The sequence below is a fragment of the Pseudomonas fluorescens genome (assembly GCF_001708445.1).
GTDB classification, from domain to species: domain Bacteria; phylum Pseudomonadota; class Gammaproteobacteria; order Pseudomonadales; family Pseudomonadaceae; genus Aquipseudomonas; species Aquipseudomonas gorinensis.
On the sequence record NZ_CP015637.1, the window covers coordinates 2,508,878 to 2,739,563 of the forward strand.

Annotated in this window: 183 protein-coding genes, 1 pseudogene and 2 riboswitches (2 of these 186 cut by a window edge); of the genes and pseudogenes, 88 read left to right on the plus strand and 96 right to left on the minus strand. The window is 61.3% G+C overall.

Features of this window, described 5'->3' with window-relative positions; translation table 11 throughout:
* A protein-coding gene (locus A7317_RS11300) for an MFS transporter (RefSeq protein ID WP_024075846.1) crosses the window boundary here: on the plus strand, nt 1-1,112 show its 3' portion. The gene continues 292 nt to the left of window position 1, outside the view; 1,112 of the gene's 1,404 nt are visible here — the last part of the coding sequence; its start codon lies off the left edge, out of view; the stop codon is at nt 1,110-1,112.
* A 36-nt stretch (nt 1,113-1,148) separates the two neighbouring features.
* Here the strand turns inward: A7317_RS11300 and A7317_RS11305 are convergent, their stop codons facing one another.
* The gene (locus tag A7317_RS11305) at nt 1,149-2,069 is read right to left on the minus strand and encodes a bifunctional helix-turn-helix transcriptional regulator/GNAT family N-acetyltransferase (RefSeq protein WP_069075823.1); all 921 of its coding nucleotides are present in this window, start codon (nt 2,067-2,069) and stop codon (nt 1,149-1,151) included.
* Nucleotides 2,070-2,278: 209 nt separating this feature from the next.
* Between A7317_RS11305 and A7317_RS11310 the strand changes: the two genes are divergently transcribed.
* The 4 genes from A7317_RS11310 (at nt 2,279) to A7317_RS11325 (ending at nt 5,175) form a co-directional block, all read left to right on the plus strand.
* The gene (locus A7317_RS11310) at nt 2,279-2,995 is read left to right on the plus strand and encodes a helix-turn-helix transcriptional regulator (RefSeq protein WP_024075844.1); all 717 of its coding nucleotides are present in this window, start codon (nt 2,279-2,281) and stop codon (nt 2,993-2,995) included.
* 50 nt (nt 2,996-3,045) lie between these two features.
* Nucleotides 3,046-3,387, plus strand: coding sequence for a nuclear transport factor 2 family protein (locus A7317_RS11315; RefSeq protein ID WP_024075843.1), 342 nt, complete (start codon nt 3,046-3,048; stop codon nt 3,385-3,387).
* 15 nt (nt 3,388-3,402) lie between these two features.
* Nucleotides 3,403-4,509 carry a cell division protein ZapE gene (gene zapE / locus A7317_RS11320; RefSeq protein ID WP_024075842.1) on the plus strand — a complete coding sequence of 369 codons (1,107 nt, stop codon included), beginning with the start codon at nt 3,403-3,405 and terminating at the stop codon, nt 4,507-4,509.
* A 174-nt stretch (nt 4,510-4,683) separates the two neighbouring features.
* Nucleotides 4,684-5,175 (plus strand): GNAT family N-acetyltransferase, encoded by a 492-nt coding sequence (locus A7317_RS11325; protein WP_024075841.1) that lies wholly within the window; start codon nt 4,684-4,686, stop codon nt 5,173-5,175.
* Nucleotides 5,176-5,276: 101 nt separating this feature from the next.
* Here the strand turns inward: A7317_RS11325 and A7317_RS11330 are convergent, their stop codons facing one another.
* The 4 genes from A7317_RS11330 to A7317_RS30845 all read right to left on the minus strand — a co-directional run bounded on the left by A7317_RS11330 (nt 5,277) and on the right by A7317_RS30845 (nt 10,399).
* Nucleotides 5,277-5,498 carry a hypothetical protein gene (locus tag A7317_RS11330; RefSeq protein ID WP_024075840.1) on the minus strand — a complete coding sequence of 74 codons (222 nt, stop codon included), beginning with the start codon at nt 5,496-5,498 and terminating at the stop codon, nt 5,277-5,279.
* Between the two features lie 145 nt (nt 5,499-5,643).
* Complete coding sequence (locus A7317_RS11335; RefSeq protein WP_069075824.1) at nt 5,644-7,881, minus strand: TonB-dependent siderophore receptor; 2,238 nt, start codon at nt 7,879-7,881, stop codon at nt 5,644-5,646.
* Between the two features lie 130 nt (nt 7,882-8,011).
* Nucleotides 8,012-9,754, minus strand: coding sequence for a phosphoethanolamine transferase CptA (locus A7317_RS11340; protein ID WP_069075825.1), 1,743 nt, complete (start codon nt 9,752-9,754; stop codon nt 8,012-8,014).
* 471 nt (nt 9,755-10,225) lie between these two features.
* Nucleotides 10,226-10,399: a DUF6026 family protein gene (locus A7317_RS30845; RefSeq protein ID WP_024075837.1), complete on the minus strand. Its 174-nt coding sequence runs from the start codon at nt 10,397-10,399 to the stop codon at nt 10,226-10,228.
* 269 nt (nt 10,400-10,668) lie between these two features.
* Here A7317_RS30845 and gnd point away from each other — a divergent pair, with 269 nt between their 5' ends.
* Genes gnd through A7317_RS11355 form a run of 3 tightly spaced genes read left to right on the plus strand, consistent with a single transcriptional unit; the run spans nt 10,669 to nt 14,023 of the window.
* The gene (gene gnd, locus A7317_RS11345) at nt 10,669-11,652 is read left to right on the plus strand and encodes a phosphogluconate dehydrogenase (NAD(+)-dependent, decarboxylating) (RefSeq protein WP_024075836.1); all 984 of its coding nucleotides are present in this window, start codon (nt 10,669-10,671) and stop codon (nt 11,650-11,652) included.
* A complete protein-coding gene (gene zwf / locus A7317_RS11350) occupies nt 11,649-13,172 on the plus strand; it encodes a glucose-6-phosphate dehydrogenase (RefSeq protein ID WP_024075835.1) in 1,524 nt (507 codons plus the stop codon). Before gnd ends, zwf begins: the two co-directional genes overlap by 4 nt.
* Entirely contained in the window at nt 13,169-14,023 is an 855-nt protein-coding gene (locus A7317_RS11355; RefSeq protein ID WP_069075826.1) for a Cof-type HAD-IIB family hydrolase, read from the plus strand. The genes zwf and A7317_RS11355 overlap by 4 nt, the downstream gene beginning before the upstream one ends.
* A gap of 59 nt (nt 14,024-14,082) precedes the next feature.
* On the opposite strand, the gene A7317_RS11360 is transcribed toward A7317_RS11355, so the two are convergent.
* On the minus strand, nt 14,083-14,343 hold the full coding sequence (locus A7317_RS11360; RefSeq protein ID WP_024075833.1) for a hypothetical protein: 261 nt from the start codon (nt 14,341-14,343) through the stop codon (nt 14,083-14,085).
* A 343-nt stretch (nt 14,344-14,686) separates the two neighbouring features.
* Here A7317_RS11360 and A7317_RS11365 point away from each other — a divergent pair, with 343 nt between their 5' ends.
* Nucleotides 14,687-16,012: a sigma-54 dependent transcriptional regulator gene (locus A7317_RS11365; protein WP_069075827.1), complete on the plus strand. Its 1,326-nt coding sequence runs from the start codon at nt 14,687-14,689 to the stop codon at nt 16,010-16,012.
* A 117-nt stretch (nt 16,013-16,129) separates the two neighbouring features.
* Here A7317_RS11365 and A7317_RS11370 read toward each other — a convergent pair whose 3' ends face one another.
* The 7 genes from A7317_RS11370 to A7317_RS11400 form a co-directional block, all read right to left on the minus strand.
* Nucleotides 16,130-17,431 carry a hypothetical protein gene (locus A7317_RS11370; protein WP_069075828.1) on the minus strand — a complete coding sequence of 434 codons (1,302 nt, stop codon included), beginning with the start codon at nt 17,429-17,431 and terminating at the stop codon, nt 16,130-16,132.
* A gap of 50 nt (nt 17,432-17,481) precedes the next feature.
* On the minus strand, nt 17,482-18,228 hold the full coding sequence (locus A7317_RS11375; protein ID WP_069075829.1) for a hypothetical protein: 747 nt from the start codon (nt 18,226-18,228) through the stop codon (nt 17,482-17,484).
* A 38-nt stretch (nt 18,229-18,266) separates the two neighbouring features.
* Nucleotides 18,267-18,947 (minus strand): C39 family peptidase, encoded by a 681-nt coding sequence (locus tag A7317_RS11380; protein ID WP_069075830.1) that lies wholly within the window; start codon nt 18,945-18,947, stop codon nt 18,267-18,269.
* Nucleotides 18,948-19,007: 60 nt separating this feature from the next.
* Complete coding sequence (locus A7317_RS11385) at nt 19,008-19,757, minus strand: hypothetical protein (protein ID WP_069075831.1); 750 nt, start codon at nt 19,755-19,757, stop codon at nt 19,008-19,010.
* Nucleotides 19,758-19,823: 66 nt separating this feature from the next.
* Nucleotides 19,824-20,375 carry an adhesin gene (locus A7317_RS11390; RefSeq protein ID WP_069075832.1) on the minus strand — a complete coding sequence of 184 codons (552 nt, stop codon included), beginning with the start codon at nt 20,373-20,375 and terminating at the stop codon, nt 19,824-19,826.
* Nucleotides 20,375-20,827: a hypothetical protein gene (locus A7317_RS11395; RefSeq protein WP_069075833.1), complete on the minus strand. Its 453-nt coding sequence runs from the start codon at nt 20,825-20,827 to the stop codon at nt 20,375-20,377. The genes A7317_RS11390 and A7317_RS11395 overlap by 1 nt, the downstream gene beginning before the upstream one ends.
* Nucleotides 20,828-21,158: 331 nt before the next feature.
* Nucleotides 21,159-22,154 (minus strand): FecR family protein, encoded by a 996-nt coding sequence (locus A7317_RS11400; RefSeq protein WP_069075834.1) that lies wholly within the window; start codon nt 22,152-22,154, stop codon nt 21,159-21,161.
* Between the two features lie 527 nt (nt 22,155-22,681).
* Between A7317_RS11400 and A7317_RS11405 the strand changes: the two genes are divergently transcribed.
* A complete protein-coding gene (locus A7317_RS11405) occupies nt 22,682-23,719 on the plus strand; it encodes an Ldh family oxidoreductase (protein WP_069075835.1) in 1,038 nt (345 codons plus the stop codon).
* Nucleotides 23,720-23,753: 34 nt separating this feature from the next.
* Here the strand turns inward: A7317_RS11405 and A7317_RS11410 are convergent, their stop codons facing one another.
* Nucleotides 23,754-24,074 carry a DUF883 family protein gene (locus tag A7317_RS11410; protein ID WP_016979401.1) on the minus strand — a complete coding sequence of 107 codons (321 nt, stop codon included), beginning with the start codon at nt 24,072-24,074 and terminating at the stop codon, nt 23,754-23,756.
* Nucleotides 24,075-24,237: 163 nt separating this feature from the next.
* On the opposite strand from A7317_RS11410, the gene A7317_RS11415 reads away from it, so the two are divergent.
* Nucleotides 24,238-24,489 carry a hypothetical protein gene (locus A7317_RS11415; protein WP_024075823.1) on the plus strand — a complete coding sequence of 84 codons (252 nt, stop codon included), beginning with the start codon at nt 24,238-24,240 and terminating at the stop codon, nt 24,487-24,489.
* Here A7317_RS11415 and A7317_RS11420 read toward each other — a convergent pair.
* Complete coding sequence (locus tag A7317_RS11420) at nt 24,464-25,381, minus strand: LysR family transcriptional regulator (protein WP_069075836.1); 918 nt, start codon at nt 25,379-25,381, stop codon at nt 24,464-24,466. The two genes, A7317_RS11415 and A7317_RS11420, sit on opposite strands and share 26 nt — an antisense overlap.
* Nucleotides 25,382-25,473: 92 nt before the next feature.
* Between A7317_RS11420 and A7317_RS11425 the strand changes: the two genes are divergently transcribed.
* Nucleotides 25,474-26,400, plus strand: a complete 927-nt coding sequence (locus A7317_RS11425; RefSeq protein WP_024075821.1) for a carbon-nitrogen hydrolase family protein — start codon at nt 25,474-25,476, stop codon at nt 26,398-26,400.
* A 187-nt stretch (nt 26,401-26,587) separates the two neighbouring features.
* On the opposite strand, the gene A7317_RS11430 is transcribed toward A7317_RS11425, so the two are convergent.
* The 3 genes from A7317_RS11430 to A7317_RS11440 are packed head-to-tail and all read right to left on the minus strand — an operon-like array spanning nt 26,588 to nt 29,153.
* Nucleotides 26,588-27,139 carry a GNAT family N-acetyltransferase gene (locus A7317_RS11430; RefSeq protein ID WP_069075837.1) on the minus strand — a complete coding sequence of 184 codons (552 nt, stop codon included), beginning with the start codon at nt 27,137-27,139 and terminating at the stop codon, nt 26,588-26,590.
* Between the two features lie 7 nt (nt 27,140-27,146).
* A complete protein-coding gene (locus A7317_RS11435) occupies nt 27,147-27,608 on the minus strand; it encodes an LEA type 2 family protein (RefSeq protein WP_069075838.1) in 462 nt (153 codons plus the stop codon).
* Nucleotides 27,609-27,620: 12 nt separating this feature from the next.
* Nucleotides 27,621-29,153: a nucleobase:cation symporter-2 family protein gene (locus tag A7317_RS11440; protein WP_081329427.1), complete on the minus strand. Its 1,533-nt coding sequence runs from the start codon at nt 29,151-29,153 to the stop codon at nt 27,621-27,623.
* A 233-nt stretch (nt 29,154-29,386) separates the two neighbouring features.
* On the opposite strand from A7317_RS11440, the gene A7317_RS11445 reads away from it, so the two are divergent.
* Entirely contained in the window at nt 29,387-31,012 is a 1,626-nt protein-coding gene (locus tag A7317_RS11445) for a methyl-accepting chemotaxis protein (protein WP_069075839.1), read from the plus strand.
* 353 nt (nt 31,013-31,365) lie between these two features.
* On the opposite strand, the gene A7317_RS11450 is transcribed toward A7317_RS11445, so the two are convergent.
* The 4 genes from A7317_RS11450 to A7317_RS11465 form a co-directional block, all read right to left on the minus strand.
* On the minus strand, nt 31,366-32,151 hold the full coding sequence (locus A7317_RS11450; protein WP_024075801.1) for a sulfite exporter TauE/SafE family protein: 786 nt from the start codon (nt 32,149-32,151) through the stop codon (nt 31,366-31,368).
* An 82-nt stretch (nt 32,152-32,233) separates the two neighbouring features.
* A complete protein-coding gene (locus tag A7317_RS11455; protein WP_024075802.1) occupies nt 32,234-33,013 on the minus strand; it encodes a class I SAM-dependent methyltransferase in 780 nt (259 codons plus the stop codon).
* A 58-nt stretch (nt 33,014-33,071) separates the two neighbouring features.
* A complete protein-coding gene (locus tag A7317_RS11460) occupies nt 33,072-34,376 on the minus strand; it encodes an ATP-binding protein (RefSeq protein ID WP_024075803.1) in 1,305 nt (434 codons plus the stop codon).
* Between the two features lie 3 nt (nt 34,377-34,379).
* Nucleotides 34,380-35,081: a response regulator transcription factor gene (locus A7317_RS11465; protein WP_069075840.1), complete on the minus strand. Its 702-nt coding sequence runs from the start codon at nt 35,079-35,081 to the stop codon at nt 34,380-34,382.
* Here A7317_RS11465 and A7317_RS11470 point away from each other — a divergent pair.
* The 5 genes from A7317_RS11470 (at nt 34,974) to A7317_RS11490 (ending at nt 41,978) form a co-directional block, all read left to right on the plus strand.
* On the plus strand, nt 34,974-36,509 hold the full coding sequence (locus A7317_RS11470) for an efflux RND transporter periplasmic adaptor subunit (protein ID WP_335717959.1): 1,536 nt from the start codon (nt 34,974-34,976) through the stop codon (nt 36,507-36,509). The two genes, A7317_RS11465 and A7317_RS11470, sit on opposite strands and share 108 nt — an antisense overlap.
* A gap of 6 nt (nt 36,510-36,515) precedes the next feature.
* A complete protein-coding gene (locus A7317_RS11475) occupies nt 36,516-39,605 on the plus strand; it encodes an efflux RND transporter permease subunit (protein WP_069075842.1) in 3,090 nt (1,029 codons plus the stop codon).
* Nucleotides 39,606-39,805: 200 nt separating this feature from the next.
* Nucleotides 39,806-40,447 (plus strand): DUF1345 domain-containing protein, encoded by a 642-nt coding sequence (locus A7317_RS11480; protein WP_024075806.1) that lies wholly within the window; start codon nt 39,806-39,808, stop codon nt 40,445-40,447.
* A gap of 128 nt (nt 40,448-40,575) precedes the next feature.
* Complete coding sequence (locus tag A7317_RS11485; RefSeq protein ID WP_155766391.1) at nt 40,576-41,424, plus strand: hypothetical protein; 849 nt, start codon at nt 40,576-40,578, stop codon at nt 41,422-41,424.
* A gap of 134 nt (nt 41,425-41,558) precedes the next feature.
* On the plus strand, nt 41,559-41,978 hold the full coding sequence (locus tag A7317_RS11490) for a hypothetical protein (RefSeq protein ID WP_069075844.1): 420 nt from the start codon (nt 41,559-41,561) through the stop codon (nt 41,976-41,978).
* Between the two features lie 72 nt (nt 41,979-42,050).
* On the opposite strand, the gene A7317_RS11495 is transcribed toward A7317_RS11490, so the two are convergent.
* From A7317_RS11495 to A7317_RS11505, 3 genes are all read right to left on the minus strand, one after another.
* Nucleotides 42,051-44,360, minus strand: a complete 2,310-nt coding sequence (locus A7317_RS11495) for an autotransporter outer membrane beta-barrel domain-containing protein (RefSeq protein ID WP_404943209.1) — start codon at nt 44,358-44,360, stop codon at nt 42,051-42,053.
* A 166-nt stretch (nt 44,361-44,526) separates the two neighbouring features.
* Nucleotides 44,527-46,506 carry a hypothetical protein gene (locus A7317_RS11500; protein WP_069075846.1) on the minus strand — a complete coding sequence of 660 codons (1,980 nt, stop codon included), beginning with the start codon at nt 46,504-46,506 and terminating at the stop codon, nt 44,527-44,529.
* A gap of 154 nt (nt 46,507-46,660) precedes the next feature.
* The gene (locus tag A7317_RS11505; RefSeq protein WP_069075847.1) at nt 46,661-48,634 is read right to left on the minus strand and encodes a hypothetical protein; all 1,974 of its coding nucleotides are present in this window, start codon (nt 48,632-48,634) and stop codon (nt 46,661-46,663) included.
* Between the two features lie 305 nt (nt 48,635-48,939).
* Here A7317_RS11505 and A7317_RS11510 point away from each other — a divergent pair, with 305 nt between their 5' ends.
* The 5 genes from A7317_RS11510 (at nt 48,940) to A7317_RS11530 (ending at nt 54,097) form a co-directional block, all read left to right on the plus strand.
* The gene (locus A7317_RS11510; RefSeq protein WP_201770119.1) at nt 48,940-49,947 is read left to right on the plus strand and encodes a LacI family DNA-binding transcriptional regulator; all 1,008 of its coding nucleotides are present in this window, start codon (nt 48,940-48,942) and stop codon (nt 49,945-49,947) included.
* A gap of 112 nt (nt 49,948-50,059) precedes the next feature.
* Nucleotides 50,060-50,842, plus strand: coding sequence for a sugar phosphate isomerase/epimerase family protein (locus A7317_RS11515; RefSeq protein WP_069075848.1), 783 nt, complete (start codon nt 50,060-50,062; stop codon nt 50,840-50,842).
* Nucleotides 50,835-51,776 carry a sugar kinase gene (locus A7317_RS11520; RefSeq protein ID WP_024075814.1) on the plus strand — a complete coding sequence of 314 codons (942 nt, stop codon included), beginning with the start codon at nt 50,835-50,837 and terminating at the stop codon, nt 51,774-51,776. Before A7317_RS11515 ends, A7317_RS11520 begins: the two co-directional genes overlap by 8 nt.
* A gap of 45 nt (nt 51,777-51,821) precedes the next feature.
* Nucleotides 51,822-53,117 (plus strand): MFS transporter, encoded by a 1,296-nt coding sequence (locus A7317_RS11525; protein ID WP_069075849.1) that lies wholly within the window; start codon nt 51,822-51,824, stop codon nt 53,115-53,117.
* Complete coding sequence (locus tag A7317_RS11530; protein ID WP_069075850.1) at nt 53,117-54,097, plus strand: 2-hydroxyacid dehydrogenase; 981 nt, start codon at nt 53,117-53,119, stop codon at nt 54,095-54,097. Before A7317_RS11525 ends, A7317_RS11530 begins: the two co-directional genes overlap by 1 nt.
* Before the next feature lie 40 nt (nt 54,098-54,137).
* On the opposite strand, the gene A7317_RS11535 is transcribed toward A7317_RS11530, so the two are convergent.
* Nucleotides 54,138-54,617 (minus strand): AAA family ATPase, encoded by a 480-nt coding sequence (locus A7317_RS11535; protein WP_024075793.1) that lies wholly within the window; start codon nt 54,615-54,617, stop codon nt 54,138-54,140.
* Nucleotides 54,618-54,774: 157 nt separating this feature from the next.
* On the opposite strand from A7317_RS11535, the gene A7317_RS11540 reads away from it, so the two are divergent.
* Together A7317_RS11540 and A7317_RS11545 are read left to right on the plus strand one after the other, a co-directional pair.
* Nucleotides 54,775-55,197 carry a DUF2231 domain-containing protein gene (locus A7317_RS11540; protein ID WP_024075794.1) on the plus strand — a complete coding sequence of 141 codons (423 nt, stop codon included), beginning with the start codon at nt 54,775-54,777 and terminating at the stop codon, nt 55,195-55,197.
* Nucleotides 55,194-56,486 (plus strand): PQQ-dependent sugar dehydrogenase, encoded by a 1,293-nt coding sequence (locus tag A7317_RS11545; RefSeq protein ID WP_069075851.1) that lies wholly within the window; start codon nt 55,194-55,196, stop codon nt 56,484-56,486. The genes A7317_RS11540 and A7317_RS11545 overlap by 4 nt, the downstream gene beginning before the upstream one ends.
* Nucleotides 56,487-56,640: 154 nt before the next feature.
* On the opposite strand, the gene A7317_RS11550 is transcribed toward A7317_RS11545, so the two are convergent.
* On the minus strand, nt 56,641-57,573 hold the full coding sequence (locus tag A7317_RS11550; RefSeq protein WP_069075852.1) for a magnesium transporter CorA family protein: 933 nt from the start codon (nt 57,571-57,573) through the stop codon (nt 56,641-56,643).
* A gap of 6 nt (nt 57,574-57,579) precedes the next feature.
* On the minus strand, nt 57,580-59,166 hold the full coding sequence (locus tag A7317_RS11555) for a RimK family protein (RefSeq protein WP_069075853.1): 1,587 nt from the start codon (nt 59,164-59,166) through the stop codon (nt 57,580-57,582).
* A 94-nt stretch (nt 59,167-59,260) separates the two neighbouring features.
* Here A7317_RS11555 and A7317_RS11560 point away from each other — a divergent pair, with 94 nt between their 5' ends.
* Nucleotides 59,261-60,355, plus strand: a complete 1,095-nt coding sequence (locus A7317_RS11560) for a peptidase C39 family protein (RefSeq protein ID WP_069075854.1) — start codon at nt 59,261-59,263, stop codon at nt 60,353-60,355.
* A 4-nt stretch (nt 60,356-60,359) separates the two neighbouring features.
* Here A7317_RS11560 and sfnG read toward each other — a convergent pair whose 3' ends face one another.
* Nucleotides 60,360-61,445, minus strand: a complete 1,086-nt coding sequence (gene sfnG, locus A7317_RS11565) for a dimethylsulfone monooxygenase SfnG (protein WP_024075799.1) — start codon at nt 61,443-61,445, stop codon at nt 60,360-60,362.
* Nucleotides 61,446-61,712: 267 nt separating this feature from the next.
* On the opposite strand from sfnG, the gene A7317_RS11570 reads away from it, so the two are divergent.
* Nucleotides 61,713-62,951 carry an acyl-CoA dehydrogenase family protein gene (locus A7317_RS11570; protein WP_024075800.1) on the plus strand — a complete coding sequence of 413 codons (1,239 nt, stop codon included), beginning with the start codon at nt 61,713-61,715 and terminating at the stop codon, nt 62,949-62,951.
* Nucleotides 62,952-63,191: 240 nt separating this feature from the next.
* Here the strand turns inward: A7317_RS11570 and A7317_RS11575 are convergent, their stop codons facing one another.
* The 7 genes from A7317_RS11575 to gloB all read right to left on the minus strand — a co-directional run bounded on the left by A7317_RS11575 (nt 63,192) and on the right by gloB (nt 73,035).
* Entirely contained in the window at nt 63,192-64,787 is a 1,596-nt protein-coding gene (locus tag A7317_RS11575; protein WP_024075098.1) for an ABC transporter ATP-binding protein, read from the minus strand.
* Nucleotide 64,788: 1 nt separating this feature from the next.
* Nucleotides 64,789-65,808: an ABC transporter permease gene (locus A7317_RS11580; RefSeq protein WP_024075099.1), complete on the minus strand. Its 1,020-nt coding sequence runs from the start codon at nt 65,806-65,808 to the stop codon at nt 64,789-64,791.
* A 1-nt stretch (nt 65,809) separates the two neighbouring features.
* Nucleotides 65,810-66,886 carry a microcin C ABC transporter permease YejB gene (locus tag A7317_RS11585; protein WP_024075100.1) on the minus strand — a complete coding sequence of 359 codons (1,077 nt, stop codon included), beginning with the start codon at nt 66,884-66,886 and terminating at the stop codon, nt 65,810-65,812.
* Complete coding sequence (locus A7317_RS11590) at nt 66,887-68,719, minus strand: extracellular solute-binding protein (protein ID WP_069075855.1); 1,833 nt, start codon at nt 68,717-68,719, stop codon at nt 66,887-66,889.
* A complete protein-coding gene (locus A7317_RS11595) occupies nt 68,716-70,545 on the minus strand; it encodes an extracellular solute-binding protein (protein WP_024075102.1) in 1,830 nt (609 codons plus the stop codon). Before A7317_RS11595 ends, A7317_RS11590 begins: the two co-directional genes overlap by 4 nt.
* Nucleotides 70,546-70,756: 211 nt before the next feature.
* Entirely contained in the window at nt 70,757-72,169 is a 1,413-nt protein-coding gene (locus tag A7317_RS11600) for a lytic transglycosylase domain-containing protein (RefSeq protein ID WP_069075856.1), read from the minus strand.
* Nucleotides 72,170-72,267: 98 nt separating this feature from the next.
* Nucleotides 72,268-73,035: a hydroxyacylglutathione hydrolase gene (gene gloB / locus A7317_RS11605; protein ID WP_024075104.1), complete on the minus strand. Its 768-nt coding sequence runs from the start codon at nt 73,033-73,035 to the stop codon at nt 72,268-72,270.
* 65 nt (nt 73,036-73,100) lie between these two features.
* On the opposite strand from gloB, the gene A7317_RS11610 reads away from it, so the two are divergent.
* The 5 genes from A7317_RS11610 (at nt 73,101) to A7317_RS11630 (ending at nt 78,138) form a co-directional block, all read left to right on the plus strand.
* Nucleotides 73,101-73,859, plus strand: a complete 759-nt coding sequence (locus A7317_RS11610; protein WP_024075105.1) for a class I SAM-dependent methyltransferase — start codon at nt 73,101-73,103, stop codon at nt 73,857-73,859.
* A gap of 86 nt (nt 73,860-73,945) precedes the next feature.
* Nucleotides 73,946-74,398 (plus strand): ribonuclease HI, encoded by a 453-nt coding sequence (rnhA, locus tag A7317_RS11615; protein WP_069075857.1) that lies wholly within the window; start codon nt 73,946-73,948, stop codon nt 74,396-74,398.
* Nucleotides 74,399-74,480: 82 nt separating this feature from the next.
* On the plus strand, nt 74,481-75,215 hold the full coding sequence (gene dnaQ, locus A7317_RS11620; protein ID WP_168233117.1) for a DNA polymerase III subunit epsilon: 735 nt from the start codon (nt 74,481-74,483) through the stop codon (nt 75,213-75,215).
* Nucleotides 75,216-75,307: 92 nt separating this feature from the next.
* Entirely contained in the window at nt 75,308-77,563 is a 2,256-nt protein-coding gene (locus tag A7317_RS11625) for an Orn/Lys/Arg decarboxylase N-terminal domain-containing protein (RefSeq protein WP_024075108.1), read from the plus strand.
* Between the two features lie 20 nt (nt 77,564-77,583).
* Complete coding sequence (locus A7317_RS11630; RefSeq protein WP_041160917.1) at nt 77,584-78,138, plus strand: GNAT family N-acetyltransferase; 555 nt, start codon at nt 77,584-77,586, stop codon at nt 78,136-78,138.
* Nucleotides 78,139-78,228: 90 nt separating this feature from the next.
* On the opposite strand, the gene A7317_RS11635 is transcribed toward A7317_RS11630, so the two are convergent.
* Entirely contained in the window at nt 78,229-79,137 is a 909-nt protein-coding gene (locus A7317_RS11635) for a LysR substrate-binding domain-containing protein (RefSeq protein ID WP_069075858.1), read from the minus strand.
* A 152-nt stretch (nt 79,138-79,289) separates the two neighbouring features.
* On the opposite strand from A7317_RS11635, the gene gspG reads away from it, so the two are divergent.
* Both gspG and A7317_RS11645 read left to right on the plus strand, forming a co-directional pair.
* Nucleotides 79,290-79,736: a type II secretion system major pseudopilin GspG gene (gspG, locus tag A7317_RS11640; protein WP_069075859.1), complete on the plus strand. Its 447-nt coding sequence runs from the start codon at nt 79,290-79,292 to the stop codon at nt 79,734-79,736.
* 103 nt (nt 79,737-79,839) lie between these two features.
* Complete coding sequence (locus tag A7317_RS11645) at nt 79,840-80,184, plus strand: hypothetical protein (RefSeq protein ID WP_069077388.1); 345 nt, start codon at nt 79,840-79,842, stop codon at nt 80,182-80,184.
* A gap of 63 nt (nt 80,185-80,247) precedes the next feature.
* Here A7317_RS11645 and A7317_RS11650 read toward each other — a convergent pair whose 3' ends face one another.
* Nucleotides 80,248-80,484 (minus strand): hypothetical protein, encoded by a 237-nt coding sequence (locus A7317_RS11650; protein WP_027606489.1) that lies wholly within the window; start codon nt 80,482-80,484, stop codon nt 80,248-80,250.
* A 227-nt stretch (nt 80,485-80,711) separates the two neighbouring features.
* Here A7317_RS11650 and A7317_RS11655 point away from each other — a divergent pair, with 227 nt between their 5' ends.
* On the plus strand, nt 80,712-81,269 hold the full coding sequence (locus tag A7317_RS11655; protein ID WP_024075114.1) for an NADPH-dependent FMN reductase: 558 nt from the start codon (nt 80,712-80,714) through the stop codon (nt 81,267-81,269).
* A 55-nt stretch (nt 81,270-81,324) separates the two neighbouring features.
* Here A7317_RS11655 and poxB read toward each other — a convergent pair whose 3' ends face one another.
* Nucleotides 81,325-83,049 (minus strand): ubiquinone-dependent pyruvate dehydrogenase, encoded by a 1,725-nt coding sequence (poxB, locus tag A7317_RS11660; protein WP_069075860.1) that lies wholly within the window; start codon nt 83,047-83,049, stop codon nt 81,325-81,327.
* A gap of 77 nt (nt 83,050-83,126) precedes the next feature.
* A complete protein-coding gene (locus A7317_RS11665; RefSeq protein ID WP_069075861.1) occupies nt 83,127-84,359 on the minus strand; it encodes an NADH:flavin oxidoreductase/NADH oxidase family protein in 1,233 nt (410 codons plus the stop codon).
* 71 nt (nt 84,360-84,430) lie between these two features.
* Between A7317_RS11665 and A7317_RS11670 the strand changes: the two genes are divergently transcribed.
* A complete protein-coding gene (locus tag A7317_RS11670) occupies nt 84,431-84,835 on the plus strand; it encodes a MerR family transcriptional regulator (RefSeq protein WP_069075862.1) in 405 nt (134 codons plus the stop codon).
* Nucleotides 84,836-85,160: 325 nt separating this feature from the next.
* Here the strand turns inward: A7317_RS11670 and A7317_RS11675 are convergent, their stop codons facing one another.
* Both A7317_RS11675 and A7317_RS11680 read right to left on the minus strand, forming a co-directional pair.
* Nucleotides 85,161-85,655: a DUF934 domain-containing protein gene (locus tag A7317_RS11675; RefSeq protein ID WP_024075118.1), complete on the minus strand. Its 495-nt coding sequence runs from the start codon at nt 85,653-85,655 to the stop codon at nt 85,161-85,163.
* On the minus strand, nt 85,639-87,297 hold the full coding sequence (locus A7317_RS11680) for a nitrite/sulfite reductase (RefSeq protein WP_024075119.1): 1,659 nt from the start codon (nt 87,295-87,297) through the stop codon (nt 85,639-85,641). Before A7317_RS11680 ends, A7317_RS11675 begins: the two co-directional genes overlap by 17 nt.
* Nucleotides 87,298-87,719: 422 nt before the next feature.
* Here A7317_RS11680 and A7317_RS11685 point away from each other — a divergent pair, with 422 nt between their 5' ends.
* A complete protein-coding gene (locus A7317_RS11685) occupies nt 87,720-88,787 on the plus strand; it encodes an ABC transporter substrate-binding protein (protein ID WP_069075863.1) in 1,068 nt (355 codons plus the stop codon).
* Here A7317_RS11685 and A7317_RS11690 read toward each other — a convergent pair.
* Nucleotides 88,784-88,999, minus strand: a complete 216-nt coding sequence (locus tag A7317_RS11690) for a DUF2970 domain-containing protein (protein WP_024075121.1) — start codon at nt 88,997-88,999, stop codon at nt 88,784-88,786. The two genes, A7317_RS11685 and A7317_RS11690, sit on opposite strands and share 4 nt — an antisense overlap.
* A gap of 141 nt (nt 89,000-89,140) precedes the next feature.
* Here A7317_RS11690 and A7317_RS11695 point away from each other — a divergent pair, with 141 nt between their 5' ends.
* Entirely contained in the window at nt 89,141-96,178 is a 7,038-nt protein-coding gene (locus tag A7317_RS11695; protein ID WP_069075864.1) for an NEL-type E3 ubiquitin ligase domain-containing protein, read from the plus strand.
* Between the two features lie 24 nt (nt 96,179-96,202).
* On the opposite strand, the gene metH is transcribed toward A7317_RS11695, so the two are convergent.
* On the minus strand, nt 96,203-99,913 hold the full coding sequence (metH, locus tag A7317_RS11700; RefSeq protein ID WP_069075865.1) for a methionine synthase: 3,711 nt from the start codon (nt 99,911-99,913) through the stop codon (nt 96,203-96,205).
* A gap of 164 nt (nt 99,914-100,077) precedes the next feature.
* Here metH and A7317_RS11705 point away from each other — a divergent pair, with 164 nt between their 5' ends.
* Together A7317_RS11705 and nfuA are read left to right on the plus strand one after the other, a co-directional pair.
* Nucleotides 100,078-102,372, plus strand: a complete 2,295-nt coding sequence (locus tag A7317_RS11705) for a fatty acid cis/trans isomerase (protein WP_069075866.1) — start codon at nt 100,078-100,080, stop codon at nt 102,370-102,372.
* Between the two features lie 94 nt (nt 102,373-102,466).
* Nucleotides 102,467-103,051, plus strand: a complete 585-nt coding sequence (gene nfuA / locus A7317_RS11710) for a Fe-S biogenesis protein NfuA (protein WP_003190728.1) — start codon at nt 102,467-102,469, stop codon at nt 103,049-103,051.
* Between the two features lie 444 nt (nt 103,052-103,495).
* Here nfuA and cobM read toward each other — a convergent pair whose 3' ends face one another.
* From cobM to A7317_RS11730, 4 genes are all read right to left on the minus strand, one after another.
* Entirely contained in the window at nt 103,496-104,242 is a 747-nt protein-coding gene (cobM, locus tag A7317_RS11715) for a precorrin-4 C(11)-methyltransferase (protein WP_069075867.1), read from the minus strand.
* A 70-nt stretch (nt 104,243-104,312) separates the two neighbouring features.
* Nucleotides 104,313-104,705, minus strand: coding sequence for a cobalamin biosynthesis protein (locus tag A7317_RS11720; protein ID WP_024075126.1), 393 nt, complete (start codon nt 104,703-104,705; stop codon nt 104,313-104,315).
* Nucleotides 104,702-105,406 (minus strand): CbtA family protein, encoded by a 705-nt coding sequence (locus tag A7317_RS11725; protein ID WP_041160918.1) that lies wholly within the window; start codon nt 105,404-105,406, stop codon nt 104,702-104,704. The genes A7317_RS11720 and A7317_RS11725 overlap by 4 nt, the downstream gene beginning before the upstream one ends.
* Nucleotides 105,407-105,417: 11 nt before the next feature.
* A complete protein-coding gene (locus A7317_RS11730; RefSeq protein WP_024075128.1) occupies nt 105,418-105,606 on the minus strand; it encodes a CbtB domain-containing protein in 189 nt (62 codons plus the stop codon).
* 95 nt (nt 105,607-105,701) lie between these two features.
* Nucleotides 105,702-105,907: riboswitch (cobalamin riboswitch) on the minus strand.
* Nucleotides 105,908-105,948: 41 nt separating this feature from the next.
* A riboswitch (cobalamin riboswitch) is annotated at nt 105,949-106,149 on the plus strand.
* A 91-nt stretch (nt 106,150-106,240) separates the two neighbouring features.
* On the opposite strand from A7317_RS11730, the gene cobW reads away from it, so the two are divergent.
* From cobW to A7317_RS11750, 4 genes are all read left to right on the plus strand, one after another.
* Nucleotides 106,241-107,302, plus strand: coding sequence for a cobalamin biosynthesis protein CobW (cobW, locus tag A7317_RS11735; protein ID WP_024075129.1), 1,062 nt, complete (start codon nt 106,241-106,243; stop codon nt 107,300-107,302).
* A 3-nt stretch (nt 107,303-107,305) separates the two neighbouring features.
* Nucleotides 107,306-111,067, plus strand: coding sequence for a cobaltochelatase subunit CobN (gene cobN / locus A7317_RS11740; RefSeq protein WP_069075868.1), 3,762 nt, complete (start codon nt 107,306-107,308; stop codon nt 111,065-111,067).
* A gap of 244 nt (nt 111,068-111,311) precedes the next feature.
* Nucleotides 111,312-112,310 carry an ATP-binding protein gene (locus A7317_RS11745; protein WP_024075131.1) on the plus strand — a complete coding sequence of 333 codons (999 nt, stop codon included), beginning with the start codon at nt 111,312-111,314 and terminating at the stop codon, nt 112,308-112,310.
* A gap of 53 nt (nt 112,311-112,363) precedes the next feature.
* Nucleotides 112,364-112,966, plus strand: coding sequence for a vWA domain-containing protein (locus A7317_RS11750; RefSeq protein WP_041161184.1), 603 nt, complete (start codon nt 112,364-112,366; stop codon nt 112,964-112,966).
* Between the two features lie 123 nt (nt 112,967-113,089).
* Here A7317_RS11750 and A7317_RS11755 read toward each other — a convergent pair whose 3' ends face one another.
* Nucleotides 113,090-114,040, minus strand: coding sequence for a DUF1853 family protein (locus tag A7317_RS11755; protein ID WP_069075869.1), 951 nt, complete (start codon nt 114,038-114,040; stop codon nt 113,090-113,092).
* A gap of 143 nt (nt 114,041-114,183) precedes the next feature.
* Between A7317_RS11755 and A7317_RS11760 the strand changes: the two genes are divergently transcribed.
* From A7317_RS11760 to pepN, 6 genes are read left to right on the plus strand one after another with little or no spacing between them, the layout of a single operon-like run.
* Nucleotides 114,184-115,074, plus strand: coding sequence for an NAD(+) kinase (locus tag A7317_RS11760; RefSeq protein WP_003217892.1), 891 nt, complete (start codon nt 114,184-114,186; stop codon nt 115,072-115,074).
* Complete coding sequence (locus tag A7317_RS11765) at nt 115,071-116,045, plus strand: metallophosphoesterase (protein WP_162163607.1); 975 nt, start codon at nt 115,071-115,073, stop codon at nt 116,043-116,045. Before A7317_RS11760 ends, A7317_RS11765 begins: the two co-directional genes overlap by 4 nt.
* On the plus strand, nt 116,042-116,911 hold the full coding sequence (locus A7317_RS11770; RefSeq protein WP_024075135.1) for a rhomboid family intramembrane serine protease: 870 nt from the start codon (nt 116,042-116,044) through the stop codon (nt 116,909-116,911). Before A7317_RS11765 ends, A7317_RS11770 begins: the two co-directional genes overlap by 4 nt.
* 14 nt (nt 116,912-116,925) lie before the next feature.
* Nucleotides 116,926-117,186, plus strand: coding sequence for a YeaC family protein (locus A7317_RS11775; protein WP_017528545.1), 261 nt, complete (start codon nt 116,926-116,928; stop codon nt 117,184-117,186).
* Nucleotides 117,183-118,013, plus strand: coding sequence for a DUF2797 domain-containing protein (locus tag A7317_RS11780; protein ID WP_024075136.1), 831 nt, complete (start codon nt 117,183-117,185; stop codon nt 118,011-118,013). Before A7317_RS11775 ends, A7317_RS11780 begins: the two co-directional genes overlap by 4 nt.
* Before the next feature lie 12 nt (nt 118,014-118,025).
* On the plus strand, nt 118,026-120,683 hold the full coding sequence (pepN, locus tag A7317_RS11785) for an aminopeptidase N (protein ID WP_069075870.1): 2,658 nt from the start codon (nt 118,026-118,028) through the stop codon (nt 120,681-120,683).
* A 151-nt stretch (nt 120,684-120,834) separates the two neighbouring features.
* Here the strand turns inward: pepN and map are convergent, their stop codons facing one another.
* Nucleotides 120,835-121,590 (minus strand): type I methionyl aminopeptidase, encoded by a 756-nt coding sequence (gene map / locus A7317_RS11790; protein WP_024075138.1) that lies wholly within the window; start codon nt 121,588-121,590, stop codon nt 120,835-120,837.
* Nucleotides 121,587-121,790 carry a ParD-like family protein gene (locus A7317_RS11795; protein ID WP_069075871.1) on the minus strand — a complete coding sequence of 68 codons (204 nt, stop codon included), beginning with the start codon at nt 121,788-121,790 and terminating at the stop codon, nt 121,587-121,589. The genes map and A7317_RS11795 overlap by 4 nt, the downstream gene beginning before the upstream one ends.
* A gap of 272 nt (nt 121,791-122,062) precedes the next feature.
* On the opposite strand from A7317_RS11795, the gene ilvA reads away from it, so the two are divergent.
* Nucleotides 122,063-123,085 (plus strand): threonine ammonia-lyase, biosynthetic, encoded by a 1,023-nt coding sequence (ilvA, locus tag A7317_RS11800; RefSeq protein ID WP_081329185.1) that lies wholly within the window; start codon nt 122,063-122,065, stop codon nt 123,083-123,085.
* Between the two features lie 245 nt (nt 123,086-123,330).
* Nucleotides 123,331-123,600 (plus strand): DUF1652 domain-containing protein, encoded by a 270-nt coding sequence (locus A7317_RS11805; protein ID WP_024075141.1) that lies wholly within the window; start codon nt 123,331-123,333, stop codon nt 123,598-123,600.
* Nucleotides 123,601-123,661: 61 nt separating this feature from the next.
* Here A7317_RS11805 and A7317_RS11810 read toward each other — a convergent pair whose 3' ends face one another.
* The 10 genes from A7317_RS11810 to A7317_RS11855 all read right to left on the minus strand — a co-directional run bounded on the left by A7317_RS11810 (nt 123,662) and on the right by A7317_RS11855 (nt 140,151).
* A complete protein-coding gene (locus A7317_RS11810) occupies nt 123,662-123,931 on the minus strand; it encodes a DUF2790 domain-containing protein (protein WP_024075142.1) in 270 nt (89 codons plus the stop codon).
* Nucleotides 123,932-124,030: 99 nt separating this feature from the next.
* The gene (locus tag A7317_RS11815; RefSeq protein WP_069075872.1) at nt 124,031-124,969 is read right to left on the minus strand and encodes a carbohydrate kinase family protein; all 939 of its coding nucleotides are present in this window, start codon (nt 124,967-124,969) and stop codon (nt 124,031-124,033) included.
* Between the two features lie 12 nt (nt 124,970-124,981).
* On the minus strand, nt 124,982-126,463 hold the full coding sequence (gene xylB, locus A7317_RS11820) for a xylulokinase (protein ID WP_069075873.1): 1,482 nt from the start codon (nt 126,461-126,463) through the stop codon (nt 124,982-124,984).
* Nucleotides 126,464-126,599: 136 nt separating this feature from the next.
* Nucleotides 126,600-128,081: a mannitol dehydrogenase family protein gene (locus A7317_RS11825; protein ID WP_069075874.1), complete on the minus strand. Its 1,482-nt coding sequence runs from the start codon at nt 128,079-128,081 to the stop codon at nt 126,600-126,602.
* An 18-nt stretch (nt 128,082-128,099) separates the two neighbouring features.
* Complete coding sequence (locus tag A7317_RS11830) at nt 128,100-129,203, minus strand: ABC transporter ATP-binding protein (RefSeq protein ID WP_069075875.1); 1,104 nt, start codon at nt 129,201-129,203, stop codon at nt 128,100-128,102.
* A gap of 36 nt (nt 129,204-129,239) precedes the next feature.
* Nucleotides 129,240-130,070 carry a carbohydrate ABC transporter permease gene (locus A7317_RS11835; RefSeq protein WP_005788583.1) on the minus strand — a complete coding sequence of 277 codons (831 nt, stop codon included), beginning with the start codon at nt 130,068-130,070 and terminating at the stop codon, nt 129,240-129,242.
* 10 nt (nt 130,071-130,080) lie between these two features.
* Nucleotides 130,081-130,971 carry a carbohydrate ABC transporter permease gene (locus tag A7317_RS11840; RefSeq protein WP_024075147.1) on the minus strand — a complete coding sequence of 297 codons (891 nt, stop codon included), beginning with the start codon at nt 130,969-130,971 and terminating at the stop codon, nt 130,081-130,083.
* 134 nt (nt 130,972-131,105) lie between these two features.
* Nucleotides 131,106-132,389: an ABC transporter substrate-binding protein gene (locus tag A7317_RS11845; RefSeq protein ID WP_168233115.1), complete on the minus strand. Its 1,284-nt coding sequence runs from the start codon at nt 132,387-132,389 to the stop codon at nt 131,106-131,108.
* A gap of 284 nt (nt 132,390-132,673) precedes the next feature.
* Nucleotides 132,674-139,078 carry a hypothetical protein gene (locus A7317_RS11850; protein ID WP_155766392.1) on the minus strand — a complete coding sequence of 2,135 codons (6,405 nt, stop codon included), beginning with the start codon at nt 139,076-139,078 and terminating at the stop codon, nt 132,674-132,676.
* Nucleotides 139,079-139,245: 167 nt separating this feature from the next.
* Nucleotides 139,246-140,151: an AraC family transcriptional regulator gene (locus A7317_RS11855; protein ID WP_024075150.1), complete on the minus strand. Its 906-nt coding sequence runs from the start codon at nt 140,149-140,151 to the stop codon at nt 139,246-139,248.
* 245 nt (nt 140,152-140,396) lie between these two features.
* Here A7317_RS11855 and A7317_RS11860 point away from each other — a divergent pair, with 245 nt between their 5' ends.
* Nucleotides 140,397-140,909, plus strand: a complete 513-nt coding sequence (locus A7317_RS11860; protein WP_041161187.1) for a GNAT family N-acetyltransferase — start codon at nt 140,397-140,399, stop codon at nt 140,907-140,909.
* A gap of 85 nt (nt 140,910-140,994) precedes the next feature.
* Here A7317_RS11860 and A7317_RS11865 read toward each other — a convergent pair whose 3' ends face one another.
* Nucleotides 140,995-142,284: a glycosyltransferase gene (locus A7317_RS11865; RefSeq protein ID WP_024075152.1), complete on the minus strand. Its 1,290-nt coding sequence runs from the start codon at nt 142,282-142,284 to the stop codon at nt 140,995-140,997.
* Between the two features lie 158 nt (nt 142,285-142,442).
* On the opposite strand from A7317_RS11865, the gene tpx reads away from it, so the two are divergent.
* From tpx to A7317_RS11900, 7 genes are all read left to right on the plus strand, one after another.
* Entirely contained in the window at nt 142,443-142,943 is a 501-nt protein-coding gene (gene tpx, locus A7317_RS11870; protein WP_024075153.1) for a thiol peroxidase, read from the plus strand.
* Nucleotides 142,944-143,174: 231 nt separating this feature from the next.
* Entirely contained in the window at nt 143,175-144,473 is a 1,299-nt protein-coding gene (locus tag A7317_RS11875) for an MdtA/MuxA family multidrug efflux RND transporter periplasmic adaptor subunit (RefSeq protein ID WP_069075878.1), read from the plus strand.
* Nucleotides 144,470-147,571 carry an MdtB/MuxB family multidrug efflux RND transporter permease subunit gene (locus A7317_RS11880; protein ID WP_069075879.1) on the plus strand — a complete coding sequence of 1,034 codons (3,102 nt, stop codon included), beginning with the start codon at nt 144,470-144,472 and terminating at the stop codon, nt 147,569-147,571. Before A7317_RS11875 ends, A7317_RS11880 begins: the two co-directional genes overlap by 4 nt.
* Entirely contained in the window at nt 147,568-150,675 is a 3,108-nt protein-coding gene (locus tag A7317_RS11885; RefSeq protein WP_024075156.1) for an efflux RND transporter permease subunit, read from the plus strand. The genes A7317_RS11880 and A7317_RS11885 overlap by 4 nt, the downstream gene beginning before the upstream one ends.
* Entirely contained in the window at nt 150,672-152,237 is a 1,566-nt protein-coding gene (locus A7317_RS11890; RefSeq protein ID WP_069075880.1) for an efflux transporter outer membrane subunit, read from the plus strand. The genes A7317_RS11885 and A7317_RS11890 overlap by 4 nt, the downstream gene beginning before the upstream one ends.
* 225 nt (nt 152,238-152,462) lie before the next feature.
* Nucleotides 152,463-154,559, plus strand: coding sequence for a putative bifunctional diguanylate cyclase/phosphodiesterase (locus A7317_RS11895; RefSeq protein WP_069075881.1), 2,097 nt, complete (start codon nt 152,463-152,465; stop codon nt 154,557-154,559).
* 54 nt (nt 154,560-154,613) lie between these two features.
* Nucleotides 154,614-155,360, plus strand: a complete 747-nt coding sequence (locus A7317_RS11900; RefSeq protein ID WP_069075882.1) for an SDR family oxidoreductase — start codon at nt 154,614-154,616, stop codon at nt 155,358-155,360.
* Nucleotides 155,361-155,418: 58 nt separating this feature from the next.
* On the opposite strand, the gene mapR is transcribed toward A7317_RS11900, so the two are convergent.
* From mapR to A7317_RS11915, 3 genes are all read right to left on the minus strand, one after another.
* Nucleotides 155,419-156,828, minus strand: a complete 1,410-nt coding sequence (gene mapR / locus A7317_RS11905; protein WP_024075160.1) for a GntR family transcriptional regulator MpaR — start codon at nt 156,826-156,828, stop codon at nt 155,419-155,421.
* A 212-nt stretch (nt 156,829-157,040) separates the two neighbouring features.
* Nucleotides 157,041-158,456: a cytochrome c oxidase accessory protein CcoG gene (ccoG, locus tag A7317_RS11910; protein WP_069077389.1), complete on the minus strand. Its 1,416-nt coding sequence runs from the start codon at nt 158,454-158,456 to the stop codon at nt 157,041-157,043.
* A gap of 184 nt (nt 158,457-158,640) precedes the next feature.
* Nucleotides 158,641-158,880 carry a DUF3203 family protein gene (locus A7317_RS11915; protein ID WP_024075162.1) on the minus strand — a complete coding sequence of 80 codons (240 nt, stop codon included), beginning with the start codon at nt 158,878-158,880 and terminating at the stop codon, nt 158,641-158,643.
* A 120-nt stretch (nt 158,881-159,000) separates the two neighbouring features.
* Here A7317_RS11915 and A7317_RS11920 point away from each other — a divergent pair, with 120 nt between their 5' ends.
* Nucleotides 159,001-159,498, plus strand: a complete 498-nt coding sequence (locus A7317_RS11920) for an MgtC/SapB family protein (RefSeq protein ID WP_069075883.1) — start codon at nt 159,001-159,003, stop codon at nt 159,496-159,498.
* A gap of 7 nt (nt 159,499-159,505) precedes the next feature.
* On the opposite strand, the gene A7317_RS11925 is transcribed toward A7317_RS11920, so the two are convergent.
* Nucleotides 159,506-160,336, minus strand: coding sequence for a M10 family metallopeptidase C-terminal domain-containing protein (locus tag A7317_RS11925; RefSeq protein ID WP_051448884.1), 831 nt, complete (start codon nt 160,334-160,336; stop codon nt 159,506-159,508).
* A 333-nt stretch (nt 160,337-160,669) separates the two neighbouring features.
* Nucleotides 160,670-160,843: a hypothetical protein gene (locus tag A7317_RS30850; RefSeq protein WP_168233082.1), complete on the minus strand. Its 174-nt coding sequence runs from the start codon at nt 160,841-160,843 to the stop codon at nt 160,670-160,672.
* A 204-nt stretch (nt 160,844-161,047) separates the two neighbouring features.
* Here A7317_RS30850 and A7317_RS11930 point away from each other — a divergent pair, with 204 nt between their 5' ends.
* From A7317_RS11930 to A7317_RS11945, 4 genes are all read left to right on the plus strand, one after another.
* On the plus strand, nt 161,048-163,036 hold the full coding sequence (locus tag A7317_RS11930) for an alpha-1,4-glucan--maltose-1-phosphate maltosyltransferase (protein ID WP_024075165.1): 1,989 nt from the start codon (nt 161,048-161,050) through the stop codon (nt 163,034-163,036).
* Nucleotides 163,037-163,128: 92 nt separating this feature from the next.
* On the plus strand, nt 163,129-166,476 hold the full coding sequence (treS, locus tag A7317_RS11935; RefSeq protein WP_024075166.1) for a maltose alpha-D-glucosyltransferase: 3,348 nt from the start codon (nt 163,129-163,131) through the stop codon (nt 166,474-166,476).
* Complete coding sequence (gene glgB / locus A7317_RS11940; RefSeq protein WP_069075884.1) at nt 166,473-168,710, plus strand: 1,4-alpha-glucan branching protein GlgB; 2,238 nt, start codon at nt 166,473-166,475, stop codon at nt 168,708-168,710. Before treS ends, glgB begins: the two co-directional genes overlap by 4 nt.
* Nucleotides 168,711-168,761: 51 nt before the next feature.
* Nucleotides 168,762-169,928 (plus strand): GGDEF domain-containing protein, encoded by a 1,167-nt coding sequence (locus A7317_RS11945; RefSeq protein WP_069075885.1) that lies wholly within the window; start codon nt 168,762-168,764, stop codon nt 169,926-169,928.
* A gap of 3 nt (nt 169,929-169,931) precedes the next feature.
* Here the strand turns inward: A7317_RS11945 and A7317_RS11950 are convergent, their stop codons facing one another.
* The 6 genes from A7317_RS11950 to A7317_RS11975 all read right to left on the minus strand — a co-directional run bounded on the left by A7317_RS11950 (nt 169,932) and on the right by A7317_RS11975 (nt 177,875).
* On the minus strand, nt 169,932-172,118 hold the full coding sequence (locus A7317_RS11950) for a GAF domain-containing protein (protein ID WP_069075886.1): 2,187 nt from the start codon (nt 172,116-172,118) through the stop codon (nt 169,932-169,934).
* A gap of 172 nt (nt 172,119-172,290) precedes the next feature.
* Nucleotides 172,291-173,142: a CAP domain-containing protein gene (locus A7317_RS11955; RefSeq protein WP_024075170.1), complete on the minus strand. Its 852-nt coding sequence runs from the start codon at nt 173,140-173,142 to the stop codon at nt 172,291-172,293.
* A gap of 81 nt (nt 173,143-173,223) precedes the next feature.
* Complete coding sequence (locus A7317_RS11960; RefSeq protein WP_024075171.1) at nt 173,224-174,549, minus strand: MFS transporter; 1,326 nt, start codon at nt 174,547-174,549, stop codon at nt 173,224-173,226.
* 57 nt (nt 174,550-174,606) lie between these two features.
* Nucleotides 174,607-175,800, minus strand: coding sequence for an L-2-hydroxyglutarate oxidase (lhgO, locus tag A7317_RS11965; RefSeq protein WP_024075172.1), 1,194 nt, complete (start codon nt 175,798-175,800; stop codon nt 174,607-174,609).
* A gap of 112 nt (nt 175,801-175,912) precedes the next feature.
* Nucleotides 175,913-176,623: a FadR/GntR family transcriptional regulator gene (locus tag A7317_RS11970; RefSeq protein ID WP_024075173.1), complete on the minus strand. Its 711-nt coding sequence runs from the start codon at nt 176,621-176,623 to the stop codon at nt 175,913-175,915.
* Nucleotides 176,624-176,669: 46 nt separating this feature from the next.
* Complete coding sequence (locus A7317_RS11975) at nt 176,670-177,875, minus strand: MFS transporter (RefSeq protein WP_069075887.1); 1,206 nt, start codon at nt 177,873-177,875, stop codon at nt 176,670-176,672.
* Nucleotides 177,876-177,987: 112 nt separating this feature from the next.
* Here A7317_RS11975 and A7317_RS11980 point away from each other — a divergent pair, with 112 nt between their 5' ends.
* The 3 genes from A7317_RS11980 (at nt 177,988) to A7317_RS11990 (ending at nt 180,944) form a co-directional block, all read left to right on the plus strand.
* On the plus strand, nt 177,988-178,890 hold the full coding sequence (locus A7317_RS11980) for a LysR family transcriptional regulator (RefSeq protein ID WP_024075175.1): 903 nt from the start codon (nt 177,988-177,990) through the stop codon (nt 178,888-178,890).
* 20 nt (nt 178,891-178,910) lie between these two features.
* Nucleotides 178,911-179,576, plus strand: a complete 666-nt coding sequence (locus tag A7317_RS11985; protein WP_024075176.1) for a GNAT family N-acetyltransferase — start codon at nt 178,911-178,913, stop codon at nt 179,574-179,576.
* Nucleotides 179,577-179,780: 204 nt separating this feature from the next.
* A complete protein-coding gene (locus A7317_RS11990; protein WP_176718746.1) occupies nt 179,781-180,944 on the plus strand; it encodes a ribonucleotide-diphosphate reductase subunit beta in 1,164 nt (387 codons plus the stop codon).
* Nucleotides 180,945-181,029: 85 nt separating this feature from the next.
* On the opposite strand, the pseudogene A7317_RS11995 reads toward A7317_RS11990, so the two are convergent.
* The 5 genes and pseudogenes from A7317_RS11995 to mdeB all read right to left on the minus strand — a co-directional run.
* A pseudogene (locus A7317_RS11995) lies at nt 181,030-181,446 on the minus strand (response regulator); the annotation flags it as partial.
* A gap of 2 nt (nt 181,447-181,448) precedes the next feature.
* Nucleotides 181,449-182,777 (minus strand): ATP-binding protein, encoded by a 1,329-nt coding sequence (locus A7317_RS12000; protein ID WP_024075191.1) that lies wholly within the window; start codon nt 182,775-182,777, stop codon nt 181,449-181,451.
* A gap of 11 nt (nt 182,778-182,788) precedes the next feature.
* Nucleotides 182,789-183,400 carry a chemotaxis protein CheC gene (locus tag A7317_RS12005; protein WP_024075190.1) on the minus strand — a complete coding sequence of 204 codons (612 nt, stop codon included), beginning with the start codon at nt 183,398-183,400 and terminating at the stop codon, nt 182,789-182,791.
* Complete coding sequence (locus A7317_RS12010) at nt 183,400-183,759, minus strand: response regulator (protein ID WP_024075189.1); 360 nt, start codon at nt 183,757-183,759, stop codon at nt 183,400-183,402. The genes A7317_RS12005 and A7317_RS12010 overlap by 1 nt, the downstream gene beginning before the upstream one ends.
* 397 nt (nt 183,760-184,156) lie before the next feature.
* Entirely contained in the window at nt 184,157-186,835 is a 2,679-nt protein-coding gene (gene mdeB, locus A7317_RS12015) for an alpha-ketoglutarate dehydrogenase (protein WP_069075889.1), read from the minus strand.
* 204 nt (nt 186,836-187,039) lie between these two features.
* Here mdeB and A7317_RS12020 point away from each other — a divergent pair, with 204 nt between their 5' ends.
* The 3 genes from A7317_RS12020 (at nt 187,040) to A7317_RS12030 (ending at nt 189,748) form a co-directional block, all read left to right on the plus strand.
* Nucleotides 187,040-187,966: a class I SAM-dependent methyltransferase gene (locus A7317_RS12020; protein WP_069075890.1), complete on the plus strand. Its 927-nt coding sequence runs from the start codon at nt 187,040-187,042 to the stop codon at nt 187,964-187,966.
* A gap of 148 nt (nt 187,967-188,114) precedes the next feature.
* A complete protein-coding gene (pcsA, locus tag A7317_RS12025; RefSeq protein ID WP_024075186.1) occupies nt 188,115-188,831 on the plus strand; it encodes a phosphatidylcholine synthase in 717 nt (238 codons plus the stop codon).
* 137 nt (nt 188,832-188,968) lie between these two features.
* On the plus strand, nt 188,969-189,748 hold the full coding sequence (locus A7317_RS12030; RefSeq protein ID WP_041161192.1) for a TSUP family transporter: 780 nt from the start codon (nt 188,969-188,971) through the stop codon (nt 189,746-189,748).
* Here the strand turns inward: A7317_RS12030 and nudC are convergent.
* Nucleotides 189,716-190,549, minus strand: a complete 834-nt coding sequence (gene nudC / locus A7317_RS12035; RefSeq protein WP_069075891.1) for an NAD(+) diphosphatase — start codon at nt 190,547-190,549, stop codon at nt 189,716-189,718. The two genes, A7317_RS12030 and nudC, sit on opposite strands and share 33 nt — an antisense overlap.
* Before the next feature lie 5 nt (nt 190,550-190,554).
* Nucleotides 190,555-191,367, minus strand: coding sequence for a crotonase/enoyl-CoA hydratase family protein (locus tag A7317_RS12040; RefSeq protein WP_069075892.1), 813 nt, complete (start codon nt 191,365-191,367; stop codon nt 190,555-190,557).
* Nucleotides 191,368-191,558: 191 nt separating this feature from the next.
* Between A7317_RS12040 and A7317_RS12045 the strand changes: the two genes are divergently transcribed.
* The 4 genes from A7317_RS12045 to A7317_RS12060 all read left to right on the plus strand — a co-directional run bounded on the left by A7317_RS12045 (nt 191,559) and on the right by A7317_RS12060 (nt 195,212).
* Nucleotides 191,559-192,848, plus strand: a complete 1,290-nt coding sequence (locus A7317_RS12045) for a chloride channel protein (RefSeq protein ID WP_069075893.1) — start codon at nt 191,559-191,561, stop codon at nt 192,846-192,848.
* A gap of 40 nt (nt 192,849-192,888) precedes the next feature.
* On the plus strand, nt 192,889-193,443 hold the full coding sequence (locus A7317_RS12050) for a UPF0149 family protein (protein WP_069075894.1): 555 nt from the start codon (nt 192,889-192,891) through the stop codon (nt 193,441-193,443).
* A gap of 90 nt (nt 193,444-193,533) precedes the next feature.
* On the plus strand, nt 193,534-194,790 hold the full coding sequence (aroA, locus tag A7317_RS12055) for a 3-phosphoshikimate 1-carboxyvinyltransferase (protein ID WP_069075895.1): 1,257 nt from the start codon (nt 193,534-193,536) through the stop codon (nt 194,788-194,790).
* 32 nt (nt 194,791-194,822) lie between these two features.
* On the plus strand, nt 194,823-195,212 hold the full coding sequence (locus A7317_RS12060) for a hypothetical protein (protein WP_041161191.1): 390 nt from the start codon (nt 194,823-194,825) through the stop codon (nt 195,210-195,212).
* A 1-nt stretch (nt 195,213) separates the two neighbouring features.
* Here A7317_RS12060 and A7317_RS12065 read toward each other — a convergent pair whose 3' ends face one another.
* A complete protein-coding gene (locus A7317_RS12065) occupies nt 195,214-195,813 on the minus strand; it encodes an NAD(P)H-dependent oxidoreductase (RefSeq protein WP_069075896.1) in 600 nt (199 codons plus the stop codon).
* 72 nt (nt 195,814-195,885) lie between these two features.
* Between A7317_RS12065 and A7317_RS12070 the strand changes: the two genes are divergently transcribed.
* The gene (locus A7317_RS12070; protein ID WP_069075897.1) at nt 195,886-196,479 is read left to right on the plus strand and encodes a TetR/AcrR family transcriptional regulator; all 594 of its coding nucleotides are present in this window, start codon (nt 195,886-195,888) and stop codon (nt 196,477-196,479) included.
* A 354-nt stretch (nt 196,480-196,833) separates the two neighbouring features.
* On the opposite strand, the gene A7317_RS12075 is transcribed toward A7317_RS12070, so the two are convergent.
* Nucleotides 196,834-197,859 (minus strand): IS110 family transposase, encoded by a 1,026-nt coding sequence (locus A7317_RS12075; RefSeq protein ID WP_024074122.1) that lies wholly within the window; start codon nt 197,857-197,859, stop codon nt 196,834-196,836.
* Nucleotides 197,860-198,126: 267 nt separating this feature from the next.
* On the opposite strand from A7317_RS12075, the gene A7317_RS12080 reads away from it, so the two are divergent.
* The 4 genes from A7317_RS12080 to A7317_RS12095 all read left to right on the plus strand — a co-directional run bounded on the left by A7317_RS12080 (nt 198,127) and on the right by A7317_RS12095 (nt 202,446).
* The gene (locus A7317_RS12080) at nt 198,127-199,104 is read left to right on the plus strand and encodes a helix-turn-helix transcriptional regulator (protein ID WP_024075347.1); all 978 of its coding nucleotides are present in this window, start codon (nt 198,127-198,129) and stop codon (nt 199,102-199,104) included.
* A gap of 139 nt (nt 199,105-199,243) precedes the next feature.
* Nucleotides 199,244-200,119, plus strand: coding sequence for a transporter (locus tag A7317_RS12085; RefSeq protein WP_069075898.1), 876 nt, complete (start codon nt 199,244-199,246; stop codon nt 200,117-200,119).
* 22 nt (nt 200,120-200,141) lie between these two features.
* On the plus strand, nt 200,142-201,305 hold the full coding sequence (locus A7317_RS12090) for an MFS transporter (protein WP_069075899.1): 1,164 nt from the start codon (nt 200,142-200,144) through the stop codon (nt 201,303-201,305).
* A gap of 34 nt (nt 201,306-201,339) precedes the next feature.
* The gene (locus A7317_RS12095; RefSeq protein ID WP_081329188.1) at nt 201,340-202,446 is read left to right on the plus strand and encodes a class II histone deacetylase; all 1,107 of its coding nucleotides are present in this window, start codon (nt 201,340-201,342) and stop codon (nt 202,444-202,446) included.
* 127 nt (nt 202,447-202,573) lie between these two features.
* On the opposite strand, the gene A7317_RS12100 is transcribed toward A7317_RS12095, so the two are convergent.
* Both A7317_RS12100 and A7317_RS12105 read right to left on the minus strand, forming a co-directional pair.
* Nucleotides 202,574-203,515 carry a p-hydroxyphenylacetate 3-hydroxylase reductase component gene (locus A7317_RS12100; protein WP_069075901.1) on the minus strand — a complete coding sequence of 314 codons (942 nt, stop codon included), beginning with the start codon at nt 203,513-203,515 and terminating at the stop codon, nt 202,574-202,576.
* 65 nt (nt 203,516-203,580) lie between these two features.
* Nucleotides 203,581-204,750, minus strand: a complete 1,170-nt coding sequence (locus A7317_RS12105) for a p-hydroxyphenylacetate 3-hydroxylase oxygenase component (protein ID WP_069075902.1) — start codon at nt 204,748-204,750, stop codon at nt 203,581-203,583.
* A gap of 272 nt (nt 204,751-205,022) precedes the next feature.
* Between A7317_RS12105 and A7317_RS12110 the strand changes: the two genes are divergently transcribed.
* Nucleotides 205,023-206,510 carry an aldehyde dehydrogenase family protein gene (locus A7317_RS12110; RefSeq protein ID WP_069075903.1) on the plus strand — a complete coding sequence of 496 codons (1,488 nt, stop codon included), beginning with the start codon at nt 205,023-205,025 and terminating at the stop codon, nt 206,508-206,510.
* A gap of 44 nt (nt 206,511-206,554) precedes the next feature.
* On the opposite strand, the gene A7317_RS12115 is transcribed toward A7317_RS12110, so the two are convergent.
* The 3 genes from A7317_RS12115 to feaR form a co-directional block, all read right to left on the minus strand.
* A complete protein-coding gene (locus A7317_RS12115) occupies nt 206,555-207,409 on the minus strand; it encodes a transporter (RefSeq protein WP_024075340.1) in 855 nt (284 codons plus the stop codon).
* Nucleotides 207,410-207,496: 87 nt separating this feature from the next.
* Nucleotides 207,497-209,611, minus strand: a complete 2,115-nt coding sequence (locus A7317_RS12120) for a PQQ-dependent dehydrogenase, methanol/ethanol family (RefSeq protein ID WP_041160934.1) — start codon at nt 209,609-209,611, stop codon at nt 207,497-207,499.
* 130 nt (nt 209,612-209,741) lie between these two features.
* Nucleotides 209,742-210,683 (minus strand): transcriptional regulator FeaR, encoded by a 942-nt coding sequence (gene feaR / locus A7317_RS12125; protein WP_024075338.1) that lies wholly within the window; start codon nt 210,681-210,683, stop codon nt 209,742-209,744.
* Between the two features lie 334 nt (nt 210,684-211,017).
* On the opposite strand from feaR, the gene A7317_RS12130 reads away from it, so the two are divergent.
* The 5 genes from A7317_RS12130 (at nt 211,018) to A7317_RS12150 (ending at nt 218,598) form a co-directional block, all read left to right on the plus strand.
* Nucleotides 211,018-213,450, plus strand: a complete 2,433-nt coding sequence (locus tag A7317_RS12130; RefSeq protein ID WP_069077390.1) for a TonB-dependent receptor plug domain-containing protein — start codon at nt 211,018-211,020, stop codon at nt 213,448-213,450.
* Nucleotides 213,451-213,512: 62 nt separating this feature from the next.
* On the plus strand, nt 213,513-215,126 hold the full coding sequence (locus tag A7317_RS12135) for an ABC transporter substrate-binding protein (RefSeq protein WP_069075904.1): 1,614 nt from the start codon (nt 213,513-213,515) through the stop codon (nt 215,124-215,126).
* Nucleotides 215,123-216,073, plus strand: a complete 951-nt coding sequence (locus tag A7317_RS12140) for an ABC transporter permease (RefSeq protein WP_024075335.1) — start codon at nt 215,123-215,125, stop codon at nt 216,071-216,073. Before A7317_RS12135 ends, A7317_RS12140 begins: the two co-directional genes overlap by 4 nt.
* A gap of 3 nt (nt 216,074-216,076) precedes the next feature.
* Nucleotides 216,077-216,970, plus strand: a complete 894-nt coding sequence (locus A7317_RS12145; RefSeq protein ID WP_069075905.1) for an ABC transporter permease — start codon at nt 216,077-216,079, stop codon at nt 216,968-216,970.
* Nucleotides 216,967-218,598: a dipeptide ABC transporter ATP-binding protein gene (locus A7317_RS12150; RefSeq protein ID WP_069075906.1), complete on the plus strand. Its 1,632-nt coding sequence runs from the start codon at nt 216,967-216,969 to the stop codon at nt 218,596-218,598. The genes A7317_RS12145 and A7317_RS12150 overlap by 4 nt, the downstream gene beginning before the upstream one ends.
* Before the next feature lie 9 nt (nt 218,599-218,607).
* Here the strand turns inward: A7317_RS12150 and A7317_RS12155 are convergent, their stop codons facing one another.
* A complete protein-coding gene (locus tag A7317_RS12155) occupies nt 218,608-219,948 on the minus strand; it encodes an ABC transporter substrate-binding protein (protein ID WP_069075907.1) in 1,341 nt (446 codons plus the stop codon).
* A 324-nt stretch (nt 219,949-220,272) separates the two neighbouring features.
* Between A7317_RS12155 and A7317_RS12160 the strand changes: the two genes are divergently transcribed.
* The gene (locus tag A7317_RS12160; RefSeq protein ID WP_024075331.1) at nt 220,273-220,791 is read left to right on the plus strand and encodes a sterol desaturase family protein; all 519 of its coding nucleotides are present in this window, start codon (nt 220,273-220,275) and stop codon (nt 220,789-220,791) included.
* 305 nt (nt 220,792-221,096) lie between these two features.
* Here A7317_RS12160 and A7317_RS12165 read toward each other — a convergent pair whose 3' ends face one another.
* The 6 genes from A7317_RS12165 to A7317_RS12190 all read right to left on the minus strand — a co-directional run bounded on the left by A7317_RS12165 (nt 221,097) and on the right by A7317_RS12190 (nt 228,157).
* On the minus strand, nt 221,097-222,236 hold the full coding sequence (locus tag A7317_RS12165; RefSeq protein ID WP_069075908.1) for an NAD(P)/FAD-dependent oxidoreductase: 1,140 nt from the start codon (nt 222,234-222,236) through the stop codon (nt 221,097-221,099).
* Complete coding sequence (locus tag A7317_RS12170) at nt 222,229-223,851, minus strand: methionine--tRNA ligase (protein WP_081329189.1); 1,623 nt, start codon at nt 223,849-223,851, stop codon at nt 222,229-222,231. The genes A7317_RS12165 and A7317_RS12170 overlap by 8 nt, the downstream gene beginning before the upstream one ends.
* Nucleotides 223,852-223,855: 4 nt before the next feature.
* The gene (locus tag A7317_RS12175; RefSeq protein WP_227496877.1) at nt 223,856-224,980 is read right to left on the minus strand and encodes an NAD(P)/FAD-dependent oxidoreductase; all 1,125 of its coding nucleotides are present in this window, start codon (nt 224,978-224,980) and stop codon (nt 223,856-223,858) included.
* Entirely contained in the window at nt 224,977-225,330 is a 354-nt protein-coding gene (locus A7317_RS12180) for a cupin domain-containing protein (RefSeq protein ID WP_041160931.1), read from the minus strand. Before A7317_RS12180 ends, A7317_RS12175 begins: the two co-directional genes overlap by 4 nt.
* 16 nt (nt 225,331-225,346) lie before the next feature.
* Complete coding sequence (locus A7317_RS12185) at nt 225,347-226,687, minus strand: lysine N(6)-hydroxylase/L-ornithine N(5)-oxygenase family protein (protein WP_206379763.1); 1,341 nt, start codon at nt 226,685-226,687, stop codon at nt 225,347-225,349.
* Between the two features lie 96 nt (nt 226,688-226,783).
* Complete coding sequence (locus A7317_RS12190) at nt 226,784-228,157, minus strand: MFS transporter (RefSeq protein WP_024075326.1); 1,374 nt, start codon at nt 228,155-228,157, stop codon at nt 226,784-226,786.
* A 139-nt stretch (nt 228,158-228,296) separates the two neighbouring features.
* Here A7317_RS12190 and A7317_RS12195 point away from each other — a divergent pair, with 139 nt between their 5' ends.
* Entirely contained in the window at nt 228,297-229,058 is a 762-nt protein-coding gene (locus A7317_RS12195) for an ArsR/SmtB family transcription factor (RefSeq protein ID WP_024075325.1), read from the plus strand.
* On the opposite strand, the gene A7317_RS12200 is transcribed toward A7317_RS12195, so the two are convergent.
* Both A7317_RS12200 and A7317_RS12205 read right to left on the minus strand, forming a co-directional pair.
* Nucleotides 229,033-229,698, minus strand: coding sequence for a glutathione S-transferase family protein (locus tag A7317_RS12200; protein WP_069075909.1), 666 nt, complete (start codon nt 229,696-229,698; stop codon nt 229,033-229,035). The genes A7317_RS12195 and A7317_RS12200 overlap by 26 nt on opposite strands.
* A protein-coding gene (locus tag A7317_RS12205; protein ID WP_069075910.1) for an FAD/NAD(P)-binding protein crosses the window boundary here: on the minus strand, nt 229,695-230,686 show its 3' portion. 478 nt of this gene lie beyond the right edge of the window; only the last 992 of its 1,470 coding nucleotides appear in the window; the start codon falls outside the window, past its right edge; its stop codon occupies nt 229,695-229,697. The genes A7317_RS12200 and A7317_RS12205 overlap by 4 nt, the downstream gene beginning before the upstream one ends.

The window sequence follows — 230,686 nt, forward strand, 5'->3', positions numbered from 1 at the left end:
CCACCGGCGCCATCATGCATGCGTTCTCGGTACCGATGGGTGAGGGGATTGCTGCCGTGAGCGGGGCGATCGGTCTGGCGGTGATCCCGGTCTCCATCGCCGGCTTCATGCTGTCGCGCGCGGTATTGGCGATTGGCGAAGCGGGTAACTTTCCGATTGCGATCAAGGCCACTGCCGAGTATTTCCCAAAGAAAGAGCGCTCCCTGGCCACCGGTATTTTCAACTCGGGCGCCAACGTCGGCGCGATCCTGGCACCGATTTGCGTGCCGCTGATCGCCGGGATGTGGGGGTGGGAAGCGGCCTTTATGGTCATCGGCATGCTCGGCTTCGTCTGGGTCGCGGTGTGGGCAGCGGTCTACGAAAAGCCGGAGCAGCAAAAACGCCTGTCTGCCGAGGAGCTGGCGTACATTCGCAGCGACCAGACGGTGCAGCCATTCCCCCCGGCAATGGCGGGCGCGGTCGAGAAGAAAGTCTCATGGTTCAAGTTGCTCACCTACCGCCAGACCTGGGCGTTTGCCTTTGGCAAGTTCATGACCGACGGCGTGTGGTGGTTCTTCCTGTTCTGGTTGCCCACCTACCTGTCGGCGCAATACGGCATGAAAGGCGCCGATATCGTCATGCCGCTGGCGGTGCTGTACAGCATGACCATGGTCGGCAGCATCGGCGGCGGCTGGTTCCCCAGCTACTTCATGGCCCGTGGCGACGCGCCCTATGACGGGCGGATGAAAGCCATGCTGGTGATCGCGTTGTTCCCGCTGGTGGTATTGCTGGCACAGCCCCTGGGCTATATCAGCTTCTGGGTGCCGGTGTTGTTGATTGGTGTGGGCGCCTCGGCGCACCAGGCGTGGTCGTGCAATATCTTCACCACCGTGTCCGACATGTTCCCGCAGAAAACCGTGGCGTCGGTGGTCGGCATTGGCGGCATGGCCGGTGGCCTGGGCGGGGTGGTGATGACCAAGATCGGGGGCTGGGTGTTCGATTACTACAAGTCCATCGGCGATATCCACACCGGCTACATGATCATGTTCGCGATCTGCGCGCTGGCTTACCTGGTGGCCTGGAGCGTGATGAAGACGCTGGTGCCACGCCACAAGGAAATCACCGACCTGTAAAAGGGCCAGGGCCTGGGTTCTCCAGGCCCTTTTTTTTTACAGTGCGCGGGCCCAGGTCTGGCTGACCAGGGCCTTGCCAAAACTGAGGGTAGGTTCCTCTTCCTCCAGCTCGAAACCGGCTTTCTGGTAGAGCCTGCGCGCATCGGTCAGCGCGCTCATGGTCCACAACATCATGCGCGTGTAGCCGGCATCGCGGGCAAAGCGCAGGCATTCATCGACCAGACGCTGGCCGATACCCAGGCCCCTGGCGCTGGCGTCGACGTAGAGCATGCGCAGTTGGGCGGTGCTGTCGTCATGACGCACCACGAATACCGAACCCACCACCGCGCCATCCTTTTCGGCGATCCAGCAGCGCTCACGCGTTGGGTCGAACTCGCGCAGGTACTTGGCGACGATCTCCGCCACCAGTGCTTCGAACTCCCAGTTCCATTGGTATTCCCGCGCATACAAGGCCGATTGCTGCTGCACCACCAGGCCCATATCGCCTGGCTGCGGGTCACGCAGCAGGTAGCTCGGCGGGGTGCCTTGCAACAAGGATTGAATGCGCTGCATGGCGGCGGTCAGTTGCTGTTGTTGTGGCTCAGGCAGGGCTTGCAGCAGGGCAATGACTTCGTCCTGGGTCCGTTGCTCCAGGGGTGCCAGCACGGAGCGGCCTTGTTCGGTGAGGTGCAATTGCACCGCGCGCGCATCGGTGGGTGAGCGGAGCTTTTGGATCAAGCCTTGCTTTTCGAAACCGCTGGTCAACCGGCTCAGGTAGCCCGCATCCAGGCTGAGCATCTGGCACAGGTCGGCGCTGGTCAGGTCGCCGCGCGACGACAGCTCATACAGCACCCGGATCTCGGTGAGGGAATAGTCGCTTTGCAGCAGGTGCTCCTGCAGTACGCCGATCTGATGGGTATAGAAACGATTGAAGCCGCGCACGATGCCGGCGCGTTCGACAAGCAAGGATGTGGACATGGCGCATGCTCTTATGGTTGCCTGAGTCAATAATATTGTTGCTTAAGGCAACTATGTCAAACACTTTAAAGAACGAAGCTCATCAGGGCGGTCACACCGGTTTCTCACGTGGGCCTGTGGTGTGATGAGGCGCTTTTTACTCCTGACATTTTCTGGCAGGACGCTCTGCTAAGCTGCTGCACATTTTTCCTTTTGCCGGCGGGATCAACGTGTCGCGTACCACTCGTCTACTGTCTTTGCTCCAGGCCCTGCGAGGCAAGAAACGCCCGGTGACCGCGGCTGTGCTCGCCGCACAGTTGGAGGTGTCCGAGCGCACCTTGTATCGCGATATCGCCGCTTTGACTGCCTTGGGCGCGCCGATCTTCGGGGAGGCGGGCGTCGGGTATGTGTTGCGCAGTGGCTTGTTTCTACCGCCCTTGATGCTGAACGCCGAGGAAACTGAAGCCATCGTGCTCGGCCTGCGTTATGTGGATCAGCGTGGCGATGATGTGCTCAGCCGCGCCGCGGCCAACGCCCTGGCAAAAATTGCCGATGTGCTGGACCCCGCCGCCCAGGAGGCGTTGCGCAACCCGACGCTGCTGCCGGGGCCGCCAGGGTTCGGCTATCCGGAAAACCGCGTACCGTTGAATGTGTTTCGCGAGGCCATTCGCAGCCAGGCCAAGCTGCATATCGATTACGCGGATGCCAGCCAGACCCAGAGTCAACGCCTGATCTGGCCTTTAGCCCTGGGTTTTCTCAATGAGGTGCGGGTGATCGTGGCCTGGTGCGAACTGCGGGGCGCGTATCGCACCTTTCGGACCGACCGTGTCGCCACCGCGCAAGCCCGTGGCGAGCGCTACCCGGGGCGACGCAGTGACTGGCTGCGCGCCTGGCGTAAATTGCTGGAACAGAATGACACCGGGCCATTCACTCCTGACAAAAACTGACACGACCCTGGCTTAGCATGGCCCCACAACCACTCAGAAGGAGCTGTGCCATGTCCGGTCACCATTCACTGCTGGCCCCGGCCATCGTTGCCTATCTCGCCGCGACCAACAGCGGTGACACCTCGACCGTCGCCGATTGTTTTGCCGACGATGCCCACGTGTTCGATGAGGGCGAGCATCAGGTCGGTCCTGCTGCCATCGCCCGCTGGATGGAAGACACCGGGCGGCGCTACGAGCCGCGGGTCGAGGTGCTCAACGTACAGCACCGCACCGGCAAGGTGCTGGTCAGCAACAGTGTCTCGGGCAATTTCCCTGGCAGCCCGCTGGCGTTGCGCTACACCTTTCGCCTGAACGAGCAGGGCAAGATTTCACGGCTGGATATCTCTGTGTAAGTCATACTGGCGCGCATGACTTTCGACTCGCCTCTCGCCGCTTATCAACATGCCATCGCCCAGCAGGGCTTCGTTGCCGATGACGCCCAGCGCCAGGCAGTGGATGCCCTGCAAGCCTGTCACGAAGCCCTGCACCGGGGCCACCCACCGATCACCGGGGTGTATCTATGGGGGCCGGTGGGCCGGGGCAAAACCTGGTTGATGGACCAGTTCTACCACAGCCTGCGTGTACCCGCGCGGCGCCAGCATTTCCATCACTTCATGGGCTGGGTGCATCAGCGCTTGTTCCAGCTCTCCGGCATTCCCGACCCGTTGCAGGCCCTGGCCCGTGAACTGGGCCGGGAGGTGCGGGTGCTGTGCTTCGACGAGTTATTCGTCAGCGACATTGGTGATGCGATCATCCTTGGCCGCCTGTTCCAGGTCATGTTCGAGGAGGGGGTGGTCATGGTCTGCACCTCAAACCAGCCGCCCGACCAACTGTATGCAGACGGTTTCAATCGTGAGCGTTTCCTGCCAGGTATCGAGGCCATCAAGCAGCATATGCGCGTGGTGGCGGTGGACGGTGGCGAGGATCATCGACTGCATCCGGGTGTGGGTGTGCAGCGTTATTGGGTCAACCAACCGGAGGCGTTGGCCACGCTGTTCAAACAACTGAGCCAGGGGCAACGGGTGAGCAGTGGGGCGGTCAGCGTTGGGCACCGCTCGATTGTGGCTGTGCAGGCCAGTGACACCGTGCTGTGGTGCCGCTATGCCGACCTGTGCGAACAACCCCTGGCCGCCATGGACTTCATGCTGCTGTGCGACCGTTTCAAAGCGATTTTGCTGGGGGAGGTGCCCAACCTCAGTGCGCAAAGGCGCCCTGGCCGGATTGCCCGTGGCACCGAGGACGCTGCCCAGCGCGTGGTGGCCGGGGATCGCGAATTGCCTGAGCTCTCGGTACACGATGACAGCGTGCGCAGATTTATCGCGCTGGTGGATGAATGCTACGACCGCAAGGTGCCGTTATTCATCGAAGCCAAGGTCCCGTTGGCAAGCCTCTACACCGAAGGCTACCTGGAGTTTCCGTTCCGTCGCACCCTGAGCCGATTGCAGGAAATGCAATTACAGCGTTTTGGCGTATGAGCGTACGAAAAAGGCCCTGGAATGACCTGGCAACCTATTTTGATCGGCATAACCTTCGCGTTTTCAGGCAGGTATTTGTAGTTAATCTCCTTCATCTATTACCGGCGCCATGCTTACAATCGTGCCCTTCGGAGGGAGCTGAATTCCCTTTTTTGTTTTTGATTGAGGAAGGAAATGGACACCCCTGACATTCTGGTGCTGCAAGCCAGCTACACCAATCCCGTGCATGCCGATGCCATTGGTCGTGTGCTCAACCACTATGCAGAAGACCCTATGGGGGGCGGGCACAGCCTGCCGTCGGACTTGCTGCGCCAACTCCCGGCGGAACTGGCGAAACGCCCCCATGCTTTTAGCGTGTTGGCGTTTGTCGGTGGCGAACCGGCCGGGTTGGTGAACTGTTTTGAAGGGTTTTCCACGTTCGCCTGCCGTCCATTGGTCAATGTTCACGACGTGGTGGTGATGAATCCATTTCGTGGCCTGGGGCTGAGCCAGAAGATGCTGCACAAGGTCGAGGAAATCGCTCGCCAGCGCGGCTGCTGCAAGATCACCCTGGAAGTGCTGGAGGGCAATGCCGTGGCCCAGTCGGCCTACCGCAAGTTCGGTTTTGACGACTCGGTGTTCGATCCGGCCCATGGGCGCATGTTGTTCTGGAACAAGCCGCTGTAATAAATAACCGGCGAAAAAAAAGGCGCCATCAAATGGCGCCTATTAAGCCTTTGCCAACGGAGCGGAATGGCACAGGGTGTTGCGGATTAAGTCAGCGTTAATTAACTCTTTGATTGTGGCTCGGCCGTTTTTTGTTCGGCAGAGTCGATTTTTAATGTCTTGCCATCGGCGACTTCCGTTTGTTCGGCGGTGCCGTGGAGTTTTTGCTGGACGAAACTGAAGTCGTTGTAAAACGCCTTCGAACGCTCTGAGCCGCCTTCTGCGAATGCGGCGGCGGAGGTCAGGGTCATCAGGCTGGCAAGCATCAGGGTGGAGAGTTTCATGGCAGTGTTCCCGTTAAGAGTGATCGGTATCCGCTCTGTCCTTGATCAGATTCATGGGGCGAGTGTGGAGTGATCTTATTAAGTGGGAATTAACGCGGAACTGCCCCCGAAGTTAACATTTTCGTTAACTTCGGGTTAAAAAGTCTTACAGTCTCCAGTCCAATGCCAAGGTGATCGAGCGGGGTTCGCCCCAATACACGCCATTATAAAAGCCGACGCGCTCGTAATATTTTTCATCAAATAAATTGTTGACGTTAACTGACGCCGAAACATGTTCGTCGAATTGATAACGAGACATCAGATTGACCACGGTATAAGCCTGCTGTGTGATCTTCGTTGATTCGGTGATCAGGTAGCCGTCCGCGTCGCGACCGCCGATCGGACGGTCGGCAAATGCGTAGAAGTCGCTTTGCCAGTTCACCGCACCGCCCACCGTCAATCCGCGCCATTCGCCCGGCAGGCGATAGGTGCTGGACAGCTTCAACAGGTTCATCGGCTGGTCAGTATTGCTGCGCTGTTTGTCGCCGTTGAGCGAATGGGTGTAGGTGTAGCCCGCCGTGAGGTTCCAGTCCGGCATGACCTCGCCCGACACTTCAACTTCAAAGCCTTGCACCTGGTTGCCCTTGCCGCCGGATGTGTAGAACTGCTCGCCCGTTTCCCGGTCGGGCTCGGCGCTGTTGTCCAACTCGGCCACGTTGTCCTGGGTACTCCAGAAGTAGGCGGCGGCCAGGTTCAAGCGCTCGTCCAGCAGGCTGCCCTTGAGGCCCACCTCGTAATTGCTGCCCACCACCGGCTCCAGGTACTTGCGGCTGGCGTCGCGCTCATCCTGTGGGTTGAAGATATCGGTGTAGCTGGCGTAAAGCGTGTACTGCGAGGTGATGTCGTAGAGCAGCCCCGCATACGGGGTCAGCATGTCGTTGTGAGTCTGACGGGTCTTGGGGGCTCGGGTCAGTTGGTTGTTGGCATCGTATTCTGGCGCGACGCTTTCGATTTCCCAACTGCCATAGCGGCTGCCCAGCACGGCGTGCAACTTGTCGGTCAGGCTCAGGCGAGTGGCCAGGTAGCCGGCTTTCTGCTGTTTGCTGGAGTGGGAGCCTTTGAGCCCGGTGGTGCGGTCGGGAAATTTGGCGATACCGCCCATGTGTTGCCAATCAGGGATGGTGACGTAATCGGCGGGAGAGCGATTGCGTTGGAAGGGCGAAGTGTCGCGCTGCTGCGACTCGCCATATCCCACCATCAATTCATGCTCGCGGCCCAGCAGCGAATAGGCGCCGGCCAGGTTGAAATCCACCACGTCCATTTTCGAGGTGCCGACCATCTGGTTGGTCCAGGCGGTCATGCCGCTGCCATCGGCATTAGGGAATCCCGCGCCACCGTAATACACCTTGCCATCGGTGTCGCTCTGGCGGTGGGTGTAGGCGGCCTTGAGGCGCCAGTCGGCGGACAGCTTGTGATCGATGGATGCGAAGGTGGTCTGGTCCTTCAGTGGCCAGGAACTCCAATCGGCGGCCATATTGGCCGAGCGTGACAGCCGAGCTTTACCACCGTCGCTGTTCCAGTAAGGCAGGGTGCCCCAGGAGGTGCCTTGCACATGCTTGTTCTGATAATCGAACCCGACCGCCACCACGGTATCGTCCGTCAAATCAGCCTCGAGGATCCCGTAGCCCACTTCCCGTTGCAGCGCGTAATTGTCGCGAAAGGATTGGCTGTCGCGGTAGGCCATGACGCTACGCCCGCGCAGGCGCCCATCAAAGCCCAGCGGACCGCCGACGTCCAGATAGTTGTAGTAATTGTCATGGCTGGCGCCGCTGGCACCGGCCCTGGCCTGCCATTGCGCGGTCGGGCGCTTGCGGATCATGTTCACGGTGGCTGAGGGATCGCCCGCGCCGGTGGTCAAGCCGGTGGCGCCGCGTACCACTTCGATACGGTCGTAAATGATGGTGTCGGCGTCGGACTTCATGCGCCCGAACGTGTTGAGCATGCCATCCACCTGGAAATTATTGATGGAATAGCCCCGGGAGGAATAACCGGCACGGTCGGAATCCAGGTGCTGCACCGTGACCCCGGTGGTCTGGCGCAGGGCGTCGGTCAGGGTATTGAGATTGAAGTCATCCATTTGCTGGCGGGTGATCACCGAAATGGATTGAGGGGTTTCCTTGATCGATAGGTTCAGCCGCGTGGCGGTGCTCATCGAACCGGTGGTGTAGGCCCCGGTGTGCTCGGTAGTGGCCCCCAGGCCTTCGGCGGTGACGCGGGTGCTGCCCAGCTCCAACGCGGTGGCGGGTGTTTGCTCGGGGTCGTTTTCAGCCAGCAGGTCGGGGCTCAGTCCGATACTGAACAGGCCGAGGGTGAAGGTCATGGAACGGGTGAGAGGCGCGAACATCGCGGAAGACTCCTTGTCGTCTTTGAAGCCTTCTCAGTAAGAAAAGGCCTTGGCTCAAAGACGAAAGGAGGCGTGAAACTTTAGGCTTAAACGAGAATGATTGTTATCGTCGCCGGGGCGACGCTGGTGGTCACTTCGCTACAACTTCTGCCCCGTCAGCTTTCTTTGGCTTGATCAGGCTGAAGTCGATCAAGGCTTTCTGCTGGCGCTCGTAAGGGTTGCCGATCAGCAGCGGGCGCGGCTTGAAACTGTCGCTGACCAGGCTTTTGCTGCGGTCCAGCTCATCGAAACTCAGCCCGGCCAGGTCTGCCCAGGTATGAATCAACTGCGAGCTGCTATAGGGGCGCTGCAGGTCGCCGGCAAAACTCCAGTTGTGGGTTTCGCGCCACTTGGGAGAGGCGTAGGCCATGAACGGGATGGTGTACATCGGTGCGGTGGGTTTGCCTTCGTTGCGCCCCAGGGTGCTGTGGCCGGCGGAGTCGAAGACGTCTTCACCGTGGTCGGACAGGTACAGCAAGAAGCCGTTGGGGTCGGTCTTGGCGTAGCTCTTGATCAGGCTGGAGACTACGAAGTCGTTGTACAGCACGGCGTTGTCATAGCTGTTGTAGGTGGGCAGCTGGGCGTCGCTGATGCCTGCCGGAACCCCCTGGCGATCGGTGAATTTGTCGAAGGTCGGCGGATAACGGTACTGATAGCTCATGTGCGTGCCCAGCAGGTGCACCACGATGAACTTGCGCTCGGCCGGGTCGGCCATGGCCTTGGCGAATGGCTCCAGTACGTCGCCGTCATACTGGCGGGCGTTCTGGTTGCGGTTGTTGTTGAGGTACACCTGCTCGTCGGCCTGTTCGGAAAAGGTCGTGAGCATGGTGTTGCGCTTGGTCATGGTCTGCTGGTTGGTGATCCAGTAGGTCTTGTAGCCCGCCTGTTTCATCATGCTGACGATCGACGGCGTCTTGAGGTACAGGTCCGGGTTTTCTTCGTCGGCGAAGGTCAGCACCTGTTGCAGCGCTTCGATGGTGTAGGGGCGCGGGGTGATGACGTTGTCGAATACCGCCAGTTGGTCGCGCAGCTTGTCCAGCTCGGGCGTGGTGTTGCGCGGGTAGCCATAGAGGCTCATGCGCTGGCGGTTGGTGGACTCGCCGATCACCAATACCAGGGTCGACGGTTGGTTGGCCATGCTGTCCTTGAGGTTCTTCAAGGGCGGAATCTGGCTGGCGCTGGTGAGCATGCCCTGCATGTTGTCGAGCTGCTCGGTGTAGCGACGATAGGCCACGATCATCTGCCATGGCACGGCCGGTTCGACGCGGGTTTCAAAGCGGTCGATGGCCTGTTCCATGTTGTCGCTCGTGGCGATCTGCTTGACCAGCGGGTAGCCCACGACGGCCAGCACAATTGCCGTCGCCGCCAGTATCGATTGGCCACGGGGCAGGTACACCGGGCGCAGGCGCGTCCACAGGAACACGGCCAGGGCGGTATGGGCGATGAACGCCAGCACGATCCACCAGGCAAAATATTGGGTCGCGTATTCACCGGCTTCAGAGATGTTCGACTCGAACATGATGAAGATGACGCTTTGGGAGAATTCCTGCTGGTAGATGAAGAAATAACCCAGGCTGGCCATGGAACAGGCCCACAGCACCACACCGATCAACGCGGCGAGCAGGCGGGTGCGGCGCGGGAATAACAACATCGGCGCGAGCCACAGTGCGCTCATGAAGAAGGCTTGGCGAAAGCCGCTGAAACCGGAGGTGCCGGTCAGTTGTATGAGGAGTTGGGTAATACCCGAGAAGTACCAGAAAAACAGAAATAACCAGCCAAGGCCGGCCCAATCAAAGCCTTTCGCAGACTTGGTGCTGCGTTTGAACATCGCCATCCAGCGCTCCAGCAAACTTAAATTCAATCATCGGTTAGCGGTACCCGCACGGGTTTTGATCCGCAGACCGGACATTCATCCGGCGCAGTATCGACAGTCGGGTGTGAAAAGTTTGTGAGTTTAAGATGCGGTGTTTGCCTCTCTCGAGCCCGGTACTGATCCAGGCGCCGCTGGCTGATCTGCCGCGTTTCGCGGTGAGGCTCGACATTTGGGCGTGGACGGATAAGACCGCCCGCTGCAAAGGGCCGGAATTGATCGAGGGATTCGAACGGCGGGTGGAGAAGCGCTTCCACTCAGGACGCCGGGGTGTGAGGACCTTGGGCGAAGGGCATTTGAAGTTGGCGGGCCTCAGGTACGAGACCGGTTGTGACGACCAACTTCGCGAAGCGCAGAGCCGATGGCGGTTATCGCCAGCAGTGGTATCCGGGAGCGAGAGGCACAGCGGTTTTTACCCCTGTATGCCCGCTGGGCTCAGCCGTGGGCGGGGGCTGCCAGTGCGACGGCGCTGGGGCCTTGCAATTGCATCTGCAACTGCGCGACTTGCATCAGCAGTTGATCGCGTTCGTCCTTCAGTTGGCGCAACTCATCGCGGCGGATGGTGACGTAGAGGGTCTGTGCCGGGCGGTTCATCTGTGCTGTGCTCATTGCTTACCTCGCAAATAGCCGGTAGATCGCGACGCCAGAACGCTTGATTCGAGGTTCTCGGCATCAGTCGGAAGCAATTCTGAATTCTTTTTCGTATCAAGGGAACTTTTTTATTTTTGATGGTCGTGTGACTTTTGTCGGCGTGATGGTGAAACGATGGCTACTTTTTTGTCATGAAACTACCGCCATCCGCGCTGGACTAACCCTCAATAGCTTCATTGCGCTATAAACTAGGCACACATTTTTTGAGTAGTTAGGAGCATCAGCACATGCAACTGGGGATTATCGGACTAGGCCGCATGGGCGGGAATATTGCACGGCGCCTGATGCTCAATGGGCATACCACCGTTGTTTACGACCGTAACGAAGCATTTGTCAAAGGCTTGAGCGAGGAGGGCGCCACCGGCGTCGCCGACTTGAAAGCCCTGGTTGCCGGGCTGCAAAAGCCTCGCGCCGTTTGGGTCATGTTGCCGGCAGGCGACCCCACTGAAAACACCATCAATGAGTTGAGCGAACTGCTGGAAGACGGTGATGTGATCATCGACGGCGGCAACACCAACTATAAGGACGATGTTCGTCGCGCCAAGACGTTGTCGGAAAAAGGCCTGCACTATGTCGACGTCGGCACGTCCGGCGGCGTCTGGGGGCTGGAGCGCGGTTACTGCATGATGATCGGTGGCGACACCGAGACCGTTCAGCGACTCGACCCGATCTTCGCCAGCCTGGCGCCGGGCCTGGGCAATATCCCGCGCACCAAGGACCGCTCCGCTGCCGCTGACCCCCGCGCCGAGCATGGCTATATCCATGCGGGCCCTGCGGGTTCCGGGCACTTCGTCAAGATGATCCACAACGGCATCGAGTACGGGATGATGCAGGCGTTTGCCGAAGGGTTTGACATTCTCAAGACCAAGAACTCGGAAAACCTGCCGCAAGACCAGCGCTTTGACCTGAACGTTGCCGATATCGCCGAAGTCTGGCGCCGTGGCAGCGTGGTGTCGTCCTGGTTGCTGGACCTGACCGCCGATGCCCTGGCCACCGACCCGAAACTCGACGGCTACTCCGGCTCCGTTGCCGACAGTGGCGAAGGCCGCTGGACCATCGAGGCCGCCATGGAGCAAGCCGTGCCGGTGCCGGTGCTGTCCACGTCGCTGTTCGCGCGTTTCCGTTCCCGCCAGCAGAGCACCTACGGTGACAAGATGCTGTCTGCCATGCGCTTCGGCTTTGGTGGTCATGTGGAGACTTCCAAAAAATGACCGCCAACGGCAAAAAAACCAAGGCCGAACCCGCTCCTCCCACCACCCTGTTTCTGTTTGGCGCCCACGGCGACCTGGTCAAGCGCCTGCTCATGCCGGCGCTGTACAACCTCAGCCGTGACGGCCTGCTGGGCGATGGCCTGCGCATTGTCGGCGTTGATCACAACGCCATCAGCGATGCCGACTTCGCCAAGAAACTCGAGGACTTCATTCGCACCGAAGCTGCCGGGAAGGTCAGGGGTAACGCCGACAATGCCCTGGACCCAAAACTGTGGGCGCAACTGGCCAAGGGCATCAGCTACGTCGAGGGCGACTTCCTCGACGACAGCACCTACGCCGACATCGGCAAGAAGATCGCCGACAGTGGCACCGGCAACGCGGTGTTCTACCTGGCCACCGCGCCGCGCTTCTTCAGTGAAGTGGTGCAGCGCCTGGGCAGTGCCGGCTTGTTGACGGAAACCGATGACAGCTTCCGCCGCGTGGTGATCGAAAAGCCCTTTGGCTCTGACCTGGCCACTGCCGAAGCGCTGAATGCCAGCCTGCTCAAAGTGATGAGCGAGAAGCAGATCTATCGCATCGACCATTACCTGGGCAAGGAGACGGTGCAGAACATCTTGATCAGTCGTTTCTCCAACGTGCTGTTCGAAGCGTTCTGGAACAACCATTACATCGACCACGTGCAGATCACCGCGGCGGAAACGGTGGGCGTGGAAACCCGGGGTAATTTCTTCGAAAAAACCGGCACCTTGCGCGATATGGTGCCCAACCATCTGTTCCAGTTGCTGGCGATGGTGGCCATGGAGCCACCGGCGGCGTTTGGCGCCGATGCAGTACGGGGCGAGAAGGCCAAGGTGATCGGGGCTGTACGCCCCTGGTCCCTGGAAGATGCGCGGGCCAATTCGGTGCGCGGGCAATACACCGCCGGTGAGATCGGTGGCAAGGCGCTGCCCGGCTACCGCGAGGAAGCCAACGTGGCGCCCGACAGCAGCACCGAGACGTTTGTCGCCCTCAAGGTGATGATCGACAACTGGCGTTGGGTCGGCGTGCCGTTCTACCTGCGTACCGGCAAGCGCATGAGCATTCGCGACACCGAGATCGTGATCTGCTTCAAGCCGGCGCCGTATGCACAGTTTCGCGATACCGAGGTCGATGAGCTCAAGCCCACCTACCTGAAGATCCAGATCCAGCCCAATGAAGGCATGTGGTTCGACCTGCTGGCTAAAAGGCCCGGGCCGACATTGGACATGGCCAATATCGAGTTGGGTTTTGCCTACGAGGACTTCTTCGAGATGCAACCGTCGACCGGTTACGAAACCTTGATCTACGACTGCATGACCGGAGACCAGACCTTGTTCCAGCGCGCCGACAACATCGAAAACGGCTGGCGTGCGGTGCAGCCGTTTCTCGATGCGTGGAAAGAGGACGACGGGATCCAGGCCTACAAGGCCGGTGAAGATGGTCCGGCGGCGGCCGATGCGTTGCTGGCCCGCGATGGCCGTGCCTGGCATTCGCTCGGATGAGTGACGCAGCGATCCATCCCGTCCGGTTTGTATTGAGTGATATGGACGGCACCTTGCTGCGTCCTGATCACACCCCGACCCAGCGCACCCTCGACACGGTGCGTGCCTTGCGCGCTGCCGGGGTACTGTTCAGCCTGGCCAGCGGACGCCCGTCCAAGGCGATGTTGCAGATGATCGAAGCGTTCGGCATCGACGTGCCCGTGGCCGGCTTCAATGGCGGCACGTTGGTCAACCCTGATGGCACTGTGCTGGTGGCGCATTATTTACCCGCGGAGGCGGCGCTGGTGACGTTGGCGCTGTTTTCCGGGGTGCCGGACGTGGAAGTCTGGGTGTTTGCCGACGGTGAATGGCTGCGGCGCGATCCGTCCGGCCCCATGGTAGCGGTGGAAGCTGCTGGTTTGGGGTATGGGCCGCGAGTGGTCGAGAGTTTTGAGCCGTACCTGGATCGGGTCGACAAGATCGTCGCCGCCAGCCGCAACGCGCCATTGCTGGTGGAACTTGAAGCGCAATTGCAGCCCAAGGTGCAGGGGCTGGCCCAGGTATCGCGTTCGCAACCGATCTACCTGGATGTGACGGCGATGAAGGCCAACAAGGGTGAAGCCTTGAAGACCCTGGCGGCGCACCTCGGGGTGCCGCTGGAGCAGACGGCGGTCATCGGCGACGGCGGCAACGACCCGGCGATGTTTCAGGTGGCGGGGTTGTCGATTGCCATGGGGCAGGCTGAAGAAAGCGTCAAGCGCCAGGCCAATGTTGTCACCGGCAGTAATCTCGAAGACGGTGCAGCCGAAGCGATCGAACGGTTTATTCTTGCGGCGCAGTCAGGGCGAAAAGTTAAACCGGCTGTACTCTAACAGCGAACTTCCGATCATTGTTTTGCAATGGGGCAATGATCGGAAGTTGCCGCGCCGATTTACTTGGGCATTGCCCAGGACTGTAACTGGTAGCCATCTTTGTCGAGTTCGGCGCGGGCTTGCAACAACAAGTCTTCCAGTTGTGCCGGGTCGGTGTAGGCACTCGACGACAGCTGTTTGCGGCCGATACGTTTGTTGGTGCGGTCGACGACGCTCAGGCTGAGGGCGCCATTGCCATCGTGCCAGGCCACACACTGAAAGGGCTGGAAAGCACGGTCTGCGATCAAAAGAGCTTCGTTGATGCGGAGCGGGGCGTTCATGTGGGTCTTCTCTCTCATTGCCCATTCAATTAAGTGCCGGCGGTTGGGCAGTCCGTGCGGCGGTTACTTGTACTGATGCACGATGATGGGGTACGGGTCACATGTTAGAGCAACAATTTTCAACTTTCCCTGATTGAAGTCATGTAAGCGGCTGTTTTGAAAGCGCAATGTAAGTCTCCAGGCGAAGCAACTTTTTACCCGGAATCGCAGGCAGATGGCTTTTTGCCCGCACTTATAGCGAAATGGTACAAGCGCCGCGTCAATACCTTGCTAGTGTTATCGCCAGGCGTCACAAACTGTTGTTTCTAAATAACTTTACTATTTTTGGCGCCAAGGAATAGTCATGGTTGTTACACCTGTCCAGCGCCGTTTGCTTGTGGTCGATCCCTGCGATGACTGCCATGCGCTATTGCCTGGCCTGCGCTCTGCCGGGTGGGAGGTGGACAGCTGTACCCTGGAAGCGGTGGGAGACCGGTCCTGCGATGTGGGCTTGCTGCGTTTGCAGCCTTATCACCTGGAGCGTCCCGAGGCCGTCAAGGAGCTGATCAGCCGCAGTGGCACCGAGTGGATCGCCGTGCTCAACCAGGAAGTGTTGCGCCTGCAGAACGTCGGTGATTTTGTCTGCGAGTGGTTCTTCGACTTCCACACCCTGCCATTCGATGTCTCTCGGGTGCAGGTCACCCTGGGCCGCGCCTTTGGCATGGCGCGCCTGCGAGGCAAGGGCCATGCCCCGGTCAACGAGCCCGAACATGAATTGCTTGGCGACAGCCGGCCGATCCGCGAGTTGCGCAAACTATTGTCGAAGCTGGCGCCCACGGAGTCGCCGGTACTGATTCGCGGCGACAGCGGTACGGGTAAAGAACTGGTCGCCAAGACCCTGCATCGGCAATCCCAGCGCCATGCCAAGCCGTTTGTAGCGATCAACTGCGGGGCGATCCCCGAACACCTGATTCAGTCTGAGCTGTTCGGCCATGAAAAAGGCGCGTTTACCGGCGCCCATCAGCGTAAGGTCGGGCGGATCGAGGCGGCGAACGGCGGCACGCTGTTCCTCGATGAAATCGGCGATTTGCCGATGGAACTGCAAGCCAACCTGCTGCGCTTTCTCCAGGAAAAACAGATTGAACGGGTCGGCGGCAGCCAGCCCATCCCCGTGGATGTGCGTGTGCTGGCGGCGACCCACGTTGACTTGGAAGCGGCGGTGGCCAAGGGCACGTTTCGCGAAGACCTGTATTACCGCCTGAATGTGCTGCAAGTGGTCACCGCGCCCCTGCGCGAACGCCACGGTGATGTGGCGATGTTGGCCAATCACTTTTCACGCTTCTACAGCCAGGAAACCGGCCGGCGCCCGCGCAGTTTCAGCGAGGGCGCCCTGGTCGCCATGGGGCAACACCCGTGGCCGGGCAATGTACGTGAACTGGCCAACCGCGTACGGCGTGGCCTGGTGCTGGCTGAAGGGCGGCAGATCGAAGCCGTTGATCTGGGCCTGGAAGGCGAACAGGCAATTTCTTCGCCGATGGCTACACTGGAAGATTACAAGCACCGCGCCGAACGCCAGGCGCTGTGCGATGTGCTCAACCGGCACAGTGACAACCTGAGCGTCGCGGCCCGTGTGCTCGGCGTTTCCCGGCCGACGTTCTACCGGTTGCTGCACAAACACCAGATCCGCTAGGGCGGGTAAACCGAAAAGCCCCGCAACGACCCTTATCGTTGCGGGGCTTTTCCTTTGTCATAGGTTCCCTTACGCAGCCAAGGAACACCGGCTGGGACGCTCCGTGTCCCGATGCCGCTAGAAGTAATACGGGAATTTCAAGCTGAAGGTGAAGTCCGGCGCATCATCCGTCATGCCGATCGCCAGGTTCGGCACGATCGTCAGGTTATCCGATGCCGCAATGGTCATGCCCACGTTGAAGTAGCCCGCATTGGCGTCGCTGGAGACCACCGATTGCCAGTCGCCGCCGTTAGGCTTGAGCTTGCTTTTGCGTTGTACCAGGTCGGAGACCGAGAACGACATACTCATCTTCTCGTTCAGCGCGAAGGCAACGCCGACGCCGAGCTGGAAGCTGTCGCCCAGGCTGACTTTGCCGCCGACTTTCTGGTTGACGTCACTGCTGATGTCGTCAAACGAATCTTCGAAGTTGTGGGTGTACGAGAACGAGCCAAACAGCACCGCCGGGTCGAAGGTCTTGACCAGCGAGATGCCCGGTGTAATCGACCAGACGCCGTTACCGGTAGGCAGGCTTTCCGGCACATAGAGGTTGTCGTTGGTGGTTTGCCTGACCAGCTTGATGCCAAACGGCTCTTTACCGGTAGGCGCCTTGACCCGCAGCGAAACAACCGCGTCCGGCAAAGTAGGGGTTTCGTCGAGGAATTTGTACGCCACACCGAAGTTTACGTCGCCGATGGTTGGATCGCGGGTTACGTCTGCTTCAGAGGTGGCAGTGGCATCGTTGCCGGCGCCGCTCGACTGGTAGGTCGATTCGCGGTACACCACCGGCACGTTGACGTCGAACTGCCAGCGGTTGTCGACGTTGTAGCGCCCGGTCAAATCCAGGGTCCAGTTATCAGCCTTGATACGGTCCAGGTTGATGTTGCCCAGGAAGATCGAGTCCAGGGCCAGGAACCCGTTGAGGGTCAACTGCCGGGCATCGTAATGCGCGTAAGTGATGCCGGTTTCAAAGCTGAACTTGCCATTCCCGAAGAAGCCGCTGGCTTCGTTGTAGAGGTTGCTCACGCTTTGCGCAGGGGCCGAATCGTCCTTGAGCGACTGGCCATAAGAACTGCCGCCACCGCCCGCGCCGCCGGATGCCGCAGCGGCACCCGTTCCCGCGACGGTCTTGTTGCCTTTCTGGAAGTCTGCCGGAGACTTGGCCAGGCGCTTGGGCGCCGGCGTGGCCGGTTGATCTTCGACCTGGCGCACCCGTTGTTCCAACACTGCCAGGGCTTTTTGCTGCACCTCGTACCGCTGCTTGAGTTCCAGAAGCTCTTGTTTGAGTGTCTCAATATCTGCGTCTGGCGCGGCATACAAGATGGATGCGGGCAAGAGCGTACTTAAACAGACCACTGCACGTAGCGATAATGATCGATGCATGAAATAAGCCGTCCTTTTCTAATGCAAAAAGTGTCGAGGGTCAGCGTAGTTCAATAACCGAGAGTGCGCAGGCCTTTGAGTTGATCCAGATTGCAGTTCAACGCCGGGTTGTTCAGTCCGTTATTGCCCATTACCACGTTGAGTTGGGTCATGTTGTTGACGAAGTTGGTATTGCCGGTCAACACCGTGCCTTGCAGCACTTGGCCGCCGCCGATCTGCTGGAGGCTATTGCCTTGGTTATGGTTGGCCAGAATCGCCATCTGCAAGCCGCCGTTGTTGGCCGAGACACTCACACGGCCTGCCGCGCTGTCGCCGGTCACAGTGCCGCCGGCTACCAGCACTTGCCCGGACTGGACGATGTTGGACGGTGCAAAGCCGTTTTCAGTGACGTTGATACCGACATTGTTGTAAGCGGTGTTGCCGTCGCCGGCGGTGCGTACGCTTTGGGTCACGCCCGTGCCTGTGCCCAGGCCCGCGCCGCCGACGACATTACCGGTGCCGGTGTTCTGGTTGGTGCCGGTACCGGTGGAGCCGGTGGTCTGCACGTAGAATTGTGGGGTAATGGTCGCTGAGTCGATCTGCATGCTGGCCTTGCCGGTGATGGTGTCGCCCACGGCGTTGGTCCAGGTACTGCTCATGACAATACCGAAGCTGATGATTCGCCCCGGCATCACATAGCGGCCGCGCAGTTCGGCCATTTCCGAATCCTTGAGTTCGATGGGTTGGAACCCCGATGAAGCATAAGCGGGTATTGAGGCTGTCAGACACAGGACCGTCAGCCAACGGGAAGTGTTCATCTTCAGCTCCTGGAGCGTCCTGCCCCTTATGCGCTTCTTCAGAAGAAGTCGCTCTGGATGAAACCGAAATCCATCAGCTCGGCATCGCCTACCGGCCTGAACTCATTCAACTTGTTCTTGGCGGTCAGCGGCGTGGGCGGGTCGAGCAAGGCGTTGGCCTTGTCATAACCTTCACCCAGCACGGCGAAGACGATGCCATTCCAACCCTTGAGGAAGTCGTCACGCGAATAGCGCTTGTGGCCCAGTACCGGGTCGCCGATATAGACCCAGTCCTTGTCCGCGCGCTGCATCACCACGAAGTGCTTGTAGCCACGAATCTCCAGCAGCACCACCACGGGGATCTTCACGGTCACCAGGGTTTCTGGTCCGATCTTGTAGCCCCGGGCACGCATGCCGATGCTTTCGAGGTAGCGCTTCATGTCCAGCATGGAAAAGCCCTGGGTACGTACCAGGTCCTGGTCTGCATTGACCAGCATGCCTTTGATGACGTGGTCTTCGTCGACGTCCAGCCAGTAACCCTGGCGCAGAATGGTGGCGAGTGCCGCAGCACCGCAGCTGAAATCGGTTTTCTGTTCCACCAGGTTGGCGAACCGGCGCTCACGGATACTCTCGACCTTCTTGTAGATGACTGCACCGCCGGGCATGGCGGAGATTGCCATGGTGCCCGCCCAGGTTGGGCCGGTGAGCAACATCAAGAGGCTAAGGGTCGCGAGGCGCATGATCGTATGACCTGTCGGACACTGGAATAAAAAGGGCCTTGTTGCCAAGGCCCCGTTGGATCAGAAGCGCACGCCGCTGGCGCAGACGGTGCAACCTTGACCGATCGACAGGCTGTTGCTGCCTTGGTTGCCGGCGCCGGATTGCAGGTTCACACCTACGTTGCCGGAGTTGCGGTTAACCGAGTTGTCGAGGCTGGAGTTGTTCGACACGTACTGAGGTTTGCTGCCATAGCCATACCCGTGGCTGGTAGCGGCGGCGTTGAGGTAGTTGTTGGCGAGCGAGTTTTGCTCGGTGTTGGCGGCCGCTGCGATGTTTTTGCCATCTGCAGTGGTGATTGCCAGGTTGTTTTTACCTTGGTTACCTTGGCCGGCCTGGCCGTTGTAGCCCAGGTTGCCGGAGTTGCCGTTAACCGAGTTGTCCAGGGAGGCGTTGTTCTGGGTGCCTTTGTTGACGAAGTTGTTCAGCCCGCTGTTTTGATTGACATCGACGACAGCGAATACTGTTGCAAAGTCACCTTTGGCGCTGGAGATGGCGCCAGAGTTGTCGGCCTGGTTGCCACTGCCTGCTTGAACGTTAACCCCGGTGTTACCGCTGTTGCCATTAACCGAGTTATCGGCAGAGGCATTGTTTTCGGTTTTGGTGTCATCGAACTTGTTGCCTGCGCTGTTTTGTACATCCGTGACAACAGAGGCAACGACCCCGGTTGGTTGAGGCGCAGGGTGCCAGCCACCACCATTTGCTTGAGCAGCAGCAGCCATGAGTGCAGCCAGAGCGAAAACCAGAGGTTTCAGAGCCATTTGAGGTTTCATGGTGTTTCTCCTTGCTTCTATTAGTTGGTTAAGTGTTGGTACGGTCTAACGTGTGCTACCAAGCGTTTACTTGATAGTGATGCCCAGGGTGTTAGCCACTCGGTTCCCCACCCCAGCACTCTGGTTCACCTGAATCACTCCTCGGCTGCCGGTGAAGGCCTGGTCGCTTGTCACGACCTGGCGGCTGCCAGTGGTGGGGGTGAGCCCTGAGTCGGTTGCCAGCGTCGTCGTGTTCTGTTGCAACAGGACGCTGTCGTCGATGCTTTGCGGGCCAGGGTTGACGCTGATCCGCACGGCATTGATTAATTGGTTATTGGCCCCGGCTGACTGGTTGATGCCCAACATGCCGTTGCCATTGGTAAAAGAGGTGCCCTCGATTGCCGCCTTGGCATTCAGGGAGGGGTCGACCTTGCCGTTCAGGTTCTGGAGATTGCGGGTGGTGGCCTGGCCACCGAGTGCGACGGCGCGGTTGTTGGCGGTTTGCTGTTGGTCGCCGGCGGCCTGGTTGATCATCAGGTTGCCGTTATAGGCCTGGCCGCTATTGGTGATTACCGCCGTGTTGTCGGCCAGGGCCGAGGCGCTGCCCAGCAGGGCCAGAATCAGCAGGGAACGATTCATTATTTGCCCCCCATCATGCTGCCGATGTTGTTCAGCGGCGCCATGCCACGCTGGATCGAGTCACTGATCTGCCCGCCTATGGCGGCGCCGGCACCGTGGCTGACCGCTGTCCCGGAGCCGAGTGTCGATACACTGCCTTGGGTGTTGTTGAGGCCAGGGATATTGCCGCCAGGCAGGACCACGCGGGTAATGCTCGAGCCGCTGCTGATGCTGCCGATGTCCATGTCGCTGAGTTCGCCTGTGGCGCTGATGATCTCGCGGCTTGGATTGGCATTGGCAGTGGTGGGGTAGGGGTCTTTACCGAATGAAGGTCGACCGTACATGTGGCCTTGTACGTCGCGGCCCGTCACGATCACACCGTCACCTGCAGCGAGCACTGGAGCGCTCACGCTGGCACCGAGTACGCAGCTGATCAGCAGAAGGCTCAATGAGCCCGAAGTGTGAGTGACCACGGCAGCATTCCTTTTTTCTGCGCGCTGACCCTAAACAGCGCTGTGAGGAATAGAGCAGAACGCGTGCCGCTTTTTAATATTATTTATTATTCAATAGCTTATGAATGTTGGCGGGCAAAGTAGTGGCTGCGTTGTTTCATGGTTGAAACACCATTGCCCAGGTGCGCACTGACCCGAACCCAGCAAAAACGCTTCACCTGGTTGTATCAGTGCTGTAACACCGAACATGACAGAACGATGAAGTCGCTCAGCACGGGCGGTCCAGGGACGGGAGGTGTTTCAAAAATGGACACCGCAGGCCCAAGCGAGCCTGCCTGTGCAAACGCAGGGTTCAGCCTTTGGGGGCTTTACGCGGGATGGCGTTGAGGACGGGATTGCCGTCCTGGTTCTGGGTCAGGTAGACCGGCAGTACCTTGGGCAGGGAAGGGATAAGGCTATTGACTTCACTGGTGTTGTAGATGCCACCGATGCGGATTGCCCCGGTGTTGGCATCCGCCAGCATGACCGGCTTGTTGAGGTAGCGATTGATCAGGGGCAGGGCATCGGCCAGGGCCAGGTTGTCGAGCACCAGCTTGCCCTGGCGCCAGGCCAGGGCGGAGTCGTTGGGGTTCATCGAACTGATTCGAGGGGTGGCGTCGCCCTGCTGGTAGCTGGCCTGCATGCCTGGCGTCAGTGGCACGCTGCCATGCGCCTTGTCGCTGGAAATCTGCACCGAGCCTTCGAGCAGCATCACCCGTACCTGGTCGTCATATTTCCAGACATTGAACTGCGTGCCGGTGACTCGCACCTGGCCTTCGCCGGCCCGCACGATAAAAGGATGGGCGCGGTCATGGCTGACCTTGAAAAACGCCTCGCCTTTTTTCAGCGTGACCTGGCGCTGGTCCTTGTAGTGGCTGTAGACCAGTTCGGTGCCGAGGTTGAGTTCCACCTGGCTGCCATCGCCCAATGTGACCTGGCGTAAGCCGTTGGTGGCCTCGAAGCGCTCATAGGAGCTGGGCAGCCAACCCGCTTCCCAGCCGGTAAAGGCTGCCAGGGGCAGGGCTGCGAGGCTGATCGCTGCGGCAACGGCATAGGTGCGCAGCCGGCTGCGTGGTTTGAGCGGCATCCCCGCCGAGGCCGCCTCATTGCGTGGCAAATGATCGGCCACGTCCCAGATTTCCAGCATCGCTGCGTATTCGAACGCATGCAGCGGATGAGCGTCGTGCCACTGCTGAAAGGCCTGCCGTTCGCCCGACGTGCAATCACTCGCATGCATACGCATGCACCAATGCGCGGCGGCGTCGGTGATGGCGTCATATTCGGCTTCTGAAAGGGACTTTTCGCTCATTAACTCATCCTGATTTCCCGCATTCTAACCTCCACAGCCGGATAGCGAGAACAGCCATGATGGCAATTGCACTTCAATTGGAATTTATTCTCGTTTGAAAGCCGAGAAAACTGGGGGTATGAGTCCGTCACTCCTACCATCCCTGTGTTGCGAGGCACCGGAACGGCCATGGCTGATCAACCTTAACGCCCGGCAGATGGGGCTGTTGTGGCGAGCAGGCTTGTTGTGGTGATCGAGCTTGTTGTGGTGAGCAGGCTTGTTGTGGTGAGCGGGCTTGCCCCGCGTTGGGCTGCGCAGCAGCCCCAACACCAGGCACCGCAGTGTGTCAGTTAAAAACACATCGTCTGTAATGGGGCCGCTTCGCGCCCCAACGCGGGGCAAGCCCGCTCGCCACAACAAGCTCGCTCGCCACAGGGCATATGGCGATAGATAACTGAAGCGCCCGTTGACAGCAGCCACAGGGGGCGTTGTTTAATCAACGGCCTGGATTCTTGTTGTCTCTTCCAATTACAAAATCGGAGCTACAGATGTCTGCCCAGTCCCCGATAGTTGACAGTCCTTCAGTGTTCATTGGTTTCAATGACCTGGTGGGGTTGCTGCATGCCATCTTCGTGAAACACGGCACCTCGCCTGAGGTTGCCTCGATCCTGGCGCGCAATTGCGCCAGCGCCGAGCGCGACGGCGCGCACAGTCACGGCATCTTCCGCATTCCCGGCTACCTGAGCACGCTGGCCAGCGGTTGGGTCGATGGCAAAGCCACGCCCGTGGTCACGGATGTCGCCTCCGGCTTCGTGCGGGTGGACGCCTGCAACGGCTTCGCCCAGCCGGCCCTTGAAGCGGCCCGTGCACTGCTGGTGGACAAGGCCCGCAGCGCCGGCATTGCGCTGCTGGCCATCCATAACTCCCATCACTTCGCGGCACTGTGGCCGGACGTCGAGCCCTTTGCCGAGGAAGGGTTGGTGGCGTTGAGCGTGGTCAACAGCATGACCTGCGTGGTGCCCCATGGCGCCGATCGGCCACTGTTCGGCACCAATCCCATCGCTTTTGCCGCCCCCCGTGCCGACGGCTTGCCCATCGTGTTCGACCTGGCCACCAGCGCTATTGCCCATGGCGACGTACAGATTGCCGCGCGCAAGGGCGAGCGATTGCCGCCGGGGATGGGCGTCGATAGCCTCGGTCAGCCGACCCAGGACCCCAAGGCCGTATTGGAAGGCGGCGCGCTGTTGCCCTTCGGCGGGCACAAGGGCTCGGCGTTGTCGATGATGGTCGAATTGCTGGCCGCCGCCCTGACCGGGGGCAACTTCTCCTTCGAGTTCAACTGGGCCGATCACCCAGGCGCGCGTACCCCCTGGACCGGGCAATTGCTGATTGTCATCGACCCGAGCAAAACAGCTGGGCAAAGCTTTGCCGAGCGCAGCCAGGAACTGGTGCGGCAGATGCATGCGGTGGGGTTGCGGCGTTTACCGGGGGATCGACGTCATCGCACGCGGGCGAAGTCGCAACAGCAGGGGATTGAACTGCAAGCGCAGGACCTGGCGCAGTTGCAGGCGCTGCTCGAAGACTGAAAGGGGCCGCGCCATGGGCGCAGCCCCTGGCGCATCAGTTACGGCGGCCGAGCAACAGGCCGACGACCAGGCCGAAGCCCGCCGAGATAGCCACGGTCTGCCATGGGTGGCCACCGATGTAGGTCTCGGTGGCATCGACCACCGGCTTACTGCGCTCGCGCACGTTGGACACCGAGTCCAGCGCTTGCTTGAGTTTGATGGCGACCTGCTCGCGCAGGGTTTCACCTTCTTCGCCCACCAGCGAGGCGCTGCTCTTGAGCAGTTTGTCCGATTCTTCGATCAGCGCCGTGAGTTCGCTGAAGGCTTGATCCTTGATTTGATCTTCAACAGCTTGGGCAGCGGTTTTGCGGGCCATTGTGTGACTCCTTGCAGGTAAATGTGACAGTGAACAATGGAGTGCCGGGCGATGGCAAAAGTTGCAGTTTTTTTGCCAGGCACGGGTTCTGGGCAAAATCTGAATCAGGAAATTTCGACCTACAGTGTAAGATGTCACCTATTTGTGCAGCAGGTAATTCAACATGAGCTTCAATCTCGCCAACAAGACCCTCGCCGAACGCGCCGAGCTGGAAGATGAAAAGTCCCGTCTCTACGACCTGTGGCAAAGTAACCTGGGCAAGGCCAAGGGCGAAGCCGCCCGGTTGTTCGGCGAACGTGCCAAGCGCAAGGGCAAGTGGGCTGAATGGGTACGCGCGGAACTTGACGGCATGTCGCCGCCGGAGTTCTCGAACATGGTGCGCAGTGAAGTCAACAAGCTGATGGCGGCCAAGTAAAACTGGCGCTGATCGCTTCGCGCACCTTGAGCAGCAGTGGGTCTAACTGGGCCTGTGTACGCCAGCCCAGTTCCACTGGGTAGCGGGGCAGCGCCAGCGGGCAGGGCAGTACGCAAAGCCCGGTGAGGCCGGCGATGGCCTCGGCCGCATGCCCGGGAATGGTTGCCACTGCCTGGGTGCCCTTGAGCAGGAATGGCAGTGCGGCAAAATGGCTGGTCGAGGCGCACACCTGGCGGCTCAACCCTTGGGCCGCCAGCCCCTCATCGGTGATCCCGATAAACCCGCCCGACGACACCAGGATGTGCTCACGCGCCACGAACTCCGCCAGGCTGATGCCGTGCTGGCCTGGCGCCAGGCTGTGGGCGTCCACCAGGCAGCGATAATCACCTTCCCCCAGTACAAGCCGGCTCAGCCTGCGTTCGGCAAACCCGCCGGCGGTGATCGCCAGGTCCAGGGTGCGATCGAGCAGGGCGCCGGCGACGATCTGGCTGTGGGTCTGACGGAAGATCACCCGGAGTTTCGGCAGACGCTGTGCGATGACGTCCATCAGCCGACGGCCATAGGCGATCTCGAAGTCGTCGGACAGTCCCACCACGATCGATCGCCCTTGATAGTTCGGGTTATCCGGATGGGTCATCGCCAGGCTTTGTCGGCAACGGTCCAGTGCCTCACTGATCACCGGCTTGAGTTGATTGGCGCGCAAGGTCGGCGCCAGGCCCCGGCCGGTACGCACGAACAACTGATCACCATACAGTTCGCGCAAGCGGCGCAACCCCGCGCTGATGGCCGATTGCGTCACACCCAGGCGCAACGCCGCGCGGCTGGCGCTGGACTCATCGTGCAGGGCTTCGAAGGTTTTCAGCAGGTTCAGGTCGACCTGGGCGATATTCATTTGGCTCATATCATTTAGCACTGAAGTGGGCTTTATTCATGATCGAGCCTGGCCCGAGAATGGGCAACCCCCCACTACTTGGAATGATCGTGATGCCTGTTTCTATTGTGGCTGCATTGCAAATCGGTGCCTTGCCGGGCGGCAAGGCCGAGACCCTCGCGCAAATCCTGGCTTATGAAGACGAAATCCTGCGCAGCGGCGCGCAACTGGTGGTGATGCCGGAGGCGCTCCTGGGCGGTTACCCCAAAGGTGAAGGTTTCGGCACGCAACTGGGTTATCGCCTGCCCGAGGGGCGCGAAGCCTTTGCGCGTTATTTCGCCAATGCCATCGATGTGCCGGGCACCGAGACCGAGGCGCTGGCGGGGTTGTCGGCCCGTACCGGCGCGAGCCTGGTCCTGGGTGTGATCGAGCGCAGTGGCAGCACCCTGTATTGCACCGTGCTGTATTTCGAACCGTCTGGCGGTCTGGTGGCCAAGCACCGCAAGCTGATGCCCACTGGCACCGAACGTTTGATCTGGGGCAAGGGCGATGGCTCCACCTTGCCGGTGATCGACACGGCGGTAGGACGGGTCGGCGGCGCGGTGTGCTGGGAAAACATGATGCCGCTGCTGCGTACGGCGATGTACGCCAAGGGCGTGCAAGTGTGGTGCGCGCCGACGGTGGACGAGCGTGAGATGTGGCAGGTGAGCATGCGTCATGTGGCGCACGAAGGGCGTTGCTTTGTGGTCAGTGCGTGCCAGGTGCAGGCTTCGCCTCAGGCGCTGGGCATCGAGGTTGCCAACTGGCCTTCAGAGCGCCCGTTGATCGCAGGTGGCAGCGTGATTATCGGCCCCATGGGCGACATCCTGGCTGGGCCGTTGCTGGGGGAGGCGGGGCTGCTGACCGCGCAGATCGACACTGACGATTTAGTGCGCGCGCGGTATGACTACGATGTGGTGGGGCATTACGCCCGGCCGGATGTTTTCGAGCTGGTGGTGGATGAACGCGCCAAGCCAGGCGTGCGCTTTATCACCGACTGAAGCCTGATGCCCGTCAGCTAAGGCTTTTTTGTAGGAGCGAGGGGGACGCCTGGTTCTTGCTCGCGAAAAACTCACAGGCGCCGCGTTCATTCAGGAAGCACGCGTTATCGTTGACGTTTTTCGCGAGCAAGAACTAGGCGTCCCCCTCGCTCCTACAGAAGGGCGAGCCCCGTCCCACCTTTGGCCCTCAGCTTTTGGGCGATTGGGTTTTCAGCCATTCCTCGCGGGTCATTTCCCAGATATGCCGTGGGAAAGTACCTTCCACAAACTCAGCTTCATCCGTACGGATCAAACGCATGCCCGTACGCTCGGAAATACGCCGCGAGCCCAGGTTGGGTGCCGCCTTGGGCACCCGCAGCAGCGGGCGCTTGAGCACGCCGAACCAATAGTCGGTCACCGCTGTGCTGGCCTCGGACATCAGTCCTTGCCCTTGCCATTGCGGCCCTAGCCAGAACCCCCGGTTGTTATCCTGCTCGTCCATCAAGCTGATGTTGCCGATCAATTGTTCAGGCGCGCTTTTCAGGCGTAGCGACCAGTGCCATTCCTCGCCACGGGCCATGGCGGGGAGGGCGTTCTGTTCCAGATAGGTGCGCGCGCCGTCGGCCGGGTAGGGCCAGGGCACCAGGGCGTTGAGGTAACGCACGACCTCCCAATGCGGGAATTGCTGCTGGATCCCTTCGGCATCGTCCAGGGTCAGTGGGCACAGGATCAGGCGTTCGGTGAAGAGTGTCGGTTGCATGGTGTCATTACCAGGTCGCGGTATTCGGCAGGTCCAGGGTGCCACGGTCCACAAAACGCATGGTGCCGAACAGCCCGCCCGCTAACTTGCCGCGCAATACATAGGGCAGGTTGTTCAAGCTCTGGGTCTGGCTCAGGCCCAGGGTCTGGCGCAATACGGAAAACGCCGAAACGCTGACCGGCACCATCAGCACCGTCTCGGAAAAGCGTGGGATGGATCCGCGTTGATCACTCACCCCCGACGCCAGCGGCCGGCCATTGACCTCCAGGTCCAGGGCCACGCCGTTGTAGTCGATCGTCGTTTCATTGGGGTTCTGTACCCGCAGCTTCACGGCGAAGCGTACTTCCAGGTCCTGGCTTTGCAGCGGTTCGATGCCCACCACATTGATCGTCACCGGGTCGCGGTTGGGGAACAGGGCGCAGGCGCTCAGGGTGAGCAGCAGTAGCGATAGAACCATGAGCTTGCGCATACAAAGGTGCTCCTAGTGCGTGACGTCCGGGTCCTGCATTACTTTGAGGGTAGAGGACTCCGGATCAAATTCATCTTCTTCCAGCTCTATGAACGCTTCGGGCAGGAAAATGTTCAGCAGGATTGCACAGAACGCGCCCACGGTGATCGGCGATTCAAAGATGTTGTGCAGTGCCTTGGGCAGGTCACGCAACACTTCCGGGACCGCCGCGACGCCCAGGCCCATGCCCAGCGAGATCGCCACGATCAACACATTGCGCCGGTGCAGCCCGGCTTCGGCGAGGATCTTGATGCCGGCCACCGCGACGGTGCCGAACATGATCAGCGTCGCGCCACCGAGAACGGGTTTAGGCATCAGTTGCAGCACCGCGCCGATCATCGGGAACAGCCCCAGCAGCACCAGCAGGCCGGCGATGAAGTACGCCACATAACGGCTGGCCACGCCGGTGAGCTGGATCACGCCATTGTTCTGGGCGAAGGTCATCCAGAACATCCCCAGCAGCACCAGCAGGCCGGCGATGAAGTACGCCACATAACGGCTGGCCACGCCGGTGAGCTGGATCACGCCGTTGTTCTGGGCGAAGGTCACCATCGGCAGGCTGTTGAAGGTGGCCGCCATCGCCGAGTTGAGGCCGTCGGCCAACAGACCGGACTTGATACGCTTGATATACAGCGGGCCCTTGACCGGCTGCTGGGAGATCATCGAGTTGGCTGTCAGGTCGCCGGCGGCTTCCAGGGGCGAAATCAGGAAGATCACCGCCACCGGGATAAACGCCACCCAGTCGAATGAGAAACCGTACTTGAACGGCACCGGCACGCTGATCAGCGGCACCTGGGGCAGGGCTGCCAAGTCGACGCGGCCCAGCCACCAGGCCACCACGAAGCCCAGGGTCAGGCCGATCACGATCGAGCCCAGGCGCAGGAACGGATTATTGAAGCGGTTGAGTACCACGATGGTCAGCAGCACCAGCGCCGCCAAGCCCATGTTGCTTGCCGCGCCCAGGTCGCTGGCGCCAAAACCACCCGCCATGTCGGTGACCGCCACCTTGATCAGTGACAGGCCCATCAAGGTAATGATGGTGCCGGTCACCACCGGGGTGATCAGCTTGCGCAGCTTGCCGATGAACTGGCTGAGCACCACTTCAATAAATGCTGCGCAAAAACAGATGCCAAAGATCGTCGAGAGGATCTCATCGGTGCCGCCGCCCCGGGCCTTGACCATGAAACCCGCGCTGAGAATTACGCTGATAAACGAGAAACTGGTGCCTTGCAGGCACAGCAGCCCCGAACCAATGGGGCCGAACGTGCGCGCCTGGACGAAGGTGCCGAGCCCCGACACAAACAGCGCCATGCTCACCAGGTAGGGCACTTCGCTTTCCAGGCCGAGCACGCCACCGACGATCAGGGTGGGGGTGATAATGCCGACAAAACTGGCCAACACATGCTGCAACGCGGCAAACATCGCTGCGCTGAAGTGCGGACGATCTTCCAGGCCATAGATCAGGTCGGACTTATAGCGGGGGCGGGGGGCTTGAGCGTCAGACAAAATGAGGGCTCGGGTCAGAAAATGGAGGCGCAGGATGCCAGAAACTGCTCAGCGTCAGAAGTGTAAAAAAATATTTATAAAGACCCTGCATAAAACCCCGATTCCTGCCGATACTGCTTATAGGCCTACCTATCAAAAACAACAGTGATGGCCGAGGTCTGGCAGTGCGTTGTCGCTGGCTGATCGTTTCGTGGCATGGACGCGTGCCGCCACTCCATTTCGAGATCACCCCTATGTCGCTCCGTCACTTGAATATCGCCCCTCGAGCTTCTCTCGGTTTCGCCTTCATCGCGCTGTTAGTGGTGGTGTTGGGCGGCTTCGCGGCCAACCGCATGACGCTGATCCGCCAAGCCTCGGTGGACATGAGCACCAACCAACTGCCCAGCGTGACGTACCTGGGCCAGATGACGGAGAACGTCCTGCGCATGCGTATCCTGTCATTTCGGGTGCTGGTCAACCGCGAACCCGCCGGTCTGCAGGAAGCCGAAACGCGCATCGGCGTGCTGGTCGACAAGGTGAAGACCGCCCAGGCCGGCTACGCGGCATTACCCGCCGGTACCGAGGAGGCGGCGCTGTACAAGACGTTTGTCAGCACCCTGGATAACTACTTCAAGGCCCAGGCGGACATGCTGGCGCTGTCCAAGCAAGGCAACATCGAGGCGATGCGCACCTTAATCAATACCCGGATTAAGGACGGTACCGATCAGATGGGCGAGCAGTTGAACAAGCTGATTGCGATCAATGCCGCCAATGCCAAGCAAGCCAGCGAGCAGGCAGGGCAGAGTTACACCAGCGCCATCACCGGGATTATCGTGGTGTCGGTCATTGCTGCGCTGCTCACGGTGCTGCTGGCCTGGTTGTTGACCCGCAGCATTGTCACGCCTTTGCGCAAAGCGGTTCAGGTGGCTGAAACCATCGCCGGTGGCAACCTGACCAGCGTCATTGAAGATAATGGCAACGATGAACCCGCGCGCCTGATCAACGCCTTGTCGACCATGCAAACCAACCTGCGCCAGACCATCCAGCATATTGCCGGCTCGGCCACGCAGTTGGCGTCCGCCGCCGAAGAACTGAGCGCCGTGACCGAGGAAGCCTCCAAAGGCTTGCAACAGCAGAACAACGAAATCGACCAGGCGGCCACGGCGGTCAACGAAATGACCGCTGCGGTCGAGGAAGTGGCGCGCAATGCGGTGTCCACCTCCGAGGCTTCGAACCAGTCCAACCAGGCCGCACGCGAAGGCCGCGACCGGGTGGTGGAAACCGTCGGCGCGATCCAGACCATGACCCAGGACGTACAAAACACCGCAGCGATGATCGAAGGCCTGGCGACCCAGGGCCGTGACATCGGCAAGGTACTGGATGTGATCCGCGCCATCGCCGAGCAGACCAACCTGCTGGCGCTCAACGCGGCGATCGAGGCCGCCCGTGCCGGTGAAGCCGGGCGTGGTTTCGCGGTGGTGGCCGACGAGGTGCGGGCCCTGGCCCATCGCACCGCGCAGTCGACCCAGGAGATCGAGAAAATGGTCGCCGGCATCCAGAACGGCACCGGCGAAGCCGTGCAATCCATGCAGCAAAGCAACCAGCGCACCCAGGACACCTTGGAAATGGCCCGGGCTGCCGGTGTGGCGCTGGAGCAGATCACCCAATCCATCAGCCTGATCAACGAACGCAACCTGGTGATCGCCAGCGCCTCGGAAGAACAGGCCCAGGTGTCTCGCGAAGTGGACCGCAACCTGGTGAACATCCGCGACCTGGCGACTCAGTCGGCGGCGGGGGCCAACCAGACCAGCGCGGCCAGCCATGAGCTGTCGCGCCTGGCGGTGGATTTGAATGGGATGGTGGCCAGGTTCGTTATCTGACCCACTTTGCAATGCCATCCAAATGTGGGAGGGAGCTTGCTCCCGATGGCGGCGGGGCAGTCAACTCATCTACTGACTGATCCGCCACCATTCATGCCAGTCAGTTAAGGCGAAACACTTTAACTGTGGCGAGCGGGCTTGCTTGTGGCGAGCGGGCTTGCCCTAATGCCGTTCAGTTAAGGCTTTTTTGTAGGAGCGAGCTTGCTCGCGAAGAACTCACGCGGCGCCTGTGAGTTCTTCGCGAGCAAGCTCGCTCCTACAAAAAAGCCTTAACTGAACGGCATTAGGGCAAGCCCACTCGTCACAGCAAGCCCGCTCGCCGCGACAGCCCGCTCGCCACAACGGCGTACACCTCAAAAGGCCAGTTTGTAGCCAATGCTCATCAACATGATCGCCAGGCACGGGCGCAATACCGCGTCCGGCACTTTGCCGGTCATGTGGCTGCCGAGGTAGATCCCCGGCAGCGACCCCATCAGCAAGAAACCCAACAGGTGCCAGTCCATATTGCCCATGCCGGCGTGGCCCAGGCCCGCCACCAGGGTCAGGGGCACGGCGTGGGCGATTTCGGTCCCCACCAGGCGCCGCGTGGCGAGGAACGGGTACAGGATAAACAGCGCCACCGTACCGAGGGCGCCAGCGCCGATGGAGGTCAGGGCGACCATGGTGCCCAGCACGGCCCCCGTCACCACCGTCAGCGTGTTCAGGTTACGCGGGTGCATATGGTAATCATCGCCGGCATGGCGTTGGGCGAAGGCCAACAGCCGTTGCTTGAACAGGATCGCCAGGGCCGTCAGCAGCAGCACCACGCCGAGAGCCTGCTTGATCACAGCGTTCATGGCGCTGGGGTCGGTGTGCAGGCTGGCGAGGAACCACAGGGTCAGCAACACGGCGGGCACGCTGCCCAGGGTCAGCCACCCGGTGATGGACCAGTCGATGTTCTTGTTCTTGCTGTGCACCAGCACCCCACCGGACTTGGTGATGGCGGCGTACAGCAGGTCGGTGCCCACGGCGGTGGCCGGGTTGATACCGAACCACAACAGGATCGGGGTCATCAAGGAGCCCCCGCCGACACCGGTCATGCCAACGATAAAACCAACGATCAGGCCAGCAATCACAAAACCAAAATTACCCACTTCCATCACTGCTACCTGCGGCCTTATAAATTTCTGGCCGCAGGATAGCGATTTTTCTTATAACGACTTATATCAATGTGATCTGACTTTATGCCTTTTTGGTCAGTTTGTGGCTGACGTAGGCTTGGGTCTGATAGGGGAATGCCACGGTGTCGCGGCCCTTCAGCGCCGGGTGGGTCGCGATCAGGGTGCGCAATTGTTCGGTTACCAGGGCTTTTTCAGCAGCGGGCAAGGCAGCGATAAAGCTCACGGAGAGGAAGCGGTCCATGATCACTTCCTGCGGGCTGCCGACATGGTTGTAGGGGAAACACGTCACCTGAGGATCGGAAAAGTACTCGCCGGTGAACGCTTCGCGCCAACGCCCGGTGTGAAAGCGCGGGGTGTCGCCTTCGTATGGCGTGATGATCGCAGTGATGGCGGCCACCCAATCCACCGATTCATCGCGCACATTCCACACCAACCCCAGGCGCCCGTCGGGTTTAAGCACACGGTGGATTTCCGCCAGCGCGGCCTCGGTGGAAAACCAATGGAAAGCCTGGGCACACACCACCGCATCGGCCGTCGCGCTTGGCAGGGGGATGGATTCAGCTGTGCCGTTGACCAGGCGTACGTCGGGCAGCAGTTTATGCAACTGCGCGGCCATGGCGTCCACCGGCTCGACGGCGATCAGCGTCGGTGCCAGGGTGTTGAGCAAGCGCGTGAATTTGCCAGTGCCCGCCCCCAGGTCGATCACCGTAGAGTGCGCATTGATCTGCAGCGTGTCGCTGAGCCAACCGGTGAGTTGCCGGGGATAATTCGGGCGGCCCTGGGCATAAGTGACGGCCTGGGACGAGAAACCCTGCTGAGCAGACGTGTGGACACCAGTCATTGCCAATCTCTCCTCGGGTAAAACGGGGGCACAGTGTGCGCCCTTCCCGGCCAACTTTCTAATCGGCCTGACTGGGCAACCACACACGAAACCGGGCGCCGCCCAGCGGCGAGGCCTGGGCGGTCAAGGTGCCGCCCTGGGCTTCGAGGGCGCGCCGGCTGATCGCCAGGCCCAGGCCGAAGCCACCGGTGGCGCGGTCGCGGCTGCGGTCAAGGCGATAGAACGGTTCGAAGATGCGTTCGCGCTGATCCAGCGGGATGCCGATACCGTCGTCATCGACCCAGATTTCACAGCCCTTGGGGCAGACCTTGACGCCTAACTGGATGCGCTTGTCACAGTAGCGCGTCGCGTTGCGCAACAGGTTTTGCAGGGCACGCGCGGTCAAGCGCGGGTCAAGACTGAAGCGCTCGACGCTGCAGTCGAGGACTACGTCGATGACAATCTCGGGGTTTTCCAGTTCGTCATCGACGCTGCCCAATACGCTGTCGATAAACTCGTCGAGCACCACGTCGACCCGCTCCGGCAGTTGCGCGGGGTTTTGCAGGCGACTGTAGGAAAGCAATTCCAACACCAGCTCATCCAGCTCACGAATATGGGCCACCAGGCTTTGCAGGCGCTCACGGCTGGCCTGCGGCAAGTCTTCGGACAGCGCCAGGGCCAGGCCGAAGTCCAGGCGCGTCAACGGCGTGCGCAGCTCGTGGGACACGGCGTTGAGCAAGTCTCGCTGCTGGTTCAGCAGGTGCTCGATATCGTCGGCCATGGTGTCGAACACCGCCGCCAGGCTGCCGATATTGGAGCTGGGTGGGATATGCGTGCGTGCACCCAGGTTGCCCTTGCCCAATTGCGCTGCGGTGCTTTTGAGGCGCTCCAGGTCGCGCCAATGGGGGCGCAGCCACACCAACAGGCAGGCCAGTAACGCGGCGCCGATCAGCACGTTCATCGACCAGTACAGCAGGTTCATGTCCAGCGGGTCCGGCGGCACGGTCAGCTTGACCGCGAACTGCGCATTGATCGGCGAACTGATTTCTTCCATCCAGCCCCACTCGCCCAGGTGAATCACCGGTTTGCCTTGTGCCAGCAGCGCCTCTTCTTCAGGGGTGTAGCGCGCGTCCTGGCGCAGCAGCAGTTCGACTTTCAGCGGTGCGAAATCGCGGCCCAGTTGCTCGGTGACCTGGGACCAGCGCTCCACTGGCGCCCGCTGGTACTGTTTGACGATCAGGGTTTGCATGCCCCGGGACTGCTCGACGTTGTAGGCCAGGTAACGGTGTTCGAAGACCTGGACCACCAGCTTGGGAATCAGGTAGATCGCCGCGCTGAAGGTGACGATGGTGATCAGGTAGAGGCGTAGCAGCACACGAAACATGGATCAGCATTCCCACTCGGAACGACTGAACAAGTAGCCCTTGCCCCACACGGTCTTGATCTTGCGCGCCTCGCCAGCGTGGTCGTCGAATTTGCGGCGCAGCTTGGAAATCGCCACGTCCACCGAGCGGTCGGTGCCGTTGAACTCGATGCCGCGCAGGCGTTGCAGGATCTGGTCGCGGCTGAGCACCTCGCCGGCATGCCGGGCCAGCACCACCAGCAGGTTGTATTCACCGCTGGACAACTCCACCGCCTGCTCACGCCAACTCACGGTGCGTTCCGACAGGTCGATGCACAGGTTGCCCATGACGATCTGGTCGTTGACCACCTGGGGCTCCGACAGACTGCTGCGGCGCAGCAATGTGCGGACACGAGCGAGCAGCACGCGCGGTTCGCAGGGTTTGGTCACATAGTCATCGGCGCCCATTTCCAGGCCCAGCACCTGGTCATGGCTGTCATCACGGGCGGTCAGCATCAGGATCGGCAGGCCCGCCGAGTCGGCGCGCAGCAAGCGGCACACTTGCAAGCCGTCGAGACCGGGCAGCATCAGGTCGAGGATCACTAGGTCGGGCGGGTTGAGGCGCGCGCGTTCGCGCACATGATCGCCCCGGCTGAGCACACTGACGTGGTAACCGTTGCGTTCCAGGTAGCTGGCAATCAGCTCGGAGAGAGCGGCGTCGTCTTCGACCAGGAGGATGTTGGGCATGATGTTTCCAGAAATACAGTGATGTGTCGTTCACAAATCCCATGTGGGAGCAGGCTTGCCTGCTATGGCGGTGCTTCAGATACAGAGTCGTTGACTGATTCACCGCGATCGGGGGCAAGCCCCCTCCCACATTTGATCCTCATTGTAAGCAAGGTTGTGCAAGGATATACGCCCCCGGTGCCCTGCGGGCTGCACCTTACATTTCTTCACAGACGACCTACACAGCTTCACAGCACCACGGCGCAGGTGGCCTTAGGATGCGCCAGTCAATATTGGGATAAGAGCATGTCGAAGAATCTGTTTGCGCCGTTTTGCCTGTTGGCCCTGACGCTGGCACTCAGCGCCTGTGACAAGTCGGCCGATGAGGCACCGGCAACGCCCCCGGTCAAAGTGAGGATCGAAACCCTTGCAGCCAAGCCCCTGTCCATCACCAGCGAATTGAGCGGGCGTATCGCCGCGCCGCGCATTGCCGAAGTGCGTGCGCGGGTCGCCGGGGTGGTGATGCAACGGGTGTTCAAGGAAGGCCATGACGTCAAACAGGGCGACGTGCTGTTTCGCATCGACCCAGCACCGTTCAAGGCCGACCTGGACAGTGCCCAGGCCAACCTGAGCAAAGCCGAGGCCAATGCGTTCCAGGCGCGCCTGCAGGAGCAGCGCTACAGCCAGTTGGTGGAAGGCAATGCCATCAGCGGCCAGGACTACGACAACGCCCGCGCCGCCGTGCGCCAGACCAACGCCGAAGTCGCCGCCAACAAGGCCGCCGTCGAGCGCGCCAGGCTGAACCTGGGCTATGCCACCGTGACCGCGCCGATTTCCGGGCGCATCGGCCGCGCACTGGTAACCGAGGGGGCGCTGGTCGGCCAGAACGAGGCCACGCCACTGGCGCTTATCCAGCAACTGGACCCGATTCACGCCGACCTGACCCAGTCCACCCGCGAGCTGAACGACCTGCGCCGCGCCTTCCGCGCGGGCAGCTTGAAGCAAGTCGGCCAGGACCAGGCCAAGGCCACGTTGATCCAGGACGACGGCAGCCTGTATCCGCTGCCAGGCAAGTTGCTGTTCGCCGAAATCAGCGTCGACCCGGGCACCGGTCAAATCATCCTGCGCAGCGAGTTCCCCAACCCCGACCTCGACCTGTTGCCCGGCAGCTTCGTGCGCGTGCGCCTGGAACAGGCCGTCGACAAACAAGGCATCAGCGTGCCGCAACGCGCCATCACCCGTGATAGCGCCGGTATCCCCATGGTGCTGTTGCTGGACGCCGAACAAACCGTGAGCCTGCAACCGGTGGAACTGGGCGCGGTCATCGAAGACCGCTGGATCGTCAGCAGCGGCCTCAAGGCCGGCGACCGTATCGTCGTCGAGGGCCTGCAACACGCGCGGCCCGGTGAAAAAGTTGAAGTGGACGACAGCCCGCTCGTAAAGGAATAACCCGCCATGCCGCAGTTTTTTATTGACCGCCCGGTGTTCGCCTGGGTGGTGGCCATGTTCATCCTGCTGGCCGGTGCGCTGGCCATCCCGCAGTTGCCGGTGGCCCAGTACCCCGACGTCGCGCCACCGAAAGTGGAAATCTACGCGGTGTACCCGGGCGCTTCGGCCCAGACCCTGGATGAAAGTGTGGTCAGCCTGATCGAGCAGGAGCTCAACGGTGCCGATCACCTGCTGTATTTCGAATCCCAGAGCAGCCTGGGTTCGGCAACCATTACCGCGACCTTCCAGCCGGGCACCAACCCGGAAATGGCCCAGGTCGATGTGCAGAACCGCCTCAAGGCGGTGGAGCCGCGCCTGCCCCAAGCCGTGACCCAGCAAGGTTTGCGGGTGGAGAAAGTGTCTGCCGGCTTCCTGCTGCTGGTCACGCTCACCTCCAACGACGGCAAGCTCGACGACGTGGCGCTCAGCGATTACCTGGCGCGCAACGTGATGAACGAGCTCAAGCGCCTGGACGGGGTGGGCAAGGCCCAGTTGTATGGTGCCGAACGCGCCATGCGCATCTGGATCGACCCGCAGAAGCTGATCGGCTTCAACCTCACGCCGGCCGACGTGAATGCCGCGATCAGCGCACAGAACGCACAGGTTTCCGCCGGCAGCATCGGTGATTTGCCGGGCACCAATACCCAGGAGATCACGGCGGCGATCCTGGTCAAGGGCCAGCTGTCCACGCCGGCGGAGTTCGCCGACATTGTGCTCAAGGCCAACCCGGACGGGTCCACCGTGCGCATCGGCGATGTGGCGCGTGTGGAAGTGGGCAGCCAGGAATACCAGTTCTCCACACGCCTGAACGGCAAGCCCTCGACCGCCGTCAGCGTGCAACTGTCGCCAGGCGCCAACGCCCTGAGTACCGCGACCCTGGTGCGGGCGAAGATGGACGAGTTGTCGCGTTACTTCCCGGCCAATGTGGAATACAAGATTCCGTACGACACCTCGCCGTTCGTCAAGGTCTCGATCACCAAGGTGGTCTACACCCTGCTCGAAGCCATGGCGCTGGTATTCGCGGTGATGTTCCTGTTCCTGCAGAACGTGCGCTACACGCTGATCCCGACGCTGGTGGTGCCGATCGCGCTGATGGGCACCTTCGCCACCATGCTGTTGCTGGGCTTCTCGATCAACGTGTTGACCATGTTCGGCATGGTGCTGGCCATCGGCATCCTGGTGGACGATGCGATCGTCGTGGTGGAGAACGTCGAGCGGATCATGGCCACCGAGGGCCTGTCGCCCAAGGACGCGACCAAGAAAGCCATGGGCCAGATCACCGGCGCCATCATCGGCATCACCCTGGTGCTGGTCGCGGTATTCCTGCCGATGGCATTCATGCCGGGGTCGGTGGGGGTGATTTACCAGCAGTTCTCGCTGTCGATGGCCACCTCGATCCTGTTCTCGGCGTTCCTCGCCCTGACCTTGACCCCAGCCTTGTGCGCGACGCTGCTCAAGCCGATCGCCAAGGGTGATCACCACGCCAAGGGCGGCTTCTTCGGCTGGTTCAACCAGCGTTTTGAAAGCCTCACCAATCGCTACGAAGGCTGGGTGGCCTATGCCCTCAAGCGCAGCGGCCGTTACCTGTTGATTTACCTGGTGCTGCTGGTGGGCCTGGGGTGGATGTTCAGCCGCCTGCCCTCCTCGTTCCTGCCCGTGGAAGACCAGGGCTACACCATCACCGATATCCAGTTGCCCCCAGGTGCGAGCAAGAACCGCACGGTGCAGGTGGCCGAGCAGATCGAAGCGCACAACGCCGGGGAGCCCGGCGTGGGTGATACCACCATGATCATGGGTTTCAGTTTCTCCGGCTCGGGGCAGAACGCGGCGCTGGCGTTTACGACGCTCAAGGATTGGTCGCAACGCAGCAGCGACGATTCCGCCGCGTCGATTGCCGACCGCGCCAACATGGCCTTCAGCGAGCTCAAGGACGCGATTGCCTATGCGATCCTGCCGCCCCCCGTGGACGGCCTGGGCACCTCCAGTGGTTTCGAGTTCCGCTTGCAGGACCGCGGCGGTGTTGGCCATGCGGCGTTGATGGCGGCACGTACCGAATTGCTCAACGCCGCCGGCAAAAGCCCGATCCTGGCCAACGTGCGCGAAACCGCCCTGGCCGAAGCCCCGCAGGTACAGCTGGAGGTGGACCGCAAGCAGGCCAACGCATTGGGCGTGGCCTTTGCCGATGTGGGCAGCGTGTTGTCGTCGGCCATCGGCTCGGCCTACGTCAACGACTTCCCCAACCAGGGCCGCATGCAACGCGTGGTGGTGCAGGCCGAAGGCGACCAGCGCAGCCAAGTGGCGGATTTGATGAAGATCAATGTGCGCAACAAAGCCGGCAAGATGGTGCCGCTGTCGGCCTTTGTCGAAGCCAAATGGACCCAGGGCCCGGCGCAGTTGACGCGCTACAACGGCTACCCGGCCATCGCCATCAGCGGCGAAGCGGCACCGGGGCACAGCACCGGCGAGGCGATGGAAGAAATCCAGCGCCTGGTCAGCCAGTTGCCGGCGGGGCTGGGCCAGGAGTGGACCGGGTTGTCACTGCAGGAACGCTTGTCCGGCTCCCAGGCGCCGTTGCTATTGGGTCTGTCACTGCTGATCGTGTTCCTGTGCCTGGCAGCGCTGTATGAAAGCTGGTCGATCCCCACGTCGGTATTGCTGGTGGTGCCGCTCGGCGTACTCGGCGCGGTCATGGCCGTTTCCTTGCGCGGCATGCCCAACGATGTGTTCTTCAAGGTCGGCTTGATCACCATCATCGGCCTGTCGGCGAAAAACGCGATCCTGATCATCGAGTTCGCCAAGGACCTGTACGACCAGGGCGAAGACCTGATGAGCGCCACCCTGAAGGCCGCGCGCTTGCGCCTGCGCCCGATCATCATGACGTCGCTGGCGTTCATCCTCGGCGTGGTGCCATTGGCCATTGCCACCGGCGCCAGTTCCGCCAGCCAGCAGGCGATTGGTACGGGGGTGATTGGCGGGATGATCACGGCGACACTGGCGGTGGTGTTTGTGCCGGTGTTCTTTGTGGTGGTCATGAAGCTGGTGCGCAAAAAGAGCTAAGGCTTTTTGGGGGACACGGTAACTGTGGCGAGCGGGCTTGTCCCGCGTTGGGCTGCGCAGCAGCCCCAATAAGAGCGCTGCAGTGTGCCAGGCAGGTCCGGGGTTATGTTTTGGGGCTGCTTCGCAGCCCAACGCGGGACAAGCCCGCTCGCCACAAAAAATGCGCTAAGGTGCTCACAAATAGCCATTTGTGAGCCCCCATGCCCTTCCTCGCCCGCACCCACCCTCGCCTCTCCGCTGCCGCCGCCCTGGGCCTTGCCGCTGGCATCCTGGTGCCGGCCGACAGCGTCGTCAGCAAGATCCTCATTGGCTGGAACACCGGGGTCTGGACCTACCTGGTGCTGATGCTGTGGCTGACCATCCGCGCCAAGGCCCCGGACGTCAAACGCATCGCCGAGATCGAAGACGAAAACGCCGGCCTGGTGCTGTTCATCGTATGCATCGCCGCCATTGCGAGTTTGGCGACCATCACCTTCGAGCTGGTGGGCAGCAAAGACCTGCCGACCACCGCGCGCCTGCTGCACTACGGCTTTACCGGGCTGACCGTGATCGGCTCATGGCTGCTGATCGGGGTGATTTTCAGCGTGCATTACGCGCGCCTGTATTACACCTGGGAAGGCAAGGAGCCTGCACTGCGATTTGCCGAAGACCTGCGCACCCCCAACTACTGGGACTTCCTGTATTTCTCCTTCACCATCGGCGTGGCCGTGCAAACGGCGGACGTGGGGGTGGCGACCCGCGCCATGCGCAAAGTGGTGCTGGGGCAATCGTTGATCGGGTTTCTGTTCAACACGGCGATCCTGGGCTTCTCGATCAATATCGCCGCGGGCCTGTTTGGTTGAGGCTCAATCGCTCTTCTATCCGACGAGTGGCTCCCTGACCTGTTAGTTCTGACAGTTGTGTGCAACGTCAATATGGCGCCGAATAGCCTCACGTATGCAGCCGCACTGCGTGCCGTAGAAGCGCTGATGTGCAACTGAAAATCACCGGCTGCAACCACTTTCCGGCGGGAGAAAAAATAATGCCAAGGCGAACGGCCTCAACCAGCAACCTCCTCCTCAACGGTAATTTCAGTCAATACGCAATGCACTGGAATACAACAGGCTCTGTCGATTACTCCCGACAATACTGTAGAGCACTTACCGGTCAGGCCTCCCAGCAGGTCAATATCAACCCTGGTGCCAGTTACTTACTGCGCATGTGGAGTCAAGTGATCTTCAAGGGTGCTGGCGCGGTGGTGATCACCTCTGAGCCCTCGGGTACAGCCGATCGTATTGAGCTCGATGCTTTTCATCTGTGGACCAAACGAGAGTTCACCTATTCCCCTCCCGCCGGTACAACCTCCGCTACCGTCACCGTCACGGGCACGACAGGCGAGGTTTGTGTCGACGAGATTGAACTGCTCGTGGACACCACCACTCCAGTTCGACCGGAGCTGATCAGAAATGGCGATTTCATCCAAAATAACGCTGATTGGACCGTAGAAAGGCCTGGGCCAGCGTCAAGCGTCAACTTCACCGCCGGTGTCTGCAGTGCGAACCTGGGGGGCTTGATCTATCAGGACATAGCGGTAGAGCCCGGCAAAACCTACAGTTTTAACCTGATGGCCGCGAACCCCACAAGCGGGGACGGCGCGGCCCGGTTGTACGACGTGGCCAATACCGGCGTTATCTTGCTGGATATTGAATTAAGAGGGCCGGAAACGTTCCAGCCCTATCAACGTAACTTCCAAGTTCCAGCCGGTACGCACCAACTGCGTGTACTGATGGTGGGAATTACCTTTTTGAGACTAGACAGCGTGTCCTTCAAGCTCGCCTGAAGGCACTGCCGACTTGATTGAAAGTATTTGTGTGAAGTCGATAACCCAACACGTTGCGCGTTGATGTGGCAGTCCAGGTGGAGACGTAATCGCCAGGCACTCGACACGCTCCCAGCCCCCAAGGAGAAACGCTCATGACCGCCATCCACCGTCACCGTCCACCAAAACTGCATCTGGCCGCCCAGTATTTTAAAGGCGTTATCGACGGCGAAGATTTCACCGCCAATATATTTTCAATCACCTGCACGGCAGGAAAATGGACGATCACCGGCAGTAAAGTCGATAGCAACGGCGTGACCCACAAGTTGCAGTTGTCGCTACCTTCAACTTATGGCAGAGGCATCTATCGACTGGAGGACGAGCCGGACATTCGGTTTACCTATAGCACTGATGACCTTTTAGAGCCTGTACTGCGATACGGTTTCTCCGGATTGGTCGAATTCAGGGCCATTGACCCTTCAAATACCCACGCCACGGGTGGACTCAGCGATATCCAAACCCGTGACGACGGCAACCCAGTCTCTACCATCTCTGCGCTGTTCAGCCTGGGCTGACGCCCGAAGGTCGTTAAACTGCACATACCAAAAAGGAAGCCGTAGCTTCCTTTTTGGATACATACGTATGAGTTACCAGCTATAACGCACACCCACGTTAGCACCCCATGGTTGATCGACATGTTTACCTTTGCTGTGCTCGAAGTCAGCATGCAGCTGCAGGTTTTTCGACAGTGAGACCGCTACACCAGCACCGAACTCAGCACGAGAACCTGAGACGTCATTGTTGAACACATGGCCGTTGACCGATGCTTTATTGTCTTTCGCAAACTCATGCGCTACCGCTGTACGCAGGTAAGGCTGAACGATGCTGCCGTCATCCATTATAAAATCGCGACCTACCGTTACCCCCAGCTTACCGAGTGCCGAATGGGTGTTCTGGCCTTTGGCTTGCAGGCCATTGTCCAACCCATAGTTCTTGCCCTTGACCACAATAGTGGATGCCTGAGCAAACGGTTCGACAAAGAAATCATTCTCCAGCTTGATGTTGCGACCCACTTCTACCGAAGCGCCAATGCCGTTGGTGCCGTATTTACCCTTAGCCTTGGCACCATCGCTGAGGCCGACCTTGGACTCATTCTCAAAGCGGTTGGCTTTGATAACACCGTCGAAGTAGTAGCCGCTGTCTGCATCCATCCAAGTGGCATAGCCGCCCACGTAGTAGCTTTTCACCGTGCCGGAAGTACCACGGCTCAGGTCCAGATCGGAGTTGCTATGCCCTGCCATGACCCCAACCAGCCATTGGCTGTCTTCACTCAGGGGTGCATCGGCGCCGAGAGAGAAACCGCGTTGGCTCTGCTTATAACCCACGCCATTAGCGCCCGACACCGAGTACTTGTTGCCGTAGCTACGAATCCAGCCACCACCTTCAGCGTCATGGTGGCGTAACTCGCCCATGCGGCTGCGCAACGAAGTCATCTCGCCATACCATACGGTCGGCGCGGTGTTAAACAACGCCAGCACCGAGCGAGTACCGGGGCTGATAGTCCGTGCGCTGGGGTCGAGGAACCAATCGTTACCATCCTGCTTCAGCCCATAGGACCATGCACCGACATCCACCGCGCCGCCCACCAGCGAAAACTCGGCATCGCCGCCGCCGGTGTGCACGATATGTACGTCACCGGGCGACACAGGCTCCAGGCCGCTGCTCGCCACCAACAAACTGTGCTGACCGGTTGCATCGCCAGATATATTCAGAAAATCATTCAGGCCCTGGGCAAAATCAGCGCCCATGACGAATGTACCGTTACCACTCAGTGTCTCCAGGTCCAACTGATAAAATGCATCCGTTTCGCCAAACTTCACCGTACCGCCCGCGAGATCAAGCGCACCCACCAGGCTGTTACCCGTCAGGTTCCAGAACGAACCATCACCTATGGCAAGGCTATCGACATTCAACAAGCTGCCGGTCAATGATGAGTGGTTTTGCAAGCTCAGATTGGCACTGCTACCGGCCTCGACGAACACATTGCCGTTCAAATGGCTGTTGTTGACATTCATGTTGGCAGTTGCGCCACCGGTCACTTCCAGCAGGTTACCGTTGCCGCCGATCAACTGCGAGCCGTTACTCACTTCGATGGTGGCTGTAGGAATGCGCCCGGTCTGGCCGGCGACCAAAATGGCCGCCCCCGTCTTGCCCTCAACGGTCGACTGATCGAGTACCAATGTGCCGTCATCGGTAATACCTGCCGCACGGGTGAAACGTACACCATTGCGCTCACCCACTAGCATGCTGTTCTGAGCAGAGGCCGAACCGCCGATCAACAGGACACCGGTACTGCCGACAGCCGTCCCTTGTACCAGCGAGTCAAAAAAATGCAGTTCGCTCAATTGAGTGGCTGAGGCACCCGCCTGAGCGCCCTTTATTGTGCTGTTACTAACATGGGCGGTAGAACCGCCAGGTGTAGAACTGTACCGGTTCAGCACTAAACCAACGGATTGGGCGCTCTCCAAATGGCTGCCGGAAATGGTTGCAGTACCATTGGTAAGTTCCATTGCCGAGGCGCCTGGCGCCGTGGACATGACCGTGGAATTCTGGATAGCAACCGTGGAACCTTCCTGAGCAACGATACGCTCGATAGTACTCCCACTGTTCACAGTGAGCTGCGCACCCAGGCTCCGAATAGCCGCTGTGGTTGCCCCATTGACGGTCAGGCTGGAGCCATTCTGCAGCGCCCAGTTTTTTACGGTTTCACCGGATTCAATGACCTTCGACTCACCAGGCGCTACCACTCCCTGTTCGGAATGAGCCTGCGCCGCAACACCCAGAAGTAATCCGAACGACGACACTTTGACTGCCGCACTTAAAGGTGAAAGTTTGAAAATATGTTTGATGAACATGCTGTAACACTCGCTCTGACAATATGCCTGACCAAATGGCATGGCTCGTTCCGATGGAGTGGAGCCAGACCTGTAGAGGCCGCGAGGTTATAGTTGGAGGGCGTAACGGTAAGTAGGATAAATCTGAAGATAACAAGAGGACGCCATTCAGCCGACTTATTAGAAAAGGCACCGAAGAAGGTTATCCCTCGATGCCTTGCGTACAGCGCTATGGAGCAGAGTCACTACTACCGTCGCAGTAGTTGTTGGCGGTCACCATCCTCGCAGGAATGACTGCTGGTACTGACCTAGCAGGCGTTCCGCTCACGTCCAGAGAATATTGCAACCAGAGCGAGTTATAGGGCGGCTTCGCGCCGGCTACTTTAAGGTGAGGGTCGAAGGGTTGCAGGTGGAAGATGAAGCCGTTGGCTGCGGTGGTTGGATCCAGCGTCACCGAGCTAGTACCCCGTGTTGGCTCGATAGGTTGGTCACCCGCAAGCCCCGTTGAGGCCACATACTCGATCGTTACCACTACTTGATCCGCAAAAAATTCAGCGTTTGGAGGAATTTTCACTTCAAGGTATTCCGGGTCGCTTGTTGGTCGCAGAGATGCACAGCTAATCCTTCCCCGTGGGTCGCCGGTCCAAGGCAGGGTATTGAGGAACTCAGCCGCATCCAGTGTGTGAGTGATCGCATCGTCGACTTCAACGGGCGTACTTTCTGAGAAATTGCTGTTCGTCGATGCGGGATTGCGCACCCCATAAAAAACATCGATCGCTGGACCATTACCCGCTGCGGCAATCGCTGCCTTGTCGACCACGATAGTGATTGGAGCACCTGCGCCCTCGCCAAAAGCAATAGTATGAGTACCTGCTATGTTCAGCCGGCTTCCCCAATACAACGTAATGACATCACCTTCGGCCGGTGCTGGAGTAACGCTCCAAAGATCGAAGACCGCCAGAATGTCATCTACGTGATCGATGTCAGCGGAATTCAGATAGTTCTCTCTAGGAGGGAAAGATGCAGGCCCCTGTATGGTGACCTGATCCAGGTCAGGACTCGGATCACCCGGCAGGGGAGTCACTGGACCCGCTTTGCTCAGGTCGACATCCACCAATGTTTCATCATCCGGACGGTTTTTTGAACCCGTCCTCAGAATGATGTAGCTCAGAGCTGTCTCTATAGGACCTTCCTGCGAGCCATACTCATCAATGATCAGTTGAGGAGGCGCGGTGAATACAAAATCGAAAACACCGTTCAACGGCGCGGGCGTGGTTTCCTGGCTTCCCCATTTCAGAATGTATTGGTCGCCAGGATCCCATGCATAAAGGGGAATCGCCAACTGGACCCCCGCCGTCCAAGCGTCGATATCGATCAGCGTGCTACCCGCAGGACTGACCACCTTCAGAGGTGCCAGTACCAGATTCGCACTGCGTCTCAAACGACGCCCAGTGGGAACTTTCGAGATTTCACTGTAATTGCCGGCCGCATCTCGCAGTCGATAAAACCAGAAGAAAATCCCATCTACAGCAGTGTCGAAGAACGTAATGGGCAAATTGAAATCCGCTCCCCCCGAAGGCATTGGAAAACTGCCCAGCGAGGGCGAGTCATCCGGAGGCAATTCCGATGTGAACCAGACGTCCGACACCATATCCCCTACGTCCCAATCCCCATAGGAAGGAATCCCTAACTCGAATCCACTGGGATTCAAGTCCAATGTTTCTTGGGTGATATCTGCGCCTTGAGGCAATGAGGCAGGATAAACGCCCCTAGCAGGCGCCTCACTTTTACCTGGGGACTTATAGGGACCATACAGATCGATCTTCACTCGTTGAGCTTTGGAAAAGTCTGAATAATCCCCACCTGATCCAGGTTTTACCTTGAACCTGAGATCAAACTCACCATGGCCTAATAGATTGACTGAAACCGTGACCTCAACATGCGGACCAGAAGGCTCGGTTGGAAAAAAAATCGGGTCCAATGGTGTCCAGGATGAAACCCCGGCAGGGCTGAATTCAACTTGCATTTCATCCCCATCGTCGGGAAACCGCCAAATGGGGCATTCCAGAACAAGGCCGCCATCACGATCCAGAAAAGGACGCCAGACCAAACCTTTACCATCCTCTAGCGCCTGGGGAAAATTCGGTGCTTCCAGATTAGGATTCTCCCAACCACTTACTATCACTTGCTTAACACTTTTAACGGTCATTTCAGTCTCTCCTTGCCTATGTTAATAGCTTGCGGTGAATGGACTGCTGACAACTTTTTATTAAACAGCAGGCCGCACAGAGTCCCTCTCCGATCAAGCACAGCGGAAGATGATTAATTAACTTTTATGCAACTTTATAACTGACCACTTACTATCAACGATCAGATTCCGGACCATTACCATTCGGCCCACAATAAATCGGTGGTGTATGGGCAAACAATCGGTCGATCTTCACGTAACGAATGCGTGAAGTCCCCACACGCATACCAAGGCGCCATACCGTGAACTCGGCGTAAGCGCCCGCCCCCTCTCCCGTGGGGTTCTTGATCGGCTCAACGTAAGGACGGTAATCCACTACAAAGTCGTGGTAACCGAGGCGCTCATCATCCCCATTCCACGACTGTGAGAACAATCCTTCGGTTTCTTTAATAGGACCGCTGCCTGCAAAACCCGACGTACCCTGCCAATGCATGCGTATTTCATCATTGATCTCAATGGCCGCATGTTTAAAAACACGAACATGCACACCGTCCCAGAGCGGCGGGACAGTCTGACAGTTGAGCCAACCAAATGAGTTAACGTGAACAAACTCAGCTTGAGGAAAGTTTACCGGTGCTGTCACATTGATATTTACTGCCTGATCAGGGGCCAGTTGTTCATTCACACCATTGCTGGTGCGATAACGCACAGGGAACGCCGGATTGTTTGGCGTCTGCTCAACCACCGACCAGGCGATAGGCGAAAAAGTCACCCGCCTGCCAGCGAAATCCGTGGGCTGTACCGTATAAGAAGCAACGGGGTCCTCTCTATCCCCCCAGTAAAGGAACATTTGCTCGCCTGCATGCGGATCATCAAACAGAAGAACCGAAGCCGTGACAGGTTGATCGGCATCCCGGATATCCAAGTGATTCGGCGTATTGCTCCCCTGCCCGCGGATCTCGACTCGTTCAAGGTGTCGGTTATATTCAGCGGGTGCCTGGTCATGATCTTGCCCGGCCACGCGAAAGTCGCAATCCACATGTTGTATTGGCGATAGAACTCCATCGGGCTTGCCAGCACGGTAAATCTCATACTGCACTGGCATTCTGGTCTGCACGTAGCCTTTCTGGATCAATACCGGCCAACTGATTGAGACGATTTTCGGAAATCCCTCAACCGGTTCTCTTGACAGAGGGATACCATTCCAAAGAGTCACAACCTCATCAGTAGGATCCCAATCAAAATACGCCTCGAATCGCACCGTTACGCCTGCCCGCGCATCCTTGCGATCAATCAAACCGTCGAAATCAAAGGCAAGCACCCGCGGCGGCTTCAGGCCACTGGGCGATGGTTTGAGGTTGATATAAACAGGAGTGGGCCCGGAGGCATCGACGCGTTGGTTACCTGCTCGGTCCCGTAGGGTATACCGTACGATCCGGGGACCGTTCAACAACGTACGGAATTTATCCCCCGGAATAGGCACAACCAAATCGGATACCGCAGAAGGGAACGTGTGCTCATAAGCCGCCTCATAAGGATTGGCCGATTCATCGTTCAATAAAAAAATCAGAACGGCATCGAAGGCTTTTCGATCCAGATATGAAGGAATTTTGAAATCCACCGTCAGGTGATCTGGATCGCTCAAATACTCTTCGGTAATTCCATAGGTGCGGACGTCCGGATCAACAAACTCACCAGGCCCCAGGGGTTGGTTACCCCCTGGAGCTATCCGATCAATGGTGAATGTCGTGGTGTAAGGGCTGTGTTCTATCCCGCCGGGCCCATCAATGTAATAACTAATGTCGTAAGACCCACTGATATTCAACCAATTGCCCTTAATAAACAGCGATACGGGGAAGTCTTTTTCCTGAGTCAATGGGCCCGGCAGAGGGATCGGAGGAAGCGGATACGGAGACTCGGGTGTATGAGGCTTGATCGAGAAATGAACGTAGTCGACTTCCCCGGTATCAGCGGGAAAGGCCCAGATCTGGGTCAATTGGACTTCAATGGGGTCATAAAGATATTTAGTGGGAATCAGCCCGTCAGGGTCATCTTCAAAGGCCTCGACCACAACAGCCTTTTTTAGCTCTGAAACTTGCGCCGTTGCGCTGCGGCTGGAGGGGGGGAAACGGTTGGATGAAAGCGTCATGCGACTCTCCTTATTCAGCCAGCGAACCGATGCATCGTTCAGAAAAAACACGTGTTATGGCGGTATCACTACCTCTTGCACACTCAAATTAAGCGCCACTTCACAAGCCCTGAATACTGTCAGAACTCACAGGTCCCCCTACCGTTTGTCGGCCAGACCGGTCCCATCCCTGTAGTTGACGCTTGACCATTCACCCGAATCTGGTGTTTCCTGAAACCGGTTTCAAATCAACCATGACCCACCCCCAATAAGAAAGGCCCGCGACCGTGACCTCTTTTTCCGCCGCTCAACGCAGCCGCGTGACCATGCTCGACGTCGCCCTGCACGCAGGGGTCTCAAAGGCCAGCGTGTCACGCTTCATCGGCGACGACCGCGCCCTGCTCTCCGATGCCATTGCCCTGCGCATCGAGCACGCCATCAATGAACTCGGCTACCGCCCCAACCAGATGGCCCGTGGCTTGAAGCGCGGCCGCACGCGCCTGATCGGCATGCTGGTGGCCGATATCCGCAACCCCTATTCCATTGCCGTGATGCATGGCGTCGAGACCGCCTGCCGCCAGCACGGCTACAGCCTGGTGGTGTGCAATACCGACCGTGATGACGAGCAGGAGCGCCAGCACCTGGCGGCGCTGCGTTCGTACAACATCGAAGGGCTGATCGTGAACACCCTTGGCCATCACCTTGACCAACTGCTGGAACTGCAACGGGAAATGCCCCTGGTGCTGGTGGACCGCAAGGTCGAACCGCTGCACAGCGACCTGGTGGGCCTGGACAACCCGGCGGCGGTACGCATGGCGGTGGAACACCTCGAACAGCAGGGCTATCGCGATGTGTTGCTGGTGAGCGAAGCCACCGACGGCACCAGTTCGCGGTTGGAACGCCTGGAGAGTTTCAAGGCCGAGATTGCCCGGCGCCCGGCGTTGACCGGCGCGGTATTGGAGCTGGATGGCGCGCTGCAAAACCACTTGCACACCTTTCTAGCCAAGGCCGGCCCCAAGGCGTTGTTCTGCGCCAACGGCATCGCCGCGCTCGCTTGCACCCAAGCGCTCAAGGCATTGGGTTGCCACCTGTTTGAAGACGTCGGCCTGATCGCCCTGGATGACCTGGACTGGTACCCATTGGTGGGCAATGGCATCACGGCCCTCGCCCAGCCGACCCAGGCAATTGGCGCCAGTGCGTTCGACTGCTTGCTCAAGCGCTTGCGCGGCGATACCGAGCCGACACGCACCCTGGACTTCCTGCCCCAACTGATTCTACGAGGCTCCACAACCCCTTGTAGGAGCGAGCTTGCTCGCGAAAAACGCCAACGATAACGCAGCGATCCTGGTTTAACGCGGCGCGCTCAGGTTTTTCGCGAGCAAGTTCGCTCCGACAGGAAAGTGTTTTTTTCAGAAAAAATGAAACCGGTTTCAGAGGGACACAACAATGCATAAATACCCCGTTTCCATCAGCCTTTCCAGCTACGGCGCCGACCTCGTACGCCAGCAGGGTCAACTGAGTTTTGTCGAACTGTTGGCGGCTGCCGGCGCCCAGCGTATCGAGTGGCGTGAGGAGCTGCTGACCCGCGAGCAACCCGTCGAACTGGCCCGAGCCGCCGCCGAGCAGGGCCTCGAATCGGTGTTCTCATCGCCCCTTGAGCTGTGGGTCGCCGGCCGCGCCCAACCGAATGCCGAGCTGAGCGCCACCCTGGACCGTGCCCAGGCCTTTGGCGCGCGCTGGCTCAAAGTCTCCCTGGGTTATTTCACCGACACCAACGACCTGGAAAGCCTGCACGCCCTGCTCAACCGCCATCCGGTCCACCTGCTGGTGGAAAACGACCAGACCCTGCACGGCGGGCGCATCGAGCCGATGCAGCGCTTCTTCACTGAAGTGGAGCGCCTGGGCCTGCCGATCAAGATGACCTTCGATATCGGCAACTGGCACTGGCAGGACCAATCCGCCCTCACCGCCGCGCGCCTGCTGGGCCGGCATGTGGATTACCTGCACTGCAAGGCCGTGGCCCGTCGCCCGGACGGTAAGTTGGTCGCCCTGCCGCCCGGCGCCACCGATCTGCATCTGTGGGAACAACTGCTCAAGCATATGACTCAAGGTATTACCCGTGCCGTGGAATTCCCGCTGCAAGGCGAAGACCTGCTCGACGTCACCGCCCGGCAGGTCGCCACCCTCGCCCTGCTTGGCCAGCCCCACGCGGAGAACGCCCATGTCTGAGATCGATATCCTGTCGTTTGGTGAAACCATGGCGATGTTTGTCGCCGAACAGACCGGCGAGCTGGCCGAGGTCGGCCACTTTCACAAACGCATTGCTGGCGCCGACAGCAATGTCGCTATCGGCCTGTCGCGCCTGGGGTTCAACGTTGCCTGGCTGAGCCGGGTGGGCAATGACTCCCTCGGGCGTTTTGTGGTCGACACGTTGAAACAGGAGGGGTTGGATTGCCGCCATGTGGCGGTCGACCCCCTGCACCCCACCGGTTTTCAACTCAAGTCCCGTGAAGAGGCTGGCGCCGACCCTCAAGTCGAATACTTCCGCAAGGGCTCGGCGGCCAGCCATTTGTCGATCGCCGCCATCAACCCCGCACTGCTGCAAGCACGGCACCTGCATGCCACCGGTATTCCGCCGGCCTTGTCCGACGCCACCCGCGAGCTGTCCTTCGAACTGATGACGCAGATGCGCACCGCCGGCCGCAGCGTGTCGTTCGACCCCAACCTGCGCCCCTCGCTGTGGGCCAGCCAGGCGCAGATGATCCGCGAAATCAACGCCCTCGCCGGGTTGGCGGACTGGGTCCTGCCGGGCTTGAGCGAAGGTCGCCTGCTCACCGGTTTCGAGGACCCGGCCGATATCGCCGCGTTCTACCTGGACCAGGGTGCCGAAGCCGTGGCCATCAAGCTCGGCCCGGACGGCGCCTACTACCGCACCCAGATGGACCAGGGTTTTGTCGCCGCCGTCAGCGTCGACAAGGTGGTCGACACCGTAGGGGCCGGTGATGGTTTTGCCGTCGGCATGATCAGTGCCCTGCTGGAAAACCTCAGCTTCCCCGAGGCCGTGCAGCGCGGCAATTGGATCGGCAGCCGCGCAGTACAAAGTCGCGGCGACATGGAAGGCCTGCCCAGGCGCGAAGCGTTACCCACCCGATCCGTCGCTTGACCGACTACCTGTTGCCACAACTACAACAAGCTCAGGAGCAACCCCATGGAAACCGTGAAACTCGCCACCCGCCGTTGGTGGTACATCATGCCCATCGTCTTTATCACCTACAGCCTGGCGTACCTGGACCGCGCCAACTACGGTTTCGCCGCCGCCTCCGGGATGGCCGAGGACCTGATGATCACCCCCGGCATGTCATCGTTGCTGGGGGCACTGTTTTTCCTCGGTTACTTTTTCTTCCAGGTGCCGGGGGCGATCTATGCGCAGAAGCGCAGCGTCAAGAAACTGATCTTTGTCAGCCTGATCCTCTGGGGCGGCCTGGCCACCCTGACCGGCGTGGTGTCCAACGCCTATATGCTGATCGCGATCCGCTTCATGCTCGGCGTGGTCGAAGCGGCGGTGATGCCCGCCATGCTGGTGTACCTGTGCCACTGGTTCACCCGTGCCGAACGTTCGCGGGCCAACACCTTCCTGATCCTCGGCAACCCGGTGACCATGCTGTGGATGTCGGTGGTGTCGGGTTACCTGGTGCAGCATTTCAGCTGGCGCTGGATGTTCATCATCGAAGGCTTGCCGGCGGTGCTGTGGGCGTTTATCTGGTGGAAACTGGCGGATGAAAGGCCTGCGGACGCCCAGTGGCTGAGCGAACAGCATAAAAAAGACCTGGAAATTGCGTTGGCCGCCGAACAGGTGGGCATCAAGGCCGTGAAGAATTACGCCGAGGCGTTCCGCTCACCCAAGGTAATCATCCTCGCGCTGCAGTTCTTCTGCTGGAGCATCGGCGTGTATGGCTTTGTGCTGTGGCTGCCGTCGATCCTCAAGGCGGGCTTGAAAATGGACATGGTCGAGGCCGGCTGGCTGTCAGCCCTGCCTTACCTGGCGGCGGTGATCGGCATGCTGGCGGTGTCCTGGGGCTCGGACAAACTGCAAAAACGTAAACGCTTTGTGTGGCCACCGTTGCTGATCGCCTCGATCGCCTTCTACGCGTCCTACGTGCTGGGTGCCGAACACTTCTGGTGGTCCTATACCCTGCTGGTCATCGCCGGTGCGTGCATGTATGCGCCCTATGGCCCGTTCTTCGCCATCGTCCCGGAAATCCTCCCCGCCAACGTCGCCGGTGGCGCCATGGCCCTGATCAACAGCATGGGCGCGCTCGGTTCGTTCGGCGGTTCGTACCTGGTGGGTTATCTCAATAGCAGCACCGGCTCGCCCGGCGCCTCGTACCTGCTGATGAGCGGCGCGTTGATGCTCTCGGTGGTGCTGACGATTTTCCTCAAGCCTGGCGCCAGCGACCGCGTGCGCGCGCCTTTGCATACCCTCGAATTGAAGGCCAAGACCTGATGAAAAAATCCATCGTGCTGTACAAGAAACTCTCTGCCCCGCTGATGGCCCGCCTGCATGAGCAGGCCGAAGTCACCTTGATCGAGGCGCTGGATGACAGCGGCCTGGCCAAACTGCGCGATGCCCTCCCCGGCGCCCACGGTTTGCTCGGTGCGAGCCTGCGCCTGGATGCCAAGCTGCTGGACCTGGCACCCAACCTGGAGGCGGTGGCCAGTGTCTCAGTGGGGGTCGACAACTACGATATCGATTACCTGACCCAGCGCGGCGTCCTGCTCAGCAACACGCCCGACGTGCTCACCGAAACCACCGCCGACACCGGGTTCGCGCTGATCCTGGCGACCGCCCGGCGCGTGGTCGAGTTGGCCGACATGGTGCGTGCCGGCCAATGGAACAAAAACATCGGCCCGGCGCACTTCGGCAGCGATGTGCATGGCAAGACCCTGGGCATCATCGGTATGGGCCGCATTGGCGAAGCCCTGGCCCAGCGCGGGCATTTCGGCTTTGGCATGCCGGTGATCTACCACAGCCACTCGCCCAAGCCCTTGGTGGAAGAACGGTTCGGCGCGCAGTACCGCAGCCTGGACGACTTGCTGCGACAAGCGGACTTCGTCTGCCTGACACTGCCGCTCACCGCAGAAACGGAGCGGTTGATCGGCGCCCAGGAATTCGCACTGATGGGCCCGGAGACGATCTTTATCAATATCTCCCGCGGCAAGGTGGTGGATGAAGCCGCGCTGGTCGAGGCCTTGCAGCAGCGCACGATTCGCGCGGCGGGGCTGGATGTGTTCGAGCGCGAACCGCTGCCTCACGACTCGCCGTTGCTGCGTTTGAACAACGTAGTGGCAACGCCGCATATCGGCTCTGCGACCCATGAGACGCGCGAAGCGATGGCCCAGTGTGCGGTGGATAATCTGTTGGCGGCGCTGGCGGGCCAGAAGCCGAAAAACCTGGTGAACCCAGGGGCCTGGAAGCAATCGTAGGAGGCAGCGCCGCCCCCGTGGCGCCACAAGAGACCTGAACTCAAGGGCGATGCACCTCGATCACCAACCCCTCCTCCACCCGCGGCACGCTGAAGTGCCGCGTGATCAGGTCAAACTCGGCATCGGTCGCCGCAAAATCATGTTCGCCTCGCGCGTTGCGTGCGTGCAGACGAGCGCGGCAGGTGTCGTCGTCCAACTCAAGGTAATGCAGGCAATGCGGCACCTGTGCCACCTGCGCCAGGCCACGCAGCCACTCTCGATTGGCGAGGGTGTTGGCCGGAAAATCCAGCACGACATTGAGCCCTGACTTCAACAGGTCAACCACCAGCGGCGTCAATACGCCACGAATGCGTTGGGCACAGCGCAGGTAATCGGCCACCGAGAGAACCTCCCCAGGGTAGAGCTGCGCCAGCCAAGTGTCTTCACTGAGCAGGATCGCTGCGTGTTCGGCGACCAGTTCTTTGGCGAGGGTAGATTTGCCGGCGGCAATCTTGCCGCACAGCAGATGCAGGGTGGGCATGGCACGGCTCCTTTTGTGAGGCCATGAAGCATGCCAGCTTTCCGGCTGAATCATCATATTTAGACACGAATTACCCTGAACTTTCTGACAGGCACCGCGTTCATTTCCTATGCGCTGCCCCGCCCAGGGGCGTTGGTTTACAAGGAGCCGTTCCCACATGACTACCCTCCCCGCCTATCGCCACACACCCGGACCGCTGCATGCCACCTTGCTGGCGGGTACCGTGCCGCTGTTTCTCGGTGCCCTGATCAGTGACATTGCCTACGGCCAGACCTACCAGATTCAATGGGCCAATTTCGCCTCCTGGCTGATTGCCGGCGCGTTGGTGTTCTGTGGATTCGCCCTGTTGTTCGCCTTGGTCAACCTGCTGCGCGCCGAACACAAGGTCGGCCGACCCGCCGTGTATTGCCTGTTGCTGTTGGCGACCTGGGTACTCGGGCTGGTCAACGCTTTCCAGCATGCCAAGGACGCCTACGCCATGATGCCGACCGGCCTGGTGCTGTCGGTGGTCGTGACAGTGCTGAGCGTGGTTGCGACCTGGGTCGGCCTGACTAACCTGCGCTCGGGAGCTGCCCAATGAAAGCGTCCAATACACTCACCCTGTTAAGCGCCGCGCTGCTGCTCAGTGCCTGCGGCGGCGAAGGCGACAACACCCAGGCCCGTGGCCCCGACCCAAAACTGCCGGAGCAGCAAAGCAGCCTGCTGCCCAGCATGAAGATTGCCGAACCCACGCCCTGGGGCAACGAGAAGCCCAAGGTGCCCGACGGCTACAGCGTCACCGCCATCGCCACCGACCTGGCCATCCCGCGCCAGACCCTGGTATTGCCCAATGGCGACATCCTCGTTGCCGAAGGTCGTGGCGGCAGCGCGGCCAAGCTCAAGCCCAAGGATGTGATCGCCAGCGTGATCAAGGCCCAGGGCAATACCAAGGTCAAGAGCGGCAACCGCATTACCCTGCTGCGCGATGCGGACGGCGACGGCACCTATGAACTGAAAACCGTGTTCGCCGACAACCTCAACGCCCCCTACGGCCTGGCCTTTGCCGACGGTAAACTCTACGTCGCCAACCAGGACGCGCTGGTGCGCTTCGACTACACCGACGGCCAGACCAAAGCCAGCGGCGCCCCGGTCAAAGTCACCGACCTGCCGGCGCAGATCAACCACCACTGGACCAAATCCCTGGCCGTGAGTGACGATGGGCGCCACCTGTATGTGGGCATCGGCTCCAACAGCAACATCACCGAACGCGGCATGGAAGTGGAGATCGACCGCGCAATGGTCTGGCAGGTCGATGCCACCACCGGCGCGCACAGACCCTACGCCACCGGCTTGCGCAACCCGACGGCCCTGACGATCCAACCCGACTCCGGGCAACTGTGGACAGTGGTCAACGAACGCGATGAACTCGGCCCCGACCTGGTGCCCGACTACCTGACCTCGGTGCGCGAAGGTGCCTTCTACGGCTGGCCCTACAGCTACTGGGGGCAAAACGTCGACCCGCGTGCACAACCGCAAAACCCGGCCAAGGTGGCCGCCGCGATCAAGCCCGATTACAGCCTCGGCTCCCACGTAGCGGCACTGGGCGTCGACTTTTCCATCCCAGCCATGGGTGAACAATTCGCCGAGGGTGTATTTGTGGGCGAACACGGCAGTTGGAACCGCGAGAACCCGGTGGGCTACAAAGTCATCTTCGTGCCGTTCAGCCATGGCAAGCCAGCCGGCCAGCCCATCGACTTCGCCACCGGCTTCCGCGGCGACGACGGCAAGACCCGTGGACGCCCGGTAGGCGTCACGGTCGACCCGAAAGGCGCCCTGATCATTGCGGACGACTTGGCCAATACCATCTGGCGGGTGACGCGCAATCAGTAACAGCGTGAACGGCAGTTGCTCTGCTTCGGCCCCCGTTAAACCGCGCTGGCCGGAGACGGCTTGAATCCGTGGCCCACGGATTCAAGCCCGCCTCCGGCTCGTGTCCACCGTAAGGGCGCAACCACGGATAAGCCCATCGAATCAGCGTCCCCCTTCACATCGCCGCACCCGCTATGCGCTTCAACCCCATCACCATCAACCCGGCCCCCAACCCCATCGCCGCCAAAAACAACGGGTATGACACCCACCACGGCGTCCCCGCCGTCATCATGCTGAACTCCGACATGCCGCCAATGCTGGCGATCAGGTTAAGCGGCAGGAACACCACGTTGATCAGCGTCAGCTTGCGCAGTAGGTTGTTCATGCTGTTGTTCATCAGGTTGCCGCGCGCGTCGATCAACCCGGAAAACACGTTGGAATAGATCTCGGCCTGTTTGTAGCATTGGTGGTTCTCGATGATCAGGTCGTCGATCAAACCCAGAATCTCGCTGCTGAACTGTTCCTTCCCGGCATGGTTTCGCAGGCGCGAGAGCACCGCGCCGTTGCTGTGCAGCGCGTTGATGTAATAGATCAGGCTTTCACTGAGGTTGAACATCTGCATCAGGTGATGGTTGCTCATGGACGCGTTGAACTGTTGCTGCAACTCCCGCGCGACCAGCTTGATCACCTTGAGGTGGCCGAGGTAGTGGTGGATGTTGTTCAGCAGCAGGTCAAGCAACACGTCGAGCGGCGTATGCAGCGGCCGGCGCTTGCCCAGGCCGGTCAGCGGAGTTTCGTCGGGGGCGATCACCAGCAGGCGGCCAGGCGAAAACAACAAGCCGCAGGATGACACTTCGAACACCAGGTTGCCGCCACCGGAGTAGTTTTCCGGGCGCTTCCAGATCAGGAACAGGTTGTCGGGGTGGAATTCGATACGTGACACTTCGTCGGGATCGAGCGCCGAGGCCAGGGCATGTTCATCCAGCTTGTGGTGGTCGCGCAGCCACTCACGCTCGACCAGGTCAGGGTTGTTGAACAGCAGGATCGGGGCATCGTCATTGTCCCCGCGGCGCAGTTTTCCATCGGTCAGTTCAAAGCGCTGGATCATCCCGACTCACCAGGCCTGGCCCTGACGCTTCAACTCCAGGCGCCGCACAAACTCTTCCAGCACCAGGCTGTACAGGTCGTCCTGCAAGTAGGCATCTTCGATACCCGCGTCCAGGTTGGGGTTGTCGTTGACCTCGATCACCACCACCTTGTCGCCGGACTGCTTGAGGTCTACGCCGTAGAGGCCGTCGCCGATCAGGTTGGCGGTCTTCACCGCCAGTTCCACCACCGCCTTGGGCGCCTCATGGACCGCCAGGGTACGGCATTCGCCGTTGATGTCCTGGCCGATGGCCTTGTGGTTGTAGATCTGCCAATGGCCCTTGGACATAAAGTACTGGCAGGCAAAAATCGGCTTGCGGTTGAGCACGCCAATACGCCAGTCGTACTCGGTATAGAAAAACTCCTGGGCCAGCAGCAGGACCGAATGTTCGAACAGTTCGGCGGTGGCCTTGAGCAAGGCTTCCTGGCTTTCCACCTTGATCACGCCTCGGGAGAAACACCCATCGGGGATTTTCAACACCAGGGGGAAGCCGAGGCGCTCGCCCACCCGTTCGAAGTCTTCCGGTCGCTCCTTGTACAGAATTTCGGTGGCCGGCATGCCCAGTTGATGGCTATTGAGCAAATCGGTGAGGTAGACCTTGTTGGTACAGCGTAGGATCGACGCCGGGTCATCCATCACCACCAACCCTTCGCTTTCGGCTTTCTTGGCAAAGCGGTAGGTATGGTTGTCGACACTGGTGGTCTCACGGATCAGCAAAGCGTCGTATTCGGCCAGGCGCGCGTAGTCTTTGCGCTCGATCAACTCCACATCGATGCCCAGCCCCTTGCCGACCCGCACGAAATTGTCCAGGGCGCGGGCGTTGGACGGCGGCAATTGCTCCTGGGGATCGTGAAGAATCGCCAGGTCATAGCGGGCCATGCGTCGTGAGCGTGGCTGGCGCCAGATCTTGCGACTGAAGTTGTCGAGGGCGTGGGCGAATTGATCTTCCTGGTCATCGCGCAACTTGTGCAATACACCGGACTTGACCCCCTCTATGTGCCAGCCGTTATTCTTTCTGAATTCAACTAAGAGGATCGGGCACGGAAAGGCCTCAAATAATTGACGGGCCAACTCCTGCAACGGCTCTATATTGGTTCGACCAAAGTAAAGGGTCAGGGTAAAGCCTTCGGTATTACTGTAGAGATGATGACTCAAGGCTTTATCGAGGGTTTTATCCAGGTCATCCAATGCCAGGCCATACAATGACTTTCGGGTCAGTTCACTGATGGTACGCACCGACGGAATTACCTTGTGCCCGCGCGCCTCGGCCAGCAGCGAGCAGTAGTAGCCGTGGCCCAGGTACTTGTAGCTGCGGCACAGGTTGATCACCTGCACGCGCTTGCCTGCCTCGTTTTCCCGGGTGTGTTCCAGGTATTCCTGGGCGGTGACGATGTCTTCGCTGGGGAAATAAGAGGCCCAATCTTCCTTGCGCTCGACAATGATCACGACTTGACTTGCGCCTCTGGGCAAAACAGAAAAATAACCTTTGGAAGTTATTGTCGCCGCGACAGTTTGCTCGGATACTTCACGCCAATGACCTTGTACCGCTGACATAATATTTGATCCGTTTTAGAGAACTCGACCTTTTCTATTAAGCACGATCTTTTAGAGAAGTCCCGTTTCGTTACGCAACTTTTACGGCGGTCATATGGCTCTTTTCTTTCGCGTTGCAACCCCCAGCGATGTGCCAGCATTAGTCGTACTGGAACAGCATTGTTTCACCACCGATCGGCTGTCACCGCGCAGTTTCCAGTGGATGATCAGCCGCGCCCACGGCCAACTGCTGGTGGCCGAACAGGACGGGCAATTACTGGGCTATGCGCTGCTGCTGTTCCATCGCGGCACCTCGTTGGCACGTTTGTACTCCATCGCCATCGCCGCGCACGCACGCGGCCTGGGCCTGGGCAAACAACTGCTGGCCCGCGCCGAGGCCTGTGCCGTAGAGCACGACTGCGCCTACCTGCGCCTGGAAGTGCGCACCGACAACCCCGGCGCCCTCGCCCTGTATGAACGCACGGGCTACCGACGCTTTGCCCTGATCAACGATTACTACGAAGACCATGTCCCCGCCTTGCGCCTGGAGAAGCGCATCGTCCAGCACCACGACGCGCGTCCGCAGAGCGTGCCGTATTACCCGCAAACCACCGATTTCACCTGTGGCGCCGCGTGCCTGTTGATGGCCATGGGCGCGCTGGTGCCTGCGCGCGTGGCGTTGCGCCGCGAAGAGCTGCAAATCTGGCGGGAAGCGACCACCGTGTTCATGACCGCCGGCCATGGCGGCTGCAGCCCCCAGGGCCTGGCGCTGGCCGCCTGGCGTCGCGGTTTTCGGGTGCGCATGCAGGTGAATGTCAGCGGGCCGCTGTTTCTCGATGGCGTGCGCGATCAACATAAAAAGGACGTGATGCGCGTGGTGCACGAAGCCTTCGAGGAAGAATTGGCCAGCAGCGACGTCGAGCAGGTACTCGGCGGCACGCTGGACTTGCCTCGGGTATTACGCGAGGGCGGGCAGCCGCTGGTGTTGATCAGCAGCTACCGCCTCACGCGCTCCAAGTCGCCCCACTGGGTGATGGTCACCGACTGCGACGATGACTTCGTCTACCTGCACGACCCGGACGTGGACCACAGCCAGCACCGCCAGCCCCTGGACTGCCAGCATTTGCCGGTCAGCCATGGCGAGTTCGAACGCATGTGCCGCTTCGGCAACAACAAATTGCGCGCGGCGGTGCTCGTGTTTACGCGGTAAACGCTCAGGCCACCTGCTTGATCCCGGCCTTGGCTTCCAGCTCGCGCACCAGCGGCAATACGCGCTTGCCGAAGTACTCCACTTCTTCCTGGAAGTGCAGGAAGCCGGCCAGCACCAGGTCGACGCCCACCGCCTTGAGCGCGACGATGCGCTCGGCAATCTGCTGCGGGGTGCCGATCAGGTTGGTCTTGAAGCCGTCGTTGTATTGCACCAGGTCTTCGAAGCTGGACTTGGCCCAGTTGCCCTCGCCTTCCGGCGAAGCCTTGCCCGCTTGTTTGGCCGCATCACCAAAGGCGTTGACCGCCTCGGGGTCGGCCTTGTCGATGATTTCCGCGAGCACGGCGCGGGCTTCTTCCTCGGTATCGCGGGCGATCACGAAGGCGTTGACGCCGACTTTCACCGAATGGTTGTTGGCGGCGGCCTTGGCGCGGATATCGTCGACCTGGGCCTTGATGCCTTCCGGGGTGTTGCCGTTGGTGAAGTACCAGTCGGACACCCGCGCCGCCATATCCCGCGCCGCCCGCGAGCTGCCGCCCTGGAACACTTCCGGTTGGCCCAGGGGCTTGGGCTTGAGGGTGTAGTTGTTGAAGCGATAGAAGTCGCCCTTGAAGGTGAAGTCGTCCTGGCTCCAGATGCCTTTCAAGGCACGGATGAATTCTTCGGAGCGGCGGTAGCGCTCGTCGTGTTCCAACCAATGTTCGCCGATGGCCTGGAACTCGCCCTTGAACCAGCCACTGACGATGTTCACCGCGATACGGCCATTGGTCAGTTGATCGATGGTCGCCAATTGCTTGGCCGCCAGCGCCGGTTGCCAGGGGCCGGGCAAAATCGCCGCAATCACCTTGAGCTTGGTGGTCGCTGCCAGCAGGGCATGGCTGAACGCCACGGATTCATGCTGGTTCTCCGCGCCGTAGCCGGCGGTAAAGCGAATCTGCGTCAGGCCATATTCGAAGCCGGCCTCTTCGGCCAATTGCGCCAGTTTGCGGTTGTAGTCGATGCCCCAATGGGTGCGTTGCTCGATTTTGCTGACCACCAGCCCACCACTGACGTTGGGCACCCAATAGGCAAATTTCACGGCTTGTTGACTCATCTGACGATACCTCGCACACAGGGATGTACCCAGGGCTTGAGCAGCAAGCGTGCCAGCCAGCGGCAAACGCCCATGCCATGGGTGCTGCGGCAAACCTGCGGCACCCAGCGGCGGTGAATGCCGATGTCAGGGTTTGCGACGATTTGTCGGTTTGCTGTTGCTGGAGCAACAGCGAACGCGGCAAATCCCCCGTAAACAGGGGCTCCGGCATCCGGCACGGAGTGTGCAATCACTCCTGGCATCGATCACTGCCCCGGAGCCTTTCCCATGACCGAACAACACGTCATCAACCCGCTGTCCATTGGCGTCGACTACCCCACCCTGGCCGCACGCTTCCGGCCGATCTTCCAGCGCATCGCCGAAGGCGCGGTGCAGCGCGAGCAAACCCGCGCCCTGCCCTATGAGCCAATCCAGTGGCTGAAGGACGCCGGCTTTGGCGCAGTGCGAGTGCCCGTGGAATACGGTGGCGGTGGTGCGTCCCTGCCGCAATTGTTTGAACTGCTGATCGAGCTGGCCGCCGCCGACTCCAATGTGCCCCAGGCCCTGCGCGGGCACTTCGCCTTTGCCGAAGACCGCTTGAATGCGCCGCCCAGTGCCGGTCGCGACCTGTGGTTCAAGCGCTTTGTCGACGGCGATATCGTTGGCTGCGCCTGGACCGAAATCGGCAACGTGGCCATCGGTGATGTGGTCACCCAGGTCACCCCGGATGGCGACCAGTGGAAGCTCAACGGCGAGAAGTTCTACAGCACTGGCAGCATTTTCGCCGACTGGATCGATGTCTATGCCCAGCGCAGTGACACCGGTGGCGATGTGATCGCCGCCACCCGCGCGCGCCAGCCTGGCGTGGCCCACAGCGATGACTGGGACGGCTTCGGCCAACGCACCACCGGCAGCGGCACCTCGCGCTTTACTGACGCGGTGGTCGAAGCGGAAAACGTGATCGATTTTGCTACCCGCTTCAAATACCAGACCGCGTTTTACCAGCTCGTGCTGCTGGCCAGCCTGGCCGGGATCGGCCGCGCGGCGCTTAACGATGTGGCGCAGCAGGTGCGCAACCGCAAGCGCATCTACAGCCATGGCAATGCCCCCCATGTCAGCCAGGATGCGCAGATTCAGCAAGTGGTGGGCGAAGTCGCGGCGCTGGTATATGCCGCTCAAGCCACTGCGTTGAAAGCCGCAGTGCCGGCGCAACGGGCGTACCTGGCACGGTTCGCCGGGGATGATGTTGCCGAGCGCGAGGCCAATGTGGCCGCCGAAATCGAGTCGGCCACCGCGCAGGTGGTGGTGTCGGAGTTGATCCAGCGTGCCACCAGTGAGTTGTTCAACGCGCTGGGGGCCTCGGATGTGCGCCAGGGCAAAGCCCTCGACCGGCATTGGCGCAATGCGCGGACCGTGTCGTCACACAACCCGGTGATCTACAAGGCGCGAATTGTAGGGGATTGGGTGATCAATGGCACCGAGCCGCCGTTTGTGTGGCAAATCGGCAATGGCCCGGCGAAAGTTTGAAACTGCCCCCTCTTATCAACCATGAGGCTTCACCATTTTTCATGGCGGGCGGGCGACTGTGGCGAGCGGACTTGTTGTGGCCCGAGTGGTGGGGCAAGAGCCCTTTTGGTTACTTTTGGGGCTCTTTTCCAAAAGTGACCCGCCGTAAGGGCGGAACCGCCAGCCGCCGTTACCGCAGCAACGGATATGTACACCAACCCGCCAGTAACCATTACCACAGCAACCGCAATCCCCCCCCGGTCAAACCAAAAACGCCGCCTCCAAAAGCTGCCGCGTATAAGCATGCTGCGGCTCAGCAAAAATCGCCGACGCCTCCCCCTGTTCCACCACCTGCCCATGCTTGACCACCATCAACTGATGGCTCAGCGCTTTCACCACCGCCAAGTCATGGCTGATAAACAGATACGTGAGGTTGTACTTGGCCTGCAAACTACGCAACAACTCCACCACCTGCCGCTGCACCGTTCGGTCCAGTGCCGACGTCGGCTCATCCAGCAAAATCAGGCGTGGCTTGAGCACCAATGCGCGGGCGATGGCGATGCGTTGACGCTGGCCCCCCGAGAATTCATGGGGATACCGATGCCGAGAGTCCGGGTCCAACCCGACTTCCTTGAGCGCCGCGATAATCGCCGCCTCCTGCTCCGCAGGCGTGCCCATCTTGTGGATGCGCAAACCTTCGCCGACGATCTCGCTGACGCACATGCGCGGGCTCAGGCTGCCGAATGGGTCCTGGAACACCACCTGCATTTCCCGGCGCAATGGGCGCACTTGCTGTTGGCTGAGCCTGTCCAGTTGCTGGCCTTCGAAGCGAATCCCGCCTTTGCTGGCGATCAAGCGCAGAATCGCCAGGCCCAGGGTGGATTTGCCTGAGCCGCTTTCGCCGACGATGCCCAGGGTCTGGCCCTGGGGCAGGCTGAAGTTGATGCCGTCCACCGCCTTGACGTAATCGACGGTGTTGCGCAAAAAGCCTTTCTTGATCGGGAACCACACCTTGAGGTCGTCGACCTCCAGCAAGGGCGGCCCGATCGCCGTGCTGGCCGGTCCGCCGCTGGGTTCGGCGGCGAGCAGTTCCTGGGTGTAGGGGTGCTGGGGCGATTGGAACAGCGTCTCGCAATCGGCCTGCTCGACAATACAACCCTGCTGCATCACACACACGCGATGGGCGATGCGCCGCACCAGGTTCAAGTCGTGGCTGATCAGCAGCAAGGCCATGCCCAGCCGTGCCTGCAACTCCTTGAGCAGTTCAAGGATCTTCAACTGCACCGTGACGTCGAGGGCCGTGGTCGGCTCGTCCGCAATCAACAACTCCGGTTCATTGGCCAGGGCCATGGCGATCATCACCCGTTGGCGCTGGCCGCCGGAGAGTTCATGGGGCAGGGCCTTGAGGCGCTTGTGCGGCTCGGGGATGCCCACCAGTTCGAGCAGTTCCAGGGTGCGTCGGGTGGCGACCTTGCCGGTCAGCCCCTTGTGCAGGCCGAGCACTTCGTTGATCTGTTTCTCGATGCAATGCAGGGGGTTGAGCGAGGTCATCGGCTCCTGGAAGATCATCGCGATACGGTTACCGCGAATGTGCCGGATGGTTTTTTCCTTGAGGGTCAGCAGGTCCTGGTCGGAATACTTGATGGTGCCGGACGGATGCCGTGCCAGCGGGTAGGGCAGCAGGCGCAGGATCGAGTGGGCGGTCACCGATTTGCCGGAGCCGCTTTCGCCGACCAGCGCCAGGGTCTCGCCGCGCTTGATATCGAAGCTGACGTTGTTGACCACGCGGTGGTGATGCTCGCCCGTGACGAACTCGACGGAGAGGTCGCGGATTTCGATCAGATTGTCCTGATTCATCTCATTTCCTCGGGTCGAAGGCATCGCGAGCGGACTCGCCGATAAACACCAGCAAACTCAGCATGATTGCCAGCACGGCAAACGCACTCATGCCCAGCCACGGTGCCTGCAGGTTGGACTTGCCCTGGGCCACCAGTTCCCCCAGGGACGGCGAACCGGCCGGCAGGCCGAACCCGAGGAAGTCCAGGGCGGTGAGGGTACCGATGGCGCCGGTGAGGATGAACGGCATGAAGGTCATGGTCGAGACCATGGCATTGGGCAGGATATGGCGGAACATGATGGCGCCATTCTGCATGCCCAGGGCTCGGGCCGCGCGTACGTATTCGAGGTTGCGCCCACGCAGGAACTCGGCGCGTACCACGTCCACCAGGCTCATCCAGGAGAACAGCAGCATGATCCCCAACAGCCACCAGAAGTTCGGCTGCACGAAGCTGGCGAGGATGATCAGCAGGTACAGCACCGGCAAGCCGGACCATATCTCCAGGAAGCGTTGCCCGGCCAGGTCGACCCAGCCGCCATAGAAGCCCTGCAGGGCCCCGGCGATCACGCCGATGATCGAGCTGAGCACGGTGAGGGTCAGGGCGAACAGCACCGACACGCGGAAGCCGTAGATCACCCGCGCCAGCACGTCGCGGCCCTGGTCATCGGTGCCCAGCAGGTTCATCGACGAGGGGGGCGCGGGGGCGGGAACTTTCAGGTCGTAGTTGATGCTCTGGTAACTGAAGGGGATTGGCGCCCACAGTGTCCAGGCGTCCTTGGTCTTGAGCAGTTCCTGGATATACGGGCTCTTGTAGTTGGCCTCCAGGGGGAATTCACCGCCGAAGGTGGTCTCCGGGTAGCGCTTGAGTGCCGGGAAGTACCAGTCGCCGTCGTAATGGACCGCCAGCGGTTTGTCGTTGGCGATCAACTCGGCGCCCAGGCTCAACACGAACAGGATCAGGAACAGCCACAGCGACCACCAGCCACGTTTATTGGCCTTGAACCGCTCGAACCGGCGGCGATTGAGGGGGGATAGGTTCATCTCAATGCTCCCGGCTGGCGAAGTCGATGCGCGGATCGACCAGGGTGTAGGTGAGGTCGCCGATCAGTTTCACCACCAGCCCGAGCAGGGTGAAGATAAACAGCGTGCCGAAGACCACCGGGTAATCGCGATTGATCGCCGCTTCAAAACTCATCAGGCCCAGGCCGTCGAGGGAGAAGATCACTTCCACCAGCAAGGAGCCGGTGAAGAAAATCCCGATAAACGCCGACGGGAAGCCGGCGATCACCAGCAGCATGGCGTTACGGAACACGTGGCCATAGAGCACACGGTGGTTGGTCAGCCCCTTGGCCTTGGCGGTGACCACGTACTGTTTGTTGATTTCGTCGAGGAAACTGTTCTTGGTCAGCAGGGTCATGGTGGCGAAGTTGCCGATCACCAGGGCCGTAATCGGCAATGCCAGGTGCCAGAAATAATCGAGGATCTTGCCGCCCCAGCTCAGTTCGTCAAAGTTGTTGGAGGTCAGCCCGCGCAAGGGGAACCAGTCGAAGTAACTGCCGCCGGCAAACACTACGATCAGCAGGATCGCAAACAGGAACGCCGGGATCGCGTAGCCGACGATAATGGCCGAGCTGGTCCACACGTCGAAGTGGCTGCCATGGCGCGTGGCCTTGGCGATCCCCAGGGGGATCGACACCAGGTACATGATCAGCGTGCTCCACAACCCGAGGGAGATGGACACCGGCATTTTTTCCTTGATCAGGTCGATGACCTTGGCGTCACGGAAGAAACTGTCGCCAAAGTCCAGCCGGGCGTAGTTCTTGACCATGATCCACAAGCGTTCCGGCGCCGACTTGTCGAAGCCGTACATCTTTTCGATTTCCTTGATCAGCGCCGGGTCCAGGCCCTGGGCGCCGCGGTAGCTGCTGGAGCCGGCAACCGACACCTCCGCACCGCCGCCGGCAATGCGGCTGGTGGCGCCTTCAAAGCCTTCGAGCTTGGCGATCATCTGCTCCACCGGGCCGCCTGGGGCGGCCTGGATAATGATGAAGTTGATCAGCAGGATCCCGAACAGCGTGGGGATAATCAGCAACAGGCGGCGAACAATGTAGGCCAGCATTTAATCGCCTCCGCTCGCCGGATCGGCGCTCGTATTCAGGGGGATCGCAGGTTTTTTGTCGGGTTTGGCCCACCAGGTCGAGGTGCCGACGTCATAGCGCGGCGAGACTTTCGGGTGGCCAAGATGGTCCCAATACGCCACGCGGAAGGTCTTGATGTGCCAATTGGGGATCACGTAGTAGCCGAACTGGAGCACGCGATCCAACGCCTTGGCGTGGGCGATCAGGCTTTTGCGCGAGTCGGCGTCGATCAACTCTTCCACCAGTTGGTCGATGGCCGGGTCCTTGAGCCCCATGTAGTTGCGGCTGCCGGGCTTGTCGGCGCTGGAGGATTTCCAGAATTCGCGCTGTTCGTTGCCAGGTGAAGTGGACTGCGGAAAGCTGCCCACCAGCATGTCGAAATCCCGCGAGCGGATACGGTTGACGAACTGGGAGACGTCGACCCGGCGGATCACCAGGTCGATGCCCAGGTCTGCCAGGTTGCGCTTGAACGGCAGCAGGATACGCTCGAATTCAGTCTGGGCCAGCAGGAACTCGATGGTCACCGGTTTGCCCGTGGTGTCGACCATCTTGTCGTCGACGATACGCCAGCCGGCCTCCTGCAACAGTTGGTAAGCCTCACGCTGTTGGGCGCGGATCATGCCGCTGCCGTCGGTTTTGGGCGGTTCGAACGCCTGGGTGAAGACTTCGGCCGGGATCTTGTCGCGCAGTGGTTCGAGGATCGCCAGTTCGTCCGGGCCGGGCAAGCCGGTGGCCGCCATTTCCGAGTTTTCGAAGTAGCTGCGGGTACGGGTGTAAGCCCCATTGAACAGCTGTTTGTTGCTCCACTCGAAGTCCAGCAACAGGCTGATGGCCTTGCGTACGCGCACGTCCTGGAACATGGGCTTGCGCGTGTTGAACACGAAGCCCTGCATGCCGGTGGGGTTGCCGTTGGGGATTTCTTCCTTGATCAACCGACCCTCGGCCACTGCGGGAATGTTGTAGGCGTTGGCCCAGTTCTTCGCGCTGAACTCCAGCCAGTAGTCGAACTGCCCGGCCTTCAACGCTTCCAGGGATACCGTGCTGTCGCGGTAATAGTCGGTGATGCGGTTATCGAAGTTGTAGAAGCCTTTGGTGACCGGCAGGTCCTTGGCCCAGTAGTCCTTGACCCGCTCATAGCGAATCATGCGCCCGGCCTTGACCTCTGCCACCTTGTACGGCCCGCTGCCCAGCGGAATTTCCAGGTTGCCCTTGGTGAAGTCGCGGGTCGCCCACCAATGTTTGGGCAATACCGGCAATTGGCCGAGGATCAGCGGCAATTCGCGGTTGTTGGTGCGCTTGAACTTGAACAGCACGCGCAGCGGGTCTTCGGCGACCACTTCGTCGACATCGGCGTAGTAGGTGCGGTAGAGCGGCGAGCCGTCTTTTATCAGGGCCTGGAAGGTGAACACCACGTCTTCGGCGCGGATCGGGTGGCCATCGTGGAAGCGCGCTTCCGGGCGCAGGTAGAAACGTACCCAGCTGTTGTCCGGGGCCTTCTCGATCTTGCCGGCCACCAGGCCGTATTCGGTGATGGGCTCATCCAGGCTTTGCATGGCCAGGGTGTCGTAGATCAGCGGCAGGTTGTCCGCTGGCACGCCCTTGCTGATGTAGGGGTTGAGGCTGTCGAAACCGCCCATCGCGGACTCGCGGAAAGTACCGCCTTTGGGCGCATCCGGGTTGACGTAGTCGAAGTGCTTGAAGTCGGCGGGGTATTTGGGTGGTTCGTTGTAGAGGGTCAGCGCATGTTGCGGGGCGGCATTGGCCGCAGTGCACAGCAACAGGCTGCCGAGCAGTGCAGTACGCAAAGACATCATTGGGCTTTCTCCGAAGCTTTCAGCCACCACGCGCTCAGGCCCAGGGTATAGGGCGGCGTGGTGACAAAGGCGAACCGGTTGCGGTACGCCAAGCGATGATAGTTGAGGTACCAGTTGGGAATGCTGTAGTGCTGCCAGAGCAGGACCCGGTCCAGGGCCCGGCCGGCGGCCAGTTGTTCTTCGCGGGTCTGCGCGGCCAGCAGTTGTTCCAGCAGATGGTCGACCACCGGGTTGGCGATGCCTGCGTAGTTCTTGCTGCCCTTGATCGTCGCCTGGCTGGAGTGGAAGTACTGCCACTGTTCGAGGCCGGGGCTGAGGGTCTGGTTGAGGGTGATCAGGATCATGTCGAAGTCGAACTGATCGAGGCGTTGCTTGTATTGCGCTCGGTCAACCGTGCGCAGGCGTGCATCGATGCCGACACTGATCAGGTTCTCGACATAGGGCTGCAGGATGCGCTCCAGGTTCGGGTTGACCAGCAGGATTTCAAAGCGCAGCGGTTGGCCGTCCTTGTTGAGCAATCGTTGGCCGGACAGCTTCCAGCCGGCTTCGCCGAGCAGGGCCAGGGCACGGCGCAGGGTCTCGCGCGGGATCCCGCGACCATCGGTCTGGGGCAGGCTGAACGGTTGGGTCAACAGGTTGGCTGGCAACTGGTCGCGGTAGGGCGAGAGCATCAGCCATTCATGCCCGACCGGAACGCCGGTGGCCGAGAATTCGCTGTTGGGGTAGTAACTCAAGGTGCGTTTGTAGGCACTGCTGAACAACGTTCGGTTGGTCCATTCGAAGTCGAACATCAGCCCCAGGGCTTCGCGCACCTTGGTCTGGCTGAAGGTCTGGCGCCGGGTGTTCATGAACAGGCCCTGGCTTTGGGTCGGGATCTGGTGGGCGATCTGCGCCTTGATCACGTCGCCGCGGTTGACAGCCGGGAAGTTGTAGCCATTCGCCCAGTTCTTGGCCTGGTGTTCGATATAGATATCGAACTCGCCGGCCTTGAACGCTTCGAAGGCCACGTCGCTGTCGCGGTAGAACTCGACTTCGACCTTGTCGAAGTTATAGAAGCCCTGGTTGACCGGCAGGTCCTTGCCCCAGTAGTCCTTGACCCGCTCGAACACCAGTTGTCGCCCGGGGGTGACCTTGCTGATGCGGTACGGCCCGCTGCCCAGCGGTGGCTCGAAGGTGGTGGCCTTGAAATCCCGATTTTTCCAGTAGTGCTGGGGCAGCACCGGTAACTCGCCCAGGCGCAGGATCAGCAATGGGTTGCCGGCGCGCTTGAACACGAAGCGGATGCGGTGACGATTGAGGATGTCGACCCGCGCCACTTCCTGCAGGTTGGTGCGGTACTGCGGGTGGCCTTCGGTCAGCAGGGTGCGATAGGAAAACGCCACGTCATAGGCAGTGATTGGCTTGCCATCGTGGAAGCGTGCCTGGGGGCGCAGGTTGAACACCACCCAACTGCGGTCCTCGCTGTACTCCACCGATTGGGCAATCAGGCCGTAGCTGGAGGTGGGCTCATCGCCGGATGGCGCGTATTGGCCAGTGCCGACCATCAATGGCTCGTTCAGCTCATTGACGCCGTATTGCAGGAAGTTGGGCGTGGAGACCGGGCTTGAGCCCTTGAAGGTGTAGGGGTTGAGGGTATCGAACGTACCAAAAGCCATGACCCGCAACGTCCCGCCTTTCGGCGCTGCGGGGTTTACCCAATCGAAGTGGGTGAATTTTGCTGGGTACTTGAGCGTGCCGAACTGCGTGTAACCGTGACTCTCGGTAATCGTCGCATTCGCAGCAAAGCTCAAGGCCAGACTTATTAGTAGAAGGAGGGGTCGCTTCAAGTCAGAGATCCGATCCAGGCGGCTTGGGCTTTAAGCTCGGTACAGTAACAGCTTGTTCCGGTTGGAAAAAGCCGGTTGGAAACACTGGAGAACCAATGTGGGAGGGGGCTTGCCTCCGATATCGGTGGATCAGCCAATGAATCTGGTGGCTGACACACTGCTATCGGGGGCAAGCCCCCTCCCACATTGGTTCTACAGTGTTCTTGAGGTATCAGCGCGGCCCGGAAACCACCAGCATCTGCCCCGGCTTCAGCGCCTGGCCAGTGCGTGGGTTCCAGCGCTTGAGATGTTGCATCTCGACGTTGAAGCGCTTGGCGACGATGTACAGCGAGTCGCCTTTCTTGACCTTGTATTGCACGGGCTTCTTGCTGTCGGCCTTGGCCACCAGCTTGCGGGTGTCCTGCATCACCAGGGTCTGGCCGACCTTGAGCTGCTGGCCATTGAGCTTGTTCCAGCGTTGCAGGTCGTGTACGTCGACCTTGTTGGCCTTGGCGATCAGCGTCAGGTTGTCGCCCGTGCGTACCTTGTAGGTGCGGGTACGGCCGGCCACCCGTGTGCTCTCGACTTCGTCGAACACCTGCTTCTTAGGACGCATCGCCAGCAATTCTTCCGGCTTCATCGTCGAAAGCGTGCTGGTGAGCAATTGTGCCTTCGAACTGGGTACCAGCAGATGCTGCGGGCCATCCAGGGTGGTGCGTTGCTTGAGCGCCGGGTTGAGCTGGAACAGTTCGTCTTCGTCGATCTCGGCCAGTGCCGCGACCCGGGACAGATCCATGCTTTGCTTGACCTCAACCACTTCGAAATACGGCGTGTTGGCGATCGGGTTCAGGTTGACGCCGTAGGCCTCCGGGGCCAGCACCACCTGGGACAGCGCCAGGAACTTGGGCACGTAGTCCTTGGTTTCCTGGGGCAGGGGCAGGTTCCAGTAGTCCGTCGGCAAACCGAGCTTTTCGTTGCGCTCGATGGCCCGGCTTACCGTGCCTTCGCCGGCGTTATACGCCGCCAGGGCCAGCAGCCAGTCGCCGTTGAACATGTCATGCAGGCGCGTCAGGTAGTCCAGGGCGGCGGTGGTGGAGGCGGTGATGTCGCGGCGGCCGTCGTAGGCGCGGGTCTGGCGCAGGTTGAAGTAGCGCCCGGTGGAGGGAATGAACTGCCACAAGCCAACCGCATCGCTGCGCGAATAGGCCATTGGGTTGTAGGCACTTTCAATCACTGGCAGCAACGCCAGTTCCAGGGGCATGTTGCGTTCTTCAAGGCGTTCGACGATGTAGTGAATGTAGAGACTGCCGCGTTCGCCGGCGTTCTCCAGGAAGGAAGGGTTGCTCGCGAACCACAGGCGTTGCTGTTCGATGCGCGGGTTGACGCCCAGGCCGTCCTGCAATTGAAAGCCCCGGCGCATGCGCTCCCAGACATCCTGGGGGGCTTCGGGGCTGGGCTTCTCTGAAAGCCAGATAGGTTTTTGCTTGATCTTGGCAGCAAGATTCGGTTTGGGTTGCACGGTGGATTGTGCAGCGAAATTTGTCGATTGGCAGCCCGCCAGAGTTGCGGAGACAGCCACCGCCACGGCTTGAGCCAGGCGGGTCAATGCGTCTGAATGGTTGGATTTACGAGTAGATGACGACATTGGCTGGAAGTAAGTTCCGGGCAAAAATGTCGGGCGATTCTAGAAAGCGCTTTGGTTCCGGTCAACCATTCAGAAATTACGTATCAGATTGCGTTGGCTTAGAACTTATCTTTCCATGCCCTCAAGCTAGCAAATACCTCGGCCCCAGAGCGGTTGTCGCGACCATTCCGTTCGTCCGCTTTTTGTTTAACGGATGTTTCAGAGGTGCGCAGGAAGGGGTTGGTACGCTTTTCCAGGGCCAGGTTGGAAGGCAGTGTGATCTCGCCACGGGCGCGCAGTTGGTTGACGCTTTCCACTCGTTCGGCGATATCGCGGTTGTGCGGTTCCACGGCCTGGGCAAACTTGAGGTTGCTTTGGGTGTATTCGTGGGTGCAGTACACCAACGTGTCGGCGGGCAGGGCCGCCAGGCGCTCAAGCGAGGCGTGCATCTGCTCGGGTGTGCCTTCGAACAGGCGACCGCAGCCGGCGGCGAACAGGGTATCGCCACACAGCAGCACGCCCGGGTGATAAAACGCGATGTGCCCCAGGGTATGGCCAGGCACGGCATACACGTCGAAATCCCAGCCCAGTACGCTGATGCGGTCGTTATCGTGCAGGTCGACGTCCCGCGCCGGGATCTGCTCGTTGGCCGGGCCATAGACCTTGGCGCCGGTCACACGTTTGATCTGCTCCACGCCGCCGACATGATCATGGTGATGGTGGGTGACCAGGATATCGCTGAGGTGCCACTCGGGGTTCTGCTTGAGCCAGGCCAGTACGGGAGCGGCATCGCCGGGGTCGACCACGGCGCAACGGTGGGTATGGGGGTCCTGCAACAGCCAGATGTAGTTGTCGGTGAAGGCGGGTAGGGCACTGATCTGTATCATTCTTTGATTCGCCAAGCTGAACACATTGGTGCATCTTAGAACGTCTAGGCGAGTTGGAGAATGCAATGACTGATAAAGCGTTCGCCCAGGCCGATCCTGAATGGCTGGCCCTGATCAGCGCAGCCCGGGAGTGGCTGTCGGGTCCGATCGGGCAATTTTTGCTGGACGAGGAACGGCGCATGCTCGAGGACGAGCTGGGGCGGTTCTTTGGTGGTTACCTGGTGCATTACGGTCCCTCGGCCCAGACGCCGCCTGCCGCGCCGCAGGTGCAACGCAATGTACGCCTGGGCGCGCCGTTGCCGGGGGTGGAGATTGTCTGCGAGGAACAGGCCTGGCCGTTGAGCGAGCACGCCGCCGATGTGGTGGTGTTGCAGCATGGCCTGGATTTCTGCCTGTCGCCCCACGGCCTGCTGCGTGAAGCCGCCAGCGCCGTGCGTCCAGGCGGCCATTTGCTGATTATCGGGATCAACCCCTGGAGCAGCTGGGGCCTGCGGCATGTATTCGCCCATGACGGGCTGCGGCAGGCACGCTGTATCTCGCCGTCACGGGTGGGTGACTGGCTGAACCTGCTGGGCTTTGCGCTGGAGAAACGCCGCTTCGGGTGCTATCGTCCGCCGCTGGCGTCGACCAAGTGGCAGGGCCGCCTGGCCGGCTGGGAACGTCGGGCGGGTGCCTGGCAATTGTCGGGTGGCGGCTTCTATTTATTGGTGGCGCGCAAGATCGTGGTGGGGCTGCGCCCGGTACGCCAGGTGCTACGCCAGCCCATGGGCAAGCTGGTGCCGATGCCGATGGCCAAGGTCAATCGCAAGCAAAGCGAACCGTAAAACTCTTTTTTGATTTCAGGCCGGGTCACTCGGCCTCGGGATACTGTCGGCCGATGGCCGGCAGCCCGTCTTGATGGATGCAACCGATGACCGATAGCGTAGAACTCTTCACCGATGGCGCCTGCAAGGGCAACCCCGGTCCCGGTGGCTGGGGCGCCTTGCTGGTGTGCAAGGGCGTGGAGAAGGAACTGTGGGGCGGCGAAGCCAACACCACCAATAACCGCATGGAGCTGATGGGCGCCATCCGTGGGCTGGAAGAACTCAAGCGTCGTTGCGACGTGCTGCTGGTGACCGACTCGCAATACGTTATGAAGGGCATCAACGAATGGATGGTCAACTGGAAGAAGCGTGGCTGGAAGACCGCCGCCAAGGAGCCGGTGAAAAATGCCGACCTCTGGCAATTGCTGGATGAGCAATGCAATCGCCATAACATTACCTGGAAATGGGTGCGTGGGCACATCGGCCATCATGGCAACGAACGCGCCGACCAACTGGCCAACCGTGGTGTCGATGAAGTGCGCGGCTACAAGCAGAGTTGAGGCTGGCTGACGTGTTAACATCGCCCACGTTGACTCACACCACACTGCATACCACACCGTTGAGAGCTGAACCCTGATGGCCATCCGATCTGTTGTACTCGATACCGAAACCACCGGCATGCCGGTGACCGACGGCCACCGGATCATTGAAATCGGCTGTGTCGAACTCATGGGTCGTCGCCTCACCGGTCGCCACTTCCATGTGTACCTGCAACCGGACCGGGAAAGTGACGAAGGCGCGATTGGCGTCCACGGCATCACCGATGAATTCCTCAAGGGCAAGCCGCGTTTCGCCGAAGTGGCCGATGAATTCTTCGAGTTCATCAACGGCGCACAGCTGATCATCCATAACGCGGCGTTCGACATCGGCTTCATCAATAACGAATTTGCCCTGATGGGGCAGACGGACCGTGCGGATATTTCCCGGCATTGCACGATCCTCGACACCTTGATGATGGCCCGTGAGCGTCATCCTGGGCAGCGCAACAGCCTCGATGCCTTGTGCAAACGCTATGGCGTCGACAACTCCGGCCGTGAACTGCACGGCGCGTTGCTCGACTCCGAGATTCTCGCCGACGTTTACCTGACCATGACCGGCGGGCAGACCAGCCTGTCCCTGGCTGGCAACGCCTCCGATGGTGCCGGTTCGGCGGAAGGCTCGGGCAACCGCCCTTCGGAAATCCGCCGTCTGCCGGCCGATCGCAAGCCAACCCCAATCATCCGCGCCAGCGAGCAGGACCTGGCCGAGCACGCGGCGCGGCTGGAAGCGATTGCAAAGTCGGCGGGTGCGCCGGCGTTGTGGACCCAGCTGATGTAGGCGCGGGCTTGCTCGCTCCCGCACAGGACGTTCGCAAGATCGTCCCCGAGCTTCTACCCTTGAGTGCATAGCCCTCAGGACTACAAGCCCTCATGTATAAAGACCTGAAGTTTCCCGTCCTTATCGTGCACCGCGACATCAAGGCCGACACCGTTGCCGGTGACCGGGTTCGAGGCATCGCCAGAGAGTTGGAGCAAGAGGGGTTCAGTATCTTTTCCGCGGTGGACTACGCCGAAGGCCGGCTGGTGGCGTCTACCCATCACGGCCTGGCATGCATGCTGATTGCTGCCGAAGGCGCCGGGGAAAATACCCACTTGCTGCAAAATATGGTCGAGCTGATCCGCCTGGCGCGGGTGAGGGCGCCCAACCTGCCGATCTTTGCCCTGGGCGAGCAAGTCACCCTGGAAAATGCACCGGCCGATGCGATGAGTGAGCTCAATCAACTGCGCGGCATCCTTTACCTGTTTGAAGACACCGTGCCGTTTCTGGCCCGTCAGGTCGCGCGCGCGGCGCGTACTTACCTTGATGGCCTGTTGCCGCCGTTCTTCAAAGCCCTGGTGCAGCACACCGCCGACTCCAATTACTCCTGGCACACGCCAGGCCATGGCGGCGGCGTGGCCTATCGCAAGAGCCCTGTAGGGCAGGCGTTCCATCAGTTCTTTGGGGAAAACACCCTGCGTTCGGACCTTTCTGTCTCGGTGCCGGAGCTGGGTTCGCTGCTGGATCACACCGGGCCCTTGGCCGAAGCCGAAGCCCGCGCCGCGCGCAACTTTGGCGCCGATCACACGTTCTTCGTGATTAACGGCACGTCGACCGCCAACAAGATCGTCTGGCATTCGATGGTCGGTCGCGATGACCTGGTGCTGGTGGATCGCAACTGCCACAAGTCGGTGTTGCATTCGATCATCATGACCGGTGCCATCCCCCTATACCTGTGCCCGGAGCGCAACGAACTGGGCATCATCGGCCCGATCCCCCTCAGCGAATTCAGCCCCGCGTCGATCCGCGCCAAGATCGATGCCAGCCCGCTGACCCGTGGCCGCCCAGCGAAAGTGAAGCTGGCTGTGGTCACCAACTCCACCTACGACGGCCTGTGCTACAACGCCGAGCTGATCAAGCAGCAATTGGGCGGGAGTGTCGAGGTGCTGCACTTTGACGAAGCCTGGTACGCCTACGCGGCGTTTCACGAGTTTTTCGCCGGGCGCTACGGCATGGGCACTTCGCGAACCCCCGACAGCCCGCTGGTGTTTACCACTCACTCCACGCACAAATTGCTGGCGGCGTTCAGCCAGGCCTCGATGATTCATGTGCAGGACGGTGGCGCACGACAGTTGGACCGCGACCGTTTCAATGAAGCGTTCATGATGCATATCTCCACTTCGCCGCAGTACAGCATCATCGCCTCGCTGGACGTGGCGTCGGCGATGATGGAGGGGCCAGCAGGGCGCTCGCTGTTGCAGGAAATGTTTGACGAGGCCCTGAGCTTTCGCCGTGCCCTGGCCAACCTGCGCCAGCATATTGCTGCCGAGGACTGGTGGTTTTCCATCTGGCAGCCGCCCTCGGTAGCGGGTATCGATCGCGTCGCCACGGCGGATTGGCTGTTGCAGCCTGAGGATGATTGGCACGGTTTTGGTGACGTGGCTGAAGATTACGTATTGCTGGACCCGATCAAAGTGACATTGGTCATGCCCGGCCTCAACGCCGGTGGCGCGTTGAGCGACTGCGGGATCCCGGCAGCCGTGGTCAGCAAGTTTCTCTGGGAGCGTGGGCTGGTGGTGGAGAAGACCGGTTTGTATTCGTTCCTGGTCCTGTTTTCCATGGGGATCACCAAAGGCAAATGGAGTACCTTGCTCACCGAATTGTTGGAGTTCAAGCGCAGCTACGACGCCAACATCAGCCTGGCCAGTTGCCTGCCCTCGGTGTTTGCCCAAGGCCCCGCCCGTTATCAAGGCCTGGGTTTGCGCGACCTGTGCGATCAATTGCACGCCTGTTACCGTAGCAATGCCACTGCCAGGCACCTCAAGAGGATGTACACGGTGTTGCCGGAAATCGCGATGAAACCGGCCGACGCCTACGACCAATTGGTGAAGGGGGAAGTGGAGGCGGTTTCCATTGATGCCTTGCCAGGGCGCATCGCAGCCGTGATGCTGGTGCCTTATCCGCCGGGTATTCCATTGATTATGCCGGGCGAGCGTTTTACCGAATCGACGCGATCGATCATCGACTACCTGGCGTTTGCCCGGACATTTGATAGCAGTTTCCCTGGGTTTGTCGCGGATGTTCATGGATTGCAACACGAAGATGACGGCAACGGCCGTTGTTACACCGTCGATTGCATCAAGGGTTAAGGATGTTTATGCAAGCTGTAATGAACCCGAAGTATCCAGGGCTCAGTGTGCGGGTCGCCGACGAAGGCTTCGATGCCTACGTATGGGGCAATGATTTCAGTTTTGAGGTCAGCGCCTATGGTGTGCCCGAGATGGGCAAGCGGGTCGATCAATGGGCCGTGGAGCGTATCTTGCCGTACCGCAAGTGCTATGGCATCGACCCGGAAGAGTTCGCCAGCTTTCGCGATGCGCCGGACAGCGCGATCTTCATGGCCTTCCTGGATGACCGTGCGGTGGGGCATATCGTGGTCAGTACCAATTGGAATGGCTTTGCCCATGTCGACGAGTTGGCGGTGGCCTTGCCCGCCCGCCGTCATGGGGTGGCCAAGGCCCTGCTGGACGTGGCGCAGTTCTGGAGCCGCAAGAAAAACCTGCCGGGCATGATGCTCGAAACCCAGAACAACAACCTCGGTGCCTGCCGGCTGTACGAGCGCTGTGGGTACGTGATGGGCGGAATCGACCACCTGCGTTATCGCGGCATCGACCCACAAACCCGGGAGGTGGCGATTTTCTGGTACCGGTTGTTCAAGCAGTAGGCGCGAACGTGCTCGCGAAAAACACACCGGCGTCGCGTTAAGACTGACTGCCTGCGCCAGCGTTGCAGGTCTTCGCGCGCAAGCTCGCGCCTACAGGGGTTTTGCCTCGCCAGAGAGAAGGCCTTCGGCTTTCTGCGTGACAATCTCCAGCAATGCATTCAACGCCGGTGAGGTTGCGCCATCCCTGAGTGTCAGTGCGTACAGGTTGACCAGGATCGGCGGCGACACCGGGCAGGTATCGAGCCCGGCCTCCCGCGCACCGAATGCGGTGAACGGATCGACAATCGCCAGGCCTTCACCGGCCTCCACCATGCTGCGCATCATCTGGTAGGTCTGTACCCGCGTCTGCACCACCGGCAGCGGGCGCAAGGCTTGCAGCTTGGCGTCCAGCAGGCGGCTCAGCGGGTCCTGGCCTTCCAGCCCGATCATCGACTGCCCGGCCAGGTCCTGTAGCGCAATGTACTTCTGCTTGGGTTTCAGCCAGCCATGGGGTGCGAGCAGTTGCAGCTTGCCCTGGGCCAATACGGTGCTTTGGATTTGTGGGTGTTCCGGGTCATGCAGGCTCAGGCCCACATCGGCTTCGTGCAGCAACAGGCTTCTGACGATTTCCCGGGTCGGCTGGCTCGACAGGTTGCACGGCGTGTCCTGGAAGCGGCGGCGCAGCACCGCGATGCTTTGCGGCAACAGTTGGTTGGCCAGCGGCGGAGTGCACAGGGCGCGCAGTGTGGGGGCGTGATGGTGCTTCAGGCGGCTGGCCAGGCGTTGTATGGGCTCCAGCGCTTCATAGAGGTGGGCGATTTCGGCCTGCAGTTCCAGGGTTTCCCGGGTTGCCTGCAGGCGCCCGCGTACACTGGCAAACAGCATGAAACCCATTTGCTGCTCGGCATCCTTGAGCGTGGCGTCCACATCGCCCACGGGGAGTTGCAACCATTCGGCGGCCGTGCCGAGGTGTCCGGTCTGCAAGATAGCCTGAATCACTTCGATATGACGTAAACGCATGGCCGGAGTCTAGGGTCAGCCGTGCAGGGATTCAATGGCCTGTCAAAAAACAGCGTGAACGTTGATTCGCGTCGACTAACGTTGGCCTTGCGCAACTGCAACAAGCAGGTCATATAACGAGCGTATCAACCGAGAGACAAGGGGGGCTCACCATGCCTGTAGCAATCGCAGTCGGCAATTTGCGCACCCATCGCGGCTTTACGCGGTGGGCGGTGCTGGTAGTACTGGTCATCATCGGCTTGCTGGCCCTGGCGTTGGGGCCGCGGCTGTTTGGGGAGGTGACCCTGATGGAAATTGCCACGGCCAAGGCCCAGGTCGCCGAGTTGGGCAAGGCTGTCGAACAGTTTCATAACGACACGGGGCGCTACCCGACGGATAAGGAAGGCCTGGAGGTGCTTGTCCAGCAGCCTGCAGGCGAGGTGAAGTGGAAGGGCCCTTACATCGACGAGGATCTGCTGAACGATCCCTGGGGGGTTGCCTATCAGTACCACTTTCCGCCGAGCCAGCCCCAGGTCTCGTTCGATCTGTTCTCATTCGGCAAGGACCGGACATTGGGCGGTGTCGGGGATAACAAGGATATTACCTACGGAGCCAACTGATTCATCTGGCATTACCCATCGACCTGATTAGAATGGCTCGTCTGATCACTAACGACCAATGCCGGTTACCCGGTACTTACAACAAAAACAGGTCTGGTCTCAAATGCCGATGCCCACGAAATTCCTCGGGGTAACGGCCAGGCAACTGCTGGTCATGGTGACCGTGGGGTGCGTGGCCGCTTATCTTTTCAGTAATCACGATGACGCCACGCCCGAAAGCCTTGCACGGGTTGCCTTTATCCGTTCACAGGAACAGGTGAGCGAACAAGTCGGGGCGATATTGGGCGTCACGCTGGTGCGGCAGGTGGTGGCGTATCCCGCGTACGGCTCGCCGGGCTACCAGCGCTTGATGTATGCCGTTGAGGGCGAGAAAGGGCAACTGATGGTGACGCTCAAGCAGATCGAGGGGGATCAGGGGATTGAAGTCACGGAGATTCGCCGTCCGTGATCGCCCGGCCCAGTCAATGCCGTCAATGGCCAGGACTGAGCAGGTACGCTCGGGTGATCAATCTTATGAGGCGAGGGTGGTTTGCGATTCGCGGACGATAATGGTCCCCGACTGGATCAGTTTGAATTCATCGCCTTCCAGTTTCTCTACACGGTCGCCAATGGCCAGCTTGTAGGTGGTGGTGGGTGCCGAGCCAGCCAGGTCGCCTTGCGCCGGGTTGGATTCCTGGAACTCATGCACCGAATACACACGTCCTTCTGCGTCTCTGGCATGAAACTGTCCGACTAATACTGCTGCCATCTGTTTAGAACCTCTGGAGATAAACACTCGATTTTCGGTTCTGTAGACCGTCGTAGAGCGGGGTAGTTTACCTATTGAAAAAAAATACTATTCGCTGATGTTTTCAGATGCGTCCTACGTAAGGAGCTACGAGGCAAACGCCTGGGGATTATCAAAACCCTCTGGTGAACCCGCCGCGAAGACTCTATAACTACAAGCTCCTTTAGTCAGACGTCGGGAAAACCTCAATGAGCAAGGTCTACACGATTGCCGTCCTGGTTGGCAGCTTGAGAAAAGAGTCGATCAACCGCAAGGTCGCCTTGGCCTTGGCCGAACTGGCCCCAGCCAACCTCACATTGAAAATTGTCGAAATTGGCGATTTGCCGCTCTACAACGAGGACATCGACGGAGCATCACCGCCCGCAGCCTACAGTACTTTCCGTCAACAGGTACGTTCATCCGACGCGGTGCTGTTCGTAACCCCGGAATACAACCGTTCCGTGCCCGCCCCGTTGAAGAATGCGATTGACGTGGGTTCGCGCCCTTACGGGCAAAGTGCCTGGAGCGGCAAGCCGGGGGCGATCATCAGCGTCTCGCCAGGGGCAATTGGCGGGTTTGGCGCCAACCACCATCTGCGCCAGTCCCTGGTGTTTCTCGATGTGCCGTGCATGCAGCAGCCGGAAGCCTATCTGGGTGGGGCTGGCAATGTGTTCGATGACGCTGGCGCGGTATCGGAAAAGACCAAGCCGTTCCTGCAGGCGTTTATCGATGCCTACGGCAAATGGGTAGAAAAACAGAGCGCTTGAATCGGCACTGATTATCCAATGTGGGAGGGGGCTTGCCCCCTCTCACAGTACTGGATCAGCGCAACCAGTTGGTCCGCGCCAACTCGATCACCTCATCCCCCCGTCCACTCATGACCGCCTTGAGCATGTACAGGCTGAAGCCCTTGGCCTGTTCCAGCTTGATGCTCGGTGGCATCACCAGCTCTTGCGTGGCGGTGACCACGTCCACCAGCACCGGGCCATCATGGGCCAGGGCGCGGCGCAGGGCCGGTTCCAGGTCTTCGGATTGCTCCACACGAATCCCCAGGATGCCCATGGCATTGGACATGGCCGCGAAGTCCGGGTTTTTCAGCTCGGTACCGGCATCCAGATAGCCGGCCGCTTTCATTTCCATGGCGACAAAACCCAGCGACGAGTTATCGAACACGATGACTTTCACTGGCAACTTCAGTTGCGCCAATGAAATGAAATCGCCCATCAGCATGGCAAAACCCCCGTCGCCCGACATCGAGATCACTTGCCGGCCGCGGAAGGCGGCCTGGGCGCCGATGGCCTGGGGCATGGCGTTGGCCATCGAGCCGTGGTTGAACGAGCCGATCAGGCGGCGCTTGCCGTTCATTTTCAGGTAGCGCGCCGCCCACACGGTCGGAGAACCGACATCGGCGGTGAAGATCGCATCGTCGTCGGCCAGCTCGCTGAGCAAGCGCGCGACGTATTGCGGGTGAATCGGCCGGCCGGCCTTGGACGGTTGCGCCAGGTCATCCAGGCCCTGGCGAGCTTTCTCGTAGTGCTTCAAGGAGGTCTCGAGGAAGCTGCGATCGGTCTTGCGGGCCAGGCGCGGCAGGAGCGCGCCGATGGTCTCGCTCACATCCGCCGCGATGCCCAGGTCCAGGGTGGCGCGACGCCCCAGCGCCTGCGGGTTGCGGTCGATCTGGATGATTTTCGCGTCAGTGGGGTAGAACTGGCGGTACGGAAAGTCAGTGCCGAGCATGATCAGCGTGTCGCAGTCGAGCATGGCGTGGTAGCCGGAGCTGAAACCGATCAGGCCGGTCATGCCCACGTCGAATGGGTTGTCCCATTCCACATGTTCCTTGCCGCGCAGGGCGTGTACGACCGGTGCGCCCAGAGCGTCGGCGAGCGCCACCACTTGGGCATGGGCGCCGGCACAACCGCTGCCGCACAGCAGGGTGACTTTCTGGCTGCTGGCGAGGATTTCGCCGAGGCGCTGCAGGTCTTGTTCCGCTGGCAAGGTGCGGGGTGCATGCAGGGCCGGCCAGGGCTTGAGCGTGTTCTCGACTTCCAGCAATGACACATCCCCCGGAATCACCACCACGGCCACGCCGCGATTGAGGATCGCCGAGCGCATGGCACGGTGCAGCACGTGCGGCATTTGCTCAGGGTTGGTCACCAGCTCGATAAAGTGGCTGCATTCCTTGAACAGCTCCTGGGGGTGGGTTTCCTGGAAGTAGTTCAGGCCAATCTCGGAAGACGGGATCTGGGCCGCGATCGCCAGCACCGGTACATGGTTGCGATGACAGTCGAACAGGCCATTGATCAAATGCAGGTTGCCCGGCCCGCAACTGCCAGCGCACACCGTCAATTCACCGGTGGCCGCCGCTTCGGCACCGGCGGCGAATGCGGCGACTTCCTCGTGGCGAACGTGCATCCACTCGATGCTGTCCATGGTGCGCAACGCATCGGTGAGGCCGTTGAGGCTGTCGCCGGTCAGGCCCCAGATGCGCTTGATGCCCGCCTGCTCAAGGGTGGTCGCCAGTTGTTGGGCCAGGTTGATTTTCGCCATGAAGAACTCCAATCGTCAGTGAGGGTAAAAGCTGCTGATCAGTAGAGGACAGTTCGATCACGGCGAATGCTCCGCCTTTAATGTGAAGATTGCGTCATGGTCGCGCGGTATTGCCGGGTGCGCCGCGCGATAAACCACTGGTCGCGCAGCAGCGCCAGCCAGGGGGCGACATTGGCATCGGGCCGGCGGCCACGGCTCAGGCGGCGCATCTGGTCACGCACCACGGCCAGGGTGGCGAGGGCGGCCAAGGGTTTGCGCTGCCAACTGACGGGTTTGAGTTGCGGGTTGAGGTCGCGCCCCTCGTGCCAGTGTTTGATCAGTTGCGGTTCCAGGGTCAGGGCGGTAGCAATGCCGGCCATGGCGATACCGCTGTCCAGCACCTGTTGCACGATGGGCAGGCGGCGAATACCGCCGGTGACCATCAGCGGCATCTTGGCGATGGTCGCCAGCTCTTTGGCAAACTCCAGGAAGTAGGCTTCACGGGCCAGGGTGCGACCGTCCCGCGCTTCGCCTTGCATGGCTGGCGCTTCGTAGCTGCCTCCGGACAATTCCAGCAGGTCGATGGGCAGGGGGTTGAGCATTTCCACCACTGCGCGAGCATCGGCCTCTGCGAATCCGCCGCGCTGGAAATCCGCCGAGTTGAGTTTTAGCGCGAGGCAAAAGGACGGGCTGACGCTGGCACGAACCGCGTGGATCACCTCCAGCAGCAGGCGCGCGCGGTTCTCCAGCGAGCCACCCCAGCGGTCAGTGCGCTGGTTGCTCAACGGCGACAGAAACTGACTGAGCAGGTAGCCGTGCGCGCCGTGGATCTGCACCCCGGTGAACCCGGCTTTCTCGGCCAGGCGTGCGCTGGTGGCGAAGCGTTTGATCACGTCCTGAATGTCGTCCTCAGTCATCGCCTTGGGCTTGGCAAACATCTTCGAAAAGCTGCCCAGGTCCAGTGCAATCGCGGAGGGCGCCAGGGCTTGCTGACCGAGGTTGGCCATGGTCTGGCGACCCGGATGACTGAGCTGTACCCAAAAGTGCACGCCCTTGTCGCGGGCCACGTCGGCCCATTCACGAAAGCTGTCCAGGTGTTGTTCGTCTTCGAGGGCAACGCCGCCGGGGCCGGTCATGGCGCGGCGGTCGATCATCACATTGCCGGTCAGCAGCAGGCCGGGCTCACCGTCCGCCCAGGTTGTGTACAGCTGCTTGAGTTCACGGGAAGGTGCTTGATCGGCGTCCGCCATATTCTCTTCCATCGCCGCCTTGGCGATGCGGTTGGCGAGGACCTGGCCATTGGGCAGTTGCAAGGGCTCAAAGGGTGACATGAGTTGACTCCGGAGTGGGGGAGGCCTCAGGCTAAGCTTAAAGTTAACTTTAATGTCAAGCGGGTGTTTTGATGAATATTGGTGAGCTGGCAAAGCGGAGTGGGTTGGCGGCGTCGCGTATCCGCTTTTACGAGTCCGAAGGTCTGATCAGCCAAGTGGGGCGCCAGGCCAATGGTTATCGACGCTATGCGCCCGATGCCTTGCAAACGCTGCAACTGATCCAGAGTGCACAACAGGCCGGGTTTACCCTGCAGGAACTCAAGGCATTGATGCCTGCGCCGGGGGAGCACAAGCGTGAGGAGTTAATAGAGGCGCTGGAGCGCAAGGTGGCGCAGATCGAGGTGATGCAGGCGCAGTTGGCTCATAGCAAGGCGCAGTTGCTGGACGTAATCGAGGCGGTACGGGCGCAGCCGGAAGGCGTGCCGTGCTCCATGGGACAGAAGCAGGTGCTGGCGTCGATCAAGATCGGTGCCTGAAAAAACTCCGATTTGCACCGCCAGGCAGACCCAAATGTGGAAAATCCCACTACCCCGTGGCGAGCGGGCTTGCCCCGCGTTGGGCTGCGCAGCAGCCCCAATAAGAGCGCTGCAGTGTGCCAGGCAGCTCCGGGGCTGTGTTTTGGGGCTGCTTCGCAGCCCAACGCGGGGCAAGCCCGCTCGCCACAGCCACAGCCACAGCCACAAGAGTGCGGGCACACCGAGCCTGGGTGAGGTGCCGAGTGGTGGGGCAAGCCCCCTCCCACATTCAGCGCGGGGCATCCGTTAGAGAGTCGTCAGCTCACGGCAATCCCACATTTGAAGCTCAGCGCCGCCGGAACAGCGGCAGCGGCTCATCCGTTGCAGCCTGGTACGTCACCGAGAAGTCCTTGAGGCTTTCCAGCGCCGCGTACGGGTCTTTGTCGGCGCGCAAGGCGAAGGCATCGAACCCGCAGCGGTGCAGGTAGAACAACTGGTCGCGCAACACGTCGCCAATCGCCCGCAGTTCGCCTTTGTAACCGTAACGGTCACGCAGCAAGCGTGCGTTGGAGTAGTTGCGTCCATCGGTAAAGGCCGGGAAGTTCAGGGCGATGACCTGGAAATGCTCCACGTCGTCACCGATTTCCTCGGCTTCTTCATCGGCGTCCAGCCACACGCCCAGGCCGCCATCACGGGCCTTGAGGGCGTGGCCGTGTTCGCGCCACAGGGCCAAAGGCACGATCAGGTCGTCGCAATTGGAAATGCTGTCGAAGCTCGTGTCCTTGGGCAGCAGGTGCCAGGTTTCATCGATGACTTCGTTGTTCTTAATGATTCGCTGCATAGACGCGCTCCTTGAACAGGTCAATGCCGATGCGCTGGTAGGTGTCGATGAAACGCTCATCTTCGGTGCGCTGTTCGATGTAGACGTCGATCAGCTTGCCGATCACCTCGGGCATGGCTTCCTGGGCGAAGGACGGGCCGAGGATCTTGCCCAGGCTCGCATCGCGGCTGGCGCTGCCACCCAGGGACACTTGGTAGAATTCTTCGCCTTTCTTGTCCACGCCCAGGATGCCGATGTGGCCGACGTGGTGGTGACCACAGGCGTTCATGCAACCGGAGATGTTCAGGTCCAGCTCGCCGATGTCGAACAGGTAGTCCAGGTCGTCGAAACGGCGCTGGATCGATTCGGCAATCGGGATCGACTTGGCGTTGGCCAGGGAGCAGAAGTCGCCGCCCGGGCAGCAGATGATGTCGGTCAACAGGCCGATGTTCGGCGTGGCAAAACCGCTTTCGCGCAGCTCGCCCCACAGGGTGAACAACTGGCTTTGCTCAACGTCCGCGAGAATGATGTTCTGCTCGTGGGAGGTGCGCAGTTGGCCGAAGCTGTAGCGCTCGGCCAGGTCGGCCACGGCGTCCAGCTGCTTGTCGGTGATATCGCCCGGTGCAACGCCGGTCGGTTTCAGCGACAGGGTCACCGCCACATAGCCCGGCTTTTTGTGCGCCAGGGTGTTGCGGGTGCGCCAGCGGGCAAAGCCTGGGTGCTGCTGGTCGAGCGCTGCGAGCTCGGCGTCCTGATTGCTCAGGGCCTTGTACTCGGGGTCGACAAAGTGCTTGGCCACACGGTGCACTTCGGCGTCGGTCAAGGTGGTCTGGCCACCGCGCAGGTGCTCCATCTCGGCATCGACTTTCTGGGCGAACACCTCAGGGGTCAGCGCCTTGACCAGGATCTTGATCCGGGCCTTGTATTTGTTGTCACGACGGCCGTAGCGGTTGTAGACCCGCAGGATAGCGTCGAGGTAGCTCAACAGGTCCTGCCACGGCAGGAACTCGTTGATGAACGCGCCCACCACCGGGGTACGGCCCAGGCCGCCACCCACCAGTACACGGAAACCCAGCTCGCCGGCCGCGTTGTACACCGGCTCCAGGCCGATATCGTGTACTTCGATGGCTGCACGGTCCGAGGTCGAGCCATTGATGGCGATCTTGAACTTGCGTGGCAGGTAGGCGAATTCCGGGTGGAAGGTGGTCCATTGACGGACGATTTCGCACCACGGGCGTGGGTCGATCAGCTCGTCGGCGGCAACCCCGGCGAATTGGTCGGTGGTCACGTTGCGCAGGCAGTTACCGCTGGTCTGAATGGCGTGCATCTGCACGGTGGCCAGCTCAGCCAGGATATCCGGCACATCTTCCAGCGCCGGCCAGTTGAACTGCACGTTCTGGCGGGTACTGATGTGGGCATAGCCTTTGTCGTAGTCGCGGGCAATCTTGGCCATCATGCGGGTCTGGCGCGAAGTCAGTTGGCCATAGGGCACGGCCACCCGCAGCATCGGCGCAAAGCGCTGAACATAAAGGCCATTTTGCAGGCGCAGAGGGCGGAACTCTTCTTCGCTCAGTTCACCTGCTAGGTAGCGTCGGGTCTGATCACGGAACTGCTTGACGCGGTCCTCGATGATGCGCTGATCGTATTCGTCGTATACGTACATATAGGTCCTGTTCTCGGCAAATCTGCGCGCACGGCCGCGCACTCCCAACGGAGCCGGCGCACGATACCAGTTTGCGTTTATGCGCAAAAGTGATGTTTGAGTATATGCAAATAACCAAATTGACTAATGAGAACCGTTATCGAGATACCCACATTTGTCATGCGGGCAATCGTGAACTTTACTGTGATCGTGTTTGAGTGCAATCACCTATAAAACTGACAAGAGGCGATGCAATGAGCAATCCGACAAAAGCCCGTAAACCTGACAGTACCGTTGATGCCTGGGCCATTCTGTTTTTGATCATTCTGGTGGTGGGAACTGCCGTGTTCTGGGTCAGCCACCAATAAAGGACCTTGATTGAGCCTCGATTGGTTTGGGCATTGCCACTATCATGGCGGCCTATTTTCGAGGCTCAAACATTCATGTTGAAGGTGTTGATTACGTGTGTCTGGTTGCTGGGATCGACGTATGGGGTGATGGCTCATGCAACGTCGGTGGTGTTTCTCAATCCGGGCATGTCCACGGAAACCTTCTGGGTCAGCTACACGCAATTCATGCAGGCCGCCGCCAAGGACCTCGGCCTGGAATTGCGCGTGCGTTATGGCGAGCGTAATGCCGACAACACGCTGCTCCAGGCGCGTGAGGTACTGCAAGGCAGCCAGCCGCCCGATTACCTGGTGCTGGTGAATGAGCAATACGTTGCACCGCAGATCCTGCGCATGGCTGAGGGCAGCGGCGTGAAGCTGCTGGTGGTGAACAGCGCGCTGACCCCCGACCAGGTGCAATTGCTGGGAACCCGCAGTAGCATCCGTTTGATCGGCAGCCTGGTCGCTGACGATGAAGAGGCTGGCTACCTGATGCTTCGCGACCTGTTGCGCCAGCATGGCCCGGTTGCGCCCGGTCAATCCCTCGACCTGTTGGCCTTTTCCGGCGTCAAGACCACGCCGGTCGCGCAGTTGCGTGAACAAGGCATGCGCCGAGCGCTGGCCGAGCATCCCGAGGTGCGCCTGCGTCAGTTGGTCTACGGGGAATGGAACCGCGAGCGCGCCTTCGAGCAAGCGACGCAGTTGTTCAAGCGCTACCCGCAGACGGCATTGGTGTGGTCGGCCAGCGATCAGATGGCGCTGGGCGCGATGCAGGCGCTCCAGGCCAGTGGGCGTTTACCGGGAAAGGACACGCTGTTCAGTGCCGTCAACAGCTCGCCGGAGATCTTGCAGGCGCGCCTGGACGGGCGTTTGTCGTCCCTGGTCGCCGGGCATTTCACCGTGGGCGGCTGGGCCATGGTGCTGATCCATGATGATGCAAAGGGCGTGGATATTGGCGCATACGGCGGGCGTGACCGTCAGTTGGCGTTATTCCAATTGATCGATGCCGGCCAGGCGCGGCGCTTGTTGGGGCCGACACCGTCGGTGAATTTTCGCGCGCTGTCTGCCCAGGGCAAGCCGGTGTCCTATCGCTACCCCTTCAGCCTGCGTCTGTTGCTGCGCTAGACGCCGGCCAGGTGCAGCACCAGCTTGACGATCCCAAACAAGGTCAAGGCAAACACCACCGTGAACAGGATGCCCAGAATCACAAAGTGGCTGGGCTTGCCGTGGGTAAAGTCGCGGGCGCGATTCTTGCCGCTCTGTACGCCAAAGGCGGCGGCCAGGACGCTGTGAAGCATCTGTAGAAACGTCGGTGGTTTATTGTTCGAATCGTCCATGAGCTGCCTCACGCACTGGGTTGAATAAGCCATTGCCAGAGCATAGCTCGGCTCTGTATTGGCGGTTAAGTATCTACCCCCAGGCCGCCGAACGGCCGTGATCTTCTGATGTGCTCTTAATGAGGTATCAGGAGTGACACCATGCCGGACCGTTCCAAGGGGCTTCATGTCCCGTTTATCAAGCGTCGTTTGCCTGACTGGACGCAGCACCTTCATAGCGCCCACCTGGAGGACATGACCGACACGCGCGATCTCGCGCAACGCTTTATCAGCGTCTACCCAGACCTGTTCGACCAGGCGTCGCCCATGCTGCGCCAGCGTTTGCTCGACAGCCAGGCCCGCAGCAACACCTCGATCCAGCAATTGGCCAGGACCCTCAAGGACTTCAAAGGCATCACCGAGTTCTGCAAGCCGCTGTTGATCGAGGCCATGCGCAAGAAATTCGGCCAGACGCCGGATGTCGTCAAGACCCATCTATACCATCTGCGCACGTCGAGCCCGGTCGATGCGCAGCCGCTGTTGCAAGCCGCGATGCGAAACTTCGAGGCGAACGAATCATTTGACGAAGTTTCCCTGCAGGAAACCAGTGCACTGGCTCCAGAGGGTTCGTTGGAAAGTGAACGCTATGACGAGACCGATAGGTACCCGTTTGGCAAAACCCGCTACCTCATCCGTAACAAGTTATCAATCAAGCCCGCGGATTTCGCTGGCCTGTGCCGAGAGCTGGATTTGGGCAAGCACTATCAGAACCATCTGCGTGCGGTGTTCCAAACCCCTGGTACGGCCGCCGTCGTGCGTCAGCGGACAATGACGGCAAGCAAGGACCGGTTGCGCGTGCAAGCGCACATTGCCAGGATGAAGTTGGACATTGACGAGAGCGTGTACGTTTCGCTGTTGGCGTTCCTCGATGGCGCAGGGCAAGCCCGATTTGATGGGAAACCCATGGTTTTCAGTCGCTTGAGTATTCTCGGTTCGACCTTGAGCGACGTGTTCATTATCGGTAACGACTCACGCCAGGCACGAATCGAGTTGCAGAACCCTTGGTATAACCTGATTCCCGGCGTGTGGGTCGCCAAAGGAAGACTGCCTCCCGAGCCCCGATTCGTGGTGTATATCCCTGGGGACCCGGTCAGTCCCCTCAAGACTTACGCGTCGGTCAGTGCGTTCGCCAGCGAACTTGGGGTCAAGCTGCGGCACCCCCCTTATCAACGCTTGTTCGCAAGTCTGGTGCCTCATGGAGAGTCGCCAGGATTCCTGCGCCGCCTCAAGAACCAGCTGACGGTTTATCGCTGGAACCCGAATCCGGTCTATCCGGGCCCGCCGTACAATCCCGAAACCTATGCCAATGGGGTTTATGAGCAAGTCTGGAACACCGAGATGAACCTGGCCCTGGAGGAATCGGTCATCGACGGTGAGGTGTTCGGGGCCCGTTATGATTTCCACCTTGCCCGAATCAAATCCAACGCCACGTTGCTGGCCCGGCCGACCGGTGTCGTAGACCGCGAGGCATGGATAGAGCGACTCCAGCACTACGCTGAATGGGGCATGAACCTGCTGAACGTGGCGGCCTTCTTCGTTCCGGGGCTGGGCGAGATGATGATGGGCGTCACGGCCGTGCAACTGGGCTACGAAGTCTTCGAGGGCGTGGAGGCCTGGAGCGCGGGCGACGCCGACGAAGCCTGGCAGCACTTCAAGTCGGTGTTGCAGAACGTGGCTTACATGGCTGCATTGGGGGCTGTCGCGAGCAAGGGGCCAGCGGTGCTGCCGTCCCGCTTTGTCAACAGCATGTCGAAGGTGACGACGCCATTCGGCAAGGTGCGTCTATGGCACCCGGACCTTGCGGCCTACAAAAGCAGTGCCTCGCTTGAGGGGCTCACCCCCAATGCGTTGGGGCAGTATCGGCTGGGGGGCAAGACCTATATCCGCATGGAGGGCAATGTCTTCGAAAAGACCTTCGATCCCGAGATCAAGCTATGGAGAATCCAGCACCCTACGGTGCACGATACCTACCAGCCCATTCTGAGACACAACGGCTTCGGGGCCTGGCGCCACACCTTGGAGCGTCCGTTGGGGTGGGATCGCGTCGCGTTGATGCGGCGGATGGGGCCGCATATGGAGCCCTTCACCGACGCGCAACTGGAGCAGATCGCCGACGTCAGCGGCGTCAATGACGATCACCTGCGCCGGTTACATACCGATCATCAGCCGCCGCCACCGGTACTGGCCGAGACCGTCCGGCTGTTCGAGCTGGATCGCCAGACGGACGAGGTGATCCGGGATATCCGCCAAGGTGCGTGCCGGGAGGGCCTGTGCCAGTTCATGGTGCCGCTGACGTTGGAGTTGCCGAATTGGCCGGTGGATGAAGTGTTGGAAGTCTTCAGCGGGCCGGAGCCCTGGGGGGCCTCGCAACGTTTCTCTGCGGCGGATGCAGCCGATACGGCAAGGCCCACCATCAAGATCACTCGGGCCGAAGTCGATGCCGGAAAAATGCCAGAGCGCGTGCTGGAAAACCTGGACGACGGGCAAATTGCACGCTTGCTGGGTAGCGAAAACCAGCAGCCGGATGCTGATCGCGTCCAGGTGTTCAGGGATCGTTTGGCCGACCATGCGCAGCGCCGCAGGAAGGCAGTATTCGATAACCTGATGAGCCGGCAAGCCGCCCCGGACGCTGACACGCAGATCCTTCAGCGCAGCTTTCCAACGCTGTCGCCCGAAGCAGCGCGGCAGGTATTGAGCCATGCCAGCGACGAGGTGCTGGGGCAATTGCGCAGCACCCAGCGGGTTCCCCTGCGACTGGCCACGCAAATACGTGTGCATTTGCATGAAAGCGGCGTAAGCCGGGCATTGATCGGCCTGTCCGTGGAGAGCCTGGCGTCCTCGGCCAGCGATCGCCTGGCACTGCACTGCCTGGAACACCTGCCCGGTTGGTCGGCGGATACACGGGTGGAGGTGCGGTTGCACGGGGTGAGGGGGCCGCTGGTGGACAGCATCGGCGGCGAACAGGCCGCCACGCGCTACTGCCTGGTAAAGGGCGGCGATTTCATTCAAGCGTTCGATGCCCAGGGCAAGGCGTTGAACAGCGTGCCGGCGTCTGGGCGCAATCTGTTTGAATCGCTGCTGGAGGTCGTGCCCGCGCCAGTACGAGAGTCATTACAAGGCAAGCCGAACGAGGCACTGCGCAAGCAGGTGGTCGACTACGCGCTCAGCCATCGTGACGACATGTCTCGGATCATCAAGCGCGACCCGCTCAAACGCGGCGGCGGGCGATTGTTGCGCCGCCCATCCGGCCGGTTCGGTTATGCGGCCAGCGGCGATGTTGCCGGTTTCGCCGATGAAGCCCTTGTCGCCAGGGTGCGGGCGATCTATCCCAATGTCACGGATCAACAAGCCTTGCAGTTTGTCAGGAGCCGCCTCAGCGCGGGTGATACGGACCAGCAGGTTTTTCATCTGTTGGAAAACCGACGCAGGGAGTTCGAAGGCTTGTGTTCCACATTGGATACCTGGGTTGAAGGTGTCTTGTCGCCTGATCCACGTGGTTCGATACGGACACACCTGCGGGGGATCGCCGATCGGATCATTGACTGCTGGAGAAACGGTCTGTACCGCGGACTGGCGCCAGCGTTCGAGCTGGACATCGCGAGTACATTGTCCGTGCCGAGGCTGGCCGCCGACTTTTCCCATGTGCGCAGGCTGCGATTGACCAGTCTACAGCTTGCCGGCAGCGACCTTGAGCGGATGTTTCCTGCGCTGAAAAGCCTTGAACTCAACATCATACCCCTGCACATACCGATGTTGGCCGATCAACTTTCGTCGCTCCAGACCCTGACTGAGCTCAAGCTCACCTTTTCTGCCCAGGGCGTGGGCGATTCGCTCGCGTTGTCGCAAGCCTTGCAGGGGATGACGCAACTAGAGCGGTTGCATCTGGTCGGCAATATTCCTGAACTCGATTACAGCACGCTGCCTCGTTTGCGAGCCCTGACGCTGGCGGGGCCCATGGACCAATGGCCGACCGGGGTTCTAGCCCTGCCGGCCCTGGAGTCGCTGGATTTGTCCGGTGTCGCTGTTCAGTCTTTGCCGAACGAACTGTTCAGCGGGCACGAGGCGTTATGGCGCCGATTGCAGTTGAACTGGGGGGCGTTGGAGCCAGAACAATTCACGCGGGTGTTTGACTACGTGCACGATAACCCCGGCCATTTGGTCGAGGAGTCGCAGGTTATTGCACACCACTGTCACCAACGCCTTGGGGCGTTGGTGCCCAATCATTGGCGCTTTGCTGGCGACGCTTTGGCCGCTTTACGCCGTGAGGGGCTGGAAGGGCGAGGGCTGCTGGATAAGGTTGTGGCATTGGAGCAAGAACACAGCGCTCTGGATGGGGCGCTGGAACAATGGCAGGCCACGCCGGTACGCGTCGACGGGCGGCCAGCATCGGTGCAGGGGCGCAGGGCGTGGGCTGACAGGGTGCGCGCCCTGTGGCGTGACGCGCTGGTTGCTCGCTACGGGGGCGGGGAGCCTGAGGCGGGGCCCTCCCGACTCTTTGACGAGCCGCGTCGCACCGATCGATGGAGCTTGGGCGATACCAGTGGGCTGGGAGACCTGCCTGCGCTGGGCGATGTTCAGTTCACCCAGATACGTGTCCTGAGCCTGGCAAGGGCCAACCTTTCCACGGCGCAAGCCAATAATTTGCTTCTGCATTTTCCCAACCTGGAAGAGCTCGATCTGAGTGGCAACCGGCTGACCGATCTACCCCAGGCCCTGGAGACGCAGCAGCGGCTCACCAAGGTGAACCTGTCTGGCAACGAACTGACGATCACCCCCTCGATACAAGCACGGCTCAATCGCCTGACGTCCCTGCAGGGGCTCGACCTGGCGGGCAATCGCCTCACCGGGCTTAGTGTGAATGCGCTGATGGAGTTGCAGTCTCTGAATGTCAGCCGCACCCAGCTCCGGGCATGGCCGGAAGGGGTGCTGGACCTGTCGAAACTGCGCTTTCTGGATTTGAGCTACAGCGCTATCACGGAGGTGCCCAATGCGCTGTGGACGGACCACGATATCCTCTTGGCGCACACCTCCTTGCGCGGTTGCCGATTGAGCCCGCAAGCCATCACTGCGGTGCAGGCGTTTGCTGACCGTACCGCCCCGGGCACACCGTCGGCGTTCCTCTATAGAAACCCGCTGGGCATCGACCGCCCCGTGCTCGCTGCCGGCAGAACCGGAGGCGACCCGGAGTTTTTCCCGGAAGAAGTGTCGGAACAACCGGATTTGTTAGTGCCACTGCCTGTAGACGTGCCAGGGCAGTTACCGTTGACGTCGGCCGAACGGCTGCAACGTCTTGATCCCCAGCTTGGCGCGGGCCAAGCCGTTGAGCGGCTGGACGCCTGGTTGGGGCAGGGGGTGAGCGCGACGCAAATCGAGGATGCATTGCGGCTGTGGCAGGAGCAGCAGGTGCAAATGATCCAAGGTTTGAATCGCTGGATTGATAACCCTGCGGTGCGCAGTCGTGATGGGTGGGTCAACGCGCCTGATCGTCGTCGTGCCGCTGAGCGTTTGCTGGCGTGCTGGCGCGAGACCCTGCGCGAGGTGCGCAGCGCAGAGGCGGTCGCGAACGATTATGCCCTTGATTTGAGCGGCTTGACGGTGGGCGACCTCCCGGCCCTGCCGATCACACTCAGGCATGTGGGAACGCTGGATTTGAGCAATGTCGGGCTCACGACCGCTTCGGATGCGTTTTTGCGCGCGTTCCCCAGGCTGGAGAGCCTGATGCTCAACGGCAATGGCCTGGGCGCGCTGCCCGACGCGGTGACGGGGCTTGAGCGGCTGACCCGGCTGAGTGCCCACCACAATGAACTGAGCGATGCCCCGTTGCTGCAGCGCCAATTGCGCGCCTTGCCGCAACTGCAACAGGTCGACCTGGAAACCAACCACCTGGATAGTTTCGATGTGGCCGGCCTGGACCGGTTGCAGGTCCTCAACCTGAATTACAACAGGCTCAGCGACTGGCCCGCAGGTGTGCTGGAGGCGCCCGCGCTGACCACGCTGGGCCTGCGCAGCAACTACAACATAGAGACCATTCCGGTGGGGGCATTCTTGCCGGAACATAATGCGTTGATGGCTGGAACGGACCTGTCCGACAACATGTTGGAGGAGAGAGAGTTCCTGCGGTTGCAGGAGTATCAGCGCGAAACGGGCCGGGGCTTGGGTTTTACCCTCCACGACATCGACGAGTTGCTTGCAGGCTTCCATTCCGAAGCCGAGGACGATGAGCCTGGTCTTGCGCTTCACCCGGAGAACGAGACGCCGGAACAGGCCAAGGCCCGGTGGTTTACCGGCGGCGCCGCCGACTCCGAAAGGCAGGCGGTGTGGGACACGGTAATGGCACAGGACGCGAGGATGGTTCAGGAGGAGGGGGCGCCTGAGGGCACGCCAGGTGACTTGGCGACTATATTGGGACAACTGCGCCATACCCGGGATTTTCAGCTGGACCGTGTCAATCTCACGGAGCGGGTGTGGAACGTCCTGGAAGCGGCGTATGGCGATCAAGCGCTGCGCGAGCGTCTGTTGGGGATCGCCCGGGCGTCAAGGCATGGTGCGACATGTGGCGATGGCCGGATCTTATTGTTCAATGCGCTGGAGGTCGAGGTGTTTGAGTTCAATGCCTTGCGCGCCATCGACCCCGCCGACAAGGGCCGGGTCCTGCTGAAACTGTCCAGAAAGCTGTTTCGTCTGGCTCAGGTGGAAGCCCAGGCCGAAGCGCGCATCCAGCAGAACCCAGGCATAGATCCCGCGGAAATTCGCCTGGCTTATCGTATTGGCCTGGCCCAGCGCCTGGAGTTGCCGACCCAGCCCAGGAGCATGCTCTACAACAACCTGTCCCGTGTAATGGCGGCAGACTTGGATGCGGCCTATACGGCGATAATCGCCCAGGAACAAACCCCGGCGTTCATCGAGCAACTGACCGTGCGTCAATACTGGGTCAATTACCTGCAGGAAAAGTACCCGGATAAGTTCTCGGCGGTGCAACAGACGCTGGATGACGCCCTCTCGACCTTGGAGGATCAATACGCCGAATTCAATCCGGCGTATTTCGAGGCGTTGCAGGCCCTGCAAAAAACCAATGAGTCGGCCCGGCGCAAACTGTTGAACGAGCTTTCAACCGGCGAAATAGCCGATTTGGGCGACTAACTGGTCGTCAGGCACCGGGCCGGGTCAGTTGTCATACCCCAGGTTCGGTGCCAGCCAGCGTTCGGTCACGGCAAGGTCCTGGCCTTTGCGCGCGGTGTAGCTCGCCACCTGGTCCTTGTCGATCTTGCCCACGGCAAAGTACTGCGCCTGCGGGTGGGCGAAGTACCAGCCGCTGACCGCCGCCGCCGGGAACATTGCGTAGTGCTCGGTGAGGAATACGCCGCTGCGGCCGGCGTGCATTTCGCGGGCTTCAGGGTCGAGCAATTGGAACAACTGGGCCTTCTCGGTGTGGTCCGGGCACGCCGGGTAGCCTGGGGCAGGGCGGATACCGCTGTACTGCTCCTTGATCAACGCGTCGTTGTCCAGTTGCTCGTCCTTGGCGTAGCCCCAGTGTTCCTTACGTACCTGCTGGTGCAGCCACTCGGCGCAGGCCTCGGCCAGGCGGTCGGCCAGGGCCTTGACCATGATCGAGTTGTAGTCGTCGCCGGCGTCCTGATAAGCCTTGGCGACTTCTTCGGCTCCGATGCCGGCGGTGGTGATGAAGCCACCGATGTAGTCGGTCACGCCGCTGTCCTTGGGCGCGACGAAGTCGGCCAGGGAGAAATTCGGCTTGCCGTCGGTCTTGATGATCTGCTGGCGCAGGTGGTGCAGCTTCGCAATCGGCTGGCCATCGTCGCCGTAGACTTCCAGGTCGTCGTCCTGCACCTGGTTGGTCGGCCAGAAACCGAACACCGCGCGGGCGCTGATGAGCTTCTCGTCGATCAGCTTCCTGAGCATTTCCCGGGCATCGGCGTACAGCGCAGTGGCGGCTTCACCGACCACTTCGTCCTCGAGTATGCGTGGGAATTTGCCAGCCAGGTCCCAGGAGATAAAGAACGGCGTCCAGTCGATGTACTCGGCCAGGACGTTGAGGTCGATATTGTCCAGCACCTTGGTGCCGGTGAAGGTTGGCTTGACCGGTGTGTAGCTGCTCCAGTCGAACTGCGGCTTCTTGGCGATGGCCGCCGGGTAGCTAAGGCGCTCGGTGCGCGCGCTGCGGTTCGAGGTGCGTTCGCGTACATCGATGTATTCCAGGCGGGTCTTCTCGACAAAGCCGGCCTTCAACTCCTTGGACAGCAGTTGCGTGGCCACGCCCACCGCGCGGGAGGCGTCGGTCACGTAGATCACGGCATCGTTGCTGTACTTGGGCTCGATCTTCACCGCCGTGTGCGCCTTGGAGGTGGTCGCGCCGCCGATCATCAGGGGCAGGTGGAAGTCCTGGCGCTGCATCTCGCGGGCCACATGCACCATCTCGTCCAGGGACGGCGTGATCAGGCCGGACAGCCCGATAATGTCGCACTTCTGCTCCTTGGCCACCTGCAGGATCTTCTCTGCCGGCACCATCACGCCGAGGTCGACGATGTCATAGCCGTTGCAACCGAGCACCACGCCGACGATGTTCTTGCCGATGTCGTGCACGTCACCCTTTACGGTCGCCATCAGGATCTTGCCCTTGGCTTCCGGCTTGTCGCCTTTTTCCAGTTCGATGAACGGGATCAAGTGCGCCACGGCCTGCTTCATCACGCGGGCGGACTTCACGACCTGGGGCAGGAACATTTTACCGGCGCCGAACAGGTCGCCGACGATGTTCATGCCTGACATCAGCGGGCCTTCGATCACTTCGATCGGGCGCGCGAACGACTGCCGGGATTCCTCGGTGTCTTCGACGATGTGGGTGGTGATGCCCTTGACCAGCGCATGTTCCAGGCGCTTGTTCACGTCCCAGCCGCGCCATTCCTCGGTCTCGGCTTCCTTGACGCTGCCGTCGCCTTTGTATTTGTCGGCAATGGCCAGCAGGGCGTCGGTGCCGTCCGGCGTGCGGTTAAGTACAACGTCTTCCACGGCGTCGCGCAGTTCGGTGGGGATCTGGTCGTAGATCTCCAACTGGCCGGCGTTGACGATCCCCATGGTCAGGCCGTTGCGGATCGCATGCAGCAGGAATACCGAGTGGATCGCCTCGCGCACCGGGTTATTGCCACGGAACGAGAACGACACGTTGGACACGCCACCCGAGGTCAGCGCATACGGCAGCTCGTCGCGGATATACGCACAGGCGTTGATAAAGTCGACGGCGTAGTTGTTGTGTTCTTCGATACCGGTGGCGACCGCGAAGATGTTCGGGTCGAAGATGATGTCTTCCGGCGGGAAGCCGACTTCATCGACCAGGATGTCGTAGGAGCGTTTGCAGATTTCCTTCTTGCGCGCTTCGGTGTCGGCCTGGCCGGCTTCGTCGAACGCCATCACCACCACCGCCGCGCCGTAGCGCTTGCACAGCTTGGCGTGGTGAATGAACTGCTCGACGCCTTCCTTCATGCTGATGGAGTTGACGATGCCCTTGCCCTGGATGCACTTGAGGCCGGCCTCGATCACTTCCCACTTGGAGGAGTCGATCATGATCGGTACGCGGGAGATATCCGGCTCGCCGGCAATCAGGTTGAGGAAGGTCACCATGGCCTTCTTCGAATCGAGCATGCCCTCGTCCATGTTGATGTCGATCACCTGGGCGCCGGCTTCCACCTGTTGCAGGGCGACTTCCAGGGCTTCGGTGTAGTTGTCTTCACGGATCAGGCGGGCAAAACGTGCGGAACCGGTGATGTTGGTGCGCTCGCCGACGTTGACGAACAACGACTGGCGGTCGATGGTGAACGGCTCCAGGCCCGACAGGCGGCAGGCCTTGGGGATGTCCGGGATCTGCCGTGGCGGGTAGCCGGCCACCGCCTTGGCAATGGCTTCGATATGCCCCGGCGTGGTGCCGCAGCAGCCGCCGACGATGTTGAGGAAACCGCTCTGGGCGAACTCCTCGATGACCTTGGCGGTTTGTGACGGCAGCTCGTCGTACTCGCCGAATTCATTGGGCAGGCCGGCGTTGGGGTGCGCGGAAACGTGGGTGTTGGCCTTGTTGGACAACTCTTCCAGGTACGGGCGCAGCTCGCTGGCGCCGAGGGCACAGTTCAGGCCCACGGAAATCGGCTTGGCGTGGCTGACGGAGTTCCAGAACGCTTCGGTGGTCTGGCCCGACAAGGTGCGGCCGGAAGCGTCGGTGATGGTGCCGGAGATCATGATCGGCAATTCGATGCCGAGCGCTTCGAATACCCCCTGCACGGCGAAGATCGCGGCCTTGGCGTTGAGGGTGTCGAAAATGGTCTCGATCAGGATCAGGTCGGCGCCGCCTTCGATCAGGCCCTTGGTGGCCTCGGTGTAGTTCTCCACCAGTTCATCGAAGGTGACGTTGCGGTAGCCGGGGTTGTTCACATCGGGCGACAGCGAGCAGGTGCGGCTGGTCGGGCCGAGTACACCGGCAACGAAACGCGGCTTGGCCGGGTTCTCGGCGGTCTTGGCATCGGCGATCTTGCGCGCCAGGCGTGCGCCTTCGACGTTCAGTTCATAGGCCAGCGCTTCCATGCCGTAGTCGGCCATGGAGATGCGGGTGGCGTTGAAGGTGTTGGTTTCGAGGATGTCGGCACCGGCATCCAGGTAAGCCTTCTCGATCCCGCCGATCACGTCCGGGCGGGTGAGCACCAGCAGGTCATTGTTGCCTTTGACGTCGCTCGGCCAATCGGCGAAACGTTTACCCCGATAGTCTTGCTCCTCCAGCTTATAGCTCTGGATCATCGTGCCCATGCCACCGTCGAGGATCAGGATGCGTTCCTTGAGGGCTTGGTGAAGGGCTTGCAGGCGAGCGCTACGATCGGACATGGGACTACTCTGGTCAGGCATTACGGAGGGCGTGGATCATAACAAACCTGTGCGGATTTGGAGCATGCCAAGGTTTTGCATGAATATCGTTCATGTTGGCGCGAGTGGCGGATCGGTAGAATCCCCAGGTTTTTTTATTTTGGCTTCAGATCGGGACCAGGCTCATGCCGTATCGTTTCTTCATCAGCATTGCATTGATGCTGCTTGCCACTACCACCCAGGCCCAGGATCCCGCCCCGGCGATTTCCTACACCCGCGATATCCAACCGATTTTTACTGAGAAATGTGTGGCGTGCCATGCCTGCTATGACTCGGCCTGCCAGTTGAACCTGGGCAGTGGCGAGGGGGCCGCCCGTGGCGCGACCAAGGTGCTGGTCTACGACGGTGAGCGCAGCCAGGCGACCAAGCCGACGCGGCTGTTCTACGACGCCTTTGGCAAGGCCGCCTGGCAGCGCGAAGGCTTCAGTTCGGTGCTCGACGCCCAGGGCAGCCAGGCGGCCCTGATGGCGCGCATGCTCGAACTCGGCCAGCACCGCGCGCCGCTTGCACCCAATGGCAAGCTGCCGGATGACATCGTGCTGGGGCTGAACCGCGAGAACATGTGCCCCTTGCCCGGAGAGTTCGACGCTTATGCCGGCGCGCACCCCAACGAAGGCATGCCCCTGGCCGTGACCGGCTTGAGCGACCAGCAATACCACACCCTGCAACGCTGGCTGGCCTCGGGTGCGCCGATTGACCAGCAAGGCGTGGCGCCCAGTGCCCAGGAAGCGGCGCAGGTGCTGCAATGGGAGAACCTGCTCAATGCCCCCGGCGCCCGGGAAAGCCTGGTGGCCCGCTGGTTGTTTGAGCACCTGTTTATTGCGCATCTGTATTTCGAAGGCGGTGAGCCAGGGCACTTCTTCCAGTGGGTGCGCTCACGGACGCCCAGCGGCCAGCCGATTGACCTGATCAACACCCGTCGCCCCAATGACGACCCCGGCACTCGTGTTTACTACCGCCTGTGGCCAATACAAGGGGTGATCGTCCATAAGACCCACATCACGTACCCCTTGAGCGCGCAGAAAATGGCACGGGTCAAAGCCCTGTTCTACAGCGGCGACTGGCAGGTCAGTGCGTTGCCGGGCTACGGCCCTGGCCGCCGCGCCAACCCGTTCGAGACGTTCGAGGCGATCCCGGCGCAGGCGCGTTACCAGTTCATGCTGGATAACGCCGAGTATTTTGTCCGCACCTTCATCCGCGGGCCCGTATGCCGGGGGCAGATTGCCACGGATGTGATCCGCGACAATTTCTGGGCATTGTTCCAGGCGCCCGATCATGACCTGTACATCACCGATGCTCGCTATCGCGGCCAGGCCACGCCGTTGTTGGCGATGCCTGGGCAAAATGACGACGTGGGCAGTGTGCTCAGCCTGTGGCTCAAGTACCGCGACAAGCGCAACCAGTACGAAGCCCTGCGTCGCGACAGCTATGCCGAACTGCCAGCACCGAGTTGGTCGACGCTGTGGGCTGGCAACGACAATGCGCTGTTGAGCATCTTCCGCCACTTCGACAGCGCCTCGGTCAACAAGGGCCTGATCGGTGAGGTGCCGCAGACGCTGTGGCTATTCGACTATCCGTTGCTCGAACGCACCTATTACCAACTGGTGGTCAACTTTGACGTGTTCGGTAATGTGTCGCACCAGGCCCAGACTCGCCTGTACTTCGACCTGATCCGCAATGGCGCCGAGCAGAACTTCCTGCGCCTGATGCCGGCGAACTCGCGGGATGATTTCCTCGACGATTGGTACCAGAACAGCGGCAAGGTCAAGCTGTGGCTGGACTATGAGTCGATCGACGACGATAAGCCCACCGGCCTGAAGCTTGATGAAAAGGACCCCAAGCGCGACTTCGCCAACCAGCTGCTGGCCCGCTATGGCGACCTCAATGCCGCCCCGGACCCGATCAATCGTTGTGCCGGCGCGTACTGCTCACGGCCGGGGATCGACCCGGCGTTGCGCGACGCCGAGCAGGCCCTGAGTCGCCTGACATCGCGCCCGGCGGCGGGGCTCAAGGTCATTGGGCAACTGCCTGAAGCGACGATGCTGCGCGTCGAAACCCGCAGCGGCCAGCGGGAGGTCTACAGCCTGCTGCGCAACCGTGCCCACAGTAATGTGGCGTTCATGCTGGGTGAGGCTTATCGCTATCAGCCGGGCCTGGATACGCTGACGATCTACCCAGGGGTGCTCGGCAGCTACCCGAACTTCATGTTCAACGTACCAGCCGAGCAAGTGCCGGAGTTCGTCGCGGCCATGGAGGACGCCAGGGACGCCCAGGGTTTCGAGAAGATTGTCGACCGCTGGGGCATACGTCGCAGTCATCCGCAGTTCTGGCAGTACTTCCATGACCTGTCGACCTACATCCGCGAAACCACGCCGGTGGAAGAAGGGGTGCTGGATATGAACCGCTATGAAAACCTCTGACGTGGCTGTTGAGTCTTTTCCGACAAAATTACTGGGACTTTGTACCTGCGTAATATTTTGGCGTAAACTGCCGACAAGCCTGTGAGGAGTTTCCATGACTGCCATAACCATTACCGACGCCGCCCACGATTACCTGGCCGACCTGCTGTCCAAGCAGAACACCCCAGGTATCGGTATCCGCGTCTTTATCACCCAGCCTGGCACCCAGTATGCCGAGACGTGCATTGCCTACTGCAAGCCCGGTGAAGAAAAGCCGGAAGACACCGCCCTGGGGCTGAAAAGCTTCACCGCGTATATCGATGCCTTCAGCGAAGCCTTCCTTGACGATGCCGTGGTGGATTACGCCACCGACCGCATGGGCGGCCAATTGACCATCAAGGCTCCGAACGCCAAGGTGCCGAACGTCAACGCCGACAGCCCGGTCAACGAGCGTATCAACTACTACCTGCAAACCGAGATCAACCCAGGGCTGGCCAGCCACGGCGGTCAGGTCAGCTTGATCGACGTAGTGGATGACGGCATTGCCGTGCTCAAGTTTGGTGGCGGCTGCCAGGGCTGCGGCCAGGCCGACGTGACGTTGCGCGAAGGCATCGAGCGCACCCTGCTGGAGCGGATTCCGGAGCTCAAGGGCGTACGCGACGTGACCGACCACACGCAGAAAGAAAATGCCTACTACTGAGTAAGGCGTTCACTGCGAACAAAAAAACGGCGCTCCGTGAGCGCCGTTTTTTTTATTCTTAAAATTCAGCTATTTACGCAATCTATCTAACGCTGAATATCAAGTGTGGGAGGGGGCTTTCCCCCGATAGCGGTGCCTCAGTCGCCTCATGAGCAGGCTGACACACTGCCATCGGGGGCAAGCCCCCTCCCACATTTTTTGCATTTATTCAGTTAAATCAGTGTGTTGTTGATGATTTGTGAATTAAAAAATCAAATTCGAATGCTGACGCTATCTCCCTGACAAGGAGGGTCAAATGTGGGAGGGGGCTTGCCCCCGATAGCGGTGCCTCAGTCGCTTCTTGAGCAGGCTGACACACTGCGATCGGGGGCAAGCCCCCTCCCAAATTTTTTTGCATTTGTTCATTTAAATCAATGCATTGTTTTAGTTTTATAAAGTGAATTATCAAGGTCGATAAAGGTGCGCATGCCCCGCCCGATACAACGACGACTCACTGAAACTGTCACTCGCCAGCACCCGGCCCACCACGATCAGCGCCGTACGCCGAAAGCCCTTGGCGGCGACTTTGTCGGCAATATCGCTGAGTGTGCCCACCGCCCAATCCTGATCCGGCCAGGTTGCCCGGTGCACCACGGCAATCGGGCAATCCGCGCCATAGTGCGGCAGCAGCTCTGCGACGATCTTCTCCAGGTGGTTGACCCCCAGGTGGATCGCCATGGTGGTGCCGTGGCGGGCCAGGCTGTCGAAGTCCTCGCCGGCCGGCATGCGGGTTTTATCGGCGTAACGGGTCAGGATTACGCTCTGGGCGATGTCCGGCAAGGTCAGTTCGGCCTCCAGCAGCGCGGCACAGGCGGCGACTGCGGTCACGCCCGGAATGATCTGGAACGGGATGCCCAGCTCGCGCAGATGACGAATCTGCTCGCCGATCGCCCCATACAGGCTCGGATCGCCGGAATGCACCCGCGCCACATCCTGGCCGTTGGCGTGGGCGGTCTTGATCAGCTCGATGATCTGCTCCAGGTGCAGTTCGGCGCTGTTGACCACCTGTTGCGCTTGATGCCCCTCCAGCACGGCCGCCGGTACCAGCGAACCGGCATAGATGATCACTGGGCAACTGCGGATCAGCCGTTGGCCTTTGACAGTGATCAATTCCGGGTCGCCGGGGCCGGCACCGATGAAGTAGACGGTCATGGAGGATTCCTGTCGAAAAACGGGCGAGCATGAAGATTGCTCATGATCGGAAGACGCAATTATCGATTTTTCAGCCGGCGCAGGCCAATGCAAAGGTGGCCTGGGCGGTTTTCTTGCGGGTGATCAGCAAGCGGGCGGGGCCTGGGGAGAGCTGTTCGGCCAGGGCCAGGGCGGCGCTTTCGGCGATGCCGTAACAGCCGGTGTGGGCAAAGGCGACCGCTGATTTATGGCTCAGACGGCCTTCATACGCGGCCAACTGTTCGGCGCTGAAGCACTGCAATGGCAGGTTCAACCTATGCGCCAGGGCCAGTAACCCCGGCTCGTCCTGTTTGCGGTCGAGACTCGCCAGTGCGGTGATGTGCTGGCGCTCGATACCCGCTTCGGCGAGGGCCGTGTCAAACAGCGCCAGCAGGGCGTGCAATTCGCAGCCCCGCTGGCAACCGAGGCCGACCGCTAGTTTCATGCCGAGTATTGATCGTCGCGGTTGCGGCGAAACAACCAGGCGCTGATCAGGCCCAGGGCCAGCCAGAAGGCGACGTTGGTCAACTGCGAGGCGATCTTGAATTGTGCTTCCAGTGCCTCTGGCGCCAGCATCGAATGCACTTGCGGCTGCGGGGCGCCGATTACGTGAGGCACCACGAGGATCGCCACGCCCAGCCCTTTAAGCAGCCAGTTGCCACCGAACACCAACAGCGCAATACCGGCCGCAGTGGAGGCGGCCGTGCCGATCCACCAGATCTGGCGTTGCGCCAGGTCGGCGGCGGCCGTGCCCGGCAGCTCGGGCGGCAGGCCCAGGGTCGGCGCCAACACAAAGGTCGCGTAGCCGGCCAGGCCCCACAGCAAGCCTTGGGCCGTGCGGGTCGGTGCGCGCAGGGTATAGAGGCCGGCCAGCATCAGGGCGAAGCCGACGGCGACCACCAGGTTGCCGCCGGTGGTCGACAGCACGCGCTGCCAGCCGTCTTCCGGTTCCCAGGCTTCGGCGTCATGGGTGTGCGCAGCGGCGCCAGCGGCATGCTCGTGCACGACTTCAGTCGCGGCCGGGGCCTTTTCGAAGGTTTCCGCCTGCAGAATCAGCGGAGCGACCCAGAAGCTTTGCAGCAGTGTCAGCAGCAGGGCGGCCAGCAAGCCGGTGAACCCTGCGGTTTGCGCAATACGTTTGATCATGTCGGCAGGTCTCAGTGGCACGGGAACGCGGCGCTGTGGCGGGTATCGTGGGCTGCGTTGTGCACCGCCTCGATATGCGAGAACCCGGCGAAATACACCAGGCACGCGCCCAGGATCGAGGCGCCGATGGCGGCGGTCAGGCGTTGGCTGAGGGTGGCGGTACTGCTGGCGGTGTGCGAAGTGCTGCTGATGATCGACATGGCGCGTCCCTATCGTGTTCAGGGTGAAACGAGCGCATGCAAACCCCGCGAGCCGGGCACGCAGGGTTTTAACAGCGCCCGCCCACCGCGGGTTTGTTATCTGATGTTATTCGGGCCGGTCTCCGGGCTTGCGAGGGACACTGGGTCTATAAAGCGTCGCCTTCCCATGCCGTACAGGCACAGTGGATCTGACGCTTCACTCGCTTACCGTTGCGGGGGCAGCACCGGACTGGTCATAAGGCTATGACTCACCGGTTTCCCGTTTCACCCTGTGAAGGGCACCCGAAACAAGGCGTGTAGGAAAGCATGCAGAGCGACGGTAGTCAAATTGACCGAGCCCCTGTAGCCTTGCACCTTCGAGGTTCTTCGGCCCAGGCCGAAGCTAAGAAGGGAACGCGGTTCAAGCCGCGGCTGCCCCCGCAACTGTGAAGGGTTTATCTGACTGCCACGCCACTGCCATTGCGGCGGGAAGGCGCAGCCAGCGCCGGTCGCAAGACCCGCAAGCCCCAAGCCAGGAGACCTGCCTCGCAACCGATTTTCCAATTCAACCGGGCGGGGTGATCCGGTGACGAAATCTGCTGCTGCGCGCCACGCAGGGCCTATCGTCCCGTATGCCCGCCCCCAAGGGCATCCGATGAAAACACTGGCCAAACTTCCCGTCACTATCGTTACCGGCTTTCTCGGCTCGGGCAAAACCACCTTGCTGCGCCACATGCTCGACAACGCCCAGGGCCGTCGCATTGCGGTGATCGTCAACGAATTCGGCGAGTTGGGCATTGACGGTGAGATCCTCAAGCAATGCTCGATCGGTTGCACCGAGGAAGAAGCCAACGGCCGTGTGTATGAACTGGCGAACGGCTGCCTGTGCTGCACCGTCCAGGAAGAGTTCTTTCCGGTGATGCGCGAACTGGTGGCCCGTCGCGGCGACCTCGACCATATCCTCATCGAAACCTCGGGCCTGGCCTTGCCCAAGCCCCTGGTGCAAGCCTTCCAATGGCCGGAAATCCGCAGCGCCTGCACCGTCGACGCGGTGATCACCGTGGTCGACAGCCCGGCGGTGGCCGCCGGCACCTTCGCCGCCTTCCCGGACCAGGTCGACGCCCAGCGCAAGCTTGATCCGAACCTGGACCACGAATCCCCGTTGCATGAACTGTTCGCCGACCAGTTGGCCAGCGCCGACCTGGTGATCCTCAACAAGTGCGACATGATCAGCCCCGAGGACCTGGCCCGCGTGCGCCTGGAAGTGGCCGAAGAGCTGCCCCCCGCGGTGAAGATCGTCGAAGCCAGCAGCGGTCGCCTGCCCCTGGACGTGCTGATCGGCCTGGGCGCCGGCTCCGAAGAGCATATCGACGGCCGCCACAGCCATCACGATCATCACCATGACGGTGAAGACGACCACGATCACGACGCGTTCGACTCCATCTCCATCGACCTGCCCCAGGCCGATGAGGCACTGTTGCTCGACGCGCTGACCCAGTTGGTGGTGCAGCACGGCATCCTGCGTGTCAAAGGCTTCGCGGCGATTCCGAACAAGCCGATGCGCCTGCTGATCCAGGGCGTGGGCACGCGTTTCGACAAGCACTTCGACCGCGCCTGGGGGGCCGACGAGGCGCGCATCACGCGCCTGGTGCTGATCGGCCAGGCGCTGGACGCGGCCGGCCTCGAAGCGCAATTGCGCGCAGCGCTCAACGTTTAACCCATGCACCTGCTCAGGACTCAACCCGGCGGCTTCGTCGCGGACGACAATATCGCCGACCTGGGGCAAACCCCCGCCGAGCTGGTGATTCTGTGCAGCGGCGATTCCAGCCTGGCGCTGCTGGCCGAAGCCGCCCAGCAGTTGCCCGAGGACTACCCGAGCCTGCGCCTGGCCAACCCCATGCAGGTGCAGAACCACGCCTCGGTCGATCTGTATGTCGATGAAGTGCTGCGCCATGCCAAGGTCATCCTGATTTCGCTGCATGGTGGCATCGGGTATTGGCGCTACGGTATCGAGCGCCTGGTGGCGCTGGCCGAGCGCGGCGTCACGTTGATCCTGGTGCCCGGTGATGACCGCCCGGACCCGGAACTCAGCGGCCTCAGCACCGTGGCCGCTGAGGCACGCGACCGCTTGTGGCAGTACCTGCGCCAGGGTGGCCTGGGCAATGCCCTGGATTTTTATCGCTGCCTGGCCAGCGCTTATCTGCAGCGTGACTACGCCTGGGCCGAGCCACACACTCTGCCGCGCACTGCGATTTATCACCCGCATCAGGCCAATGCCCGCCTCAATGACTGGCAAATGGAGTGGCGCCCGGAGTTTCCGGTGGCGGCGGTGCTGTTCTATCGCTCTCATTTGCAGGCGGCCAATACCGGCTTTATCGATGTGTTCTGCCAGCGTTTGCAGGCAGCGGGCCTTAACCCGTTGCCGGTGGCGGTGGCCAGTTTGAAAGAGCCCGGCTGCCTGGCGGTGGTCGAGGATTGGCTGGATGAAGTCAATGCGGCGGTGATTCTGAACACCACCGGCTTTGCCCAATCCAGCCCCGAAGCCCCCCATCTACGCCCGTTTCGCCGCAATATCCCGGTGATCCAGGCGATCTGCGCCCAGGACAACCAACCCGGCTGGCAAGCCAGCGAACAAGGCCTCGGCCCGCGCGACCTGGCGATGCACATTGCCTTGCCGGAGCTGGACGGGCGGATTATCAGCCGGCCGATCAGCTTCAAGGACCTGGCCTGGCGCAGTGAGCGCAGCCAGTCGGACGTGGTGTGCTACCGCGCCGCGCCCGAGCGTATGGACTTTGTTGCCGAACTGGCGCGACGTTGGGTCGAACTGGCGCGGGTGCCGAATGGGGATAAGCGTATCGCGCTGATCCTGGCCAACTACCCGACCCGTGATGGCCGCATCGGCAACGGCGTGGGCCTGGATACCCCGGCCGCCGCGCTGAATATCCTGCGCGCCCTGCACAGCGAAGGTTACCCGGTGCCGGAGACGCTTCCCGACAGCGGCACGGCGCTGATCCATGAACTGCTCGGCGGTGTCACCAACGACCTGGACAGCCTCGACCTGCGCCCCTGCCACCAAAGCCTGGGGCTGGACGACTACGCGGTGATGTTCAGCCGCTTGCCCGAGGCCAACCGCCAAGCGGTACTGGCGCGCTGGGGCTCGCCCGACAACGACCCGATGTGTCGCGACGGCCGCCTGATGATTGCCGGCCTGCGCCTGGGCCAGACGTTCGTCGGTATCCAGCCCGCACGCGGCTACCAAGTGGACGCCAGCGCGGTGTATCACGACCCGGACCTGGTACCGCCGCATGCTTACCTGGCGTTTTACTTCTGGTTGCGCCACACCTACGGCGCCCACGGCGTGATCCATGTCGGCAAGCACGGCAACCTGGAATGGCTGCCGGGCAAGGGCGTGGGGCTGTCGGAAAACTGCTGGCCCGACGCGTTACTGGGCCCGCTGCCGAATATCTACCCGTTTATCGTCAACGACCCGGGCGAGGGCGCCCAAGCCAAGCGCCGCACCCAGGCAGTGATCATCGATCACCTGATGCCGCCGCTGACCCGTGCCGAAACCTATGGGCCGTTGCGCGACCTTGAGCTGTTGGCCGACGAATACTACGAGGCGCAATTGCTCGACCCGCGCCGCGCCCGTGAGCTGCAAAAAGACATCCTCAAGCTGGTGCGCGAAACCCGCATCGACCAGGAACTGGAACTGGACAGCGACGCCGACGCGGCGATCTGGTTGCCGCGCCTGGATACCTACCTGTGTGACTTGAAGGAATCGCAGATACGCGATGGCCTGCATGTGTTTGGCGAGTCGCCCGCAGGCCGCTTGCGTATCGATACCTTATTGGCGTTGCTGCGCATCCCGCGTGGCGACGGGCGTGGCCCGCAATCGAGTTTGCTGCGCGTATTGGCCAAGGCGTTCGAGCTGGGTTTCGATCCGCTGGACTGCGCCTTGGCCGAGCCGTGGACCGGTCGCCGGCCCCAGGTCCTGCAAACGATCGATCCACAGTCATGGCGTACCGCCGGCGACACCCGCGAGCGCCTGGAGCGCTACGCGGCGCGCTTGATCGAGCAGGCGCTGGAAGGCCCGCTCGAACAGTTGGAAGAACCGGGTTGGGAGGCTGTGAAAGCGGTCATCGAAAGCCTGCGCATCGTCGTGGCGCCGCGCCTGGATGCTTGTGGCCCCGCCGAAATGCGTGGCCTGCTGGATGCCTTGAGTGGTCGCTTTGTGCCCGCCGGGCCCAGTGGCGCGCCGAGCCGGGGGCGCCTGGACGTGCTGCCCACAGGGCGTAACTTTTTTACCGTGGACGTGCGTAACCTGCCGACCACCACAGCCTGGCGCATCGGTTTTCAATCGGCCAACCTGATTCTCGAGCGGCATTTGCAGGACCATGGCGACCACCTGCGCCAGCTTGGCCTGTCGGTGTGGGGCACCGCCACCATGCGTACCGGCGGCGACGATATCGCCCAGGCCATGGCGCTGATGGGCGTGCGCCCGGTGTGGGCCACGGGCAGCCAGCGCGTGGATGATTTTGAAATCCTGCCGATCAGCCTGCTGGATCGCCCGCGCGTCGACGTCACGCTGCGGGTTTCCGGGTTCTTTCGCGATGCCTTCGCTAACCTGATCCGCCTGTTCGACGCAGCGGTGCAGGCGGTGGCGGCGCTGGATGAACCGGACGACATGAACCCGCTGGCGGCCAAGGTGCGCAGCGAGCGTGCGGCGTTGCTTGAGTCGGGCCTGGACGAAGAGGCGGCGGCGAAGCAGGCTGGCTGGCGCATCTTTGGCGCCAAGCCCGGTGCCTATGGCGCGGGCGTGCAGGGTGCGATCGACGGCCGCCTGTGGCAAAGCCGCGAGGACCTGGCCGAGGTCTACCTGAACTGGGGCGGCTATGCCTACGGCGCTGGCGATGAAGGCACCGCCGCCCGCGAGCAGTTCGCCCAGCGACTGAGCCAGGTGCAGGCGGTGTTGCAGAACCAGGACAACCGCGAGCATGACCTGCTCGATTCAAATGACTACTACCAGTTCCAGGGTGGCATGCTTGCCGCCGTGGAAACCCTGAGTGGCGACAAGGCCGCCAGCTACCATGGCGACCACAGCCAGCCGGATTTGCCCAGGGTGCGTACCTTGAAGGAAGAGCTGAACCGGGTGATCCGTTCCCGCGCCGCCAACCCCAAGTGGATCGAAGGCGTGAAGCGCCACGGCTATAAAGGTGCGTTCGAGATGGCGGCGACCGTGGACAACCTGTTTGCCTTCGACGCCACCACCGCGTTGATCGACGATCACCAATACGCCTTGCTCGCCGACGCCTACCTGCTCGACCCCGATACCCGGGCGTTTGTGCAGCAGCACAACCCGGATGCCCTGCGCGACATGACCGAGCGCATGCTCGAAGCCCAGCAGCGGGGCATGTGGCAGGCGCCGGGGGCGTACCGTGAAGCCCTGGAAAACCTGTTGCTGGATATAGAAGAAGACAGTTAGAACACGAGATGCCCTTGCTGTGGCAAGCCAGGCTGTTGTGGCAATCGGGCTTACTGTGGCGAGCGGGCCTGTTGTGGCGAGCGGGCTTGCCCCGCGTTGGGGCGCGAAGCGGCCCTGACAGGTTCGCCGCGCCCTGCCAGGGATAACGCCGTGTTATTTAGATGGGGGCGGCTTTGCCGGCCCAACGCGGGGCAAGCCCGCTCGCCACAAGATGCCTGCACAGCAGAACTAATAGAGAGCCCGGATGACTGATATTCCCCATTTCCCGCTGTCCGCCGTGGTCGGCGCCGAAAACCTGAAACTGGCGCTGTGCCTGACCGCCATCGACCCCAGGATTGGCGGCGTGCTGATCGAAGGCCCGCGTGGCATGGCCAAGTCCACCCTGGCCCGTGGCCTGGCAGACCTGTTGGCCAGCGGTCAGTTTGTCACCTTGCCCCTGGGCGCCACCGAGGAACGGCTGGTGGGCACCCTGGACCTGGACGCCGCACTGGGCGAAGGTCGCGCGCAGTTTTCCCCTGGCGTGCTGGCCAAGGCCGATGGCGGTGTGCTGTATGTCGATGAAGTCAACTTGTTGGCTGATCATCTGGTCGACCTGCTGCTGGATGTGGCGGCCAGCGGCACCAACCTGATCGAACGCGATGGTATTTCCCACCGGCATTCGGCGCGCTTTGTACTGATCGGCACCATGAACCCGGAGGAGGGCGAGCTGCGTCCGCAGTTGCTCGACCGCTTCGGTTTCAACGTGGCGTTGAGCGGGCACACCTTGCCGGCCGAGCGCGGGCAGATCATCCGCCGTCGCCTGGATTTCGACAGCGACCCCGCTGCGTTCTGCGCACAGTGGGCTGAACCGCAGGCAGCCTTGCGCGAGCGTTGCACCCAGGCGCGGGCGCGGCTCGACAGTATCCCACTGGATGACCCGGCGTTGGCGCAGATTACCGAGCGCTGTTTTGCCGCAGGGGTCGATGGCCTGCGCGCCGACCTGGTGTGGCTGCGTGGCGCACGGGCCCATGCGGCGTGGCGTGGGGCCTCCGCCATCGCCGAGGAAGATATCGACGCCGTGGCCGAATTTGCCTTGCGCCATCGTCGCCAGGGGCCATCCGCACCGGCCAGCCCACCCCATGAAGGTCCGTCAGCAAGCCACACGGACACCGCACCCGGCCAAGGTCAATGGGGCGACATGCCTGCACCGGCCCTGCCCACAGGCGCTCGCCGAGAAGTACCCACCTGGCCAAAAAAGCCCTAGGCATCCGCCCTCGACCTGGCACGGGGGCGGATGCGCGACCCAAGGCGGGGCGACTGGAGAAAGGCCGGCACGGCAAGGCGCGCGCCGCCAGGCAGGGCACGATCAACTGGCCGGGCACCTTGCTCGGTGGTCGGCCGCAGTGCCGTGACGACCTGCTGTTTCACCTGCGCAGCCGTTCGGCCCATGAGTTGTGGCTGGTGATCGTCGATGCATCGGCCTCCACTCGGCGGCACCGCGCGTTGACCGATGCCAAGGGCGTGCTGGCGCAACTGTTTGATGACGCTTATCGACAGCGCGCACGCATGGCATTGCTGACGGCCAGCGGGCAGTCGCCCAAATGGCAGGTGCAGGGGCTCAAGGCGGCGAAAAGCCTGGCAGGCTGGTTGGAGCAATTGGGGGCAGGCGGGGGGACGCCGTTGCTGGCGGCGTTGACCGAGGCCAGGCATTGGCTGATGGCGCGGCGCAAGCGTTATCCGGCTGAGCAGCAGCGCGTGCTGGTGATCACGGATGGGCGACTCAAGGACATTGCTGGGTTGCCGTTATTGGCGTGTGCGGGGTTGCTGGTGGATATCGAGCGCGGGCCGATCAGGTTGGGGCGCGCCCAGGAGTTGGCGGTGGGGTTGCAGTTGGAGTATCGGCATATCGATAGGTTGTAGTGCCTGGGTCGCCGCTATCGGGGGCAAGCCCCCTCCCACATTTGACCGAGTACAGGCATTTGGAATGCGGTCAGTGTGGGAGGGGGCTTGCCCCCGATGAGGCTCTCACAGACACCCCCCAATCTATCCGCCAGCCCCCGGCACATTCGGCCAAAGATCCGCCACCAGAAACAAGCGCTCGGCTTCCTCCCAATCCTCTCCGCTCTGCACCAGCCGTACCAGCAACTGCGCCGGTGCCATCGGGTTGAGGTCCGTCAGCCATCCCTGCATCTGTTCCTTGCTCCATACCTCACTTCCAGGGTAATGCGCCGGCGCCAGCCACGCGTGCCGGGGCAGGGGTTGCCAGCGGCCGGGTGGGCGGGTGCTGACAAAGTCGCGCCAATCGCGCTGGTGCAGCCAACGCCCACGCAGATGCTGGGGGTGGGCGCCGCGGGGCGGTTCGGCCTGGCCCGGCCAGGGATACAGCAGGTAGCCGCCGAGCCATAAATGCGCATCGAACTGCTGGATATCCAGCGCCGCCAAGGCTTGGCGGCTTTCCGGCCGTGCCGAGATCGGCAATTGATGCTGGGCCAGGTGCGCCAGCTTGCGGTCCAGCCGATCATGACAGCCTGGGCCCAACCATTGCGCGGTGTCCAGGCCATCGCCGTCCTGCGGGCCGAGGTAGAGCTTGATCGCCAGTTCCAAGTGGTGCACGCCTTCGCGGTCGCGCAGCAGCATGTCCAGTTCGCCCAGGGTATGCCCGGCGCGGCGGATCGGCAGGTTGGCGGCGAGCAGTTCCACGCCCGGCGCATGCTGCACGGCGAACTGCCACAGACGCTCGTAGTACAAGCCCAGGCGCCGGGTGCGTGACAGGTTCAACCAATGCTGCAAGGCGCTGCTGTCCTGGTCCAATTGCCGCAGCCACTGTTCGAGGCGGTCGGGCGCCTGCACCCAGTCACTGCCCGCCAGCGGATGGCGTTGCGGCCAAGGCGTTTGCGCGAGCATCGGCGGGGCGAGCATCACCCATGCCAGGTCGCGCACCTCGGGGTGGCGCAGCTGGCGGGGCAGGTTGTGCAAGTCGGGGAACAGAGTCATGGTCCGAGCATAGCCTTTTACGCTGGGTCAGGTGGCTGAGAAGCGTTGTCATCAAGGCTTCACGGCGACAAAGGATTTTGCCTGAAGCAGCCTTTCGCCCATAATCGTTCTTTTTTGCCACACCCCAAGCCCGCAGGAGCCCCATGGAGCAATTTCGCAATATCGGCATTATCGGTCGCCTGGGCAGTACCCAGGTGTTGGACACCGTCCGCCGGCTGAAAAAATTCCTGCTGGAACGCCACCTGCATGTGATCCTCGAAGACACCATCGCTGAAATCCTCCCCGGCCACGGCCTGCAGACCTCGTCGCGCAAGATGCTTGGCGAAGTGTGCGACATGGTCATCGTGGTCGGCGGCGACGGCAGCTTGCTCGGTGCCGCCCGGGCGTTGGCGCGGCATAACGTGCCGGTGCTGGGGATCAACCGTGGCAGCCTGGGTTTCCTGACCGATATCCGCCCCGATGAACTGGAAGTGGAAGTGGCCAAGGTGCTCGATGGCCATTACCTGGTGGAAAACCGCTTCCTGCTGCAAGCCGAAGTGCGCCGCCACGGCGAAGCCATCGGCCAGGGCGATGCCCTCAATGATGTGGTGCTGCACCCCGGCAAGTCCACGCGGATGATCGAGTTCGAGCTGTATATCGACGGCCAGTTCGTCTGCAGCCAGAAGGCCGACGGCCTGATCGTCGCCACGCCCACCGGTTCTACCGCCTATGCACTGTCGGCGGGCGGCCCGATCATGCATCCCAAGCTCGACGCCATTGTGATCGTGCCGATGTACCCCCATATGTTGTCCAGCAGGCCGATTGTGGTCGACGGCAACAGTGAGCTGAAAATCGTGGTTTCCAAAGACATGCAGATTTACCCGCAAGTCTCCTGTGACGGGCAGAACCATTTCACCTGCGCCCCCGGTGACACCATCACCGTGAGCAAAAAGGCGCAAAAGCTGCGGCTGATCCACCCGCTGGACCACAACTACTATGAAGTGTGCCGTACCAAGTTGGGCTGGGGCAGCCGCTTGGGGGGTGGAGGCGACTGATGCTCGATCCCGCGCGTAGCTACGACCTGATTGGTGACGTGCACGGTTGCGCTCATACCCTTGAGCACTTGCTCGACCTGTTGGGCTACCACAAACAGGCTGGCACCTGGCGCCATCCGTCGCGTATGGCGGTGTTCCTCGGCGATATCATCGACCGTGGCCCACGCATTCGCGAGGCGTTGCATATCGTCCATGACATGACCGAGGCCGGCCAGGCGTTGTGCATCATGGGCAACCACGAATTCAATGCGCTGGGCTGGACCACGCCGGCGCCACCCGGCAGTGGCAAACAGTTCGTGCGCGAGCACAACCCACGGCACGAGCGGTTGATCCACGAGACCCTGACCCAATTCGAGCATCACCCCGCCGACTGGCATGACTTCCTCGGCTGGTTCTATGACATGCCGCTGTTTGTCGACGCCGGGCGTTTCCGCGTGGTGCATGCGTGCTGGGACGATGGGTTTATCCAGCCGCTGCGCGCGACCTTCCCCGACGGCTGCATCGACCAGCACTTCCTGCAGGCCGCGGCCGTGCCGGGCAGTTTTGCGTGCAACGCGTTCGACCGCCTGCTGCGCGGTACCGACATGCGCCTGCCGGATGGCTTGACCCTGACCGGCGGCGACGGGCTGACACGTTCCTTCTTCCGCACCAAATTCTGGGAGGACGACCCTAAGACCTATGGCGACATCGTGTTCCAACCCGATGCCTTGCCAGAGCCGGTGGCACGCACACCGTTATCGTCCAGCCAAAAGAATTCCCTGCTGCGCTACGGCGTCGACGAACCCTTGCTGTTCGTCGGCCATTACTGGCGCAGCGGCAAACCGGCGCCGATCCGCCCGAACCTGGCTTGCCTGGACTACAGCGCGGTGCTGTACGGCAAGCTGGTGGCCTACCGCCTGGACCAGGAAACCCGCCTGGATCCAGGTAAATTCGTATGGGTGGACGTTGAGCGACCCGAGGTGATTGTATGAGTGCCGTGCCCGTATTGCGCTTGCCCCTGAGCGTCGACCTGGGCGGTTTCGTCAAACTGCTGCAACGCATGCAGGTGCCCCATCGCGTCAGCGAAGAAGCCGGCGAGCAGGTGTTGTGGGTGCCCGAGACCATCAGCGACGACGTGCGCGTGCTCTACGAACGCTTTCCTGCGGGCGACCCGGACCAGCAATTGGATATTCCTGAGCAGGCGCCCGTTTCGCGTCCAGGCTTTGTCCAGCAATTGCGGCATAGCCCGGTCACCGCCTTGGTGCTGCTGGCAAGCATCATTGTCGGCGCGGTGACCTTGCTCGGTGAAAACCTGCAAGCCATGAGCTGGCTGACGTTCCTGCCCTTCCGGGTGACGGGCGAGTACATCCAGTTCACGCCATTGGCCGATTCATTGGCTTCCGGCCAGTGGTGGCGGTTGATCACGCCAATGCTGATCCACTTCGGCATCCTGCACCTGGCCATGAACGGCATGTGGTACTGGGAACTGGGGCGGCGCATCGAAGTGCGCCAGGGCGGCATCAACCTGTTGGGCCTGACCCTGTTGTTCAGCCTGGTCTCCAACTACGCGCAATACGCCTATGGCGGCCCTGGCCTGTTTGGTGGGTTGTCCGGCGTGTTGTATGGCCTGCTCGGGCATTGCTGGATCTTTCAATTGCTCTCGCCCAACCCGGCTTATCGCTTGCCCCGTGGGGTGCTGGTGATGATGCTGGTGTGGCTGGTTCTGTGCCTGTCGGGGCTGGTCTCGATGATCGGTTTCGGTGAAATCGCCAATGCTGCCCATGTTGGCGGCCTGGTTATCGGTTGCCTGACGGGTTTGCTGGGCGGCTTGTACAGCCGTCGCAAATCTTCTATTTGATAAGGAAGAGCCTCATGTCCTCTTTTGCTGAAATGATCGAAAATATCACCCCGGATATCTACGAGAGCCTCAAGCTCGCCGTGGAAATCGGTAAATGGTCCGATGGCCGCAAGCTCACTGCAGAACAGCGTGAGCTGTCCCTGCAAGCGGTGATCGCCTGGGAAATCCAGAACCTGCCCGAAGACCAGCGCACCGGCTACATGGGCCCGCAGGAATGCCAGTCGAAGTCGACCACCGTGCCGAACATCCTGTTCAAGTCGGATGCGATCCATTGATTGAAATCGGTCGCGGTGCAGTCAGCAAAATGTCGGCGCAACTCGGTGAGCCGACCGTTCAGTACGCGTTTCGGCTAGGCGATACCGAGGTGCCGGTCAACCCGTTGATCGGCACCCATGTACGCCTGGAGTATCTCGGCGCCATCCATTGCAGCCATTGCGGCCGCAAGACCAAGACCAGCTTCAGCCAGGGTTATTGCTACCCGTGCATGACCAAGCTGGCCCAGTGCGACCTGTGCATCATGAGCCCCGAGCGTTGCCATTACGACGCCGGCACCTGCCGTGATCCCAGCTGGGGCGAACAGTTCTGCATGACCGACCATGTGGTGTACCTGGCCAATTCGTCGGGGATCAAGGTCGGCATCACCCGCGCCACCCAACTGCCCACCCGGTGGCTCGACCAGGGCGCCAGCCAGGCGCTGCCGATCATGCGGGTTGCAACACGCCAGCAGTCCGGTTTCGTCGAGGACCTGTTCCGCAGCCAGGTCGCCGACAAGACCAACTGGCGTGCGTTGCTCAAGGGTGATGCGCAATCGGTCGACCTCAAGCAGGTACGCGACGAGCTGTTTGCGTCCTGCGCCGAAGGCCTGCTGGGTTTGCAGGAACGCTTTGGTTTGCACGCCATCCAGACCATTGCCGACATCGAACCGATCGAAATTCGCTACCCGATCGAGCAGTATCCGACCAAGATCGTCAGCTTCAACCTGGACAAGAACCCGATTGCCGAAGGTACGCTGCTGGGGATCAAGGGCCAGTACCTGATCTTCGACACCGGCGTCATTAATATTCGTAAGTACACGGCCTACCAGCTCGCCGTGCATCAGTAAAAGGATCCCCTCATGCGCACCGAACAACCGAAGATGATTTACCTGAAGGACTATCAGGCGCCGGATTACCTGATCGAAGAGACGCACCTGACCTTCGAGTTGTTCGAGGACCACAGCCTGGTCCACGCGCAACTGGTGATGCGCCGTAACCCCGAGCGCGGTGCCGGCTTGCCGCCGCTGGTACTCGATGGCCAGCAGTTGGAGCTGCTGAGCGTGAATCTGGGCGACCGTGAACTGACCGCGGCCGACTACCAACTGACCGATAGCCACCTGACCCTGCAGCCGACCGCCGAGACGTTCACGGTCGACACCAGCGTGCGCATCCACCCGGAAACCAACACCGCGCTGGAAGGCCTGTACAAATCCGGCAGCATGTTCTGCACCCAGTGCGAGGCCGAAGGGTTCCGCAAGATCACCTACTACCTCGACCGTCCGGACGTGATGAGCACCTTCACCACCACGGTGATCGCCGAGCAACATCGCTATCCGATCCTGCTGTCCAACGGTAACCCCATCGCCAGCGGCCCCGGCGAGGATGGCCGCCACTGGGCGACCTGGGAAGACCCGTTCAAGAAGCCGGCCTACCTGTTCGCGCTGGTAGCCGGTGACCTATGGTGTGTCGAAGACACCTTCACCACCATGACTGACCGCACCGTGGCGCTGCGTATCTACGTCGAGCCGGAAAATATCGACAAGTGCCAGCACGCCATGACCAGCCTGAAAAAGTCCATGCGCTGGGATGAAGAAACCTACGGCCGTGAGTATGACCTCGACATCTTCATGATCGTGGCGGTCAACGACTTCAACATGGGCGCCATGGAGAACAAGGGCCTCAATATCTTCAACTCCAGCGCCGTGCTGGCGCGCGCCGAAACCGCCACCGACGCCGCGCACCAGCGGGTCGAGGCAATCGTCGCCCACGAATATTTCCACAACTGGTCGGGCAACCGCGTGACCTGTCGCGACTGGTTCCAGCTGTCGCTGAAAGAAGGCTTTACCGTATTCCGTGATTCGTGCTTTTCCGCCGACATGAACTCGGCCACGGTCAAGCGCATCCAGGACGTGGCTTACCTGCGTACCCACCAGTTCGCGGAAGACGCCGGCCCCATGGCCCATGCCGTGCGCCCGGACAGCTTTATCGAGATCTCCAACTTCTACACCTTGACCGTGTACGAAAAAGGCTCGGAAGTGGTCGGCATGATCCATACCTTGCTCGGCGCCGAAGGCTTCCGTAAAGGCAGCGACCTGTACTTCGAGCGCCATGACGGCCAGGCCGTGACCTGCGACGATTTCGTCAAGGCCATGGAAGACGCCAACGGTGCCGACCTCAGCCAGTTCAAACGCTGGTACAGCCAGGCCGGCACGCCACGCCTGGCGGTCAGCGAGTCTTACGACGCCGCGGCAAAAACCTACAGCCTGACCTTCCGTCAGAGCTGCCCGGCCACCCCAGACAAGGTGGAGAAACTGCCGTTTGTGATTCCCGTGGAATTGGGCCTGCTGGACGGGCAGGGCGCCGGTATCGCGTTGCGCCTGGCCGGTGAGGCGGCGGCGGGCGGTACTTCGCGTGTGATTTCGGTGACCGAAGCCGAGCAGACCTTCACCTTCGTCGATATCGCCGAACAGCCGTTGCCGTCGTTGTTGCGTGGCTTCTCGGCGCCGGTGAAACTGAGCTTCCCGTACACCCGCGATCAACTGATGTTCCTGATGCAGCACGACAGCGACGGCTTCAACCGCTGGGATGCCGGCCAGCAACTGTCGGTGCAGGTGTTGCAGGAACTGATCGGCCAACATCAGGCGGGGCAGCCGCTGAAGCTGGATCAACGCCTGATCGATGCACTGCGCAGCGTGTTGAGCGATGACGGCCTGGACCAGGCGATGGTCGCGGAGATGCTCTCGCTGCCGGGTGAAGCCTACTTGACCGAAATCAGTGAAGTGGCCGATGTCGACGCCATCCACGCCGCCCGCGAGTTTGCCCGCAAGCAACTGGCCGACCAACTGTTCGAAGGGCTGTGGCTGCGTTACCAGGCCAACCGTGAGCTGTCCAAGCAAACCCCGTACGTGGCCGCGGCCGAGCATTTTGCCCGTCGCGCCTTGCAGAACATCGCGCTGTCGTACCTGATGCTCAGCGGCAAGCCCGAAGTGCTGGCGGCGACGCTGGACCAGTTTGATACCAGCGACAACATGACCGAACGCTTGACCGCGCTGGCGGTGCTGGTGAATTCGCCATTCGAGGCGGAAAAAGCCAAGGCGTTGGCGGTATTCGCTGAGAACTTCAAGGACAACCCGCTGGTCATGGACCAATGGTTCAGCGTGCAGGCCGCCAGCGTCTTGCCCGGCGGGTTGGCGCGGGTCAAGGCGTTGATGGAGCACCCGGCATTCACGATCAAGAACCCGAACAAGGTGCGTGCACTGATTGGCGCGTTTGCCGGGCAGAACCTGATCAACTTTCATGCGGCGGATGGCTCGGGCTATCGCTTCCTGGCGGACCTGGTGATCCAGCTGAATGCGGTCAACCCACAAATCGCTTCGCGCCAGTTGGCGCCGTTGACTCGCTGGCGTAAATACGACAGCGCGCGGCAGGCGCTGATGAAGGCGGAGCTGGAACGTATTCGTGGCTCGGGTGAATTGTCCAGTGATGTGTTTGAGGTGGTCAGCAAGAGCCTGGCGTAACGCGCGGGTTGGTTGACGAAAACGGCCCACCGATTGCTCGGTGGGCCGTTTTTTTTGCATGAGGTCCAGTGGGCTGAAGGGCTGTTGGTTTGAATGTGGGCACTGAGTATTGGCTGACACACGCTGTCCAGGCCGCCCCACAGCTTATGGGTCAGTCGGTTTTTTGCAGGGTCAGCACCTCGAACCCGTCCCGTGTCACGGCGACGGTATGTTCCCACTGCGCCGACAGGCTGTTGTCCTTGGTCACCACCGTCCAGCCGTCTTTCAGGCTGCGCACTTTGGCGCTGCCCTGGTTGAGCATCGGCTCGATGGTAAACACCATGCCTTCTCGCAGTTCCAGCCCGGTACCGGGGCGGCCGAAGTGCAGGACCTGCGGCTCTTCATGCATCTGCCGGCCAATGCCGTGGCCGCAGTATTCACGCACCACGCTGTAGCCGTTGGCTTGCGCGTGGCTTTGGATCGCATGGCCGATATCGCCCAGGCGCGCGCCTGGCTTGACTTGGCGGATGCCGGCCCACATGGCTTCGAAGGTCATTTCAACCAGGCGCCGAGCCTTGGGGGGGACGTTGCCAATCATGTACATCTTGCTGGAGTCGGCGATGAAGCCGCCTTTTTCCAGGGTGATGTCGATGTTGATGATGTCGCCGTCCTTGAGGATGTCCTTGGCACTGGGCATGCCGTGGCACACCACTTCGTTGATCGAGGTGTTGATGGAGAAGGGGTAGTCGTATTGTCCGAGGCTGGCCGGGCGGGCCTTCAAGTCGTTGCGGATGAAGGCTTCGACCGCCGCGTCCAGCTCCAGGGTGGAACGGCCGGCGATGACAAAACCATCGAGCATGCTGAACACCTGGGCCAGCAGGCGACCGGCTTCGCGCATCACGGTCAGTTGGGCAGGGGTCTTGATCATTGGCTGCGGCCTCGGATCAGGTCGGGCTTGTCCAGCAACAGTTTGTTGATCAGCTCGTTGTACGGCAGCCTGGGGTTGAGCTCGGCCAGCAGGCCGATCTTGATCCAGAACTCGGCCTGGGCGTTGATGGAACGATCCATCGCGGCGCTGGCCAGGCGCAGTTGTTCGTGCAATTGGTCGGTGATCTTGACGATGCCCATGGTGTTCACTGTGTTGATTGAATATATGGAGCGTATACGTTTCGTATATTCTGAGTAAACCCCCACGCGCTAAATGGTGTTGGGCCATTGACTTGCCCTGTACCCGCCGGGTAATTTCGATACATGACATTTCAAACCCTTCGCAGCCAGACAAGCATTATTACCGCCATTCCTCATTTGGCGGGATAGCGCACGGCTGTACCCAAACCCGCCCTAGAGGCGGGTTTTGTTTTTCCGTCTCCAGGGCCCTTTAAGCAAGCCAGGAGACACCCATGAGCACCTGCACAGCGACCCACACTGCCGACACGGGATTGCTTGAGCACTATGTGAAGAAGATCCTCGCCGCCCCGGTCTATAACCTGGCGCTGCGCACGCCGCTGCAAGCCGCCCCGGCGTTGTCGGCATTGCTGGGCAACCAGGTGCTGCTCAAGCGCGAAGACTTGCAGCCGACCTTTTCCTTCAAGATTCGCGGTGCCTACAACAAGTTGGTGCAACTGAGCGATGAGCAGAAGGCTCGCGGCGTGGTGACCGCTTCGGCGGGCAACCACGCCCAGGGTGTCGCCCTGGCAGCGCGCGAGCTGGGGATCCAGGCACGCATCGTCATGCCGTGCAGTACGCCGGAATTGAAAGTGCTGGGTGTGCGCTCCCGGGGCAGCGAAGCGGTGCTGCACGGTGCGAGCTTTCCATTGGCCCTGGCCCATGCGCTGCAACTGGCCGAGACGTCCGGTTGCACCTTTGTCTCACCCTTCGATGACCCGGACGTCATCGCTGGCCAGGGCACCGTGGCCATGGAGATCCTGCGCCAGCAGCAGGGCGCGTTGGACGCGATCTTCGTGCCGGTGGGCGGCGGTGGCCTGATCGCCGGGATCGCGGCATACGTCAAATACCTGCGGCCACAGGTGCGCATCATCGGCGTCGAGCCGGAAGGTTCGAGTTGCCTGTTGGCCGCCCTGCGCGCGGGCGAGCGGGTGGTTCTGCCCAGTGTCGACGGGTTTGCCGACGGCACTGCCGTGGCGCAGATCGGCGCATATGGCTATGAAATCTGCCGGGATTGGGTGGATGAAGTCATCACTGTCAGCAACGATGAACTGTGCAGTGCGATCAAGTTGATCTATGACGATACCCGGTCCATCACCGAACCCTCCGGCGCGTTGGCCGTGGCGGGTATTCGTCACTATGTCGGCCAAAACGACGTGCGTGGGCAGACGCTGGTGGCAATCAACTCGGGCGCCAATATCAACTTTGATAGTTTGCGATATGTTGCTGAAAGAGTGGCTGCGCAGGCGGCTGTTTAATCCGAAGGCCAGGGTTAAACGTTTAATCGAAGCTGTTCGGCGATGATCTAACTCGTGCGATCCGGACTTGCACAAAGTTATACAAAATGGCGCCTTGCTTATGAGGAAAGGTTACAACGGCATTGGATTTTGCCGAGTACGCTTGGAAGTTGTAAGCGTCTGCCAGGGTTGGCAAGACGTGGCAGGCACGCGCCTGCCAGGCCTATAACAATTGTTGGCAGTCTCATAAAAAGGAGAGGTTGGCCATGCTTTCAGATTTAGAACTTCGCAGCATTATTGAAGGAAGTTTTCTGCCTAAACGGTGTGAATGTATCAAAGCCGAAGATGCTTCGTTGACGATCAAGGTCTATGACGACCGCGACCGCGACCGCGTGGACCTGGAAGTCAAAGGTATAAACGCCGACAAACTCGACAGCAGTCGCGCAATTTGCAATCTGATTACTGGATTACGCGAAGACCTGAAGCAGTCACAGGCACCGGTCCTGCAAAGAGCCGCTGGGCGCAGTCACTTCTGATAGTTGGACATGAACGCTGGGCCTGGTGATTGCCAGGCCCAACGCTGTTTATGCCCGCCCATCAATTCTGGAAGTCGCAGGCTTCGGACAGTTTCCGATAGCTGACATCTTCGACTTTGCCCGCCTTGTCCACGAACTTGATATCCGCGTCGATGACCTTGCAGTCATCGGTCGGGGCTTCGTTCATGGCCAGGACCTTGGCGATGTTCATCGGCATGCCGTAATGGTAAGGCACGGGTTTGGCCGCGGCGTCTTGATCGTCGGCCTGGGCCAGACCCGACACCGCTGCCAGCGCCAGTGCGCCGCCGAGCATGAATGTACGCAGTTTCATGGTGGTTCTCCGCAAGTGGATACACCGTTACCCTCGGCTTGCGGGATTAACCATCGATTAATTTCTACTTCGCTGACAAAACCTTCATGAATGCGTGGTTCAGCCCAGTTGGTGGCGATACGGCAGGTCCGGCCCGGTCTTGCCGCAGGTCAACGCTGCGGCGCGGATGGCGAAGCCGAGCATGGCGTCGATCTGCGCGCGGGTCAGCTGTTGCAAGCCCTCGACCGAATCCAATTGCTGTTCGGTCAGCCAGGCAATCAGCGCGGCCTGGAAGGTATCGCCAGCCCCCACGGTATCGGCCATCACCACCTTGACCGCCGGCGCGGACCAGTTGCCATGCTGGCGGCTGAACACGCTGGCGCCATCGCCGCCACGGGTCAGGAACACCAACTGGCAACGGTGTTGCAGCCAGCCTTGCAGCACGCTTTCCGGCGATTGGTCGGGGTAGAGCAGGTGCAGGTCTTCATCGCTGACCTTGATCAGGTCGGCGTACTTGACCAGTTCCGCCACGCGTTCGCGCCAGAGCTGGATGTCGGGTTGCGGGTTAAGCCGCACATTCGGGTCGAGGCTGATCAGGCGCTTGCCGCTTTCGCGCTTGACCAGGCTCAGCAGGGTGTCGCCAATCGGCTGTACCACCAGGGAGAACGAGCCGATATGCAGGCCGCGCACCTCATCACCGAGGACCGGCAAATGCGCGACTTCCAACAGCCGGTCCGCGCAGCCTTCACCCCGGAAGTTGTACTGCGGTGAGCCATTGGCGCCCACCGCGACCATCGACAGGGTGGTCGGCGCGGCGAATTCCACCAGGAACTGTTCGCTTACGCCTTCCTCTTTCAGCACCTGCAATAAGCGCCGGCCGAGGAAGTCGGTGGACAGCCCGCCAAACAGCCCGGCCTCGATGCCCAGGCGGCGCAGACCCACCGCCACGTTGAACGGCGAACCGCCAGCAATCGCCTGGTAATTGACCCTGGAAGCCTGCCCGCTGGCATCCTCCTCACTGAAAAAATCAAACAGCGCCTCACCGCACACCAGATACATAGTCGTTCGCTCTTAAAGGGTTGCCACATGCTGTTGATAGCGTTCGTAAGCCTGTTGGTAGGCGCTGACACTGGCGGCCACCGGCAGGGTACGGCTGGCCGGATCGACACTCACGCATTTGTCGCACAGGCTGGCCAGGGATTCGCCGGACTGGCTCCACGCCGCCTGGATCGCCGCGCCCAGGGCGGCGGCTTCGCTTTGTTCGGTGCAAATGACTTCGGTGTTCATGATATCGGCGACCATCTGCCGCCACACCGGACTTTTCGAACCACCGCCGATCAGGCGGATGCTTTGGCTTTGCAGGCCGGTCTGACGCAGCAGGTCGAGGCCGTAGCGCAGGCCGAAGGTGGTGCCCTCGACGACGGCGCGGCACAGGTTGGCGCGGGTCAGGTTGGTCATGGTCAGGCCGTGCAGGCTGCCCGTGGCATGGGGCAGGGCGGGCACGCGTTCGCCGTTGAGGAACGGCAGCATGCTGACGCCGTCGGCGCCGATGGGCGCCTGTTCGACCAGGGCGTTGAACGTGGCCAGGTCGAGATCGAACAGTTCGCGAATCACCCCGGTGGCATTGGTCAGGTTCATGGTGCAGATCAATGGCAACCAGCCGCCGCTGGATGAACAGAAGGTTGCGACCGACGCCTGCGGGCTCACATTGGGCTGGTCGGCAAAGGCATACACGGTGCCCGAGGAGCCCAGGCTCATGGTGATCACGCCGGGCGCGATATTGCCGGTGCCGATGGCGCCCATCATGTTGTCGCCGCCGCCGCTCGAAACGATGGCCTCGGGGTTGATGCCCAGGCGTTCGGCGATGGCGGGGAGGATCGTGCCAATGGTGTGGTCGGCTTCGATCAGTTCCGGCAAGGCCGCTTCCAGGCGCCCGCTGGGGTCGATGTGCTTGAGCAACGCCACATCCCATTCACGGGTGCGCACGTTGAAGTAACCGGTGCCCGAGGTGTCGCCGTATTCCGCGACGGCGCGGCCGGTGAGCCAGTAGTTGAGGTAGTCGTGGGGCAGCAGGACGTGGGCGATGCGCGCGAAGATGTGCGGGTGCTGCTCAAGGGTCCACAGCAGTTTCGACACGGTGTAGCCCGGCGCAATCGCCACGCCCAGGCGTTCCAGCGAGCCGCTCTCGCCGCCCAGGTAGGCCAGCAGGCGCTGGTTCTCCGGCGCGGTTTCGGTGTCGCACCACAGCTTGGCCGGGCGCAGCACCTGGCCGCTGTCATCCAGCAGCACCAGGCCGTGCTGCTGGCCGGACACGCCGATGCCGAGGATGTCCTGGCCGTCCACGCCGGCCTGTTGCAGGGCGCGGTGGGTGGCCTCGGTAAAGGCGTCGAGCCACTCCTGGGTGTGCTGTTCGCGACGGCCATTGGCGCCGCTGATCAGCGTATGTGCGGCGGCGCCCAGGCCCAGGACCTTACCGCTGGAGGCGTCGAGGACGATCGCCTTGGTGCCTTGGGTGCCGCAGTCGATGCCGAGGAACAGGTTTTGCTGGGTCATGATGGTTTGCTCAGCATTATTGTTGGATTGTAAATGCGCTTTAAATATGGGAGGGGGCTTGCCCCCGATGGCGGTGTTTCAGTGTAAATGTTCTTTACTGACCCAGCGCTATCGGGGGCAAGCCCCCTCCACAGTTTTAAGCCGGTTGCTTCAGAAGCTGTTGCAGGGTCGCGGTGACGCCGTGGTCGCGCAGGCTCCCATAGCACCGCTCGAACGCTGCCACAAATTCAGGCGAGTTGGGAATAGCCTTGCCGAAAATCTCCTCCACGCCCAGCAACCGCTGACTGATCAGCCCCTCGTCACTCACCAGGCCTTGGCAGAACTCCGCGCGCGGATCCGGGATCTTGTAGCTCACCCCATTCTCATCCACGCCCTTCAAATACAAGGCCCAGGCAGCGACGACCAGCGCCGCGCGCTCCGTCTCGCGCCCATTGGCAATCAGGCGGTTGATGGTCGGCACGGTGAACTTGGGAAATTTCGACGAGCCGTCCGAACACACCCGTTCCAGCTGATCGGCAATCGCCTGGTTGGAGAAACGATCCACCAGGGTCTGCTTGTACTCGGTCAGGTCGATCCCCGGCACCGGCGCCAGGTTCGGCGTGACGTCGAGGTCCATGTACGTGCGCATATACGCGACGAACAGCGGGTCATTCATGGTCTCGTGCACAAACCGATAGCCTTTGAGAAAACCCAGGTAGGTCAAGGCCAGGTGGCTGCCATTGAGCAGGCCGATCTTCATTTCCTCATAGGGCGTCACGTCGTCGGTGAACTGGACGCCGACCTGTTCCCAGGCCGGGCGGCCGTTGACGAACTTGTCTTCCAGCACCCACTGCACAAAGGGTTCGCACACCACTGGCCAGGCATCGTCGATGCCGTGCTCGTCGTGCAGTTGCAGGCGGTGGGCGGTGCTGGTCATTGGCGTGATGCGGTCGACCATGGCATTCGGGAAGCTTACGTTGGCCTTGATCCAGTCATGTAGTTCGGCGTCGTGCAGGGCGGCGAACGCCAGCAGGGCCTTGCGCGTCACGGCGCCGTTGTGTGGCAGGTTATCGCAGGACATCACCGTGAAGGCTGGCGTGCCGCTGGCACGGCGCTGGGTCAGCGCGGCGCAGATAAAGCCGAACACGGTTTTCGGCGCTGTCGGGTGGGCCAGGTCATGCTGGATCTGCGGCAGGTGGGCCATGAACTCGCCGTTGCTGTCGTCAATGCAGTAGCCGCCCTCGGTGATGGTCAGCGACACGATACGAATGGCTGGGCTGGCCAGTTTGTCGATCAGCGTCTGGGCACCGTCTTCGGCCAGCAGCATGTCGCAGAGGGAACCGATCACACGCACTTCGGTGTCGTCGGTATCGCCCAGTTCATACAGGGTGAACAGGTAGTCCTGGCCGGCCAGGTCGTCGCGCGCCTTGCGGTCCTCGGCGCGCAGGCCGACACCGCAGATGCTCCAGTCCAGGCCGACCCCGGTGTTCATCAGCGCATCGGTGTAATACGCCTGGTGCGCGCGGTGGAAGCCGCCGACGCCAATGTGCGCGATGCCCTGGGTGGTGCTGGCAATGTCGTAGGTCGGCAGTTTCACGTGCGGCGCCAGCCGGTTGAGGTTCTGTTTGTTCAGCTTCATAACGAAATACTCGCGAAATCAGGCGGCAGCGCGCAGTGGGCGGGCCACGGCCACGCCATCGGTGTCGAACAGGTGGCAGTGCGCCGGGTCGAGGTGCAGGTGCAGGGTCTCGCCATATTGGCTGGCCATGTCACCGCGAATCCGCATGGTCAGCGGTTCGCCGTTGGTGGTGTTGACGTGGCAGAAGGTGTCACTGCCCAGGCGTTCCCCGACATCGGCGGTGACGGTCAGGCCGGTCTGGCCCGGCGTGGCGATTTCCAGGTGCTCCGGACGAATACCCAGGGTCACCGCACTGCCTACGCTCAGGCTGGCGCCGCTCAGGGGCAGGCTGATCAGGGTGCCGGCATCCAGTTGCACGTCGCAGCCCTGGCCGTCGACGCGAGTGACCTTGCCCTTGAGAAAGCCCATCTTCGGTGTGCCGAGAAAGCCCGCCACAAACAGGTTGGCCGGCTGGTGGTAGAGCTCCAGCGGCGAGCCGACCTGTTCGATGCGGCCACTGTTGAGCACCACGACCTTGTCGGCCAGGGTCATGGCCTCGACCTGGTCGTGGGTCACGTAGATCATGGTCGCTTGCAGTTCTTTATGCAGGCGCGCCAGTTCCAGGCGCATCTGTACGCGCAGCGCGGCGTCGAGGTTGGACAGCGGTTCGTCGAACAGGAAGATCTTCGGGTTACGCACAATCGCCCGGCCAATCGCCACGCGCTGGCGCTGGCCGCCGGACAGTTGCTTGGGCTTGCGCTCCAGCAACGGGCCCAGCTCCAGGATGCGCGCCGCTTCGTTGACCTTGCTCTCCACCAGCTTCTTGTCGACGCCGGCCAAATCCAGGGCAAACGACATGTTCTTGCGCACGCTCATGTGCGGGTACAGCGCGTAGGTCTGGAACACCATCGCCAGGTCGCGCTTGGCGGGGGTGACTTCGGTGATGTCGCGGCCATCGAGTTCGATGGTGCCTTCGCTGACTTCTTCCAGGCCGGCGATCAGGCGCAGCAGGGTCGATTTACCGCAGCCCGAGGGGCCGACGAAGACCACGAATTCCTTGTCGTGCACTTCCAGGTCGATGCCCTTGATGATGGAGAAGCCTTCGAAGCCTTTTTGCAGATTCTTGATTTTCAGGTTGGCCATGGGATGGGCCTCCTCTTTTAATTTTTATGGAAACCGTTATTTCACGGCGCCGAAGGACAGGCCGCGCACCAGCTGTTTCTGGCTGATCCAGCCGAAGATCAGGATCGGCGCACAGGCCAGGGTCGACACGGCAGACAATTTGGCCCAGAACAAGCCTTCGGGGCTGGAGTAGGAGGCAATCAGCGCGGTCAGCGGCGCGGCACTCGACGAGGTCAGGTTCAACGACCAGAACGCCTCGTTCCAGCACAGGATCAGCGACAGCAGCACGGTGGAGGCCAGCCCGCCCTTGGCGATCGGCAGCAGCACCCGCACCATTTCCTGCCACAGGGTGGCGCCATCGAGGCGGGCGGCTTCGAGGATGTCTTTCGGGATGTCCTTGAAGTAGGTGTAAACCATCCACACCACGATCGGCAGGTTGATCAGGGTGTAGATGATGATCAGCGCGATGCGCGTATCCAACAGGCCAAAGCTCTTGGCCAGCAGGTAGATCGGCATCAGTACGCCTACCGGGGGCAGCATTTTGGTCGACAGCATCCACAGCAGGGTGCCTTTGGTGCGCTGGGTTTCATAGAACGCCATGGAGTAGGCGGCCGGTACCGAGATCAGCAGGCACAGGGCCGTGGCGCTGAATGAGATCACCACTGAGTTCCAGGCGTAGGCGAAGTAGTTGCTGCGTTCGTTGATGTGCAGGTAGTTCTCCAGCGTCGGCGTGAAGATGAACTGCGGCGGCGTGGCGAACGCGTCGATTTCGGTCTTGAAGCTGGTCAGCACCATCCAGAAGATCGGGAAGAAAATCAGGATCGCGATGGCCCAGGCCAGGGTGCCGAGCAACAGGCTTTGCAGGCGGCGGGATTGTTGGAGTGTCATGGCGCGGCCCTCAAGGCTTGTCAGTCAGGTTTTTGCCGATCATCCGCACCAGGATGATCGCCGCGATATTGGCGATGACCACGGCAATCAAGCCGCCGGCCGAGGCCATGCCGACGTCGAACTGCACCAGCGCCTGGTTGTAGATCAGGTAGGCGAGGTTGGTCGAGGCGTAGCCGGGCCCACCGTTGGTGGTGGTGAAGATTTCGGCGAATACCGAAAGCAGGAAGATGGTCTCGATCATCACCACCACCGCAATCGGGCGGGCCAGGTGGGGCAGGGTCAGGTGCCAGAAGATCGCGATGGCGCCGGCCCCGTCCAGGCGCGCCGCTTCCTTTTGTTCCTGGTCGAGGGACTGCATGGCGGTCATCAGCAGCAGGATCGCGAAGGGCAGCCATTGCCACGACACAATGATGATGATCGACAGCAGCGGATAGTGCGCCAGCCAGTCCACCGGCTCGGCGCCGAAGAACTTCCACACGGCCGCGAGAATCCCCGACACCGGGTGGAAAATCAGGTTCTTCCAGATCAGCGCACCGACGGTGGGCATGATGAAAAACGGCGAAATCAGCAGCACCCGGACAATGCCACGCCCCAGGAACTCACTGGCCTCCAGCAGGGCACTGATCAGCACGCCGAATACCACGCTGATCAGCAGCACGCTGCCTACCAGCAACAACGTATTGGTGGCGCCGGGCAGGAAGCCCGAGTCGGTGATGAAGTAAGTGAAGTTTTCCAGCCCCACGAACTGGTTTTCGCCAGGGTAGAGCAGGTTGTAGCGGATCAGCGAAAAGTACAGGGTCATGCCCAGCGGCACGATCATCCACAGCAGCAGCAAGGCCACCGAGGGGCTGACGAGAAACCAGCCGGGGTTGGCCAGGCGGTTTTTGGTGGGTGTATTCATGGTGATCAGGACCGATTAGAGACGGGGGCGCAAAACCCCTGTAGGAGCGAGCTTGCTCGCGAAGGTATTTCAGGCGCATTGCGGCGTCGGATGTACCTTTTTCGCGAGCAAGCTCGCTCCTACAGGATCGGGGGTTACTTGGGGTAACCGGCCCGCTTCATTTCACGCTCGGTGGTGGTCTGCGCGGCGGTCAGTGCGGCATCGACCGTTTGCTGGCCGGTCAACGCGCCCGAGAAGAACTTGCCGACCTGGGTACCGATCGCCTGGAACTCAGGAATGGTCACCAGTTGGATACCGATATACGGCACCGGCTTGAGGGTCGGCTTGGTCGGGTCGGCGACTTTCAGCGACTCCAGGGTCACCTTGGCGAACGGCGCGGCCTTCATGTACTCGTCGCTGTAGGTCGACTTGCGGGTACCTGGCGGTACGTTGGCGATGCCGTCGGTCTTGGCCACCAGTTGGCTGTATTCCTCGGAAGTCGCCCAGGTGGTGAAGGTCTTGGCGGCGTCCTTGGCCTTGGAACTGGTCGGGATGGCCAAGGACCAGGAGTACAGCCATGAGGTGCCTTTGTCGGTTTTTTCGTGCGGGGCAAAGGTGAAGCCCACATGATCGGCCACTTTGCTTTGGGTCTTGTCGGTCACGAACGAGCCGGCGACGCTGGCGTCGACCCAGATTGCACACTTGCCGCTGTTGAACAGCGCCAGGTTTTCGTTGAAACCGTTGCTGGAAGCACCCGGCGGGCCGGATTTTTTCATGTTGTCGACGTAGAAGGTCAGCGCCTCCTTCCACTCAGGGCCATTGAATTCCGGCTGCCACTTCTCATCGAACCAGCGCGCGCCGTAACCGTTGGCCAGCGTGGTGATCAGCGCCATGTTCTCGCCCCAGCCGGCTTTGCCGCGCAGGCACAGGCCGTATTGCTCTTTGCTCTTGTCGGTGAGTTTGGCCGCGTATTCGCCGATCTGGGTCCAGGTCGGATGCTCAGGCATGCTCAGCCCGGCATTTTTGAACAGGTCGGTGCGGTAATAGGTGATCGAACTTTCGGCATAGAACGGCAGGGCATACAGCGAGCCCTTGACGGACAACCCGTCACGCACGGAAGGGAACACATCGTCCAGGTTGTAGGAGGCCGGAAGGTCTTTCATCGGTTCCAGCCAACCCTTGGCGCCCCACAGTGCAGCTTCGTACATGCCAATGGTCAATACATCGAACTGCCCGCCTTGGGTGGCGATGTCGGTGGTCAGGCGTTGGCGCAACACGTTTTCTTCCAGCACGACCCAATTCAGCTTGATCTCCGGGTGCGCGGTCTCGAAGGTTTTCGAGAGCTTTTGCATGCGGATCATGTCGCTGTTGTTGACGGTGGCAATGGTCAGGGTTTGCGCGCCGAGGCTGACGGCGCTGAGGGTCATGCAGGTAGTCATGCAAGTGGAGACAAGCAGTGCTTTTGCTGGGAACTTCATCGCGCACTCCATTTCTGCGCCCAGGGGCTACAGAAGGACAGTTATTGTTGTTGTGTCTTCCCGCAAGGAGCCAGGAAGAGTGTGCGTTGATTACAGCCCTCAAACGGGGTGGTGACAAATCCTTGGGAACACTGGGACTGATACTTTTTTGCACTCGATCTCGGCCTGGCCGTTGAGCCGGACACTTTTACGGAGTCCTGGCACTGCGCATTGCGCAACAGTGCCAGGTACTGGGCATTAAGAGGTCAAGCTCGCAGCGGGCGTTTTTGGAGCGTGGTCAGCTCGTAGATCCATTGTGGGTACGTTGGGTTACGCCAACCTTTGTTGGTGTAGATTTTCAGACCGTTTGCGTGCCACTCGGACATCTTTTTCCTCAGCCGCCCGGTGTACTCGGACGCCTTGCATGAAATGTCGGCCCAAGGGTCTACGATCCAGGCATCCTTCCATTCGGCCTGTGAAAAATTGACGGTGCTTTTGCCTGCTGAAGGGGGGCCTCCGACTACCGTAAACACATGGTCCCCACCCTCGACATACCACGCTTGTGCTGTACCTCCGCTTTTTTTGATGATTTGAGCTGCCGATTCAGCCATTTCGTGACAGTTTCCAGCGCCGAACTTCAGACTGGATTCAACCGCCGGCCGATGGTTGTCGCGCATCCAAGAGATGATGGTATTGGCGACGTCTTCTCGGTACCGATCATTAAGGTCGTTGGGCGTGTGCTTGTTAGCGGAGCCGATGGCTGTGGCGTTGAAATGTGAGTCCACGGTTTTTTTTGCGTTTTCGGCATAAAACCGGTTTTGCTCCTCGACAGGCAGGTTCGCAAAATTCTCCGCTTTGGTTAATGGTTCGATGCTCGTCGCTTTGAGCACGACCGTGTCGTTGGCGTTTTTCAGCCTATTGATGAGTTGATAGACAAATTCGCGTTTTTTCTCCGCGCTGAACGTCGCAATAGTCGTTCTCAGTTTTGTGGCTTCGGCGTGTGTATAGCCGGCGGCTTCGAGTTTTGCGAAAGCCGAGTCCAGGGTGGGTAACGCGACGAACGCTTTATTCAAGGGCGCGCCAGTCAGTTTGAGCAAGTTTTCGGTTTCCGCAGTGTGTGCCTTGATCAGCACGTTTTCAAAAGCCGATGCCTGTTGGCCGATTTTTTTGAAGTTGAGCACCGTCGAGGTTGCATCAAATTCGCTGTAGTAAAACGTTAGAGGATCCGCTTCTACAGTGAGGTAACGCTTGGGTCCTCCCGACTGCGTTGGCAGCAGGGAAATCGTTCCACGCAGCTCGCGCTGGTCGTTGCTCAGGCTGCTGATCGGGCCGAGTTTGACAATTCGCGTATTTTGCTCAAGGTTCGCCAGGGTGCTGGTTCCGGGAAAACCAAAGTGCGGGTCCTTGATGATTGTGCCGCGTGTCACTGGTAGATAATCGACAGGTACTTGCAATGTTCGTGGCGTCAGCGAATGGACACCGTCTTGTTCTACTACGTCGAATAAACGGCGTTCAAAAACGATCGTTGGGCTTTTTCCGGCGATAGCGGGTGAAGGGTAGAGACGTTTGTGTTCAAGGGCTTGAACCAACTTGGCGGTGTTGCCGCTGAAGTCCGAGACGATGTTTGAAAAACACAGATCATTTGTCCCACGTTTGACTCTTGGCCCTGCCGGGCAAAAGGCTTCCATGTCTTGTGGGGTGTTGAAATGATCCGCTGATTCAAGATCGGTAATGACATCAGGTTTCTTGGGGTCAAAGCGATACACCCTGTCCCCAACCCTCAGGTCGGTGTGGGTCGCTCTGTTAATCACCTGTGGGTTTTCTGAAAAGAGCGCTTCAGGCATCAAGATGCTTTCGCCGTCAGGCGAAGTCTCGCGCTTCAGTACGATGGATGTGTCCGAGCGGAAATCTGATAGTGCTGGCCCGTAGGCTGACAGGGTTTTGGGGTCGTAGGCATGCCATTGGCCATCCTGGAATAGCGCAGTCGCCTTGATCTGTTGTTCTGCGGTGCCGGTTCGCGTCACTGCGCCATCGGCCAGGTTGGCCGCTCTGCCAGACATCCCGGCCGAGGCCTCGGCAAGGTGGCTGCCCTGCATGCGGGCGAGTGCGCTGAGGGATGCCGAGGTGTTGGCGGCGCTCATGTCCTTGAGTGCGATGCTTTCGGCGCCTTCAGCGCCAAACTTCCCAATGAACTTGGCAGAGGTTTTGGCCGCCGCCCACGCCGCGCCGGATTTAGCGACGCGCCACAATTTCCCGGCACCTTCAGTGGCTGCGTAGAGGGCGACATCAACAGCCAGGTCACCTGCGGCTTTTACAAATTCACCGTGGTAAAGGTCTTCCAGGCTGGAGCCGCCAGGCAGGGCACGTAAAATGCCCTTGAAGAAGTCACTGGGTTCTACGCCGTTCTCAACGGGATTGTTAAACCCTCGGTGGAAGCTGATGAAATCACTTTTGTGCAGGTACACCGCGTCAGTCAACGCCGTGGCCACGGCCTCCATTCTTCTGTTGCTGTAGGGGGGAGATGATTCCTGGCTGGGGCTCTCCTCGTCGAACGTGATTTCACGCAACAAGGGGTTCTTATCGGTGTCGTCAGGCACCACCTGGATGAAGGGTTTAATGGCCGTCAGTGCAACGTTGGCGGTGGCACCTGGTTTGGGGGCGGTGCCGTTTTTTAACGCGTCCACATCAATGCCAAGTTCAACTGTGTGGCCCTGTTTCGTTGAAGGATTGATGTTTGGAATCTTGACGATTTGCCCGGTTGCCGGATAGACCGCGAAATACCTTCTTACGCCCTTGTGGTCGGACGTTATCACCACGCCGTTGCCGACGCCTTCCACCTTCAAAAAGTCCAATGTGCCGAATTGGAGGCTATTGCGCTCGTCAAAAGGCAGCTTGCTGAGCATGTCTTTGAACAGGGAAATCGTATTGAGCCTGCGCGGCGTAAAGTCTTCCTGGATGGCTTTGTCGAATTGCGCGTTGATGTCCGGCAACTCGTGGGCTCTGTTGCGCAGGTCGTCAACGTTCAGGCCTGTTTTGTAGGTACTCCAGCTTTCACCCAGACGGCCCGCCTCATAGACCTCGACGATGCTCGCGTTAATTCCGGAAAAGAGCCCGCCAGCCACCTTTTCCCATAGGACCGGGCTCTCAAAGTCGATGGCTGAGCCAAACGTTTCTCTCAATGTCGCCAGGGCCATGGCCCTTCTGCTCGGCGGTGTGAAGGTTCGCAGATAACGCTTGGCTTGCGAGGTCTCGTTGATCAGTGCGTTGAGTTTTTCTTGGCTGTCGTTCAGCTGTTCGAGGCTGTATTGGTCGCTGTCATTTTTCACCAGGTGATTATTGATGATTGCCCAATCAATTATCGGGTTCAGTTGGGCAATGGCCTGCAACTGGGTTTCAGACGGTGAAATAGGATTGATCTTGTGGAGCTCCATGACTTTCTGGAAGGTCATGCTCGCGGTAGCGCCCGCGGCGATCCGTTCGATCCGGTTGACGGCTGTGTTAAAGCCGACCCACTCGGGGGAACCCAGGGTGAGGGGCTGCGGCACGTCTTTTACCAGCAGGTGCGGTGCTGCCCCCGCTAACAACACCTTAGCCATGGCCGGTGCGAGGCTGGCCGGGACCTGCTTGGTGTCAATCAAGTGTTGCTTGAACTGCTCGACAATGGTGTCGGTGCCATGCCCCCAGTTCCCAGAGGCCATGAGGTCGAAACCCGCCACGCTATTGCGCTGGGTGCCGGCCGTGGGGTCAAGCTCCAGCACCAGCGCAGTCAATAGCCATTGCTTCAGGCTGGTAGAGGTTTCAGCGCTTTTCATCTCGGTTTGCAGGCGGGTGGCAAACTCGAGGGCGGTGTCACTGGAAAGCAGCTGTTCCCGCGCTTGGTCAGGGTCGCTGCTCAGGTTCGGGACACTGGCACTCAAGAAACCGACCAGGGAACCATGGCTGCCAATGGACTTTTTCACGAACTCGGTTACCGCCACACGCTGCTCAGTACTCAACGGTATGTCTGTGGACAGGAAACCCCATAGATTGCCAAAGGACGGCGCCTGCGGAATTTCGGTCTGCAAGGCCCGCAACAAGTTATCGACCTGTGCGGCCGATATGGCGCCGTACCAGCCTTGGTCCGAAAGAAACGCCTGGACGGTCGTGGTGCCCTTGGGCTGGTGGGAGGAGTCCGGGTCCACCGTGAAGCCCGTGGTCTGGTCGTTATCGACATTCCCGTGTTTGAGCTGATGGATCAGCGCATATCGATCGTTACTGTCGCCCAGTGCGGTTCTCTGGCGGTTCAGCCAGTTCACGACTTTCTGCGGGTTTTCAACCGGTGTTGGAAATTGCTGCGTGCGGCCCATCAGCTCCGTGTGTCGTGCGAACGCCTGGCTGCTGTAGTCGTTGCTGATGCCATAAAAACTGCCCACCCATTCGAAGGGCATGCTGTTGTCGGGCTGGTTCAGCGCGATGGTTTTTCCAGGGGGGCTGAATGCGGCCGCAGCGTTCAATACCGGTGCAAGCACATCGAAATGCTCAGGGTACTTTTGCGCGAAGTCAGTGGCGGTAAAGCGCTGCTCAAGGCCATTGACCTTACCGATCAAGGCGTTGTCCGTGGGGTCAAAGCGCAGGGAGGTCAGGTCGATGTTCTGTTTTTGGACCCATTCGGTAAACCCACGTCCCTTCAGGGCCTTGTCCAAGTAAGCCCGCCACTGTCCGATCAGGCTGTTGGCCGGGATCGATTCAAGCATTTTCGACTCTGCTTGGCTCGAGTCGCTCTTGAGCTCAAGCATTACGCCATGCACCGCGACAGCCAGTGCTCTTTCGGTGCTGGCCAAGGCGTCTTCGGGCGTGTCCGGGCTGTGTGCGGGGGGCGCGAGGGGCGTAGCGCTGTCGTTTTCCTGCAGGCGGGACTTGACCTCGACCGCCAGGGTTTCAAGTGGCGAAAGGTTCAGCGTCTTTGCGCTGAGCGGTAGGGCGACTGCCTGCTGCTTCTCCCGCACGCTACGCGAGCGAGCATCGTCAGCCGAGGGGGAGACCAGCGCCTTGAAGCCGTTGTCTCGGATGATTTGCGCACTTCTGCTCAGATTGGCTGCACGTGATCGTTGTTGCCAGCCATCCTGAGGGAAGCCATGGGGTGGCAGTGGTTCTTCGCCGTAGAAACGCAGTACTTCCGGCAGCGTTACAGGGTTCGCACCGGGGTAATCAACGTAGTCGCCCGAGCCTGTCGCCATCTGCTTTACCGCGGGTTCCACGTCTTGCCAGACAGAGGCCCAATCTGAAATGGCGTTGACAGGGAAGGTGGTGTCGACACCCTTGACTTTACCCTTCAAGGTCCCGTCGTCCGAGTTGATTTGGATGCTCGACAGGTCAAGGCTGTTCGCGCGTACAAACGTGGTAAAGGCGCTGCTGTTCAGTGCGTCCTTGAGGTTATTGCGGGCCAGGTTAAAGGTCGAGTACTCGGGCAGTTCGTCTATCGTGTACGCAAACGCCTGCCCCAGTGCCTGGCTGCACAGGCGGGCCAGGGCCTGATCGGCGTCCTTGACCTTTTGTATCGCCGGCACCGACGCGGGTATGAAGCCTGCCAGCAGCCGGTTCAACTGTGGCGTGGGCAGCTCCGCAACCTGTTGCTTGGCCTCTCTTTGGCGCTGCTGAACCGGGGCGAATTGCGCCGCGTAGTAACTGTCGGTGTTACTGATCGAACTGAAGTTTTGCTCTTTGAGCAATTGGTCGATCGTGAATAATCGGTCGTCACTGTTGAAGCGGCTTTTGCGCACTAAATAAAAGGCCGCGACATCCTCCGCGGGTGCATGCCCGCGGTCGTGGAAACGGATGTCCCCGCCCAGTTTTTTGGCCGCGGCTAAAACGGCCGATGAAGCGGCGGCCCAATCGGGATCTTGCGCCAAAGAAAAGCTGACGGTTTGCTTGTTCTGTAACCCGCTCAGGTCTCCGTTGGTGTTGATGACCAGGCTGGAAACATCAATACCCTTGGCTTGGGCAAAGGTCTTGAACGGTTGCGCGTCGAGCGCGTCAGCCAACGCGTTCCAGGCCAGGCCGAATGTTGAACCGGGCGGGACGGCAATCTTTTCCTCTCCAAAGCCGGAGCTTCGGGTTGCATCGACCCATCGGCGGATCAAATGATTGGCGAAATTGATCGACAATTGCCGGTCGCCGTCTTCAACCAGGGCATTGGCGAACTGAGTGGTTGAGGTGTTGTCGGTGTGTTGCGCGGGATCTGGGTTCTGCAGTTCCCGACGTGCTCGTGACACCACAGGGGAAGGGAGCGAGGCGGGTTGCGATGGGGTTTGGAGTATGTCGTGAATGAGCTGGGCGTAGGTTTTCTGCGGATTCAGTGCGCTGGGCTGGTTCAGGTGTCGCTCGACTTCATCGTGCAGTATTTCGCCTGTGAGGGGCGGACGGCTGTTGTTTATCAACTGGCTGATCTGCGCGGCCAGGCTCGGTCGTTCTTCTGTCATCGCGTAGCTGAGCAGGTGCACGATGCGCTGCCGGGCGTGTGGCGGTATATCGCCGGCCTGCACGGGCGCGAGGAGAGCCTGGTGGTTGTTCATCTGATTATTAAACAGCGGGATGACTTGCGAGGCCATTGAGTACGCAGGTTTTGCGGCGGCGCTCATGTCGTTTGAGCCGGTGATGGTGGCGGGAGCAGGTAACCGCTGAACGTTGATCATGAGTAGCCCTTTTACCTTTGCGTTGATAGACAAGGCATCACCCATCGAGTGAAAGAGGAGCGATGTCTTCGCTAAGTGGCCAGGGGCTTGGTCCAGTTCCAGTGACAGGGTGTGGAGGGATTACTTCAAGGGATTGCTGTGTAATCGTTTGTCTATGCGCAAAGAGCTCAAGCCAGGTTTTGTTCGGTGAGCCGCTGCACCGCCAGGCGACGGTAGTGGGAGGGGGTCATGCCCTTGAGCTGTTGGAAGCGTCGATTGAAGTTGGAGATGTTATTGAAGCCGGATTCGAAACACACATCCGTGACGGCTTTATCGCCATCGGCCAGTAACTCGCAGGACTTGCTGATACGCAAGCGATTGACGAACTCGATAAACGTGCGACCGGTGGCCTGCTTGAACACCCGGGAAAAATACGTCGGCTTCATGCCCAGGTGTTCCGCCACTTCCTCCAGCGGCAACTCCCGCGCGTAGTGGGCAAAGATGTAGTCCACCGCGCGGTTGGTGCGGTCGATGCTGTGCTCATCGGCCAGTTGCGGCGTGGTCACGCCGGACAACAACTGGTAGTCCTCGCACGCGCTCAGCACGTCCAGCAGGATAAAGAAGTGCCCCAGGCGCGCCATGCCTTGGGCGTCCTCAATGCGTTGCATCAGGGTCATGGCCTGGGCGATGGTTTTTTTGCAACGAAACTCGATGCCGGACTGCGCCCGTTCCAGCAGCGGTGCCAGGGTCTTGAGTTCGGCGAAAATAGGGCTGCCGTTCTCAAACAGTTCATCGGTGAAGTTCACCAGCATGTCGCGCTTGGGCACCACCTCGTCTTCCTCCACCTGGCTGATCCAGTTGTGGGGCAGGTTGGGGCCGGTGAGGAACAGGCTTTCCGGGTAGAAATTGCCGATGTAGTCGCCGATGAACACTTTGCCGGAGCTGGCGATAATCAAGTGCAGCTCGTACTCCTTATGGAAGTGCCAGCGTACCAACGGGCAGGGGAAACCATGCTGGCGATAGATGATGGACAGGCCGTTGTGATCGTCCATCAGCTCGTAGGAAGGGTCGGTGATTCGCGTTGCTCGGGTCATGCTGCCGTCGCTTTATTGTGGTTGCGATTCGAATAATGCCCCCTTGTGTGTTGTCGCTGCCAGCGGCAAGTTGATCGGAGCATCTCTGAATGCCGTTTTTGGTGATTGGCTACTTAATATATTTAACTGGGCTGTGATATTAACAAAAGCGTTTGCAGGCAGCCGTTGTGCTGATCGAGAGCGGCATGGCCGCTGGGATCAAAGAAGATTTTTATGTGAAACAGAGCACGAGTGAGGGTGTGGTTATGATTCGTGATGCACTACCCAAGGACGCGAAGAGCATCGCCAATGTTCATGTCAGTAGCTGGCAACACGCTTATCTCAGTCTGATGCCGGCTGATTTTTTGTCCTCGCTTACTGCAACGTTGCCTAAGAGGGAAGCTTATTGGGCTCATGCAATTGAAAGCAAAGAGTCTGACGTTTTAGTTTCAGAGGTGGATGGGAACGTTATTGGTTGGATTTCAGTGGGGCCTTGCCGTGATGAAGATAAGTCTGGCGCCGAAGCGGGAGAGGTCATGGCTATCTACGTCTTGGCAGAATACTGGGGCAAGGGTATAGGCGCCCAATTATGGGCGTCAGGTTTAAAGCGTTTGGTTGATCAGGGTTACAAGCTTGTTACCTTATGGGTTTTAGCTGAAAACGAAAGGGCTGTGCGCTTCTATCAAGGGCTCGGAGGGCAGGAGGAGCTTGGCAGCCGTCGCACGCTCGTCCGTGGCGGGGTGTCCCTGGAGGAGGTGAGGTACGTCTGGGCGCGTTAGGGGGCAGGGATGCCCGATTCAACTTGCCGCGCAGCGGCGGCAAGTCAGAGTCACGATGTTCATGTTCTTTGCGCTGCTCGATTCCCTAGAGGTTGCGGTTCTTCGCCTCGATCCACTGGGACATGTACTGCGTACTTTTATGCGCGTGATGGCGCAGCATGCTGCCGGTAAAGTTGTCGCGGCGATGGGCCGCAAGGTTGCGGCGGCATTGCTCCAGGCATGCCACCAAGGCCGGTCCGTGGAGGGCCTGGTCATAGCGCCGGGCCAGGAGCTGGCGCCCCTGTTCCTGGGCCTGGGTCCAACGCTCGCGGTCCTGATAAAGGGCCACGGCGGCGGCGGCCAGGGCCGGGGCGTTCTGCTCGATCGCGCCGGGCCAGGGCTGATCGTCGCCCATCGCTTCGGCGCCGATCGGTGTGGTGACATTCGGCGTGCCACACAGCATCGCATCCGCCAGCTTGCCCTTGATCCCGGCGCCAAAGCGCAGGGGGGCCAGGCAGATACGTGCGGCACTCATCACCTGCAACGCATCTTCGGCCCAGTTCATCACATGAAACCCCTGGGCCGCGTTGTGCAGGGCGGTGGCCTTGGGCGGGGTGTAGGCCCCGTAGATATGCAGTTGGGCGCCCGGCAGTTGCTGGCGGATCAGCGGCCACACGCTGTTTTTCATCCACAACACCGCATCCCAGTTCGGCGCGTGACGGAAGTTACCGATACTGAGGAAGTGCGCGCGGTCTTCAAAGGGCGCGAAAGCCGCGGTCGGTGGCTGCATCATCAACGGGCACCAGTGGAGCAGGGCGGCGGGCACCTTGAACTGTTCGATGAGCAGGCGGATTTCCACGTCGGAAATCATCAGGCTGATATCGCAGCGGTAAATCGCCGCAATTTCACGCTTGGCCAGGTCGGTGTCGGCCATCAACTGGAATTCCTGTTTCAGCGCCGGGGTAAACAGTGCACTGAAGTCTTCGCCGTCGGGATGGGCCTTGAGGTGGTCCCTGAGGCGCTGGTGGCGCGCGTCGCGCAGGCTTTGCAGGTCGGAGGTCTCCAGCACGCGCAGGGCGTGGGGGCAGCACTTCTCCACGCGCCAACCAAACTGTTCTTCCATCATGAAACGGTCGAACAGCACGATGTCCGGGGCCAATTCGCAAATAAAATCGTCGAAGCTGCTGTTATTGAGCTCAATCGCGCATTCGGCGATGCCCAGCGCAGCCAGGTCGGCTTTGTGCTCGCCCAGCGCTGCGGGGCTGCTGAAGGTTATATCCCAACCTTGCGTAAGAAAAGTCTCGAGGATCTGCATCATATGCCCGCCCGCTGCCGAGGAGCGTGGCTCCGGCCAGACATAACCAATGACCAGGACTTTGGTGGCGGGCTGATTCATTAACAACGATTTCCTTGGAGGGCAGGCGCAAAGCGCGCAATTAAACCACAACCGCGAGACATGACAATTTGTGTCTGGCGGTAGGTAGCCACAGCACTTTGTGGTTAACTTCCGCCTCTCGAATTCGTTTAATCAAACCCAGCATAAGGATTCCGTCCATGGCTCAAGTCACCCTTCGTGGTAACCCCGTCCAAGTTGAAGGCGAACTGCCGCAAACCGGCTCCAAAGCGCCAGACTTCACCCTGACCGCCGGCGATCTGTCGGATGCGACCCTGGCCACCTTCGCCGGCAAACGCAAAGTGCTGAACATCTTCCCAAGCGTCGACACCCCGACCTGCGCCACCTCGGTACGCAAGTTCAACGCCCAGGCCAACGAGCTGAACAACACTGTCGTGCTGTGCATCTCCTCCGACCTGCCGTTTGCCCAGAAGCGTTTTTGCGGCACCGAAGGCCTGGACAACGTGCAGAACCTGTCGGACTTCCGCAACGCTGATTTCGCCGTTGACTACGGCGTTTCGATTGCTGACGGCCCCCTCCGGGCCCTGACCGCCCGTGCCGTCGTCGTGTTGGATGAAAACGACACTGTGCTGCACAGCGAACTGGTCCCTGAAATCGGCCAGGAGCCAAACTACGAAGCAGCCCTGGCTGTTTTGAAGTAACTGTTTCGGCGCATTACTGTCGTTACGCAGTAACACGCGCGGCACATAATTGCGGCCTGGCCTAGTCCAGGCCGTTTTTATTTGCACGTCAGATGCTTAGGGAAATAGCCGGCGGACTAAGCTCAAAAGTTAAAAGATGTAAGCCCAAGGTAAATAGCCGGTAAAGGCGCTTTTCTTAACGCGCCCCAGTGCTTATCTTTCAGCCTCCCAAAGAAGAAGCTCTCGCGCCCAATGGTTGATCACTCCATGCAATCCACCCCCCGTAACTCCCGACGCTGGCTGTTCGGCCTGCTTGTGCTGCTGGTTATCGCCGGTCTGTGCTGGAAATTCTGGCCGGGTGGCGCTGCCCATAAAGATGCGCCGGCCGCACGCACCAGCAAGACGGGCATGGCACGCCCAGGCTTCGGTGGTTCCACTGGGCCGGTGCCGGTGCGCGTGGCACCGGCGGTGCTGGGGGAATTCCCGGTGTACTACAAGGCATTGGGTACGGTCACCGCGCTCAACACCATCAATGTACGCAGCCAGGTGGGCGGCCAGTTGGTGAAGATCGCCTTTGAAGAAGGGCAGATGGTCAAGGCCGGCGACCTGTTGGCGGAAATCGACCCGCGCAGCTATCAGAACGCCTTGCTCCAGGCCCAGGGCACGCTGATGCAGAACCAGGCCCAGTTGAAGAACGCCCAGGTCGACGTCCAGCGTTACCGCGACCTCTACGCCCAGGACAGCATCGCCAAGCAGACCCTCGACACAGCCGAAGCGCTGGTCCTGCAATACCAGGGCACGGTCAAGACCAACCAGGGCGCGGTGGACGACGCCAAGCTCAACCTCGAATTCACCAGGATCCGCGCGCCGATCAGCGGGCGCGTCGGCCTGCGTCAGCTCGACGTCGGTAACCTGGTGGCCGCCAACGACACCACGGCGCTGGCGGTGATCACCCAGACCCAACCGATCAGCGTGGCCTTCACCCTGCCGGAGAGCACCCTGGAAACCGTGCTCGCCCGTTACCACGCCGGCAACAAGCTGCCCGTGGAGGCCTGGGACCGTGGCGATGCGAAGCGCCAGGCCACCGGCGTGCTACAGAGCCTGGACAACCAGATCGACGTCACCACCGGTACCCTGAAGTTCAAGGCACGTTTCGATAACAAGGACCAGGTACTGTTCCCCAACCAATTCGTGAATGTGCATCTGCTCGCCGATACCCTGCACAACGTGGTACTGGCGCCGTCGGCCGCGATTCAGTTCGGCAACAACGGCACCTTTGTCTACAAGCTCGATGGCGATAAGAAGGTCAAGGTCCAGCCGTTGGTGGTGGGTGACAGCGATGGCGATAACACCGTGATCAAGGAGGGCCTGGTCGCCGGCGACCGGGTGGTGCTTGAAGGCACCGACCGCCTGAAGGACGGCAGCGAAGTCGAAGTGGTCAACGACAGCAGCCAGGTACCGACCACGCCGACCGAGCACCTGCAAGGCAAGCCTGCTGCGAAAGGGGAGACCGGCGCTGACGCCGGCAAGGCGCAAAAGGTCGGTTCATGAACCTCTCGCGGCTGTTTATCCTTCGCCCGGTCGCCACCACGCTGAGCATGCTGGCCATTGTCCTGGCCGGCATCATCTCGTACCGCCTGCTACCCGTCTCGGCCTTGCCCCAGGTGGATTACCCGACCATCCGCGTGATGACCCTGTACCCTGGCGCCAGCCCGGACGTGATGACCAGCGCCGTCACCGCGCCCCTGGAGCGCCAGTTCGGGCAAATGCCCGGCCTGACCCAGATGGCGTCCACCAGCTCCGGCGGCGCCTCGGTGCTGACCCTGCGTTTCAACCTCGACATCAATATGGATGTCGCCGAGCAACAGGTGCAGGCCGCGATCAACGCCGCCACCAACCTGCTGCCCAAGGATTTGCCGGCACCGCCGGTGTACAACAAGGTCAACCCGGCGGACACCCCGGTGTTGACCTTGGCGATCACCTCCAAGACCATGCTGCTGCCCAAGCTCAATGACCTGGTCGATACGCGCATGGCGCAGAAGATCGCGCAGATCAGCGGCGTCGGCATGGTCAGCATCGCCGGCGGCCAGCGCCAGGCGGTGCGGATCAAGGTCAACCCCGAGGCCCTGGCCGCCAACGGCTTGAACCTGTCGGACGTGCGTACCCTGATCGCCGCGTCCAACGTCAACCAGCCCAAGGGCAACTTCGACGGCCCGACCCGGGTGTCGATGCTCGATGCCAACGACCAGTTGGTCTCGCCCCAGCAATACGCCGAACTGATCCTGGCCTACAACAATGGCGCACCGTTGCGCCTCAAGGATGTGGCGCAGATCGTCGATGGTGCGGAAAACGAACGCCTTGCTGCCTGGGCCAATGAAAACCAGGCCGTGTTGCTGAACATCCAGCGCCAGCCGGGCGCCAACGTGATCGAGGTGGTGGACCGTATCAAGGCCCTGCTGCCGAGTATCACCGATAACCTGCCGGCCGGCCTGGACGTCACGGTCCTGACCGACCGCACCCAGACCATCCGCGCGTCGGTCACCGACGTGCAGCACGAACTGCTGATCGCCATTGCCCTGGTGGTGATGGTGACCTTCCTGTTCCTGCGCCGGGTCAGCGCCACGATCATTCCCTCCATTGCCGTGCCGCTATCGCTGGTCGGCACCTTTGGGGTGATGTACCTGGCCGGTTTCTCCATCAACAACCTCACGCTGATGGCCCTGACCATCGCCACCGGCTTCGTGGTGGACGATGCCATCGTGATGCTGGAGAACATTTCCCGCTACATCGAGGAAGGCGAGACCCCGCTGGTAGCCGCGCTCAAGGGCGCCAAGCAGATCGGGTTCACCCTGATTTCCCTGACCCTGTCGCTGATCGCCGTATTGATTCCGTTGCTGTTCATGGCTGACGTGGTCGGGCGCCTGTTCCGCGAATTCGCGATTACCCTGGCGGTGGCGATCCTGATTTCCCTGGTGGTGTCCCTGACCCTGACGCCAATGATGTGCGCGCGGCTGCTCAAGCGGGAACCCAAGGAAGAAGAACAAAGCCGTTTCTACAAGGCCAGCGGCGCCTGGATCGACTGGCTGATCGGCGCCTACGGGCGCAAATTGCAGTGGGTGCTCAGGCACCAGCCGCTGACCCTGCTGGTGGCCATCGCCACCCTGGGCCTTACGGTAGTGCTGTACCTGGTGGTGCCCAAGGGCTTTTTCCCGGTGCAGGACACCGGGGTGATCCAGGGCATTTCCGAAGCGCCGCAGTCGATATCCTTTGCGGCCATGAGCCAGCGCCAGCAGGAGCTGGCCAAGATCATCCTGGCCGACCCGGCGGTGCAAAGCCTGTCGTCCTACATTGGCGTGGATGGCGATAACGCCACCCTCAACAGCGGCCGCTTGCTGATCAACCTCAAGCCCCACGGCCAGCGCGACCTGAGTGCCGCCCAGGTGATCACCCGCCTGCAACCGGAAATCGACAAGCTGGTGGGCATCCGCCTGTTCATGCAGCCGGTGCAGGACCTGACCATTGAAGACCGCGTCAGTCGAACCCAGTACCAGTTCAGCATGTCCTCGCCGGATGCGGAGTTGCTGGCCCTGTGGAGCGGCAAGCTGGTGCATGCCCTCCGCCAGTTGCCGGAGCTGACCGACGTCGCCAGCGACCTCCAGGACAAGGGCCTGCAGGTGTACCTGGTGATCGATCGTGATGCGGCCTCGCGCCTGGGTGTCAGCGTGTCGACCATTACCGATGCGCTGTACGACGCCTTCGGCCAGCGGCAGATTTCCACCATCTACACCCAGGCCAGCCAATACCGCGTGGTCTTGCAGGCCCAGTCGGGCGAAACCCTGGGGCCGGATGCGCTGAACCAGATCCATGTGAAGACCACCGACGGCGGCCAGGTCCGCCTGTCGAGCCTGGCCCGGGTGGAACAGCGCCAGGCCCAGTTGGCGATTGCGCATATCGGCCAGTTCCCGGCGGTGATGATGTCATTCAACCTGGCGCCCGGCGTGGCGCTGGGCAAAGGCGTCGAGCTGATCAACCAGGTGCAGAAGGACATCGGCATGCCGGTGGGCGTGCAGACCCAGTTCCAGGGCGCCGCCCAGGCGTTCGAGGCGTCGTTGTCGAGCACCTTGCTGCTGATCCTGGCGGCGGTGGTCACCATGTATATCGTGCTCGGCGTGCTCTACGAGAGCTACATCCACCCGATCACCATCCTTTCGACCCTGCCGTCGGCAGCGGTGGGGGCCTTGCTCGCGTTGCTGCTCAGTGGCAATGACCTGGGCATGATCGCGATCATCGGCATCATCCTGCTGATCGGCATCGTGAAAAAGAACGCGATCATGATGATCGACTTCGCCCTGGACGCCGAACGCAACCAGGGGCTGGACCCGCAGACCGCGATCTACCGGGCGGCGCTGTTGCGCTTCCGGCCGATCCTGATGACCACCCTGGCGGCGCTGTTCGGTGCGGTGCCGTTGATGCTGGCCACCGGCTCCGGCGCAGAACTGCGCCAGCCCCTGGGCCTGGTGATGGTTGGCGGTTTGCTGGTGAGCCAGGTGTTGACCCTGTTCACCACCCCGGTGATCTACCTGTACTTCGACCGTCTCGGTCGTCGCTGGCGCAAAGAGCCGCAAAGCCTGGAGCCGGTTGAGTCATGAACCTGTCCGGACCTTTCATTCGCCGGCCGGTCGCCACCATGCTGCTGAGCCTGGCGATCCTGTTGCTGGGCGGTGTCAGCTTTAACCTGCTGCCGGTGTCGCCGCTGCCGCAGATCGATTTCCCGGTGATCGTGGTCTCGGCCAGCTTGCCCGGCGCGAGCCCCGAGGTGATGGCGTCGACCGTGGCCACGCCGTTGGAGCGCTCCTTTGGCGCGATTGCCGGCATTACCACCATGAGCAGTTCGTCGAGCCAGGGCTCCACCCGGGTGATCCTGGCGTTCGACTCCGACCGTGACATCAACGGCGCGGCGCGGGAAGTGCAGGCGGCCATCAACGCTTCGCGCAACCTGCTGCCCAGCGGCATGCGCAGCATGCCCACCTACAAGAAAATCAACCCGTCCCAGGCACCGATCATGGTGCTGTCGCTGACCTCGGACGTGTTGCAGAAAGGCCAGTTGTACGACCTGGCCTCGACCATCCTCTCGCAAAGCCTGTCCCAGGTGCCCGGCGTGGGCGAAGTGCAGATCGGCGGCAGCTCCCTGCCGGCGGTGCGTATCGAACTTGAACCCAAGGCTCTCGACCAGTACGGCGTGGCCCTGGACGATGTGCGCAACACCATTGCCAACGCGAACCAGCGGCGCCCCAAGGGCTCCCTGGAAGACAGCGAGCGCAATTGGCAGATCCAGGCCAATGACCAGTTGGAAAAGGCCAAGGACTATGAACCGCTGCTGATTCGCTACCAGAACGGCGCGGCCCTGCGCCTGAAGGATGTGGCCACGATCACTGATGGCGTGGAAGACCGCTACAACAGTGGTTTCTTCAACAACGATTCCGCGGTGCTGCTGGTGATCAATCGCCAGTCCGGCGCCAACATCATCGAGACCGTGAGGCAGATCAAGGCCCAGCTGCCCGCATTGCAGGCGGTGCTGCCGTCCAGCGTCAAGCTGAGCCTGGCGATGGACCGCTCGCCGGTGATCACCGCGACCTTGCATGAAGCCGAGATGACCCTGCTGATTGCCGTGGGCCTGGTCATCCTGGTGGTGTACCTGTTCCTCGGTAACTTCCGCGCCTCGTTGATTCCGACCCTGGCGGTGCCGGTGTCGCTGGTGGGAACGTTCGCGGTGATGTACCTGTACGGGTTTTCGTTGAACAACTTCTCGCTGATGGCGCTGATCCTGGCGACCGGCCTGGTGGTGGACGATGCCATCGTGGTACTGGAGAACATTTCCCGACATATCGACGAAGGGGTGCCACCGATGAAGGCGGCGTACCTGGGCGCCCAGGAAGTCGGCTTTACCTTGTTGTCGATGAACGTGTCGCTGGTGGCGGTGTTCCTGTCCATCCTGTTCATGGGCGGCATCGTCACCAACCTGTTCCGCGAGTTTTCCATCACCTTGTCGGCGGCGATCATTGTGTCGCTGATTGTCTCGCTGACCCTGACGCCGATGCTCTGCGCCCGCTGGCTCAAGCCCCATGTCAAAGGCCAGATGACCGGTTTGCAGCGCTGGAGCCAGAAGATCAACGACCGCATGGTCGCCGGCTACGCCACCAGCCTCGACTGGGTGCTGCGCCACCGCCGACTGACCCTGCTCAGCCTGTTGCTGACCATCGGCATGAACGTGGCCTTGTATGTCGTGGTGCCGAAAACCTTTATGCCGCAGCAGGACACCGGCCAGTTGATCGGCTTCGTGCGCGGCGATGACGGGCTGTCGTTCAGCGTGATGCAGCCGAAGATGGAGACCTTCCGCAAGGCGGTGCTCAAGGACCCGGCGGTACTCAGCGTGGCCGGGTTTATCGGCGGGAGCAACGGCACCAACAACGCGGTGATGCTGGTGCGGCTCAAGCCTATCAGCGAACGCAAGGTCTCGGCGCAAGCGGTGATCGAGCGCTTGCGCAAGGATGTGCCGCTGGTGCCGGGCGGGCGCCTGTTCCTGATGGCCGACCAGGACCTGCAATTCGGCGGCAGCCGTGACCAGACCACTGCACAGTATTCCTACATCCTGCAAAGCGGTGACTTGGCCGCGCTGCGCCTGTGGTACCCGAAAGTCGTGGCCGCCCTGCGTGAGCTGCCCGAGCTGACCGCCATCGATGCCCGCGAAGGCCGCGGCGCTGCCCAGGTCACGCTGATCGTTGACCGCGACCAGGCCAAGCGCCTGGGCATCGACATGAGCATGGTCACGGCAGTCTTGAACAATGCCTACAGCCAGCGGCAGATTTCCACCATCTACGACAGCCTCAACCAGTACCAGGTGGTGATGGAGGTCAACCCGAAATACGCCCAGGACCCGATTACCCTGAACCAGATGCAGGTGATCACGTCCAGTGGCGCGCGGGTGCCGTTGTCGACCATTGCCCACTATGAAAACAGCCTGGCAGACGATCGCGTCAGCCATGAAGGCCAGTTCGCCTCGGAAAACATTGCCTTCGACATGGCGCCCGGTGTGACGGTGGAGCAGGGGACGGCTGCCATCGAGCGAGCGATTGCCAAGCTCGGCTTGCCTGAGGATGTGATTGCCAAGATGGCCGGCACCGCCGACGCCTTCGCGGCGACGCAGAAGGGCCAGCCGTTCATGATTCTCGGCGCGCTGGTGGCGGTGTATCTGGTGCTGGGCATCCTCTATGAAAGCTATATCCACCCGCTGACGATCCTCTCGACCCTGCCGTCGGCCGGGGTCGGTGCGATGCTCGCCATCTACCTGACGGGCGGCGAGTTCAGCCTTATTTCCTTGCTGGGCCTGTTCCTGCTGATCGGCGTGGTGAAGAAGAACGCCATCTTGATGATCGACCTGGCCTTGCAGTTGGAGCGTAACGACGGCATGGACCCGCTGGAGTCGATTCGCAGTGCCTGCCTGCTGCGCTTGCGGCCGATCCTGATGACCACCCTGGCCGCCATTCTCGGCGCCTTGCCCTTGCTGCTGGGCGCTGGTGATGGCGCGGAAATGCGCCACCCACTGGGCTTGACCATCATCGGCGGCCTGGCCTTCAGCCAGATCCTGACCCTCTACACCACCCCGGTGGTTTACCTTTATCTAGACCGCGCGCGCCACCGTTTCAACGCCTGGCGTGGCGTGCGTACCGATGCTGCCCTGGACACTGCGCTATGACCGATTCAACCCATACCCATGCACGGCGGGTTTCCGACACGGCACCCACCCCTGTAGGAGCGAGCTTGCTCGCGAAAAAACGGCAGTCCCCGCGTTCATTCAGGCTCGGCGCGTTATCGTTAACGACCTTCGCGAGCAAGCTCGCTCCTACAGTGGGGTTGGCGTTGTTGCTCAGCGCCTGCGCCGTCGGCCCTGACTACCATCGCCCGGAAGTCATCGAGCCGGCGCAGTTCAAGGAGGCCCAGGGCTGGCGCCAGGCCACGCCGAGCGATTCCCTGGCCCGTGGCGCCTGGTGGGAGCTGTACGGTGATCGTCAACTCAATGACCTGGTGCAGCGCCTGAACAGCTCCAACCAGACCGTGGCCCAGGCCGAAGCACGTTTTCGCCAGGCCCAGGCCCTGGTGCGCAGTTCCCGTGGCGCGTTTTACCCCACCGTTGACCTGAGCGTCGGAAAAACCCGCGCGAGCCAGGGCTCCGGTAGCAGCAGCGCGAGCCTCAGCAGTTCCAGCAGCGGCATCCGCAACACCCTCAACGCCCAGCTGGGCGTGAGCTGGGAAGCCGACATCTGGGGCAAGTTGCGCCGCGGCCTGGAGGCCAACGAAGCCAGCGCCGAAGCCAGCTCGGCCGACCTGGCCGCGATGCGCTTGAGCCAGCAGTCGGAACTGGTGCAAAGCTACCTGCAATTGCGGGTCATGGACGAGCAGACCCGTCTGCTGCAAGCCACCCTGGACACGTACCAACGCTCCCTGCAAATGACCGAGAACCAATACCGCGCCGGTGTCTCCGGCAAGGAAGCGGTGGCCCAGGCGCAAACCCAGCTCAAGACGACCCAGGCCAGCCTGATCGACCTGATCTGGCAGCGCGCGCAACTGGAAAACGCCATCGCCGTGTTGATCGGTGAGGCACCCGCCAACTTCAACCTGGCGGTGAGCAAGGACATCCCGGCATTGCCGCAGATCCCGGTCAGCCTGCCTTCGCAATTGCTCGAACGTCGCCCGGACATCGCTTCGGCCGAGCGCTCAGTGATCGCCGCCAACGCCAATATCGGCGTGGCCAAGGCTGCCTATTACCCGGACCTGAGCCTCAGCCTGGCCGGGGGCTACTCCAGCAGCACCTATGCCGATTGGATCAGCCTGCCGAACCGCTTCTGGTCGGTCGGGCCGAAACTCGCCATGACCCTGTTCGACGGCGGCCAGCGCTCGGCGGAAGTGGACCGCACAGTGGCTTCCTACGACGAAACCGTGGCCAAGTACCGCCAGACCGTACTGGACGGGTTCCGCGAAGTGGAAAACTACATGGTCCAGCTCAAGGTGCTGGAAGACGAGGCCGTGGTCAGCAACGAAGCCCTGGAAGCCGCGCGGGAATCGTTGCGCTTGACCCAGAACCAATACAAGGCGGGGCTGATTGCCTATCTGGATGTGGTCACTGTGCAGGCCACCGCTTTGAGTAACGAGCGCACTGTGTTGACCTTGCTGCAGTCGCGATTGGTGGCGAGCGTGCAACTGATCGCCGCACTGGGCGGTGGCTGGGATGGGCAGACGCCGATTGCCGAGAAGGAGTGAGTGCGCAAGGCAGGACAGTGAGCCGCATTTTGGCAGCGATAATGTGGAGGCTAAGCAGTAGGCATGACGGCAAGAATCGATCGGCGTTGAGCCGGTAGATTGGCGTCAAAATGCCACTGATGGCTCTCTGATAATTAATCGAGTGCCCAAGAATTATTCTCGCTACAATCGCCCGCTTTGCCACCTGGCACGGGCCTCTCCGGCCCGTTGCGCACGAGAAATTGCATGCTTGTCGGTAGTTATTCCCCCTCCCTGGTTGTGATCTCCCTGTTCGTTGCGATCCTCGCGTCCTATACCGCGCTGGACCTCAGTGGCCGCATCGCCACGGCCAGCGGGCGCGCGGTTTATCTATGGATAGCAGGCGGGGCGCTGGCCATGGGCGTGGGGGTGTGGTCCATGCACTTTATCGGCATGTTGGCGCTGCGCCTGCCGTTTGCCCTGGGGTTTGACCTGGGCATTACCGCGCTGTCGTTGTTGATCGCGGTGTTGTCCAGCGGTTTTGCCTTATGGCTGGTGAGCCAGCAGCACCTGCCCGCCTGGCAGCTGGTGTTTGGCGCGCTGGTCATGGGGATGGGCATCGCCAGCATGCATTACACCGGCATGGCCGCGATGCGCATGACGCCGGGCATCGACTACGACCCCGGCTTGTTTGGCGTGTCGTTGCTGATAGCGGTGGCGGCGTCCGGCGCGGCACTTTGGATCGCCTTTAACCTTCGGCGCAATACTCCCTACGTACGCCTGGTACGTGGCGGGGCGGCGGTGGTAATGGGGTTTGCCATTGTTGGCATGCATTACACCGGTATGGCCGCGGCACGCTTTGCCGATGACAGTTTCTGCGGCGCCGCCTTGACCGGCTTAAGTGGCAAGGGCCTGGATAACCTGGTGCTGGTGACGACCTTGGCCGTGCTTGCCATTGCATTGCTGACCTCGCTGCTTGATGCGCGCCTGGAAGCCCGCACCGCCTTACTCGCCGACTCCCTGACCCTGGCGAACCAGGAACTGACCCACCTGGCCCTGCACGACATGCTCACCGGCCTACCCAATCGCACCTTGCTCGCAGACCGTATTCAGCAGGCGATGCAGGCGGTGAAGGAGCAGGGCGGTTGCTTCGCCCTGATGTTTATCGACCTGGATGGCTTCAAACCGGTCAACGATGCCTTCGGCCACCACCTGGGGGATCAGTTGCTGCGCGAGGTCGGCCAGCGCCTGCGTGAAGACCTGCGCAGCCAGGACACCCTGGCGCGTATCGGCGGGGATGAGTTCGTACTGCTGGTGCAACTGACGCAGCCGGATGATGCCCTCGGCCTGGCTGAACGCCAGGTGTCGTTGATCAATCGCGCGTTCCAGGTGGCCGAGCATGCGTTGAAAATCTCCGCCAGCGTCGGCATTGCCCTGTACCCCGGCAACGGCGGTAACCCCCAGGAGCTGCTGATGAACGCCGATGCCGCGATGTACCACGCCAAGGGCATGGGCAAGAATGGCTACAGCTTCTTCGATGTGTCGATGAACACTAACGCGCGCAAGCAGCTGCAGTTGTTGCAGGACCTGCGCAATGCCCTCGAACACCAGCAGTTCCGGTTGTATTACCAGCCCAAATTCGACGCCGTCAGTGGTCTCCCGGTAGGGGCCGAAGCGTTGCTGCGCTGGGAGCATCCGCAGCACGGTTTGCTGTTGCCCGACACGTTTATCGAATTGGCGGAAAAGACCGGGCTGATCATCCCGATGGGGGAATGGGTGCTCAATGAAGCCTGCCGCCAGATGCGCGAGTGGTACGGCCAGGGCTACGAGGGGTGGCGCATTGCCGTTAACCTCTCGGCGTTGCAGTTCTGCCATGGGGGGCTGGTCCAGAGTGTGGCGGCGGCCCTGGAGCGTCACCAGTTGCCGGCCAACAGCCTGACCCTGGAGATCACCGAGACCACCGCCATGCGCGATGCCGATGCGAGCATGACGGTGTTGCAGCAGCTTTCCGACATGGGGGTCGATCTGTCCATCGATGACTTTGGCACCGGCTATTCCAGCCTGATGTACCTCAAGCGTCTGCCGGCCAACGAACTGAAGATCGACCGTGGGTTTGTACGCGACCTGGAGCACGACAGCGACGATGCCGCCATCGTCTCGGCCATTGTCGCCCTGGGCCAGGCCCTGGGCCTGCGGATCGTCGCCGAAGGCGTGGAAACCGATGCGCAGCAGCGTTTCCTGACCCGCCTGGGCTGTGATTCCCTGCAAGGTTATCTGCTCGGACACCCGCTGCCGGCTGACGGCTTCATGGTCGGCATCCAGCGCGTCGAAGACGCGTTGGCGCCTGACAAAAGCCGTAGGTGACAGTTAGTATTGGATTCATGCATAAACATCAGGTTGAAACAGGGGACCGCACGCATGGACAAAGTCGTCATCATCACCGGGGGCAGCCGTGGGATTGGCGCCGAGACGGCATTGCTGGCCGCTCGCGAGGGCTATCGCATCTGCATCAATTACCAATCCGACGAGGACGCCGCGCACCGCGTGCTTGAACAGGTTCGGGCCCTGGGCGCCCAGGCGATTGCCGTGCGGGCGGATGTCAGCATCGAAGATGAAGTGATCGCACTGTTTCATCGCGTCGACGCCGAACTGGGCCGGGTCACGGCGTTGGTCAACAATGCTGGCACCGTGGGGCATAAATCGCGGGTGGACGAAATGTCCGAGTTTCGCATCCTGAAAGTCATGAAGACCAATGTGCTTGGCCCGATCCTGTGTGCCAAGCATGCCGTGCTGCGCATGTCGCCCAAGCATGGCGGGCAGGGCGGCAGTATCGTCAACGTGTCATCGGTGGCCGCGCGGCGCGGCTCACCGGGAGAGTATGTCGATTACGCAGCCTCCAAGGGCGCGCTCGATACCTTCACCATTGGCTTGTCGAAGGAAGTCGCGGGCGAAGGCATTCGTGTCAACGCGGTGCGCCCCGGCTATATCTTTACCGACTTCCATGCCTTGAGCGGCGACCCGAATCGGGTCAGCAAGCTGGAGTCTGGCATCCCCATGGCCCGGGGCGGGCGCCCGGATGAAGTGGCGGAAGCGATTATCTGGTTGTTGTCGGATAAGGCTTCTTATGCCACGGGCACATTTGTCGACCTGGGCGGTGGCCGTTAAGCGTCAGCGCAATCAGCTCGGAAGTCGGCGCAGGTTCATTACTCCGCCGGGTTCCAGCTCAGAATGACCTTACGATCCGGCCCAACGTCTCCATCGCCTTTTCCGACGCCTCGGTCCATGGGCTGCCATAGTTCAAGCGAATGCAATTGCGGAAACGCTGGGTTGCCGAGAAAATCGGTCCCGGCGCAATGCTGATGCCCTGGGCCAAAGCCATCTGGAACAATTTCAACGAGTCTGTCTGCTCTGGCAGTTCCAACCACAGGAAGTAGCCGCCGGCCGGCTGGCTGACCCGTGTCTGCGCCGGAAAGTAGCGTGCAATGGCGGCAAGCATGGCGCTTTGCTGTTCTTCCAGGGCATAACGCAATTTGCGCAGGTGCCGATCATAGCCGCCGTGTTGCAGGTAGTCGGCGATGGCTGCCTGGGCCGGCATCGACGGGCAGAGCGAGGTCATCAGCTTCAAGCGCTCGACCTTCTGCGCATAACGCCCGGCCGCGACCCAACCAACCCGGTAACCCGGGGCCAGGCTCTTGGCGAATGAACCGCAGTGCATCACCAGGCCCTCGGTGTCGAAGGCCTTGGCCGGTTTCGGTGCCTGTTGCCCGTAGTACAGCTCGGCGTAGACGTCGTCTTCGATCAGCGGCACCTGGTGACGGCGCAACAGCTCCACCAGTTCCTGTTTCTTCGACTCTGGCAGTGTGGCGCCCATGGGGTTCTGGAAGCTGGTCATGGTCCAGCAGGCCTTGATCGGGTAGCGCTCAAGGCTTTGCGACAACGCGTTAAGGTCAATGCCATCGCGTGGATGCACCGGGATCTCCACCGCCTTGAGCTTCAGGCGTTCCAGCACCTGCAGGCAGGCATAGAACGCGGGGGCTTCAATGGCCACCAGGTCACCCGGCTCGGTGACGGCCTGCAGGCACAGGTTCAGGGCCTCCAGCGCCCCGTTGGTGATCAGCAGTTCTTCCATGGGCAGCATCAGCCCGCCGACCATGTAGCGCAGGGCAATCTGGCGTCGCAATTGCGGGTTGCCCGGCGACATGTCGGTGACCACCAGGCGCGGGTCCATCTCACGGCTGGCGCTGGCCAGGGAGCGGGCCAGGCGTGGCAGCGGGAACAGCATCGGGCTGGGGAAGGCCGAGCCGAAGGGTACGGTGTTCGGGTCCTTGATGGAGTCGAGTACCGAGAACACCAGTTCGCTCACATCGACCTCGGTGGACTCGTGGACCTGCTCGCTCACCACCGGCTCGGAAAACGGGCTGGGTGCATGGGTATTGACGAAGTAGCCGGAGCGCGGACGCGCACGGATCAGGCCCCGGCGCTCCAGCAGGTAGTAGGCCTGGAAGACGGTGGATGGGCTGACGCCGTAGGTCTGGCTGGCATAGCGCACCGAGGGCACCCGTTGGCCGGGGCCGAGGACGCCGGAGCGGATCAGTTCGGCAATGTCGTCGGCGAATTTTTCGTAGCGTTTCATTTTGGCCTTAAACACGTGTTTTATATGAGTGGAGATCCGATTGGGGGAGCCCTGATGCCGTACATCGCCTTCTGTAGGAGCGAGCTCGCTCGCGAAAAACGTCAACGATAACGCGTGCTTCCTGAATCAACGCGGCGCCTTTGAGTTCTTCGCGAGCAAGCTCGCTCCTACAAAAAAGCCCACCTCCCACATTCATTCTCGGTACCGAGGTCTCAGCGGTTGAGCGGCGCCACGAAGCGGCTATCGGCCGCACTGTAGATCCAGGGTTCATCCACATCCGACACCTTGAACCGCAACGTCTGCGAACTGCTCGCCGGCTTGTCGGCCAGCAATGCCACCGATACCGGCACATCGCTGATTTCCCCGGGTGCCAGGCTGATCTCGGTCTTGCCCTGCAGTTGGAAGCCCTCGGCGTCCACCAGCTCCAGGCGGTAATCCTGGCGTTGCTGCGTCTTGTTGATGACCTTGAGGCTGTAGATGTTTTCGATCAAGCCCTGGGCGTTCTCGCGGAACATGCCGCGGTCCTTGGTAACGTCCAGCGACACCATCGGCCGTTGCACCAACGCCACCACCAGCGCCGCGATCATCACCAGCAGCACGGCACTGTAGCCGATCAGGCGCGGCCGCAGCAGGTGAGTCTTGCCACCTTGCAGTTGATGTTCGGAGGTGTAGCTCACCAGGCCACGGGCATAGCCCATTTTGTCCATGATCGAATCGCAGGCGTCGATGCACGCCGCGCAGCCGATGCACTCCATTTGCAGGCCGTCGCGGATATCGATGCCGGTGGGGCAGACCTGCACGCACAACTGGCAGTCGATACAGTCGCCCAGGCCGACATCCGCCGGTTTCACCTCGCGTTTGCGTGGGCCACGGCTTTCGCCACGGGCCACATCATAGGAGATGGTCAGGGTGTCTTTGTCGAACATCACGCTCTGGAACCGGGCGTAGGGGCACATGTGCATGCACACGGCTTCGCGCAGCCAGCCGGCATTGATGTAGGTGGCTGCGGTGAAAAACAGGACCCAGAACAGGCTCACGCCCCCCATCTGCCAGGTCAGCAGTTCGGTGGCCAGCGGGCGAATGGGGGTGAAGTAGCCGACAAAAGTCAGCCCGGTCAGCACACTGATGCCCAGCCACAAGGTATGTTTGGCCGAGCGCCGCGCCAGTTTATTCAGGCTCCAGGGGGCCGCTTGCAGCTTGATGCGTTGGTTGCGTTCGCCTTCGGTGATTTTTTCGCACCACATGAACAACCAGGTAAAGGAGCTTTGCGGGCAGGTGTAGCCGCACCATACGCGGCCGGCAAACACAGTGATCGCAAACAGGCCGAAGGCGCAGTTGATCAGCAGCGCGGACAGCAGGATGAAGTCCTGGGGCCAGAAGGTCGCGCCAAAGATATGGAATTTGCTTTCAGCCAGGTCCCACAGCACGGCCTGGCGACCGCCCCAGTTCAGCCACACGGTGCCGAAGAAGGCCAGGAACAGAAAGCCTGCACCGCTCACGCGCAAGGTACGAAACAGGCCGGTAAAGCTGCGGGTGTGAATCAGGTTGTCGCTGGATGCGGCCTTCACCTTCTTTGGGTGCGCAGGTGCATGGGGTTCCACGGTTCGGACGGGGATTATTTCGCTCATGGTCATTCGCTCATCAGCCTCCATCAGGCGGATGAACTATGCCCGTCGCTCTGTTTGCATAACAGACTCAGGTATGGCGATAAAAAGCGGATCAGATGCGTTGGTGTCCAAGCGCTGCGACAATGTGCTGCACCCCGTGGCGCCTGGGGTGCAGGCTTGATTTGGCGATGCTGACGCAGATCAATTAAATCAGCGAACCAGGCTCTTCGGCCTTGACGTGGTTGCGTGCATCCGTTGCACCCTCGACCGTCAGGGCGTCGGCCTCGGCTTCGGTGATATAGATCCGCTGGCCGGCCAGGTCCACGTAAGACATGGCTTTGTCGTTGTCGGTGAGGACCTTGACTCGGGTAGCCGGCACGCTTTGTTCCTGGCCGTTTTCATCGAGCATGAAATAGCACAGATGGTTTTCGATACGTACGGTCATGCTGATCTCCCTTTTCATAGGCTATGAAGGTTAGGGGCATGCCATCGGCGGTGGTTCCAGGCAACTGACTGGCGGTCGCTGCGGTCCATGCTTTATCGACCCCTATACAGGACAGTTTCCATGGACGCTTGGTGGCACGAAGTCTGGCAAACCCTGCAAGCCGAATTCGCCGATATTACCGATGCGAAGCAACTCACCCAGATCACCGTACGCTTGTTGATCGCCGCGCTCCTGGGCGGGATCCTCGGTTTTGAACGTGAGCACAAGGGCAAGGCGGCCGGGGTGCGTACGCACATGCTGGTGGCCCTGGGCGCCGCGCTGTTCGTGTTGGTGCCACAGATGTCCGGCAACCAGGCGGATGCCATGAGCCGGGTGGTGCAGGGTGTGATTGCCGGGATTGGGTTCCTGGGGGCGGGCACTATCCTCAAAGGCAAGGAGGACGAGGAGGGCCAGCACGTCAAGGGCCTGACCACCGCCGCCGGGTTGTGGATGACCGCCGCCATTGGGGTGGCGGCGGGGATGGGGCGCGAGTCGACGGCGGTGCTCAGTACGTTACTGGCCCTGGCGGTGTTCAGCGTGATGCCGAGGATCGTCAAGGTCTTTGAGAAGGATCAATGACCACCGCTCAGCTCAACAGGTCGGTTTCCTTCAATTGCCCAAATATCTTTGCGACAAACGCTGGCTCCGACGGGTTACCTGAAATCACGAGAACGCTCGTGTTGGTGGTGGGGGAGTACTTCAGCTGCATTTCCCCACTGGCCCCGGATAGTTGGTGGACCCATTGCAATGGTTTATTGAGTTGTCTGCGAATACCTGAAACATCCAGTTTGTCTTGACCGTGCACGAAATCCCGGACTTCGCTGGGGGCGTCGAGGGAAGACTCCTGGATGCTGGTGTAACGGTAGATATTCGGCCGAACCGTGCACGGTTTGTGGGGTGTGTCAGTGGGTATGCGATTCTCCAGATCAGTGGGGTGTGGGAACTTCAACGACCCGATTGCTTTTCTCACCAGCGCGGAAATGGAACACAGGGACGTCGCCCTGGCATTTGCTTGAGCAAGGTTGTCCTGGATATCCAGCAAAGGCTCGTGCTTTTTACTGGCAAAGCGGCGCACGAGATCAAATCGGCTTTCAAGCGGGGCGGTCATTAATCTGTACTTCAGGTCGAACAGGGCCGACTCGACATGGTTCCGATAGCTGTCGACCTGCTCAGCCTCGAAGGGAGACAGGACAGTGTCGATCGCATCTTTGCTCAATTGAGATTCGACCTTCTCGAGGACCTTGACGTTGTCGTTTGCATCGGGCCCGGACAATAAGGTGCTGATCTTGTCGGTCGTCAATAGCGTGCCAATTTTGTTGAAGGTGTCTATAGACCCTCTGGATGTTGGATCACGCAGCATGTGTTCAACCGTGCTTCGGTTTACCTGGGCACCCAGGTCAGTGAGGCTTTGCTTCATCGTTGCCGTGCTTGAAGGGGCCGGCTCGGGGTTGTCGGGTCGCTTGGGTTGCCTGGCGTGGTTCGGGCCTGAGCGGAGCAGGGCCTCCAGGGCTTGCGTGGTTACGACTGAAGACGCGGGAGGGAGGCCCCGTTCCGCACGATGCTGGCTTGGAGGGAGTGCGGAGTGGGGCGTCGGTATTTGATGGATGGCTGACATAATGTGTCCTCGCGAGTGCTTGGGTAAGCGAGTCGTCTTGGGATGACGTCTATGCGCGGTCAGTATCACCAATGTCCATTCAGACGAAGTAAGGACTTCACCGTTCGAGCCAGTAGGGTATTTCGCTTGTTAAGGTCAGTTCCCAGAGGTACTCGACATCACGGGGGCGATCGTCGTCGGTGGCTCCTCCACCGGCGGTGGCTCGTTTTCAGGTGGTTCTTGTTCTGGAATGGGCTCAGGCTCTGTGGGCGGCAGCGTCGGGTTATCGATATTCGGGTCGGGTGTTTCAGCCGGGATCGGGATATTCATCGGTATGGCCTCGTTTGTGCTTTGCTCTAGCGGTGGACATCGGGTGGGGGGAATTGATTCCCCGCCCAATGGCGGCATATCCGCCTGAACTTTTAACCAGGGTGCAGGCTCGGACCTTATACGGCCCTGCTCAGGGAGAGCGGCGCCGTATCAGAATTCGGATCAAGCAAAGAGCGTCCACAGGGCGTAAGGGGAAGATGCTCGATGACTGCTGAAACACTGGCTCCAAAGGAATCCTTATTGCCGTTGTCCCAGGCGCTGTTGTTGCCCAGGATCGCGATTGAAAGCACCACCCCCGTGATTGATGGCGGCGAATTTGCCGTAAAGGCCGTGGTGGGCCAGCGTGTCAATGTCACCAGCAAGGTGTTCGCCGATGGGCACGACAAGCTCGCCGTGCTGATCCGCTGGCGCGCGTTGCACGAAGAAAGCTGGCACAGCGTGGTCATGGCCGATGTGGGCAACGATGGCTGGGAGGGTGCTTTTAGCGTCGTCCAGCAGGGGCCCCACGAGTATTGCATCGAAGCCTGGATCGATACCTTCGCCAGCTTCTGCTACGAACTGCGCAAGAAACACGAGGCCGGGGTGCCGGTCAGCCTGGAGTTGCAGGAAGGCCGCAGCCTGGTGTTGCAGGCCGCCGAACGCAGCGACAACGAGCTGCGCGACCGCCTGATGTTGCTGCACCACGAACTCTCCGGCCTGCTGGAAACCGAGCAGGTCGCGCTGTTTTTGCACGAAGACAGTGCGCATCTCATGACCCAGGCCGATCACCGCGCCTACTTGAGCATCAGCACCGTATACCCGATCGATGTGGAGCGCGAAGCCGCACAATTTGCCAGTTGGTACGAACTGTTTCCCCGTTCGATCACCGACGATCCCGCACGCCACGGCACCTTCAATGATGTGCACTCGCGGCTGTCGATGATCCATGACATGGGCTTCGATGTGCTGTACTTCCCGCCGATCCACCCCATCGGCCGCAGCCACCGCAAGGGCAAGAACAACGCGCTCACGGCCGGCCCGGATGATCCGGGTAGCCCCTACGCGATCGGCAGCGAGGAGGGCGGCCACGAAGCCATCCACCCGCAACTGGGCAGCCGCGATGACTTTCGCCGCCTGGTCAAGGCCGCCGCCGAGCATGGCTTGGAAATCGCCCTGGACTTTGCCATCCAGTGCTCCCAGGACCACCCCTGGCTCAAGCAGCACCCGGGCTGGTTCAACTGGCGCCCGGACGGCACGATCAAATACGCGGAAAACCCGCCGAAAAAATACCAGGACATCGTCAACGTCGACTTTTACGCCGCCGATGCCATCCCCGGCCTATGGACCGAGCTGCGGGACATCGTGGTCGGTTGGGTGGAAGAGGGCGTGAAGACCTTTCGCGTCGACAACCCTCACACCAAGCCGCTGCCGTTCTGGCAATGGCTGATCAGTGATGTCAGGGCCAAGCACCCGGAAGTGATCTTCCTCGCCGAAGCTTTCACCACCCCCGCGATGATGGCGCGCCTGGGCAAGGTCGGATACTCCCAGAGCTACACCTATTTCACCTGGCGTAACACCAAGGCCGAACTGAGCGAGTACCTGACGCAGTTGAACCAGTCACCGTGGCGCGAATGCTACCGGCCGAACTTCTTCGTCAATACGCCGGACATCAACCCAGGCTTCCTGCATGAGTCCGGGCGTCCGGGCTTCTTGATCCGCGCCGTGTTGGCCAGCATGGGCTCGGGGCTGTGGGGCATGTATTCAGGTTTTGAACTGTGCGAAGCCGCGCCGGTACCGGGCAAGGAAGAGTACCTGGACTCGGAGAAGTACGAGATCCGCCCACGGGACTTCACCGCGCCGGGCAACATCATTGCCGAGATCGCCCAGCTCAATCGCATCCGCCGACAGAACCCGGCGTTGCAGACCCACTTGGGCCTGAAGCTGTACAACGCCTGGAACGACAACATCCTGTACTTCGGCAAGCGCAGCGAGGACGGCAGCAACTTCATCCTGGTGGCAGTCAACCTCGACCCCTTCAACGCCCAGGAAGCCCATTTCGAGTTACCGCTCTGGGAGCTGGGCCTGCCGGACGATGCGCAGATCCAGGGTGAAGACTTGATGAACGGCCATCGCTGGACCTGGTACGGCAAGAACCAGTGGACGCGGCTGGAGCCGCAGATGCCGTTCGGGATCTGGCGTATCACCACCTCCTGAGCCTGGCGAAGATCAACAGCTGGGAGGGGGCAAGCCCCTCCCACCTTGACCGCGTTCAGTTTGCAAGAATTTCAGTATTTCAGGAGTTTCCAATGGCGAAGAAACCCAAGGCTGCCACCTTTATCAAAGACCCGCTCTGGTACAAGGACGCGGTGATTTACCAGGTTCACGTCAAATCCTATTTCGACTCCAATAACGACGGCATCGGTGACTTTCCCGGGCTGATCGCCAAGCTCGACTACATCGCCGACCTCGGTGTGAACACCATCTGGCTGCTGCCGTTCTACCCTTCGCCACGCCGTGATGACGGCTATGACATCGCTGAATACCGTGGCGTGCACAGCGACTACGGGACCATGGCCGACGCCAAGCGCTTTATCGCCGAAGCCCATAAGCGCGGGCTGCGGGTGATCACCGAGCTGGTGATCAACCACACCTCTGACCAGCACCCCTGGTTCCAGCGCGCGCGCAAGGCCAAGCCCGGCTCGGCGGCTCGCGACTTCTACGTATGGTCCGATGACGACCAGAAATACGATGGCACGCGCATCATCTTCCTCGACACCGAAAAGTCCAATTGGACCTGGGACCCGGTCGCCGGCCAGTACTTCTGGCACCGCTTCTATTCCCATCAGCCGGACCTCAACTTCGACAACCCGCAGGTCATGAAGGCTGTGCTGTCGGTGATGCGTTACTGGCTGGACATGGGGATCGACGGCCTGCGCCTGGACGCCATCCCGTACCTGATCGAGCGTGATGGCACCAACAATGAAAACCTGCCGGAGACCCACGACGTCCTCAAGCAGATCCGCGCCGAAATCGACGCCCATTACCCTGACCGCATGCTGCTCGCCGAAGCCAACCAGTGGCCGGAAGACACCCAACTGTACTTCGGTGACAAAAAGGGCGATGACGGTGATGAATGCCATATGGCCTTTCACTTTCCATTGATGCCGCGCATGTACATGGCCCTGGCCCAGGAAGACCGCTTTCCGATCACCGACATCCTGCGCCAGACCCCAGAGATCCCCGCCAACTGCCAATGGGCGATCTTCCTGCGCAACCACGATGAGCTGACGCTGGAGATGGTCACCGACAAAGAGCGCGACTACCTGTGGAACTACTACGCAGCCGACCGGCGTGCGCGGATCAACCTGGGCATTCGCCGGCGCCTGGCGCCTTTGATGGAGCGCGATCGCCGTCGTGTTGAGTTGCTCAACAGCCTGCTGTTGTCGATGCCCGGCACGCCGACCCTGTATTACGGCGATGAAATCGGCATGGGTGACAACATCTACCTCGGTGACCGCGATGGCGTGCGCACGCCGATGCAGTGGTCCATCGACCGCAATGGCGGCTTCTCGCGCGCCGACCCGGCCAGCCTGGTGCTGCCGCCGATCATGGACCCGCAATACGGCTACCTGTCGGTCAACGTCGAAACCCAGGCCCAGGACCCCCACTCATTGCTCAACTGGACCCGGCGCATGTTGGCGGTGCGCAAGCAGTCCAAGGCGTTTGGCCGCGGCAGCTTGAAGATGCTCTCGCCGAGCAACCGCCGCATCCTCGCCTATACCCGTGAATTCACCGGGGACGATGGCCGCACGGAAATCATCCTGTGCGTGGCCAACGTATCGCGTAGCGCCCAGGCTGCCGAGCTGGACCTGTCGGCCTTTGCCGGCATGGTGCCGGTGGAGATGCTCGGCGGGAATGCCTTCCCTCCGATCGGCCAGCTTAATTTCCTGCTGACCCTGGCGCCGTATGGCTTCTACTGGTTTGTGCTGGCGGCGGAAAACCAGATGCCCAGCTGGCACGTGGAACCGGCGCAGAGCATGCCGGACTTCACCACCCTGGTGCTGAAAAAACGCATGGAAGAATTGCTGGACGCCCCTTGCCGCGCCAGCCTTGAACAACAGGTGCTGCCGGCCTGGCTGCCGAAACGGCGTTGGTTCGCCGGCAAGGACACGGCCATCGACAGCGTGCACATCGCCTACGGCGTGCGTTTCGGCGACCCGGAGCACCCGGTGTTGCTCAGCGAGATCGATGTGACCAGTGGCGGCCAGGTCAGCCGTTACCAGTTGCCCTTCGGCTTCCTCGGCGAAGACCAGTTCACCAGCGCCTTGCCGCAGCAATTGGCCCTGGCCCGTGTACGCCGGGTGCGCCAGGTGGGACTGGTCACCGATGCCTTCAGCCTGGAGCACTTTATTCGCGCGGTGATCCAGGGCCTGCAGGCCGGCAGCGTGCTCAACTCCAGCGAGGGCGACCTGCGCTTCGAGGCCACTTCCCATCTGGCACCCTTGCAGTTGGCCGAGGACGCCCAGGTACGCTACCTGGCCGCCGAGCAGTCCAACAGCTCGGTGGTGGTCGGCGAGAGCCTGGTGCTCAAGCTGATCCGTAAAGTCAGCGCCGGGGTACACCCGGAGCTGGAGATGAGTGCCTACCTGACCGCCGCCGGATACCCGAATATCTCGCCGCTGCTGGGGTCGGTGATTCGCCGCGATGCGGCCGGTGACGACAACCTGCTGATGATTGCCCAGGGTTACCTGAGCAATCAGGGCGATGCGTGGAGCTGGACCCAGAATAATCTGGAGCGCGCGATTCGCGACGAACTCGCCGAGGCCATCTCCGAACAGGAGCAGCACTACAACGCCCTGGGTGAACTGGCGGACTTCGCCGGGTTGCTCGGCAAGCGCCTGGGGGAAATGCACCTGGTACTGGGAGCGCCCACCACGAACAAGGACTTCAAGCCCGAAGCCACCACGGTCAAGGACACCCAAGCCTGGGCCAAGGATGTGGGGGCGCAGATCGACCGCGCCCTGCAATTGCTCAAGCTGCATCAACACCAATTGAACCCGGCCGATCAGGCGCTGGTCAGTGCTTTGCTGGACCACAAAAAAGCCATCGCCAGCCACGTACAGACCCTGGCCAAGGCCACGGTGGGCGGCCTGCGGATCCGCGTGCATGGTGACTTGCACCTGGGCCAGGTACTGGTGGTCAAAGGCGATGCCTACTTGATTGACTTTGAAGGGGAGCCGGCGCGGCCGCTGCATGAACGCCGCGGCAAGCACAGCCCCTATAAGGATGTGAGTGGCGTACTGCGGTCGTTTGATTACGCAGCGGCCATGGCCCTGAATGGACAGGGGGTCGATCACTCGCCCGAAGCGGATACCGCCCGCAAGCGGGTGACCGACCGTTACCTGAACGAGGCGCGCCAGGCATTTATCCAGGCTTATCAGGCAGCCACGGCTACACTGGGCCATGACTGGCAGGATGCCAAAGGCCAGGACGCGGCGCTGACGTTGTTTAGCCTGGAGAAGGCCGCGTACGAAGTGGCCTACGAAGCGGAAAACCGCCCGACCTGGTTGCCGGTGCCCTTGCAGGGCTTGCATGGCCTGCTCAGTGGGCTTACACCTAAATCGAAAACTGCACGCGGTGGGGAGACGTCATGAGCTTTACGAGTAAAGAACCGCTGCAACCGAAGTTGACAGCAATGCCGGCGTCCAAGGACGTCGAAGCGCTGGTGCGCGCCGAGCACCACGACCCCTTTTCTATTCTGGGGCCCCATGATGACGAGCAGGGCGGGCAGTTTATCCGCGCGTTCCTGCCGGACGCCTTGAGCGTCCAAGTGTTGAGCAAAGAGGGCGGCGAGCCCCTCGCCACTCTGGAGGCGAACCAGGTGCCTGGGTTGTTCGTCGGGCATCTCGCGACACGCCAGCCTTATGTGCTGAAGATCCAGTGGGCCGGCGGTGAGCAGATCACCGAAGACCCGTACAGCTTCCAGCAATTGCTGCTGGGGGAAATGGACCTGTACCTGTTTGCCGAAGGTAATCACCGCGACCTCAGCAGTTGCCTGGGCGCCCAGGTGACCACGGTCGATGGCGTGCCGGGCGTGCGCTTCGCCGTATGGGCACCGAACGCGCGGCGTGTCTCGGTGGTGGGCGACTTCAATATCTGGGACGGTCGCCGCCACCCGATGCGCCTGCGTCATCCGTCGGGCGTGTGGGAGATTTTTATCCCGCGCCTGCAAGCGGGTGCGGCTTACAAGTACGAGATCCTCGGCGCCCACGGTATCTTGCCGCTCAAGGCTGACCCGATGGCCCTGGCCACCCAGCTGCCGCCCGACACCGCGTCCAAGGTCGCCCCGCCGTTGCAGGTGGATTGGCAGGACCATGAGTGGATGCAGGCGCGCACAGAGAAGCAGCAGCCCACCGCGCCGCTGTCGATCTACGAATTGCATGTGGGCTCCTGGCAGTGCGAGCTGGACGAAGCCGGTGAAGTGGCGCGTCAGTACGGTTGGCGCGAGCTGGTCGAGCGTTTGATTCCGTATGTGCAGCAACTGGGGTTCACCCATATCGAACTGATGCCGATCATGGAGCACCCGTTTGGCGGATCCTGGGGCTACCAGGCGTTGTCGCAGTTCGCACCGAGTGCCCGATTTGGTTCGCCGGAAGATTTCGCGTATTTCGTCAACGCCTGTCACCAGGCCGATATCGGCGTGATCCTCGATTGGGTGCCGGCGCATTTTCCGACCGATACCCATGGCCTGGCGCAGTTCGACGGCACCGCCCTGTACGAGTACGCCAACCCGCTGGAAGGCTTCCACCAGGATTGGGACACGCTGATCTATAACCTGGGCCGCACCGAAGTCCACGGCTATATGCTGGCGTCGGCGCTGCACTGGCTCAAGCATTTCCACGTCGATGGCCTGCGCGTGGATGCGGTGGCCTCGATGCTCTACCGCGACTATTCGCGCAAGGCCGGTGAGTGGGTGCCCAACCGCCATGGCGGCCGCGAGAACCTGGAAGCCATCGACTTCCTGCGCCACCTCAACGACGTGGTGGCCCTGGAAGCTCCGGGGGCACTGGTGATTGCCGAAGAGTCCACCGCCTGGCCCGGTGTCAGCCAGCCCACCCAACAGGGCGGCCTGGGGTTCAATTACAAATGGAACATGGGCTGGATGCATGACTCCCTGCATTACATTCAGCAGGACCCGGTGTACCGCGCCCATCATCACAACGAGCTGAGCTTCGGCCTGGTCTACGCCTGGTCCGAACGCTTCATCCTGCCGATCTCCCATGATGAGGTGGTACACGGCAAGCACTCGCTGATCGACAAGATGCCCGGCGACCGCTGGCAGAAATTCGCCAACCTGCGCGCCTACCTGAGTTTCATGTGGATGCACCCAGGCAAGAAGCTGTTGTTCATGGGCTGCGAATTCGGCCAGTGGCGCGAGTGGAACCACGATCAGCAACTGGACTGGTACCTGCTGCAATACCCGGAACACCGGGGGGTACAGAAGTTGGTGGGCGACTTGAACCGCCTGTACCGCGAGGAGCCCGCGCTGCACGAGCAGGATGACGCGCCCCAGGGGTTCCAGTGGCTGATCGGCGATGACGCGATCAACAGTGTGTACGCCTGGCTGCGCTGGAGCAAAGACGGCAAGCCTGTGCTGGTGGTGGCCAACTTCACCCCGGTGCCACGTGAGGGATACAAGGTGGGCGTGCCGTTTGCCGGGCGTTGGAGCGAAGTGATCAACAGCGATGCCGACACTTACGCCGGCTCCAATTACGGCAATGGCGGTGGCGTGTTTACCGAAGATGAACCGCGCCACGGACAACCGGTGTCGTTGTCGTTGAATCTGCCGCCGTTGGGGGTGCTGATTTTGCGTGCGCAAGCCAGTTAAAGGCTCTACCGCACTGGATTCAGTTGTCCGCGCTAGTGGCAGGATGCCACAATGGCATCTTTGTTGCGGCAGTCGAATCGGGCGGGTTTCATGAATGGCCTTGGGCGTAGTCAGGACGAGGATTGCTTTATAGAAGAGCAGGTGCGAACTGACCGTTTGCACCAGCTATTTCGCCAATCTTTTGCTGCGATTTTCGGCAGTTACTTCGCTGCCGTCATGCTCTGCTGGGTGTGCTGGGATCGCTTCGATCATCAGGTCATGATGGTCTGGCTGCTGGTATTGGCGGCTTCGTCGCTGCTGCGGGTCAAGATGTTCATGGACTGGTTTCGCTGCCCCGTCAGCGAACGCACCCCGGACCGCTGGGAGCGGCGTTATTGGATCACCCTGTGCCTGTCTGCCGGTGTCTGGGGCCTTGGAGCCTTTGCGGTGATGCCCACCGACGATCGGCTGTCCCAGACCCTGGTCATCCTGTTTACCGTGGGCATGTCCGTCAGCGCCGTGTCCTGTTACTCGGCCTATCGCTACATGACCATGGCCTCGGTTGGCCTGGTACTGTTGCCGTCGACGCTGTGGCTGCTGTTCCAGCCATCGCCGATGCAGGTGGGGATGGCGCTGGCCGTGCTGGTGTTCTCATCGTTTGTGGTCAGCGCCACGCGTAAAATGTCCGACGCCCTGGAGAAAGCCTTTCGTCTCACCCGCGAGATGGAGCGCGCCCACACGATTTCCACCCACGCCGCACAGACCGACGAATTGACCGGCCTGATGAACCGCCGCGCATTCTTCGAACATGCCCAACAGTTGTACGCGCAGTGCCGGTATCACCAGCAGCCCCTGTGTGCGCTGATGCTGGACATGGATCACTTCAAGCAAATCAACGACACCTATGGCCACCAGGCGGGGGACCAAGTGTTGCGCCAGATCGGTGGGGTGATCAGCGCCTCGTTTCGCCAGGCCGACGTCTATGGTCGGCTGGGCGGGGAAGAGTTTGCGGTGCTGCTGCCCAACACGTCATTGGAAACCGCGCTGGATATCGCCGAGCAGTTGATCAAGGCGATCGCCGGCCTGGCATCGGACCCGGTCCAGGGCTTGACCGCCAGCCTCGGGGTGGCGTCGACCCACAACCAGGATCAGGACCTGCACGGCCTGATGAATACCGCTGACAAGGCGCTGTACCGCGCCAAGGCCCTGGGCCGCAATCAAGTGGCCGTGGCGGAGTAGGGCTCAGTCCTTGAGCATGGCCTTGGCCAGCACTTGCGCCACTTGGTCGGCAGAGTAGGGCTTGGCCAGGAATGCAAACCCTTCATAGCCGTTGTCTGCCAGCTCGTCGCTGTAGCCAGAGGTGAGCACCACGGGCAAGTCCGCGCGGCGCTGACGCAAGACCTTGGCCATCGCTACGCCGGTCATGCCGGGCATGACCACATCCGAGAAAATCGCATCGAATGCCCTGGCATCCGGGCCGGCCAGGGCCAGTGCCTGTTCGGCATCGGTGACCCAGGTGGTCTGGTAACCCAGGTCCTGAAGGATCTGGTTGGCGAAACGGCCAACCTCCAGGTTGTCCTCGACAATCAGGATATTGCGCAGGGTGCTGGTGTCGAGGGGTGTCGGCTCGGCGGGGGCGGGCTCGTTCCCGGTCAGCTGCGGTTCCGCTTCGGGCAGGTAAAGCGTAAATACCGTGCCCTCGCCAAGGGTGCTGGCCACATCGACGTTACCGCCGGACTGCTTGGCGAAACCGAACACCTGTGACAAACCGAGGCCGGTGCCTTTGCCGACGGCCTTGGTGGTAAAAAACGGCTCGAAAATGCGCTCCAGAGTGTCGCCGGCAATACCGCTGCCCGTGTCGGCCAGGGACACCGCCACAAACGGCTGGCGCGATTCGGCATCGCCGCGGATGCGCGGCAAGGCGGGCAGGCGCGCGACGCTCAGGGTCAGGGTGCCTTGGCTGTCCATGGCATCGCGGGCGTTGAGGGCGATATTGATCAATGCCGCTTCAAACTGGCTGGAGTCCACCCGCACATGGCAAGGCTGCTCCGGCAGGTTGACGCGAACCTGAATGCGCGCGCCGGTCACGCTTTCCAGCATTTCAGCGATGTTCTGCACACGCTGGCCGACGTCGAAGACTTCCGGGTTCAACGGTTGGCGGCGGGCAAAGGCGAGCAGCTGGCTGGTCAGCTTGCTGGCGCGTTCCACCGTGTCGGAAACCGCGCTCATATAGCGTTGGCGGCGTTCCTCGGAGAGCCCGGGTTGGCGCAGAAAGTCCACCGACGAACGAATGATGGTCAATAGATTGTTGAAGTCATGAGCGACACCCCCCGTCAATTGGCCGATGGCTTCGAGCTTTTGCGACTGACGCAGGGCGGCTTCGGTTTGCGCCAACAGCCGTGTACGTTCTTCCACCCGTTGTTCCAGGGTGGCGTTGAGCTCTGTGAACGCGGCCAGGCCTTCGCGCACGGCGGCGTTGGCGCGTACGCGTTCGATATGCGCCCACGAACGCTCGGTTACCTCGCCCAACAACGCCAGGTCATAGGCTGACCAGTCCCGCTCGGTCTTGTTGTGCACGGCCATCAGGGCGGTCAAGCGACCGTTCTTGATCAGCGGCATGCAGATCGTGGCCGCTACGCCCAGCGCCTGGAAACTCAGGGATTCATGGGCGGGCAGTTCGACCAGGTGATTGCGGATCACCAGCGGCTCACCGGCGCGCAGATGCTTGACCGCCGTGTGCCCGAACGCTTTGAGGCTGTAGTGCCCGGTGATGCTGGGCGAACCGGGTGCGGTCCAGTTGTCGCGGATGGTGAAGCCGTCTTCGTCGGCGTCCATATCGGCGTAGGCACAAATGGACACCTGCAGGTGCTGCGCCAGCAGGCGGGTGGTGGCCGTCATGATGGTTTCGGCGTCGGTGGCGTTGGCCACCGCGTTGCCGATGGCATCCAGCACCGTCAGGCGGCGAGAGAGGAACACCGTTGCGGTGGTTTCCGTCACGGTGTCGAGCATCCCCACGACCCGCCCCTTAGGGTCACGGATCGGGCTGTAGCAGAACGTGAAATAGGCCTGTTCCGGCGTGGCGCTGCGCTCGATCACCAAGGGGAAGTTTTCGATATAGGTGGCATGGCCCTCGAAGGCGGCGTCGGCGATGGGACCGATCTCATCCCAGGCTTCGCTCCAGATTTGGCTGAACGGGCGGCCCAAGGCATAGGGTTTATTGCCGAGTATGGGGACAAACGCGTCGTTATAGAGCGTGATCAACCGAGGCCCCCAAATGATGGCTTGGGGGAAGCTGGAAGCGAGGCACAGGGCAACGGTGGTCTTCAATACATCCGGCCACAGCTCAATTGGCCCGAGGGTCGTACTGGCCCAATCATGCTGGCGAATCCGCTCAGCCATGTCGCTGCTGCTTTGCAGCCAATTCATCATTGGGAAAACACCTTGTCTGCCAGAGTCTTATAGCGCGCCCGAACGTGACAGGCGCCAAGCTACTGACCCGGTTAATCGCCGCCAGTTCAGCGCAAGTATCCCTTAGATGGCGATTTGATGCTGCCCCTGTTTGAACGCGGCACGAGCGTCGGCGGGGGCCGTTGCCCAAACCTTATTGCGAGCCGAATAAACCGGTCCAGTAAATCCCGGCATCGCTCTTCGGATCCATCGCATAGGCGGCGCCCAGTTCGCGAAACTGCGGGTTCATCAGGTTGGCGCAATGGCCGGGGCTGGCGAGCCAGCCATCCACCACCTTGCGCGGCGTGTCGAGGCCGGCGGCGATGTTTTCCCCGATGTTCTTCGCGATATACCCGGCCAGTTCGGCGCGGTCGCCTGGGGTGCGGCCGTCAGGGTCGAGGTGATCGAAGAAATTGCCGTTGGCCATGTTGCGTGCATGGCTGTTGGCCGCATCGGCGAGGTTGGCGTTCCACGACAACGGGGTGGTCGCGTTAAAGGCCTGGGTGCCACACTGGCGCGGTTGTTCACGGGCGGCGTTGATCAGGTTCAGCAGTTGCTTGCCCTCGGTCTGCCAATCGCCCCGGCCGCTGGACAGCAGGGGGCGGGCGAGTACGATGCGCCAATCCTGGCCGTTGTTGCTCACGCCGATGTCGACGAACTGCGGGTCCAGGACCACGCGGCAGAAGCTTTCACGCACGGCCTTCATGGCCGCCTGGGCATCCTTGGGGCCGGACAGGCTGATGGCTTGCACATTCACCATCGGGTACGCCGCCCGTGCCAGCGCCTGTTGCAGGTCGCCGACATTGCTGGCGGGCAACACCAGCCGCGTATCGTTGGCCAGCGGCGGCAGTTCCTGGGAACCCTGGTCACCGCAGCGTTGCACCTGGCTGCGGTACGCGTTGATCTGTTGTACCAACTGACTTTCTTCATTCGCCATCGCGCTGGCGCAGAACACTACACTGGCGGCCAGCGTCGTAAGACCCATCATCAATGACAGAACGCGCATGGACGTTACCCTTGAACTTGAAAGTGCCCATGATGCGCGATGTGGGGGCGTCCATGCACCCGTTGGTCCGAACTTTTTTCCTCAGTTTTTGAATGCCGAGTGTTTACGACCCTGGTCGCACAAGGCAAACACCACCACCAGCAGCGCGGAAATGGCGAGGATAATCACCACGCCATCGGTGGAGTGGGTAGCTGATGCTGCCACCATCGACAGTGCGCCCAGCGGGGCCAGGCCGCCCGCGATGGCGGTGCCGATTTCGCGTCCGGTACCGAAACCCGAAGAGCGGGTCTGGGTGGGGAACTGTCGGCTCAGGAACGAGCCCTGAGGTGCAAACATCATGGGCGCGAGGAGGCCGGTACCGACGCCGATGGCGATGTAGATCATCAGGTTTTCACCCGTGTTGAGCAGGGCCAGGAACGGGTAGGCGAACAGCAGCGAGAGCAACCCGCCCAGTATCAGCACGGTCTTGCTGCTCCACTTGTCGCACAGCCAGCCGAAGCAGGGCACGGCGACGATGGCAATCAGGCTGGCAATGGTCACCGACAGCGAGGTGACGTGCACATCCACGCCCTTGAACTGGGTCAGGTACGCCAGGGAGAAGGTCTTGAAGATGTAGCTCAGGGCGTTGTAGCCAATGGCCACGAAAAACACCACGGCCAGGCCCTTCAGGTCGTTCTTGAACAAGGCTTTGAGAGGCGACGCCTTGGCCTTGTTTGCTTCCTGGCTCAGTTCCTTGAACTGCGGGGTTTCCGGAATGCTGTTACGCACCCACAGGCCCACACCCACCAGGACGATGCTGCAGATGAACGGAATGCGCCAACCGCCGGCCAACAGGAACTCGTTGCCGTTGATCGTCAGCAGGTACACGGTGAGCGACGACAGCAACAAGCCGAGGTTCAGGCCCAGGGCCGGCCAGGCGCCCTGGCTGCCGCGTTTACCCTGCGCCGCGTGTTCATAGGAGGTGACCGCCGCCCCTGACAGCTCGGCGCCTGCGCCCAGGCCCTGGATGATGCGGATAAACACCAGCACGATCGGCGCCCAGATGCCGATGGAGGCATAGCTGGGAATCAGGCCGATCAGCGTGGTGCACACGCCCATCAGGCAGAAGGTCAGCACCAGCACTTGCTTGCGGCCGAACTTGTCGCCCAGGTAGCCAAACAGGATGCCGCCAAACGGGCGAGCGATGAAGCCGATGGCAAAGGTGGAGAAGGCCATCAGCGCGGCGGCTTTAGGGTCGCTGTTATCGAAGAAGATCTTCGAGAACACAATCGCCGCCATGGTGGCGTATAGGTAAAAGTCGTACCACTCCAGCATCGAGCCAAAGATGGTGGCGGCGGCGACTTTGCGCAGGCGCTTGCGGGTTTGTGCGGGCGTTTCGGTGCCGGGGATGGAGGCAGATGCCGTCATGCTGGACTTCCTTCTGGGTCTTTGTAGTTATTGTCAAATGGACGTGTATTGCAGGGGTTACTCGGGCTTGAACAGGCGGTCGGCGATCATGGCGCCGATTGGCATGGCTGACGTGGCGGCCGGCGAGGGCGCGTTGCAGACGTGGAGCATTCGTGGGGTCTGGGCGAACAGGAAGTCGTGCACCAGGCTGCCGTCGCGCATCACTGCCTGGGCGCGGATGCCGGCCTCGTAGGGCAGCAGGTCGTCGAGGGTCAGCGATGGGCAGTACTTGCGGCACTGCTCCAGGTAGCCGGACTTGAACAAGGAATTCTTCATCTCGGCGGTGCCTGAACCGAGGTTTTGCCAAAGGGTTTTCCAGAAACCGGGGAAGCTGGCGTACTGCGCCACGTCACGCCAGTTCACCGAGAACTTGCGGTAGTTCTCACGGCCCAGGCCCAGCACCGCATTGGGGCCGACGGTCACACTGCCGTCGATCATGCGCGTCAGGTGCACACCGAGGAACGGCAGCTCCGGGTCGGGAATCGGGTAGATCAGGTGGTTGACGATGTTGTTTTTCGCCGCCGGCAGACGAAAGTATTCGCCGCGAAACGGGATGATCTGGTGGTCGATCCTGACCCCGGCCAGGCGCGCCAGGCGGTCTGACTGCAAGCCTGCGCACACCACCAGATGGCGTGCTTGCCAGGTTTCGCCGCGGGTGCTGACGGTGACTTTGTCGCTGTCCTCGTGGATGGCCGTCACGGTGCGCTCCAGGCAGATCTCCCCCCCGCTGCGGCGGATGACTTGGGCCATGGTCTCGCATACCTGGCGGTAATCGACGATGCCGGTGGCGTCAAGAAACAGCCCCCCCAGGCCGACGATGTTCGGTTCGCGTTGGCGCAACTGGTCCGCGTCCAGGCGCTCGACCTTCATGCCATTGAGTTGGGCGCGGGCATACAAGGCTTCCATCCGCTGCATTTCCAACGGGCTGGACGCCACCAGCAGCTTGCCGCATACCTCGAACTTGATCCCGTGTTCGGTGCAGAACTGTTTGGTGGCTTCGGCGCCGCGCTTGCACAGGTCAGCCTTGAGGCTGCCCGGCGCGTAGTAAATGCCTGCGTGGATCACGCCGCTGTTATGGCCGGTCTGGTGTTTGGCCAGCACGGGCTCTTTTTCCAGGATCACCAAAGACGCGCCGGGCTGGCGCTTGAGCAGCTCCATTGCCGTGGCCAGGCCGACGATGCCGCCGCCGATGATGCAAAAGTCGTGAATCATTGCGTGGGGGACCTCACAGTGCACATTTCAGTCTGCTTATCAGGTTGTCAGACTAATGTTTTTGTTAAAAAAATGGCGTGTCGAGGACACGCTATAAACGGGGTGGAATCGGTCAGTTGGTGGTGGGCAATTCCAGGCTCAGGCGCCCGGCCGCAGCGCGCAGGTGGGCCTCGGCACTGGCGGCGGCGCGTTGAGCGTCACCGTCGGCAATGGCTTGATAAAGCAACTGGTGTTCCTGGGTCGCATCCGCGGAGCCGGTGACAAAACGCGAGGCCGAGTTTTCCCAGGCTGTCTTGCGTGCGCTGGCCAACTGGCTGCGTAAAAAGTCATGGAAGGCCACGAAGTAGTCATTCTTGCTGGCGTCGGCGATGGCGCGGTGGAATTCCACATCGGCCAGGGCGGCTGCTTCGAAGTTGTCGCGATGCTCCTGCATGGCCTGCAAGGCGCGTTGCATGCGTTGCAGGTCGGCGTCGTCGCGGCGCCGGGCGGCAATTGCGGCGGCCTGGGTCTCGATCCACAGGCGCACCTCGAACATCTGCGCCAGGTCGGGAAGACGGCCATTCGGCTGCGGAAAACGGAACACCGTGCCGGCCGGGGTTTGCGAAATGAACGAGCCCAGCCCGCGGCGCGCGGTGATGACGCCGTCGGCCTTGAGCTGGGCGATGGCCTCGCGCACCACCGAGCGGCTGACGTTGAGTTGCTCCGCCAATTGCTGTTCGGTGGGCAAGCGCGATTCGGGCGGCAATTGGCCGGAATCGATTTCTGCGCGGATGGCGCTGACAACCCGTACGACAAGCGAATCGGGGCGCTGGAGCTCAAGCATGGGACAACCTTGGTAGTCAGGTTGTCAGACAATAGTCGTTACGATTTTATCTTGTCAACAGGTGAGCGCGGTCGACACCGCGCCACCCTGCAATCGCACAGGCCAGCAGCATGAGGCCGGCGGCGACGAAAAAGGTCGCATGCAGGCCCTCCGTCACCGATTGCACGGTCCCATGGACAACGTCGGGGGTCGCCCGCGCGAATACCGCGCCCAGGGCCGAGGCACCGAAGATCAGCCCGAGGTTGCGTGACAGGTTGAGCAGGCCCGAGACCGTACCGCGGCGCGCGCTTTCCACACCGCTCATCACCGCTGTGTTGTTGGCGGCCTGGAACAGGCTGTAGCCCGCCGTCAAAATCACCAGTGAGCCCAGGTAGGCGACCAGCCCCGACGCCAGTGACAGCAGCAGGGCGCCACCGAGCAGAGTGCCCAGCCCCGCGAGCGTCATGCGCTGGCTGCCCAGGCGGTCGGTGAGTTGGCCTGCCGGTACACCGGTGAGCGCTGCGACACAGGGGCCGACGGCCATGGCCAGGCCCATCCACTCAGGGGCCAGCCCCAGGCCAAGGGACAGGTAAAAAGGGCCGACCACAAAGGTCGCCATGATCACCGCGGCGACCAACGCACTCATCGCCAGGCCGGCACACAACGCCCCGGCTTTCAATGACGACCCTGCGCTGGCGGCTGGGCGCGCCCGTTGCTGATCAGCCGGCAAGTAGCGCCAGGCGAGGGCGGCCGTCAGTAATCCCAGGGGCGCACCCACCAGGAACAGGGCCTGCCAGCCCCACACGCTGAGCAACATGCCGCCAACGCTGGGGCCCATGGCCGTGCCCACCGCCGACATCGTGCCGAGCAAACCCATCGCGCGTCCGGTGCGTTCCGCGGGCACCGTATCGCCGACCAGGCCCAGGGTCATCGCCATCATGATCGCCGCGCCCAGCCCCTGCGCGACCCGCGCGGCAATCAACCCATGCAGGTCGGGCGCGACACCGCACAACCCGCAGGCGAGCGCAAACAACAATAACCCAGCGAGCAACAACCGCTTGCGGCCCAGGCGATCGCCCAGGCGTCCGGCGCTGACAATCACCGCGGTGATCGCCATCAGGTAGGCCAGCACCACCCATTGCACGGCATGGAATGACGCATCGAATGTTTGCGCCAGGCGCGGCAGGCCGACATTGGCAATGCTGGTGCCAAGGGACGCGAGCAACATGGACAGGGACAGGCTGGTAAGACCGCCACGTGAGGAAGTGTGCATGGGAGATTCCTTGAATGAACGCAACTGTCACAAATCTACGGCGTGGCCTAACATGGCGGAAGACGCATGAGTTGCACTGAATACCTGCGTCAAACGCCTGATAGGAGCGCTGATGCCCGACCTCAACTTGCTGGTCACCCTGGATGTGCTGCTGGCCGAAGGCAGCGTCGCCCGCGCGGCCCAACGCCTGGGCCTGAGCCCTTCGGCCATGAGCCGCGCCTTGGCGCGCCTGCGGCAAACCACGGGAGACCCGTTGCTGGTCCGCGCGGGCCGAAGCCTGGTGCCGACGCCACGGGCGCTGGAGTTGCGTGAACAGGTCGGCCGCCTGGTGCAGGATGCCCAGGCCGTGTTGCGCCCCGTGCAATCCCTGGACATGGGCCAGGTGACACGTACGTTTACCTTGCGCACCAGCGAGGAGTTTGTTGAAAGCTTTGGCCCGGCGCTGCTGGCCCGTCTCGATCAGCAAGCCCCGGGTGTGCGCCTGCGCTTCGTCAACAAGACCGATAAAGACAACCTCTTGCTGCGCGAAGGCAGCGTCGACCTGGAAACCGGTGTGGTCGACCCCACCGCCAGCCCCGAAGTGCTGACCCAGGCGCTGTTTCGCGATCGCTTGATCGGCGTGGTGCGCAGCGGTCATGCCCTCAGTCAGGGCGACGTCAGCGCCGCACGTTTTGCCCAGGGCCGCCATGTGTATGTGTCCCGGCGCGGTCAGGCGCGCGGCCAGATCGACGATGCCCTCGAAGCGCTGGGCCTGGCTCGGCAGATCACCAGCATCGTCGCCGGTTTTTCCACCGCGATTGCCCTGGCCCGCAGCACCGACCTGATCGCCGCCGTTCCCGAGCGCTACACCGCCGACCGGCGCGACCTGTTCTGTTTCCCACTGCCACTGGCGCTGCCGACGTTCACTGTCGCGATGCTCTGGCACCCCCGCCTGGACGCCGACCTGGCCCATCGCTGGTTGCGCAGCTGTTTGCGCGAGGTGTGTGCCCAGCAGGTACAATCCGCGCTGCCTTGACGTGAAACCCAGGAATTTGCATGTTCAGCCTTACCCGCTACACCGCGCCGTGCCCCGAGCCGATCAACAGCCAGATCCTGCAGATGGTGGTGGACAACCTCACCGACATCAGCAGTGTGGCACTGCCGCCGAGCAACCTGCTCTACACCATCTACCAGTACGCCATTGGCTTTGAGGTGCACCTGTACCTGGAAGCGTTGGGTGGATCGAAGGGGATTGCGGTCGAGCTGGTCGTGGCGATGGAAGACGAACAGGTGATTGGCTTTTGCCTGTATTTACCGATGAAAGATGACCCTCAAGCGTGTGGTATCGCGTTCATGGCGGTGCAAGCCGGTTTTCGGCGCCAGGGCGTGGCGCGCGGAATGCTTCAGGACGTGCTGGCGCGCTATCCCCATGCCGAACTGGCATGTGCGGTGGAGAAGGTACCGGTGTTCGAAGCCATGGGTTTTCAAGTGCGAGCCGCGCGTGACACCCAGGTGCTGATGAACACCCGCGGCTACGCCAGCGATGGGCTGATGGGCGTGCTGGATGTAGCGTCTATCTACAGCTCGCTGGAGGTGCGGCAGATCCATACCTACCTGCTGCAAAAGCACGGCAAGCGCGCGATGGTGGATGCCGAGAAACAGCGCGATCGGCACCTGGATCAACTGGCGCGCAAGGTCCAGTTGTTTGTTGCGGGGCGCTAGCCTGGGCCGGGTTGGCTTTTTTTTGTGGCGAGCGGGTTTGCGCTAATGCCGTTCAGTTAAGCGTACATCGCCTTCTTTCTGTAGGAGCGAGCTTGCTCGCGAAGAACCTCAACGATAACGCGTGTTTCCTGAATCAACGCGGCGCCTGTGAGTTCTTCGCGAGCAAGCTCGCTCCTACAAAAAAGCCTTAACTGCGAAGCCAACATGGACCGCCTCGACGGTGCCGGCGCCGCTGCCGCCATCGAAGCCCGCGCCGTCACCGCCAGTGACTCCGCCGCCATCGTGCGCGCCAAGGCGGCCCTGGACAAACTCGACGTCGCCGAAGGCCTCGCCGAACTCGAAGGCGCTTCCGCCCGCGTCGCCGTTGACGAAAAACGCATGATCAACTGCCGCGCCGACCTCAACCAACTCGTGCCCTTCAAGTACGACTGGGCCTGGCAGAAGTACCTCGACGGCTGCGCCAACCACTGGATGCCGCAAGAGGTCAACATGACCGCCGACATCGCCCTGTGGAAAAACCCCGAAGGCCTGACCGACGACGAGCGCCGCATCGTCATGCGCAACCTCGGCTTCTTCTCCACTGCCGATTCGTTGGTCGCGAACAACCTGGTCCTGGCCGTGTACCGCCTGATCACCAACCCGGAGTGCCGCCAGTACATCCTGCGCCAGGCCTTCGAAGAAGCGATCCACACCCACGCTTACCAGTACTGCATCGAATCGTTGGCCATGGATGAAGGCGAGATCTTCAACATGTACCACGAGATCCCATCGGTGGCGAAAAAAGCCGCCTGGGGCCTGAAGTACACCCGTTCGATCTCCGATCCGAAGTTCGAAACCGGCACCGTCGACACCGACAAGGAACTGCTGCGCAACCTGGTCGCCTACTACTGCGTGCTGGAAGGCATCTTCTTCTACTGCGGCTTCACCCAGATCCTGTCCATGGGCCGCCGCAACAAAATGACCGGCGTCGCCGAGCAGTTCCAATACATCCTGCGCGACGAGTCGATGCACCTGAACTTCGGTATCGATGTGATCAACCAGATCAAAATCGAAAACCCACATTTGTGGGATGCCGAGATGAAGGAAGAAGCGACCCAGATGATCCTGCAAGGGACGCAGCTGGAGATCGAATATGCGCGCGATACCATGCCGCGCGGTGTGCTGGGTATGAACGCGGCGATGATGGAGGATTACCTCAAGTTCATCGCTAACCGTCGCCTGTCGCAGATTGGTTTGAAGGAAGAGTATCCAGGGACCACTAACCCGTTCCCGTGGATGAGCGAGATCATGGACTTGAAGAAAGAGAAGAATTTCTTTGAGACCCGGGTAATCGAGTACCAGACCGGCGGCGCGCTGAGCTGGGACTAAGCCCTACCCTGGGCCATGTTCAACTTGACGGAAACGCTGTCAAGAACCGTGAAATGTCGTACTCCAGTGGTGCGACATTTCACGCCAGGCTGTCGCGGTTACGAAGCGCATTCTGCATCTCGAGAGCCTGGTCGAGCGTGCGCTGCAGCTCGTCATCATTCCAGGGTTTGCTGATATAGCGGTAAACGTACCCATCGCTGATTGCCTGAGTAATCATGCTCATGTCGGCATAGCCGGTGAGCAGGATATTCACGCATTCTGGATTGCGCCTATACACCTCGCGGAGCAGAGTCGGACCGTCCATCAACGGCATGCGCGCATCGCAAACGATCAAGTCGATAGAGTGCTGTTCGAAAAGACTCAGTGCCTGCGCGCCATTAGTCGCCAACAGCAAGTCATAAGGTTTGCCACGCAACAGGCGCCGGAGGCTGTTGAGGATACTTTCTTCATCATCCACCAGCATGACGGTGTAGCGTTTTACGCAGGAAGTGGGGGCGTTCATGATCAGCGTCCTTCGGCGGCAGAAGTAGCGAGGGCCTGCACCTGGGGCTGGCGTAATGGTAACCACGCCCGGAAGCAACTTCCCCTACCCGGCTCACTCTCGACGGTGAGCCGTCCATGGTGCTTGACGATGATGCTATACGACAACGACAGGCCCAGGCCCGAGCCCATGCCCACCGGCTTGGTGGTGAAGAACGGTTCGAATATCCGGTTCTGGATCTCAAGGGGGATACCATGGCCGTTGTCGGCGATCTCAACGAACACACCGCCGTCCTCCCTGCCACTCCTGATGGTGATTTGGCCGTCGGCACCCACAGCATGGCTTGCGTTGATGAGCAAGTTCAGAAAGACCTGATTGATCTGTGAGCCCATGCATTCAATAGGCTCGATATCGCCGTAGCACTTGATCACCTGGGCCTTGAACTTGATCTCGTTCCAGATAACGTTAAGGGTGCTATCGAGCCCTTTGTGCAGATCGGCCAACTGCCATTCATAACTGTCGACATGGGAGAACTCACGCAGGTCCTTGACGATGCGAGTGACCCGGTCGAGACCGTCGACCGATTCCACAAGCAACTCGTCGATGTCCTGACGCATGAAGTCGTAATCCACCTTGTCACGCATCGCCGCCAGCTCGGGATGAGCATCGGCATGGCTTTCGTCACTCGCCTGCTCATAAGCCTCGAGCAGCGCGAAAATGTCCACGAGGTAACGACGCAGGCTGTTGACGTTGGAGCAGACAAAGCCGATCGGGTTATTGATCTCGTGGGCCACCCCCGCAGCCAGTTGCCCTATCGCCGCCATCTTCTCGGACTGCAGCAACTGCGCCTGCGCATCTTCGAGCCGCGCGATCAGCAGCGCCTGGGCGCCCTTTTCCTCTTCCAGCAGCTTGTTCAGGTGCGTCAGCTCGAGTTGACGGGCAGCGGTGTCGGTCGTATCACTGATGGCTAAGCCCACGCCCAGGCTGCTGCCATCGGCGTCTTGCACCGGGAAGAAAGTGCAATTCTGGTACATGTGCCGAACCAGTCCACTGATGGGCCGGGTGCTTTCGAAATTGAACAGGTGCGGCCGTTGCTGCCACGAAGTGAAAGCAAAGTTTTGCAGCGTGAGGACGCTGTTGATCTTCTGCCGGGTCCAGACCTCCGGTAGCTCAGGAAAGGCTTCGAACAGCGTACGGCCAACAAGTTCTTCGGCGCTGCGGCCGCTGTTGATGGACATGAAGTGGTTCGAGAACAGCACTTTGCAGTCCTTATCGACGAGCAGCACACCCATGTTGATGGCCGTGAGCATCGACTCAAGGGTTTCCCGGGAGATTGCCTTGCTGTCTGTCATGAGAGGTCCCTTCAAAGCTCGTCCAGCAAACGATCAATGGCCCGAACGACAACGCCTGCTGTACGTTCAGTGATGCAGATCAGCAAGTCGCAGGAGAATTGATGAGCCTCAACCTCGAAGCGGATTTCCAACACCATCGCAAGGTGTTCATTCAGGTTCAACTCATCCAGTGCGTTCGCTTCCTGATCCCTGTGGACGAGAATGGATGGCGCGTCATAGCTCACTTGAGTCGCCACCTGTTTTGCCAGGCCACTGATGCAAGCGCCGGTCAGAATGTTGGTGACATCGAGCATCAGCTCGTCCTGCTGGTCCAGACCGCCGCCCTTGTAGCCCAGCAGTTCGGCCAGTTCATCTGCCCCCATGCAGCCAAAGCACACGAACACTTCTCCGCGTAACTCCCCGAGGAAAGACTGGCGGGTGACGATCATGAAGCTTCGGCGCAGATGCTCCGGAATCGCCAGGTTATTCTGTTCCCGGATCAGCGGGTGAATAAAAGGAACCGAAAGCGTGACCATGGTATTGGTCAGCAGGGCCAGTCGCTCGGCCGCCTGCCCCATGGCGATATTCATCAGTTCCTGCAGGGCATCGCGTTGGTCTTCGGTGAGCTCGGCCAAGGTTTCCATCAAAGCACTCCTATGAGGTGTAAAGCTTCGAGTAGAGCTTCAGCCGTAACAGGCTTGGCCACAAAGGCAGCGGCGCCCAGGTTGAATACGAGTTGCCTGGCCCGGGGCTGGATGTCTGCGCTGATCACGACGACCACCACATTGGCGTCTTCGCGCTTGAGCGCCTCCAGGGTCTGGAAACCGTCCATGACGGGCATGGTGAGGTCGAGAAAAAGCAAATCGACCAAGCCCGCGTGATAGGCCTCCATCACCTCGGAGCCGTTACAGGCTTGGCGGACATCTTCGGTCAGTGATTCTGGCAGGGCACGCAAGACCAACTTGCGGGACATGGATGAGTCATCGGCGATTAGAACTTTCATGGTGCACTCCACATTTATGAAGTGTCCTACGGCTTCAGTCGCGGCCGAAGAAACTACGATTTCTTTTATTCTTTCAAGCACTCTAGCGTGACAAATAGCAAAGAGCCATCAGGAAATCCTGATATTGCGTGAGTGTTTTGCGATATAGCGTCGGCGATCAGTGATCTGGGACGTCCACCTTATATAGTGGCGAGCGGGCTTGCCCCGCGTTGGGCTGCGCAGCGGCCCCATTACAGGCGATGTGTTTTTAACTGACACACCGCAGTGCCCTGGTTTTGGGGGCCGCTGCGCAGCCCCACGCGGGGCAAGCCCGCTCGCCACAGCAAGCCCGCTCGCCACAACAGCCCGCTCGCCACAGGTGACTGTTTGCTCAGCCTTCCCACTTGCTCTGCGTTGTTCAGGAGGCCCAGGAAGCGACGCGCTCCGGCAGCAGGCCATACTGCTCAATCGCCCGCTGGCATACCCTCGGTTCCAGACTGCCCTGCTCTACCAACGCGGTCAGTGCAGCCAGCACAATGTGATGACGATCCACCTCAAAGAAATCGCGCAACGCCGCCCGTGTATCACTGCGTCCGAAACCATCGGTGCCGAGCACGGTGTAGCTGGAGTCCAGGTACGAACCGATCATCTGCGGCACCGCCCGCACATAGTCAGATACCGCCACCACCGGCGCGCCCGTGGGCAAGCAGTCTGCCAGGTGACTGGTGCGTGCGGCCTGCAGCGGATGCAGGCGATTCCAGCGTTCCACCTCGCGCGCCTCGCGGGCCAGTTCGCTGAAGCTGGTGACGCTGAACACTTCGCTCGCCACCTGCCAATCATCTGCCAGCAACTGCGCCGCCGCCTGGGCTTCGCGCAACAACGTGCCGGAGCCCAGCAGGCGTACTTGAGCGGCGCTGGCGCCTTCCAGGCGATACAAGCCCTTGATGATTGCGCCCTCCACGCCCTGGGGCAGAGTCGGTTGCGGGTAGTTTTCGTTCATCAGGGTCACGTAGTAGAACTCGTCTACGTCGTGTTCGAGCATCTGGCGCATGCCATGGTCGAGGATCACCGCAAACTCGCCGGCAAAGGCCGGATCGTAGGCGCGGCAATTGGGCACCGTGGCGGCGGTCAGGTGACTGCTGCCGTCCTGGTGCTGCAAGCCTTCACCGCCCAGGGTGGTACGCCCGGCGGTGGCGCCGAGCAGGAAGCCGCGGGCACGCTGGTCAGCGGCGGCCCAGATCAGGTCCCCCACACGCTGAAAGCCAAACATCGAGTAATAGATGTAGAAGGGCAACATGCGCAGGCCGTGAACAGAGTAGCTGGTGGCTGCCGCGACCCAGGAACTGATGGCACTGGCCTCGCTGATGCCCTCTTCGAGGATTTGCCCGTCGGTGGCTTCGCGGTAGCTGAGGATCGAGCCAATGTCTTCCGGCTCGTAGCGCTGGCCGACGCTGGAATAGATACCAATCTGCTTGAACAGGTTGGCCATGCCGAAGGTCCGCGCCTCATCGGCAACGATGGGCACGATGCGCGGGCCGAGGGCCTTGTCCTTGAGCAGGTTGGTCAGCATGCGCACGAAGGCCATGGTGGTGGACATTTCCTTGCCGTCGGCGGCCGTGGCAAAACCGGCGTACCCCATCACGGGAGGCACGGTAACCGGCGCGGCGAGCTGGCTGCGGCTGGGCACATAACCGCCCAGGGCCTGGCGCCGCTGGTGCAGGTAGCGCAGTTCAAGGCTGTCATCCGCCGGCTTGAAAAAACTCAGGGATTCGGCCTGCGCATCCGACAGGGGCAGTTGGAAGCGATTGCGAAAGGCGATCAGTGCTTCGCGATCGAGCTTCTTCTGTTGGTGGGTGGTCATCTTGCCCTGCCCGGCCTCGCCCATGCCGAAGCCCTTTTTGGTCTGGGCCAGGATCACCGTGGGTTTGCCCTTGACCCGACGCGCGGCGTGGTAGGCGGCGTGGATCTTGACCATGTCATGGCCGCCACGCTTGAGCCGGTCGATCTGTTCATCACTCATGCCCTCGACCAGAGCGGCCAGGGATGGGCTTTGGCCAAAAAAATGTTCGCGATTATAGGCGCCGTCCTTGGCCGCGAAGGTCTGGAATTGCCCGTCCACGGTGTGCGACAGGGTATCGACCAGCGCACCGTCGGCGTCGTTGGCGAGCAAGGCATCCCAGTCCGAGCCCCACACCAGCTTGATCACGTTCCAGCCCGCGCCACCGAACAAGGCCTCCAGCTCATCGATGATCCGCCCATTGCCGCGCACCGGGCCGTCGAGACGTTGCAGGTTGCAATTGACCACCCAGGTCAGGTTGTCGAGGCCTTCGCGGGCGGCCAGGGTCAGGGCCGACATGCTTTCCGGTTCGTCCATCTCGCCGTCGCCGAACACGCCCCACACATGGCGGTCGGTGGTGTCCTGCAAGCCGCGATGCTGCAGGTAGCGCATAAAGCGCGCCTGGAAAATCGAGCTGATCGGGCCAATGCCCATGGAACCGGTGGGAAATTGCCAGAAGTCCGGCATCAACCACGGATGAGGGTAACTGGAGAGCCCCCGCGCACCGGCCTTGGCCCCGCCGATTTCCTGGCGATAGTGAGCCAGGTCCTGTTCGCTCAGGCGCCCTTCAAGGAAAGCGCGCGCATAGATACCGGGAGCGGAATGAGGTTGATAGAACACCAGGTCGCCGCCAAACCCGTCGTTGCGTGCGCGGAAAAAGTGGTTGAAGCCCACTTCGAACAAATCCGCCGCACTGGCGTAGCTGGCGATATGGCCGCCGAGCTCGCCATAGGCCTGGTTGGCGCGCACGACCATGGCCAAGGCATTCCAGCGCACCAACGAGGCCAGGCGCTCCTCGGTGGCCAGGTCACCGGGAAATGCCGGCTGCTGGTCGACGCTGATGCTGTTGACATAGGGCGTGCCGTGGCGCGGTTTCCAATCGATGTGGGGGGCACGGCCTTCGCGGGCCAGCAGGTCAAGGATCTGCCGTGCACGCGCGGGGCCGGCGTTGGCCACCAGTGAGGCCAGGGCATCGCGCCATTCGCTCAGTTCTTCGTCGTCCACTGCGGTGTGATTCACTGCACTCGCGAAACCATTCATGGGCACCTCCGGGCTTTTTTCCAGTTTATGTCGGTGACGGAGGATTTTTTGCCTATTTTCAGGCGCTGCAGAGCGCATTTTGAGCATGAATCACTGCCAATCAGATTTTTCCCAGCACGTTGTGCTCCAGCGCCGTGTCCATCCCTCACAAAAAAACCGCAACTGTGTTTAAAATGCCGCCCGCTCAATGAATGACGCACAACGATGAACCCAGACGCACTCGCCACGCTGCATGCCCACCTGCTCACGGCCCTGGCCGATGCGCCCACGGAAACCCGCCGCCTGTTCCACGGCCGTGGCCGCTGCTGGCCGGGCCTGGAGCAACTGACGGTCGATTGGTTGCAAGGGGTGGTGCTGGTCGCGCTGTTCAAGGAACCGGAAACGGCGCAGCTGGATGCCTTGAAGCAGTGGTTGAGCACTTTCGAATGGGCGCGGTACGGCGTGCGCAGCGTCGCCTTGCAACACCGTTACCTGCCGCAAAGCACCACCGAATGGTTGTTCGGCGAAGCCGTCGACGCGTTGACGATCACCGAAGGCGGCCTGCGCTATTTGATCGACCTGGGGAAAAAACAGAACAGCGGTCTGTTCCTCGATATGCGCTACGGTCGCAATTGGGTGCGTGAGCAGGCCAAGGGCCAGCGGGTACTCAACCTGTTCGCCTACACCTGCGGTTTCTCCGTGGCCGCCATCGAAGGCGGTGCCGAGCATGTGGTGAACCTGGACATGGCCCGTGGCGCCCTCAGCCGTGGCCGCGACAACCATCGGCTGAACGGTCATGACCTGGGCAAAGTGACCTTCCTCGGCCACGACCTGTTCAAGTCCTGGGCCAAGGTGACGAATAGCGGCCCCTACGACCTGGTGATCATCGACCCGCCGTCCTTCCAGAAAGGCAGCTTCCTGTTGACCAAGGACTACCAGCGTGTGCTGCGCCGCCTGCCAGACTTGCTCACGGCACAGGGCACGGTGCTGGCATGCATGAACGATCCGGCGTTCGGCGAAGACTTCCTGATCGACAGCGTCACGCGCGAAGCACCGGGCCTGCGCTTTATCGAACGGCTGCAAAACCCGCCGGAATTTCCGGATATCGACGCGCAAAGTGGCCTGAAAGCGCTGGTGTTCCGCCAGGGCTGATGCTGAATCGTCCTACGCTTGCTACGCTAGGCAATACACCGGGGCGGTGAACCTTATCCCCCCCTTCCCGGTCGATACCTGCATTCCCTGGCCAGACTCGACGGTGTCACATCGTCGGCTGCCCCGTTTCACCTTTGGAGAACCGCCCGTGATATCGACCCTGCATGTAGCCAGACTGAAAGCCTGGGGCGCCCACGGCTTTACCGCCACCGGTGTGGTATTGGCCTTCCTGGCCACCCTGGCGCTGCTGGAAAACTCACCCAAGGCTTGCCTGCTATGGCTGGGCCTGGCGCTGGTGGTCGATGGCGTGGATGGCTCGCTGGCTCGCCGGGTGAATGTCAGCACGGTACTGCCCAGCTTTGACGGTTCGGTGTTGGACCTGGTGATCGACTACCTGACCTACGTATTTATCCCGGCACTGTTTATCTATCGCTATATCGACCTGCCGGACTTCACCCACTTGTTCACGGTGTCGGTGATCCTGGTGTCGTCGTTGTTCTGCTTCTGCAACGTGAACATGAAGAGCAAGGACAACTACTTCGTCGGCTTCCCGGCCGCGTGGAATGTGGTTGCCCTCTGCGTGTATATCATCCAGCCAGACGCCTGGGTGACCTTGTTGACCGTGATCGGCCTGGCGCTGCTGACCGTGACGCCGATGAAGTTTTTGCATCCGTTCCGGGTCAAGCGCTTCATGCCGATCAACATCGCGGTGACCACGATCTGGTTGCTGTGCAGCTTTTTGATGGTGGTGGATTACCCCAATACCAACCCGTGGACATTCGGCTTGTGGTCGCTGATGTCGGCGTATTTCCTCGGGATTTGCATCTGGCGCACGGCGCTGGAGTGGCTGGGCACGCACAAATAGCCAAGCAGGCACGGTAAAACATGTGGGAGGGAGGGGGCTGGCCCTCCCACATTTGGTTCTGCGTACCTCAGGCAGGTAAGATGGCGGCCCTTCGCACAGCGCTTTTGCTGCGCCCTGCCACCATTAAGCCCTGCCCAATGCCTTTCGAACTCAGCGTAGACCTCACCACCCTCGCCATTCTGGCCGTCGTGGCCTTTATCGCCGGCTTCATCGACGCCATCGCCGGCGGCGGTGGGTTGCTCACCACCCCGGCCCTGCTCACCGCGGGCATGCCGCCTCACCTGGTGTTGGGCACCAACAAGCTCAGTTCCACCTTCGGCTCAGCCACCGCCAGCTTCACCTTCTACCGACGCAAGCTGTTCCACCCGCGCCAATGGGTGCACGCCATCGTCGGCACCTTGGTCGGCGCACTGGCCGGGGCCGTGGTCGCCCACTACCTGCCCGCCGAAACCCTGAACAAGATGCTGCCGGTCATTGTCTTTGGCTGTGGCCTGTACCTGTTATTCGGTGGCACACCCAAGGCTGCGCTGGATGCCGATGCCCCGATCAAGAAGAAATGGCAAAGCACCCAAGGCTTTGGCCTGGGTTTCTATGATGGCGTAGCCGGGCCAGGTACGGGCGCGTTCTGGACCGTGAGCACAATGCTGCTGCACCCCATCGACCTGGTGAAGGCCAGCGGCGTGGCGCGCAGCATGAACTTCGTCAGCAACGCGGCGGCGCTGTCGGTGTTTATCTTCAACGGCTCGGTGGATTGGATCGTCGGCCTGGCCATGGGCATCTCGGTGATGTGCGGCGCATTCTTTGGCGCACGCAGCGCAATCAGCGGCGGCGCCAAATTCATTCGCCCGGTGTTTATCACCGTGGTCCTTGGCCTGACTGTACGCCTAGCCTGGCAGCACTGGTTCAGCGTGGCCTAAGCGACGCGCGACGTACAGGTCGATCAGGTAGCGCGCAATCGAGCGTGACGCCGGCAACGGCGGCAGGTCGTGGATGTTGAACCACTGCGCGTCCTCGATTTCGTCAGCCTGGGGCACGATATCGCCGCCGGCGTACTCGGCATGGAAGCCCAGCATCATCGAGTGAGGGAACGGCCAGCACTGGCTGCCCATGTACTGGATGTTGCGCACCTCCACCTGCACTTCTTCGCGCACTTCACGGATCAAGCAGTCTTCGGCCGACTCACCCGGTTCGGCAAACCCCGCCAACGTGCTGTACACCCCAGGCACAAAGCGTGGCGAACGCGCCAGCAGGATCTCATCACCGCGGGTCACCAGCACGATCATGCTTGGCGAGATACGCGGGTAGCTGCGCAGGTCACAGGCCTCACAGAACATCGCTCGCTCACGGGGCACCTGGACCATGGCCTGCCCGCAACTCCCGCAGAACCGGTGTTCCCGGGCCCAGGTACCGATCTGCGCGGCATAGCCCAACACTTTGTAAAGCCGGTGATCACCTTGCAACATGAAGCCGCGCAGGCCCTGCCAACTGCAGCCGGGGACCTCGCTGGCGGCGTTGAGCTCCAGCAGGTACACCGGCTCGCCGTCGAGGTGGCCGATACCGTGTTCGGCGAACACCGAAAGGTCTTGGCGCTTGAGCCATTCCCGTGGGAACAGCGGGCCGTTGGTGTCATGCAAAAAGCCGTCGCGGCTGCGGGCGACAGCCCAGCCACCGGGGGTTTGGTTGTCCAGCAGCGTAGTGGTAATCCAGCCTGGGGTCATGTCAGTCAATCCACGAATTCGGGTTTCTGCTTGCTCATATGGGCCGCGATGGCCACGCGCAGGTCGTTGGATTGCAACATAGCCGAGTTCCAGGTGGCAACGTATTCCAGGCCGTCATTGACCGTATGGTCACGCATGTAGCTGATCATGGCCTTGGTACCGGTCACGGCGATCGGCGATTTGGCGGCGATTTCATGGGCGATTTCCAGGACGCCGGCCAATAGGCTTTGCTGGTCGGCATACACGCGATTGACCAGGCCGATGCTGCGCGCTTCCTCGGCACTGAACGCGCGGCCGGTATAGGCCAGCTCACGCAGCATGCCGTCGCCGATAATGCGCGGCAGGCGTTGCAGGGTGCCGACGTCAGCGGCCATGCCGATGTCGATTTCCTTGATGGAGAATTGCGCGTCCTCGGCGGCGTAACGCATGTCGCAGGCGCTGATCAGGTCGATGGCCCCCCCAATGCAGTAACCCTGGATCGCCGCCAGCACCGGCTTGCGGCAGTTGTCGACGGCGTTGAACGAGGCTTGCAACTCAAGGATCTTGCGGCGCAGCAGGCGTGCGTTACGGCCCACGTCCTTGCCGAACGCATTGGCCACCGAGGCCAGCATCATCAGGTCGATACCGGACGAAAAGTGCTTGCCGGCACCGCTGAGTACCACGGCGCGCACGGCGTCGGTGTCTTCCACCCATTGGAAGATATCGATGATCTCGGTCCAGAACGCCGCGTTCATCGCGTTGATCTTTTCCGGGCGGTTGATCTGCACATGGGCAACGTTACCGATGAGTTCGACGACGAAAGCTTGGTATTCGGACATGGCAGTGATCCCTGGCTGGCGATTGAGAAAGGCCAGACTATAACAAGGGTGCACAAGGGCGCATCGGCCAAAAACAGGACTGGTAAAAGCCATTGAATGCAGTGGCGCAGGGTTGACGGCACGCCGATACATTTCATCCAGGCCCGACGGTTTATCGGCTATACACTCTGGGGCACTGTCTGGAGTCGTTTATGCCGTCCACGTTTCGCTCATCGTTGATTCTGGCCCTGGTGGTCGTGTTCACCGGCATTGGCGCCGGCCTGGGCGGGATGCTCCTGGCGTTGCTGCTGCATGGCATTCAACACCTGGCCTACGGCTACAGCCTCGACAGCCTGGTCGGGCATGAAACCTTTCTGCGGGGTGTCACTGCCGCGCCCCCCGAGCGGCGCTTGCAGGTGTTGGTGGTGTGCGGCCTGGTCGCCGGCCTGGGTTGGTGGGCCGTGTATCGCTATGGTCGCCCGCTGGTGAGCATCAAGCAGGCGGTGTCATCCACGATGCCGATCATGCCGCCCAAGACCACCCTCGCCCACGCCCTGTTGCAGATCGTCACCGTGGCGCTGGGATCGCCCCTGGGCCGTGAAGTGGCGCCGCGCGAGGTCGGCGCACTGGCCGGCAGTTGGTTGTCGCAACGCGCGCGGCTGACCCCGGATATGCACCGTTTGATCGTTGCCTGTGGCGCGGGCGCGGGCCTGGCGGCGGTGTACAACGTGCCGCTGGGCGGCGCGGTGTTTGTGCTGGAGGTGCTGGTGGGCGCGTTCAGTTGGCCCGCGGCGCTGATCGCCCTGGCGACCTCGGCCATTGGTGCGGCCGTGGCCTGGATCGGGTTGGGAGCGGAGGCGCAGTACGTGGTGCCGCATTTTGTCCTGAGCCCGGCATTGATCGCCTGGGCCGTGGTCTGCGGGCCGCTGTTTGGCATGGCCGCCTACGGTTTCACGCGCCTGACCGGCGCCGCGCGGGCGAACGCCGCGCGCGGCTGGCGCCTGCCGGTGCTGTGCTTGATTAATTTCACGCTCATCGGCGGCCTGGCGATGCTGCTGCCGCAAATCCTCGGCAATGGCAAAGGCCCGGCGCAATTGGGCTTCGACAATGAACTGACGATCGGCCTGGCCGCGCTGTTGCTGCTGGTCAAGGTCCTGATCACCACCAGCAGCCTGCGCGCCGGAGCCGAGGGCGGGCTGTTGACGCCCGGCCTGGCCAACGGCGCGCTACTGGCGATTATCCTCGGCGGCGCCTGGAGCCTGGCGTGGCCGGGGGTACCGTTGGGGGCTTTCGCGATCATCGGCGCGGCCGCTTTCCTGGCCGCCAGCATGAGCATGCCGCTGACAGCGATCGTGCTGGTGGCGGAATTCACCCGTATCGAGCATGACTTCCTGGTACCGATTATTCTCGCGGTGGTGGGTGCGGTCTGCGTGAGCAAGCTGTGCCAACGCTGGGAAAGTGCTGGAAAAAAGCCGGCCCAAGCGCCATCCTGCGCGCTTTAAGCCGCCCCATCAGCGGCGCTCGACGTTTAAGGACATGCCCATGCTCACCCACCCCCTCACCCCCGCCGATTTCGAATTTATCGAAGACACCCTGCTCCAGTACGGCGATGACCATTCGGTGCTGAACCTGGCTGAGCTCGACGGCTACTTCACGGCCTTGGTGTCCAGCCCGGCGCAGGTGGATATCGCCGAATGGTTTCCGGCGATCTGGGGTGGGCAAAACCCGGACTGGGAAAGCGCCGAGCAAGCCAAGCAGTTCCTCGAACTGTGCGTACGCCATATGAACGCCCTCGCCACACAGTTGGCCACCGATGCCCAGGGTTTCAAGGCGCGCTTCGATGACACCGAGCATCAGGGGCAAACCGTGACCCTCGCCGAAGAATGGTGCTTTGGCTATATCCGCGGTGCCGCGATCGGCAACTGGCCGGACCTGCCCGCTGAACAGGCCGCGAACCTGGAGAAAATCTCCTGGTGCGCCGAACAGGACAACTTCGAGTTGCCGGCCGACCTCGATGTACAGGCCCATCAGCAGCGCGCCAGCGCAATCGAACCGGCCGCCCGGGCGCTGCACGATTACTGGCTCGCCCAGCGCTAAGCCTCGACAAGCGTGGCGTCTATGCCCGATTATTCGGGTCCGCCCGTCGGCCACTCCGTACCACCTTGCCTGAATCAGGAGCCTTGTACCTTGAGTTCGCAGAAAACCGTGACCGTTACACCGCCCAATTTCCCCCTCACTGGCAAGGTCGCGCCCCCCGGCTCCAAATCCATTACCAACCGCGCCCTGCTGCTGGCGGCCCTGGCCACCGGCACCAGTCGCCTGAGCGGCGCACTGAAGAGTGATGACACCCGGCACATGTCGGTGGCCCTACGCCAAATGGGCGTGATCATCGATGAGCCGGACGACACCACCTTCGTGGTCACCGGTTCAGGCAAGCTGCAATTGCCGGCGCAACCGCTGTTCCTCGGCAACGCCGGCACCGCCATGCGCTTCCTCACCGCCGCCGTGGCCACCGTGCAAGGCACCGTGGTGCTGGACGGCGACGACTACATGCAAAAACGCCCGATCGGCCCGCTGCTGGCGACCCTGCGTGAGAACGGCATCCAGGTCGAGAGCCCGACCGGCTGCCCCCCGGTGACCGTGCACGGCGTCGGCAAGGTCCAGGCCAAGCGCTTCGAGATCGATGGCGGCTTGTCCAGCCAGTACGTCTCGGCCCTGCTGATGCTCGCAGCCTGCGGCAAAGCGCCGATTGAAGTGGCGCTGACCGGCAAGGATATCGGCGCCCGTGGGTATGTGGACCTGACCCTGGACTGCATGCGTGCGTTCGGCGCGCAGGTCGAGGTGGTCGACGACACGACCTGGCGCGTGGCCCCCACCGGCTACACCGCCCATGACTACCTGATCGAGCCCGACGCTTCCGCCGCCACGTACCTGTGGGCTGCCGAAGTGTTGACCGGCGGCCGCATCGACATCGGCGTGGCCGCGCAGGACTTCACCCAGCCGGACGCCAAGGCCCAGGCCGTGATTGCCCAGTTCCCGCACATGCAGGCCACGGTGGTCGGTTCGCAGATGCAGGATGCGATCCCCACCCTGGCCGTGCTGGCCGCGTTCAACAACACCCCGGTACGCTTCACCGAACTGGCCAACCTGCGGGTCAAGGAATGTGATCGGGTGCAGGCGCTGCATGACGGCCTGAACGAGATTCGTCCGGGCCTGGCGAGCATTGAAGGCGACGACTTGCTGGTCGCCGCCGACCCGGCGTTGGCCGGCACGTCGTGCAACGCCCTGATCGACACCCACGCCGACCATCGCATTGCCATGTGCTTTGCCCTCGCCGGGCTGAAGGTCTCGGGCATCAGGATTCAAGACCCGGACTGCGTGGCCAAGACCTATCCTGAGTACTGGAAGGCCTTGGGCAGCCTCGGTGTGGCGCTGACTTACTGAGGAAAACGCGTCGGAATGGGGAGGGAATGAACATGACGATTCGCCAACCCTGCCCACCCGGCGCCTGCGTCTGCGATCGCGAACAGTTGCTGCAAGCCCCCGGCGCCGACCTGCGCATTCTCAGCCTGACCCGCCAGGAAGAAAAACGCCTGCTCGAACGCCTTGAAAACCTGCAGAACCTGCAAGACCTGGAACGTATGCAGCAGCGGATGTACGAACTGTTGGGCATTCGCGTGCACATCGCGCCGGGGCACACCGAGGTCAAGAGCATGCGCGGGATTCAGATCGTGATCGACGAACTGCCCGGCATGTGCCGCAAGACCCGACAATCGATCCCGGCGGCGATTCGTCGGGGCCTGGAGAAAAACCCGGAAATTGCCTACCGCCTGCTGGACGCCCACGATCTGTTTCGCGAAGGTTGAATCAAACGGCAACCGTCTCGGCCTCGAACAGTCTCTGCCCCACCGCCTTGGCCGTTTGCAGATGCGCGGTCGCCGCGCCATCTTCCGACTCCAGCAACAGCTCCGACGTCACCACCTGGGCCCCGCAGTAATCAAAGATCCCGTAGTCGATTTGCGTGCGCATCGCCTTGGCATAGCCATGTCGATCAAAGGCGCTTTCATCGGCGGCGCCTAGGGCCAGCAGGTGCACACGCAAGTGGCGCAGCTTTTTCACCACGGGCGTGGCGGGGCCGTAGTCGATTGCCCAGCCGTTGACGAAAACGCGGTCGACCCAGCCCTTGAGCAACGCCGGCATGGACCACCAGTAGATCGGGAACGCTATCACCAGCGCATCGGCACGGTCGATGCGCGCTTGTTCGGCCAATACGTCGGCCGGCGGCGTAGCGCGGATACGGTGCACCAGGTGATCGGCGGCGGCGTAGCGCGGGTCGAAGCCTTCGGCGGCGAGGTCGGCGATTTCGAAGCTGTGGCCCGCCGCAGTCAGCCCGGCAGCCACCTGCGCGGCCACGGCGTGGGTGAGCGATTGTGGGTCGTGATGGGCAACGACGATGAGTGCGTGCATGACTTTGACTCCCTTTCGGTTTAATCTACTTTTAGTAAGTTAACGCAGATAAATTACTTTTGGTATATAAGCATGTCAAGCCTTGAATCCCCTGCCCCACGTCGTCGCCTGTCCCGTGAAGATCGCCTGCGCCAATTATTGGATGTGGCCTGGCAACTGGTGCGCGAGGAAGGCACCGAAGCGCTGACCCTGGGCCGCCTGGCGGAACTGGCGGGCGTGACCAAGCCGGTGGTCTACGACCATTTCGTCACCCGCGCCGGGTTGCTCGCCGCGCTGTATGAAGACTTCGACGGGCGTCAGACCCAGGTGTTTGCCGAGGCCCTCGACGCCAGCAGCGCGACCTTGGAAGAGCGCGCAGGGGTGATTGCCTCGTGCTATGTCGATTGCGTGTTATTGCAGGGCCGGGAAATTCCGGGGGTGATTGCGGCACTGAGCAGCTCGCCGGAGCTGGAAGCGCTCAAGCGCAAATACGAGGCGATCTTTCTCGACAAATGCCGCGCCGCGCTGGCGCCCTTTGGCCAGGTATCACAGGCAGGATTGCGGGCGATGCTGGGTGCCGCGGAAGCGTTGTCCCACGCAGCCGCCAGTGGCGAAATCAGCCGTGAAGAGGCGCAACAGGAGTTGCTGGCGACGATTCTGGCGATGGTCAATCGCTCACGGAGCTGAAGACTGGACGGGCTTGCCCTGATGCTGTCCAGTTAAGGCTTTTTTGTAGGAGCGAGCTTGCTCGCGAAGAACTCACAGGCGCCGCGTTGATTCAGGAAACACGCGTCCCCCCATTTTTGCAATACTGATTAACGGGCGATGTGGTTGGCTTGCTTAAATCTATCCGGCGTCTGTTTGGGGCTTGCCCCAGCGCCACGATGAGAGTCGCGCCTGACGATCCTTAAAAGCCCGTCGGCTTCTGAAGCCGATTTTTATGTCAGGATCTTCGCCAGGCCGGTAGGCCGTTCACGTCATCCGTTGTTCAGCTATCGCAAAACCTGAAGGGTGAATTGTGGTACTGCAACAACCGCAGGGTCAGGCGTTCAAGGCGTCTGGCCCTGCTTCATATTGCGCATGGTGAGCCGCTATCGCCCAAGCGATACGCGCCAGTTTGTTGGCCAGGGCACAGGCCACCACATTCGAGTGTCGTCGGCGCAGCAGCGCTCGCACCCAGTCGGCCAAAGCCCCCTTCTGATGATCCAGCCTCTGCATGTAAACCCTGGAGCATTGCACCAGCAGTTGCCGCAGGTGCTTGTCACCCCGCTTGCTGATCCCCAACAAATTGGCTTTGCCGCCCGTGCTGTACTGTCGCGGCACCAAGCCCACTGAAGCCGCAAAATCGCGACTGCATCGGTATTGCTTGCCATCGCCCATTTCTACAGCCAGAAGGCTGGCGGTGATCGGACCGACACACGGCATGCTAAGCAAACGGCTCCCCAGATCATCGTCGGCCAGCTGGCAAGCCAGTTGTTTGTCCAGTTCCTTGATCTGTTCATCCAGGTAAACGAAGTGATCGTGCAGGCGTTGCAACAGCACTGTCAGCCGCACAGGCAGCTCATGCTCGGCCAAAACAGCTGCCAAACGCTTCATGATGGCTGAGCCTTTGGGCAGGCTGATGCCAAATTCCAGCAGGAAACCGTGCATCTGATTGGCTGTCTTGGTGCGGTCATGCACCAACGACTCGCGCATGCGATGCAGGACAGACAGGGTTTGCTGAGACTCGGTTTTAGGCGTAACGAAGCGCATGGACGGACGGGAAGCCGCCTCGCAAATGGCCTCTGCGTCGATAAAGTCATTTTTGTTGCCCTTGACGAAAGGGCGGACAAACTGCGGTGAAATCAACTTGGTCGTATGCCCCATCGCCGCAAGCTGACGGGCGATGAAGTGAGAGCCGGCACAGGCTTCCGTTACCACGACGCAGCTCGGCAAGTTGCCGAAGAACCGCATCATCTGCGCTCGCGAGAGCTTTTTGCGAAACACCTCGCGGCCCGATTTGTCTTGGCCCAGAAGGTGGAAATTATGTTTGCCGAGATCGATCCCGATCAGCGCTGACTCGCTCATGATGATGGCCTCCAAAAACAAAACACCTTGCGAAAGCGTAGCCCTCGCAGGGTGTGGGGGTGACCATCTCATTAGCCCGGTTGCGTTTGCGCGACAGCCGATGCCCGCAGCCGTCAGTCATACGATCCATCGTGCATCTGTAGGATAGCGATCCTCTTTCAAACCGCTGATACTCATCCCCAGGCCCTGCCCACGTCCAGACGACGTTCCGGTCCTTAATGACTTCGTGACGAAAACAATAAGAATGTCGCACAGAGGTACCTACGAATGAGCCGTCATGATCATGGACATGCCAGCCTCCTGGAAGCGTTCAGCGCGATAACACTGGAGCTTCAGCGCCTGGCGCAGAACAAAGATATCGAGCATTTCCATCACGCCGCGCTGAGCTGCATCAGCCAACTGTTGCCCTTCGACAGTGCCTGGTGGGGCCGTGCGGCACTGATTGACGGGTTGCCTGAAGAACACCACTCCTACCTCTACAAATTGCCCCGCAGCTACCTGCCGGACTGGCAATCGATTCGTCATATCGACGTGACCGTCGGCAAGGTCCACGACAACCTGGGACAAGCGGTCATCGTCGACATGCGCAACCCCGCCAGCGGTCCTGGGCTCAACTGGCTCGGCGAGCTGTATGGCATTGGCCAATTGCTGTGCGTTGCGTACGTCGACCCGCAAACCCACCTCAGTGATCACCTCACGGTCTATCGCGCTCCCGACGCACCGTGCTTTACCGGTCAGGATTGCCTGTTGCTGAACAACCTCATGCTGCATCTGGTAGCGGCGGTATCGGCCAATCAGATCCGCACCCTGGTGGCCATGCGCGAAACCCTCACCAGCCCGCGCAATCTGGCGCTCGCCGTATGCGACCAGCGCGGCACACTGCACTGCGCGGAACGTGGCTTCGTCGACTTGCTGCTGAGCGAATGGCCGGACTGGACCGGCCCTTGCCTACCGGTGGCGATGGACGCCCAGGGGTATGAAGGCAAGCACTTGCAGGTCGAGGCTTCGACGGTCGGTGACCTGTTCCTGCTGGCAGCCCGCAGCCGCACGGTGCTGGTGCAACTGAGCCCACGGGAAAACGATGTGGCCCAGGGCTTCGGCGAAGGCAAGACCTACAAGGAAGTCGCCCGCGATCTGGGCATGTCACCCAATACCGTGCGCCACCACATCCGCGCCATCTACAGCAAACTCGGGGTCAAGGACAAAGCCCGAATAGCTCATCTGCTGCACGCCCCGCCTGACTGATCTGCACCGCTGACTCGCGCTGACTTTTTCGCGGTCCTTTTGACCGCCACGGGGCGCTTTTGCGCTTTTTTTTTGCCCCTCTGCCAATGACGGGCGATCCGTTCGCCGCACAACAACTCAAAGAAGAGATGCAATACCCATGACCAGGACCTTCACCCGCAACACCGCACTGGCCCTCATCAGTGGTCTGTCGAGCCTGCACGCTGGCGCTGCCGACCTCAACGCCCGGGATTTTTTTGGCGCGCCCTCGGGCACCACCCTGGGCGTACTGTATTTGCCGGCAAGCCGCGCCGGCGATTTCCACGGCCCGGCCGACAGCACCGGCAAGGCCGACCTGAAGGTCAACGCTGTGGCTTATCGCCAGGTCTTTTTCACCGACATCTGCGGCACGCTCTGCACGCCACAGTTCATCGTGCCCTTCGCCGACATCAACGCCCGCCTGCCGGGTGCCAGCCAGCACACTGGAGAAAGCGGATTCGGTGATCCTCAGGTCGGCGGCACAGTGTTCTTCATCAACGACCCCGCCTCGCGCACCTACAGCGGACTGCTGAGCCTGATTACCCTGCCGGTGGGTGAGTACCACAGCAACCATCCAGATGTGTCGCCCGGCGCCAATCGCTGGGGCGCCACCTTCGTTTACAACTACACCCAGGGCATCGGTGAAAAATGGGTGCTGGAAGCCAACCTCGAAGCCCAGCTTTATGGCAAGAACGACGACTACTTCGGCAGCGACCTGAAACAGGACCCGCTGTATCGACTGCAAGCCTTTGCCTCCTACGACTTCACCCCAAGCACCTATGGCGCGTTGCGACTGATCCACGCCGATGGCGGCGAGCTGCGCATCAATGACCAGCGCATCGACGACACCCACAAGCGCTACACCCAGGTGGGTTTCGAAGTCGGTCATTGGCTCGATCAACAGAATCAATTGATGTTCAGCCTCTCGCAGAACGTCGCCACCGACAACGGCTATCACGGCACCGACGCGCTGCTGCGCCTGGTCCATGTGTTCTGAATTCATTCATCGGAGCTTGACCATGAACACCCAGACCAAACCGCTGCCCCATCAGCGTTCCCTCGCTTCATCGCAACTGGCATTGCTGGCCGCCATTGTGCTGTTTGCCGCCATCACCCCGACCATCCTCATGACCGCACCGGCAGTGGCGGCGCAACTGGCGACTCAATGGCAGTTGAGCGCCTCACAGATCGGCGATCTGTTCTCCACTGAACTGGGTGCCATGAGCCTGGCCACCCTGCCCGCGCTCTGGTGGCTCAAACGTGTCGACTGGCGCCGCGCCGCATTGGCGGCCGGGGTTGTGTTTATTGCAGCCAACCTGTTGTCGATACTGGCCCACGATTACCCGATGCTTCTGGCATTGCGCTTCTGCAGCGCCCTGGCCGGCGGTTCATTGATGATTATCTGCCTGTCCAGCGCGGCCTCGACGTCCAACCCCGGACGCGTCTATGGCTTATGGGTGATGGGGCAACTGGTGGTCGGGGCGCTGGGTTTGAGCATCCTGCCACGCCTGTTCGAACACTACGGGCTGTCGGCCTGTTACTTGATCCTCGCCGGACTGATGACCGTTTTTCTGCCACTGGCTCGTTATTTCCCCCAGGGCAGCCCGCCGCCTGCAAAAGTCGCCGAGCGAGTAGCCCTCGCCTCGAAGTGGAAGGCCGCACTGGGCATTCTTGGCATCCTGAGTTTTTACATCAGCCTGAGCGGCGTCTGGACCTTTATCGGTTCCATCAGCACACGCGCCGGCCTCTCTGCCGAGTCCAGCGGCGAGATCCTTGCCATCGCCACGATGACAGGCATTGTCGGCGCCGGTTGTGCCTCGCTGATCGGCAATCGTCTGCCACGCCTGCTGTTGCTGCTGCTCGGTTATGCGGTGATGGCAGGCTCGGTGCTGTTGTTGCTGGGCCAACCCGACATGCTGCGTTTTGCATTGGCCGCGCTGCTGTTCAAGTTCACCTGGACCTTCATCCTGCCGTTGATTCTGGCCTGCCTGGCCGACCTCGACCGCTCCGGAAAACTGATGAACGCCTCCAACCTGGTGATCGGTGGCGGCCTGGCCATCGGCCCGAGTGTGGCTGGGCGGCTGATCGAAGCCAGTGGCGACTTTCAATCGCTGCTGATCGGCGGGGCCTGCATCACCTTGCTGTCACTGGTGTTGATTCTGAGTTGCCGCCCTAGCGCATGAGCAGCCCTTTTACCCAAAAAAAATGGAAACGACGATGAGCCGAAAAAGTGCATTTTTCTTCGACGAACTCAGCCTTTGGCACAGCGCTGGACTGCACGCCTTGACCTTGCCCGTAGGAGGTTGGGTGCAACCGCCTGCCGCTGCCGGCCACGCCGAATCGCCGGAAACCAAACGCCGGTTGAAGAGCCTGCTGGACGTTTCCGGCCTGACCCGACACCTGCAGGTACAAAGCGCCAATCCGGCAACGCATGAGGACCTGCTGCGGGTGCATACGCCTGGCTACCTGCAACGTTTCAAGGCCATGAGCGATGCCGGGGGCGGCGAATTGGGGCAGAACGCGCCCATCGGGCCCGACAGTTATGAAATAGCCAGACTCTCCGCCGGCCTGGCCATGGCCGCGGTGGACGCGGTGCTGTCCGGCGAGGTCGACAATGCCTATTCCCTGTCACGCCCACCGGGCCACCACTGCCTCGCCGACAGCGCCATGGGCTTCTGCTTCCTGGCCAATATCGCCATCGCCATCGAGGCCGCCAAAGCCCAGCGTGGATTGGGCAAAGTCGCGGTGATCGACTGGGACGTGCACCACGGCAACGGTACGCAATCCATCTTCGAAGAGCGTGCCGACGTGCTGACCATTTCGCTGCATCAAGACGGCTGCTTTCCTGCGGGTTACAGCGGTGAAGCCGATCGCGGCCGTGGCGCGGGATTGGGAGCGAATATCAATATTCCGTTGCCCCCCGGCAGCGGTCATGAGGCTTACCTCTACGCGATGCAGCGCATCGTGATGCCGGCGCTGGAGCGTTTTGAGCCAGAGTTGATCATCGTCGCCTGCGGTTACGACGCCAACGCCGTCGACCCGCTGGCCCGGATGCTGTTGCACAGCGACTCGTTCCGGCAAATGACCCGCTGCGTGCGCAAAGCCGCCGAACGCCTGTGTCAAGGCCGTCTCGTGCTGGTGCATGAAGGCGGGTATTCCGAAGCGTATGTGCCGTTTTGCGGATTAGCCGCCATTGAGGAACTGGCGGGCGTCCGGACTGAAGTGGCTGATCCCATGCTGGAATTTGTGCAGTTGCAGCAACCGAAGGAAGCGCTTGCGGCGTTTCAGCGGCACTGGATCGATGCGCTGGCCGAAGCACGCTGAGCCTGGATGCTGACAACGTTGCGGGTCAGTTCGCGGGGCCGAACCTGACGCAAAAAAATCCGATGCCATCACAGGCGTCGGATTTTTATTGGTTGCCGCTAAAGATCAAACGCGCTTGGGCTGGCAGTCAGCAGTGGCTGATCAGTCGCTTCAACACGGTCTTGAACGTTTCGATCTGCGCTTCGCTGAATTCGGCAAAGACTTTCTCTTGTTGCGCCTGCGCGATCGCCCAAAGGTCTTCGGTCTGCTCGATACCGGCCGCCGTCAGACGTACGCCGTTGTCATCGTCGTTTACCAGCCCCTTGCGCTTGAGGTTGGCGACGGCCTCATCGATTTCCCGAACAGGCATCGCCACCTCACGCAACAGATCATTGGGGCTCAGCCTGGCGTCGTTTTCCAGCACCATCAGCATGCGCGCCTCGCTGGTACGCAGGCCAGTGGACAGTTGCCGAGGCTGGTAGCTGGACTGGTAGGCGCGCACCGCCTGGGTCATCAAGTAATACAGGTTATGGCTGAGACGCCCCTGGAAATGGCTGCTCGGGGCCTGGTTTTCATCGCGCTGGGTCATTCGGGTATGGGGCAAGACCATGGAGTAAGCCCCCTGGTGATACAGCAACGGCGAGCGACCGAAATCGTCGAACGCCACCACCTTGCCAATCATGATCCAATGGTCACCACCGTCGACCTGCTGGTACTTCTCGCAATGAAAACGAGCCGCGCAGTCGGCAAACACTGGCGAGCCGCCCTCCCCCGATTCGTACTCGATCTCGGCGAAGCGATTCTCCTTGGGTCGGGCGAAGTTATTGGAGAGGTCGATCTGGTCCGCCGCCAGCACGTTGACGGCAAAATGACTGGCCTCCTCGAACACCTCATGGCTGTTGGAACGTTTGTCGATACTCCACAGCACCAACGGAGGGTCAAGGGACACCGAGTTGAAACTGTTGGCCGTCACACCGACCTTGCGCCCGCTGGCGTCGGCCGCCGTCACCACGGTGACGCCAGTGGCAAAGTTGCCCAGGGCCCGGCGAAAGGCGCGAGGGTCGAAAGACGCAGAAAATTTATCAGACATGCAAGACTCCCGGACTGCTTGCACAAGCAGCCCTGATTATTGTTATGGCGCGTAGGGCGAATGACTCAGATCATGCTGGGATCGGGCTCGAGGCCCATCAACTCACGACCCAGGATCTGCGCGCAGACGTCGTAGTCGGTGTAGGCATGGGCACCGGTCATGTGCGAGTCACGGAACAGGCGCTGCATCTCGTTGTGCTCGAACCAGGCATTGCCGCCAGCGGCCTCGAACAGACGGTCCACGGCCTGGATGCACATTTTGGTCGCATAGGCCTGGTTGGTGCGCCAGAACGCCAGGGTTTCACGGCTCGGATAGCGCTGCTGCTCACTGTGCTCGGCGTGTTCCTGCCAGGTCTTTTCTAGAAAGGCCCGGGCCGCGGCGACCTGGTGCGTCGACTCGGCCAGGCGCATCAGTGCGGGTGTAGCCGCACCCACCGCGGCCCCGGTGTAGGCACGCACGCGCGTTTTGGTTTTTTCGCGGAAGACCTCCAGCATGCGCTCGGCAACCCCCAGGCTGACGGTGGAGAAACCGCTGGCAAAGTAAGGACGGTACGGCGAGTAGAAAATCTTGCTGTCCGGGTACAAGCCGAAGCCTGCGGACTTGCCTTCCATCATGTCCTTGGCTTTCTGGATGCGGTGCTCCGGCACCCAGGCGTTGTCGATGATCAGGGTCTTGGTGCCACTGCCTTTCATGCCGGCGGCAAACCAGTCATCGCGAATCTGATAGTCGCTGCGCGGCAGCACGGCAAAGCAATAGTCCTGGGTGCCTTCGGCATTCTTGCGCCGGAAACCGACAATCGCCCACTCGGCATGGTCACAGCCACTGCTCCAGCCCATCTCGCCGCTGAACAACACGCCCCCGTCGACCTCTTCGGTGCGGCCGAACGGCGCGATGCTGCTGCTCGCGGTTGCATTGGGGTCCTCGCCCCAGACTTCCTGCTGCAACTGCGCGGAAAACATTGCCAGTTGATGACTGTGGGTGCACAGCAGGCTCATCGCCCAGGCCGTGCTGGCGCAGGCTCCGGCGAGCAAGGCGATGCAATCGGCAAATTGCGGCAGGGAGATCTCCATGCCACCGAAGGCACGGGGCTGAAAAGCACGGTGCAGGCCGATGCCTTTGAGCAGCGCGATGTTTTCGTCGGGGACCCTGCGGTCTTGCTCCGCCTTGAACGCATTGGCGGCAATGGTCGGCAGAATGGACTTGAGGTCTTCGAGGAGCGGGTTTGGCTTTTTCATGGAGGGCCCTGCTTATTATTGGATGTCCGGCGGCCTTCCATTATCGAGGGGCGGCGCCGGCTGCAGGCTCAGTATGCGGTGAGCGGCATGTCCGGAAAATGCACCTTCCAGATGCAAAATTGTACTTTTCATGGGCGCTGGCCGCGCCCCGCCAACACGACTGGCGCGCCGATGGCAGGCACAGGCATGGCGCCAGGCAGTCACAGTCAAGCCGACGTGGCAGCGGTTGATTAACCTCCCCGTTTGCCCTTGTTCGCCACCAGGAAAACCCCATGACCGACATCCCCCTCCTGCCCCAAGTCGAAGCCTTCCTGCGTCGTCGCCATACGCTGTTTATCGATGGCGGCTACGTGCAGAGCCATTCCAGCCAGACCCTGGAAGTCATCAACCCCGCCACCGACCAGGTGATCGCCCACGTCGCCGATGCGGACACTGCCGACGTCGACGCGGCGGTGGAGTCCGCTCGTCGTGGCTTCCAGCAATGGTCCCAAGTGGCCCCGGCCGTGCGCGGCAACGTGCTGCTCAAGCTTGCCGACCTGCTGGAACGCAACCGCGAGGAACTGGCCCAGATCGAGACGTGCCAGTCCGGCAAGATCATCCAGGTCTCCCGCGCCTTCGAAGTGGACCAGGCCGCGCACTTCCTGCGTTACTACGCCGGCTGGGCCACCAAAATCAGCGGCCAGACCCTCACCCCGTCCCTGCCCTCCTTTGCCGGCGAACGCTATACCGCGTTCACTCTGCGCGAACCGGTTGGCGTGGTGGTGGGCATCGTGCCGTGGAATTTTTCGACCATGATCGCCATCTGGAAACTCGCCTCGGCGTTGGTCACCGGCTGCAGCATTATCATCAAGCCCAGTGAATTCACCCCGCTGACCATCCTGCGCATCGCCGAACTGGCAGTCGACGCGGGCTTGCCTGCCGGGGCCCTGAACGTGTTGACCGGAAGCGGTCGGGTCGGCCAGGCACTGGTTGAACACCCAGGGACCGATAAGGTGTCATTCACCGGCTCGGTGCCGACCGGCATCGCCGTAGGCCGCAGTGCGGCCAGCGCAGGATTGACCCGCGCGACCCTGGAACTGGGCGGGAAAAACTCGGCGGGGTTCCTGCGCGATGTGGACCTCGACACGGCAGTCAACGGCATCATCGAGGCGGGTTTCCTGCACTCCGGGCAGATCTGCGCCGCGGCTGAACGCTTTTTCGCCCATCGCTCGCAGATCGAGCCGCTCATGGCTCGGCTGTCCGAGCGTCTGGGCAAACTGCACATCGGTTCGCCGCTGGATGAACGCACTGAATTCGGCCCGGTCACCAACCGCCAGCACCAACGCAAGCTCGAAGGTTTTTTTGCCAAGGCCCGTGCCGAAAACAATACGATCATTCACGGCGGCAAGCCCATGGATCGTCCCGGCTGCTATGTCGAGCCGACCGTGATCCTCGCCAACAGCCTCAACGACAGCTTGCTCAACGAGGAAACCTTCGGCCCGATTGCCACGTTCTTGCCCTACGACACCGAAGAAGAGTTGCTGGCGCTGATGAACCACACGCCCTATGGCTTGAGTGCCAGCCTCTGGACCAATGACCTGAGCAAGGCGCTGCGCATGGTACCGGCCATCCATGCCGGGACGGTGTGGGTGAACATGCACACCCTGCTGGATCCGGCCGTACCCTTTGGCGGCGTCAAGTCATCGGGGATCGGGCGCGAATTCGGCTCAGCATTTATCGACGATTACACCGAACTCAAATCGGTGATGATTCGCTATTGATCCGGCGCCGGCATGGACCGTGTCCATGCCGGGCAACCCTTGGCTCAGTAGAAGTACGCCAGGCGAAACTGCAGCGAATTATCAATCTTCACGCCCTCGCGCACCGACGTGTCATGCATCAACTGCCCCATCACCTGCACCTGCTTGCCCAGCATGGTCGCCACGGTGAAGCCCAGCGTGCCGTTGCTGCGGCTGGTGGCCAGGGTTTCATGGTCAAGGGTCTCGCGCGCGCCCCAGTTATGCCGGTAGGAGACCGCAGCGTAAGTGTCCGGGGTGAAGTTGTAGCGCAGGTGGTTGTGCAATTGCAGCAAGGGATCCTTTTTCGCATCGGTGGAACGCTGCTCGTCGTAGAACTCGGTTTCGGCGATCACATCCCAGGTGATTTTATCGGTAAGCCCCTTGATGTAACCGACCTGGAAATCCAGGGCCCAGCGGTTGCTGCTCAAGGCAAAGCCCTGGTTCTTCTCGCTGCCGGTCGGCGCGGTGACGAATACCGACCAGCCCAGGTGTTCGTTCTTGGCCAGGTCGGCGATGGTCCACACCGTGCCACCGAAAGTGATATCCCCCAGCCCCGAATGCTTGCTGTCGGTGGCGCCGGTCTTCTGGTAGCCGAAGGGGATGACGATCTGGGGGTCCCAGGTCAGCCCAGTGTTGAAGAACTCGGTGAAGTGAATCAGCCGCAGCACCCCGACGGTGAGGTCAAGGTCGAGGTTGTCGGCGACTTTCCTGCCGCCGGAGTACACCTTATCCCCGCGCGGATTCTGCTGGTACAACACCACCACGTCCGTGCCTTGGGGCAGCGCCGTGTAGTCGCCCGGATCGGGTTTGACATCGGCCTGGGCCAAAGGGGCCAGGCTGGCGAGAAGTGTGCTCAGTGTCAGGGTATTGAGTGCTTTCATGGCGGGTCTCTTTATTGTTATTGGGGGCATGGCTTCGCCATGACGACTCCGTGGGGAGTCGCCAGGCACAGGTGAAACAACGGGGAATCAGTGGGCGTCGACGTGCCCGGCAGCCTTGAGGTCGGCTTGCAGATCCTGGGTGCGCTTGACCAGGTATTGACGGATCAACTCCATGTCTTCGCGCTGGAGAATGTCGGAGAAGTTCGGCATCCCGCGGGTGATCAGCGCGCCGCTGACAAACGCCGGGAACGCCGCGTGCTTGTTGTCGTCCAGGTAGCGCAGGTCCGGCACCACACCGCCACTGATCGCGTTGAGGCCATGGCAACCTGCACACAACCCGTTGAACAGGCCGCGCGCCTGCGCCAGTTGCTCAGGGGTTGCCGTGAGGGCCTGGTGGGTGGTCGGCAATACCGGGGCAACCTTGGGGGGCGGCAGTTCGCCGTGGGCGCCCAGCTTGAAGGCTATCACCCGTGATTCGGCGCGCACCTTGCCCTTATTGGTCAACGGCCCGGTGAGCAAGGGGATGATCCCGCCCCATCCCACCGAGAACGCCACGTATTGCTCCCCCTTGACGGTATAGGTGACAGGCCCGGCCATCACCCCGGAGTTGGCGCGATGCTCCCACAATGGCTTGCCGGTGTCGGCGCGGTAGGCGACCACGCGGCCATCGGCCGTGCCCTGGAACACCAGGTTGCCCGCCGTGGCCAGTGTGCCGCCGTTGCCGGCGCTGATATAAGGCTGCTTCCAGGCGGCCTGCTGCTTGACCGGGTCCCAGGCGATCAGCTCACCGCTCCAGGCGTCACGGATTTTATTCAAGGCTTTCGGGTCTTCAGGCAGGTCCGGCACATCCAGCCCGAAGTTCACCACTGACTTGTTCGACAAGAACATCGGTGCCTTCGCGGCCTTGAGTTCGGCCAAGGTGTACTGGGCCGGGATGTAGACGTAGCCGGTCTTAGGGCTGAACGACATGGGGTGCCAGTTGTGCCCACCGAGAAAGCTGGGCTGCACCACTTTCGGCGCTTTGGAATAGTCGGCCGCACCGGTCAGGATCGGGCGTCCGGTTTTCATGTCGATACCGCTGGCCCAGTTGACCGGGACGAAATTCTTCGCCGACAGCAGTTGGCCGTTAGTGCGATCCAGAACGTAGAAAAAGCCGTTTTTCGGCGCCTGCATGATCACCTTGCGCAGGGTGCCGTCGATCTTGATGTCGGCGAGGATCATGTGCTGGGTCGCGGTGAAATCCCACTGGTCTTGCGGGGTGATCTGGTAGTGCCACACGTATTCGCCGGTGTCTGGCCGCAGCGCCAGGATCGACGAGACGTAGAGGTTGTCGCCCTTGCCATTGGTACGGAACTGGTAGTTCCAGGGTGAACCGTTGCCCGTGCCCACATAAAGAAGATCAAGCTCGGGGTCGTAGGCCATGGAGTCCCAGACGGTACCGCCGCCGCCCCATTTGACCCAGCCATCGCCGTCCCAGGTCTTCATCGCCTTGGCCATGGCCGGGTTTTCCGGTGGCAGTTTCGGATCACCCGGCACCGTGTAGAAACGCCATACCTGTTGGCCGGTCTCGGCGTCGTAAGCCGTGACGTAGCCGCGTACGCCAAACTCGGCGCCGCCATTGCCGATCAGCACCTTGCCCTTGACGATGCGCGGCGCGCCTGTGATCGAGTAGCTCTTGGTGCGATCGATGATGGTGTCGACGCTCCACACCGGCTGACCATTCGCCGCATCCAGGGCAATCAAGCGACCATCAAAACTGCCCACATAGACCTTGCCCTGCCACACCGCCACGCCCCGATTGACCGGGCCGCAGCAGCCCTGGCTAAGGTTTTCGGGCGGGACTTTAGGGTCATATTTCCAGAGCAACTCGCCGGTGGCGGCATTGATCGCATAGACAATGCTGAAAGCCCCGGTGGTGTACATCACCCCATCGACCACCAGCGGCGTGGCTTCGGTGCCGCTGTCGATATCCAGTTTCGTCGTCCAGGCCATGCCCAACTGCCCGACGTTGTCGGCATTGACGCTATCGAGCGGGCTGTAGCGTTGCTCGTCGTAGGTGCGGCCGTGGCTCATCCAGTTGCCTGGCTCCTGGTCGGCGGCGATGATGCGCCGACCGTCGACCTGCGCCGGACCCGCCCACACACCCGGGCACAACGCAGCCATCAGTAAAGGGCTGCCGATCAGCAAGCTCCGTGTTCTCATTTTTATTTTTCTCCAGCAATAATCGGCTCGGTATCAACCCCAGCCCAGGCAATCTTATTAGAGTGCCTGCCACGTCCGAGGACTTGACTGAGTCTGCCAAACCGCTTGGCATTCCCTGCCAGGCCGGCATTTATAGGGCGTGTTGGCGATAGTCCCGAGGGGCATGCTGGAAATGGCGCTTGAAGACGCGACTGAAATGCGCCGCGTCGACAAACCCCCATTTAAACGCGATCTGGGTGATTGATTCATGGCGCAGGTCTTGCGCGCACAGGTCTTGCGCCACCCGTTCCAAGCGGCGTTGCTGGATGTAGCGGGAGATACTCTCGTGGCGTTGCTCAAACAGCCGGTAAAGCTGGCGCACCGAGACGTTCAGGTGTCGGGCCAGGTATTCAGGGCCCAGTTCCGTCTCTTGCAGTGAGGTTTCCACCAGTCGCGTGGCCAGTCCGTAAATATCATCCTGACCCACGCAGGCAAAACCGGGCTGGCGTTCGTCACGCTCGCGCAGGCCGGCGGCGGCCAAGCCGATCAATGCTTGCGCCAGTGCCGGGCCATCGCTGCGGCCACCTTCGTCCTTGCGCAACTCCACATCCCCCAGCGAGCGCGCCAACGTGCGAATCATGTGAGTGGCGACGCTATTGCGCGCAAGCTTGCCGAACAGCTGTTCGGGGCGAAGCTGGTGGCTGACTTCGTCACGTGACAGATGGATCGAGATGTTGTGCACCAGGCCCTGGGGTTCGATCTCAAATGCCTGCGCCGAGTCGACCAGGGCAATGTCGTCAGGCCCCAACTCGATCACCCGGTTTTGCTGGCGAATGCGCTGATGGCCCGCGCCCTGGAGAATCAGAAAGCAGTAGCGATCATCGTCCCCGTCCCCCGAGGTGCGCTGGCGGCTGATCAACCCTGCGTTGGTACGGATATGCGCCACCCCCAGGCCGCAGACATCCTGGCCATGGACACTGCCGATAAACAGGCTGTGCTGGTTTGACAGCGTCGTGTTGAAGTTACCGCAGACTGCACGCAAGTCGCGGTTCCAGTTGGCGAATGCATCGCAAGCGTGAAGCAAGGCAGGCATACCCCCCTCCCACTGATTCTTTTTAGTTATTCCGTTAACATATTATCTATCTGCGGCATATGCAAGCCGAGGGGGCCCGCGATGCTGGGGCCTATGGAGCGTGCACCGAGGACTTTGCGCAGCGTTGAGCCGCTCACGGGCAACATAATAAAAATAGATGATCTTATAAATTATTAAGATAACAATATCTAATAATTAGCTTATTCCAAAAAAGACTTTCACTCCCGTTTCTTATAGTAATACCTTCACATCACAGACCGACCCCATGCCTGGCGGAGGACGTACCCCCACGACCACCAGGAGCCTTCAGCAGGCTTACATGGACCTTTCCAACATGCCAGACATCACCGCCCCGCTCCCCCTCAACAAGTTCCACCTGTCACTCTTGACCAGCTCCTTGCTGCTGGCCAGCGCGCCCTCCTTCGCCGAGACCACGAGGGATGACGCCCAACTGGGCACGGTCACGGTGATTTCCACCGGCATGCGCGGCCAACAGCGCACCGTGGCCGACAGCCCGGCACCGATTGACGTGATCAACAGCGAACAACTGCTCAAGACCGGCCGCGCCGAACTGTCCGAGGCCATTGCCAAGCTGCTGCCCTCGTTCAACTTCGGCACCAACATTGCCGGCTATAACTCAGTGACCCGCCCCCTCAGCAACCGCAGCCTGGGCCCGGCCTACACCCTGGTGCTGGTCAACGGCAAGCGCCGGCACAACGGCGCGACCGGCCAGCGCGGTTCGATCGATAACAGCGGCGCGAACGCGGTGGACATCGACCTGATCCCGGTCAGCGCCGTCGACCATATCGAGGTACTCAAAGACAGCGCTGCCGCCCAGTACGGCTCGGATGCGGTGGCGGGCGTAATCAACGTGATCCTCAAGAAAGACAACAGCGGCGGCCACCTGGAGACCAGTTACGGCCAGTTGTTTTCCGGCCAGGGCGAAACCATCAAGGTGGCGGGCGACGAGGGGTTCAAGCTCGGCGAACGCGGTTTTTTCCACTTCTCCGCCGATGCCCGCAAACGCGGGACCGCCGCCTGGAACGACAAGGCCGACAGCACGGTCAGGGCGTTCAGCGACCCCGCCAAGGAAGCCGCCTGGAACCGGGTGGCGATCAAGAACGGCGACCCTGACCTCAAGGCATTCAACCTGGCCTACAACGCCGAATTGCCCCTGGAAGACCTGACGCTGTACTCCTTCTCCACCTATGGCGAGCGTGACGCCGAGGCCGCCAACTACTTTCGCCTGCCCACCGGCAGGGCCGCGGTGCCCGAGGTATTTCCGGACGGTTACTACCCGCTGAACAACATCAAGGACCGCGACTACCAACTGCTGTTTGGCGGCAAGGGGCAAGTGGCCGAGTGGAACTGGGACCTGAGCACCACTTATGGGCGCAACAACGTCCACCACTCCAGCGACCTGAATATCAACCCGTCACTGGGCACCGCCTCACCGACGCGGTTCGACAACCTGGCGACCTTTCGCTTTGAGCAGTGGGTCAACAACCTGGACATCACTCGCCGCTACGACAGCCTGTTCAACCTGACCTCGCCTGTGCAGGTGTCCGCCGGCCTGGAACACCGCTGGGAACATTTCAGCACCTTCGCCGGAGATCCCGAGGCCTATATCACCGGCACTTACCCGGCGGCGTCGGGGGCGCAGGCGGCCGTCACGATTCGCCCGGAGGATGAAGTCAGCCTGATCCGCAATAACTACGCCGGTTACCTCGACCTGGGCTTTGACCTGACCGAGCGCTGGTTCCTCGACGTGGCCGGCCGTGTCGAACATTACGACGATGACTCTGGCAATACCTTCGGGCTGAAGGTGAACTCACGCTACGAGCTGACCGACACGGTGGCGGTACGCGGTACGGTCGGCACCGGCTTTCGTGCGCCGTCCCTGACGCAGATCGGCTACACGGTGGCAGACAACCGAGTGGCCACCGATGTGAACGGTAACGTGGTGCCCGCCGTGACCCGCTTGACCCCTTCCGGCAGCAACCTGGCCAAGGCGTTGGGTGGCGACGACCTCAAGCCGGAGAAATCGCGCAACCTGGGGCTGGGCCTGACCTGGCAGCCAGCGCCACGCACCAGCATCACCGCCGATGCCTACCTGATCGACATTGATGACCGCATCGCCCTGACCAGCAATATCTACGACCAGGGCAATGGCGCCATCAATGCCATCCTCGCCGCCCAGGGTGTGCCCACCGGTACCTGGGTCAACTACTACACCAACGCCTTCGACACCCGCACCCGCGGCCTGGACATCGTTGCCGACCACACCACGCCGCTGGATGCCTGGGGCGATGTGCGCTGGAGCCTGGGCTTCAACTGGAACAAGACCACCATTGAAGACAGTCGCGGCACACCCGCCGCCCTCGCCAATTCCGGCGTGACCCTGGTGGGCCGCGACCGCGAGGGCGACCTCACCGAAGCGTCGCCCAAGACCAAATGGATCCTCGGCGCCAACTGGAAGGTCGCGGACCTGGCGGTCAACCTGCAAACCAGCCGCTATGGCGCGGTCAAGACCCTGGCGGTGAACCCCACGGGCGACCGCAGCTTCGGCGCCAAATGGATCACCGACCTGGACGTCAGCTACACCTTCGTCGACCACCTGACCGTCAGCGTCGGCGGTACCAATATCTTCGACGTGCGCCCCGACCGGCACGCCGTCTACAGCAACCTGGGCCTGGCGCCCTATGGCAACCCGCCGTTCTATCCGGGCGGCGGCTACTGGTACACCAAGCTGGCCTACGACTTCTGACCCACCCCTTGCATACACCGCAATCGCCACCTGAGGGCACTCCATTGAATACCTCCAACTTGATGAGCCGTCTGCTGGCCCCCTGCGCATTGGCGTTAAGCCTTGCCGCTTGCTCACCGTCGGGTAACGACACCCAGGCCGGCAAGACCCTCAACATTGCCTTTTTCGGCGACAACACCACCCTGGTCAGCGTCGATCCGTTCCAGGTCTACTGGCTTGAACACCGGGTGTTGCTGCGCAATGTCGCCGAGTCGCTGACCGACCAGGACCCGGAAACCGGCACGATCATTCCCTGGCTGGCCAAAAGCTGGGAAGTGAGCGACGACGCCCTCACCTACACCTTCCACCTGCGCGATAACGTCACCTTCAGCAACGGCGAGCGCTTCGATGCCCAGGCGGTCAAGACGGCCTTCGACAGCAACAAGGCGCTGGCCACCGAGTTGCCGGCCACCTTCGGCGCCACTTACCTGGCGGGGTTCGATCACGCCGAAGTGGTCGACGACTTCACCGTCAAGCTGGTGCTCGCCAAGCCGAATGCGGGCTTCCTGCAGGCCACATCCACCACCAACCTGTCGATCCTTGCCCCGGCCTCCTATGCGCTCAGCGCCAAGGAACGCTCGTTGGGCAAGATCATCGGCACCGGCCCGTTCATCCTGGCCAGCTATACCCCGGAAGTCGGCGCGCACCTGACCAAGCGCAAGGGTTACGCCTGGGCGTCGGCCAATATGAAGAACCAGGGCGAGGCCCACCTGGACGCGGTGGACATCAGCTATATCCCCGAGGAAAGCGTGCGCAACGGCCTGTTCCTGCAAGGCAAGGCCGACATTCTGTGGCCGCGCAACCCGTTCTCCGAGGTGGACCTGAAACTGTTCCAGTCCAGGGGCGCAACCATTCAAAGCCGCTCGCTGCCGGGCCCGGCGCTGAACCTGTACCCCAATACCCGTGGCGGGCGTGCCTTGGCCGACAAACAGGTGCGCCTGGCCGTACAGAAAGCCATCGACCGCAAGAGCTACGCAAGCACGGTGTACAACGCCGCGTTCCCGGTGGTGGACGGCATCTTCGATGTGACCACGCCCTACTTCAAGAGCCAGGGCGCCAAACTGGTCTACGACCCGGCCGCCGCCGAGCGCCTGCTGGATCAAGCCGGCTGGGCCAAGGGCGCGGACGGTTATCGGCAGAAAAACGGCAAGCGCCTGAGCCTGAGCTACAACATCAGCCCGGCAGAAACCGCCGGCGATGTGTTGATCCAGGATCAGCTGCGCAAGGTCGGCATCGAGCTCAAACTCAGCGTGGTCACCCGCGCCGAATGGGTCGCCAACAACACCGCCGGCAACTATGACCTGACCATCAACTATATGACCCGTGCTGATCCGATCATCCTGCAAACCATCCTCGATCCGCGCACCGCCAACAGCTCGACCCTGGCCACCAACCTCTATGAGCCGGCCGTGCTGGACACCGCCAAGGGCCTGTTCGATGCCGGCATCACCGCCACCCAGGGCGCACAACGCGCCACGGCCTATGGCGATTTGCAAGACCTGTTGATCGATGAGGGTTCGGCGTTCCCGGTGTATGAACGCGTGTGGCAGGCAGCGACCTCGCCACGGGTGAAACACTTTCGCTGGACTGCCGAGGGCTTCGCATTGCTGGGTGATATCGAGGTCGGTACGCCATGAGCCGTTACCTGATCGGCCGGATTGGCCAGGCGCTGCTGGTGCTCTGGGGCGCCTATAGCATCACCTATTTCATTTTGTACCTGCTGCCGGGCGACACCCTGTCCATCATGCTCAGCGCCTCGGGCATGGAGGCCGACGCGCTGTCAGTCGAAGACCTGGCCAAGGCCCGCGCTTATTACGGCCTCGACCAGGGCGTGTTCGAGCAGTATTTCAACCTGCTGCTCGGCGCGCTGCACGGTGACTTCGGCCAGTCGCTGTCGCTGAATCGACCGGTGGCCGAGCTGCTCGCCGAACGATTGCCGCAGACCTTGTCCCTGGCCGGGCTGGCGATTGTGTTGTCGCTGCTCGGCGGTGTCGGCCTGGCCTACCTGACGGCGTACCTGCGCTGGCGGCCGTTAAAAATCGCGTTGACCCGGTTGCCGTCGCTGGGCTTTTCAGTGCCGGTGTTCTGGATGGGCCTGCTGCTGATCCAGGTATTCGCGTTCGGCCTCGGCTGGTTTCCCGCCACCGGCAGCCGCGGGGTTGAAAGCCTGGTGCTGCCGGCGATCACCCTGGCGATCCCCAGCGCGGCGGTGTACGCCCAGGTGTTGCAACGCAGTTTCCAAGGGGTGTGGCAGGAGCCCTACATCGTCACGGCCTATGCCAAGGGCTTGAGCCGTGGCCAGGTGCAGGCGCGTCACGGCTTTCGCAACGCGGCCCTGCCGATTCTCACCCTGATCGGGCTGCAAGTGGGCAATACGGTGTCCGGCGCGGTGCTGGTGGAAACCATCTTTGCCCGCTCCGGCATCGGCCGCCTGGCGCAGGAAGCCGTGCTGCGCCAGGACATTCCAGTGGTGCTGGCCATCGTTGCCGTTTCGGCGGCGGCATTTGTGCTGGTGAACCTGCTGGTCGACCTGCTCTATCCCTGGCTCGACCCGCGCATCTCCCATACGCCAAAGGTGTCCTAGACCATGACCACGATTGACCGGCGTCTTGCGCCAACCACCCTGGCTCCCCCCCTCTGGCGCCGTCGCAGCCGACTGCAACGCGCCGCCTCGGCGGTGCTGCCCCTGCTGCGCCGTCCCGGTTTCAGCCTGGCGCTGCTGGTGGTGCTGTTTGCCCTGGTCGCGGCGGTGTCGCCGTCATTGCTGAGCAGTTTCGCCCCCTACGCCACCGCGCCGGCCGCCAAACTCAGCGCGCCCAGCCTGGGCCACTGGTTCGGCACCGATGAACTGGGGCGCGACCTCTACACCCGCGTGGTCTACGGCGCCAGCCTGTCAGTGCTGGCGGCGTTCCTCGCGGTTGGGATCGCCCTGGTCGGCGGGCTGGGGCTCGGCATCCTGTCCGGCTTTGCCGGCGGTCGCATCGATGCGGTGCTCATGCGTTTTATCGATGTCTTGCTGGCCCTGCCCGGCCTGCTGCTGGCCCTGGCGATCGTCACCGCTATCGGCTTCGGTACCGTGCCGGTGGCCATCGCCGTGGGCGTCGGCATCATTCCGGGGTTCGCCCGCACCACCCGCGCCGAAGTGCTGCGCGTCAAGACCTTGCCCTACGTCGAAGCCGCGCGCCTGGGCGGCGCCAGCTGGCGGCGCACCTTGCTGCGGCACATCCTGCCGAACGCGTGGGGCCCGGTGGCGGTGCTCGCCACCCTGGATTTCGGCGCCGCGATCCTGGCGACAGCGGGCTTGAGCTTTCTCGGTTTCGGTGCTGCGCCACCGGCAGCGGAATGGGGCACCTTGATCGCCAACGGTCGGCACTTCCTGATCACCGCTCCGTGGGTCTCGTTGCTGCCAGGCCTGTTCCTGGTGGCCGTGGTGTTCAGCCTCAACCATATCGCCCGCACCTTCGAGGAGATCCAGCGATGACCACCGATAACAACCTGTTGATCGATGTACGCCAACTCAGTGTCGGCTACCGCTCCGGCGGCCAGACCCTGTTGGCGGTACAACGCCTGTCATTGTCGATGGCCCAGGGCGAAACCGTCGCGATTGTCGGCGAGTCGGGCTCGGGCAAATCAACCCTGGCCAACGCGATTCTCGGCCTGCTGCCCGACCACGCGCAGATCAGTGCGGGTCAACTGTGGGTGGGCGGCAACGACCTGTCCCACGCCAGCGAACGCCAGAAGCGCTTGCAGCGTGGGCGCACCGTCGGGCTGGTGCCCCAGGACCCGATGGTCAGCCTCAACCCGACCCTGCGCATCGGCCAGCAAATCGCCGAGGCGCTGATCCTGGCCAAGGGCAAGCGCTACCCCGGCGTCGATGCCGATATTGTCGAGCTGCTGCAACAGGTGGGTATCGACAAGCCGGTCCTGCGGGCCCGCCAGTACCCCCATGAACTCTCCGGCGGTATGCGCCAGCGCGTGCTGATCGCCATCGCCCTGGCCGGCAACCCCCGCCTGATCATTGCCGACGAGCCCACCAGCGCCCTCGACGTCACCGTACAACGCAAGATTCTCGACCACCTGCAACGGCTGGTCAGTGAACGGGGCATTTCCCTGCTGATCATCACCCATGACCTGGGGGTGGCCATCGACCGCGCCGACCGCATCCTGGTGATGAAGCAAGGCGAAGTGGTCGAACAGGGCCCGCCCCGGCAGATACTGGCGAACCCGCGCCACGACTACACCCGCGCACTGATCGCCGCCGCTCCCGCGTTCGCCAGGCGCCGAGAGCCACACGCCAGGTCCGATGCAACGCACGCACCGATCCTGCGCCTGCACAACGTCGGCAAGACCTTCAGCCTGCCCAAGGTGAAGGGCGAAGACCCCACCTTCGTGGCCCTGCAAGACCTCAGCCTGCAGGTCTACCCCGGCCAGACCCTGGCCATCGTCGGCGAATCCGGCTCAGGCAAGAGCACCGCGTTGCGCATCGCCCTGGGCCTGGAGAAACCCACCCAGGGCCAGGTCTGGTTCGAGCAGCAAGACGTCACCACCCTGAGCTGGCGCGAGTTCCGCCCGCTGCGTCAACGCCTGCAACTGGTCCAGCAAAACCCGTTCGCCGCGCTCGACCCACGCTTCACGGTGTTTGACAGTATTGTCGAACCCCTGGTGTCGTTCGGGCGGCTCAAGGGGGCGGCGCTGGAACACGCGGCGCGCGAGCTGATCGGTCGCGTGCACCTGCCGGTCAGCTTCCTCGATCGCCTGCCGCGCGAGCTGTCCGGTGGCCAGTGCCAGCGTGTCGCGATCGCCCGTGCGCTGGCGTTGAAGCCTGACCTGTTGCTGCTCGACGAGCCGGTCAGCGCCCTCGATGTGTCGGTGCAGGCGCACATCCTCGACCTGCTCGAAGAGCTGCAGCGGGAAATGGGGATTGCCTATGTGCTGGTGTCCCATGACTTGTCGGTGGTGGCCAACTTTGCGCATGAGGTGTTGGTGCTGCGCAATGGCAAGGTGGTCGAACAGGGGACGGTGGAACAGATCTTCAACCGGCCGGGCAGCGATTACACCCGTGAGTTGATTGCCGCCATCCCTGGCAGCATGGCGGCCACCGCCGCCTGAGCCGGTGGCCTACTCGGCCGCGCAGTCACGCGCTGCGATGCCCTTTTCCTGGGCATACGCAGCGGATTTGGCTTCGATCAACGGACGCAAGGTGGCGCGGTCGGCCTGGACCCAGTCGGTCACCAACACCCACTTTTGCCCGTCCCACTGCTGTACCCGCGCCGCGCCACCGCCTTCATGGTCGGCGCAGGACAGTTTCAACGGCGCCAGCAACCCTTCGAGGCCCAACGCTTTGATGCGCGCTGCGTCGATGTCCAGGTGCTCGAAGGCCCAGCGCGTTTCTTCGCCGTTCAACCCACGGTGGCCGAACTTGGCCTGGCCGGTGCGCAGGGCCTCGACCGCAATGGCCGCGTTGATCAGGCCGATGTTGTAGTAGACCTTGCCGAAGTAACTGGGGTCCTTGAGGTTGCTTTTGCCCGGATCAAGGATGAACTGCTTGAGCCTGCGGTGAATTTCAAAGGTGTCGCCACCCGGGAACGGCGCCAGTGCCTGGTAGCCTTTGGCAGCGGTGCCCGCGGGAATCACGTCGGCTTCGGAGCCGGCCCAGACATCCCCGATCAGGCGATCCACCGGGATGCCGAAACGTACGGCGGTCTTGATACCGACCGGCGTGGATACGCCCCAGGTACGCAGGAAGACCCAGTCCGGATTGATCTGGCGCACTTGCCGCCATTGGGTGGACTGTTCATTGCCAGGGTCGGCCACCGGGATCTGGATGTTCTCGAAGCCGTACTTATCTGCGAGCAATTGCATGGCGGCCTGGGTTTCACGGCCATAGGCGGAGTCGTGGTAGACCGTCACGATCTTCTTGCCCTTGAGCTTGTCCAGCCCCCCCTCACGCTGGGCGATGTAGTTGATGCCCACCGACGCCTGGCCGTAGTAGTTGAGCAGCAACGGGAAGGCATAGGGGAACACGCGGCCATCGGTCGACTCGGTACGCCCGCCGGCGCCATCGATCAACGGGATATGGTCGACGGCGGCACGGTCCATCAGCGCATAGGACGCCGGCGTGCTATGGGTGAAGAAGAAGCCGGTGGGCGCGCCGTCCAGGCCGGCCTTGTAGCGCTCGTAGCATTCGATGATGCGATCGGTCTTCCACTCGGTCTCGCACTCCTGCCAGACCAGCTTGACGCCGTTCACACCGCCCTCGACCTCGTTGATGTAGCGAAAGTAGTCAATCTCCCCCGCCCACCACGGAATGCCGCTGGAGGCGTAGGCGCCGACCCGATAGGTCGCCAACGGGATGAACTGTTGATCATTGGCCGCCTGGGCCACGGCAGGCAACAGCCCGCCAAATGTGCCGATGGCCAGCAGGCCGGCGATTAACGTGCGCTTGAAGGGGATGTGCATGGGTGTGGCTTCTTATGAAAGGTGAGGGTTAACCCTCCCGTTGTCGGGTCAGTGCCAACCCACTGACAACACAAATCATGCCAAAGCATAAGCCTCGTAGATTCAACGGGTTACCCCCATCCGCGCGAAGCGTAGAGCCCGTGAAATCGCACAGTTTATTGAACCGGTGTTGCGCCACCAACAGCGCTTCGGCCGCTTTGCGCGGTGTGGATGGGAGGATTTATTTGCGGCCGCGCATTCAAACGGCACACACCTTCGGGTACATTCAGCGCCCCTACGGACAGCACGCCCGCCCCTTATCGGGCATTCAAGGACACCCTGCGCATGGCTGCATCAAACAAATGGCTGATGTCATCGGTCGCGTACTACCTCGACTTTTTCAGCGTTCCGCTGTTCGTGATCCTCGCACTTTACCTCGCACCGTTTGATCCCGGCCTGGCGCTTGCCGGGTTGTTGGGATGGACGTTGGTGGAATATGGGGTACACCGTTTTCTGTTCCACTCGCTGTATCGCCACGAGCATTGGACCCACCATGTCGATGTGCTCGCCTTTATCGGTGTATCCAGCTGGAAAACCAGTTCGGCGCTGGCGGTCCTGTTACTGCTGGCCTGGTATGGGCAACTGACCTCGGTATTCGTCGGTGCGGTGGTGGGCTATTTCTATTACATCTCGGTGCACTACGTGATGCACCGCCCCAACCATTGGGCTTATCGGTTCATTCCAGGGCTGATCGCCAATCACGATCTGCACCATCGCAAAGGTATCGAGAAGAACTTCGGGGTCTCTTCGCCGCTGTGGGATCATGTGTTTCGCACCTTCATTCGAAATGAAGCGCGCGGCTGAGCCCCCCGGTAGATAGGGCCGTTGTGGCGAGCGCTCGTGTTGTGGCCAGTGGGCTTGCTGTGGCCAGTGGGCTTGTTGTGGCGAGCGGGCTTGCCCCGCGTTGGGGCGCGAAGCGGCCCCATTCCAGGCGATGTGTTTTTAACTGACACACCGCAGGGCCTGGTTTTGGGGCTGCTGCGCAGCCCAACGCGGGGCAAGCCCGCTCGCCACAGTTACAGTCCTTACAGTCCTAACAGTCCTAACAGGCATTCGGCCTTGTCGAATCGTCGACACCGACTGATCGCCGGCTCGGACGTCAGGATCAACTAGGTTGACTGAACGCTCCCGAGAAATCGCTCTACCGCAAACACCCCCATCTGCGCCGGCATCTCGCCCTGCAATACCCACTGCGCAATCGCCTGCCCAAACAACGGCGCAAACTTGAAGCCATGCCCACATAACCCCGCCGCGACGAACAGCCCCGGCACCCGAGGGTCGGGGCCGACAATCGGGTTGCCATCCGGTGTGTTGTCGAAGAACGACACGCGGCGGCCGGTGGCCCGTGCGCTGGTCAGGCGCTTCAAGCGCAGGGCGGCGCGGTCGCGGTAGGCCAGCACGTTGGCGTCGCAGAAGCTGCGGTCGAAGCTATCCGGGTCGACCGCTACGCCTTCGGCGGCCATCAGCGAGCCGATGAAATAGCTGCCGGGCTGGTCCGGGCGCAGGTAGAAGCCCGCCTCCCGGTCGCAATAGCCTGGCATCGGCGAGTCAACGCCCTCCACCTGGACAATGCCGACGCTTTGCCGGGTGGCGTGGATCGGCAATGGCGCCTGGCAATCGTCAGCCAGTGTGGCAGCCCACGGCCCGGCGGCATTGACCACATGGGCGCAGGCGATAAAGCCGGTGTCGGTCTGCACGCCGATGGCGCGCCCGGCCTGGCGCACGATCCGTCGTGCCGCCCGCCCCTCGTCGATCACCGCGCCGAGGTCCCGCGCACCGGCTGCAAAACTGCGCGCGGTCAGGCGCGGATCGCAATAGCCCGCGTCGGGCTCGAACACCGCGCCCGCCAGGCCGTCGATAATCAGGTCTGGCACCTGCGCCTGCATTTGCTCGGCAGATAACCACTCAAGCGCCGCGCCCGTCGCGCGCAAAAGCTCGACGTTGGCCTGGGTGGCCGCTTGTTCGCGGGCGGGAATACCGGTCAAGAACCCCGTGCGCTGGTAGCCGCAAGTGCCGGGATAGTGCTGCCGCCAATCGCGATAGGCCCGCACGCCCCGTGCCGCCAGTTGGCTGAGGGCAGGATCGGCGTAATATTCGCGCACGATCCCCGGCGACGCGCCCGACGAGCCACTGGCAATCGCGCCTTTGTCCAGCAGCCGTACCGACGCGCCGGCGCGCGCCAGGTGCCAGGCGGCGCTGGTACCGGTGGTGCCGGCACCGATCACGATGACGTCAGCGTATTCATGCATCGCTGGATGCACCCGCCAGCACCACGCTGGCCGGCAAGCATGGCGCCAGCGCCAGCGGGGACAAGGCCGCAAAGCGCGGGCGCGCCACGGTCTCCGGCCTCGGCAGCGAGGCGGCATACAGCGCCTGGACCACCGGCAAACCGTCATGGCCCAGGCGGTGCCACAGGTGCTCGGCCAGGCGCGGCATGATCGGCGCGGCCAGGTACGCCAGGCCCTTGAGCCACAAATAAGCGTGCCCAGGCTGTGTCACGTCCAGGTCCGGGCGTTGCATCCACTGGTGCAACACCTCCCAGGCGTCGCGCACCGAGACAGCGTCGAGCCGGAACGCCTGGCCCAGGCGCGCAACGGCCATTTCGAGGCCCGGCAACAAGTCTGGCTCGATGGACTGCAACCGGGCCTGATCGAGGCTGCCGAGGGCCAGGTCGACACGCCGGTCGAGGGCACCGGCCAGGTCCACATTGACCACCTCGACAAACTCCTCCACGGCGAAATTGGTTTCGCCCAGTTCGGGGCTTTCGCGGCAGAGGAAATAACGCACGCCATCGCTGGTGGCCGGGGTTTTTTCGACGATATCGGCGGCCCAGACCACATGCAGGCGGCTGGTGGAAAACTTCGCGCCTTGCAGGTTGTAGAAGTAGTTGGTCAACACGTAGTCAAACGACTGGTGATCCTGCAGGGCATCCATCACCGCCACGCTGCCCGCCAGCAGCAACACCGCGTTATCGATACCAAAGCTGACCAGCGTGGTCACCTCGCTGCTGCGCAGCATGGCGTGGCCGTGCTCCGGGGAGTGCTCGCGGGCACGGTCGGCGCAGGTCAGTGCGTATTCCCAGCCGGACTCGAACAACACGCGTGGGTTGTCAAAACGATCCGGGCTCCAGGCCACACCCCAGTCGCCGGGTGCAGTCAGCCGCACGCGGCCATTTTCGCGTTCCAGGAAGCGCGCGATCACCTCGATGATCGACGCCGGCGCACCGGACGCCGCCATGCGCCGCAGCAACTGGTCGGGGTGGGCCACTTTCAGGAACAGACTTTCGACCTCGACCCACTGCAACGGGCTGTCGCCCATGCGCGGCTGGGGATTGAGCATGGTTTCCGGGCGGAACAAGGCACCGCAGGCTTCACAGAAGTAGCCGCCAGCCCCTGCCTGGCAATACGGGCACTGCCCCACCAGCCAGGCGCCGGCCATGTAGCGACGGGTATGCGGGCAATACAGCACACGTTCGACCACGGTTTCGGTCACGCCCAACGCCACCAGGCGCTCGACCGTGCGCCGGGCATTGTCTGCATGCTGCGCGGCGTACGGGCCTTGCACCAGGTCGAGGAAGTCATCGACCTCGACATCCAGCGCGCGCAGGTCGTTGGCGATCTGCCCGTGGTAGTCACGCACCACCTCTTCGGGCGCGCGCAGCTCCTGCACGCCTTTCCACAATACGTAGGAGTCGAAGCCGTCTACCGCCGAGACCACATCGACACTGTGCCCCTGGGTGCGCAGGTAGCGCCCGAGCATGTCCATGCGCAAGTAAGGACCGGCAATGTGGCCCAGGTGCAACCTGCCGTTGGGCGTGGGAGGAATCGGCATCAGGAAGAATTTTTGCGCGGTGATAGCAGTCATCTTTTCAATCCATCGAGGCAGCGGAAAGTGTGGGTTCGGCGATGGCCGCCGTATCGGGCCGATGAGCCACGATCAAATCGAGGGCCTCGCGGGCAATGCCGGGGGCCAGGCGGAAACCCGCACCACTGCCGGCACCGGCAAATACCAGGTGGTGCACCGGGTCGAAGCTCACCCGCGATTCGCCGCTGGGGCTGTAGCTGTCGCAGAACACCCGGCCGCCGCGACACCGCGCCACCAACGCCGGCAGGTAGTGCGCCAGCGTGCGGTTGGCGACGTCCCGGTCGTGGGGAGTGATTTCCAGCGCGTGCTTGCGCGGCGCCACATCCCATTCATCACAACGAAAGCTGAACAGCCATTGGTTGCGGGCGGCCAGTGGCATCAGGTACGCATCGGATTGCGGCAGGAACAACGCCGCGGCATTCGCCGGCGGTACGCCATCGATATGCAAGGCCACCACCTTCTTGACCCGTAGCCCGTGCTCGGTAGCGAGTGCGCCAAACGGCGACTCGCTGACCCATGGCCCGGTGGCAACCAGGGTGCGTCGGGCGCGCACGCTGGCGCCATCGGCCAGGGTGATACGCGAACCGCTGCCCTGCGCATCGATACGCTGCACACCCACGCCCTCGATGCAACGCACCTGGGCGCTGGCCAGGCTCTGGCTGATCAGCAACCGCGCCACCCAAGGCGGCTCGTAGCTTTCGGCGGTGCCGCCGCGCAACAGGCACTCGCCCGTGCCCACCGTGAGCGGCGCACCCAGGCGTTCACCGAGGTCGGCGGCCGACAGGTCGGCGGGCTCGACCGTGGCCTCGACCACGGCCTGCTGAATCTCGGGCGTCAGGCTGCGATCCGCCAGCCAGTACACCGGCGCCTGGCTGGTGCGGATGCCCAGCCGATCACGCAGCGCGCGGTACAGCCCGGCACTCTCCCCGGCCAGGCGCCGTTCGCGTGCCGAGCGCCCGGTGGCCAGCAGCACCCCCGCCGAGTGCGAGGTCGCCCCATCGCCGATGCGGTAGCGGTCGATCAACAGAATCCGCCAGTGCGGGTAACGCTGTACCGCGTGGTGCAAGGCCCAGGCGCCGATAATGCCGCCGCCGACAATCACCAGGTCGAAATCCTGCTGCATGCTCATGCCCACCACACCGAAAACACCTGGACCTGCGCGGTGCCGGCGTTGCGCGCTAAATGTGGGCGCCAGGGGGCAAAATACAAACTGTCGCCATTTTTTACCGCGTGCCAGGTACCGTCGTAGAACACGTTGAGGTCGCCGCCGCTGATAAACCAGATCTCGTTGACTGCGTGCCTGTCTTCATCCGTTGCGCAGTCGGGATCGATGGTGAAACGCGAGGACTGGATCGGGGCGTTGACCAATTTGCCGGAAAAGTGGTGCAGGTACAGGTGCACGCCTTGCAGCGCCACCGGTTCCTCGGTTTCGCGAATGACCGGGGCGTTGCCGTTGGGCGGTAGTGTGATGGGCTCCATGGCCGGGCTCCTGGGTCTAGTTGGCGAGGGCGGTCAGGCGATCGAAACGCGCGTCGCTGACCTCGTCGAAGGCAGCGCTGGGGCCCCATTGGACGAACGCGTCGGGTTCGTCCAGGTCGTACAGGGCTTGCCCGCTGACGCTGTTGAGGATGTTTGCGCAGCGCCAGGGAATCAGGCCCAGGTTCGGGTCGGCGATGCCTTTCTGGCTGCGCGCGGCGTTTTGCACGTAGATGGCCGACCCCTGCGGGCCGTCCCACTGCACGGAGTAGTCCTGGTTGAACACGTATTCGCCGTTGCGCCGGGTGATGCGTGGCTCGATCGCCCCCAGGCATTCCGGCATCTGGTAGGCGTACCCGGTGCACAGCACCGCCATGTCGGCACTCAGCTCTTCCTGCACATGGCTGTGCCCATGCACCAGCGACAGGCTCCAGTGATGGGGACGCTGCTGGACTGCGGTCAACTCGCGGCCCGGCAACAGGCGGACTTTGCAAGGGTGATGCAGCACGTGCTTGAGCTCGTACAGGCGGCGGTAAATCGATTGCAACAACGATTGGGAGATGCCGTCGCTCGCCAGTTTCTGTTCGACCAGCAGCGACTGGCGCACGGCCTCGGGTTGGGCAAAGAAGTGGTCGCTGTATTGCGGGGTATACAGCTCGTTGGTAAAGGGCGACTCATCCAGCGGCGAGAAATTCCAGCGCCGCGACACCCAGGTCACGCTGGCCGGTAGCGCGCTGGTGTCGGACAGCAGGTGCTGAATGATCTCGGCGCCGGTCTGGCCGCCGCCGATCACCACCACGCGTTTGTCTTTCAGGCTGCGCTTGCGGGTCATGTACTGGGAGGAATGGAACAGCGTGTCGCCCAGGTGTGGGCGCGCGAATGCCGGGATCGAAGGCTGTTGCCCGGTGCCCAGCACCAGGTTGCGCGCCGGCTGGACCCAGGTATCCCCCTTGAGCAGGAACAGCCCGTTCTCGAACTCCACCGAACGCACTTCGCTGTTGAAATGCAGGTTGGGCAGCTGGGTACAGGCCCAGCGGTAGTACTGGTTGAATTCGCGGCGCAGCACTTGATCGAAATTGGCGTTGATAAAGCTCAACAACTGTTTTTGCTTGGCCAGGTAGGCGAGGAACGACAGTGGATTGGACGGGTCCACCAGGCTGACCAGGTCCTTGAGGTAGTGCACCTGCAACATGGCGTCGGGCACCATCATCCCCGCATGCCATTGAAATTCGCTGCTGCGCTCGAAAAACGTCGCGGTAAGGCCGGGTTTGGGCTGGGCCAGCGCCGCCAGGCTCAAATTAGCCGGGCCAATGCCGATTCCCGCTATATCTACAACGGCTGCCGCAGAGAGCACATTCATGATCATTATCCCTAGTGATGATGTTTTTCAGGTGCAGCGGCGCCTCGCGGCATTCACGAAGGCGTGCTGGGCAATGGTTTTACAAATGCAAACGCATCAGTTTTTCACGGGGTGCGCAGCTGGCACCTTGAGCACCAGGGCGGACAGCATCATGGCCAGCAATGACAAGCCGATCGCAACGCTGACAGCGAGGTAGATGGCATCGCTACGCGGTTGGATCGAGGTCAGCAGGGCCCCGAAGATCGCCACGCCAAAGGCTGAACCACTTTGTCGACTGGCATTGAGCGTGCCTGCGGCCACCCCGGCCTTGGCACGATCAACCACACTCATGAGCACGGAGGTGGCGGCCGGCGTAATGATCCCCGCACCGAACCCCACCGCCGGGTAACACAGCGCGATGCGCCAGTACGGCGCATCGACGGCCAACGCGAACAGGCCGATAAACCCCAGGGTGTACAGGCCGAACCCCGCACACAGCACGGCGCGGGCGCCATAGGCCCGGGTCAACCGGCCGCAGGTGAAGCTGCCGAGGGTGACCATGGCGGTCAATGGCAGGAACGCCAGGCCCGTCTCCAACGGTGACCAGCCCCGGTCGGTCTGGAAGTACAGGCTGAGCAGGAAAAACAACCCGTAGAACACCAGGGCCGAGACCAGCGACAGGAACGTTGCCCCGGAAAACACCGGGTTACGGAAGTAATGCAGCGGCAGCATCGGGTCCTTGTGCCGGCTCTCGGTCACCAGGAACGCGCACCAGGCGATACACGCGACAAACACCCCGACGTAGACCCACTCGGAATTCCACCCCAGTTTGGCCCCTTCGATCAGCACGGCCACCGAGGTCGCCAGCGCAATAATGGCGGTGATTTGCCCCGTGACATCCAAGTGGCGGTTGGGCGCCAGGGGCGCTGAAGATGGGATGCGCGACGTCAGCCAGACGCCGACCAGGGCAATCGGCACGTTGATCAGGAAAATACTGCGCCAGCCGAACAGTTCGATCAGCACCCCACCCACCAAGGGGCCGGCCGCCATGGCAATACCACCGCAGCCTGCCCACACGCCGATGGCACTGGCACGCTGGTGGGTCTGTGGGTAGGCGCTGTTGATCAGCATCAAGGAGCATGGCACCAGCAGCGCGGCCCCTACCCCTTGCAGGACGCGTGCGCCCACCAGTTCAGGCAGATCGTTGGCCAGCCCGCATAAGCCCGAGGCCAGCGCAAACAGGCCGAGGCCGACGGCGTAGATTTTCTTTGCTCCGTAGCGGTCGCCGAGCAAGCCGCCCGTCAGCAGCAGGCTGGCAAAAGTCAGGGTGTAAGCGTTGATCACCCATTGCAGGCCGGTGATATCCGAGCCGAACGTCTGGGAGATGGACTCCAGTGCCACGTTGACGATGGAGGTATCCAGAATGACGACCACATAGCTGAGGCTGGTGGCGATCAGTACCTGTCGTTGGTAGCGCGTGTTGAGTTCCATAACCCCGTCTTTCCTATCCATAATGGCGCTTTGACTATAAGCAGCTTTTCAATTGAAACGCTTCGGGCTGTGTCGAAGTGTTAGTGTTTATGTCATCCTGAAACCCGACATCACCTGGCAAAGCGCGGAGTTCAATGGAATGACCCAGCCCAAAATTTCATCCATCGCCTACCTGATCGCCGAGCCTGTACGCGCCGTGATCCTCATCACCCTGGCCGATGGCAGTTCCATGTCCGCCAGTGCCCTGGCCGATGCTGCTGGGGTGACACCGCAGACAGCCAGTTCACACCTGGCGAAGTTGCTCGATGGCGGTTTGCTCACGGTCGAGACCAAGGGCCGCAACCGCTTCTATCAGTTGGCCGGCCCTGATGTATCCCATGTATTGGAAAGCCTGGCGGCGGTGTCGCCGCAGACCAGTACCTGGCGCAGCCTGCCCAACCGTGCCGCCCATGAGCTGCGCTTTGCCCGTTGCTGCTACGATCACCTGGCCGGCCAGGTCGGCGTTGCGGTGACCCAGGGCATGCTCGACCGTGGCTACATCCTCGATCGCAACGAACGCGAATATGTGCTGACGCTGCGCGGCATTGAATGGCTGCAATCGCTTAACCCGGACAGTGGCGAGCCGTGCTTCCAGGACCACGTCCAGGCCCGTCGTTGCCTGGACTGGACCGAACGCGAGCACCACATCGCCGGCCCGCTTGGGGCCCATCTGCTGGAGACCTTTTGCCAGCTGGGCTGGCTAAGGCGAACCACCGGCACGCGCGCGGTGCACGTCACCGGCGCCGGCTGGCGCGCGTTCAAAATGCATTTGGGGATTGAACACTTGCGGCATCTGGAGGCGCCCTTGCATGCGATGGCGCCGGCCCGCAAAAGGCTTATGCCGGCTCCCGCCGCAGGCTGAACAGCCCTTCGATTTCGCGGATCCTGCGCTCCTGGGCAACCCCGCTCTGCTGCCAGGCGGCAATCGCGTTGATCCGCTCATACCAGGCCGCCACATGGGGATACTCCAGGAACGGCGCCTGGGTACGCGGGATATGGCTCAAGGGCGCCGCCAGGTCGATGTCGGCCAAGGTCAGCCCATCGCCGACCATAAACCGGCGGGTACTCAGGTGCCCCTCGAGCACGGCGGTGTAGCGGTGGATGGCGTGCAGGGCTTCCGCAACCAGGGTCGGGTTTTCGGCATGCCCCTTCAGGCGCTCCATGAAACGCTGTTCGATCAGCACCGTGGGCCCGCGGCGAAAATGCTCGGCGGCCCAGAACATCCACTTGAGGGTTTCGTACTTGGCGTTGCCCGAGGGCAACAATGACGAACCGGCCTGTTCCACCAGGTAAATCATGATGGCCGACGCCTCGAACAGCACCACGTCGCCGTCGACAAAGGTCGGGATCGTGCCGTTCGGGTTGAGCGCCAGGTACTCCGGCGTACGATTCTGGCCGCTGAACAGGTCGAGGAACACGAATTCCACGTCCAGCCCCAGGTAAGCGGCTGTGGTCAGCACACGCCGGGTATTGCTCGAACCTCTGTCGCCATACACTTTCATGCCACTGCCTCGGTTGCCTGTTCGTCCATTAATGAAAAGTGCTCGCCGAGCATCACCACCACCTCGCCCGCCTGACGCACCGATTGGTACACCGAATTGACCATCGGCGCCGCCAGGTAGGAGGCCACGCCCAGCAGCCAGATGTTTTCCGGCGCCCCGGCGCCCGGCAAGCTGACCTGCAATTGCGCAGACACTTCGGGGGGCGTGCAGGGCGTGGCGGGCGTCACGTGCAGGGCCAGGCCGTCCGGGGTGGCATGGAACGGTTGCTTGTGAAAGCCGGTGGCGCAGACCACGGCGTCGACCACCTCGACATGCCCATGGCGGTCACGGGCCTGCCATCTGCCCTGCCACTCCAGCGTCGTCGGCAACTGGGGCGCCAATTGCAGTTGCCCTTGGTCAATCAGGCGCAACAGGGTGGTCGCGGTCTGCAACGGCACCGCGAACAGGTAGCGCCCAACCGCTTCCCAGCAGTTTTGCAGCGCCGCCAGCCTGACTGCCGGCGGCGCGGCGCGCAGCTTGATGTCGGCCAGGTCCATGCACTGCACCAGCAGGTTTTGCCAGTCTGTCGCGCCCCCCTCGGCCAGGGCGATTTCACCGCGCAGGCGCTGGACAGGCTCGGCACTGCGATCGATCTGCGTGCGCAACGAGCGGCCACTGATGGCCTTGGCCGAACGCGCGACGATGCGCAGCAAATGCCAGTACAGCTTGGGGCTTTCCAGGTCCAGTCGGGCAAACCGCGCTTCATCCAGGCTCGCCGTGCACCGTCGGGGAGTGCCCGTGCGCACGCCCGGCAAACGCCCGGACGGCGAAGCCATCAGCACCTGGTGCCCCGCGCCGCACAACAGCAGCACGCTATCGATGGCCGACAACCGACTGCCCAGCACCAATACCCGTGAAGGCCGGGTCAGGCTCGCCAACCAGGACCGGGTCGGGTACGGCGTCGCGAAAATCCCCGGTGCGCCCAGGTGCGGGGTCACCAGCGGCGGCA

Coding starts and splice junctions, on each gene's coding strand:
- A7317_RS11505 (WP_069075847.1), bottom strand. CDS start 48,634: ATGACGCTTTCATCCAACCGTTTCCCCCCCTCCAGCCGCAGCGCAACG.
- A7317_RS11340 (WP_069075825.1), bottom strand. CDS start 9,754: ATGGCGATGTTCAAACGCAGCACCAAGTCTGCGAAAGGCTTTGATTGG.
- A7317_RS11645 (WP_069077388.1), top strand. CDS start 79,840: ATGCCGATGCCCACGAAATTCCTCGGGGTAACGGCCAGGCAACTGCTG.
- A7317_RS11915 (WP_024075162.1), bottom strand. CDS start 158,880: ATGACCGTACGTATCGAAAACCATCTGTGCTATTTCATGCTCGATGAA.
- gloB (WP_024075104.1), bottom strand. CDS start 73,035: ATGATACAGATCAGTGCCCTACCCGCCTTCACCGACAACTACATCTGG.
- A7317_RS12075 (WP_024074122.1), bottom strand. CDS start 197,859: ATGAGCGAGTCAGCGCTGATCGGGATCGATCTCGGCAAACATAATTTC.
- gnd (WP_024075836.1), top strand. CDS start 10,669: ATGCAACTGGGGATTATCGGACTAGGCCGCATGGGCGGGAATATTGCA.
- A7317_RS11625 (WP_024075108.1), top strand. CDS start 75,308: ATGTATAAAGACCTGAAGTTTCCCGTCCTTATCGTGCACCGCGACATC.
- treS (WP_024075166.1), top strand. CDS start 163,129: ATGGCGAAGAAACCCAAGGCTGCCACCTTTATCAAAGACCCGCTCTGG.
- A7317_RS12185 (WP_206379763.1), bottom strand. CDS start 226,687: ATGAATGTGCTCTCTGCGGCAGCCGTTGTAGATATAGCGGGAATCGGC.
- A7317_RS11370 (WP_069075828.1), bottom strand. CDS start 17,431: ATGCATCGATCATTATCGCTACGTGCAGTGGTCTGTTTAAGTACGCTC.
- A7317_RS11585 (WP_024075100.1), bottom strand. CDS start 66,886: ATGCTGGCCTACATTGTTCGCCGCCTGTTGCTGATTATCCCCACGCTG.
- A7317_RS11990 (WP_176718746.1), top strand. CDS start 179,781: ATGGACCGCCTCGACGGTGCCGGCGCCGCTGCCGCCATCGAAGCCCGC.
- A7317_RS11665 (WP_069075861.1), bottom strand. CDS start 84,359: ATGTCACCCTTTGAGCCCTTGCAACTGCCCAATGGCCAGGTCCTCGCC.
- A7317_RS12145 (WP_069075905.1), top strand. CDS start 216,077: ATGACCACGATTGACCGGCGTCTTGCGCCAACCACCCTGGCTCCCCCC.
- pepN (WP_069075870.1), top strand. CDS start 118,026: ATGCGCACCGAACAACCGAAGATGATTTACCTGAAGGACTATCAGGCG.
- A7317_RS11680 (WP_024075119.1), bottom strand. CDS start 87,297: ATGTACGTATACGACGAATACGATCAGCGCATCATCGAGGACCGCGTC.
- A7317_RS11655 (WP_024075114.1), top strand. CDS start 80,712: ATGAGCAAGGTCTACACGATTGCCGTCCTGGTTGGCAGCTTGAGAAAA.
- A7317_RS11490 (WP_069075844.1), top strand. CDS start 41,559: ATGACCGCCATCCACCGTCACCGTCCACCAAAACTGCATCTGGCCGCC.
- feaR (WP_024075338.1), bottom strand. CDS start 210,683: ATGCCTGCCTTGCTTCACGCTTGCGATGCATTCGCCAACTGGAACCGC.
- A7317_RS11695 (WP_069075864.1), top strand. CDS start 89,141: ATGCCGGACCGTTCCAAGGGGCTTCATGTCCCGTTTATCAAGCGTCGT.
- nfuA (WP_003190728.1), top strand. CDS start 102,467: ATGACTGCCATAACCATTACCGACGCCGCCCACGATTACCTGGCCGAC.
- A7317_RS30850 (WP_168233082.1), bottom strand. CDS start 160,843: ATGAATATCCCGATCCCGGCTGAAACACCCGACCCGAATATCGATAAC.
- metH (WP_069075865.1), bottom strand. CDS start 99,913: ATGTCCGATCGTAGCGCTCGCCTGCAAGCCCTTCACCAAGCCCTCAAG.
- A7317_RS11315 (WP_024075843.1), top strand. CDS start 3,046: ATGTCCGGTCACCATTCACTGCTGGCCCCGGCCATCGTTGCCTATCTC.
- map (WP_024075138.1), bottom strand. CDS start 121,590: ATGATCAAGACCCCTGCCCAACTGACCGTGATGCGCGAAGCCGGTCGC.
- cobW (WP_024075129.1), top strand. CDS start 106,241: ATGAAAACACTGGCCAAACTTCCCGTCACTATCGTTACCGGCTTTCTC.
- zwf (WP_024075835.1), top strand. CDS start 11,649: ATGACCGCCAACGGCAAAAAAACCAAGGCCGAACCCGCTCCTCCCACC.
- A7317_RS11760 (WP_003217892.1), top strand. CDS start 114,184: ATGGAGCAATTTCGCAATATCGGCATTATCGGTCGCCTGGGCAGTACC.
- A7317_RS11775 (WP_017528545.1), top strand. CDS start 116,926: ATGTCCTCTTTTGCTGAAATGATCGAAAATATCACCCCGGATATCTAC.
- A7317_RS12105 (WP_069075902.1), bottom strand. CDS start 204,750: ATGAAAAAGCCAAACCCGCTCCTCGAAGACCTCAAGTCCATTCTGCCG.
- A7317_RS11720 (WP_024075126.1), bottom strand. CDS start 104,705: ATGAAACTAGCGGTCGGCCTCGGTTGCCAGCGGGGCTGCGAATTGCAC.
- A7317_RS11540 (WP_024075794.1), top strand. CDS start 54,775: ATGACTACCCTCCCCGCCTATCGCCACACACCCGGACCGCTGCATGCC.
- A7317_RS12030 (WP_041161192.1), top strand. CDS start 188,969: ATGCCTTTCGAACTCAGCGTAGACCTCACCACCCTCGCCATTCTGGCC.
- A7317_RS11380 (WP_069075830.1), bottom strand. CDS start 18,947: ATGCGCCTCGCGACCCTTAGCCTCTTGATGTTGCTCACCGGCCCAACC.
- glgB (WP_069075884.1), top strand. CDS start 166,473: ATGAGCTTTACGAGTAAAGAACCGCTGCAACCGAAGTTGACAGCAATG.
- A7317_RS12010 (WP_024075189.1), bottom strand. CDS start 183,759: ATGAAAGTTCTAATCGCCGATGACTCATCCATGTCCCGCAAGTTGGTC.
- A7317_RS12110 (WP_069075903.1), top strand. CDS start 205,023: ATGACCGACATCCCCCTCCTGCCCCAAGTCGAAGCCTTCCTGCGTCGT.
- A7317_RS12140 (WP_024075335.1), top strand. CDS start 215,123: ATGAGCCGTTACCTGATCGGCCGGATTGGCCAGGCGCTGCTGGTGCTC.
- A7317_RS11405 (WP_069075835.1), top strand. CDS start 22,682: ATGTCTGCCCAGTCCCCGATAGTTGACAGTCCTTCAGTGTTCATTGGT.
- A7317_RS11805 (WP_024075141.1), top strand. CDS start 123,331: ATGCTTTCAGATTTAGAACTTCGCAGCATTATTGAAGGAAGTTTTCTG.
- A7317_RS11465 (WP_069075840.1), bottom strand. CDS start 35,081: ATGCCCAACATCCTCCTGGTCGAAGACGACGCCGCTCTCTCCGAGCTG.
- A7317_RS11670 (WP_069075862.1), top strand. CDS start 84,431: ATGAATATTGGTGAGCTGGCAAAGCGGAGTGGGTTGGCGGCGTCGCGT.
- mdeB (WP_069075889.1), bottom strand. CDS start 186,835: ATGAATGGTTTCGCGAGTGCAGTGAATCACACCGCAGTGGACGACGAA.
- A7317_RS12200 (WP_069075909.1), bottom strand. CDS start 229,698: ATGAAAGTGTATGGCGACAGAGGTTCGAGCAATACCCGGCGTGTGCTG.
- A7317_RS11550 (WP_069075852.1), bottom strand. CDS start 57,573: ATGATCCAGCGCTTTGAACTGACCGATGGAAAACTGCGCCGCGGGGAC.
- A7317_RS11480 (WP_024075806.1), top strand. CDS start 39,806: ATGCCCTTCCTCGCCCGCACCCACCCTCGCCTCTCCGCTGCCGCCGCC.
- A7317_RS11985 (WP_024075176.1), top strand. CDS start 178,911: ATGTTCAGCCTTACCCGCTACACCGCGCCGTGCCCCGAGCCGATCAAC.
- A7317_RS11425 (WP_024075821.1), top strand. CDS start 25,474: ATGCCTGTTTCTATTGTGGCTGCATTGCAAATCGGTGCCTTGCCGGGC.
- A7317_RS11530 (WP_069075850.1), top strand. CDS start 53,117: ATGAAAAAATCCATCGTGCTGTACAAGAAACTCTCTGCCCCGCTGATG.
- A7317_RS12060 (WP_041161191.1), top strand. CDS start 194,823: ATGACGATTCGCCAACCCTGCCCACCCGGCGCCTGCGTCTGCGATCGC.
- A7317_RS11860 (WP_041161187.1), top strand. CDS start 140,397: ATGATTCGTGATGCACTACCCAAGGACGCGAAGAGCATCGCCAATGTT.
- A7317_RS12065 (WP_069075896.1), bottom strand. CDS start 195,813: ATGCACGCACTCATCGTCGTTGCCCATCACGACCCACAATCGCTCACC.
- A7317_RS12085 (WP_069075898.1), top strand. CDS start 199,244: ATGACCAGGACCTTCACCCGCAACACCGCACTGGCCCTCATCAGTGGT.
- A7317_RS11455 (WP_024075802.1), bottom strand. CDS start 33,013: ATGACTGGTGTCCACACGTCTGCTCAGCAGGGTTTCTCGTCCCAGGCC.
- A7317_RS11835 (WP_005788583.1), bottom strand. CDS start 130,070: ATGACACTCCAACAATCCCGCCGCCTGCAAAGCCTGTTGCTCGGCACC.
- A7317_RS12165 (WP_069075908.1), bottom strand. CDS start 222,236: ATGCATGAATACGCTGACGTCATCGTGATCGGTGCCGGCACCACCGGT.
- lhgO (WP_024075172.1), bottom strand. CDS start 175,800: ATGATTCACGACTTTTGCATCATCGGCGGCGGCATCGTCGGCCTGGCC.
- A7317_RS11570 (WP_024075800.1), top strand. CDS start 61,713: ATGACCGAACAACACGTCATCAACCCGCTGTCCATTGGCGTCGACTAC.
- A7317_RS11885 (WP_024075156.1), top strand. CDS start 147,568: ATGAACCTGTCCGGACCTTTCATTCGCCGGCCGGTCGCCACCATGCTG.
- A7317_RS11495 (WP_404943209.1), bottom strand. CDS start 44,360: ATGCCATTTGGTCAGGCATATTGTCAGAGCGAGTGTTACAGCATGTTC.
- A7317_RS12130 (WP_069077390.1), top strand. CDS start 211,018: ATGCCAGACATCACCGCCCCGCTCCCCCTCAACAAGTTCCACCTGTCA.
- A7317_RS11450 (WP_024075801.1), bottom strand. CDS start 32,151: ATGGAAGTGGGTAATTTTGGTTTTGTGATTGCTGGCCTGATCGTTGGT.
- zapE (WP_024075842.1), top strand. CDS start 3,403: ATGACTTTCGACTCGCCTCTCGCCGCTTATCAACATGCCATCGCCCAG.
- A7317_RS11895 (WP_069075881.1), top strand. CDS start 152,463: ATGCTTGTCGGTAGTTATTCCCCCTCCCTGGTTGTGATCTCCCTGTTC.
- A7317_RS12135 (WP_069075904.1), top strand. CDS start 213,513: ATGAGCCGTCTGCTGGCCCCCTGCGCATTGGCGTTAAGCCTTGCCGCT.
- A7317_RS11445 (WP_069075839.1), top strand. CDS start 29,387: ATGTCGCTCCGTCACTTGAATATCGCCCCTCGAGCTTCTCTCGGTTTC.
- A7317_RS11415 (WP_024075823.1), top strand. CDS start 24,238: ATGAGCTTCAATCTCGCCAACAAGACCCTCGCCGAACGCGCCGAGCTG.
- A7317_RS11420 (WP_069075836.1), bottom strand. CDS start 25,381: ATGAATATCGCCCAGGTCGACCTGAACCTGCTGAAAACCTTCGAAGCC.
- A7317_RS11475 (WP_069075842.1), top strand. CDS start 36,516: ATGCCGCAGTTTTTTATTGACCGCCCGGTGTTCGCCTGGGTGGTGGCC.
- A7317_RS11855 (WP_024075150.1), bottom strand. CDS start 140,151: ATGACCCGAGCAACGCGAATCACCGACCCTTCCTACGAGCTGATGGAC.
- A7317_RS12180 (WP_041160931.1), bottom strand. CDS start 225,330: ATGGAGCCCATCACACTACCGCCCAACGGCAACGCCCCGGTCATTCGC.
- A7317_RS11845 (WP_168233115.1), bottom strand. CDS start 132,389: ATGACTACCTGCATGACCCTCAGCGCCGTCAGCCTCGGCGCGCAAACC.
- A7317_RS11535 (WP_024075793.1), bottom strand. CDS start 54,617: ATGCCCACCCTGCATCTGCTGTGCGGCAAGATTGCCGCCGGCAAATCT.
- A7317_RS12000 (WP_024075191.1), bottom strand. CDS start 182,777: ATGACAGACAGCAAGGCAATCTCCCGGGAAACCCTTGAGTCGATGCTC.
- A7317_RS12045 (WP_069075893.1), top strand. CDS start 191,559: ATGCCGTCCACGTTTCGCTCATCGTTGATTCTGGCCCTGGTGGTCGTG.
- ilvA (WP_081329185.1), top strand. CDS start 122,063: ATGAGCACCTGCACAGCGACCCACACTGCCGACACGGGATTGCTTGAG.
- A7317_RS12090 (WP_069075899.1), top strand. CDS start 200,142: ATGAACACCCAGACCAAACCGCTGCCCCATCAGCGTTCCCTCGCTTCA.
- A7317_RS11950 (WP_069075886.1), bottom strand. CDS start 172,118: ATGATGAATTGGCTGCAAAGCAGCAGCGACATGGCTGAGCGGATTCGC.
- A7317_RS12150 (WP_069075906.1), top strand. CDS start 216,967: ATGACCACCGATAACAACCTGTTGATCGATGTACGCCAACTCAGTGTC.
- A7317_RS11400 (WP_069075834.1), bottom strand. CDS start 22,154: ATGAGCGAAAAGTCCCTTTCAGAAGCCGAATATGACGCCATCACCGAC.
- A7317_RS11865 (WP_024075152.1), bottom strand. CDS start 142,284: ATGAATCAGCCCGCCACCAAAGTCCTGGTCATTGGTTATGTCTGGCCG.
- A7317_RS11435 (WP_069075838.1), bottom strand. CDS start 27,608: ATGCGCAAGCTCATGGTTCTATCGCTACTGCTGCTCACCCTGAGCGCC.
- A7317_RS11520 (WP_024075814.1), top strand. CDS start 50,835: ATGTCTGAGATCGATATCCTGTCGTTTGGTGAAACCATGGCGATGTTT.
- A7317_RS11365 (WP_069075827.1), top strand. CDS start 14,687: ATGGTTGTTACACCTGTCCAGCGCCGTTTGCTTGTGGTCGATCCCTGC.
- A7317_RS12115 (WP_024075340.1), bottom strand. CDS start 207,409: ATGAAAGCACTCAATACCCTGACACTGAGCACACTTCTCGCCAGCCTG.
- A7317_RS12050 (WP_069075894.1), top strand. CDS start 192,889: ATGCTCACCCACCCCCTCACCCCCGCCGATTTCGAATTTATCGAAGAC.
- A7317_RS11975 (WP_069075887.1), bottom strand. CDS start 177,875: ATGCACACTTCCTCACGTGGCGGTCTTACCAGCCTGTCCCTGTCCATG.
- A7317_RS11725 (WP_041160918.1), bottom strand. CDS start 105,406: ATGATCAAACGTATTGCGCAAACCGCAGGGTTCACCGGCTTGCTGGCC.
- A7317_RS12080 (WP_024075347.1), top strand. CDS start 198,127: ATGAGCCGTCATGATCATGGACATGCCAGCCTCCTGGAAGCGTTCAGC.
- A7317_RS11390 (WP_069075832.1), bottom strand. CDS start 20,375: ATGAATCGTTCCCTGCTGATTCTGGCCCTGCTGGGCAGCGCCTCGGCC.
- A7317_RS11980 (WP_024075175.1), top strand. CDS start 177,988: ATGCCCGACCTCAACTTGCTGGTCACCCTGGATGTGCTGCTGGCCGAA.
- A7317_RS11525 (WP_069075849.1), top strand. CDS start 51,822: ATGGAAACCGTGAAACTCGCCACCCGCCGTTGGTGGTACATCATGCCC.
- A7317_RS11960 (WP_024075171.1), bottom strand. CDS start 174,549: ATGACGGCATCTGCCTCCATCCCCGGCACCGAAACGCCCGCACAAACC.
- A7317_RS11875 (WP_069075878.1), top strand. CDS start 143,175: ATGGTTGATCACTCCATGCAATCCACCCCCCGTAACTCCCGACGCTGG.
- A7317_RS11890 (WP_069075880.1), top strand. CDS start 150,672: ATGACCGATTCAACCCATACCCATGCACGGCGGGTTTCCGACACGGCA.
- A7317_RS11575 (WP_024075098.1), bottom strand. CDS start 64,787: ATGAATCAGGACAATCTGATCGAAATCCGCGACCTCTCCGTCGAGTTC.
- A7317_RS11675 (WP_024075118.1), bottom strand. CDS start 85,655: ATGCAGCGAATCATTAAGAACAACGAAGTCATCGATGAAACCTGGCAC.
- A7317_RS11810 (WP_024075142.1), bottom strand. CDS start 123,931: ATGAAACTGCGTACATTCATGCTCGGCGGCGCACTGGCGCTGGCAGCG.
- A7317_RS11755 (WP_069075869.1), bottom strand. CDS start 114,040: ATGACTCTGTTCCCCGACTTGCACAACCTGCCCCGCCAGCTGCGCCAC.
- xylB (WP_069075873.1), bottom strand. CDS start 126,463: ATGACCCAGCAAAACCTGTTCCTCGGCATCGACTGCGGCACCCAAGGC.
- A7317_RS11685 (WP_069075863.1), top strand. CDS start 87,720: ATGTTGAAGGTGTTGATTACGTGTGTCTGGTTGCTGGGATCGACGTAT.
- A7317_RS12190 (WP_024075326.1), bottom strand. CDS start 228,157: ATGGAACTCAACACGCGCTACCAACGACAGGTACTGATCGCCACCAGC.
- cobM (WP_069075867.1), bottom strand. CDS start 104,242: ATGACCGTCTACTTCATCGGTGCCGGCCCCGGCGACCCGGAATTGATC.
- A7317_RS11410 (WP_016979401.1), bottom strand. CDS start 24,074: ATGGCCCGCAAAACCGCTGCCCAAGCTGTTGAAGATCAAATCAAGGAT.
- A7317_RS12020 (WP_069075890.1), top strand. CDS start 187,040: ATGAACCCAGACGCACTCGCCACGCTGCATGCCCACCTGCTCACGGCC.
- A7317_RS12095 (WP_081329188.1), top strand. CDS start 201,340: ATGAGCCGAAAAAGTGCATTTTTCTTCGACGAACTCAGCCTTTGGCAC.
- A7317_RS11830 (WP_069075875.1), bottom strand. CDS start 129,203: ATGGCCAACCTGAAAATCAAGAATCTGCAAAAAGGCTTCGAAGGCTTC.
- A7317_RS11470 (WP_335717959.1), top strand. CDS start 34,974: ATGATCGCCCCGGCTGAGCACACTGACGTGGTAACCGTTGCGTTCCAG.
- A7317_RS11730 (WP_024075128.1), bottom strand. CDS start 105,606: ATGTCGATCATCAGCAGCACTTCGCACACCGCCAGCAGTACCGCCACC.
- A7317_RS11600 (WP_069075856.1), bottom strand. CDS start 72,169: ATGTCGTCATCTACTCGTAAATCCAACCATTCAGACGCATTGACCCGC.
- A7317_RS11510 (WP_201770119.1), top strand. CDS start 48,940: ATGCTCGACGTCGCCCTGCACGCAGGGGTCTCAAAGGCCAGCGTGTCA.
- A7317_RS11430 (WP_069075837.1), bottom strand. CDS start 27,139: ATGCAACCGACACTCTTCACCGAACGCCTGATCCTGTGCCCACTGACC.
- A7317_RS11330 (WP_024075840.1), bottom strand. CDS start 5,498: ATGAAACTCTCCACCCTGATGCTTGCCAGCCTGATGACCCTGACCTCC.
- A7317_RS11770 (WP_024075135.1), top strand. CDS start 116,042: ATGAGTGCCGTGCCCGTATTGCGCTTGCCCCTGAGCGTCGACCTGGGC.
- A7317_RS11545 (WP_069075851.1), top strand. CDS start 55,194: ATGAAAGCGTCCAATACACTCACCCTGTTAAGCGCCGCGCTGCTGCTC.
- A7317_RS11325 (WP_024075841.1), top strand. CDS start 4,684: ATGGACACCCCTGACATTCTGGTGCTGCAAGCCAGCTACACCAATCCC.
- A7317_RS11925 (WP_051448884.1), bottom strand. CDS start 160,336: ATGAAGCAAAGCCTCACTGACCTGGGTGCCCAGGTAAACCGAAGCACG.
- A7317_RS11840 (WP_024075147.1), bottom strand. CDS start 130,971: ATGAATACACCCACCAAAAACCGCCTGGCCAACCCCGGCTGGTTTCTC.
- A7317_RS11955 (WP_024075170.1), bottom strand. CDS start 173,142: ATGCGCGTTCTGTCATTGATGATGGGTCTTACGACGCTGGCCGCCAGT.
- A7317_RS11635 (WP_069075858.1), bottom strand. CDS start 79,137: ATGCGTTTACGTCATATCGAAGTGATTCAGGCTATCTTGCAGACCGGA.
- A7317_RS11560 (WP_069075854.1), top strand. CDS start 59,261: ATGGCTCTTTTCTTTCGCGTTGCAACCCCCAGCGATGTGCCAGCATTA.
- tpx (WP_024075153.1), top strand. CDS start 142,443: ATGGCTCAAGTCACCCTTCGTGGTAACCCCGTCCAAGTTGAAGGCGAA.
- rnhA (WP_069075857.1), top strand. CDS start 73,946: ATGACCGATAGCGTAGAACTCTTCACCGATGGCGCCTGCAAGGGCAAC.
- A7317_RS12160 (WP_024075331.1), top strand. CDS start 220,273: ATGGCTGCATCAAACAAATGGCTGATGTCATCGGTCGCGTACTACCTC.
- A7317_RS11815 (WP_069075872.1), bottom strand. CDS start 124,969: ATGTATCTGGTGTGCGGTGAGGCGCTGTTTGATTTTTTCAGTGAGGAG.
- cobN (WP_069075868.1), top strand. CDS start 107,306: ATGCACCTGCTCAGGACTCAACCCGGCGGCTTCGTCGCGGACGACAAT.
- A7317_RS11880 (WP_069075879.1), top strand. CDS start 144,470: ATGAACCTCTCGCGGCTGTTTATCCTTCGCCCGGTCGCCACCACGCTG.
- poxB (WP_069075860.1), bottom strand. CDS start 83,049: ATGGCGAAAATCAACCTGGCCCAACAACTGGCGACCACCCTTGAGCAG.
- A7317_RS11335 (WP_069075824.1), bottom strand. CDS start 7,881: ATGTTCGCGCCTCTCACCCGTTCCATGACCTTCACCCTCGGCCTGTTC.
- A7317_RS12100 (WP_069075901.1), bottom strand. CDS start 203,515: ATGTCTGATAAATTTTCTGCGTCTTTCGACCCTCGCGCCTTTCGCCGG.
- A7317_RS11385 (WP_069075831.1), bottom strand. CDS start 19,757: ATGAAACCTCAAATGGCTCTGAAACCTCTGGTTTTCGCTCTGGCTGCA.
- A7317_RS11375 (WP_069075829.1), bottom strand. CDS start 18,228: ATGAACACTTCCCGTTGGCTGACGGTCCTGTGTCTGACAGCCTCAATA.
- A7317_RS11355 (WP_069075826.1), top strand. CDS start 13,169: ATGAGTGACGCAGCGATCCATCCCGTCCGGTTTGTATTGAGTGATATG.
- A7317_RS12175 (WP_227496877.1), bottom strand. CDS start 224,980: ATGAGCATGCAGCAGGATTTCGACCTGGTGATTGTCGGCGGCGGCATT.
- A7317_RS11515 (WP_069075848.1), top strand. CDS start 50,060: ATGCATAAATACCCCGTTTCCATCAGCCTTTCCAGCTACGGCGCCGAC.
- A7317_RS11460 (WP_024075803.1), bottom strand. CDS start 34,376: ATGTTTCGTGTGCTGCTACGCCTCTACCTGATCACCATCGTCACCTTC.
- A7317_RS12070 (WP_069075897.1), top strand. CDS start 195,886: ATGTCAAGCCTTGAATCCCCTGCCCCACGTCGTCGCCTGTCCCGTGAA.
- A7317_RS12040 (WP_069075892.1), bottom strand. CDS start 191,367: ATGTCCGAATACCAAGCTTTCGTCGTCGAACTCATCGGTAACGTTGCC.
- A7317_RS11555 (WP_069075853.1), bottom strand. CDS start 59,166: ATGTCAGCGGTACAAGGTCATTGGCGTGAAGTATCCGAGCAAACTGTC.
- A7317_RS11920 (WP_069075883.1), top strand. CDS start 159,001: ATGGACGCTTGGTGGCACGAAGTCTGGCAAACCCTGCAAGCCGAATTC.
- A7317_RS11745 (WP_024075131.1), top strand. CDS start 111,312: ATGACTGATATTCCCCATTTCCCGCTGTCCGCCGTGGTCGGCGCCGAA.
- A7317_RS11825 (WP_069075874.1), bottom strand. CDS start 128,081: ATGAAGCTGAACAAACAGAACCTCAACCGGCTGGCGCCGCACGTGAAA.
- A7317_RS12120 (WP_041160934.1), bottom strand. CDS start 209,611: ATGAGAACACGGAGCTTGCTGATCGGCAGCCCTTTACTGATGGCTGCG.
- A7317_RS11795 (WP_069075871.1), bottom strand. CDS start 121,790: ATGGGCATCGTCAAGATCACCGACCAATTGCACGAACAACTGCGCCTG.
- A7317_RS12005 (WP_024075190.1), bottom strand. CDS start 183,400: ATGGAAACCTTGGCCGAGCTCACCGAAGACCAACGCGATGCCCTGCAG.
- sfnG (WP_024075799.1), bottom strand. CDS start 61,445: ATGAGTCAACAAGCCGTGAAATTTGCCTATTGGGTGCCCAACGTCAGT.
- A7317_RS11580 (WP_024075099.1), bottom strand. CDS start 65,808: ATGAACCTATCCCCCCTCAATCGCCGCCGGTTCGAGCGGTTCAAGGCC.
- gspG (WP_069075859.1), top strand. CDS start 79,290: ATGCCTGTAGCAATCGCAGTCGGCAATTTGCGCACCCATCGCGGCTTT.
- A7317_RS11850 (WP_155766392.1), bottom strand. CDS start 139,078: ATGATCAACGTTCAGCGGTTACCTGCTCCCGCCACCATCACCGGCTCA.
- A7317_RS11650 (WP_027606489.1), bottom strand. CDS start 80,484: ATGGCAGCAGTATTAGTCGGACAGTTTCATGCCAGAGACGCAGAAGGA.
- A7317_RS30845 (WP_024075837.1), bottom strand. CDS start 10,399: ATGAGCACAGCACAGATGAACCGCCCGGCACAGACCCTCTACGTCACC.
- A7317_RS12155 (WP_069075907.1), bottom strand. CDS start 219,948: ATGCACATCCCCTTCAAGCGCACGTTAATCGCCGGCCTGCTGGCCATC.
- ccoG (WP_069077389.1), bottom strand. CDS start 158,456: ATGAGCGAAATAATCCCCGTCCGAACCGTGGAACCCCATGCACCTGCG.
- A7317_RS11930 (WP_024075165.1), top strand. CDS start 161,048: ATGACTGCTGAAACACTGGCTCCAAAGGAATCCTTATTGCCGTTGTCC.
- mapR (WP_024075160.1), bottom strand. CDS start 156,828: ATGAAACGCTACGAAAAATTCGCCGACGACATTGCCGAACTGATCCGC.
- nudC (WP_069075891.1), bottom strand. CDS start 190,549: ATGACCCCAGGCTGGATTACCACTACGCTGCTGGACAACCAAACCCCC.
- A7317_RS11610 (WP_024075105.1), top strand. CDS start 73,101: ATGACTGATAAAGCGTTCGCCCAGGCCGATCCTGAATGGCTGGCCCTG.
- A7317_RS11945 (WP_069075885.1), top strand. CDS start 168,762: ATGGCATCTTTGTTGCGGCAGTCGAATCGGGCGGGTTTCATGAATGGC.
- A7317_RS11500 (WP_069075846.1), bottom strand. CDS start 46,506: ATGACCGTTAAAAGTGTTAAGCAAGTGATAGTAAGTGGTTGGGAGAAT.
- A7317_RS12170 (WP_081329189.1), bottom strand. CDS start 223,851: ATGACTGCTATCACCGCGCAAAAATTCTTCCTGATGCCGATTCCTCCC.
- A7317_RS11705 (WP_069075866.1), top strand. CDS start 100,078: ATGCCGTATCGTTTCTTCATCAGCATTGCATTGATGCTGCTTGCCACT.
- A7317_RS11305 (WP_069075823.1), bottom strand. CDS start 2,069: ATGTCCACATCCTTGCTTGTCGAACGCGCCGGCATCGTGCGCGGCTTC.
- A7317_RS11900 (WP_069075882.1), top strand. CDS start 154,614: ATGGACAAAGTCGTCATCATCACCGGGGGCAGCCGTGGGATTGGCGCC.
- A7317_RS12195 (WP_024075325.1), top strand. CDS start 228,297: ATGACCCAGCCCAAAATTTCATCCATCGCCTACCTGATCGCCGAGCCT.
- A7317_RS11590 (WP_069075855.1), bottom strand. CDS start 68,719: ATGATGTCTTTGCGTACTGCACTGCTCGGCAGCCTGTTGCTGTGCACT.
- A7317_RS11690 (WP_024075121.1), bottom strand. CDS start 88,999: ATGGACGATTCGAACAATAAACCACCGACGTTTCTACAGATGCTTCAC.
- A7317_RS11970 (WP_024075173.1), bottom strand. CDS start 176,623: ATGCTTGAGCTCCAGCGCCCCGATTCGCTTGTCGTACGGGTTGTCAGC.
- A7317_RS11360 (WP_024075833.1), bottom strand. CDS start 14,343: ATGAACGCCCCGCTCCGCATCAACGAAGCTCTTTTGATCGCAGACCGT.
- A7317_RS11630 (WP_041160917.1), top strand. CDS start 77,584: ATGAACCCGAAGTATCCAGGGCTCAGTGTGCGGGTCGCCGACGAAGGC.